The sequence below is a fragment of the Streptomyces sp. NPDC048473 genome (assembly GCF_043200155.1).
Classification (GTDB): domain Bacteria; phylum Actinomycetota; class Actinomycetes; order Streptomycetales; family Streptomycetaceae; genus Streptomyces.
Map to the genome: position 1 here is coordinate 167,637 of NZ_JBICXE010000001.1, position 230,686 is coordinate 398,322.

204 protein-coding genes, 1 tRNA gene and 1 pseudogene (2 of these 206 only partly in view) are annotated in these 230,686 nt (G+C 70.1%); 78 read left to right on the plus strand and 128 right to left on the minus strand.

The features are described from left to right. Positions 1-283: the 5' portion of a heme o synthase gene (locus ACGFU7_RS00830; protein ID WP_393690941.1), read on the minus strand. It extends 671 nt beyond the left edge of the window; the window shows 283 of its 954 coding nt (coding positions 1-283); the start codon lies at positions 281-283; its stop codon lies off the left edge, out of view. Between the two features lie 444 nt (positions 284-727). Here ACGFU7_RS00830 and tkt point away from each other — a divergent pair, with 444 nt between their 5' ends. From tkt to ACGFU7_RS00860, 6 genes are all read left to right on the plus strand, one after another. Next, a complete protein-coding gene (gene tkt / locus ACGFU7_RS00835) occupies positions 728-2,815 on the plus strand; it encodes a transketolase (RefSeq protein WP_393690943.1) in 2,088 nt (695 codons plus the stop codon). Between the two features lie 34 nt (positions 2,816-2,849). Next, a complete protein-coding gene (gene tal, locus ACGFU7_RS00840; RefSeq protein WP_393690945.1) occupies positions 2,850-3,968 on the plus strand; it encodes a transaldolase in 1,119 nt (372 codons plus the stop codon). A 5-nt stretch (positions 3,969-3,973) separates the two neighbouring features. Beyond that, positions 3,974-5,506 carry a glucose-6-phosphate dehydrogenase gene (gene zwf, locus ACGFU7_RS00845; RefSeq protein ID WP_393690947.1) on the plus strand — a complete coding sequence of 511 codons (1,533 nt, stop codon included), beginning with the start codon at positions 3,974-3,976 and terminating at the stop codon, positions 5,504-5,506. Beyond that, positions 5,503-6,510 carry a glucose-6-phosphate dehydrogenase assembly protein OpcA gene (gene opcA, locus ACGFU7_RS00850; RefSeq protein WP_393690949.1) on the plus strand — a complete coding sequence of 336 codons (1,008 nt, stop codon included), beginning with the start codon at positions 5,503-5,505 and terminating at the stop codon, positions 6,508-6,510. Before zwf ends, opcA begins: the two co-directional genes overlap by 4 nt. Then, entirely contained in the window at positions 6,507-7,289 is a 783-nt protein-coding gene (gene pgl, locus ACGFU7_RS00855) for a 6-phosphogluconolactonase (protein WP_393690951.1), read from the plus strand. The genes opcA and pgl overlap by 4 nt, the downstream gene beginning before the upstream one ends. A gap of 78 nt (positions 7,290-7,367) precedes the next feature. Then, complete coding sequence (locus ACGFU7_RS00860) at positions 7,368-7,727, plus strand: VOC family protein (RefSeq protein WP_393690953.1); 360 nt, start codon at positions 7,368-7,370, stop codon at positions 7,725-7,727. Positions 7,728-7,736: 9 nt separating this feature from the next. Here ACGFU7_RS00860 and ACGFU7_RS00865 read toward each other — a convergent pair whose 3' ends face one another. The 14 genes from ACGFU7_RS00865 to ACGFU7_RS00930 all read right to left on the minus strand — a co-directional run bounded on the left by ACGFU7_RS00865 (position 7,737) and on the right by ACGFU7_RS00930 (position 22,609). Next, positions 7,737-9,314 carry a PH domain-containing protein gene (locus ACGFU7_RS00865; protein ID WP_393690955.1) on the minus strand — a complete coding sequence of 526 codons (1,578 nt, stop codon included), beginning with the start codon at positions 9,312-9,314 and terminating at the stop codon, positions 7,737-7,739. Further along, positions 9,311-9,814 carry a PH domain-containing protein gene (locus ACGFU7_RS00870; protein ID WP_393690957.1) on the minus strand — a complete coding sequence of 168 codons (504 nt, stop codon included), beginning with the start codon at positions 9,812-9,814 and terminating at the stop codon, positions 9,311-9,313. Before ACGFU7_RS00870 ends, ACGFU7_RS00865 begins: the two co-directional genes overlap by 4 nt. Before the next feature lie 4 nt (positions 9,815-9,818). Then, on the minus strand, positions 9,819-11,471 hold the full coding sequence (gene pgi / locus ACGFU7_RS00875) for a glucose-6-phosphate isomerase (RefSeq protein ID WP_393690958.1): 1,653 nt from the start codon (positions 11,469-11,471) through the stop codon (positions 9,819-9,821). Between the two features lie 155 nt (positions 11,472-11,626). Then, the gene (locus ACGFU7_RS00880) at positions 11,627-11,962 is read right to left on the minus strand and encodes an RNA polymerase-binding protein RbpA (protein WP_072483070.1); all 336 of its coding nucleotides are present in this window, start codon (positions 11,960-11,962) and stop codon (positions 11,627-11,629) included. Positions 11,963-12,071: 109 nt separating this feature from the next. Then, positions 12,072-12,308 (minus strand): preprotein translocase subunit SecG, encoded by a 237-nt coding sequence (secG, locus tag ACGFU7_RS00885; RefSeq protein ID WP_329816899.1) that lies wholly within the window; start codon positions 12,306-12,308, stop codon positions 12,072-12,074. A 114-nt stretch (positions 12,309-12,422) separates the two neighbouring features. After that, on the minus strand, positions 12,423-13,199 hold the full coding sequence (gene tpiA, locus ACGFU7_RS00890; protein WP_393690960.1) for a triose-phosphate isomerase: 777 nt from the start codon (positions 13,197-13,199) through the stop codon (positions 12,423-12,425). A 6-nt stretch (positions 13,200-13,205) separates the two neighbouring features. Next, positions 13,206-14,417: a phosphoglycerate kinase gene (locus ACGFU7_RS00895; RefSeq protein WP_393690962.1), complete on the minus strand. Its 1,212-nt coding sequence runs from the start codon at positions 14,415-14,417 to the stop codon at positions 13,206-13,208. 108 nt (positions 14,418-14,525) lie between these two features. After that, on the minus strand, positions 14,526-15,533 hold the full coding sequence (gap, locus tag ACGFU7_RS00900) for a type I glyceraldehyde-3-phosphate dehydrogenase (RefSeq protein WP_383971911.1): 1,008 nt from the start codon (positions 15,531-15,533) through the stop codon (positions 14,526-14,528). A gap of 260 nt (positions 15,534-15,793) precedes the next feature. Then, complete coding sequence (whiA, locus tag ACGFU7_RS00905) at positions 15,794-16,783, minus strand: DNA-binding protein WhiA (RefSeq protein ID WP_030919772.1); 990 nt, start codon at positions 16,781-16,783, stop codon at positions 15,794-15,796. Then, positions 16,774-17,808, minus strand: a complete 1,035-nt coding sequence (gene yvcK / locus ACGFU7_RS00910) for a uridine diphosphate-N-acetylglucosamine-binding protein YvcK (RefSeq protein WP_393690965.1) — start codon at positions 17,806-17,808, stop codon at positions 16,774-16,776. The genes whiA and yvcK overlap by 10 nt, the downstream gene beginning before the upstream one ends. Beyond that, positions 17,805-18,773 carry an RNase adapter RapZ gene (rapZ, locus tag ACGFU7_RS00915; RefSeq protein WP_393690967.1) on the minus strand — a complete coding sequence of 323 codons (969 nt, stop codon included), beginning with the start codon at positions 18,771-18,773 and terminating at the stop codon, positions 17,805-17,807. Before rapZ ends, yvcK begins: the two co-directional genes overlap by 4 nt. After that, positions 18,770-20,971, minus strand: coding sequence for an excinuclease ABC subunit UvrC (gene uvrC, locus ACGFU7_RS00920; RefSeq protein WP_393690969.1), 2,202 nt, complete (start codon positions 20,969-20,971; stop codon positions 18,770-18,772). The genes rapZ and uvrC overlap by 4 nt, the downstream gene beginning before the upstream one ends. A 119-nt stretch (positions 20,972-21,090) precedes the next feature. Further along, the gene (locus ACGFU7_RS00925) at positions 21,091-21,966 is read right to left on the minus strand and encodes a hypothetical protein (protein WP_393690971.1); all 876 of its coding nucleotides are present in this window, start codon (positions 21,964-21,966) and stop codon (positions 21,091-21,093) included. Between the two features lie 4 nt (positions 21,967-21,970). Next, positions 21,971-22,609 (minus strand): papain-like cysteine protease family protein, encoded by a 639-nt coding sequence (locus ACGFU7_RS00930; protein WP_393690973.1) that lies wholly within the window; start codon positions 22,607-22,609, stop codon positions 21,971-21,973. Between the two features lie 231 nt (positions 22,610-22,840). On the opposite strand from ACGFU7_RS00930, the gene ACGFU7_RS00935 reads away from it, so the two are divergent. Beyond that, complete coding sequence (locus ACGFU7_RS00935) at positions 22,841-23,767, plus strand: hypothetical protein (RefSeq protein WP_393690975.1); 927 nt, start codon at positions 22,841-22,843, stop codon at positions 23,765-23,767. A gap of 18 nt (positions 23,768-23,785) precedes the next feature. On the opposite strand, the gene ACGFU7_RS00940 is transcribed toward ACGFU7_RS00935, so the two are convergent. Further along, positions 23,786-24,214: a Rieske (2Fe-2S) protein gene (locus ACGFU7_RS00940; RefSeq protein WP_393690976.1), complete on the minus strand. Its 429-nt coding sequence runs from the start codon at positions 24,212-24,214 to the stop codon at positions 23,786-23,788. A gap of 526 nt (positions 24,215-24,740) precedes the next feature. Then, entirely contained in the window at positions 24,741-27,785 is a 3,045-nt protein-coding gene (uvrA, locus tag ACGFU7_RS00945) for an excinuclease ABC subunit UvrA (RefSeq protein ID WP_393690978.1), read from the minus strand. Between the two features lie 175 nt (positions 27,786-27,960). Between uvrA and ACGFU7_RS00950 the strand changes: the two genes are divergently transcribed. Further along, entirely contained in the window at positions 27,961-28,650 is a 690-nt protein-coding gene (locus ACGFU7_RS00950) for a maleylpyruvate isomerase family mycothiol-dependent enzyme (RefSeq protein ID WP_393690980.1), read from the plus strand. A 10-nt stretch (positions 28,651-28,660) separates the two neighbouring features. Further along, complete coding sequence (locus tag ACGFU7_RS00955) at positions 28,661-29,317, plus strand: MBL fold metallo-hydrolase (protein ID WP_393690982.1); 657 nt, start codon at positions 28,661-28,663, stop codon at positions 29,315-29,317. A gap of 144 nt (positions 29,318-29,461) precedes the next feature. Here ACGFU7_RS00955 and ACGFU7_RS00960 read toward each other — a convergent pair whose 3' ends face one another. From ACGFU7_RS00960 to ACGFU7_RS00980, 5 genes are all read right to left on the minus strand, one after another. Further along, positions 29,462-30,466 carry a TerC family protein gene (locus ACGFU7_RS00960; protein ID WP_393690983.1) on the minus strand — a complete coding sequence of 335 codons (1,005 nt, stop codon included), beginning with the start codon at positions 30,464-30,466 and terminating at the stop codon, positions 29,462-29,464. Between the two features lie 256 nt (positions 30,467-30,722). Next, positions 30,723-32,666: a TerD family protein gene (locus ACGFU7_RS00965; RefSeq protein ID WP_393690985.1), complete on the minus strand. Its 1,944-nt coding sequence runs from the start codon at positions 32,664-32,666 to the stop codon at positions 30,723-30,725. A 148-nt stretch (positions 32,667-32,814) separates the two neighbouring features. Further along, positions 32,815-33,393 (minus strand): TerD family protein, encoded by a 579-nt coding sequence (locus ACGFU7_RS00970; RefSeq protein ID WP_073747806.1) that lies wholly within the window; start codon positions 33,391-33,393, stop codon positions 32,815-32,817. 131 nt (positions 33,394-33,524) lie between these two features. After that, positions 33,525-35,645: an excinuclease ABC subunit UvrB gene (gene uvrB / locus ACGFU7_RS00975; protein WP_393690987.1), complete on the minus strand. Its 2,121-nt coding sequence runs from the start codon at positions 35,643-35,645 to the stop codon at positions 33,525-33,527. A gap of 62 nt (positions 35,646-35,707) precedes the next feature. Then, positions 35,708-36,595 (minus strand): MHYT domain-containing protein, encoded by an 888-nt coding sequence (locus ACGFU7_RS00980; protein ID WP_393690989.1) that lies wholly within the window; start codon positions 36,593-36,595, stop codon positions 35,708-35,710. A gap of 215 nt (positions 36,596-36,810) precedes the next feature. Here ACGFU7_RS00980 and ACGFU7_RS00985 point away from each other — a divergent pair, with 215 nt between their 5' ends. From ACGFU7_RS00985 to ACGFU7_RS00995, 3 genes are all read left to right on the plus strand, one after another. Beyond that, positions 36,811-37,761 (plus strand): glycerophosphodiester phosphodiesterase, encoded by a 951-nt coding sequence (locus tag ACGFU7_RS00985; RefSeq protein WP_393690991.1) that lies wholly within the window; start codon positions 36,811-36,813, stop codon positions 37,759-37,761. A gap of 59 nt (positions 37,762-37,820) precedes the next feature. Further along, positions 37,821-38,363, plus strand: coding sequence for a methylated-DNA--[protein]-cysteine S-methyltransferase (locus ACGFU7_RS00990; protein ID WP_393690993.1), 543 nt, complete (start codon positions 37,821-37,823; stop codon positions 38,361-38,363). Between the two features lie 108 nt (positions 38,364-38,471). Continuing rightward, the gene (locus ACGFU7_RS00995) at positions 38,472-39,836 is read left to right on the plus strand and encodes an MFS transporter (protein WP_393690995.1); all 1,365 of its coding nucleotides are present in this window, start codon (positions 38,472-38,474) and stop codon (positions 39,834-39,836) included. A 13-nt stretch (positions 39,837-39,849) separates the two neighbouring features. On the opposite strand, the gene ACGFU7_RS01000 is transcribed toward ACGFU7_RS00995, so the two are convergent. Beyond that, positions 39,850-40,212, minus strand: coding sequence for a cupin domain-containing protein (locus tag ACGFU7_RS01000; protein ID WP_393690997.1), 363 nt, complete (start codon positions 40,210-40,212; stop codon positions 39,850-39,852). Between the two features lie 133 nt (positions 40,213-40,345). Between ACGFU7_RS01000 and ACGFU7_RS01005 the strand changes: the two genes are divergently transcribed. Beyond that, positions 40,346-41,356, plus strand: coding sequence for a pseudouridine-5'-phosphate glycosidase (locus tag ACGFU7_RS01005; RefSeq protein WP_393690999.1), 1,011 nt, complete (start codon positions 40,346-40,348; stop codon positions 41,354-41,356). Then, positions 41,353-42,249 carry a carbohydrate kinase family protein gene (locus ACGFU7_RS01010; protein ID WP_393691001.1) on the plus strand — a complete coding sequence of 299 codons (897 nt, stop codon included), beginning with the start codon at positions 41,353-41,355 and terminating at the stop codon, positions 42,247-42,249. Before ACGFU7_RS01005 ends, ACGFU7_RS01010 begins: the two co-directional genes overlap by 4 nt. A 78-nt stretch (positions 42,250-42,327) precedes the next feature. Here ACGFU7_RS01010 and ACGFU7_RS01015 read toward each other — a convergent pair whose 3' ends face one another. From ACGFU7_RS01015 to ACGFU7_RS01025, 3 genes are all read right to left on the minus strand, one after another. Then, the gene (locus tag ACGFU7_RS01015) at positions 42,328-42,975 is read right to left on the minus strand and encodes a uridine kinase (protein ID WP_393691002.1); all 648 of its coding nucleotides are present in this window, start codon (positions 42,973-42,975) and stop codon (positions 42,328-42,330) included. 28 nt (positions 42,976-43,003) lie between these two features. Further along, a complete protein-coding gene (locus tag ACGFU7_RS01020) occupies positions 43,004-43,717 on the minus strand; it encodes a nucleotidyltransferase domain-containing protein (RefSeq protein WP_393691004.1) in 714 nt (237 codons plus the stop codon). 111 nt (positions 43,718-43,828) lie between these two features. After that, on the minus strand, positions 43,829-44,497 hold the full coding sequence (locus ACGFU7_RS01025; RefSeq protein ID WP_393691005.1) for a winged helix-turn-helix transcriptional regulator: 669 nt from the start codon (positions 44,495-44,497) through the stop codon (positions 43,829-43,831). Between the two features lie 86 nt (positions 44,498-44,583). On the opposite strand from ACGFU7_RS01025, the gene ACGFU7_RS01030 reads away from it, so the two are divergent. Both ACGFU7_RS01030 and ACGFU7_RS01035 read left to right on the plus strand, forming a co-directional pair. Beyond that, positions 44,584-45,795, plus strand: coding sequence for a pyridoxal phosphate-dependent aminotransferase (locus tag ACGFU7_RS01030; RefSeq protein WP_393691007.1), 1,212 nt, complete (start codon positions 44,584-44,586; stop codon positions 45,793-45,795). A 13-nt stretch (positions 45,796-45,808) separates the two neighbouring features. Beyond that, entirely contained in the window at positions 45,809-46,426 is a 618-nt protein-coding gene (locus ACGFU7_RS01035; protein WP_393691809.1) for a peptidase, read from the plus strand. A 318-nt stretch (positions 46,427-46,744) separates the two neighbouring features. On the opposite strand, the pseudogene ACGFU7_RS01040 reads toward ACGFU7_RS01035, so the two are convergent. Further along, positions 46,745-46,830 (minus strand): annotated as a pseudogene (locus tag ACGFU7_RS01040). Between the two features lie 32 nt (positions 46,831-46,862). Beyond that, positions 46,863-47,594 carry a hypothetical protein gene (locus tag ACGFU7_RS01045; protein WP_393691009.1) on the minus strand — a complete coding sequence of 244 codons (732 nt, stop codon included), beginning with the start codon at positions 47,592-47,594 and terminating at the stop codon, positions 46,863-46,865. A gap of 237 nt (positions 47,595-47,831) precedes the next feature. Here ACGFU7_RS01045 and ACGFU7_RS01050 point away from each other — a divergent pair, with 237 nt between their 5' ends. Then, a complete protein-coding gene (locus tag ACGFU7_RS01050) occupies positions 47,832-48,347 on the plus strand; it encodes a DUF3574 domain-containing protein (RefSeq protein ID WP_393691011.1) in 516 nt (171 codons plus the stop codon). A 33-nt stretch (positions 48,348-48,380) separates the two neighbouring features. Here ACGFU7_RS01050 and ACGFU7_RS01055 read toward each other — a convergent pair whose 3' ends face one another. Then, on the minus strand, positions 48,381-48,731 hold the full coding sequence (locus ACGFU7_RS01055; protein ID WP_393691013.1) for an HXXEE domain-containing protein: 351 nt from the start codon (positions 48,729-48,731) through the stop codon (positions 48,381-48,383). Here ACGFU7_RS01055 and ACGFU7_RS01060 point away from each other — a divergent pair. Beyond that, complete coding sequence (locus tag ACGFU7_RS01060; RefSeq protein WP_393691015.1) at positions 48,616-48,981, plus strand: TetR-like C-terminal domain-containing protein; 366 nt, start codon at positions 48,616-48,618, stop codon at positions 48,979-48,981. The two genes, ACGFU7_RS01055 and ACGFU7_RS01060, sit on opposite strands and share 116 nt — an antisense overlap. A 64-nt stretch (positions 48,982-49,045) precedes the next feature. On the opposite strand, the gene ACGFU7_RS01065 is transcribed toward ACGFU7_RS01060, so the two are convergent. The 3 genes from ACGFU7_RS01065 to ACGFU7_RS01075 all read right to left on the minus strand — a co-directional run bounded on the left by ACGFU7_RS01065 (position 49,046) and on the right by ACGFU7_RS01075 (position 54,460). After that, entirely contained in the window at positions 49,046-50,362 is a 1,317-nt protein-coding gene (locus tag ACGFU7_RS01065; RefSeq protein ID WP_393691017.1) for an SWIM zinc finger family protein, read from the minus strand. Continuing rightward, complete coding sequence (locus ACGFU7_RS01070; protein WP_393691019.1) at positions 50,359-53,295, minus strand: DEAD/DEAH box helicase; 2,937 nt, start codon at positions 53,293-53,295, stop codon at positions 50,359-50,361. The genes ACGFU7_RS01065 and ACGFU7_RS01070 overlap by 4 nt, the downstream gene beginning before the upstream one ends. Positions 53,296-53,455: 160 nt before the next feature. Then, positions 53,456-54,460: a slipin family protein gene (locus tag ACGFU7_RS01075; RefSeq protein WP_393691021.1), complete on the minus strand. Its 1,005-nt coding sequence runs from the start codon at positions 54,458-54,460 to the stop codon at positions 53,456-53,458. Between the two features lie 273 nt (positions 54,461-54,733). On the opposite strand from ACGFU7_RS01075, the gene ACGFU7_RS01080 reads away from it, so the two are divergent. Then, positions 54,734-55,081, plus strand: coding sequence for a hypothetical protein (locus tag ACGFU7_RS01080; RefSeq protein ID WP_393691023.1), 348 nt, complete (start codon positions 54,734-54,736; stop codon positions 55,079-55,081). A gap of 186 nt (positions 55,082-55,267) precedes the next feature. Here the strand turns inward: ACGFU7_RS01080 and ACGFU7_RS01085 are convergent, their stop codons facing one another. The 3 genes from ACGFU7_RS01085 to ACGFU7_RS01095 all read right to left on the minus strand — a co-directional run bounded on the left by ACGFU7_RS01085 (position 55,268) and on the right by ACGFU7_RS01095 (position 57,776). Continuing rightward, a complete protein-coding gene (locus ACGFU7_RS01085; RefSeq protein WP_393691025.1) occupies positions 55,268-55,723 on the minus strand; it encodes a DoxX family protein in 456 nt (151 codons plus the stop codon). Positions 55,724-55,833: 110 nt separating this feature from the next. Further along, the gene (locus ACGFU7_RS01090; RefSeq protein WP_393691027.1) at positions 55,834-56,529 is read right to left on the minus strand and encodes a class I SAM-dependent methyltransferase; all 696 of its coding nucleotides are present in this window, start codon (positions 56,527-56,529) and stop codon (positions 55,834-55,836) included. Between the two features lie 128 nt (positions 56,530-56,657). Then, positions 56,658-57,776: an ADP-ribosylglycohydrolase family protein gene (locus tag ACGFU7_RS01095; protein ID WP_393691029.1), complete on the minus strand. Its 1,119-nt coding sequence runs from the start codon at positions 57,774-57,776 to the stop codon at positions 56,658-56,660. A gap of 77 nt (positions 57,777-57,853) precedes the next feature. Between ACGFU7_RS01095 and ACGFU7_RS01100 the strand changes: the two genes are divergently transcribed. Continuing rightward, the gene (locus tag ACGFU7_RS01100; RefSeq protein ID WP_393691031.1) at positions 57,854-58,132 is read left to right on the plus strand and encodes a DUF6343 family protein; all 279 of its coding nucleotides are present in this window, start codon (positions 57,854-57,856) and stop codon (positions 58,130-58,132) included. Between the two features lie 74 nt (positions 58,133-58,206). Here ACGFU7_RS01100 and ACGFU7_RS01105 read toward each other — a convergent pair whose 3' ends face one another. From ACGFU7_RS01105 to ACGFU7_RS01120, 4 genes are all read right to left on the minus strand, one after another. Continuing rightward, entirely contained in the window at positions 58,207-58,575 is a 369-nt protein-coding gene (locus tag ACGFU7_RS01105; protein ID WP_393691033.1) for a tetratricopeptide repeat protein, read from the minus strand. Between the two features lie 68 nt (positions 58,576-58,643). Further along, positions 58,644-59,246, minus strand: coding sequence for a dephospho-CoA kinase (gene coaE, locus ACGFU7_RS01110; RefSeq protein ID WP_393691035.1), 603 nt, complete (start codon positions 59,244-59,246; stop codon positions 58,644-58,646). Positions 59,247-59,285: 39 nt separating this feature from the next. Further along, complete coding sequence (locus ACGFU7_RS01115) at positions 59,286-60,224, minus strand: PAC2 family protein (RefSeq protein ID WP_393691037.1); 939 nt, start codon at positions 60,222-60,224, stop codon at positions 59,286-59,288. Positions 60,225-60,320: 96 nt separating this feature from the next. Further along, entirely contained in the window at positions 60,321-61,844 is a 1,524-nt protein-coding gene (locus ACGFU7_RS01120; RefSeq protein WP_393691811.1) for a flavin monoamine oxidase family protein, read from the minus strand. 338 nt (positions 61,845-62,182) lie between these two features. Between ACGFU7_RS01120 and ACGFU7_RS01125 the strand changes: the two genes are divergently transcribed. Further along, a complete protein-coding gene (locus ACGFU7_RS01125; RefSeq protein ID WP_393691039.1) occupies positions 62,183-63,145 on the plus strand; it encodes a right-handed parallel beta-helix repeat-containing protein in 963 nt (320 codons plus the stop codon). A 93-nt stretch (positions 63,146-63,238) separates the two neighbouring features. Here the strand turns inward: ACGFU7_RS01125 and rpsA are convergent, their stop codons facing one another. Further along, entirely contained in the window at positions 63,239-64,750 is a 1,512-nt protein-coding gene (gene rpsA / locus ACGFU7_RS01130) for a 30S ribosomal protein S1 (protein ID WP_393691041.1), read from the minus strand. 397 nt (positions 64,751-65,147) lie between these two features. Here rpsA and ACGFU7_RS01135 point away from each other — a divergent pair, with 397 nt between their 5' ends. Together ACGFU7_RS01135 and hrpB are read left to right on the plus strand one after the other, a co-directional pair. Next, positions 65,148-65,960 (plus strand): class I SAM-dependent methyltransferase, encoded by an 813-nt coding sequence (locus tag ACGFU7_RS01135; protein ID WP_393691043.1) that lies wholly within the window; start codon positions 65,148-65,150, stop codon positions 65,958-65,960. A 48-nt stretch (positions 65,961-66,008) separates the two neighbouring features. Beyond that, positions 66,009-68,507 (plus strand): ATP-dependent helicase HrpB, encoded by a 2,499-nt coding sequence (gene hrpB, locus ACGFU7_RS01140; protein WP_393691045.1) that lies wholly within the window; start codon positions 66,009-66,011, stop codon positions 68,505-68,507. On the opposite strand, the gene ACGFU7_RS01145 is transcribed toward hrpB, so the two are convergent. The 3 genes from ACGFU7_RS01145 to ACGFU7_RS01155 all read right to left on the minus strand — a co-directional run bounded on the left by ACGFU7_RS01145 (position 68,494) and on the right by ACGFU7_RS01155 (position 71,483). Further along, the gene (locus ACGFU7_RS01145; protein WP_393691047.1) at positions 68,494-69,504 is read right to left on the minus strand and encodes a DUF3068 domain-containing protein; all 1,011 of its coding nucleotides are present in this window, start codon (positions 69,502-69,504) and stop codon (positions 68,494-68,496) included. The two genes, hrpB and ACGFU7_RS01145, sit on opposite strands and share 14 nt — an antisense overlap. Positions 69,505-69,544: 40 nt before the next feature. Continuing rightward, the gene (locus ACGFU7_RS01150; RefSeq protein WP_107451335.1) at positions 69,545-69,682 is read right to left on the minus strand and encodes an SPW_0924 family protein; all 138 of its coding nucleotides are present in this window, start codon (positions 69,680-69,682) and stop codon (positions 69,545-69,547) included. A 142-nt stretch (positions 69,683-69,824) separates the two neighbouring features. Continuing rightward, a complete protein-coding gene (locus ACGFU7_RS01155; RefSeq protein WP_393691049.1) occupies positions 69,825-71,483 on the minus strand; it encodes a lytic transglycosylase domain-containing protein in 1,659 nt (552 codons plus the stop codon). Positions 71,484-71,669: 186 nt separating this feature from the next. Here ACGFU7_RS01155 and ACGFU7_RS01160 point away from each other — a divergent pair, with 186 nt between their 5' ends. After that, positions 71,670-72,509 carry a DUF4184 family protein gene (locus tag ACGFU7_RS01160; RefSeq protein WP_393691051.1) on the plus strand — a complete coding sequence of 280 codons (840 nt, stop codon included), beginning with the start codon at positions 71,670-71,672 and terminating at the stop codon, positions 72,507-72,509. A gap of 53 nt (positions 72,510-72,562) precedes the next feature. On the opposite strand, the gene polA is transcribed toward ACGFU7_RS01160, so the two are convergent. Continuing rightward, on the minus strand, positions 72,563-75,274 hold the full coding sequence (gene polA, locus ACGFU7_RS01165) for a DNA polymerase I (RefSeq protein WP_393691053.1): 2,712 nt from the start codon (positions 75,272-75,274) through the stop codon (positions 72,563-72,565). 156 nt (positions 75,275-75,430) lie between these two features. Between polA and ACGFU7_RS01170 the strand changes: the two genes are divergently transcribed. The 7 genes from ACGFU7_RS01170 (at position 75,431) to ACGFU7_RS01200 (ending at position 84,636) form a co-directional block, all read left to right on the plus strand. Continuing rightward, on the plus strand, positions 75,431-77,737 hold the full coding sequence (locus tag ACGFU7_RS01170; RefSeq protein ID WP_393691055.1) for an FdhF/YdeP family oxidoreductase: 2,307 nt from the start codon (positions 75,431-75,433) through the stop codon (positions 77,735-77,737). A 101-nt stretch (positions 77,738-77,838) separates the two neighbouring features. Continuing rightward, entirely contained in the window at positions 77,839-78,309 is a 471-nt protein-coding gene (locus tag ACGFU7_RS01175) for a PaaI family thioesterase (protein WP_393691057.1), read from the plus strand. Between the two features lie 670 nt (positions 78,310-78,979). Beyond that, positions 78,980-80,188: a branched-chain amino acid ABC transporter substrate-binding protein gene (locus ACGFU7_RS01180; RefSeq protein WP_393691813.1), complete on the plus strand. Its 1,209-nt coding sequence runs from the start codon at positions 78,980-78,982 to the stop codon at positions 80,186-80,188. 104 nt (positions 80,189-80,292) lie between these two features. After that, positions 80,293-81,222 carry a branched-chain amino acid ABC transporter permease gene (locus ACGFU7_RS01185; protein WP_393691059.1) on the plus strand — a complete coding sequence of 310 codons (930 nt, stop codon included), beginning with the start codon at positions 80,293-80,295 and terminating at the stop codon, positions 81,220-81,222. 5 nt (positions 81,223-81,227) lie between these two features. Next, complete coding sequence (locus ACGFU7_RS01190) at positions 81,228-83,012, plus strand: branched-chain amino acid ABC transporter permease (protein ID WP_393691061.1); 1,785 nt, start codon at positions 81,228-81,230, stop codon at positions 83,010-83,012. 5 nt (positions 83,013-83,017) lie between these two features. Next, on the plus strand, positions 83,018-83,923 hold the full coding sequence (locus ACGFU7_RS01195; RefSeq protein ID WP_393691815.1) for an ABC transporter ATP-binding protein: 906 nt from the start codon (positions 83,018-83,020) through the stop codon (positions 83,921-83,923). Then, positions 83,920-84,636, plus strand: coding sequence for an ABC transporter ATP-binding protein (locus ACGFU7_RS01200; RefSeq protein ID WP_393691063.1), 717 nt, complete (start codon positions 83,920-83,922; stop codon positions 84,634-84,636). Before ACGFU7_RS01195 ends, ACGFU7_RS01200 begins: the two co-directional genes overlap by 4 nt. Before the next feature lie 73 nt (positions 84,637-84,709). Here ACGFU7_RS01200 and ACGFU7_RS01205 read toward each other — a convergent pair whose 3' ends face one another. After that, complete coding sequence (locus ACGFU7_RS01205) at positions 84,710-85,372, minus strand: ANTAR domain-containing response regulator (RefSeq protein WP_093896073.1); 663 nt, start codon at positions 85,370-85,372, stop codon at positions 84,710-84,712. A 101-nt stretch (positions 85,373-85,473) separates the two neighbouring features. Here ACGFU7_RS01205 and ACGFU7_RS01210 point away from each other — a divergent pair. Both ACGFU7_RS01210 and ACGFU7_RS01215 read left to right on the plus strand, forming a co-directional pair. Further along, positions 85,474-85,548, plus strand: a tRNA-Leu gene (locus ACGFU7_RS01210). A gap of 109 nt (positions 85,549-85,657) precedes the next feature. After that, positions 85,658-86,434, plus strand: coding sequence for a transcriptional regulator (locus tag ACGFU7_RS01215; protein WP_393691065.1), 777 nt, complete (start codon positions 85,658-85,660; stop codon positions 86,432-86,434). Between the two features lie 8 nt (positions 86,435-86,442). Here ACGFU7_RS01215 and pyk read toward each other — a convergent pair whose 3' ends face one another. Together pyk and ACGFU7_RS01225 are read right to left on the minus strand one after the other, a co-directional pair. Next, on the minus strand, positions 86,443-87,876 hold the full coding sequence (gene pyk, locus ACGFU7_RS01220; RefSeq protein WP_393691067.1) for a pyruvate kinase: 1,434 nt from the start codon (positions 87,874-87,876) through the stop codon (positions 86,443-86,445). A 125-nt stretch (positions 87,877-88,001) separates the two neighbouring features. Continuing rightward, positions 88,002-88,706, minus strand: coding sequence for an SIMPL domain-containing protein (locus ACGFU7_RS01225; RefSeq protein WP_393691069.1), 705 nt, complete (start codon positions 88,704-88,706; stop codon positions 88,002-88,004). Between the two features lie 167 nt (positions 88,707-88,873). Here ACGFU7_RS01225 and ACGFU7_RS01230 point away from each other — a divergent pair, with 167 nt between their 5' ends. After that, positions 88,874-90,685, plus strand: coding sequence for a bifunctional metallophosphatase/5'-nucleotidase (locus tag ACGFU7_RS01230; RefSeq protein ID WP_393691070.1), 1,812 nt, complete (start codon positions 88,874-88,876; stop codon positions 90,683-90,685). A gap of 99 nt (positions 90,686-90,784) precedes the next feature. On the opposite strand, the gene ACGFU7_RS01235 is transcribed toward ACGFU7_RS01230, so the two are convergent. The 3 genes from ACGFU7_RS01235 to pepN form a co-directional block, all read right to left on the minus strand. Further along, positions 90,785-92,203 (minus strand): lysine N(6)-hydroxylase/L-ornithine N(5)-oxygenase family protein, encoded by a 1,419-nt coding sequence (locus ACGFU7_RS01235; RefSeq protein ID WP_393691072.1) that lies wholly within the window; start codon positions 92,201-92,203, stop codon positions 90,785-90,787. After that, positions 92,200-93,597, minus strand: coding sequence for a pyridoxal phosphate-dependent decarboxylase family protein (locus ACGFU7_RS01240; RefSeq protein ID WP_393691817.1), 1,398 nt, complete (start codon positions 93,595-93,597; stop codon positions 92,200-92,202). The genes ACGFU7_RS01235 and ACGFU7_RS01240 overlap by 4 nt, the downstream gene beginning before the upstream one ends. A gap of 229 nt (positions 93,598-93,826) precedes the next feature. Continuing rightward, positions 93,827-96,331 carry an aminopeptidase N gene (pepN, locus tag ACGFU7_RS01245; protein WP_393691074.1) on the minus strand — a complete coding sequence of 835 codons (2,505 nt, stop codon included), beginning with the start codon at positions 96,329-96,331 and terminating at the stop codon, positions 93,827-93,829. Between the two features lie 153 nt (positions 96,332-96,484). On the opposite strand from pepN, the gene ACGFU7_RS01250 reads away from it, so the two are divergent. After that, complete coding sequence (locus tag ACGFU7_RS01250; RefSeq protein ID WP_393691076.1) at positions 96,485-97,021, plus strand: MarR family winged helix-turn-helix transcriptional regulator; 537 nt, start codon at positions 96,485-96,487, stop codon at positions 97,019-97,021. Between the two features lie 62 nt (positions 97,022-97,083). Here the strand turns inward: ACGFU7_RS01250 and ACGFU7_RS01255 are convergent, their stop codons facing one another. The 11 genes from ACGFU7_RS01255 to ACGFU7_RS01305 all read right to left on the minus strand — a co-directional run bounded on the left by ACGFU7_RS01255 (position 97,084) and on the right by ACGFU7_RS01305 (position 107,489). Next, entirely contained in the window at positions 97,084-98,157 is a 1,074-nt protein-coding gene (locus ACGFU7_RS01255) for a Rieske 2Fe-2S domain-containing protein (protein ID WP_393691078.1), read from the minus strand. 7 nt (positions 98,158-98,164) lie between these two features. Further along, positions 98,165-98,386, minus strand: coding sequence for a recombinase-like helix-turn-helix domain-containing protein (locus ACGFU7_RS01260; protein ID WP_266362133.1), 222 nt, complete (start codon positions 98,384-98,386; stop codon positions 98,165-98,167). Between the two features lie 22 nt (positions 98,387-98,408). Next, entirely contained in the window at positions 98,409-99,371 is a 963-nt protein-coding gene (locus ACGFU7_RS01265) for a PDR/VanB family oxidoreductase (RefSeq protein WP_393691080.1), read from the minus strand. Next, positions 99,368-101,047, minus strand: a complete 1,680-nt coding sequence (locus ACGFU7_RS01270) for a thiamine pyrophosphate-binding protein (RefSeq protein WP_393691082.1) — start codon at positions 101,045-101,047, stop codon at positions 99,368-99,370. The genes ACGFU7_RS01265 and ACGFU7_RS01270 overlap by 4 nt, the downstream gene beginning before the upstream one ends. A gap of 40 nt (positions 101,048-101,087) precedes the next feature. Continuing rightward, complete coding sequence (locus ACGFU7_RS01275) at positions 101,088-101,873, minus strand: SDR family oxidoreductase (protein ID WP_393691084.1); 786 nt, start codon at positions 101,871-101,873, stop codon at positions 101,088-101,090. A 131-nt stretch (positions 101,874-102,004) separates the two neighbouring features. Beyond that, the gene (locus tag ACGFU7_RS01280) at positions 102,005-102,757 is read right to left on the minus strand and encodes an SDR family oxidoreductase (protein WP_393691819.1); all 753 of its coding nucleotides are present in this window, start codon (positions 102,755-102,757) and stop codon (positions 102,005-102,007) included. Positions 102,758-102,816: 59 nt separating this feature from the next. Further along, the gene (locus ACGFU7_RS01285) at positions 102,817-103,338 is read right to left on the minus strand and encodes a cupin domain-containing protein (protein WP_393691086.1); all 522 of its coding nucleotides are present in this window, start codon (positions 103,336-103,338) and stop codon (positions 102,817-102,819) included. A gap of 44 nt (positions 103,339-103,382) precedes the next feature. Then, positions 103,383-104,183: an alpha/beta fold hydrolase gene (locus ACGFU7_RS01290; protein WP_393691088.1), complete on the minus strand. Its 801-nt coding sequence runs from the start codon at positions 104,181-104,183 to the stop codon at positions 103,383-103,385. Further along, positions 104,180-105,001, minus strand: a complete 822-nt coding sequence (locus ACGFU7_RS01295) for an aspartate dehydrogenase domain-containing protein (protein ID WP_393691090.1) — start codon at positions 104,999-105,001, stop codon at positions 104,180-104,182. Before ACGFU7_RS01295 ends, ACGFU7_RS01290 begins: the two co-directional genes overlap by 4 nt. Next, a complete protein-coding gene (locus ACGFU7_RS01300) occupies positions 104,998-105,978 on the minus strand; it encodes a VOC family protein (RefSeq protein ID WP_393691092.1) in 981 nt (326 codons plus the stop codon). The genes ACGFU7_RS01295 and ACGFU7_RS01300 overlap by 4 nt, the downstream gene beginning before the upstream one ends. Positions 105,979-106,007: 29 nt before the next feature. After that, positions 106,008-107,489 carry an aldehyde dehydrogenase gene (locus tag ACGFU7_RS01305; RefSeq protein ID WP_393691093.1) on the minus strand — a complete coding sequence of 494 codons (1,482 nt, stop codon included), beginning with the start codon at positions 107,487-107,489 and terminating at the stop codon, positions 106,008-106,010. Between the two features lie 338 nt (positions 107,490-107,827). Between ACGFU7_RS01305 and ACGFU7_RS01310 the strand changes: the two genes are divergently transcribed. After that, the gene (locus tag ACGFU7_RS01310) at positions 107,828-109,243 is read left to right on the plus strand and encodes an MFS transporter (RefSeq protein WP_393691095.1); all 1,416 of its coding nucleotides are present in this window, start codon (positions 107,828-107,830) and stop codon (positions 109,241-109,243) included. 483 nt (positions 109,244-109,726) lie between these two features. Next, positions 109,727-110,395 (plus strand): hypothetical protein, encoded by a 669-nt coding sequence (locus tag ACGFU7_RS01315; protein ID WP_393691097.1) that lies wholly within the window; start codon positions 109,727-109,729, stop codon positions 110,393-110,395. 51 nt (positions 110,396-110,446) lie between these two features. Here ACGFU7_RS01315 and ACGFU7_RS01320 read toward each other — a convergent pair whose 3' ends face one another. Continuing rightward, entirely contained in the window at positions 110,447-110,773 is a 327-nt protein-coding gene (locus ACGFU7_RS01320; protein ID WP_393691099.1) for a chorismate mutase, read from the minus strand. A gap of 11 nt (positions 110,774-110,784) precedes the next feature. Next, positions 110,785-111,678, minus strand: coding sequence for a helix-turn-helix domain-containing protein (locus tag ACGFU7_RS01325; RefSeq protein ID WP_393691101.1), 894 nt, complete (start codon positions 111,676-111,678; stop codon positions 110,785-110,787). A 227-nt stretch (positions 111,679-111,905) separates the two neighbouring features. Between ACGFU7_RS01325 and ACGFU7_RS01330 the strand changes: the two genes are divergently transcribed. Further along, complete coding sequence (locus tag ACGFU7_RS01330; RefSeq protein WP_393691103.1) at positions 111,906-113,720, plus strand: beta-galactosidase family protein; 1,815 nt, start codon at positions 111,906-111,908, stop codon at positions 113,718-113,720. 25 nt (positions 113,721-113,745) lie between these two features. Here ACGFU7_RS01330 and ACGFU7_RS01335 read toward each other — a convergent pair whose 3' ends face one another. Beyond that, entirely contained in the window at positions 113,746-114,522 is a 777-nt protein-coding gene (locus ACGFU7_RS01335; RefSeq protein ID WP_393691105.1) for a S1 family peptidase, read from the minus strand. Positions 114,523-114,787: 265 nt separating this feature from the next. Between ACGFU7_RS01335 and ACGFU7_RS01340 the strand changes: the two genes are divergently transcribed. Beyond that, positions 114,788-115,726: a hypothetical protein gene (locus tag ACGFU7_RS01340; RefSeq protein WP_393691107.1), complete on the plus strand. Its 939-nt coding sequence runs from the start codon at positions 114,788-114,790 to the stop codon at positions 115,724-115,726. A gap of 36 nt (positions 115,727-115,762) precedes the next feature. On the opposite strand, the gene ACGFU7_RS01345 is transcribed toward ACGFU7_RS01340, so the two are convergent. Beyond that, entirely contained in the window at positions 115,763-116,719 is a 957-nt protein-coding gene (locus ACGFU7_RS01345; protein WP_393691109.1) for an SDR family oxidoreductase, read from the minus strand. A gap of 85 nt (positions 116,720-116,804) precedes the next feature. On the opposite strand from ACGFU7_RS01345, the gene ACGFU7_RS01350 reads away from it, so the two are divergent. From ACGFU7_RS01350 to ACGFU7_RS01365, 4 genes are read left to right on the plus strand one after another with little or no spacing between them, the layout of a single operon-like run. Next, positions 116,805-117,548 (plus strand): enoyl-CoA hydratase family protein, encoded by a 744-nt coding sequence (locus tag ACGFU7_RS01350; RefSeq protein WP_393691110.1) that lies wholly within the window; start codon positions 116,805-116,807, stop codon positions 117,546-117,548. After that, the gene (locus tag ACGFU7_RS01355) at positions 117,545-118,420 is read left to right on the plus strand and encodes a CoA transferase subunit A (protein WP_393691112.1); all 876 of its coding nucleotides are present in this window, start codon (positions 117,545-117,547) and stop codon (positions 118,418-118,420) included. The genes ACGFU7_RS01350 and ACGFU7_RS01355 overlap by 4 nt, the downstream gene beginning before the upstream one ends. Continuing rightward, positions 118,417-119,157, plus strand: coding sequence for a CoA-transferase subunit beta (locus ACGFU7_RS01360; RefSeq protein ID WP_393691114.1), 741 nt, complete (start codon positions 118,417-118,419; stop codon positions 119,155-119,157). Before ACGFU7_RS01355 ends, ACGFU7_RS01360 begins: the two co-directional genes overlap by 4 nt. Then, entirely contained in the window at positions 119,157-120,221 is a 1,065-nt protein-coding gene (locus ACGFU7_RS01365) for an NAD(P)H-dependent flavin oxidoreductase (protein ID WP_393691116.1), read from the plus strand. The genes ACGFU7_RS01360 and ACGFU7_RS01365 overlap by 1 nt, the downstream gene beginning before the upstream one ends. Positions 120,222-120,396: 175 nt before the next feature. Here the strand turns inward: ACGFU7_RS01365 and ACGFU7_RS01370 are convergent, their stop codons facing one another. The 5 genes from ACGFU7_RS01370 to ACGFU7_RS01390 form a co-directional block, all read right to left on the minus strand. Beyond that, complete coding sequence (locus ACGFU7_RS01370) at positions 120,397-122,076, minus strand: DEAD/DEAH box helicase (RefSeq protein ID WP_393691118.1); 1,680 nt, start codon at positions 122,074-122,076, stop codon at positions 120,397-120,399. Positions 122,077-122,254: 178 nt separating this feature from the next. After that, positions 122,255-122,458 (minus strand): cold-shock protein, encoded by a 204-nt coding sequence (locus ACGFU7_RS01375; RefSeq protein ID WP_003969786.1) that lies wholly within the window; start codon positions 122,456-122,458, stop codon positions 122,255-122,257. 360 nt (positions 122,459-122,818) lie between these two features. Continuing rightward, positions 122,819-123,976, minus strand: a complete 1,158-nt coding sequence (locus ACGFU7_RS01380; RefSeq protein WP_393691120.1) for an acetyl-CoA C-acetyltransferase — start codon at positions 123,974-123,976, stop codon at positions 122,819-122,821. Between the two features lie 21 nt (positions 123,977-123,997). Continuing rightward, positions 123,998-124,609: a TetR/AcrR family transcriptional regulator gene (locus ACGFU7_RS01385; protein ID WP_393691122.1), complete on the minus strand. Its 612-nt coding sequence runs from the start codon at positions 124,607-124,609 to the stop codon at positions 123,998-124,000. 30 nt (positions 124,610-124,639) lie between these two features. Next, positions 124,640-125,422, minus strand: a complete 783-nt coding sequence (locus ACGFU7_RS01390) for an SDR family oxidoreductase (RefSeq protein ID WP_393691123.1) — start codon at positions 125,420-125,422, stop codon at positions 124,640-124,642. Between the two features lie 93 nt (positions 125,423-125,515). On the opposite strand from ACGFU7_RS01390, the gene ACGFU7_RS01395 reads away from it, so the two are divergent. From ACGFU7_RS01395 to ACGFU7_RS01405, 3 genes are read left to right on the plus strand one after another with little or no spacing between them, the layout of a single operon-like run. Then, the gene (locus tag ACGFU7_RS01395; RefSeq protein WP_393691125.1) at positions 125,516-126,397 is read left to right on the plus strand and encodes an enoyl-CoA hydratase; all 882 of its coding nucleotides are present in this window, start codon (positions 125,516-125,518) and stop codon (positions 126,395-126,397) included. Then, entirely contained in the window at positions 126,397-127,542 is a 1,146-nt protein-coding gene (locus ACGFU7_RS01400) for an acyl-CoA dehydrogenase family protein (RefSeq protein WP_393691821.1), read from the plus strand. The genes ACGFU7_RS01395 and ACGFU7_RS01400 overlap by 1 nt, the downstream gene beginning before the upstream one ends. Further along, positions 127,542-128,579: an acyl-CoA dehydrogenase family protein gene (locus ACGFU7_RS01405; protein ID WP_393691127.1), complete on the plus strand. Its 1,038-nt coding sequence runs from the start codon at positions 127,542-127,544 to the stop codon at positions 128,577-128,579. Before ACGFU7_RS01400 ends, ACGFU7_RS01405 begins: the two co-directional genes overlap by 1 nt. Here ACGFU7_RS01405 and ACGFU7_RS01410 read toward each other — a convergent pair. Genes ACGFU7_RS01410 through ACGFU7_RS01420 form a run of 3 tightly spaced genes read right to left on the minus strand, consistent with a single transcriptional unit; the run spans position 128,559 to position 130,424 of the window. Continuing rightward, positions 128,559-129,065: a pyridoxamine 5'-phosphate oxidase family protein gene (locus tag ACGFU7_RS01410; protein WP_393691129.1), complete on the minus strand. Its 507-nt coding sequence runs from the start codon at positions 129,063-129,065 to the stop codon at positions 128,559-128,561. The genes ACGFU7_RS01405 and ACGFU7_RS01410 overlap by 21 nt on opposite strands. Before the next feature lie 49 nt (positions 129,066-129,114). Next, positions 129,115-129,684, minus strand: a complete 570-nt coding sequence (locus ACGFU7_RS01415) for a HutD family protein (RefSeq protein ID WP_393691131.1) — start codon at positions 129,682-129,684, stop codon at positions 129,115-129,117. Then, complete coding sequence (locus ACGFU7_RS01420) at positions 129,681-130,424, minus strand: vWA domain-containing protein (protein ID WP_393691132.1); 744 nt, start codon at positions 130,422-130,424, stop codon at positions 129,681-129,683. Before ACGFU7_RS01420 ends, ACGFU7_RS01415 begins: the two co-directional genes overlap by 4 nt. Positions 130,425-130,562: 138 nt before the next feature. Here ACGFU7_RS01420 and ACGFU7_RS01425 point away from each other — a divergent pair, with 138 nt between their 5' ends. Further along, positions 130,563-131,486, plus strand: a complete 924-nt coding sequence (locus tag ACGFU7_RS01425) for a rhomboid family intramembrane serine protease (protein ID WP_393691134.1) — start codon at positions 130,563-130,565, stop codon at positions 131,484-131,486. Between the two features lie 117 nt (positions 131,487-131,603). Here the strand turns inward: ACGFU7_RS01425 and ACGFU7_RS01430 are convergent, their stop codons facing one another. The 3 genes from ACGFU7_RS01430 to ACGFU7_RS01440 form a co-directional block, all read right to left on the minus strand. Beyond that, positions 131,604-133,064 (minus strand): glutamate synthase subunit beta, encoded by a 1,461-nt coding sequence (locus tag ACGFU7_RS01430; RefSeq protein WP_393691135.1) that lies wholly within the window; start codon positions 133,062-133,064, stop codon positions 131,604-131,606. After that, on the minus strand, positions 133,057-137,625 hold the full coding sequence (gene gltB / locus ACGFU7_RS01435) for a glutamate synthase large subunit (protein ID WP_393691137.1): 4,569 nt from the start codon (positions 137,623-137,625) through the stop codon (positions 133,057-133,059). Before gltB ends, ACGFU7_RS01430 begins: the two co-directional genes overlap by 8 nt. Before the next feature lie 407 nt (positions 137,626-138,032). Beyond that, entirely contained in the window at positions 138,033-138,767 is a 735-nt protein-coding gene (locus ACGFU7_RS01440; RefSeq protein WP_393691139.1) for a VIT1/CCC1 transporter family protein, read from the minus strand. 264 nt (positions 138,768-139,031) lie between these two features. Here ACGFU7_RS01440 and ACGFU7_RS01445 point away from each other — a divergent pair, with 264 nt between their 5' ends. Genes ACGFU7_RS01445 through ACGFU7_RS01475 form a run of 7 tightly spaced genes read left to right on the plus strand, consistent with a single transcriptional unit; the run spans position 139,032 to position 147,067 of the window. Then, complete coding sequence (locus ACGFU7_RS01445; RefSeq protein WP_393691141.1) at positions 139,032-140,399, plus strand: ADP-ribosylglycohydrolase family protein; 1,368 nt, start codon at positions 139,032-139,034, stop codon at positions 140,397-140,399. Continuing rightward, positions 140,396-141,682: an ADP-ribosylglycohydrolase family protein gene (locus ACGFU7_RS01450; RefSeq protein ID WP_393691143.1), complete on the plus strand. Its 1,287-nt coding sequence runs from the start codon at positions 140,396-140,398 to the stop codon at positions 141,680-141,682. Before ACGFU7_RS01445 ends, ACGFU7_RS01450 begins: the two co-directional genes overlap by 4 nt. Further along, positions 141,624-142,811, plus strand: a complete 1,188-nt coding sequence (locus tag ACGFU7_RS01455) for an ADP-ribosylglycohydrolase family protein (RefSeq protein ID WP_393691145.1) — start codon at positions 141,624-141,626, stop codon at positions 142,809-142,811. Before ACGFU7_RS01450 ends, ACGFU7_RS01455 begins: the two co-directional genes overlap by 59 nt. Beyond that, the gene (locus ACGFU7_RS01460; protein WP_393691147.1) at positions 142,808-144,181 is read left to right on the plus strand and encodes an ADP-ribosylglycohydrolase family protein; all 1,374 of its coding nucleotides are present in this window, start codon (positions 142,808-142,810) and stop codon (positions 144,179-144,181) included. Before ACGFU7_RS01455 ends, ACGFU7_RS01460 begins: the two co-directional genes overlap by 4 nt. After that, positions 144,178-145,062, plus strand: a complete 885-nt coding sequence (gene rbsK, locus ACGFU7_RS01465; protein WP_393691149.1) for a ribokinase — start codon at positions 144,178-144,180, stop codon at positions 145,060-145,062. The genes ACGFU7_RS01460 and rbsK overlap by 4 nt, the downstream gene beginning before the upstream one ends. Next, on the plus strand, positions 145,059-146,258 hold the full coding sequence (locus ACGFU7_RS01470) for a CaiB/BaiF CoA transferase family protein (protein WP_393691151.1): 1,200 nt from the start codon (positions 145,059-145,061) through the stop codon (positions 146,256-146,258). Before rbsK ends, ACGFU7_RS01470 begins: the two co-directional genes overlap by 4 nt. Further along, positions 146,255-147,067, plus strand: coding sequence for an HpcH/HpaI aldolase/citrate lyase family protein (locus ACGFU7_RS01475; protein WP_393691153.1), 813 nt, complete (start codon positions 146,255-146,257; stop codon positions 147,065-147,067). The genes ACGFU7_RS01470 and ACGFU7_RS01475 overlap by 4 nt, the downstream gene beginning before the upstream one ends. Positions 147,068-147,752: 685 nt before the next feature. On the opposite strand, the gene ACGFU7_RS01480 is transcribed toward ACGFU7_RS01475, so the two are convergent. Then, positions 147,753-148,346 carry an ALF repeat-containing protein gene (locus tag ACGFU7_RS01480; RefSeq protein ID WP_393691155.1) on the minus strand — a complete coding sequence of 198 codons (594 nt, stop codon included), beginning with the start codon at positions 148,344-148,346 and terminating at the stop codon, positions 147,753-147,755. Positions 148,347-148,627: 281 nt separating this feature from the next. Here ACGFU7_RS01480 and ACGFU7_RS01485 point away from each other — a divergent pair, with 281 nt between their 5' ends. Further along, positions 148,628-148,945: a hypothetical protein gene (locus tag ACGFU7_RS01485; protein WP_393691157.1), complete on the plus strand. Its 318-nt coding sequence runs from the start codon at positions 148,628-148,630 to the stop codon at positions 148,943-148,945. 346 nt (positions 148,946-149,291) lie between these two features. Further along, a complete protein-coding gene (locus tag ACGFU7_RS01490) occupies positions 149,292-150,005 on the plus strand; it encodes an SDR family oxidoreductase (RefSeq protein ID WP_393691159.1) in 714 nt (237 codons plus the stop codon). A 355-nt stretch (positions 150,006-150,360) separates the two neighbouring features. Here the strand turns inward: ACGFU7_RS01490 and lgt are convergent, their stop codons facing one another. From lgt to hisI, 11 genes are all read right to left on the minus strand, one after another. Next, the gene (lgt, locus tag ACGFU7_RS01495; RefSeq protein WP_393691161.1) at positions 150,361-151,341 is read right to left on the minus strand and encodes a prolipoprotein diacylglyceryl transferase; all 981 of its coding nucleotides are present in this window, start codon (positions 151,339-151,341) and stop codon (positions 150,361-150,363) included. Positions 151,342-151,440: 99 nt separating this feature from the next. Then, positions 151,441-152,268, minus strand: a complete 828-nt coding sequence (locus ACGFU7_RS01500; RefSeq protein WP_393691163.1) for a thioredoxin domain-containing protein — start codon at positions 152,266-152,268, stop codon at positions 151,441-151,443. Positions 152,269-152,343: 75 nt separating this feature from the next. Next, positions 152,344-153,156, minus strand: coding sequence for a tryptophan synthase subunit alpha (gene trpA, locus ACGFU7_RS01505; protein WP_393691165.1), 813 nt, complete (start codon positions 153,154-153,156; stop codon positions 152,344-152,346). Beyond that, the gene (gene trpB / locus ACGFU7_RS01510; RefSeq protein WP_393691167.1) at positions 153,153-154,433 is read right to left on the minus strand and encodes a tryptophan synthase subunit beta; all 1,281 of its coding nucleotides are present in this window, start codon (positions 154,431-154,433) and stop codon (positions 153,153-153,155) included. The genes trpA and trpB overlap by 4 nt, the downstream gene beginning before the upstream one ends. Before the next feature lie 136 nt (positions 154,434-154,569). Beyond that, a complete protein-coding gene (trpM, locus tag ACGFU7_RS01515) occupies positions 154,570-154,785 on the minus strand; it encodes a tryptophan biosynthesis modulator TrpM (protein WP_393691169.1) in 216 nt (71 codons plus the stop codon). An 8-nt stretch (positions 154,786-154,793) separates the two neighbouring features. Continuing rightward, positions 154,794-155,603, minus strand: coding sequence for an indole-3-glycerol phosphate synthase TrpC (gene trpC / locus ACGFU7_RS01520; RefSeq protein WP_393691171.1), 810 nt, complete (start codon positions 155,601-155,603; stop codon positions 154,794-154,796). 115 nt (positions 155,604-155,718) lie between these two features. Continuing rightward, on the minus strand, positions 155,719-156,258 hold the full coding sequence (locus ACGFU7_RS01525; RefSeq protein ID WP_393691173.1) for a DUF2752 domain-containing protein: 540 nt from the start codon (positions 156,256-156,258) through the stop codon (positions 155,719-155,721). Between the two features lie 79 nt (positions 156,259-156,337). Next, positions 156,338-156,586: an HGxxPAAW family protein gene (locus tag ACGFU7_RS01530; protein WP_393691175.1), complete on the minus strand. Its 249-nt coding sequence runs from the start codon at positions 156,584-156,586 to the stop codon at positions 156,338-156,340. A 128-nt stretch (positions 156,587-156,714) separates the two neighbouring features. Then, complete coding sequence (locus tag ACGFU7_RS01535) at positions 156,715-157,374, minus strand: TIGR02234 family membrane protein (protein ID WP_393691177.1); 660 nt, start codon at positions 157,372-157,374, stop codon at positions 156,715-156,717. Between the two features lie 14 nt (positions 157,375-157,388). After that, complete coding sequence (locus tag ACGFU7_RS01540) at positions 157,389-158,882, minus strand: anthranilate synthase component I (RefSeq protein WP_393691179.1); 1,494 nt, start codon at positions 158,880-158,882, stop codon at positions 157,389-157,391. An 11-nt stretch (positions 158,883-158,893) separates the two neighbouring features. After that, the gene (hisI, locus tag ACGFU7_RS01545; RefSeq protein ID WP_393691181.1) at positions 158,894-159,277 is read right to left on the minus strand and encodes a phosphoribosyl-AMP cyclohydrolase; all 384 of its coding nucleotides are present in this window, start codon (positions 159,275-159,277) and stop codon (positions 158,894-158,896) included. An 84-nt stretch (positions 159,278-159,361) separates the two neighbouring features. On the opposite strand from hisI, the gene ACGFU7_RS01550 reads away from it, so the two are divergent. Then, positions 159,362-159,994, plus strand: coding sequence for a TIGR03085 family metal-binding protein (locus tag ACGFU7_RS01550; protein WP_393691183.1), 633 nt, complete (start codon positions 159,362-159,364; stop codon positions 159,992-159,994). 30 nt (positions 159,995-160,024) lie between these two features. Here ACGFU7_RS01550 and ACGFU7_RS01555 read toward each other — a convergent pair whose 3' ends face one another. The 10 genes from ACGFU7_RS01555 to hisD form a co-directional block, all read right to left on the minus strand. Beyond that, positions 160,025-161,269 (minus strand): MFS transporter, encoded by a 1,245-nt coding sequence (locus tag ACGFU7_RS01555; RefSeq protein WP_393691185.1) that lies wholly within the window; start codon positions 161,267-161,269, stop codon positions 160,025-160,027. 25 nt (positions 161,270-161,294) lie between these two features. Further along, positions 161,295-161,882 carry an ArsR/SmtB family transcription factor gene (locus tag ACGFU7_RS01560; protein ID WP_393691187.1) on the minus strand — a complete coding sequence of 196 codons (588 nt, stop codon included), beginning with the start codon at positions 161,880-161,882 and terminating at the stop codon, positions 161,295-161,297. 166 nt (positions 161,883-162,048) lie between these two features. Next, a complete protein-coding gene (gene hisF, locus ACGFU7_RS01565; protein ID WP_393691189.1) occupies positions 162,049-162,804 on the minus strand; it encodes an imidazole glycerol phosphate synthase subunit HisF in 756 nt (251 codons plus the stop codon). Continuing rightward, the gene (locus ACGFU7_RS01570; RefSeq protein ID WP_393691190.1) at positions 162,801-163,199 is read right to left on the minus strand and encodes a RidA family protein; all 399 of its coding nucleotides are present in this window, start codon (positions 163,197-163,199) and stop codon (positions 162,801-162,803) included. The genes hisF and ACGFU7_RS01570 overlap by 4 nt, the downstream gene beginning before the upstream one ends. After that, on the minus strand, positions 163,196-163,921 hold the full coding sequence (gene priA / locus ACGFU7_RS01575) for a bifunctional 1-(5-phosphoribosyl)-5-((5-phosphoribosylamino)methylideneamino)imidazole-4-carboxamide isomerase/phosphoribosylanthranilate isomerase PriA (RefSeq protein WP_393691192.1): 726 nt from the start codon (positions 163,919-163,921) through the stop codon (positions 163,196-163,198). The genes ACGFU7_RS01570 and priA overlap by 4 nt, the downstream gene beginning before the upstream one ends. Then, complete coding sequence (gene hisH / locus ACGFU7_RS01580; protein ID WP_383968695.1) at positions 163,921-164,577, minus strand: imidazole glycerol phosphate synthase subunit HisH; 657 nt, start codon at positions 164,575-164,577, stop codon at positions 163,921-163,923. Before hisH ends, priA begins: the two co-directional genes overlap by 1 nt. A 31-nt stretch (positions 164,578-164,608) precedes the next feature. Then, positions 164,609-164,776 carry a hypothetical protein gene (locus tag ACGFU7_RS01585; RefSeq protein ID WP_176740053.1) on the minus strand — a complete coding sequence of 56 codons (168 nt, stop codon included), beginning with the start codon at positions 164,774-164,776 and terminating at the stop codon, positions 164,609-164,611. Beyond that, the gene (gene hisB / locus ACGFU7_RS01590) at positions 164,773-165,375 is read right to left on the minus strand and encodes an imidazoleglycerol-phosphate dehydratase HisB (RefSeq protein WP_393691194.1); all 603 of its coding nucleotides are present in this window, start codon (positions 165,373-165,375) and stop codon (positions 164,773-164,775) included. Before hisB ends, ACGFU7_RS01585 begins: the two co-directional genes overlap by 4 nt. Further along, the gene (locus ACGFU7_RS01595) at positions 165,372-166,502 is read right to left on the minus strand and encodes a histidinol-phosphate transaminase (protein ID WP_393691196.1); all 1,131 of its coding nucleotides are present in this window, start codon (positions 166,500-166,502) and stop codon (positions 165,372-165,374) included. The genes hisB and ACGFU7_RS01595 overlap by 4 nt, the downstream gene beginning before the upstream one ends. Then, a complete protein-coding gene (gene hisD / locus ACGFU7_RS01600; protein WP_393691198.1) occupies positions 166,499-167,821 on the minus strand; it encodes a histidinol dehydrogenase in 1,323 nt (440 codons plus the stop codon). Before hisD ends, ACGFU7_RS01595 begins: the two co-directional genes overlap by 4 nt. Before the next feature lie 138 nt (positions 167,822-167,959). Between hisD and ACGFU7_RS01605 the strand changes: the two genes are divergently transcribed. The 4 genes from ACGFU7_RS01605 (at position 167,960) to ybaK (ending at position 172,144) form a co-directional block, all read left to right on the plus strand. After that, complete coding sequence (locus tag ACGFU7_RS01605; RefSeq protein ID WP_393691200.1) at positions 167,960-169,561, plus strand: oxidoreductase; 1,602 nt, start codon at positions 167,960-167,962, stop codon at positions 169,559-169,561. Positions 169,562-169,825: 264 nt separating this feature from the next. After that, entirely contained in the window at positions 169,826-170,863 is a 1,038-nt protein-coding gene (locus tag ACGFU7_RS01610) for a hypothetical protein (protein WP_393691202.1), read from the plus strand. A gap of 5 nt (positions 170,864-170,868) precedes the next feature. Beyond that, the gene (locus ACGFU7_RS01615; RefSeq protein WP_393691204.1) at positions 170,869-171,612 is read left to right on the plus strand and encodes an LON peptidase substrate-binding domain-containing protein; all 744 of its coding nucleotides are present in this window, start codon (positions 170,869-170,871) and stop codon (positions 171,610-171,612) included. 28 nt (positions 171,613-171,640) lie between these two features. After that, a complete protein-coding gene (gene ybaK / locus ACGFU7_RS01620) occupies positions 171,641-172,144 on the plus strand; it encodes a Cys-tRNA(Pro) deacylase (protein ID WP_393691205.1) in 504 nt (167 codons plus the stop codon). Between the two features lie 144 nt (positions 172,145-172,288). On the opposite strand, the gene ACGFU7_RS01625 is transcribed toward ybaK, so the two are convergent. The 4 genes from ACGFU7_RS01625 to ACGFU7_RS01640 all read right to left on the minus strand — a co-directional run bounded on the left by ACGFU7_RS01625 (position 172,289) and on the right by ACGFU7_RS01640 (position 176,386). Then, on the minus strand, positions 172,289-173,029 hold the full coding sequence (locus ACGFU7_RS01625) for an ABC transporter permease (RefSeq protein WP_393691207.1): 741 nt from the start codon (positions 173,027-173,029) through the stop codon (positions 172,289-172,291). Between the two features lie 34 nt (positions 173,030-173,063). Next, positions 173,064-173,951: an ABC transporter permease gene (locus tag ACGFU7_RS01630; protein ID WP_393691208.1), complete on the minus strand. Its 888-nt coding sequence runs from the start codon at positions 173,949-173,951 to the stop codon at positions 173,064-173,066. A 28-nt stretch (positions 173,952-173,979) separates the two neighbouring features. Further along, a complete protein-coding gene (locus ACGFU7_RS01635) occupies positions 173,980-174,954 on the minus strand; it encodes an ABC transporter ATP-binding protein (RefSeq protein WP_393691823.1) in 975 nt (324 codons plus the stop codon). A gap of 154 nt (positions 174,955-175,108) precedes the next feature. Then, positions 175,109-176,386, minus strand: coding sequence for an NYN domain-containing protein (locus tag ACGFU7_RS01640; protein ID WP_393691210.1), 1,278 nt, complete (start codon positions 176,384-176,386; stop codon positions 175,109-175,111). A 224-nt stretch (positions 176,387-176,610) separates the two neighbouring features. Here ACGFU7_RS01640 and ACGFU7_RS01645 point away from each other — a divergent pair, with 224 nt between their 5' ends. Next, the gene (locus tag ACGFU7_RS01645; RefSeq protein ID WP_393691212.1) at positions 176,611-176,790 is read left to right on the plus strand and encodes a hypothetical protein; all 180 of its coding nucleotides are present in this window, start codon (positions 176,611-176,613) and stop codon (positions 176,788-176,790) included. Positions 176,791-176,886: 96 nt separating this feature from the next. Here the strand turns inward: ACGFU7_RS01645 and dnaE are convergent, their stop codons facing one another. Then, complete coding sequence (dnaE, locus tag ACGFU7_RS01650) at positions 176,887-180,423, minus strand: DNA polymerase III subunit alpha (RefSeq protein ID WP_393691214.1); 3,537 nt, start codon at positions 180,421-180,423, stop codon at positions 176,887-176,889. A 169-nt stretch (positions 180,424-180,592) separates the two neighbouring features. Between dnaE and ACGFU7_RS01655 the strand changes: the two genes are divergently transcribed. From ACGFU7_RS01655 to ACGFU7_RS01675, 5 genes are all read left to right on the plus strand, one after another. Next, positions 180,593-181,918 carry a DUF2252 domain-containing protein gene (locus tag ACGFU7_RS01655; RefSeq protein ID WP_393691216.1) on the plus strand — a complete coding sequence of 442 codons (1,326 nt, stop codon included), beginning with the start codon at positions 180,593-180,595 and terminating at the stop codon, positions 181,916-181,918. A gap of 66 nt (positions 181,919-181,984) precedes the next feature. Continuing rightward, a complete protein-coding gene (locus ACGFU7_RS01660) occupies positions 181,985-182,716 on the plus strand; it encodes a hypothetical protein (protein ID WP_393691218.1) in 732 nt (243 codons plus the stop codon). 48 nt (positions 182,717-182,764) lie between these two features. Further along, a complete protein-coding gene (locus ACGFU7_RS01665) occupies positions 182,765-183,580 on the plus strand; it encodes a DsbA family protein (RefSeq protein ID WP_393691220.1) in 816 nt (271 codons plus the stop codon). 97 nt (positions 183,581-183,677) lie between these two features. Continuing rightward, positions 183,678-185,339, plus strand: coding sequence for an alkaline phosphatase D family protein (locus ACGFU7_RS01670; protein ID WP_393691222.1), 1,662 nt, complete (start codon positions 183,678-183,680; stop codon positions 185,337-185,339). A gap of 315 nt (positions 185,340-185,654) precedes the next feature. Continuing rightward, positions 185,655-186,635, plus strand: a complete 981-nt coding sequence (locus tag ACGFU7_RS01675; protein ID WP_393691224.1) for a zinc metalloprotease — start codon at positions 185,655-185,657, stop codon at positions 186,633-186,635. A 51-nt stretch (positions 186,636-186,686) separates the two neighbouring features. Here the strand turns inward: ACGFU7_RS01675 and ACGFU7_RS01680 are convergent, their stop codons facing one another. Next, positions 186,687-187,265: a dienelactone hydrolase family protein gene (locus ACGFU7_RS01680; RefSeq protein ID WP_393691825.1), complete on the minus strand. Its 579-nt coding sequence runs from the start codon at positions 187,263-187,265 to the stop codon at positions 186,687-186,689. A gap of 37 nt (positions 187,266-187,302) precedes the next feature. On the opposite strand from ACGFU7_RS01680, the gene ACGFU7_RS01685 reads away from it, so the two are divergent. Beyond that, entirely contained in the window at positions 187,303-188,427 is a 1,125-nt protein-coding gene (locus tag ACGFU7_RS01685) for a mechanosensitive ion channel family protein (RefSeq protein ID WP_393691827.1), read from the plus strand. Between the two features lie 33 nt (positions 188,428-188,460). Here ACGFU7_RS01685 and ACGFU7_RS01690 read toward each other — a convergent pair whose 3' ends face one another. Next, positions 188,461-190,047 carry a Na+/H+ antiporter gene (locus tag ACGFU7_RS01690; RefSeq protein WP_393691226.1) on the minus strand — a complete coding sequence of 529 codons (1,587 nt, stop codon included), beginning with the start codon at positions 190,045-190,047 and terminating at the stop codon, positions 188,461-188,463. A gap of 241 nt (positions 190,048-190,288) precedes the next feature. Here ACGFU7_RS01690 and ACGFU7_RS01695 point away from each other — a divergent pair, with 241 nt between their 5' ends. Continuing rightward, a complete protein-coding gene (locus ACGFU7_RS01695) occupies positions 190,289-192,604 on the plus strand; it encodes a hypothetical protein (RefSeq protein WP_393691228.1) in 2,316 nt (771 codons plus the stop codon). Between the two features lie 62 nt (positions 192,605-192,666). On the opposite strand, the gene ACGFU7_RS01700 is transcribed toward ACGFU7_RS01695, so the two are convergent. From ACGFU7_RS01700 to ACGFU7_RS01715, 4 genes are read right to left on the minus strand one after another with little or no spacing between them, the layout of a single operon-like run. Further along, positions 192,667-193,143: a GNAT family N-acetyltransferase gene (locus ACGFU7_RS01700; protein WP_393691230.1), complete on the minus strand. Its 477-nt coding sequence runs from the start codon at positions 193,141-193,143 to the stop codon at positions 192,667-192,669. Further along, positions 193,140-194,081 (minus strand): RluA family pseudouridine synthase, encoded by a 942-nt coding sequence (locus tag ACGFU7_RS01705; protein ID WP_393691232.1) that lies wholly within the window; start codon positions 194,079-194,081, stop codon positions 193,140-193,142. Before ACGFU7_RS01705 ends, ACGFU7_RS01700 begins: the two co-directional genes overlap by 4 nt. A 23-nt stretch (positions 194,082-194,104) precedes the next feature. Then, positions 194,105-194,695, minus strand: a complete 591-nt coding sequence (gene lspA / locus ACGFU7_RS01710) for a signal peptidase II (protein WP_393691234.1) — start codon at positions 194,693-194,695, stop codon at positions 194,105-194,107. A gap of 58 nt (positions 194,696-194,753) precedes the next feature. Then, positions 194,754-195,542, minus strand: a complete 789-nt coding sequence (locus tag ACGFU7_RS01715) for a TraR/DksA family transcriptional regulator (RefSeq protein ID WP_393691235.1) — start codon at positions 195,540-195,542, stop codon at positions 194,754-194,756. A gap of 541 nt (positions 195,543-196,083) precedes the next feature. Between ACGFU7_RS01715 and ileS the strand changes: the two genes are divergently transcribed. Further along, on the plus strand, positions 196,084-199,251 hold the full coding sequence (ileS, locus tag ACGFU7_RS01720; RefSeq protein WP_393691237.1) for an isoleucine--tRNA ligase: 3,168 nt from the start codon (positions 196,084-196,086) through the stop codon (positions 199,249-199,251). 277 nt (positions 199,252-199,528) lie between these two features. Here ileS and ACGFU7_RS01725 read toward each other — a convergent pair whose 3' ends face one another. From ACGFU7_RS01725 to rsmH, 16 genes are all read right to left on the minus strand, one after another. Beyond that, positions 199,529-200,671 (minus strand): DivIVA domain-containing protein, encoded by a 1,143-nt coding sequence (locus ACGFU7_RS01725; RefSeq protein WP_393691239.1) that lies wholly within the window; start codon positions 200,669-200,671, stop codon positions 199,529-199,531. 49 nt (positions 200,672-200,720) lie between these two features. Next, positions 200,721-201,005: a YggT family protein gene (locus tag ACGFU7_RS01730; RefSeq protein WP_072483208.1), complete on the minus strand. Its 285-nt coding sequence runs from the start codon at positions 201,003-201,005 to the stop codon at positions 200,721-200,723. 70 nt (positions 201,006-201,075) lie between these two features. Next, complete coding sequence (locus ACGFU7_RS01735) at positions 201,076-201,693, minus strand: cell division protein SepF (protein WP_393691829.1); 618 nt, start codon at positions 201,691-201,693, stop codon at positions 201,076-201,078. A 126-nt stretch (positions 201,694-201,819) separates the two neighbouring features. Continuing rightward, positions 201,820-202,539 (minus strand): YggS family pyridoxal phosphate-dependent enzyme, encoded by a 720-nt coding sequence (locus ACGFU7_RS01740; protein WP_393691241.1) that lies wholly within the window; start codon positions 202,537-202,539, stop codon positions 201,820-201,822. 6 nt (positions 202,540-202,545) lie between these two features. Continuing rightward, positions 202,546-203,295 carry a peptidoglycan editing factor PgeF gene (gene pgeF, locus ACGFU7_RS01745; protein ID WP_393691243.1) on the minus strand — a complete coding sequence of 250 codons (750 nt, stop codon included), beginning with the start codon at positions 203,293-203,295 and terminating at the stop codon, positions 202,546-202,548. Continuing rightward, a complete protein-coding gene (ftsZ, locus tag ACGFU7_RS01750) occupies positions 203,292-204,506 on the minus strand; it encodes a cell division protein FtsZ (RefSeq protein WP_393691244.1) in 1,215 nt (404 codons plus the stop codon). Before ftsZ ends, pgeF begins: the two co-directional genes overlap by 4 nt. Positions 204,507-204,783: 277 nt before the next feature. Continuing rightward, positions 204,784-205,578 carry a cell division protein FtsQ/DivIB gene (locus ACGFU7_RS01755; protein WP_393691245.1) on the minus strand — a complete coding sequence of 265 codons (795 nt, stop codon included), beginning with the start codon at positions 205,576-205,578 and terminating at the stop codon, positions 204,784-204,786. Positions 205,579-205,628: 50 nt separating this feature from the next. Then, on the minus strand, positions 205,629-206,723 hold the full coding sequence (gene murG / locus ACGFU7_RS01760) for an undecaprenyldiphospho-muramoylpentapeptide beta-N-acetylglucosaminyltransferase (RefSeq protein ID WP_393691246.1): 1,095 nt from the start codon (positions 206,721-206,723) through the stop codon (positions 205,629-205,631). 6 nt (positions 206,724-206,729) lie between these two features. Further along, positions 206,730-208,178 (minus strand): putative lipid II flippase FtsW, encoded by a 1,449-nt coding sequence (ftsW, locus tag ACGFU7_RS01765; RefSeq protein WP_393691247.1) that lies wholly within the window; start codon positions 208,176-208,178, stop codon positions 206,730-206,732. A gap of 113 nt (positions 208,179-208,291) precedes the next feature. After that, positions 208,292-209,725, minus strand: coding sequence for a UDP-N-acetylmuramoyl-L-alanine--D-glutamate ligase (gene murD / locus ACGFU7_RS01770; protein WP_393691248.1), 1,434 nt, complete (start codon positions 209,723-209,725; stop codon positions 208,292-208,294). Then, positions 209,707-210,777 (minus strand): phospho-N-acetylmuramoyl-pentapeptide-transferase, encoded by a 1,071-nt coding sequence (mraY, locus tag ACGFU7_RS01775; protein WP_266361972.1) that lies wholly within the window; start codon positions 210,775-210,777, stop codon positions 209,707-209,709. The genes murD and mraY overlap by 19 nt, the downstream gene beginning before the upstream one ends. Beyond that, positions 210,774-212,180, minus strand: a complete 1,407-nt coding sequence (gene murF / locus ACGFU7_RS01780; RefSeq protein ID WP_393691249.1) for a UDP-N-acetylmuramoyl-tripeptide--D-alanyl-D-alanine ligase — start codon at positions 212,178-212,180, stop codon at positions 210,774-210,776. Before murF ends, mraY begins: the two co-directional genes overlap by 4 nt. A gap of 4 nt (positions 212,181-212,184) precedes the next feature. Continuing rightward, positions 212,185-213,912 carry a UDP-N-acetylmuramoyl-L-alanyl-D-glutamate--2,6-diaminopimelate ligase gene (locus ACGFU7_RS01785; protein WP_393691251.1) on the minus strand — a complete coding sequence of 576 codons (1,728 nt, stop codon included), beginning with the start codon at positions 213,910-213,912 and terminating at the stop codon, positions 212,185-212,187. Between the two features lie 18 nt (positions 213,913-213,930). Beyond that, complete coding sequence (locus ACGFU7_RS01790) at positions 213,931-215,913, minus strand: penicillin-binding transpeptidase domain-containing protein (protein WP_393691253.1); 1,983 nt, start codon at positions 215,911-215,913, stop codon at positions 213,931-213,933. 4 nt (positions 215,914-215,917) lie between these two features. Further along, positions 215,918-216,493, minus strand: a complete 576-nt coding sequence (locus ACGFU7_RS01795) for a septum formation initiator family protein (protein ID WP_393691255.1) — start codon at positions 216,491-216,493, stop codon at positions 215,918-215,920. Between the two features lie 49 nt (positions 216,494-216,542). Continuing rightward, positions 216,543-217,508, minus strand: a complete 966-nt coding sequence (gene rsmH, locus ACGFU7_RS01800) for a 16S rRNA (cytosine(1402)-N(4))-methyltransferase RsmH (protein WP_393691257.1) — start codon at positions 217,506-217,508, stop codon at positions 216,543-216,545. 380 nt (positions 217,509-217,888) lie between these two features. On the opposite strand from rsmH, the gene ACGFU7_RS01805 reads away from it, so the two are divergent. From ACGFU7_RS01805 to ACGFU7_RS01820, 4 genes are all read left to right on the plus strand, one after another. Beyond that, the gene (locus ACGFU7_RS01805; protein ID WP_393691259.1) at positions 217,889-218,452 is read left to right on the plus strand and encodes a beta-class carbonic anhydrase; all 564 of its coding nucleotides are present in this window, start codon (positions 217,889-217,891) and stop codon (positions 218,450-218,452) included. A 243-nt stretch (positions 218,453-218,695) separates the two neighbouring features. Continuing rightward, positions 218,696-219,751, plus strand: coding sequence for an AAA family ATPase (locus tag ACGFU7_RS01810; protein ID WP_393691260.1), 1,056 nt, complete (start codon positions 218,696-218,698; stop codon positions 219,749-219,751). After that, entirely contained in the window at positions 219,751-221,142 is a 1,392-nt protein-coding gene (locus ACGFU7_RS01815; RefSeq protein WP_393691262.1) for a DUF58 domain-containing protein, read from the plus strand. The genes ACGFU7_RS01810 and ACGFU7_RS01815 overlap by 1 nt, the downstream gene beginning before the upstream one ends. Continuing rightward, positions 221,139-223,556: a DUF3488 and DUF4129 domain-containing transglutaminase family protein gene (locus ACGFU7_RS01820; protein ID WP_393691264.1), complete on the plus strand. Its 2,418-nt coding sequence runs from the start codon at positions 221,139-221,141 to the stop codon at positions 223,554-223,556. The genes ACGFU7_RS01815 and ACGFU7_RS01820 overlap by 4 nt, the downstream gene beginning before the upstream one ends. A gap of 437 nt (positions 223,557-223,993) precedes the next feature. Here the strand turns inward: ACGFU7_RS01820 and ACGFU7_RS01825 are convergent, their stop codons facing one another. The 3 genes from ACGFU7_RS01825 to ACGFU7_RS01835 form a co-directional block, all read right to left on the minus strand. Further along, positions 223,994-224,386, minus strand: coding sequence for a DUF3040 domain-containing protein (locus ACGFU7_RS01825; protein ID WP_393691266.1), 393 nt, complete (start codon positions 224,384-224,386; stop codon positions 223,994-223,996). Between the two features lie 293 nt (positions 224,387-224,679). After that, positions 224,680-225,438, minus strand: coding sequence for a class I SAM-dependent methyltransferase (locus tag ACGFU7_RS01830; protein WP_393691268.1), 759 nt, complete (start codon positions 225,436-225,438; stop codon positions 224,680-224,682). A gap of 102 nt (positions 225,439-225,540) precedes the next feature. Beyond that, positions 225,541-226,068: an SAV_6107 family HEPN domain-containing protein gene (locus tag ACGFU7_RS01835; protein WP_393691270.1), complete on the minus strand. Its 528-nt coding sequence runs from the start codon at positions 226,066-226,068 to the stop codon at positions 225,541-225,543. A gap of 164 nt (positions 226,069-226,232) precedes the next feature. Between ACGFU7_RS01835 and ACGFU7_RS01840 the strand changes: the two genes are divergently transcribed. The 4 genes from ACGFU7_RS01840 to ACGFU7_RS01855 all read left to right on the plus strand — a co-directional run. Next, on the plus strand, positions 226,233-227,021 hold the full coding sequence (locus tag ACGFU7_RS01840; protein WP_393691272.1) for an ATP-binding cassette domain-containing protein: 789 nt from the start codon (positions 226,233-226,235) through the stop codon (positions 227,019-227,021). Then, positions 226,993-229,080 carry a YhgE/Pip family protein gene (locus tag ACGFU7_RS01845; protein WP_393691274.1) on the plus strand — a complete coding sequence of 696 codons (2,088 nt, stop codon included), beginning with the start codon at positions 226,993-226,995 and terminating at the stop codon, positions 229,078-229,080. The genes ACGFU7_RS01840 and ACGFU7_RS01845 overlap by 29 nt, the downstream gene beginning before the upstream one ends. A gap of 29 nt (positions 229,081-229,109) precedes the next feature. Continuing rightward, entirely contained in the window at positions 229,110-229,721 is a 612-nt protein-coding gene (locus ACGFU7_RS01850; RefSeq protein WP_393691276.1) for a TetR/AcrR family transcriptional regulator, read from the plus strand. A 384-nt stretch (positions 229,722-230,105) separates the two neighbouring features. Beyond that, positions 230,106-230,686, plus strand: the 5' portion of a protein-coding gene (locus tag ACGFU7_RS01855; RefSeq protein ID WP_393691278.1) for a DUF4126 domain-containing protein. It continues 37 nt past the right edge of the window; 581 of the gene's 618 nt are visible here — the first part of the coding sequence; its start codon is at positions 230,106-230,108; its stop codon lies beyond the right edge, outside the window.

Sequence of the window (230,686 nt, forward strand, 5' to 3'; positions counted from 1 at the left end):
CCATCAACGCGTCGATGTCGCGGTCGATGTACATGTTCAGTGCATTGGCACCGCCTGCGGAGAGATATCCGCCGATGGTGGTAGTGAGTACGAGCCACAGGTCGGGCACACCCTGAGCAGCGAGGAACATCACCGGAACAGTGGTGATCAGCAACAGCTCGATGATCCGAGGCTTGGTCAGTGCCACGAATGCCTTGACACGGACCCCGAACGGGCGATGGCCCCCTGGGCTGGGAGTCAAGGCGACCCCTGCGGGTCGGGACTCGACGGCCGTCACGCACACCCCTGACAGAGAAATCCAGCAAGCTCCGGGCGTGAAGGCCCAGTAAAGACTTGCGCGAACCAGACCACTGTAGACGTTGGGGACAGGCCGCCCTTCGCGGGGGTGCGGTCGTGTTGAAGTGGCGCAGAAGGCTGGAGGGCGCGCTCATCGGAGTACTGCATGAGTAAGGGGTCCCGGTCATCGCAGTGGCGCAGATGTCAGAGCTCATCGCAGAGGCGCATAAGTAAGAGGACGTGCTCATCGGAGGGCCCAGAAGTAAGGGGACGCGCTCATCGGAGTAGCGCATAAGTGAGCCGTTGCGCTCATACGGGAGGCGAACTCCGCGGGCCGCCTGCACCCTGGAAAGCAGCCGGAAAATGCTTGTTCCGACGGGGGTAGGCTCGACAACGCCCGGTGCGGTCACAGTCACCGGTTTTCAACAGTGGAGAGGAGCCCTGACTCAGGGTGAGCACCAAGCCGACCACCACAGATCTCCAGTGGACCGAATTGGACCAGCGGGCCGTGGACACTGTCCGCGTCCTTGCCGCCGACGCCGTACAGAAGGTCGGAAACGGCCACCCGGGCACGGCGATGAGCCTGGCTCCCGCCGCGTACACCCTCTTCCAGAAGGTGATGCGGCACGACCCCGCCGACGCGGAGTGGACCGGTCGCGACCGGTTCGTGCTCTCTGCGGGTCACAGCAGCCTGACCCTCTACATCCAGCTCTACCTGGCCGGGTACGGCCTGGAGCTCGATGACCTCAAGGCTTTCCGTACCTGGGGCTCGAAGACCCCCGGTCACCCGGAGTACGGCCACACCACCGGCGTCGAGACGACCACGGGCCCGCTGGGCCAGGGTGTCGCCAACGCGGTGGGCATGGCGATGGCCGCCCGCTACGAGCGCGGCCTGTTCGACCCGGAGGCGGCCCCCGGCACCTCCCCGTTCGACCACATGGTCTGGGTCATCGCCGGCGACGGCTGCCTCCAGGAGGGCATCTCCGCGGAGGCGTCCTCACTGGCCGGGCACCAGAAGCTCGGCAACCTGGTCCTGCTGTGGGACGACAACCACATCTCCATCGAGGGCGACACGGAGACCGCGGTCTCCGAGGACACCCTGAAGCGGTACGAGGCGTACGGCTGGCACGTCCAGCGCGTCGACCAGCTGCCCAGCGGCGACCTGGACCCGGCGGGTCTGTACAACGCGCTGCAGGCCGCCAAGGCCGAGACCGAGCGCCCGTCGTTCATCGCGGCCCGCTCGATCATCGCCTGGCCCGCCCCGCACGCCCAGAACACCGAGGCGTCGCACGGCTCGGCGCTCGGTGACGAAGAGGTCGCCGCGACGAAGAAGCTCCTCGGCTTCGACCCGGAGAAGTCCTTCGAGGTCTCCGACGAGGTCATCTCCCACACCCGTGAGGCGCTGGACCGCGGCCGCGAGGCCAAGGGCGAGTGGGAGAAGGCGTTCGCCGCCTGGCGCACCGCCAACCCGGAGCGCGCCGCCGAGTTCGACCGGATCTCCGCGGGCGAACTGCCCACGGGCTGGGAGGACAAGCTTCCGGTCTTCGAGCCGGGCAAGAGCGTCGCCACCCGCGCCGCCTCCGGCAAGGTGCTCCAGCAGCTCGGCGCGATCATCCCCGAGCTGTGGGGCGGCTCCGCCGACCTCGCGGGCTCGAACAACACCACGATCGACAAGACGTCGTCGTTCCTCCCGACGGGCAACCCGCTGCCCGGCGCGGACCCGTACGGCCGCACGATCCACTTCGGTATCCGCGAGCACGCCATGGCCGCGGCCATGAACGGCATCGCGCTGCACGGCCACACCCGCATCTACGGCGGCACCTTCCTGGTGTTCTCCGACTACATGCGCAACGCCGTGCGCCTGTCCGCGCTGATGCACCTGCCGGTGACGTACGTGTGGACGCACGACTCGATCGGTCTCGGCGAGGACGGCCCGACCCACCAGCCGGTGGAGCACCTGGCCTCGCTGCGCGCCATCCCGGGCCTGAACATCGTCCGCCCGGCCGACGCCAACGAGACCTCCATCGCCTGGCGCGAGATCCTGCGCCGCTACACCAAGGTGTTCGGCAAGGGAGCCCCGCACGGTCTGGCGCTGACCCGCCAGGGCGTGCCGACCTACGAGGCGAACGAGGACGCGGCCAAGGGCGGCTACGTGCTCTTCGAGGCCGAAGGTGGCGACGCCCAGGTCCTCCTGATCGGTACGGGCTCCGAGGTGCACCTCGCCGTCGAGGCGCGCGAGGAACTGCAGGCGGCCGGCATCCCGACCCGCGTGGTCTCGATGCCGTCGGTCGAGTGGTTCGAGGAGCAGGACCAGGCTTACAAGGACAGTGTTCTGCCGCCGTCCGTGAAGGCCCGGGTCGCGGTCGAGGCCGGTATCGGTCTGACCTGGCACCGGTACGTCGGAGATGCCGGCCGGATCGTCTCGCTGGAGCACTTCGGTGCCTCGGCCGACGCCAAGGTCCTCTTCCGCGAGTTCGGCTTCACGGGCGAGCACGTCGCCGCCGCCGCGCGGGAATCTCTCGCCGCCGCCGCACGCTGACGCCGTTATACGACTAGTAGGAGATGCAATTCTCATGACAGACGCACTCAAGCGCCTCTCCGACGAGGGCGTGGCGATCTGGCTCGATGACCTGTCGCGCAAGCGGATCACCTCGGGCAACCTTGCCGAGCTGATCGACCAGCAGCACATCGTGGGCGTCACCACCAACCCGTCGATCTTCCAGAAGGCGATTTCGCACGGCGACGGTTACGAGCAGCAGCTCACCGACCTCGCCACCCGCAAGGTCACCGTCGACGAAGCCATCCGCATGATCACGACGGCCGATGTACGGGACGCTGCGGACATCCTGCGTCCTGTCTTCGACGCCACGGACGGCCAGGACGGCCGGGTCTCCATCGAGGTCGACCCGCGCCTGGCCCACCACACCGATGCCACCGTCGCCGAGGCCAAGCAGCTGGCCTGGCTGGTGGACCGGCCCAACACGCTCATCAAGATCCCGGCGACGAAGGCCGGTCTCCCGGCGATCACCGAGGTCATCGGCAAGGGCATCAGCGTCAACGTCACGCTGATCTTCTCGCTGGAGCGCTACCGCGAGGTCATGGACGCCTACCTGGCGGGCCTGGAGAAGGCGAAGGCCGCGGGCCTGGACCTCTCCAAGATCTACTCGGTGGCTTCGTTCTTCGTGTCCCGCGTGGACTCCGAGATCGACAAGCGGCTCGACGCGATCGGCACCCCCGACGCCAAGGCGCTCAAGGGCAAGGCGGCTCTCGCCAACGCCCGGCTCGCCTACCAGGCGTACGAGGAGGTCTTCTCGTCCGACCGCTGGACGGCCCTCGACAAGGCGCAGGCCAACAAGCAGCGTCCGCTGTGGGCCTCGACCGGTGTCAAGGACCCCGCGTACAAGGACACCCTGTACGTCGACGACCTGGTCGCCCCCGGCACGGTGAACACCATGCCCGAGGCCACCCTCGACGCCACGGCGGACCACGGGCAGATCACGGGCAACACCATCGCCGGCACCTACGAGCAGGCCCGTGCCGAGCTCGACGCCATCGCGAAGCTCGGGATCTCCTACGACGACGTCGTCCAGCTCCTTGAGGACGAGGGCGTCGAGAAGTTCGAGGCGTCCTGGATCGACCTGCTCAACTCGACCGAGGCGGAGCTCAAGCGCCTCGCCCCTTCGGAGGGCTGACCACCTTGTCTGGTGTTCCCGGAGCCAACCCGCTTCGTGACGCCCAGGATCGACGGCTCCCGCGTATCGCGGGGCCGTCGGGCCTGGTCATCTTTGGCGTCACGGGCGATTTGTCCCGTAAAAAGCTGATGCCCGCCATCTACGACCTGGCCAATCGCGGCCTGTTGCCGCCGGGCTTCTCCCTCATCGGTTTCGCGCGCCGCGAGTGGCACGACGAGGACTTCGCACAGGAGGTCCACGACGCCGTCAAGCAGCACGCCCGTACGCCGTTCCGTGAAGAGGTCTGGCAGCAGCTCATCCAGGGGATGCGCTTCGTCCAGGGCAACTTCGACGACGATGACGCCTTCGAGACGCTGAAGGCCACGATCCAGGAACTCGACAAGGAACAGGGCACGGGCGGCAACTTCGCCTTCTACCTGTCCGTACCGCCGAAGTTCTTCCCCAAGGTCGTCCAGCAGCTCAAGAAGCACGGTCTCGCCGACCAGAAGGAGGGCTCCTGGCGGCGTGCCGTCATCGAGAAGCCCTTCGGCCACGACCTCACCAGCGCGCAGGAGCTCAACCAGCTCGTGCACGATGTGTTCCCGCCCAACGAGGTCTTCCGGATCGACCACTACCTGGGCAAGGAGACGGTCCAGAACATCCTGGCGCTGCGGTTCGCCAACACGATGTTCGAGCCGATCTGGAACAGGTCGTACGTCGACCACGTCCAGATCACGATGGCCGAGGACATCGGCATCGGCGGCCGGGCCGGCTACTACGACGGCATCGGCGCCGCCCGTGACGTCATCCAGAACCACCTGCTCCAGCTGCTGGCGCTGACCGCGATGGAGGAGCCCGGCTCCTTCCACCCGAAGGCCCTGGTCGCCGAGAAGCTCAAGGTGCTCACGGCGGTGGAGCTGCCGGAGGACCTGGGCAAGCACACGGTACGAGCCCAGTACGCGCACGCGTGGCAGGGTGGCGAGGAGGTCCCCGGCTACCTCGAAGAGGACGGCATCGACCCCAAGTCGAAGACCGACACCTACGCCGCGATCAAGCTGACGATCAACAACCGCCGCTGGGCGGGCGTGCCGTTCTATCTCCGTACCGGAAAGCGGCTCGGCCGCCGGGTCACGGAGATCGCGGTCGTCTTCAAGCGCGCTCCGTATCTGCCCTTCGAGTCCGGCGCGACGGAGGAACTGGGCGGCAACGCGCTGGTCATCCGGGTCCAGCCGGACGAGGGCGTGACCGTGCGGTTCGGCTCCAAGGTGCCCGGCACCTCGATGGAGGTCCGGGACGTCACGATGGACTTCGCGTACGGCGAGTCCTTCACGGAGTCGAGCCCGGAGGCGTACGAGCGGCTCATCCTCGATGTGCTGCTCGGCGACGCCAACCTCTTCCCGCGGCACCAGGAGGTCGAACTCTCCTGGAACATCCTCGACCCGATCGAGGAGTACTGGGACAAGCACGGCAAGCCCGCGCAGTACCCGGCGGGCACCTGGGGCCCGGCCGAGGCGGACGAGATGCTTGCACGAGACGGACGGAGCTGGCGCCGGCCATGAAGATCGATCTCACGGAAACCACGTCCAGCAAGATCAACCAGGCGCTGGTGTCGGCCCGGCGTGCCGCCGGCTCCCCGGCCGTCGGCATGGTGCTGACCCTGGTGGTCGTCACCGACGAGGAGAACGCGTACGACGCTCTGAAGGCGGCCGGCGACTCCTCGCGGGAGCACCCCTCGCGCATCATTGCGGTGATCAAGCGGGTCAGCCGCTCGCCGCGCAGCCGCCGCGACGCACGGCTCGACGCCGAGGTGCGGGTCGGTTCCGACTCGGGCTCCGGCGAGACCATCGTGCTGCGACTGCACGGTGAACTCGCCAACCACGCCCAGTCGGTGGTCCTGCCACTGCTGCTGCCGGACGCCCCGGTCGTGGTGTGGTGGCCCGAGAACGCGCCCGAGGACCCGGCCAAGGATCCGCTGGGCGCACTCGCCCAGCGCCGGATCACGGACGCGTATTCGGCGGAGCACCCGAGCGCCGAACTCGCGGTGCGCGCCCGGTCGTACACGCCGGGCGACACCGATCTGTCCTGGACCCGCATCACGCCGTGGCGCTCGATGCTCGCGGCCGCACTCGACCAGAAGCCTGTCGAGGTCGTCTCGGCGACGGTCGAGGGCGAGTCCGAGAACCCGAGCTGTGAGCTGCTCGCCATGTGGCTCGCGGACCGGCTCGGTGTGCCGGTGCAGCGCACCCTGTCCGGCGGTCCCGGCCTGACGGCCGTACGGATGGAGACCAGGAACGGCGTCATCGTCCTGGACCGGGCGGACGGTTCGCTGGCCACGCTCTCCATGGAGGCGCAGCCGGACCGTGCGGTGGCGCTCAAGCGACGGGAGACCTCCGAACTGCTCGCCGAGGAACTGCGGCGTCTCGACCCTGACAACATCTACGCGTCCGCGGTGAAGTTCGGCGTGGAGAACCTGGGCGGCCCGGCCGAGCCGAAGCCCGCCGAGCCGGCCGCCGCCCCGCCCGCCGCAAAGAAGACCGCGGCCAAGAAGGCGGCGGCGAAGTGAGTGCCCCTCAACTTGTCGTGCACCGCGACAAGGACCTGATGGCGCAGGCCGCCGCGGCCCGGCTGATCACGAGGATCGTGGACGCCCAGGCCGCGCGCGGCTACGCCTCGGTGGTACTCACCGGCGGGCGCAACGGCAACGGCCTGCTGGCCGCACTCGCCGAAGCGCCCGCCAGGGACGCGATCGACTGGTCGCGGCTCGACCTGTGGTGGGGCGACGAGCGGTTCCTGCCGGAGGGCGATCCGGAGCGCAATGTCACGCAGGCCCGCGAGGCCCTGCTGGACTCGGTGCCGCTGACCCCGTCCCGGGTGCACGCGATGCCCGCTTCGGACGGCCCCTGCGGCAACGACGCCGACGCGGCAGCGGCCGCGTACGCCGGTGAACTGGCCGCGGCGGCCGGTCCGGAGGACCACGGTCCGGTGCCGACGTTCGATGTGCTGATGCTGGGCGTCGGACCGGACACGCATGTCGCGTCGCTCTTCCCGGAGCTGCCCGCGGTACGGGAGACCGAGCGCACCGTCGTCGGTGTGCACGGCGCCCCCAAGCCGCCGCCCACCCGCGTCTCGCTCACGCTGCCCGCTATCCGGGCGGCGCGCGAGGTGTGGCTGCTCGCCGCGGGCGAGGACAAGGCGGAGGCCGCGGAGATCGCGCTCTCGGGCGCCGGGGAGATCCAGGCCCCGGCGGCCGGTGCGTACGGACGCAGCCGCACCCTGTGGCTGCTGGACGCGGCGGCGGCCTCGCGGCTGCCTCGCGCGCTGTATCCGCCGGCCTCTCCCTGAGTGGTCGTCAGTACCGTTGTACGCAGGCCCGGTTCGCTCTTCGCAGCGGCCGGGCCTGCGGCGTGAAAGGCTCGGCCCATGGTGCGTATCGGAACTGTGGTGATGGGTGCGTCGGACGTACGGCGCGCGGCGGCCTTCTGGACGGCGGCGCTCGGATATGTGGAGCGCGAGCCCTTGAAGGACGACTGGGTGGTGCTGGTCCCGGCCGATGGGCGCGGCGTCGGGCTGTCCCTGGGGCACAGCGGCACGCCGGTGCAGGAGGTCCCCCGGGTCCATCTCGACCTGTACACCGAGGAGCAGGACGCCGAGGTGGACCGGCTGGTCGCACTCGGCGCTGCGCGGGTCGACTGGGATCTGTACCCGGACGACCCGGATTTCGTGGTGCTCGCGGACACCGAGGGCAACAGGTTCTGCGTCATCGACACGAGGCACGGCTGACCGCTGCGGTCACCCGGCCCGTGGGCTGCGCTCCAGGAAGGGCTCCAGCAGGCCGGGGACGGCCTCGGATGCGAAGTCGAGGCCCTCGCTCGCATCCGCGTCGTACGCCGTGTACGCGCCCGCTCCGGCGGCCGTCGTCGCGGTGAGGCTCAGCACCCCGGCCCGCCGCTGGAAGTACGTCTGCTCGACCGTCCAGCCGATGACACCCGCCCGCTCCAGCGCGGCGGTCGAGCGCCGGACCGTGCCCGACCGGACCACCAGATAGTCGCCGCTGATGGCGTGTCCCAGGCCGCGGTACGCGTCCCGGGCGAGGAACGCCGCGACGGGCACCCCCACGACGGCGCAGGCGAGCGCGATCCAGAGCAGGACGGGTGTCAGCAGCACGCCCAGGAGGGCCAGGACGAATACGGGGGCGGCGGTGGCCCAGAACGCCCGGCGCAGCCGGCGGCCGCGGGCCGCGAGGGGGTGCCCCGTCAGCGGGGCGCCGGTCGGGGACGTGGTCTCGCGCAGGACGTCGGCGGCCACCGTGTCGGCGACGGACCGGGGCGCAGCGGGCAGCAGGGTGTTGTGGTCGCCGTGCTGCTCCTCGTCGTCCTTGGCCAGTCCGGTGGTGATCGCGTCGACCCGGGCGGCGCCGAACAGCCGGATGCCGAGCGGTTCGACGAGGTCGACGCCGCGCAGCCGCCGCTCCTCGATGGAGACGGACCGTGAGGTCAGCAGGCCGCGCCGGATGCGCAGGGTGCCGCCGGGTTCGCGCTCCAGCCGGTAGCTCCACCACATCTCGACCCACAGGCCGAGCGCGCCGACGACACCGGCGGCCGTCGCGGCGACGGCGAGGATCACGATCATGGCGAGCAGTGAGGTGTCCCGGAACCGGTCGCCGATCCAGTCGATCACCTGTCCCTGCGCCCCGAACCAGTCGCTGACCTGCATCACCGCGCCGACCGCCGCACCGCCGAGCGCGGGGGCGACGAATGAGACCGGTGCGTAGCGTATCCAGCGCGGGTCGAGGGCGATGAGCTCGCCCTCGCGATGGGTGCCCGGCGTGCCGGTGGCCGTACGTTCCAGCAGTTCGCGGCGGAGCCGTTCGCCCTCGGCCCTGGGGACCGGGTCGAGTTCCAGGGTGGATTCGTTGCCGGAGTGCTCGCCGGTGCCGATGCGGACGGTGACCAGGCCGAGGACCCGTTGCAGCAGATGGGCGGTGAGGTCGACGCTGCGGATGCGTGTCCGGGCCAGTGAGCGCTTCTTGACCAGGAGCAGCCCGGTGTGGAGCTCGACCCGTTCGGCGCCGATGCGGTAGCAGGTGCGGCGCCACCGTACGTAGTCGCCGGCCGCGGCGCAGCCGATCAGCACGACCGAGCCGGCCAGCACCCAGGCGACCGCATGCCCGAACCCGAACCGCCCGGCGAGGCCGAGGGTGGTGGGCACGGCCGCGCCGGCCGCCACCCCGGCCGTGACGAGTGCGCTGACGAGGACCGTACGCCGGTCCAGCCGCCGCCAGTCGGCAGCGGTGGCCGCCTCGGGGCCGGTGACGCCGCGGTGGCCCTCTGCGTCCGGGGAAGGGGAAACGGCCGCCTCGGAGCTCATGTGGCGTCCCCGGGGGTGTCCTGGGTGATCCGGGTCAGCCGCTCGGCCAGCTCGGCCGCCAGTTCGTGGCCCAGTCCCTCGATCCGCACCGCGCCCTTGGACGATGCGGTGGTCACGGTGACCGTGGCAAGCCGGTAAAACTGTTCGAGCGGGCCGCGCACGGTGTCCACGGTCTGGATCCGGGACATCGGGGCGATCCGCCACTCCTGCCGGAAGACGCCGGTTCTGACGTACACCGCTTCGTCGGTGACCTCCCAGCGATGGGTGCGGAACCACCAGAGGGGGAAGAGGACGGCGCAGCCGACGCCCAGGACCGCGAGGATCGCGGCGGGCAGCAGCAGCCAGAACCGGGCGGGTCCGATGAGCACGCCCAGCACTACCAGCACGGCCACCGGCACCGCGGTCAGCAGCAGCCACTGGGCTCGCCACCAGCCGACGGCCCTCGGGTCCAGTGTGTTGTTCGGCGGCCTGAGCCGCACCGTCCGCTCCCCCGTGGTCATCGGCTCAGCGCCCCCTGCGGGCGCGGTACGCCTGGACGAGCGCGGCGGTCGAGCTGTCCAGCTGCTCGCCCCCCTTGCCTTCCGTCAGCACCGGCTCGATCTTCTTGGCGAGGACCTTGCCGAGTTCGACGCCCCACTGGTCGAAGGAGTCGATGTTCCAGATGGCGCCCTGGACGAAGACCTTGTGCTCGTACAGCGCGATCAGCTGGCCGAGGACGGACGGGGTCAGCCTGTCGGCCAGGATCGTCGTCGTCGGGTGGTTGCCCTGGAAGGTCTTGTGCGGCACCAGCTCCTCGGCGACGCCCTCGGCGCGGACCTCGTCCGGCGTCTTGCCGAAGGCCAGCGCCTGGGTCTGGGCGAAGAAGTTGGCCATCAGCAGATCGTGCTGGGCGACCAGACCGGGCAGCAGGTCGGCAACCGGCTCGGCGAAGCCGATGAAGTCAGCCGGGATGACCTTGGTGCCCTGGTGGATCAGCTGGTAATAGGCATGCTGCCCATTGGTGCCGGGGGTGCCCCAGACGACCGGCCCGGTCTGCCAGTCGACCGGATTGCCGTCCCGGTCCACGGACTTGCCGTTGGACTCCATGTCCAGCTGCTGCAAGTACGCGGTGAACTTGGACAGATAGTGGCTGTAGGGCAGCACGGCATGCGACTGCGCGTCGAAGAACGCGCCGTACCAGACGCCCAACAGGCCCAGCAGCAGCGGAACGTTCTCCTCGGCGGGGGCGGTGCGGAAGTGTTCGTCGACGAGGTGGAAGCCGTCGAGCATCTCGCGGAACCGGTCCGGGCCGATGGCGATCATCAGCGAGAGGCCGATGGCGGAGTCGAACGAGTAGCGGCCGCCGACCCAGTCCCAGAACTCGAACATGTTGGCGGTGTCGATGCCGAAGTCCGCGACCTTCTCGGCGTTCGTGGACAGGGCCACGAAGTGCTTGGCGACCGCGTCCTGACCGGCCCTCAGACCGGTCAGCAGCCAGTCGCGGGCGGAGGTGGCGTTGGTGATGGTCTCGATCGTGGTGAAGGTCTTCGACGCGATGATGAAGAGCGTCTCGGCCGGGTCGAGATCGCGCACGGCCTCGTGAAGGTCGGCGCCGTCGACGTTCGACACGAAGCGGACGGTGAGCGAGCGGTCCGTGAAGGAGCGCAGCACCTCGTACGCCATGGCGGGGCCGAGGTCGGAGCCGCCGATGCCGATGTTGACGATGTTCTTGATGCGCTTGCCGGTGTGGCCGGTCCACTCTCCCGACCTGATGCGGTCGGAGAAGGCCGCCATCTTGTCGAGTACGGCGTGCACGGCGGGCACCACGTTCTCGCCGTCGACCTCGATCACCGCATCGCGCGGGGCACGCAGCGCGGTGTGCAGGACGGCGCGGTCCTCGGTGGTGTTGATCTTCTCGCCGCGGAACATCGCGTCCCGCAGCTCAGCCACGCCGGTGGCCCCGGCGAGCTCGCGCAGCAGCCGGAGCGTCTCGTCGGTGACCAGGTGCTTGGAGTAGTCGACATACAGATCGCCGACCCGGAGGGTGTATCCGGTGCCGCGCTCCGGGTCGTCCGCGAAGAGCTGCCGCAGATGCGTCGTCCCGAGCTGCTCGCGGTGCTTGCCCAGAGCGGTCCACTCGGGCGTCTGGTTGAGCCTGGTTCGGCTTGGTGTATTCATCCCGGATATCAGCCCACTTCTTCTCGTGCCTGCAGATGCCCCGCTGCCCTTCCAACTTAATTGATCAGAGGGGTTGACGAGGCAATGGCGAGCTGCGGCACGGCAAAAGCAGTCCGGCCGGACACCCCGTGGGGTGTCCGGCCGGTGAACAACAACTAGATCTCGCCCCGGAGTTTCGCCAGGGCCTCGGCGAGGATGGCCTCGCCGTCCGCATCGCTGCGCCGCTCACGTACGTACGCGAGGTGTGTCTTGTACGGTTCGGTGCGCGGCGGGTCCGGCGGGCTGTCCCGGTCCTGGCCGGCCGGGAAACCACAGCGCGGGCAGTCCCAAGTCTCCGGTACCTGCGCGTCACTGGCGAAGCTCGGCTGCGTCTCGTGCCCGTTCGAGCACCAGAAGGAGATGCGGAGGCGCGGCGCGGACTCGCCCCGCTCGGCCTCCCCCATCGGCCCCGCTCCGACCCGGCTTCCCCGGATCGCGTTGCCACTTGCCACGGTCGTAACTCCCTGCGTGATGGTGCTCGAAGATGCCCCAGTCTACGTAAGGCCCAACGCGCGTCCAGTGAAAGGAGTTACACCCTCACCGGGAATCGCGTACGACGGGTCAACTGTCCAGCTTGATCAGCAGACCAAGCACAACAATGCACGCGAACCAGGCCAGACCGACGAAGACCGTGATCCGGTCGAGGTTCCGCTCGGCGACCGAGGAGCCGCCCACGGACGACTGCATGCCGCCACCGAACATGTCGGAGAGGCCGCCGCCCTTTCCCTTGTGCATCAGCACCAGCAGCATCAGCAGCAGGCTGAAGACGATCAGGGCGATCTCGAACGCCAAAATCACGGCTGGTCCCTACTTTCCGGAATTCTCTGGACTGCATGTGCGAACAGCGGAGGCCGGGAGGCTACACCCTCCTCGGCCCCCGCAAGGGTACGACGGATCCGCGCTACCGCATACTCACTGGTCGCGGAAGCGGACGATCTTGACGAACTCGTCGGCGTCCAGTGCGGCGCCGCCGATCAGTGCGCCGTCCACATCGGGCTTCGACATGATCTCGGCGACATTCCCGGACTTCACCGAGCCGCCGTACTGGATACGGACCGTGTCGGCCAGGTCCTGCGAGTACAGCTCGGCGAGGCGGCTGCGGATCGCCCCGCAGACCTCCTGTGCCTCGTCGGAGCCGCAGACCTTGCCGGTCCCGATCGCCCAGACCGGCTCGTACGCGATCACGATCGACTCGGCCAGCTCGGCGGGGAGGTCCTTGAGACCGCCGTCGACCTGCGCGAGCGTGTGCGCGACGTGGTTGCCCGCCTCACGGACGTCCAGCTCCTCGCCGACGCAGAGGATCGGGGTCAGGCCGTGCTTGAAGGCGGCCTTCACCTTGGCGTTGCAGATCTCGTCGGTCTCACCGTGGTACTGGCGGCGCTCGCTGTGGCCGACGGTGACATAGGTGCACTTCAGCTTGGCGAGCATCGGACCGGAGATCTCACCGGTGTACGCGCCGGAGTCGTGCGCCGAGATGTCCTGGGCGCCGTACTTGATCTTCAGCTTGTCGCCGTCCACCAGGGTCTGCACGGAGCGCAGGTCGGTGAAGGGCGGCAGGACGGCGACCTCGACGGCGTCGTAGTCCTTGTCGGCCAGGGCGAAGGCGAGCTTCTGGACGTGTGCGATGGCCTCGAGGTGGTTGAGGTTCATCTTCCAGTTGCCCGCCATCAGCGGGGTGCGAGTGGTCATGAAAGGTCAGTCCTCCAGTGCGGCGAGGCCGGGAAGCGTCTTGCCCTCGAGGTATTCGAGGCTGGCGCCGCCACCGGTCGAGATGTGTCCGAATGCGTTCTCGTCGAAGCCCAGGATGCGGACGGCCGCGGCGGAGTCGCCACCGCCGACGACACTGAAGCCCGAGGAGTCGACGAGGGCCTGGGCGACGGCCCGGGTGCCCTCGGCGTAGTCGGGGTGCTCGAAGACGCCCATCGGACCGTTCCAGAAGACGGTGACGGCGTCGGCGAGCTTCGAGGCGTACAGCTTGTTGGTCTCGGGGCCGTTGTCCAGGCCCATGAAACCGGCCGGGATGGCGTCCGCGGGCACGGTGCGGTGCTCGGTCGGAGCCTTGGTCCTGAGGTCCGGGAACTGCTCGGAGACCACGACGTCGACGGGGAGCACGAACTCCACGCCCTTCTCCTCGGCGCGCTTGAGGTACTCCAGCACCACCGGGATCTGGTCCTCCTGGAGGAGGGAGCTGCCGACCTCGTGGCCCTGGGCCTTGAGGAAGGTGTACGCCATGCCGCCGCCGATGAGGATGCGGTCGGCGCGCTCCAGCAGGTGATCGATGACGCCGAGCTTGTCGGAGACCTTGGAGCCGCCGAGCACGACGGCGTACGGGCGCTCGACGTTCTCGGTGAGCTTCTTCAGGACGCCGACCTCGGTGGCGATCAGGTCGCCGGCGGCGTGCGGCAGCCGGGCCGGGAGGTCGAAGACCGAGGCGTGCTTGCGGTGTACGGCTCCGAAGCCGTCGCCCACGTACACATCCGCGAGCTCGGCGAGCTGATCGGCGAACGCGCCGCGCTCGGCGTCGTCCTTCGACGTCTCACCGGGGTTGAAGCGGAGGTTCTCGATGACGGCGACCTTGCCGTCGGTGAGCGCGGCGACCGTGGCGCGGGCGGACTCGCCGACCGTGTCGGTCGCGAAGGCCACGTCGGCGCCGATGAGCTCACCGAGACGGGCCGCGGCGGGCGCCAGGGAGAAGGCGGGGTCCGGGGCGCCCTTGGGGCGGCCCAGGTGCGAGGCGACGATGACCCGCGCCCCGGCCGCGGCGAGCTTCTCCACGGTCGGCTGGACGGCGCGGATACGGCCGTCGTCGGTGATGGTGGTGCCGCTCAGCGGCACGTTGAGGTCGGCGCGGACGAATACGCGCTTGCCGGTGACCCCTTCGGCGAGAAGTTCGTCGATCGTCTTCATCTTGCTGGACTCCTTGGGAGACGAGAGAGCATGCAACGGGGCTCGAACAACGCTGCGTTGCGCTGTCCGAGCCCCGTGCTCACATCGAGGTGCCTGCCGACTCGACGGTCAGAGCTGGCTGCCGACGAAGACGGTCAGGTCGACGAGGCGGTTGGAGTAGCCCCACTCGTTGTCGTACCAGCCGATGACCTTGACCTGCGTGCCCTCTGCCATGGTCAGCAGGGAGTCGAAGGTGCAGGAGGCCGGGTCCGAGACGATGTCCGAGGACACGATCGGGTCCTCGGTGTAGAACAGCTTGCCCTTGAGCGGGCCTTCCTCGGCGGCCTTCTGGAAGGCGGCGTTGACCTCGTCGCGGGTGACCTCGCGCTCCAGCGTGATGACCAGGTCGGTGACCGAACCGGTCGGGACCGGGACGCGCATCGCGATGCCGTCGAGCTTGCCCTTGAGCTGCGGGAGCACCAGAGCGGTGGCCTTGGCGGCACCGGTCGTGGTCGGGATGATGTTCTCCGCAGCGGCGCGGGCGCGACGCAGGTCGGAGTGCGGGAAGTCCAGGATGCGCTGGTCGTTCGTGTACGCGTGGACCGTCGTCATGAGGCCCTTGACGATGCCGAAGTTCTCGTCCAGAACCTTGGCCATCGGGGCGACACAGTTGGTGGTGCAGGAGGCGTTGGAGATGACGTGGTGGTTGGCCGCGTCGTACTTCTCCTCGTTGACGCCCATCACGATGGTGATGTCCTCGTTCTTGGCCGGAGCCGAGATGAGGACCTTCTTGGCGCCACCAGCGATGTGCTTCTCGGCGTCGGCCTTCTTGGTGAAGATGCCGGTCGACTCGATGACGATGTCGACGCCCAGCTCACCCCAGGGGATGTCGGCCGGGTTGCGCTCGGAGAGCACCTTGATGGTGTGGCCGTCGACAGTGATGCTGTCGGCGGTGTGGCTGACCTCGGCCTTCAGACGACCCAGAATGGTGTCGTACTTCAGAAGGTGGGCCGTGGTCGCAGTGTCACCCAGGTCGTTGACAGCCACGATCTCGATGTCCGCACCCTGCTCCAGCAGCGCGCGGAAGTAGTTACGACCGATGCGGCCAAAGCCGTTGATGCCTACGCGGATCGTCACGAACCGATCTCCTCGTTAGGTACGCCGGTTTTCGACGCCGGCGAGTTGTATGGGATGTCCCCGACCGCCTCCGACCCTACCTCTCCGATGGCTCCGGAGTGACATCGAGCGGGGCCGGAAGAGCCGCGGAGGCCCGTACTCCTCGGTAGGAGTACGGGCCTCCGGATACTCGGCCGTACATGCAGCGACGATTACGGAGCGTCAACAACCGTGGGAATGCCGCGCGTTCTGGATTTGGCCGACTTCATGGCCGTCGCGGGTCAGCCCACCAAGCCGTCGGCGAGCTCCTCGCTGAGGGTGGATTCCGTGCCCGGGATCCCCAGGTCCTGGGCCCGCTTGTCGGCCATCGCCAGCAGTCGGCGGATCCGGCCGGCGACCGCGTCCTTGGTCAGCGGCGGGTCGGCGAGCGCACCCAGCTCCTCCAGGGAGGCCTGCTTGTGTTCCATGCGCAGCCGTCCGGCCGCCGCGAGGTGCTCGGGCACCTCCTCGCCCAGGATCTCCAGCGCGCGCCCCACCCGGGCGCCCGCGGCGACCGCGGCCCGCGCGGAGCGGCGCAGGTTGGCGTCGTCGAAGTTGGCGAGCCGGTTGGCGGTGGCGCGGACCTCGCGGCGCATCCGCCGCTCCTCCCAGGCCAGCACCGACTCATGGGCGCCGAGCCGGGTGAGCAGGGCGCCGATCGCGTCGCCGTCGCGGACGACGACCCGGTCCACGCCGCGCACCTCGCGGGCCTTCGCCGCGATGGAGAGCCTGCGGGCCGCACCGACCAGCGCGAGCGCCGCCTCCGGGCCCGGGCAGGTCACCTCCAGCGAGGAGGAGCGGCCCGGCTCGGTGAGCGAGCCATGGGCCAGGAAGGCCCCGCGCCAGGCGGCCTCTGCATCGCAGGTGGCCCCCGAGACCACCTGCGGGGGCAGGCCGCGGATGGGACGGCCGCGGCCGTCCACCAGGCCGGTCTGGCGGGCCAGCTGATCGCCGCCCGCCACCACCCGCACGACATAGCGGGAGCCGCGCCGCAGCCCGCCGGGAGCCATCACGATCAGCTCCGAGCTGTGCCCGAAAATCTCGAGAATGTCCCGCTTCAGCCGGCGCGCCGCCATTGCGGTGTCCAGCTCCGCCTCGATCACAATCCGGCCGCTCACCAGGTGCAGCCCACCCGCGAACCGAAGAATCGCCGAAACTTCTGCCTTCCTGCAGCAGGTCCGGGTCACGGGAAGCCGAGAGATTTCGTCCTTCACCGCCGGCGTCATCGCCATGGGCCGATCCTTCCATGCATCCGAAAAATACGGTCGTACGCGGCGGCCAACAGCTCCGGATCATGAATCGGAACACCGTCGGGTGAGGCCACCGGCGCCAGCTCGACCGCGGCGCCGAGCCGCTTGGCGGCGTCGGCGAGGGACTCACGATCGGGCACGGCGGCTTCGTCGGCCAGCACCACGTCCATGGCGAGTTTAGGGGCGTGTCGTCCCAAAACCTCCAAATGACGCTGCGGAGAGAAGCCATCAGTTTCACCGGGTTGCGGTGCGAGGTTGAGCGAGAGGACCTTGCGGGCCTTGGTCTCGATGAGCGCGTCGAGCAGTTCCGGCACGAGCAGATGCGGGATCACGGAGGAGAACCAGGACCCCGGGCCGAGCACCACCCAGTCGGCGTCCAGGACGGCGGCGACCGCCTCGGGAACGGCCGGCGGGTCGTGCGGGACGACGTGGACGGACTGCACCTCGCCCGGCGTGAGCGCCACGGTGGCCTGGCCTCGCACCGTGTCCACGTCGTCCGGGCGGTCCGGGTCGTGTCCCCGTACGAGCGCCTGGAGCTCCAGCGGCACGGCGGACATGGGCAGCACCCGGCCGTGCGCCCCGAGGAGCTTGCCGACCAGGTCCAGGGCCTGGACATGGTCGCCGAGCTGCTCCCACAGGGCGACGATCAGCAGATTGCCGACCGCGTGCTCGTGCAGATCGCCCTTGGACTGGAAGCGGTGCTGGATGACCTGGGCCCAGGTCTGGCCCCAGTCGTCGTCACCGCACAGGGCGGCGAGCGCCTTGCGCAGGTCGCCGGGCGGCAGGACGCCGAGCTCCTCGCGGAGCCGGCCGCTGGAGCCGCCGTCGTCGGCGACGGTGACCACGGCCGTGAGATCGCCGGTGATCCGGCGGAGCGCCGCGAGCGACGCGGACAGGCCCATGCCGCCGCCGAGGGCGACGACCTTGGGCTGCGCGCCGCGCTTGCGGGCGGAGAGCGCGGAGGTGGCTCTGCGCAGCCGCCGCAGGCGCAGATTACGACTGGTCACTCGCGCCCCATGTCCCGGTGGACGAGAACGGTCTCGATGCCTTCGGTCGCGAGCCTGGCCGCGAGCTTCTCGGACATGGCGACCGAGCGGTGCTTGCCGCCCGTGCAGCCGACGGCGATCGTCACATAGCGCTTGCCCTCGCGGCGGTACCCGGCGGCGATGAGCTGGAGCAGCTCCGTGTACTGGTTGAGGAATTCCTTGGCGCCGGGCTGGTCGAAGACGTAGGCGGAGACCTCTTCGTTGAGCCCGGTGAACGGGCGCAGCTCGGGGACCCAGTGCGGGTTGGGCAGGAAGCGGCAGTCGACCACCAGGTCGGCGTCGACCGGCAGGCCGTACTTGAAACCGAACGACATCACCGTGGCGCGCAGCTCCGGCTCCTCGTCGCCGGCGAACTGGGCGTCCATCTTGGCGCGCAGTTCGTGCACATTGAGGCTGGAGGTGTCGATCACCAGGTCGGCGTCGCCGCGCAGCTCGCGCAGCAGGTCACGCTCGGCGGCGATGCCGTCGACGATCCGGCCGTCGCCCTGGAGAGGGTGCGGGCGGCGGACCGACTCGAAGCGGCGGACCAGGGCGTCGTCGGAGGACTCCAGGAAGACGATGCGCCGGGTGACGTGCTTTGCCTCCAGATCGGCGAGGGACTCGCGGAGGTTGTCGAAGAAGCGGCGGCCCCGCACGTCGACGACGACGGCGATCCGGGCCACGTTGCCCTGCGAGCGGGCGCCGAGCTCGACCATGGTGGGGATCAGGGCGGGCGGCAGGTTGTCGACGACGAACCAGCCGAGGTCCTCCAGACACTTGGCCGCGGTGCTGCGCCCGGCGCCCGACATCCCCGAGATGATCACCAGCTCGGGGATGGCCGACCCGTCGCCCGTCTCGATCGTGGTGCCCGTACTCACGTGTCCTGCTCCGTCTGCTCGGTCGGTGCTGTCGTGCTCGACTTCGTGTTCGTGTTCGTGCTCAGTCATGTCGTGCTGCCCCCGTCGTCATCTTCAATGATCTCTCCTGTCGCCGTGTTCACGGCGGGCGTGGCCGGGGCGGCCGAGGCCAGGGCGACGGCCACTGATTCCGCCGTTCTGCGGCCTATCCCCGGAACCTCGCAGATCTCGTCGATTGTCGCCTGCTTCAGCTTCTTCACGGAGCCGAAATGCTTGATCAGCGCCTGCTTCCGGGTCTCGCCGAGGCCGGCGACGGCATCCAGGGGGCTGGAACGGATGCGCTTGGCCCGCTTGGCGCGCTGATACGTGATCGCGAAGCGGTGGGCCTCGTCACGGACGCGCTGGAGGAGGTACAGGCCCTCGCTGGAGCGGGGCAGGACGACGGGGTCGTCGTCATCGGGCAGCCAGACCTCTTCGAGGCGCTTGGCGAGGCCGCAGACGGCGATGTCGTCGATCCCGAGCTCGTCGAGGGCGCGCTTGGCGGCGGCGACCTGCGGCTGGCCGCCGTCGACCACGACGAGCTGCGGCGGATAGGCGAACCGTTTGGGACGGCCGTCGTCCTCACGGGGCTCGATGTCCGGATCGGGGATGGTGTCCAGGGCGGGGATGGTCTCCGGGACGAGGGTGGTGCCTGCGCCGGGGGTGGCATCCGGGACCTGGGTGGTGCCTACGCCGGGGGTGACATCCGGGACGAGGGTGGTGCCTGCGCCCGGGGTGACATCCATGCCGGGGGCCGGGGCAGCCGGGACGGTCAGGGCTGCCGGGGCGGTCTGCGGTGCCGGGACGGGGCCGGTCGGCGCGGGCGTCTCCTCCCACTCCCCCGTCCGCTCCTTCTCCTGGAGATACCGCTTGAAGCGGCGGCCGATCACCTCGTGCATCGACCGGACGTCGTCCTGGCCCTCGAAGCCCTTGATCTGGAAGCGGCGGTACTCGCTCTTGCGGGCCAGCCCGTCCTCGAAGACGACCATGGAGGCGACCACGTCGTCGCCCTGGAGATGCGAGATGTCGAAGCACTCGATGCGCAGCGGAGCCGTGTCGAGGCCGAGCGCCTCGGCGATCTCCTCCAGGGCGCGGGAGCGGGTCGTCAGATCGGAGGCGCGCTTGGTCTTGTGCAGCCCCAAGGCCTGCTGGGCGTTGCGCTGGACCGTCGCCATCAGGTCCTTCTTGTCGCCGCGCTGCGGAATGCGCAGGCTGACGTGGGAGCCCCGGCGGCCGGCGAGCCACTGGGAGACCGCGTCGGGGTCCTCGGGGAGGGCCGGGACGAGGACCTCCTTGGGGACGGAGTCGCCCGTCTCCTCGCCGTACAGCTGCTGCAGGGCGTGCTCGACCAGGCCCGAGGTGTCGACGTTCTCGACCTTGTCGGTGACCCAGCCGCGCTGGCCGCGCACCCGGCCGCCGCGCACATGGAAGATCTGGACGGCGGCTTCGAGCTCGTCCTCGGCGACCGCGATCAGGTCGGCGTCGGTCGCGTCGGCGAGGACGACGGCGCTCTTCTCCATGGCCCGCTTGAGGGCCTCCACATCGTCACGGAGCCGGGCCGCCCGCTCGTACTCCATCTCTTCGGCCGCCGCCATCATGTCCTTCTCCAGGCGGCGGATGTACGTGCCGGTGCGGCCGGCCATGAAGTCGCAGAAATCCCCCGCCAGTTCGCGGTGCTCCTCGGGAGTGACCCGGCCGACGCAGGGGGCCGAGCACTTGCCGATGTAGCCGAGGAGGCACGGGCGGCCGGTCCTGGCGGCGTTCTTGAAGACTCCGGCGGAGCACGTACGCACCGGAAAGACCCGGAGCATCAGGTCGACCGTCTCGCGGATCGCCCAGGCGTGCCCGTACGGACCGAAGTAGCGCACGCCCTTCTTCTTGGCTCCGCGCATCACCTGGACGCGCGGGAATTCCTCGTTGAGCGTGACCGCGAGATACGGATAGCTCTTGTCGTCGCGGTACTTGACGTTGAACCGGGGGTCGAACTCCTTGATCCAGGAGTACTCCAGCTGGAGCGCCTCGACCTCCGTGGAGACGACGGTCCACTCCACCGAGGCGGCCGTGGTGACCATCGTGCGCGTACGCGGGTGGAGCGTGGCCAGGTCCTGGAAGTAATTGGCCAGGCGCTGGCGCAGGTTCTTGGCCTTTCCGACGTAGATCACCCGGCGGTGTTCGTCGCGGAATTTGTAGACCCCCGGGGAGTCGGGGATCTGTCCCGGCTTGGGGCGGTAGCTGGAGGGGTCTGCCATGTGTCCCACCCTACTTGCGGGCAGTGACAGTGCGGCCTGCTCGGCAGTGGTGCCGTGCTCCGGGGCGCGGGTAGAGGGAGCGCGCCCCGGAACACGGGGTCAGCGGGTGCCGTTGCCGGTCACGGGGTTTCCCGGTGGCGGCGGTTGCGCAGTGCCGTGACGCCGCCGAGGGCGAGCACGGCGAGGGCGCCCGCTCCGGCGGCGGCCGACGTGGCGGTCAGGGCGGTGCCGGAAGCCGTGCTCGCGACAGCCACCCAGTGGGTTGTGCCGGCGCCTTCCCGGGGGCCGGAAGCGGTGGCGGACGGTGTGTAGCCGCCCGCCTTGCCTGAGCGGGCGTAACCGGAGCCGGGGAGCTTGTCGCCGTATGCCTCCCGTACCCGGGCGCGGTAGGCGGCGAGTGTGGTGCCGCGGGCGCCGACCGCGCGGACGGCGTCCTGGTCCAGCGGGAGCACCTCGGCTCCCTTCTGGACGTACCAGGCGTCTGTCTGCGGCTCGCGGAAGACCGTCCCGCCGGGGAGCTTGTGGGCACCCGCGGCGGCGTACCGCGTCTCGTCGTCACCGGTGGCGATGTTCACCACCTGCCAGCCGCCGTCCTTCCCTTCCTTCGGAAGGGTCCACAGGGATGCCTTCTGACCGTCCGCGGAGACGGCCGTGGTGGCGAGGTAGTCCAGCCTGGCGACGGGCGCTCCCGGTTTCCCGGCGACGAAGTCCGGATCGAGGGTGCGTACGGGGACGGCGGCGCCTTCGATACGGGGCGCGGCCGCCGACCTGGTGATCCTGCCTTCGCGGGCGAAGAACCGGGACAGGGTGTCCAGGGTCGCGGGGGCGGTGGCCGCTCGACGGGCGGCGGTCAGGGCGGCCGGATCGGCTGCGGGGCCGGTGGCGGCGGTCGCCCGCGGGGCCGTGACGGTGAGCAGGGCGGCACCGGCCAGAACGCCCGTGGCGGCCAGGGCGGCAGCTGCGGACCGCGCGGCGCGTGCGGTCTTGGAGATCATTCCGTCACGCTCCGATCCGGTAGAGCGAGTGGGTCCAGGAGAACTCGTCGTTGCTCACGTACCAGGCGTGCGAGGCCCAGTTGTAACGGTTGCTGGAGGGCCATGGATCGCCCCAGTAGACCCAGCTGTTCGCGTCGTCGTACCCGTACAGGACATGCATGTGGCCACCGCCCGCCGACCACTGGATGCGGGTCTCGACGGGGCGTCCTGCGGCGATCTCGGCCTGGACGGTGGGGAAGCGCAGCCAGCCGGTGACGTACGAACCGGGGTTGATGCCGGCCCAGTACAGACCGTCCTGGACATTGCCGAGCGAGGCCTGCGAGTTGGGGCACTCGTAGCCCTGGGAGCGGCCGAAGGCGGCGTTGCAGAACTGGTTCTGCGAGTAGGTGCGGCCGAACCAGGTGGCGATGGTGTTGCCGGCTGCCGCCCAGCACCAATTGGTCTTCTGCTGGGCCTGCATGGTGATGTTCAGGCGCTGGGTGGCGGCGATGCCTCTGTCTGCGGCGGTGGTGCCTTGTGCTGCCGGGGCGGTCGTGGTGGGGGTCTGCACTGCTGAGGCGGTCGCCGTCGGTACGGCGAGCAGTACGGCGGCGAGGACGGCCGTGATCGGGAGTCGTCCCGGCCGGATTCTTCGGTTGCGCATTGCGTTCCTCCCAATACAGGGGGGTGTGTGATCGGAGGAGCGCGTCCGGACGCTGTCCGAGGAGCATCAACCGTTGTCGGGGACGGGTCAACACGCTTCAATGCGGGGGAACACCGCGGTGTGAACGGCGTGACGGATACGTGAACGGATCTCCCCCGGCCACCTGCGGCACCGCCCCCCACCGATGCGGCCTCCCCACCCCGCGTCGTGAACGTTCACCTGGAGGTCCTCATGCAGCACACCGAGGCCGAGCTGGCGCAGGTGCTGCACACCGGCCCGTTCCATCTGGCGCTGCGCACCGCACTCTCGCTGCGCGGGCTGCCGCTCCAGCGGGTGCAGCACCATCTCGCACACCGCGGGGTCAAGGTCGGGGTGACCAGCCTGAGTTACTGGCAGCAGGGGGCCAGGCGCCCGCAGCGCGCCGAGTCCCTGCGGGCCGTGAAGGCTCTGGAGGAGGTGCTGGAACTGCCTGGGAACTCGCTGCTCCGGCTGCTGGAGACCGGGAGCGGCCGCGTGGACGCCGACCGTCCGGCCGCGCGTTCGTACCGTTCCCTGATGGAGGCGTCCGGTGCGGTGGAGCGGTTGCTCGCCACGATGGGGTCACCGATGGACGGCGGGCTGCACACGGTGGGCCATCACGAGCGGATACGGATCGGGCCCGGCCGGGAGCTGCGGCGACGGAAGTCGCAGCATGTGGTGCGTGCGCACCGGGACGACATCGACCGCTACCTCGCCGTCTACCGGGGCGATCCCGGCTGCGATCCGGCGCGGGTGGAGGTGGCGGCCCGGGAGAACTGCCGGACGGGGCGGGTCCGCTGGGACCGGGAGACGGGGGTGCTCGTCGCGGAGCTGCTCTTCGACACCCGGCTGAGGGCGGGTGACACGTACCTCTTCGGTTACGGCTTCGACGACGCCACGGGAGGGCCGTGCGGCGAGTACGTACGCGGCTTCAGCTTCGGCGGCGGACAGTACGTGCTGCAGGTGGGCTTCGACGAGGCCGCGCTGCCGGTACGGTGCCGGAGCTTCGCCCAGGTCTCGGCGGGTGCGCCGCGCGGCGCCCGTACGGATCTCACGCTCACCGGCCGGCACCGGACCGTTCACCTGGTGGAGCAGGGGGTTCGGCCCGGCCTGGTCGGCATCGACTGGGACTGGGAGTGAATCCGTCCCCGCGGGGCGTCAGGCGTCGGGGCCCGCGACGAGCCTTCCGCCCTCGACCTTGACCGGGACCGCGGGCAGCGGCGCGGTCGCCGGGCCGTGCATCGCCTTGCCGGTCGTCGTATCGAAGTGGCTGCCGTGGCAGGGGCACTTCCCCACGTTGTCCTCGACCTTGTCCAGCAGGCAGCCCGCGTGGGTGCACTGGGCGCTGAACGCCTTGTACTGACCCTTGGCCGGGCACGTGACGATGACCCGCTGGTCGCGGTAGAGCTTGGATCCGCCGACCGGAACCTCTTCCGGCGCGCCGAGCTCGACGGGGGCGGTCGGCGTCGGAGTCTCGGCGTGGCCGAGCTTCGATTCGGTCGAGCAGGCGGCCACTCCCAGCCCTGCGGCGCCGGCGAGAACGGCACCCTTCAGCACGGTACGGCGGGCGGCGGGCTGGCCGGGCATGCGGTCTCCACTGGTCAGAGGGGGGGCAGGGTGCAGAGGGTTACCAGAGGCAACTGAGGCACCGGGAGTACCAGGGGTACCGCGGGTATCAGAGCCATCGGTGACAGAACCGACGATACCGGCGGAGATCGGAGGGTCGATGGCCGGGCCACCCAAGTCCGATCGTCCCTGGTCAGGGGGACAGGGACGGTTGGGCAGGGGTCACCGGGGCACGCGGAGGCGTACGGGCACACAGGGATGTCCGGGCGCGCCGGGGCACCCTGGGACGTTCGTGCGTGGGGCGCAGCCGGGGCACCCTGAGACGTTCGTGCGTGGGGCGCAAGGGTGGGAACACACACACCTCACTGAGCTCCGGTGGGGGCGCGCAGCCGTACCGGGAGCTTCGGCGAGGGCCACCCTGGGACGTGCAGGCGTGGGGCAGAGAGCGGGTGGCGCGCAGCCGCAGCGAGGCCTGTAGCGAGGGCTCCCCGTACCGGCAGAAGCGGCGGCCCCCGGAGTCCGGGGGCCGCCGCCGGGCGCGGGGCCGTCAGGCCTTGCGCGCGCGGGTTGCCTTCTTCGCCGCAGCCGTCTTAGCGGGGTTGGCCGTGGCGGACTTGGCGGCCTGGCCCGCACTCGTCCTGGCCGTGGCCGTCTTCCTGACCGGGGCCGACTTCGCGGCGACCGCCTTCTTCGCGGCCACCTTCCGCATGGGCTTGCGCGCCGCGGGCACCGAGGCTTCGCTCACCCGGTCCGGGTCCAGGATGCCCTGGAGGAACTTGCCGGTGTGGCTGGCCGGAACCCCGGCGACCTGCTCCGGGGTTCCCTCGGCGATGACCAGACCGCCGCCGTTGCCCCCCTCGGGGCCCATGTCGATGACCCAGTCCGCGGTCTTGACCACATCGAGGTTGTGCTCGATGACGATCACCGAGTTCCCCTTGTCGACCAGCCCGGACAGGACCTTGATGAGCTTGCTGATGTCCTCGAAGTGCAGACCCGTCGTCGGCTCGTCCAGGACGTAGACCGTGCGGCCGGTGGAGCGCTTCTGCAGCTCGCTTGCGAGCTTCACACGCTGTGCCTCACCGCCGGAGAGCGTCGGCGCGGACTGGCCGAGCCTGACGTATCCGAGGCCGACCTCATGGAGCGTACGGAGGTGACGGGCGATCGTCGGGACGGCCTCGAAGAACTCCAGGCCCTCCTCGATCGGCATGTCCAGCACCTCGGCGATGGACTTGCCCTTGTAGTGGACCTCCAGGGTCTCCCGGTTGTAGCGCGCTCCGTGGCAGACCTCGCACGGGACGTACACATCCGGCAGGAAGTTCATCTCGATCTTGATGGTGCCGTCGCCGGAGCAGTTCTCACAGCGGCCACCCTTGACGTTGAAGGAGAAGCGGCCCGGCAGATAGCCGCGCACCTTCGCCTCCATCGTCTCCGCGAACAGCTTGCGGACATGGTCGAAGACGCCGGTGTACGTGGCCGGGTTGGACCGGGGCGTACGGCCGATGGGCGACTGGTCGACGTGCACCACCTTGTCGACCTGGTCATCCCCGTCGACCCGGGTGTGGCGGCCGGGGACCGACTTGGCGCCGTTCAGCTCGCGTGCCAGGTGGGTGTAGAGGATGTCGTTGACCAGCGTCGACTTTCCGGAGCCCGAGACACCCGTGACGGCCGTGAGCACGCCGAGCGGGAAGGAGACGTCGATGTCCTGGAGGTTGTTCTCCCGGGCGCCGTGCACCGTGAGCCTGCGCGACGGGTCGACGGGGCGCCGGATGTCGGGCATCGCGATCGACTTCTTGCCGGTCAGATACTGGCCGGTGATCGACTCGCTATTGCCCAGCAGCTCCTTGAGCGATCCGGAGTGGACCACCTTGCCGCCGTGCTCACCGGCGCCGGGGCCGATGTCGACGACCCAGTCGGCGACCTTGATGGTGTCCTCGTCGTGCTCGACGACGATGAGCGTGTTGCCCATGTCGCGGAGCCGGACCAGGGTCTCGATCAGCCGGTGGTTGTCCCGCTGGTGCAGACCGATGGACGGCTCGTCCAGCACGTACAGCACGCCGACCAGGCCGGAGCCGATCTGGGTGGCCAGCCGGATGCGCTGGGCCTCGCCGCCGGACAGGGTGCCTGCCGCGCGGTTCAGCGACAGGTAGTCGAGGCCGACGTCGACCAGGAACCTCAGCCGCTCGTTGACCTCCTTCAGCACCCGTTCGGCGATCTTCTTGTCGCGGGCGTTCAGCTTCATCCGGCCGAGGAATTCGGCGCACTCGCTGATCGACATCGCGGAGACCTCGGCGATGGACTTCTCCATCACCGTGACCGCGAGGACGATCGGCTTGAGCCTGGTGCCCTCACAGGTCGGGCAGGGCACCTCACGCATATAGCCCTCGAAGCGCTCCCGGCTGGAGTCGCTCTCGGCCTCGGAGTGCCGCCGCTTGACGAACTGCACCGCTCCCTCGAAGGCGGGGGTGGTGTAGGCGCGCTCGCGCCCGTAGCGGTTGCGGTAGCGGACCTCGGTCTGGATCTTGTGGCCGTGGAGCAGGGCCTTCTTGGCGCGCTGCGGCAGTCCGGCCCACGGGATGTCCGTACGGAATCCGAGGGCTTCGGCGAGCGCGCCGATCAGCCGGCCGAAGTACTCCTTGGTGTGGCCGTGCGACCAGGGGTGGATCGCGCCCTCGTCGAGCGACTTCTCCTCATCGGGGACGATCAGCTCCGGGTCGACCTCCATCCGCGTACCGATACCCGTGCAGTCGGGGCAGGCACCGAAGGGCGAGTTGAAGGAGAAGGAGCGAGGCTCCAGCTCCTCGAAGGAGAGGTCGTCGTACGGGCAGTAGAGGTGCTCGGAGTACATCCGCTCACGCTCGGGGTCGTCCTCGGGGAGGTCGACGAAGTCGAGCACGACCATGCCGCCGGAGAGCCCGAGCGCGGTCTCGACCGAGTCGGTCAGCCGGCGCTTGGCGCTGTCCTTCACCGTGAGACGGTCGATGACCACCTCGATGGTGTGCTTCTCCTGCTTCTTCAGCTTGGGCGGCTCGGAGAGCTGGATGGTCTCGCCGTCGACCCGGGCCCTGCTGTAGCCCTTGGTCTGCAGATCGGCGAAGAGGTCGACGAATTCGCCCTTGCGCTCGCGCACCAGCGGCGAGAGCACCTGGAAGCGGCTGCCCTCGGGAAGGCCGAGCACCTTGTCGACGATGGCCTGCGGCGACTGGCGCGAGATGGGCCGGCCGCACTCGGGGCAGTGCGGCTTGCCGATCCGGGCGAAGAGCAGCCGGAGGTAGTCGTAGACCTCGGTGATGGTGCCGACCGTCGAGCGCGGGTTGCGCGAGGTCGACTTCTGGTCGATGGAGACAGCGGGCGAGAGGCCCTCGATGAAGTCGACGTCCGGCTTGTCCATCTGGCCGAGGAACTGGCGGGCGTACGAGGAGAGGGACTCCACGTAGCGTCGCTGGCCCTCGGCGAAAATCGTGTCGAACGCGAGCGACGACTTGCCCGACCCGGAAAGCCCGGTGAAGACGATGAGGGAGTCGCGGGGGAGGTCGAGCGAGACGTTCTTGAGGTTGTGCTCGCGAGCGCCACGGACGATGAGACGGTCGGCCACGCCGGTCCGCACCTTTCTTGAGAGAAGTGGGGGAACTGAGCCCCTGTCCCAGGGTATGGGGGGCGCCACAGCGATGTACGAAGCTTTCGACTCCGAGCGTATAGCACGCGCATTCGATTTACGGACGGTCGCAGACTCCTTCACCCGAATGAGTGGCGAGGCTAGGCTCAGCCTCATGATTGATCATGCGCACGACCTGGGCGCCGTACGTGAAGCGACCGATCGACTGCTCAGCGCCACCGGGAAACTGGACGACGCCGCACTCGCCGAGCCGTCGCGATTGCCGGGCTGGAGCCGCGGTCATGTCGTTGCGCACCTCTCTCGTAACGCCGACGCCCTCGTAAATGTTCTCCGGGGCCGGCCGATGTACGCAGACAGCGAAACCCGCGACCGCGACATCGAGCGCGACGCACCCCGGCCGAAGGGCGAACAGCTGGCCGACCTGGCCGAGAGCGCGGCCCGCTTCGTGGACGCCGCCTCGGCCCCGGCCGACTGGTCCCGCACGGTCACGATGCGCAACGGCGTGACCGACTCGGCCTCCCGGATCCCCTTCCGCCGCCGCATCGAGGTCGAGCTGCACCATGTCGACCTCGGGATCGGCTACGAGCTGGAGGATCTCCCGGACGAGTTCGTCAGCCGGGAGATCGACTTCCTCGCCGAGCGGTTCGGCGGACACCCCGATGCCGTGTCCACGGGTGTGGCCGCCGACGACGGCCGGCTCTGGACCACGGGCGGCGGCGCGGAAGGCGGTCCTGTCGTGGTCCGTGGCACGGCGCCGGAGCTGCTGGGCTGGCTTTCCGGGCGCCGCGACGGGTCGGCACTGACCGTCGACGGCGGCCCCCTTCCCGTACTGCCCCCGCTATAGGCTGAGACGTATGACGTACAGCGGAGCGGTCAAGGTCGGCGGACGTGCGGATGTACACGAGTTGACGGATCTGATGATCTCCAAGGTCGCCGTCGGCCCGATGAACAACAACGCCTATCTGCTGCGCTGCCGGGCCACCGGCGAGCAGCTCCTGATCGACGCGGCCAACGAGGCCGGGACCCTGCTGCAGCTGATCGGGGACGACGGCATTACGTCCGTCGTCACCACCCATCAGCACGGCGACCACTGGCAGGCGCTGGGCGAGGTGGTGGCGGCCACCGGCGCGCGGACGTACGCGGGGCGGTACGACGCCGAGGGCATCCCGGTCCCGACCGATGTCCTGGTCGACGACAACGGCACGATCCAGGTGGGCCGGGTCGCCCTGACCGCCCGTCACCTCGTCGGTCACACCCCGGGCTCCATCGCGCTGATCTACGACGACCCGCACGGCGCCCCGCATCTGTTCACCGGGGACTGCCTCTTCCCGGGCGGGGTCGGCAATACGCACAAGGATCCCGAGGCCTTCGCGAGCCTGCTCCACGATGTGGAGACCAAGCTCTTCGACCAGCTGCCCGACGAGACCTGGGTCTATCCGGGCCACGGTCACGACACCACACTCGGCGACGAGCGTCCGCAGCTGCCGCAGTGGCGCGCCCGCGGCTGGTGACGGCAGTCGCAGGGGCGTTCTCCACTCGCGCAAGCACCGGCTCCACCCATGCAAGCACCGGCCGAGGCGGGCAACGGACAGTTGCGCGCCCCGGCCGGTGCCGGTTTCTGCCGGGCCGGACGGCCACCGGGCCGTCCGCCGCGGTCAGGCGTCGATGCTGGAACCCTCGTCCGTGAACTTGTCCGCCTCCGCGGCCGCCTCGGCCTGCGCCTGCTTCTTGTTGGCGATGAGGCTGGTGATCGTGGTGATCACCAGCACGCCGCAGATGACGCCGAGCGAGACCGGGATGGAGATCTCGGGGACGTGCACTCCGGACTCGTGCAGTGCGTGCAGCACCAGCTTCACGCCGATGAAGCCGAGGATGACCGAGAGACCGTAGCTGAGGTGGACCAGCTTCTTCAGCAGACCGCCGATCAGGAAGTACAGCTGCCGCAGCCCCATCAGAGCGAAGGCGTTGGCGGTGAAGACGATGTACGGGTCCTGGGTCAGGCCGAAGATCGCGGGGATGGAGTCCAGGGCGAACAGCACATCGGTGGTGCCGATGGCGAGCATGACGACCATCAGCGGCGTCAGGACGCGCTTGCCGTTGTTACGGATGAAGAGCTTGGTGCCGTGGTACCGGTCGGCGACCCCGAAGCGGCGCTCGATGGTCTTGAGGAGTCGGTTCTCCTCGAACTCCTCCTCTTCCTCGTCGCCCCGCGCCTCCTGGATGAGCTTCCAGGCGGTGTAGATCAGGAACGCGCCGAAGATGTAGAAGACCCACGAGAAGTTGGCGATGACGGCGGCACCGGCGGCGATGAAGATCGCTCGCAGCACCAGCGCGATCAGCACACCGACGAGCAGCACCCGTTGCTGGAGGTGGGAGGGGACCGAGAACTTCGCCATGATCAGGACGAAGACGAAGAGGTTGTCGACGCTGAGCGACTTCTCGGTGATGAAGCCGGCGAAGAACTCGCCCGAGGCCTGGCTCTCGCCGAAGACCAGCAGGCCGAGTCCGAAGAGCGCGGCCAGTGCGATCCAGACGATCGTCCAGATTCCGGCTTCCTTGGTCGTCACGTCATGGGGCTTGCGCCCGATGAAGAAGTCGACGGCAATAAGGGCTGACAGACCAAGAATGGTCAGCACCCAGAGGGTCCATGAAACGTCCACTGCGCCTCCGGCAGTTCGCTACGGCTACTGATCAGCGTCGTCGCTGCCGGAGGTCTCTTCCACCCGGGTGCACGGGCTGCGCACCACGGGCCGGCGCCCCGGGACCGGTCACAGTCCGTACTGACGGGCACGCCGCGTATGGGAATACTCCCCTCCGTCCAAAGAACAGTACAGGGAACACCAAGGAAAGGTAAAGGTGAGGGTAAAGATCTTTCAAAAGAGCAGGTCAGGGGCGGTAAGACATAGTTGCTGCCGCTCAGGGGCGACGGGGGTGACGGGCCGCGGCCACCCTGGCGAGCACCTGCTCAACCACCCGACTGCCGGGTGGCATCCTCAGCGGCTCGTACGTCCAGGCGTGGCCCACCCAGGGATCGGCCAGGTGGTCGTCGGCGACCGGGGTGATCCGGAGCAGCGAGCGCCACAGCGGGTCGAGCACCGGCCCGTACGCACTGGCGTCCTCGCGGTCCGCGACCATCAGCAGATGGACGCCGACCGAGGGCCCCTCGTCGGCGAGGTAGCGCAGTTGGGTGACGGCCCGGTCGTCGAAGCCGTGCGGGAAGTCATTGACGATCAGCAGCTGCTCGCCCGTGTCCAGGTCCGGCGGAAGCGAATCGGCGGCGCCGGCCCGGATCGCCATCTGCACCAGGTCGACGCGCCGGGTGAGCTGTGCGAGGACCGAGGCCACTCCCGCGGCTCCGGCGGCGGGCGGCCCGGCGAGGGCCCCGGATCCGACCAGGGGGGCGAGCGCTCCGGCCGCCGACCCCGCGGGATCGATGACATGGACGGAGAACTCGTCGGCCGGGTAGACGGCCAGCAGCCGGGCCGCGTGCGCGACCGCGTTCTCCATGGCCAGGCGGCGCAGTTGGGCGGTGTCCATCAGGGCCGCGGCGTCGGAGGCCGTACGGCCGCTGTCGACCCAGATCCCGCGCTCCAGAGGGAGCCGGACCAGCAGCGGGATGCGCAGGTCGGGGCTCTCGGGCAGATGGAGGTCGCCGATGCGCAACGCCATGGGGATCTCCATCGGGACGCGGTAGGCGTGCCAGACGGGGTTGTCCCATCCCGCGTACGCGGCGGGGAGTGCGGGTTCCACCACGGCAGACTCGGCGGCGAGCTGGGCGAGGTCGCGATCGAGGACCTCGCGGGCCCGGGCGGTCAGCTCGTCGCGCTTGGCACGGGCCTGTTCGCGGGCCCGGTCGCCCGCGCCGCCGATCCGGTTGCGCGGGTCGGACAGGGTCCGGTCGAGCTCCTGGTCCATGCGGGACTCGGCGAAGTCGACAGCGCTGCGGTACGCGGCGGTGGTGCGGGCCAGGTCCTCGAACATGCCCCAGATCTGGTTGTAGAGGCGCTCCTCCATGGACCAGCCGGTCGCGTCCCCGGCAACGGGCTCGGCGGGGCGGCCAGGCTCGGCGGGCGGCGCGGTGGGAGGGGGCGGCGGGGGTGCGGATGACTGGCGGCGCGGGTGCGCGTAGTTGATGGGGCCGCCCGTCGTGGCCGCGGACGCCGGGGTGGTGGGCTCGGCGAGCGGCTCGGCGGCCGTCGGCGGTGCGACGGGAGGCCGGCGGCCGTCCGAGGGCGGTATGGGGCCCGTGCCGTGACCGACCCGGTCGGCGTCCGGGGTGCGCGGCGGGGGCGGTGCGACCGAGCGGGCCATCGCCCGGGCGACGGCGTCCTGGATCGAGTGGGCCAGCTCGGCCGCCTGCGTCAGGCCCTGGTCGGCGAGCATGGCGGCGAGGCCGCCCGCGTAGCCCTGACCGACGGCGCGGACCTTCCAGACGTCCTGGCGGCGGTAGAGCTCCAGGGCGGTGACCGCGGACTCGGTGTCCAGTCCGGTGAGGGTGAACGTGGCGATCTCCGTACCTTCGAGCCCGGTGACGGCGACGAACGGTGAGGCGACCGCGCCGAACCGGACCGGGCCGCCGACGCCCGTGGGCAGGGCCAGCAGCACGGTGACCCGGTGCACCGAAGCGGGCAGGGCACCGAGGTCCACGGCGAGCCGGTGGTCGGCGGCGGCCTGTCCGGACACTTCGAGCCCGGGCAGCTGGGGCGATCCCGGGTGGGCGATCCACTCGGTGCCGTGCACGGTGCCGTTCTCGTCGCCGAGCGTGGCACCGGCCACGACGGGCGTGCCGGCCGATACGCGGATCTCCAGACGGGTCTGGGGCAAGGTGTGGTTCTGCCCCCGGACCAGTTCGGCCGTCATTGCCCTGTCCCCTCGATGAGTTGCTGCTGCGCGGTGCGGTGTCGTGCGGTGCAGTGTTGAGCGGTGCGGCGCGATGTGGTGCAGCTCCCGGCGGCCGATGCCTCCGGGAGCTGCGCGTACCGATATCGACCAGCTGGTCCGGCCGTGCCTACAGGTGCGGCAGGATCGCCGGCATCAGGTCCTGGAAGGTGCGGCCGTTGGCCGGGTTGCCGAGGGCGGTCATCTGCCACCCGTTCCCCGAACGGTGCACCTTCGCCATGATCTGGGCGGTGTACTGCCCGCCGCCGTCCAGCGTGTAGCGGGCGAGCTCCTGGCCGTTGGTCTCGTCGACGATGCGGCAGAAGGCGTTCTGCACCTCCTGGAACGTCTGGCCGGTGAAGGAGTTCACCGTAAAGACGATCTGGTCGATGTGGACCGGCACCCGCTGCAGATCGACGAGGATCGCCTCGTCGTCGCCGCCCGAACCGGCGCCGCCGACCAGGTTGTCCCCGGTGTGCTTGACCGAGCCGTCGTCACTGACGAGGTGGCGGAAGAAGACCACGTCGACCGGCTGCTTGTCGGCGAACAGCACCGCCGAAGCGTCGAGGTCGATCTCCCTCGTACGTGAACCGAACAGACCGCGGCGCGGCGCCGCCTGCCAGCCGAGCCCCATCCGCACCGCGGTCAGGGTCCCCCCGTCGCTCTTCTGCAGGCTGATGGCCTGACCCTTGGTCATATTGACCGTCACGCGCTGTCCCCTCTCCGCTTGCCCCGCAACCGTCCGTGCGCGGTTTTCCAGCACCCTACGCAGTCGCGCCGAGGACGCGGCCGCTTGGGGTGTTTTTGTGTCGGTCCTGCAACACATCAGGTGCGACGCGGTCAGGCGAGACCCGCCTCCCGCATCTGGCGCAACTCCTTCTTCAACTCACCGACTTCGTCGCGCAGTCGGGCCGCCACCTCGAACTGCAGGTCAGCGGCGGCTGCCCGCATCCGGTCGGTCATCTCCTCGATGATTCCGGCGAGTTCGGTAGCGGGCCGGTCGGTGACCACCGCGCCGCTGCCCCCGGCCTTCTTGGAGCCGGCCGACTTGACGCCCAGCGTGGGAACGGGAGCCTTGGCCCCCTTCCCCTGACGGTAGCCGGTGCCGAGCAGTTGCTCGGTGTCGACCTCCTCGCGGGCGATCGTCGCGACGATGTCGTTGATCTTCTTGCGCAACGGCTGCGGGTCGAGGCCGCGCTCGGTGTTGTAGGCGATCTGCTTCTCGCGGCGGCGATTGGTCTCGTCGATGGCCTGCGCCATCGCCGGGGTGATCTTGTCCGCGTACATATGGACCTGCCCCGACACGTTACGGGCGGCGCGCCCGATGGTCTGGATCAGGGACGTCCCCGAGCGCAGGAAGCCCTGCTTGTCCGCGTCGAGGATGGCGACGAGCGACACCTCGGGCAGGTCGAGGCCCTCGCGCAGGAGGTTGATGCCGACCAGTACGTCGTACTCACCGGAGCGCAGCTCGCGCAGCAGCTCGATGCGGCGCAGGGTGTCGACGTCGCTGTGCAGATAGCGGACCTGGATGCCGAGTTCCAGGAAGTAGTCGGTGAGGTCCTCGGCCATCTTCTTGGTGAGGGTGGTGACCAGGACCCGCTCGTCCTTCTCGGCACGCGTACGGATCTCGTGCACCAGGTCGTCGATCTGGCCCTCGGTGGGCTTGACGACGACCTCCGGGTCGACGAGGCCGGTGGGGCGGATGATCTGCTCCACGAAGCCGTCGCCCCTGGAGAGCTCGTACTTTCCGGGTGTGGCGGAGAGATAGACGGTCTGGTTGATCCGGCCCAGGAACTCCTCCCACTTCAGCGGGCGGTTGTCGAGCGCGGAGGGGAGCCGGAAGCCGTGGTCGACGAGGGTCCGCTTGCGGGAGGCGTCGCCCTCGTACATGGCGCCGATCTGCGGCACGGTGACATGCGACTCGTCGAGGACGAGGAGAAAGTCCTCGGGGAAGTAGTCGAGGAGGGTGTTGGGCGCGGTGCCCGGCGAGCGGCCGTCGAAGTGCATCGAGTAGTTCTCGACGCCGGAGCAGGTGCCGATCTGCCGGAGCATCTCGATGTCGTACGTGGTGCGCATCCGCAGCCGCTGGGCCTCCAGCAGCTTGCCCTGCTTCTCCAGCTCGGCGAGGCGCTGTTCCAGCTCCTGCTCGATGCCGTTGACCGCCTTCTCCATGCGCTCGGGGCCTGCGACGTAGTGGCTGGCGGGGAAGACGTGGAGGGACTGGTCCTCGCTGATGACCTCGCCGGTGAGCGGATGGAGGGTGGAGAGCGCCTCGATCTCGTCGCCGAACATCTCGATGCGGACGGCGAGCTCCTCGTAGACCGGGAAGATCTCGATGGTGTCGCCGCGGACCCGGAAGGTGCCGCGGGCGAACGCGAGGTCGTTGCGGCTGTACTGGATCTCGACGAAGCGGCGCAGCAGCTGGTCGCGGTCGATCTCGTCGCCGACCTTGAGCTGGACCATCCGGTCCACATACTCCTGGGGCGTACCGAGGCCGTAGATGCAGGAGACGGAGGCGACCACGATGACATCGCGCCGGGTGAGCAGCGAATTCGTCGCGGAGTGGCGCAGCCGTTCGACCTCCTCATTGATCGAGGAGTCCTTCTCGATGTAGGTGTCCGACTGCGGGACGTACGCCTCGGGCTGGTAGTAGTCGTAGTACGAGACGAAGTACTCGACGGCGTTGTTGGGCAGCAGCTCGCGGAACTCGTTCGCCAGCTGGGCCGCGAGCGTTTTGTTCGGCGCCATCACGAGGGTGGGGCGCTGCAGCTTCTCGATCATCCAGGCGGTGGTCGCCGACTTGCCGGTGCCGGTCGCGCCGAGCAGGACGACATCCTTCTCATCCGCACGGATGCGCCGCTCCAGCTCGGCGATGGCCGCGGGCTGGTCGCCGCTGGGCTGGTAGGGACTGACGACCTCGAAAGGCGCCACCGAACGTTCGATCTTCGAAACGGGCCGCATGCAACCACCGTACGGCCCACCACTGACAACCGGGCCGGGTCAGCCGTTGTGCCGGGCCGGGGTCACCATTCTCCCGGCGGCGCGGGATCGCGCGGCCGGGAGTGGAACGACGCCGGGTCGGCATGTGTTCCGAACCGCGGGACCTGCCGCTGGGCCGGGATTCCGGGGGGCCGTCCGGCTCCGTCCATTGACCTGGGGTCGTCCCAGTCCGGGGTGCCCATCACCATCAGGGGGTCGAACATCACGACCACCGCGGCAAGGAGCAGGAAGCAGCCGGGGCCGATGAGCAGCGGTACGAGGGGGGCGGTCGTCCCGTCGGCCGAAGCGGTGTCGGCGAGGGCGCCGGGGTGCAGATGGACTCTGAGCGCGGCCATGCCCGTGTAGTGCATGCCGCTTACCGCGACACCCATCACGACGCTGGCGCCGAGACTGGGCAGGAAGCCATGGATGGAGACGGCCGCCCAGAGTGCGGTCGTGGCGGCCACCACGGCTATGACGACGGAGAGGGCCACGGTGATCGTGTCGTACTCGAACTGTCCCTCAAGACGCATTCCGGCCATGCCCAGGTAGTGCATGGTGGCCACGCCGAGCCCGGTGATGGTGCCGCCCGTCACCATTGCCATACGGGTGGCGCCCCGGTATCCGACGATGAAGATGCCGATGGCGACCATGCCGATCGCGACGGCGAGGCTGGCGAAGGTGATCGGTTTGTCGTAGCTGATGGTCACCCCTTCGACGGAGAAGCCGATCATCGCGATGAAGTGCATCGTCCAGATGCCGGAGCCTATGGAGGTCGCGCCGAGGGCCAGCCAGCCGGCCTTGAAGGAACGCTCGGTGCGCAGCGAACGGGTCGTACAGCGCAGCCCGAGGGCCGCACCGAGGCAGGCCATGAGAAAGGCCACGACGGGCGTCACCGCTCCGTAGCTGAAACCGTCGATCGTGCCCTGCATGCTCGTACGCCCTTCGCGGAAGCCCGGGTTCGGGGGTGACCCTAAGGCGCGAGGCCCGGCAGACAAACAGAAGAGCTGCATTTTATCGACATGGAAATCGGCCCGTGCCCCGGTCTCAACAGCGGCGTTCACGATGTGGCCATCCTTGGCCTGTCCCTCGTTGGGGGGCGGCTGCCACTCTCGGCCCGTCCGTAACTCTGACGCAAGGAGTACACGTGTACGCACGCACCGCAACCGCCGCCGTCGCTGCCGCCGCCCTCATGGGTGCCGGCGCATTGCTGATGTCGACCGCCGATACGCAGACCACGGGCGGGGGCACGGCCACGGCCGGGCACACGAGCACGGGCGCGGGCATCCGGACCGTGAGCACCCGGACCGCGGACGCGAAGCCGGGCGCCCCGGCCGTCTTCGCCCACCGGGGCGCTTGCGCCTATGCGCCGGAGAACACTCTGGCCGCCGTCGACAAGGCCGACGCCCTCGGCTTCGACTGGGTGGAGAACGACGTCCAGTTCACCAAGGACGGTGTGCTGGTGGTCGTGCACGACACCGATCTGAAGCGGACCACCGACGTCGAGGAGGTCTTCCCGGACCGTGCGCCGTGGGCGGTCAAGGACTTCACGGCCGCCGAGATCGCCCGGCTGGACGCGGGCAGCTGGTTCGGTCCGCAGTTCGCCGGAACCCGGGTGCCCACCCTCAAGCAGTATCTGGACCGGATCGAGCGCAACCACCAGAAGCTGCTGCTGGAGATCAAGAGCCCGGAGATCTACCCGGGCATCGAGAAGGAGACTCTGCGGGTGCTGAGCCAGAAGGGATGGCTCGACCGCAATCACGTAAAGAACAGGCTCGTCATCCAGAGCTTCGGCGCGGACAGCGTGAAGAAGGTGCACCAGCAGCGTCCGGACATCACGACCGGCTTCCTCGGCACCCCCGCGGTGGCCGACCTGCCCTCGTACGCGGCGTTCACCGACCAGATCAACCCCTCGTACACGTCGATCTCCGCCGGCTATGTGAAGGCGGTGCATGCGCTGAAGGGCGCCCACGGCAAGAAGCTCCGGGTCAACACCTGGACGGTCAACGACGCGGGGAATGCGGCGAAGGTGGCGGGCTTCGGCGTCGACGGAATCATCACCAACACACCCGATGTGGTGCGCGAGGCCACGGGCTGACAACTCGGCCGACCCGTTTCCGCGGCCCGATGTCAGCGGCCGGTCGTACGGTGGTTCCCATGAACAGCAACGGGGTTGTCGAGTGGGCCGTCGTCGAGAGCGGCATCGGCCCGCTGCTGCTTGCCGCGACCGACGCGGGACTGGTGAGCGTGGCCTTCCACGCCCGTCCCGAGGTGCGGGAGAAGGCGGTCGAGCAGTTGCGGACGCGACTCGGTGCGGAGCCGGTGGAAAGTCCCGGCTCCGCACGGCTCGCCGAGCCGATACGCCAGCTCGCGGCGTATTTCGCGGGCTCGTTGCGGGAGTTCTCGCTCGACCTGGACTGGTCGCTGACCTCCGGCTTCAACCGCCAGGTGCTCCGCGAGCTGGCGGCCGGTGTGCCGTACGGGGCGGTCGTCGGATACGGGGACCTCGCCGGGCGCGTGGGGCAGCCGGGGGCGGCGCAGGCGGTCGGGGCGGCCATGGGGTCCAATCCGCTGCCGGTGGTGGTGCCGTGCCATCGGGTGGTGGAGAGCGACGGCGGACTCGGCGGGTTCGGCGGAGGTCTCGAAACCAAGCGGAAGCTGCTGGCTCTGGAGGGCGTACTGCCCCAGCCGCTGTTCTGAGTCGGGTCGCCAAGGCCTGGTTCTGCGCACCGGGTCACCCTGCTCGGCGCCTGTCCGTACGGCCCGGACCCGGTTTCGCACCTGTGCACGGGCTGGCACACTGCGTCAGTGACCAACACCCTCGATGCACCTGACACCCCCACCGGGCCCGGCCACCCCGTCGGCCGGGTCACGGCGGCCGAGCTGCCGGGACTGCGGCGCAGAACATCCGCGGTGCTCATAGCCAGCCAGATACTCGGCGGCCTCGGCGTGCCCATCGGTATCGCCCTGGCCCCCGTCCTGGCCACGGAGGTGAGCGGCTCCGAGGCGCTGTCCGGTCTGGCCCCGACCGCGTCGGTGACGGGTACCGCGCTGCTCTCGCTGCCGCTGGCCGCGCTGATGACCTCGCGCGGCCGGCGCCCCGGTCTCGTACTGGCGTATCTGATCGGTGCGCTCGGCGCGGGGCTCGTGGTGCTGGCCACCGTCGTGGAGAGCTTCCCGCTACTGCTGCTCGGCATGGCCGGGTTCGGTGCCGGTTCCTCGGCCAATCTGCAGGCCCGGTTCGCCGCCGCGGATCTGGTCGAGCCCGACCGGCGCGGCCGCGCGATCTCCACCGTCATCTGGGCGACGACGATCGGTTCGGTTCTGGGGCCGAACATCGCGGCCCCGGTGGGGCATGTCTTCCGCGGCACCGCGATATCCGAGAAGGCGGGCCCGTTCCTCTTCGCAGCCGGGATCTTCCTGCTGGCGGCCGTGATGGTCGGAGTGCTGCTGCGGCCGGACCCGCTGCTCACCGCGCGGGCGCTGGCGCCGCAGGACAACGAGTCCCCCGCAGGCCGTTCACTGCGTGCCGGTGTCGCAGCGGTCCGGGCGTCGCCGATGGCGCGGCTGGCGCTGGTGACGGTGGCCGTCTCGCACACCGCGATGGTCTCGATCATGGTGATGACCCCGGTCGATCTGGGCCATCACGGCGCCGGGCTCCAGCTGATCGGCCTGGTCATCAGCGGCCACATCGCGGGTATGTACGCGTTCTCCCCGGTGATGGGCTGGCTGTCGGACCGGTTCGGCCGGCTGGCCGTGATCGGTCTGGCGGTCGGGCTGCTCTCCTGCGCCGCACTACTGGCCGGCACCGCGGGCCCCAGCCACGGTCAGACGGCGGCAGGCCTGTTCATGCTCGGGCTCGGCTGGTCGGCCGGGCTGGTCGCCGGTTCGGCGCTGCTCACCGACTCCGTACCGCAGCCCGCCCGCGCCGCCGTGCAGGGTCTGTCGGACCTGACCATGAACACGGCGGCGGGCATCGGCGGTGCGATCGCCGGAGTGATCGTCGCCCGGGCGAGCTACGGCTGGCTGAACGTGGTCGGAGCATGTCTGCTGCTGCCGATGGCGGCGCTGGCGCTGCGCCGGGCGCTCGCCCGGCCGGCCGCACCTGCCGCGTCCGCCTCACCTGACGCAGCCACCGCACCAGCACCCACTGCACCCGCCACCGACCTCTGAGGTTTCAGAGGCTTCAGAGGCTGATGTGGTACGCCTTGCGCAGCGTCTCGTGCACGGTCCACGTCGTACGGTCGCCCTCGCGCAGCACGCAGGCGTCACCCGGCCCGATCTCCAGCGTCGTGCCGCCCTCGACCACCACGGTCGCGCGCCCGCTGACGACCACGAACAGCTCGTTGGCCTCTGTGTCGGTGACCACGCCCGGCGTGATCTGCCAGATCCCGCGCACCTGCTTGCCGTCGGGCGACTCCCAGAGCACCTTTCCGGTCACCACGGGCTCGCCCGAGACGATCTGTGCGGGGTCGAGCGGTTCCGGTTCGAGTTCGGCGTCCGGAATGTGCACGGCGAACGAGGCGGGAGCTTGATCAAGTGTGGTCATGGCCGGTCACCCTAGCGACCGCTTCGGGGCGACTTGCCACCAGGACCGGGAGAACATGCGGAGGGGGCGGGTGATCCGGCCGGTGTCCCGGCCGGACGTTTGAGGTCGATGCGCCCGCGACAGGGATGTGGACATGTCACTGAATGCGTCGCACAGCGCACACGCCTACACTCCCGCCCTCTCCACCGAGGTACAGGCGGCCCTCGCCACGCACCACCCCGTCGTGGCTCTGGAGTCGACGATCATCGCCCACGGTCTGCCGCGCCCCCGCAATCTGCAGGTCGCCGAGGAACTCGAAGGGCTCGTACGGTCCGCGGGCGCGGTGCCCGCCACCATCGCGGTACTCGACGGACAGGCCCACATCGGCCTGGACAAGGCCCAGTTGGAGCGGGTCGCCGCGGACCCGGCGATGCGGAAGCTGGGACACCGGGACCTCGCACCGGCCCTGGCGGCGGGCACGAGCGGGGCGACGACCGTGTCCGCGACGGCGTTCCTGGCCGCACACGCGGGCCTGCGCGTCTTCGCGACCGGCGGCCTCGGCGGCGTACACCGGGAATGGACGCAGACCCAGGACGAGTCCGCGGACCTCCGGCTCCTCGCACAGACCGGCATCACTGTGGTGTGCGCGGGGGTGAAGTCGATCCTGGACGTCCCCGCCACGCTGCAGCGCCTGGAAACGCTCGGTGTCGGAGTGCTCGGTTACGGCACCGACCGCTTCCCCGGCTTCTATCTGAACAGCTCGGGCGAGCCGGTCGACTGGACGGTGCGGACGCCCGAGGAGGTCGCGGAGGTGATGCGGGCCCAGGACGCGCTCGGCGGTCCCGGTTCCGCGCTGATCGTCGCCAACCCCGTATCCGTGGAGGACCAGTTGGATCCCGCACTCCACGACCGCGTTCTGACCGAGGCCCTTGCCGAATGCCGCGAGCGCGGCATCGTGGGCCAGGCCGTCACACCGTTCCTGCTGGACCAGTTGATGCGGAAAACCGGGGGCGCCTCGCTGGAGGCCAATCTGGCGGCCGTACGCGGAAACGTATCGCTTGCCGCGCGGATCTCCGGCGCATGGGCCGCCGCCGCACAGGACCCGGCAGTGCACGGGGACGCACAGGACACGGCATCACACCGGGACCCGGCGGCCGGCCGATGACCGACGGCGGCCTTCTCGTCGTCGGCGACGTGGTCACGGATGTTGTGGCCCGGCACGGAACGGCGCTGATCCACGGTACGGACACCTCGGCCCGGATCCGCACCCTCCCCGGCGGCGCGGGCGCCAACGTCGCCTGCTGGGCGGCGCGTTCGGGCTGTCCCGACGTACGGCTGCTGGCCCGGGTCGGCGCCGACAGTGCGGCCTGGCACCGGGACGCGCTACAGCGGGCGGGGGTGCGTTGCCTGCTGGCCGTGGACGACGACGTACCGACCGCCACCGTCGTCGCCCTCGTCGATTCCGCCGCCGAGCGCACCTTCCTCACCGACAGCGGCGCCGTGCTCCGCCTCTCCCCCGACGACTGGTCGCCGTCGATGCTCGACGGCATCGCTCATCTCCATCTCTCCGGGTACCTCCTCTTCGCCACGACAAGCCGGGCAACAGCCCTGCTCGCTCTGCGGGAGGCCCGTCGGCGGCAGATCACGGTGAGCGTCGACCCGGCTTCGGCCGGTTTTCTCGCCGAGCTGGGCGTCGACCGGTTCCTGACAGCCGTGGAGGGCGCGGATCTGCTGCTGCCCAATGCGGACGAGGCCCGGCTGCTCACCGGACTGCCCGAACCGGCGGACGCCGCAGCCAAGTTGAGCCTTCAGGTGCCCCGGGTGGTCGTCACACTCGGCGAGGGCGGAGCCCTGCTGGCCGCCGCGGGCGCGGTGACCCGGCACATCCCGGCTGTTCAGGTGCGGGGCGCCGTGGACTCGACGGGCGCGGGCGATGCGTTCACCGGCGGCTTTCTCGCGGCGCACCTGTCGGGGGCGGACGACGCCTCGGCCGTCGAGGCAGGCTGCCGGTCGGGGGCGGAGGCGGTCACCACCGTGGGGGGCCGCCCCGGCCCCTGACGCACCCGGCTTCCCGGTCCGCGACGCGCCCGGCTCCCCGGCCCATGACGCACCGGCTCCCCGGATCAGCCCGGACCGCTACCCGCCCCGACCCCACCCGGTCCAGGCGGGGTGCAGCGGATCGTCGGCCCGTACGACCGCATCCGCGTGGCCGCCGGGCGCCACCTCGTCCTCGTACCGCGCAAAAGCGGGCAGGGTCCAACGCTCGCCCTCCTCGGTACGCCGCCGCAGTGCGCCCGGCGACAACCGCAGATGAACACTCAGGTCGAACGGGAACCAGTGCCCCAGCAACAACGGGCCGTGCACCACCAACACGCCACCCTCAGGCAGGAGTTGATACGGCGTACGCGTGGCCCGGTCCGTCACCGGATCCCAGAGATCGGACAGCACCCGCCCGCTCCCGCCCGCCTCCAGCGGCCCGAACACCTCGCGCCACAACGCGCCCGTGTCGAACCAGCTGTCGTAGTACGAGTCGGGGTCCTCCTTGCCGTACTCGTACCGAAGACTCGCCGGCCGCAGGAACCCCTCGGTGGACACGGCAAGCACCGCCCGCCCCCGGACCCGCAGCGCCTGTGCGACTCGCCCGGCCAACTCCCCGGTACGGGCTGCCGGAGCACCGTCGACGGCAACCTTCAGCCAGGGGCCGGCGTCGGCCGGCTTCAGACCGTCGGCGTGCGCGGCAAAGGCTTCGGCCAGCCGCTCCCAGGTGATCGCTTCACATCGCACGCACCCATCATCACCCCGGCCTCGCGCGTCAGCGCCGGCCGTCCTGACGGCGGGGTGCTTCCTCGTCCATCCCCGCCAGGTGGTTCTCGGCAAGGCGCACCACGTGGCCGGCAAGCGAGCGCAGGCCCGGTTCCCGGTCTGCGGCCGTGTCGGCGAGGCGGCCGATATCGGCGAACCACTGCCCGGTGACGCGGTGCGGCGCGTCGATGCGCCGGAAGCCGCGCTCCAGCAGCCCCTGGGCGGTCTGTGGCTGCCCGCGCAGTACGGCCTTTGTCGCGGCGACCGCATTGGCCAGCGCGCTTGCGGGCCGCGACCAGTCGTCACCGCGCGCCGCAGGGTTGTCCTGGTCGTAGTCGGCCTGGTGGGCGACCGATGACGCCCCGATCTCCAGGTCCACGCGCCAGAAGAGCGGAAGCCCGCGGAAAGCGGCGAAGAGCAGCCGCCGCTTGCGGGAGTTCTGCAGCTCGGGGTCTGTACGCAGGAAGTCGAGGGGCCGAACCGCTTCGAGTATGTCCCGGGCGGCGGTGGCACACGCGTCGAAGCGGTCGTCGGGCACCGTCCAGGCAATGTCGATGTCGCTGTACGCATCCGCTGTTCCGCGGGCGAGCGAGCCCTTCAGCTCGGCGCGCGAGCCGGGGCAGTGGGCGGCGAGTGCGCGCAGCAGGTCCTGTGCGAATGCGGCGCGCCGCGCCGGGTCGAGATCATCCGCGCCCTTCTCGCTCTTCGGGCTGTCCACATTCACGACCGCTCGCCCTTGTCGTTCACAACGCTCCGTCCCCTGCGAGTCCGGGATCCGGTCCTCATTCTGACGCACCATCACGGAGACGTGACGTTTGGTTCACTCATCCGGCGGTCACTCGCCGCGGAGTTCAGCGGCAAGCGGCCCGCCGCCCGACACCTCGATGCGCCCGTCCTTGACGGCCTCGGCGAGCGTCAACTCACCCTGCCCGAGCGCCAGACAGACCTCGGCGTCGAGTGCGATGCGGGCATCGGCATGGGCGGCGGGACCATCCCCGTACATAGCCGCACCGGCCATCGCGCCACCGGCGCGCACATGGAACTCTCCCTCGTCCAGAAGGACTTCGACGACTCCCGCATGGGTCAGCCCGTCCAGCGCGCGCAGCAGCGGGAGCGCGAACCAGTGCGCCCGTACCGCATCGGTGGGCCGCCGCTCGGTGAGCGCGGGCGCACCCCATTCGGCGAGCGCGGCAAGTACGGGCAGCAGCCCGTGGCCGCGCTCCGTCAGTTCGTACACCGAGGCCGCGGCGGGCGGCGGAAGCCGGCGTCGGGTGGCCAGGCCGCTCTGCTCCATGTCCTTGAGCCGGGAGGCGAGGACGTCCGTACTGACGCCCGGCAGGTCGGCGTGGAGGTCGGTGTAACGGCGGGGGCCCGCCAGCAGTTCACGGACGATCAGCAGGGTCCACCGGTCGCCCACGGAATCGAGGGAGCGTGCGGTGGCGCAGAACTGGTCGTAACTCCGGCGGCGGGCCGAGCGTGTTGCGGACTGTTGCTGACGTGGCATGCGACGCAGTCTAGACATGTTGTTGGACTTTCCAAGCCCGAGCTTGGTAAAACCAAGTATCGCAATCAGATCGGGGAGGCCACCGCATGGAATTCCGGCAGTCCAGCAAGCTCGACGAGGTCTGTTACGAGATCCGGGGCCCGGTCATCGAGCACGCCAACGCCCTGGAGGAGGCGGGGCACAGCGTGCTCCGCCTCAACACGGGCAACCCCGCGCTCTTCGGCTTCGAGGCACCGGAGGAGATCGTCCAGGACATGATCCGGATGCTTCCGCAGGCCCACGGCTACACCGATTCGCGCGGCATCCTGTCCGCCCGCCGGGCGGTGGCGCAGCGCTACCAGGCCATGGGGCTGACGGACGTCGGGGTCGACGACATCTTCCTCGGCAACGGCGTCTCCGAGCTGATCTCCATGGCCGTCCAGGCGCTGCTGGAGGACGGTGACGAGGTGCTCATCCCGTCCCCCGACTATCCGCTGTGGACCGCGGTGGTGACCCTCGCAGGCGGCAAGGCCGTGCACTACACCTGCGACGAGGCCTCGGACTGGAACCCGGACCTCGCGGACATGGCGTCGAAGATCACCGACCGCACCAAGGCAGTCGTGATCATCAACCCGAACAACCCGACCGGCGCCGTCTATCCGCGCGAGGTCCTCGAAGGCATCCTCGATCTGGCGCGCAGGCACGGCCTGATGGTGTTCGCCGACGAGATCTACGACCAGATCCTCTACGACGACGCCGAGCACCACAACGTGGCGTCCCTCGCCCCCGACCTGATCTGCCTCACCTTCAGCGGTCTGTCCAAGACGTACCGCGTGGCGGGCTTCCGCTCCGGCTGGATGGTGGTCTCCGGCCCGCAGCAGCACGCCCGTAACTATCTGGAGGGGCTGACCACTCTAGCCTCCATGCGCCTGTGCCCCAACGCGCCCGCGCAGTACGCCATCCAGGCGGCGCTCGGCGGCCGGCAGTCCATCCGGGAACTGGTCGTGCCCGGCGGCAGGCTGTACGAGCAGCGCAACCGGGCCTGGGAGAAGCTGAACGAGATTCCCGGTGTGTCGTGCGTGAAGCCGAAGGGCGCGCTGTACGCATTCCCGCGCATCGACCCGAAGGTGCATCCGATCGTCGACGACGAGAAGTTCGTCCTGGATCTGCTGTTGCGGGAGAAGATCCAGGTCGTGCAGGGCACCGGCTTCAACTGGCCGCGGCCCGACCACTTCCGGATCCTGACACTCCCGTACGCTGACGATCTCGACGCGGCGATCAGCCGCATCGGCCGCTTCCTGACCGGATACCGCCAGTGATCGGATGCCCCTGGTGACCTGCCCCGCCTGCCGTGTTCCCGTCCTCACCCAGTTCGCCTCGTTCGAACTCGTCGGCCCGATCGTGGAGGGCGGACTCGATCCGGCCACCGACCCGGCCTGGGCGGAGTCGGGCGCGGCGTCACCGGCCGAGTATGCGCGCTGGTCAGGTCATCTGTGCGGTATGACCTGCCTGCGCATGGCGCTCGGCGCCGGGGCCCCGTCCCTGTTCGCGCTGCGCGACGGGGCGCTCAAGTACGGCGCGTACACGGAGGATGCGCAGGGGGTGATCCGGGGCCTGATCTACGCCCCCTTCGCGGAGTACGTACAGGAGGCGCACGGCCTCGACGCCACGGTCCACCGCCATCTCTCGTCGCAGGAGATCCTCGGTCTGCTCGACGCCGGCCGGAGGGTCATGGCCTCGGTGCACTACGGCATCCGCCATCCGCAGCGGCCCGCTCCGGGGCGGGGCGGGCACCTGGTGCTGCTGACGTCCCGCACGGCCGACGGCACCGGCGTCCACTTCCACAACCCGTCCGGCACGACGGCCACAACGCGTGCCGCGGAGCTTGCGCTGCCCGACTTCGAGCGCTTCTTCGCGGGGCGCGGGGTGTCACTGCCCGCGGGCGTGTGACCGGACGCGCCGGGAAACGGGAGCGGGCCCGGGGGCGTAGCCGGCCCCCGAGCCCTGAAGATGCCACCCATGCGGCACGCCGACACTTTTAAGGACCCGTGTCAGGTTTATGTCGTCGCGTCCTGCCTTTAGACGACCGCAGATCGAAGCTCTGCGGGCCGGAGTCGAACCGGCATCTCGACGCCCATGGGCACGGGCCCGATTGATTCGGCGATCGGTGGCGAATGCTGAGTCTGGAGCAAGAGTCTGAGATTGATCGCGGTCTGCCTCTGCCAGTTGGGCCACCCCGGCCCGTTCATGTGCGGAGAACGCACAGAATGCCGGGAGGAGGACTCGAACCTCCACTGGAACCACGTCGTCACGACAAGCTTCAGTTTCAGCTTGCGCTCCTCGCGCACCCCGGCCGAAGTGCTTCGGCCGGGGAATCCATGGTCGGTTACCCGAAGAGGTAACCGAATACCGCATCACCCACCCGCTGGTCGGTGACGTCCACGCCGTTGGCTTCCTCGCGGGCGAACTTCACGGCCTGCTGAAGCTTCTCGACCCGGTCCAGCAGTTCGTTGACCCGCCGTGCGGGGAGGGCTCCGGAGAACTTCACAGTCGTCCAGTACCCGATCGGAATGTCCTCGTAGTACACCTCGACCTGCGCCGGGTGCTTCTCGGTGGCCTCCGCCTTCACATGGTTGCGGGGCACCTTCTTCGTACGAAGAGTCCTCACCGGCTCGGTCTTCCAGGAGTCCGTCGACGGGTCCTGGGTCCAGGCCTCGGAGGCATCGAGCACCGGAAGCTTGCGAACAAAGGTATTGATGTCCGTCAGCTGCTTCTCCAGGAAGAGCAGATACGACACCGGCACATCGCTCACGAGCACGCGTCCGTCGACCTTCACATCCGCGCGTGCCGAACAGTTCGCCCAGTCCTTCGTGGCGGTCACATCGAAGAGCCGGGTCAGGGTCGTCGCGGTCTCCCCCAGCACGTCCTCGGCCTTGATCTGCACCAGGGTCGACTCGGGCGGCAACTGCTCGCCCTCTTCGTCCTTGGGCTGATACGTCCGGGAGATCCCGGCGAGCAGACCGGTCTTCTGAAGGCCGTGATGCGCCGCCGTCAGGTCCTGGTGAGCCTTGGACTTGACGCCCTTCTCCACTGCGATGATCTGATTGAGTTTCGCCACGTCGAGGAAACTAACAGCGCCGAGCCGCCTGGGGCCAAGGGTTTTCGCGGCGACTGCTCCACGGGGCGCAGCGGGGTTTCGGCGGGCCCGCGGGCCGACCCGTACGGGTGGTTTCCGGCGGATGCTCATGTCCTGCCGCCGTCCGGCGGGGGCCGCTTGTCACAGTGAGCCGCGCACATCCGCGCCGCAGGCCCGCGCAGACTCCGCCCTCACGGGCCCCGAAGGAAGGTTCCCGCCGTGCCTCGCTTCCCTCACTTCACCAGCCCGAAGGGGCTCAACGGCCCGAAGCAGCGCACCGCGCTCTCCGCGGCCGCCACCGCCCTGGCTGTACTGGCCGTGGGCACGCCCGTCGCGTACGCCACACTCGGCAACGATGCCTCCTCCGCCTCGCAGTCGGCGGCGTCGGCCGGTGCCGCGCGCGGGAAGGCCTACATCGAGACCCGGCTGTTCTTCGGCACCGAACGTCCTGACGGCGGACCGGACGTGACCGATCGTCAATTCCTCGCGTTCATCGACGAGGAGGTCACGCCGCGCTTCCCGAACGGGCTGACCATCCAGGACGGCCGGGGGCAGTGGCGGGATTCCCACGGGGTGATCGAACGGGAGCGCAGTTACGAACTGACCCTGCTCTACCCGGCGTCCGAGGCACGCCTGCGCGACGTCCAGATCGAGCGGATCCGGAACGCCTACGAGAAGGCGTACGCCCAGGACTCGGTGGCCCGGATCGAGGAGCGCACGACCGCCGACTTCTGACACCACCCGTCGCCCTGCCGCACCGCTCCCCGGTCATGCTGCCGTACGGGCCCCGCGCCCGTACGGCCGATTGAGCCGGCGCGCCAGCCCATGCGCTCCCGCGACGGCGACCGGGAGGAGCGCCGGCGTCGCTGCCGCCGCGCCGACGCCGCCGCTCTCGATACCGGCCGCCTTCAGCCGCCGCGCGGCCCAGAGCGAGTACGGGACAACAACGGTCGGCGCCGTCGCGACCCCCGGTGTGTAGCCGCGGTACGCCAGCGACTGCGCCATGTGGACGACGCCGTGCAGCCCGAATCCGACCAGTACGGTCCGTCTGATCGCCCTCACCGGACAGATCATCGGCCTGCTCACCGACGGGCGTACGGAACCGGTCGCCCGCGCCATGACCTCGGGCACCGGCCTGCCGGACGACGAACTCGCCGCCCTCACCCGCGACTTCTTCGCCGATCGGTTCACCCGCGAGCAGCCGGTCTTCGCCCGCGCCGACGCCCGTGGTGAACTCCCCGAGGACGCCGACCCGATGCTGCTGCTGGACCTGATCGCGGGGGCGGTCTGGATGCGGGTGATGCTCCGCCGCGAACCGGTACCGCCGCACTTCGCCCGCGATGTCGTCGATGCCGTGCTGCCGCGCTGAGGGTGGCCCCGGGGCGGTCGGGTACTGTGCCGCGGCCGGGTACCGGGACCAATCACATGCGGGGTCAGCCTCCGCTGAGCTCCATGAGCGCGCCCACCGGGTCGGAGTCCGGGGTGGCGCGGGGCCACCAGTCGTCCTCGCCCGGCTCGGATTCGTAGCCGTACCAACGGCCGTCGTGGCCGAAGCGGAGCTGGAGCGTGCCGCTGGGGTGCGTGAGGTGGTTGCGCCAGGGGTGGAAGCGGGGGAAGTCGGCGGCTGCGAGCGCGGGGCGGGCCCGGTCGAAGGGGCCGGCCGGAGGATCCCAGGGTGTTTCGAGAACGTCGAGCCCTTCGGCTCCGCCCTGGCGCCAGGCCGCGACGGCTCGGGCCAGGTCGGTGGTGGTGCGGCCGGTGGCGTACGCCAGGTCGCGGTAGAGGGCGCGGGTGGTTGCGGTGAGTCCGGCGGTGGGCCGGGATGCGGCCAGCCGTACCGCGTCCTGCCAGGGGGTGAGGCCGGCGAGCGGGTCGAGGCCGGTGGTGAGGAGCGTGTGCGCACGGGCCGCCGCATCCGTGGCGAGGTGGTCGAGGGCGAGCGGGTCACGGGCGCCGGGCAGGCTCGGGTACGAGGGTGGCTGCCCGGGATGCGGCAGGACCGGGAGCGGGGCGGGGAGCGGCGGGAGGTAGCGGTCGGCGAGGGCCTCGCGGGCCGGCACGGAGGGGGTGGCCGGGGTCGTGGGGCGTTCCCGGGCGGAGTGTGCGGCGTTGCGGCGGCCCAGCTCTTCGAGGATTTCGCGCTCGCCCCGGCCGCGCAGCAGCAGCAGGACGAACGGGTCGGCGTCCAGCAGCCGGGCCATCTGGTAGCAGAGGGCAGCCACATGCTTGCAGGGCCAGCCGTGGTCGGGGCAGGAGCAGCCGGGGTCGAGGTCGCCCGCGGCGGGCAGCAGTCCGATACCGGCCTCGGCCCCCGTGTCGACCAGCGAGTGCGGCATCTCCTTGGTGAGCAGCGCGGCGAGGTGACCGGGGCGGGCGGCGACCGCGTCCAGGAACGTGTCCCAGTCGGCGTCGGTGAGCGACCGCAGACGCAGTTCGGCGCGGTAGGGGCGGGGGCGGCTGCCGTGGACGTAGGCGACGACCCGTCCGGGGGTGACGGTGATCGCGGCGACCTTGCCGCTGTCCGCGTACGTCCGGCCGCGGGAGAGCCGTCCCTCGTCCATCGACAGGGACTCCAGGGCGTCCACCCAGGCGCGGCCCCACCAGCTGTCCGCGAAGGGTTCGTCGCCGTCGGAGGTGCGGGGCGGCACGGCCTCGAAGGTGCGCCGCAGATCATCCGGGCCGGGGCGTGAGCGTGCGACGGGACGGGGCTCGGGACGGGCGTACGAATGGGGCTGGGGGCGGGGGCTCATGACGGCCTCCGGAGCGAGACGAGATCGGCCAGGTCACGGTCGCTGAGCTCGGTCAGCGCGGTCTCGCCGGCGCCGAGGACCGTGTCGGCCAGGACCCGCTTGGCCCGCAGCAGCTCGGCGATCCGGTCCTCGACCGTGCCTTCCGCGATCAGCCGGTGGACCTGCACGGGTTGCGTCTGACCGATGCGGTACGCCCGGTCCGTGGCCTGTTCCTCGACGGCCGGGTTCCACCAGCGGTCGTAGTGGATGACGTGGGCGGCCCTGGTGAGGTTCAGTCCGGTGCCCGCAGCCTTGAGGGAGAGCAGGAAGACCGGGACCTCGCCGGACTGGAAGCGGTCCACCATCCGTTCCCGCTCGGCCACCGGCGTACCGCCGTGCAGGAGTTGAGAGGGGATGGCGCGCGAGGCGAGGTGGGCGGAGAGGAGCCTGGCCATCGTCACGTACTGGGTGAAGATGAGGACGGAGCCGTCCTCGGCGAGGATCGTGTCGAGCAGCTCGTCGAGCAGGGCGAGCTTTCCCGAACGGCCGACGAGGCGGGTCGGCTCCTCCTTCAGATACTGCGCGGGGTGGTTGCAGATCTGCTTGAGCGAGGCCAGCAGCTTCATGATCAGACCGCGGCGGGCGATGCCTTCCGAGGCTTCGATGAACGCCATCGTCTCGCGGACCGCCGCCTCGTAGAGCGTGGCCTGCTCGCGGGTGAGGAAGACGGGGTGGTCGGTCTCCGTCTTGGGCGGCAGCTCGGGGGCGATGCCCGGGTCGGACTTCTTCCGGCGCAGGAGAAAGGGCCGGACCAGCCGGGAAAGCCGTTCGACCGCTTCGTCGTTGGCGAGCCCGGCAGCCGTCCCGGTGTTCTCGACGATACGGGCGTGCCGGGCCCGGAACGCCTTGAGGGGGCCGAGCAGTCCGGGTGTGGTCCAGTCGAGCAGGGCCCACAGCTCGGAGAGGTTGTTCTCCACGGGGGTGCCGGTGAGGGCGACTCTGGCCGGGGCCGGGATGGTGCGCAGCGCCTTCGCCGTGGAGGAGTGCGGGTTCTTCACGTGCTGGGCCTCGTCGGCGACGATCAGTCCCCAGCTGTGGCCGGCGAGTTGCGCCGCGTTCGAACGCATCGTGCCGTACGTGGTGAGGACGAAGCCGCCGTCGGGTTCGGCGAGTGTGCGGTCTGTGCCGTGGAAGCGGCGCACGGGGACACCGGGAGCGAAGCGGTTGATCTCCCGGTGCCAGTTGCCCAGAAGGGAGGCGGGGCAGATCACCAGGGTGGGCGCTGGGTGGGCGCGGTGCAGATGGAGAGCGATGAGGGTGATCGTCTTGCCCAGGCCCATGTCGTCGGCGAGGCAGCCGCCGAGGCCGAGTGAGGTCATCCGGTCCAGCCAGGCCAGGCCGCGCAGTTGGTAGTCGCGGAGCGTGGCGTCCAGCCCGGGCGGCGGGGCGATGGTGGTGTCGTCGGCGGTGATGCGGGTACGGAGTGCGGCCAGCGCTCCGACGGGCACCGCTTCGACCTGTTCGCCGTCGACCTCGGCGCTGCCGGTCAGGGCGACGGCGAGGGCGTCGACCGGATCGAGCAGGCCGAGCTCCCGCTTGCGCGCCTTGCGTACCAGCGCGGGGTCGACGACGACCCACTGGTCCCGCAGGCGCACCACCGGCCGGTGGGCCTCCGCAAGAACGTCCATCTCCGCCTCGGTGAGCTGCTCGTCGCCCAGCGACAACTGCCAGTTGAAGGAGAAGAGCTGCTCGGCGTCGAAGAACGAGGTGCCGTCGGTGGCCGAGCCGGGGGCGGGCCGTACGACGGCGGCGGCGGTGAGGGAACGGGCGAGCTCCCTGGGCCAGTGGACGCTCACCCCGGCTGCCGCGAGCCGGGCTCCGGCGTCGCTCAGCAGCTCGTACAGCTCGTCCTCTTCGAGTGCGAGCACATCGGGCACCGGCTGGTCCAGCAACCGCTCCAGCGGTGCCCAGAGGCGGGCGGCGCGGCGCAGTGCGAGCACGGCGTCGATCCTGGCCCGCGGGCCGAACGGCTCCCCCACCCCGCCGTGCCACAGTGCGGCGGCGTCGACGACATAGGTGGGGTCGGCAAGGCTGTGCACCTGGGTGATGGCCGCGGCGGCGTGCCGCGCGGCACCGGAACGGGCATCCGCGGCCGTACCGGAAGCGCCGTCGGCGTCGTCGGCGGGGCTGTCGTACGTATCGGCCGTGTCGAAGAGTTCGTACGCCGACAGGTCGAGGCGCAGCGACACCCGTACGCCCGCATCGAGACCGGCCGCGGCCTCGACGGCCCAGTCGCGGGCTCCTGGCAGATGCTGGGCCTCACGGGCCGCGAAGGGCGCACCCATCGCGTACGCCGCGGCGGGTGTACGGGGCAGGGCGTCGGCCACCGCGTCGAGGAACGCCCCGAGCAGCCACTCCGGGTCGGGGACCTGGAGCGGTGTGCGGTCGGGGAGCGGGACCGCGTACCCCTCCACGGGCATGGCGGCGGCGATCGCCCGGAGGTGGGCGATGGCCTCGGCGTCGCGCGGTCCGGCCCGCCAGGCGTCGTGGTCGTCGCCTGTCAGGCCGGGGAGCAGCCTGCCGCGCGCCACCAGGTTGAGCGCCTGGAGTGCGGCGGCGCCCCAGCAGCGGGTGGCGGGGTGGGCGGACTGCTGGTGCCGGGCGCGGGCCAGCAGCGGCAGGGCATCGGTCACGGGCAACAGGACGGCGGGCACCGTACGCCGACGGACGCCGTCCTGCTGCCCGTGTCGGCGGACCACGGTGATCTCTGCGGCGGTCGCACCGGGCGCCCAATTTTCGGGGTCTGCGGAGTCACCCGGCTCCGGGAGAGAGCCGCCATCGGGGTCCCAGAAGGCGACGCGCCCGTCCCTCGGCAGCGATGCGGGCAGGAAGACAGCGGCACAGGTCAGAAGGCGGGCGGCGGACGCGTCCAGCCGGTGTTGTGCCGTGGTCATCGGTCCCCTCCCATCCCGCCCTGATCCTCTTGATCGTCTTGATCCTTATGACTCCTGCGAGTCTAGGCGGGGGGTCTGACAACCGGTCGCGCACCTGCATTCCAGCAGGTCAGATGCGATACAGGTCTTGATACGGGCCTTGAAAACGGGGCGGTTCGGCTCAGTGCCTGGCGAGCGGCTTCGGACGAGGGGACCTAGCAGGCGCGGTGGCCGCAGGAACGGCGGGCGCGGGGGCGGGAGCGGGAGAGGGCGCGGGCTGCTGCGGCCGCGGCTGTGCCTGCGCAGGGCGATGCAACTGTGCGGGGCGCTGTGCCTGCGCGGGACGCTGCGGCTGCGCCTGCGCCTGCGCGGGTTGCTGCGGCGGCTGCACGGCCTGCTGCGGCTGCATCATCTGTTGCTGCACGGGCTGTTGCGCCCGCTCCAGGAAGCGGAGCAGCTCCACCGGGAACGGGAGCACCAGCGTGGAGTTCTTCTCGGCTGCCACCGCAACCACCGTCTGCAGCAGGCGCAGCTGGAGCGCGGCCGGCTGGGTGGACATTTCCTTCGCCGCCTCGGCGAGTTTCTTCGATGCCTGAAGCTCGGCGTCCGCGTTGATGACGCGGGCTCGCCGCTCACGGTCGGCCTCGGCCTGACGGGCCATGGAGCGTTTCATCGTCTCCGGCAGCGAAACGTCCTTGATCTCCACCCGGTCGATCTGCACACCCCACCCGACCGCTGGGCTGTCGATCATCAGTTCAAGGCCCTGATTCAGCTTCTCGCGGTTGGACAGCAGATCATCCAGATCGCTCTTGCCGATGATCGACCGCAGTGAGGTCTGTGCCATCTGCGACACCGCGAACCGGTAGTCCTCCACCTGGATCACGGCACTCGCCGCATCGACCACCTTGAAGTAGATGACCGCGTCCACCCGCACCGTCACGTTGTCCCGGGTGATTCCGTCCTGCGCGGGCACCGGCATCGTCACGATCTGCATATTGACCTTGCGCAGCCGCTCGATGCCGGGGAGCACCATGGTGAATCCGGGCCCTCGCACGTCGTCACGGAGCCTGCCGAGCCTCAGTACGACGCCCCGCTCGTACTGCTTGACGACCTTGGCCGCCGCCGCCATGTACAGCGCACCCGCCGAGGCCGCCCCCACTATCGCGATTACGAGCTCCTGGACCATGACAGCCCCCTGAACGCCGGAAACATCTGAGACACAGAAATCAGCGACACAGAAATCAGTCGCTATTACCACGGTATGCCCAATATCAACCGATATGAACATCGATCGGAGTCAACCCGGCACGACTGTCGCCCGGCCGGCCGCGCACCGGATGCCGAGCCGCCGGGGAGCAGGCAGGGTGACCAGCGTCAGCACGTTCTCCGTGGCGCATGCGGTGCTGTGGCGTACGCCGTGCTGACGGATGAGCCGGACGAGACAGACGAGGACCCGCCCATGCCCGTGATCGATCACCGGCGCCGCCGTCTCGGCATCGCAGCCGGGACCGCGCTCCTGACCCTCACCGTCGCAGGCTGTTCCGGCCTCGGCCGGTCCGCGGTCGGGCCGATCACCTACACGACCGAGCGGGACGCCGTGATCATGGTGAACAGCCCTTCGGTGAGGGGCTGCCACCGGCTCGCTCCCGCGGGTGCCAAGGAAGTGAGAAATGGCACCCTGATCGACATCATCCTGTACCGCACGCCCAACTGCACCGGTCCGGGTACGACGTACCTCGCGACCACGTTCAGCGACGTCAACGGGGCCAGCGCCCTCCCGTGGCGCAGCTTCAGCACGGTCCACTGACCCGTCGCACGCAGCGCAGGGAGCCGCTGGCGCCCGGTGCCGAAGTTGATGGAGCCGATCTCGGCGGCCTGGATCACCGGGCCGCCGATGCCGGGCGTCCCGCTGATCGTGTTGTGCACGTCGCCCGCGCGCCTGCCGTCACCCGCCGGCGCCGGCTCGGCGAGGACGAGAACCGCTCCACGGCCGCTATGCACGCCTGCGGACGAGCGCGACCAGATCCGCCGTACGGCCCCGACGCTCCCGGGCGATCAGGACGAGCAGCACGATGAGCAGCGCCGGCATGATCGCGTTCACCCGGTCGAGCAGCGTCAGTTGGACGATGGAGGCGCCGGCCATCAGTCCGCAGAAGGCCATGGCCGCCACTCCTGCCAGGAACGGGATCAGCAGGGCAATCGCCCCCGCCATCTCCAGCCCTCCGATGGTGTACATCGCGGCCTCGTTCCAGCCCATCCGGTCGAAGGACTCGATCGCCGTCTCATGGGCGATCAGCTTGGCGAACGCGCTGAACCCGAAGAACAGGGCAAGAACGACCCGTGCGGCGGTCAGTGCAACGGCCCCGCGGCTACGACCGCCGGCTCGGGTGCCAGAAGAGGTGGCAAGGGCGGCAGCGGGGGCGCTCCGGACCGGTGTGGACTCGGACATCTGGGTCTCCTCGGGAAAGCCTCGCACGGTGTTGCCTACGAAGAGGTAGACCCGTCCGCGGTCCGGAACTCATCGCTTCCCGGACCGCGGATCCGCTGCGCCCCGAGGAGCTACTTCGGCAGGGCCCGCACCCAGATCCCGTCATCCGTGAGATACCGGTCGACGGTCAGCCCCGCCGCCTCCAGGTACCCCTCGAACTGCTCCTTCGACAGCTCCCGCGACAGGAATGTCTGGGTCCATCGCGCATCGTCGAAGAGGTACTCGGCATGCACCGAGTCCACCCCGTCCCCCACGGGCTCGGCCGAGACGATCCGTACGGTGTAGCCGCCCGGATCGACCCGTTCCCGCGGCAGGTTGGTGTGGTAGTCGGGGCCCTCGCGCTGGATGAGTACGACCCCGCCGTCCTTGACGTGGCTCCGGCAGACCCGCAGCATCCCGTCACGCACCCGGTGCTCGCTCGTGTGCACCAGGAACGACGCCAGCATCACCACGTCGAACGTCTCGTCACCGAGGTCCAGCGACTCGATGGGGCTCTGTACGGTGCGGGCGTCGCGGATGTGCTCCAGCATCTGTGCCGACTCGTCCACGGCGGTGACGTCGAAGCCTCGCTCGATCAGCGGACGGGTCACCCGGCCCGCCCCGCAGCCCAGTTCCAGAATGCTTGCCCCGGCGGGTACGGCCGCCGCGATCACCTCCGGTTCATCGCCGACGGACAGCCGTCTGTACAGCTCGACCGCACAGCCGTCCGGCGTGATCGCGCCGGGGCCCGTCCCTGAATATCCCTCACGCACCAGTTGTCCGCTCATGTACAGCCGAACGAACGGTCGTTGACGGTCGTTCCTGCCACGCAGTCTTCCCGTCGCACCGAGCAACGGGCGACCAGGGCGGCGGTGACACTGACAGGTCGTCGGCGCGCAACGTACGGGCCGACCCGTCAGTGCACCGGGTAGCGGTCGGCCGGCCACACGACCGCGTGCTCGAACTCGACACACAGATCGTCGGCCACCTCGGTGATCACCGCTCGTCCTTCGGTTGCCACCAGCCAGGACGGCGGAAGGTGTACGTCCCCGTGGCGCGCGCCGAGCAGATTGCCGCAGACCGCACCGGTGGAGTCGCTGTCGCCCGAGTGGTTGACCGAGAGCAGCAGCGACTGGGCCACCTGATCGGCGCCCGGCAGCACCAGGGCGCAGTACACGGCGATGGCGAGGGCCTCCTCGGCGACCCAGCCCGCGCCCAGCGTCTCCACCTTCTCGGCGGTCGGTTCGCCCTCGGCGGCCAGGTCGACGGCCGCGCGCAGCGCCGCCGTCGTCTCCTCGTGCCCCGGGTGGCGGCCCAGCAGCTCCATGGCCCGCAGCACCGCGCCCGCCATCGAGTCGCCCTCCAGGAGATGGGCGATGATCGCGGCAAACGCCCCGGCCGCGTACGCACCGGTCGGGTGGCCGTGGGTGATCTGCGCGCACCAGTAGGCGAGCTGGAAGCCCACCTGGGCGTCCTCCCCCGCCAGTCCGAAGGGGGCGGACCGCATCACCGTGCCGCACCCCTTGGACCCGGTGTTGACGGGCCCTGGCTCACCGAGCCGCCCCGTCGGTTCGGGAACATGGCCGGTCGCGAGCCCCGACAGACAGGCATTGCCGGGGGCCCGGCGCGCGTACAGCCAGAGTTGCTGCCTGAGCCAGCCGGTCCGTACCGGGTTCTCGGCTCCGCCGGCCGGCGCAGCAGGGTGGTTCTGGGTGTCCAGCCAGCGCAGATAGGCGTTCCGCACGATCCCGATCTCGGCGCCGCCGATACCCTTCGACATCGCCCGGGAATGGGCCCTGATCAGCCCTTCGGCCGTGAACAGGGTCATCTGCGTATCGTCCGTGACACGCCCGACGACCCCCTCCTCGTCCGCGAGAAGTCCCTGCACACCGTGTTCACCGTGCGCGCGGCGGATACCGGCGAGCGAAAGGAACTCCACCGGGTTCCCCAGGGCGTCCCCGATCGCCCCGCCCAGCAGACAGCCCCGGGCCCTCGCCCTGCGGCCGATACGGTCCCCCCACGATGTGCCGTTCACGCACGATCCCCTCAATCCGACGTCGACATGTCCCAAATCGCCGTCGCGGGTCCATCCTGGTAGGAGAGGCGATCGCCATGCGTACCGGTAACGAACCGACGACAGCCCGCAGTCCTCTCCGACTGCGGCTCTGCCTGAGTCTATGGGGGCTGGCCTGGGCCGTCTTCGGCCTGACGGCCTTCACTCTGACCGACCGCCCGGGCTGGGCGGCGGCCTGCGGCCTGCTGCTCCTGCTGGTTCTCGTGGACATCGCGGTGATCGTGCACCACATCCACCAGGGCCCGCACTACCAGCCGGGCCGCAATATCCCGCCGTACGAACCCGACCATGGCGGACGCCGCAGGTACGGGCACTGAGTCCGTACGGAGTGGCCAGTCTTCCGTAGCGGTCAGTCCTCTGTAGGTAGCGGTCAGTCCTCCGTACGGAGCGGTCAGTCCTCCACGCGGAAGCGGGCCGCCTTCAGATACTCCGGGTTCGGATCCAGTGCGGCGGCCAGCCGGAAGTGGCGGGCGGCCCGGTCGGAGCGGCCGGAGCGCTCGAAGGTGCGGGCGAGCGCGAAGTGCGCGAAGGCGTTGTCCGGTTCGCGCTCCAGGACGAGTTCGAATTCGAGCTCGGCAGGGCGCAGTTGGGCGGCGGCGAAGAAGGCACGGGCCCGCAGCAGCCGGGCGGCCGTGTTCTCCGGATGGGACGCGATCACCGAGTCCAGGAGCTTGACCGCGCCCCGGGGGTCGCGCGCCGCCAGCAGGTGTTCGGCCGCGCGGAAGTCGATGACGTCGGTTTCCGGGGTCCTCTCGGGCACGATCGCATCCTTCCCTTCGCTACCGGGTTCTCAACATCCGGCCGGTGTCCGGTATTCCGATCCGGAAATCAGCCGGCCGCGGCCCGCTGGGTCAGCTCCGACCAGACCTTGCGGACCTGTGGCTCCAACTCCTCCAGCGGCCCGTCGTTGTCGACGATCAGATCGGCCACGGCACGCCGCTGCTCCCGGGTGGCCTGCGCGGCCATCCGGGCGCGGGCCTCGGACTCGGTCATGCCGCGCAGCCGTACGAGCCGGTCGATCTGGGTCTCGGGACTGGCGTCCACGACGACGACCAGGTCGTAGAGCGGGGCGAGGCCGTTCTCGGTGAGGAGGGGGACGTCGTGGACGACGACCGGGTCGGGGCCCGCGGCCCGCTCCAGCTCGGCGGAGCGGGCGCCGACCAGCGGGTGAACGATCGCGTTGAGGGTGGCGAGCCGGTCGGCGTCGGAGAAGACGATCGAGCCGAGCTTCGGCCGGTCCAGGGTGCCGTCGGCGGTGAGGATGCCGGCACCGAACGCGTCGACGACGGCCGCGAGCCCGGGGGTCCCCGGCTCGACGACCTCCCGGGCGATCCGGTCCGCGTCGATCAGCACGGCTCCGTATCCGACGAGGAGCCGTGACACTTCACTCTTGCCGGCGCCGATCCCACCGGTCAGGCCCACTTTCAGCATGCCGGGCAGCCTAGTACGAGGGGTGACCGGGGCGGCCGGTCAGGCGTCCCCCTCGCGCTCCGCGAGGAACCGCTCGAATTCGAGGCCGATCTCATCGGCGGACGGCAGGTCGACCGGCTCGGCCACCAGATTGCCCCGGGTCTCGGAGCCCGCGACCGCGTCGTACTGGTGCTCAAGGCCTTCCACGAGCGAGACGAGCTCCTCGTCGCCCTGGTCGATCTGCCGGTCGATCTCCGTCTGGGTGCGGTGGGCCTCGGTACGCAGCGTATGGGCGACGGTCGGCAGGACCAGACCGGTCGCGGCCGTGATCGACTCCAGGGCGGTGAGCGCCGCGTCCGGGTAGGCGGAGCGGGCGACGTAGTGCGGCACATGGGCGGCGACGCCGAGGACGTCGTGCCCGGCCTCCATCAGCCGGTACTCCACCAGGGCCTCGGCCGAGCCGGGTACCTGCGCCTCGTCGAACGGGCTGCGGTGGCCGGGCATGAGGTCCGTGCGGTTGCCGTGCGGGGTGATGCCGACGGGGCGGGTGTGCGGGACGCCCATCGGGATGCCGTGGAAATTCACCGCGAGGCGGACGCCCAGGCGCTCGACGATCTGCTCGACGGCGGCGGCGAAGCGCTCCCACTCCACATCCGGCTCGGGCCCGGACAGCAGCAGGAAGGGTGCTCCGGTGGCGTCCTGGACCACCCGTACGTCAATCGTCGGGGTCTCGTAGGACGCCCAGCGGTCGCGCCGGAAGGTCAGCAGCGGGCGCCGTGCGCGGTAGTCGACGAGCCGGTCGTGGTCGAAGCTGGCGACGACCTGGTGCGGCAGCGTTTCGAGCAGGCCGTCGACGATCTGCTCACCGGTCTCACCCGCGTCGATGTATCCGTCGAAGTGGTAGAGCATGACCAGGCCGGCCGACTCCTGGGCGAGCGCCATGTCGACGACGGCCAGTCCCTTCGGCTCCCATTCGTACAAACTCTGCGGTTCAGGCACGGTTACCGCTCCTCCTCGTGTTCTTGGAGAAGAACGCCCGGCGGGGCACGGGCATTCCCGGACCGTGCCCCTTCACTCGGCGGTTCATGCCAGAACCTATGCGAGAACGCGGGTGTGCAGCGCCGTCACCGCCTTCCGTGCGGAAGTGAACGCGCCGTGCTGCCAGGCGTCCGCGTAGCTCAGGTAGTCACCGGCGAAGTAGACGCGTCCGGCGGCCTGGTTGAGCGGTGCGAAGGCCGGCGCGTCGGGGCCTCCCGACAGGGAGTGCCAGGAGGCCTCCAGGTACGGGGTCTGCCGCCAGTGGTGGGAGAACGACGTGGCGAGTTCCGTACGGTACTTGTCACCGTGGATCTTCACGCCCTGGGCGATGGCCCTCGCCTCCCTCTCGCGCGGGGCGAGAGCGGCGTACGCGTCGGCGTTGGAGCCGGTGTTGTAGTACCCGATGATGGTGCCGCGCTCGCCCTGGTGTCCGTAGGACGGGTACCAGATGTGCGACAGGTCCATGTCCGTCTCCGTGATGCCGCCGTAGATCCGGTGGTCGCTCTCCCACCAGCGGCTCTTGTACTCCAGCCCGATCTTGCCGGCCGAGGACGGCTTGCAGGCCTCCAGGGCGCTCTGGACGGCCGGGCCGAGGTTGTGGGAGGTCTTGGCCAGAATATTGGGCGGCAGTGCGGCGATGCAGTAGTCCGCTTCGATGCTGCGGGTACGGCCCGACTGGGTGTAGGTGACGGTGACGCCGTGGGCCGTGTCGGAGATCTCGGTGACGGCTGCGCCGGTGCGGATCCTGTGCTCGCCTATCGCCCGGGTGAGCGCGGCGGGTATCCGGTCCATGCCGCCGACCGGCTGGAACATCAACATCGCCTGGTCGTACTCGAACTCGAAGGAGAAGTAACGTCCGACGCCACTGGCGAAGACCTCGGAAGCGGAGGGTACGGAGCCGAGCTCCTCACCGGGGGTGCCGGCGGCCGCGGGGTCGATGCGGTAGCCGCGCCGGGGACTGCCGGTGTAGGCGAGGGAGTCACCGATGTCACCGAAGTCCTTGAGGAACTCCAGGAGTCGCTCCTGGTCCTCCGCGGTGATCTGCCGGTCGAGTGCCCCCATGTCGTTGGCCTTGGAGAGGAGTTCGGCGACATAGCCGTACACGTCGGCCTTGGCGGTGCGGTAGCGCACCGGGGCCTTCATACCGGCCTTCTCGTTGAAGATATAGGCGTTGGCGTTCACGTTGGTGAACACCTCGATAGGGACGCCGAGTTCGCGGCAGTAGTCGAGGGTGACCATCCACTGCGGAATCCGGCCAGGTCCGGCGTTCATGTACTGACCGTCGCTGAACCGGGCGGTCTGGCGGTTGCCGTAGATGTCGGTGGTGGAGTCCCCGCCGCGTACGGTGAAGTTGCGGCCGCCGGTGCGGCTCCGCGCCTCCAGGACCGTACAGTCGTACCCCGCCTTGCCCAGTTCGTACGCGGCGGCGAGTCCGGCGATTCCGCCGCCGACGATCACGACCTTCGCCGCGGCCTTCCCCTTCAGCGTGAAGTCGCCCTCACTGGGCGCGTGAAAGGCGGGTTCGCGGCTTGCTGCCTGGGCTGTGGGGGCGAAGCCGAGAGCCCCCATGGTCGCGAACATCGCGCCCGCGCCACCCGTGATCCCTACGTTGCGCAGAAACGTGCGACGGCTCGCGCCCGGCACCACGGGCGAGTTGTGCGAAGTGTGTGTCATGTCCCGGCTCCCCTTCGAATCTTGAGCTTGCCGGGATCCTGGCAAGGTCGTGTTACGGGCCGTCAGTGACTCGTGTATCCCACAGGTTTCTCTCTGTTCACCCCGTCAACCGCCGCTACGATCAATGGTCCAGACCTTGACATGGCCACACCTCATCCCTACCGTCACTGGGCAGTAAGTTCAGAGACTCGCCCCATGTTCATGTATGAGAACCTCTCCAACTCCTTCGACGGGAAGGCACCCCCATGCGCACCCGCACGCTGCTCCCCGCCCTGCTGGCCACCGCGCTCGCCACCGGCGGCTTCGCCATCGCCTCCGCCACCGGCGCGGACGCGGCGACGGTCATCGACGTGAGCACCGCCGCCCAGCTCAAGGCCGCCCTCACCGCCGCGGCCCCCGGCGACACGATCCACCTCGCCGACGGCACGTACACCGGAAACTTCAAGGCGACCGTCCCCGGCACCGCCTCCGCCCGGATCACCCTCACCGGCTCCGCCGAGGCGGTCCTCACGGCCGACGGCGGCTACGGGCTGTACCTCAACGGCGCCTCCTACTGGACCGTCCAGGGCATCACCGTCACCGGCGGCCAGAAGGGCATCATGGCCGACACCGCCACCGGGGTCGTGATCGATTCGGTGACCGTGCACGATCTGGACATGGAGGGCGTCCACTTCCGCAAGTCCAGCAAGAACGGCGTCATCAAGAACTCACGGATCTACGACACCGGGCACGACGGCCGCGGCATGGGCGAGGGCGTCTACGTCGGCACGGCGGGCGATCTCTCCGACCGGAGTGATCAGGTCCAGATCCTGAACAACACGATCGGACCGGGGGTCGGCGGCGAGAACGTCGACATCAAGGAAGGCACGACCGGGGCGCAGATCATCGGCAACACCTTCGACGGCAGCGGGCTGACCGGCGCCAACTACGACGACTCCTGGGTCGACGTGAAGGGCAACGACGTCCTGGTCGAGGACAACAGGGGCTCCCGTACGACCAACAACGGCTATGAGACCCACACCCAGCAGAGCGGCTGGGGCTGCGGCACCGTCTTCCGCAACAACACCTCGGACCTGACCGGCTCCACCGGCGACAAACAGATCGCGTTCAACGTGACCAACTACAGCGCGAGCTGTCCGGCCACCGTCTACAGCAGCAACACGGTGACCGGCGGCAAGGGTCTGACCAACATCACCGTCACGCCGTAACCGCGCCGCAGATACGAGTGAGGCCCGCTCCCCGAAGGGAGCGGGCCTCACTTTCAGCTACTGCAGCCGATCACCGGCCGGAGGGGCAGAGCGTCAGCTCTGGCCGCCCGCCAGCTTCTCGCGCAGGGCAGCCAGGGCCTCGTCCGACGCCAGGGCGCCGGAGTTGTCCGCGGACTCCGAGGAGTACGAGCCGCCACCGCTGCCACCGGAGGCAGCCGGGGCGCCACCGGCCGGGGCGGCAGCGCCCTCGGCAGCAGCGGCCTCGTCGGCCTCGCGGGACTTGATGACCTGGGCCTGGTGCTGCTCGAAGCGCTGCTGCGCCTCGGCGTACTGCGTCTCCCACACCTCGCGCTGGCTCTCGTAGCCCTCGAGCCAGTCGTTGGTCTCGGGGTCGAAGCCCTCGGGGTAGATGTAGTTGCCCTGGTCGTCGTAGGACGCGGCCATGCCGTACAGGGTCGGGTCGAACTCGACCGAGGCCGGGTCGGCACCGAAGGACTCGTTGGCCTGCTTCAGCGAGAGGCTGATGCGGCGGCGCTCGAGGTCGATGTCGATGACCTTGACGAAGATCTCGTCGTTGACCTGGACGACCTGCTCCGGGATCTCCACGTGGCGCTCGGCCAGCTCGGAGATGTGGACCAGACCCTCGATGCCCTCGTCGACGCGCACGAACGCACCGAACGGAACGAGCTTGGTGACCTTACCGGGAACAACCTGCCCGATCTGGTGCGTACGGGCGAACTGCTGCCACGGGTCTTCCTGCGTCGCCTTGAGCGACAGCGAGACGCGCTCGCGGTCCATGTCGACGTCGAGGACCTCGACGGTGACTTCCTGACCGACCTCGACAACCTCGGAGGGGTGGTCGATGTGCTTCCAGGAGAGCTCGGAGACGTGCACGAGACCGTCGACGCCACCGAGGTCCACGAACGCACCGAAGTTGACGATCGAGGAGACGACGCCGGAGCGGACCTGGCCCTTCTGCAGGGTCGTGAGGAAGGTCTGACGGACCTCGCTCTGGGTCTGCTCGAGCCAGGCACGGCGGGACAGGACCACGTTGTTGCGGTTCTTGTCCAGCTCGATGATCTTCGCCTCGAGCTCCTTGCCCACGTAGGGCTGAAGGTCGCGGACACGACGCATCTCGACGAGCGACGCCGGCAGGAAGCCGCGGAGGCCGATGTCGAGGATGAGACCACCCTTGACGACCTCGATGACGGTACCGGTGACGATGCCGTCTTCTTCCTTGATCTTCTCGATGGTGCCCCAGGCACGCTCGTACTGAGCGCGCTTCTTCGAGAGGATCAGGCGGCCTTCCTTGTCCTCCTTCTGGAGGACCAGGGCCTCGATCTCGTCACCGACCTTGACGACCTCGTTCGGGTCGACGTCGTGCTTGATCGAGAGCTCGCGGCTCGGGATGACACCTTCGGTCTTGTAACCGATGTCGAGGAGAACCTCGTCCCGGTCAACCTTGACGATGACACCGTCAACGATGTCGCCGTCGTTGAAGTACTTGATCGTCTCGTCGATCGCCGCGAGGAACGCGTCCGCGTCGCCGATGTCGTTGACCGCAACCTGCGGAGTGGTGGCGGTGGTCTCGGTGCTGCTCGTCATGTGGGAAAGGGCTCCGGTACGGACAGAGAGTCGTAGGTACTGCTACGCCGTGAGCCCCTATCGCCTCTGCAGAAGCCGGACAGCCTGGGAAGCGCCCAACCCGCCGAGCGGGGAAGCGCCTCGTGAACCGAGGGGACATGCAACAGATGCAAGCGCGGCCTGCTACGTCTGAGGCGCGCAGGCTCGCAGCGCAACTTGTAGCATACGGGGGCAGCCGGGCATGGTCAATGCGCGAAGGCGCACACCCGAGGCACAAGGGCCCAAACCCGGCACAATTCATGTTCTCCGAGGCCACATCGTCCTCGGCCGTGTCGCGTGAGTACGGTTCCGTACTCACAGGTCCCCCAGGTCCGTACCGCGTGCGGTGGGGTGAAGGCAAACTACAACGACGGACACGATGAGCCAAGAGATCTACACCGCCGAACCGGAAGCGACCCGCCGCATCGCCGGGGAAGCGGAGAGCAGCCGGGCCAGTCGCGGCTGGTGGGACCGGAACGCCGACGAGTACCAGAGCGACCACGGCGCCTTCCTCGGCGACGACCGTTTCATCTGGGGTCCGGAGGGGCTCGACGAGGCCGAAGCCGGTCTGCTCGGCCCCGCCGAGTCGCTGAAGGGCCTGGCCATCCTGGAGATCGGTGCGGGCGCGGCACAGTGCTCGCGCTGGCTGGCCGCCAAGGGCGCCCGTCCGGTGGCCCTGGACCTCTCGCACCGGCAGCTGCAGCACGCGCTGCGGATCGGCGACGAGGTCCCCCTGGTGGAGGCGGACGCCGGAGTGCTGCCGTTCCGGGACGGCTCCTTCGACCTGGCGTGCTCCGCCTATGGCGCGGTGCCGTTCGTCGCCGATCCCGTGCAGGTGTTCCGCGAGGTGCACCGGGTACTGCGCCCCGGGGGCCGCTGGGTCTTCTCGGTGACGCATCCGGTCCGCTGGGCGTTCCCGGACGAGCCGGGGCCCGAGGGCCTTACGGTCGCGGCCTCGTACTTCGACCGCACCCCCTATGTCGAGCAGGACGAGCAGGGAAACGCCGTGTACGTCGAGCACCACCGGACGCTGGGCGACCGGGTGCGGGACGTGGTGGCCGGCGGATTCCGGCTGGTCGATCTCGTCGAACCGGAGTGGCCCGCCTGGAACAACCAGGAGTGGGGCGGCTGGTCCCCACTGCGCGGGAACCTGATCCCGGGCACGGCGATCTTCGTCTGCGTACGGGACTGAGCGCTCTCGCCGTACGGGACCGGGCGCCGGTCGTACGAGACTGGGGGCGTGATCCGTACCGACGCCCTGGACCAATTGCCCGTACGCACCGCTGTGCCCGCCCTGGAGCGGGCGCTCGACGACCGCGGTGTCGCGGTGCTGTGCGCGCCGCCCGGGACCGGCAAGACGACCCTCGTACCGCTGGTCCTGGCCGGTCTGGTCGGGGGCGGCCCGGCGCGCCGCGTGGTGGTGGCCGAGCCTCGCCGGATCGCGGCGCGGGCGGCGGCGCGGCGGATGGCCTGGCTCCTCGGGGAGCAGACCGGGGGGCGCGTCGGGTTCACCGCCCGCGGCGAGCGGGTGGTGGGGCGCGACACCGTGGTGGAGGTGGTGACCACCGGGGTGCTGCTCCAGCGGCTGCAGCGCGACCAGGAGCTGGCCGGGGTCGATGCGGTGATCATCGACGAGTGCCATGAGCGGCACCTGGACGCGGACACGGTCGCCGCGTTCCTTCTTGATGTGCGGGAGGCGATCCGGCCCGATCTGCGGCTGGTCGCCGCGTCCGCGACGACGGACGCGGAGGGCTGGGCACAGCTGCTGGGCGACGCCCCGGTGGTGGAGGCGCACGGAGTGTCACACCCGGTGGAGGTGGTGTGGGCCCCGCCCGCCCGGCCGGTGAAGCCGCCGCACGGGATGCGGGTCGATCCGGCGCTGCTGACGCATGTCGCATCGACGGTGCGCCGCGCGCTCGCCGAACGGGAGGGCGATGTGCTGTGTTTCCTGCCCGGTGTCGGCGAGATCGGGCGGGTTGCCGGGCAGCTGGCGGGGGTGGCCGCCGAGGTGCTCCAGGTGCACGGGCGGGCTCCGGCGGCGGTGCAGGACGCGGTGCTGGCCGGGTCGTCCGAGGGGCGCCGGGTGGTGCTGGCGACCTCGGTGGCGGAATCCTCGCTGACCGTGCCGGGGGTGCGGATCGTCGTCGACTCGGGCCTGGCCAGGGAACCACGTACGGATCACGCACGCGGGCTGAGCGCGCTGACGACGGTACGGGCGTCGCAGGCGGCGGGGAGGCAGCGGGCGGGCCGGGCCGGGCGTGAGGCGCCGGGGGCGGTGTACCGGTGCTGGGAGCAGGCGGAGGACGGGCGGCTGGCGCGGTTCCCGTCCCCGGAGATCAAGGTCGCGGATCTGGCCGCGTTCGCGTTGCAGGCGGCGTGCTGGGGCGATCCGGACGCGTCGGGGCTGGCGCTGCTCGATCCGCCGCCCGCGGGTGCGATGGGCGCGGCGCGCGAGGTGCTCAGGGCGGTCGGCGCGGTGGATACGGAGGGGCGGGTGACCGACCGGGGCGTACGGATGTCCCGGCTGGGCCTGCATCCGCGGCTGGCACGGGCCCTGCTGGACGGCGCTGCCGAGGTGGGCGGGCGGCGGGCGGCCGAGGTGGTGGCGCTGCTGAGCGAGGAGCCGCCGCGGGAGTACGGGGATGATCTGGCGGCCGCGCTGCGTACCGCCCGGCGGGGCGGCGACGGCTATGCGGCGCGTTGGCGGCAGGAGGTCCGGCGGCTGTCCTCGTCGGTCAAGGATGTGAGTGGGGGTTCCGGTCCGGACGATGCAGCCGTCGGTCTGGTGGCCGCGCTGGCGTTCCCGGAGCGGGTGGCGCGGGCCCGGGGCGAGGGGGTGTTCCTGATGGTGTCCGGTACGGGCGCCGAGCTGCGGGACGGTTCGGGGCTGCGCAGTGCGCCGTGGCTGGCGGTCGCGGTCGCCGACCGGCCCGCGCACGCGGCGTCCGCGCGGGTGCGGCTCGCCGCCGTCATCGACGAGGACACGGCGCGGACGGCCGCCGGACATCTGCGGTTCGCGGGCGAAGAGGTCCGCTGGGCCGGCGGCGATGTGGTGGCCCGCCGGGTGGAGCGGCTGGGTGCGGTCGAGCTGTCGGTGCGCCCGTTGAAGCAGCCGGTGCCCGCCCTGGTGCGCGAGGCGCTGATCGAGGGGCTGCGGCGGGAAGGGCTCGGGCTGCTTCGCTGGACGCGTGAGACCGGGCAGCTGCGGGAGCGGCTCGCCTTTGTGCACCGGACGTTGGGCGCGCCCTGGCCGGATGTGTCGGACGGTGCGCTGCTGGACCGTACCGAAGAGTGGCTGGAGCCCGAGCTGTCACGGGCCCGGCGGCGCTCCGATCTGGCGCGGATCGACGCGGGGCAGGCGTTGCGGCGGCTGCTGCCGTGGGCGACCGGTGAGGCGGCCCGGCTGGACGAGCTGGCGCCGGAGCGGATCGAGGTGCCGAGCGGCTCCCGTATCAGGGTGGAGTACGGCGGGGCGCAGCCCGTACTCGCGGTGAAGCTCCAGGAGCTGTTCGGCCTGCAGGAGACCCCGAGGGTGGCCGGGGTGCCGGTCCTGGTCCATCTCCTCTCCCCCGCCGGCCGTCCCGCGGCGGTCACCGCGGATCTGGCGTCGTTCTGGCGGGACGGCTACCGGGCCGTGCGGGCGGAGCTGCGCGGCCGCTATCCGAAGCATCCGTGGCCACAGGACCCCACGACGGTGGAGGCGACCCGGTTCACGAAGGCGCGGCTCAGGCGGGAGTAGGTTCCGGGTCCGGGGCGGGTGCCGGTGCCCCGTCGGGCAGCTCGCCGTCCGGCCGCCGGGAGCGCGCCTCCAGCCACAGGGCCAGCGCGAGCAGTCCGGCGCCGAGGACGAGGAAGCCCCAGGGCAGGTACGAGGTGAGCAGCAGGACCAGTACGCGCTGGGACTTGACCAGGGCGACGATCGAATCGACGTAGTCCTCACGCATCTTCACATGCCCGGCGAACGCGGTGACGGTGTCCTGGGACATGCCCATCGCCTTGGCGTTGCGCAGCTCCTCCTTGTGGATCTCCTCGCCGTTGACGGGCGCTCCGGTGACCGGGTCGACCCAGAACATGCGCTTGGTGGTGTACCAGCGGGTCATGCCGGTCTTGGCGACCTGCTCCGCGGTGACGCCCTTGATGGGCATCTTCTTCGGCATCGGAACCTTGGTCCAGGGGATGGTCTGCTCGAAGTAGTAGACGTCCATGCCGTGGAAGGTGCGGGTGCCCTTGTAGTGGATGGGCGAGCTCGTACGGGTCTGGGCATCGAAGTACTCGTAGTCGCGCTTCTGGGTGAGGAAGGGCCACTTGAACTCGATGCCCTCGCGCCTGACCGGGTCGCCGTCGACCATTTCGCCGGTGGCGTGGACGGGGGCCTGGCTGTGGGCGTCGAAGATGTAGCGCTCGGGGATCTCGGAGACCATCTTGCCGTTCGGGTCGACGACGTAGCTGAGGCCGTCCCAGACGACGACGTCGCGGCCGGCGCTGCGCTCGATCTTCTCGGACTCCTCCACATTGCCCTTGAGGGTCTGCACGATGGTGACCTTGGGGACCTGCTTCACCTTCATGTTGTCGTTGTAGTCGAGGAGGGTGGCGGGCTTCGCCTCCAGCACCGTCTCCTGGTACTGGCTGGGCGGGATCTTCGCCAGCCTCGGGAAGGCGTACCAGCGCAGCAGTGGCGACATGGCGGCGAAGAAGACGGCGAAGGCCAGGAGTACGAGGCTGGCTCGGCGGCGCATGATGGTGCCCTCCCTCAGCTTCTGTTGCTTCTTCCGGTGGCTAGTTCTTGGGGCCCGGGACGGTGGTCAGCAGGGGCTTGGGCGAGGTCTCTCCGGGCGGGGCGCCGATCGTGGTGATGGTGAAGACGAGCGCGAGGGCTGCGGCCAGCCCGATGGCGGCGGCGACGAGGGCACGCATGCCGGTCCTCCCGGAGAGCACGGATCTGATGGGTCGTCAGGGTTGGGGCACCGTAGCAATGCGGGCGCGAGATGAGAACACGTAGAACAGCCCCTCTGCCGGGTGGTGGCACAGGGGCTGTCGTGACGTGCGGCCGAGCGGGTCAGACGGCGGGGGCCTCCGGGGCCTCGACCGTGAGCTCGATGACGACCGTGGCGCCGCCCTCGGTGGTGAGGCGCAGCTTGTACGTGCCGGCGGCGTCGTCGGCGTAGATCTTCGGGAGCTTCAGGATGCCGTCGGCGTCTGTCTTGAGGTCCGTGAGGGTACGGACCGTCTTGCCGTCCGCGTCCTTGAAGTACGGGCCCTTGTCGTTCTCGGCCGGCTCCGCGGCGTCGGTGATCATGGTTGCGGTGACGGCGACACCGGCGGCGACCGCGTCCTTGTAGGTGGCCTTGACCTCGACGGTGTCGGCGAACTCGGCGCCGGGCGGGGCGGTCAGTGCTGTGTCGCCGGTCCTGGCGATCGCGTCGGCCTGTCGGGCGGTGACGGTCGCGGTGTAGGTGACAGCGGGCAGCGAGCGGCCGGTGGCGATGGCCCGCACCGTGAACTCCCCCGTCGTCTCGCCCGCCTGCAGAACCGGGGCGGTGACCGTGCCGTCGGCTCCGGTGAGGAGAGTGACCGCGTTCTTCCCGCCGTCGAAGGTGGCGTCCGTGTCACCGGCGATGGTGAAGGTCACGGACACCCTGGCGAGCGGGCCGCCGAGCTTGTTCTTGGCCCGCACCTTGACCTGTTCGGCGAACGCGTCGCCCGCGGTGGCGGCGAGCGTGCCGGTGCCGGCGTTCTCCACACCCGAGAGGGTCTGGGACGGCGTGGGCTTGGGGGTGGTGGGCTTCGGACTGGTCGGAGTGCCGCCGCCCGGCTTCGGCGGCTTCGGGCTCGGATGCGGGGTCGGGGACGGCGAGGCGCCGGGAGTGCCGGGGTTCGGGCTCGGGTCCGTACCGCCACCGAGGGCGGGCGGGACCACGCCGGTGCCGTCGGGGATCTCGTGGGTGCCGCGCTTGTAGTAGTCGAACCAGGAGCGGACCGTACGGAGGTAGGCGTCCGAGTGGTTGTAGCTCAGGACCGCCCGGTCGAGATCCGTGGCGGTGGACAGATCGCGGGAGCCGGCGCAGAGATAGTGTCCGGCGGCGAGCGCCGCGTCGTAGATGTTGTTGGGATCCTTGCGGCTGTCTCCGTTGCCGTCCTGGCCCCAAGTCGCCCAGGTGGACGGGATGAACTGCATCGGGCCGACGGCACGGTCGTGCGTCGAATCCCCGTCGTACGCCCCGTTGTCGGTGTCCTTGATCATGGCGAAGCCCCGGCCGTCGAGGACGGGGCCGAGGATCGGGGAGAACGTGGTGCCGTTCGCGTCGACCCTGCCACCGCGGGCCTGGCCGGACTCGACCTTGCCGATCGCGGCGAGCAGCTGCCACGGCAGCCGGCAGGCGGCGTCGCTGCCGGCGAGGGTCTGCTCGGCCTTCTTGTACGCGGCCAGGATCGAAGCCGGTATGCCGGATTCCGCGCTGCCGGTGACGGGCAGATCGGTAGCGGTTCCCGGCTTGTTGGGCGTGTTCAGCGGGGGCAGGTCCGTGTAGTACGGCGAGTTGCCGGTGGCCGCGCTGTCGTCGGGCGAAGGTGTCGCTCCGGCGGACGGCTGATCGCCGCTCTCCGTGACCAGCGTTGCGCCGGGGGCCCCTGAGGCGGAGAGCGCCGCCACGGCGACGGCAGCCACAGCGGTAGTGGTCGCCCCCTTGCGAAGTCGGCGACCGAATTGCGCTGCCATACCTCTGGCCCCTCCCCATCGACGGCTGTCCGCGCTCCCCAGCGCCTGGACTCAGGCGACCCTACGGCAACTTGTGCCGCCGGAACACCGTGCCCTGACTGGTTCTTACCTGTTTTTCACGTTCCGGACAGCAAGTTGTACGGCGGCCGTCGGGCGGGCGACGGCGGCTCGCGCATACTTGCCGCCATGCCGTTCACACTCAGTCATGCCGCGGCCGTGCTGCCGGGGATGCGGCGGGACGGAACGGCGCGCGGGCCGCTCCTCGCCTCGGCCCTCGTCGCGGGTTCGTTCGCCCCCGACATGACGTACTACGCCGACACCGCGATCCCGGGTGCCATGGAGTTCGGGCAGGTCACCCACTCGGTGTGGGGCGTGTTCACGGTCGATGTGCTCATCACCGCGGCTGTGGTGGCGCTGTGGCTGCTGCTGCGCGAACCGTTGGTGGCGCTGTTGCCGAGGGCCTGGCAGGGACGGGTGCATGCGTTCGTGCGAGGGCAGCGGCACGGATCCGACCGGGGGGCGTGGGGTGTCCGGGACGGTGGGTGGTTCGTGCTGTCGGCGGTCATCGGGTCGGCCACTCATGTCGTCTGGGACGCCTTCACCCATCACGACCGGTGGGGTGTGCGGTTGGTTCCCGTGCTCGACGGGAGCGCCGGCGGGTTTCCCGTGTTCCAGTGGGTGCAGTACGGCAGTTCGGCGGCAGCACTGGCCGCGCTCGCCTGGTTCACGGCTTCGGGGCTGCGGCGGACCGGGATGCGGCCGGTCCCACCGTCCGTGCCGGTGCTGGGCCGTCGGGGGCGGTGGTCGGCGGGGGCACTGCTGAGCGTCTGTGTAGTGCTCGGCGTCGTACACCGGTGCGCACGCTGGTATGCGTACTTCGGGCACATCGACACCCCGCTGGACATCATCCCGACCGCCTGCTTCGGCGCCGGGGCGGGACTGGCGGTGGGCCTGGTGCTGTACGGGGCGTGGATGCGGCTGCGGCGGTCGCGCGCTTCCGTGCCCTCGGTCGCCGGACGGGCCTGATTCCTCTGGGGGTGCCTGAACACCCCCCCCCGGGCCCGTCCGGCGCCGCCTCGTCAGTGCGCTGCGGACTCCCAGTCCGTACCGACACCCACCGAGACATCCAGCGGGGCGCGCAACTGCACGGCCGTGGACATCTCGTGGCGGAGGATCTCCTCCACCTGCGCCCGCTCGCCCTCGGCGATCTCCAGGACGATTTCGTCATGGACCTGGAGCAGCATCCGGGACTTCAGCTTCGCCTCGGTCAGCGCCCGGTCGACCTGGAGCATGGCGACCTTGACGATGTCCGCAGCCGTGCCCTGGATCGGGGCGTTGAGCGCCATCCGCTCGGCCATCTCGCGCCGCTGGCGGTTGTCGCTGTTGAGGTCGGGGAGGTAGCGGCGGCGGCCGAAGACCGTCTCGGTGTAGCCGGTGGCCCTGGCCTCCTCCACCACGCGGTGCAGATAGTCACGCACTCCGCCGAACCGCTCGAAGTAGGTGTCCATCAGGCCGCGCGCCTCGCCCGCCTCGATGTTCAGCTGCTGGGAGAGGCCGAACGCGGAGAGCCCGTACGCGAGTCCGTAACTCATGGCCTTGATCTTGCGGCGCATCTCCGGGTCGACGGCCGACTTGCCGACGCCGAAGACCTGCGAGGCGACTGTCGTGTGCAGGTCCTCGCCGGAGGTGAACGCCTCGATCAGGCCCGCGTCCTCGGAGAGGTGGGCCATCACCCGCAGTTCGATCTGGCTGTAGTCGGCCGTCATCAGCGTTTCGAAGCCCTCGCCGACGACGAAGCCCCGGCGGATGGCCCGGCCCTCGTCCGTACGGACCGGGATGTTCTGCAGGTTGGGGTCGGTGGAGGAGAGCCGGCCGGTCGCCGCCACCGTCTGGTTGAACGTGGTGTGGATACGGCCGTCCGCCGCGATCGTCTTGATCAGGCCCTCGACGGTGACCCGCAGCTTCGCCTGCTCGCGGTGGCGCAGCATGATGACCGGCAGCTCGTGCTCGGTCTGTGCGGCGAGCCAGGCCAGGGCGTCGGCGTCCGTCGTGTACCCGGTCTTCGTCTTCTTCGTCTTGGGCAGGCCCAGCTCGCCGAAGAGGACTTCCTGGAGCTGCTTGGGCGAACCGAGGTTGAACTCGCGGCCGACCGCGGCATGCGCCTCCTTCACCGCCTGCTGCACCGCACCGGCGAACTGCTGCTCCATGCCTTCCAGATGGGCCCGGTCGGCGGCGATGCCGTGCCGCTCCAGACGGGCCAGCAGAGCGGACGTCGGCAGCTCCATGCCGTGCAGCAGCTCGGCCGCGCCGACCTCTGCCAGCCGGGTGGTGAACGCATCGCCCAGATCCAGGACCGCGCGGGCCTGCGTCATCAGGGCGTCGGCCTCGGCCTGGTCGTCCGCGCCGAAGGCCAGCTGCCCGTCGGACGCCGCCGCGGGGGCCAGCTCCCGGCCCAGATACTCCACCGCCAGCGCGTCCAGCGCGAAGGAGCGGCGGCCGGGCTTGACCAGATAGGCGGCCAGCGCGGTGTCCATCGTGACGCCGTCGACCTGCCAGCCGTGCTCGGGGAAGACCCGCATGGCGCTCTTCGCGTTGTGCATGACCTTGGGCCGACGCGCGTCGGCGATCCAGGCGGCGAACGCCTGCTCGTCGCCCTCGTCGAGCTGCGCGGGGTCGAACCAGGCCGCCGCCCCGCCGGCCGCGGCGAGCGCGATCTCGGTGACCGTGCCGCTGCCCACCGCCCAGGTGTCGACGGTGGCGACGCCGAGCGGCTGCCCGCCGTGCTCCGCGAGCCAGGGCGCCAGCTCGCCCGCGCCCAGCACCGCGCCGTCCAGCTCGATGCCCGCGGCGGGCGCCGGGGCCTCGTCCTCGGCCGCGCCCGGGTCGACGGCCAGCAGCCGCTCGCGCAGGCTCGGGTTACGGATCTCCAGGACGTCCAGCACGCCCGTCACCGCGGTGCGGTCGTACGGTGCGCGCTCCAGGTCCTGTGGGGTCTTCGGCAGCTCCACATCGCGGACCATCTCGGTCAGCCTGCGATTGAGCCGCACCGCGTCCAGGTGGTCCCGGAAATTCTGCCCGGCCTTGCCCTTGACCTCCTCGGCGCGCTCCACCAGCTCGTCGAACGAACCGAACTGGTTGATCCACTTCGCGGCGGTCTTCTCACCCACGCCGGGGATGCCCGGAAGGTTGTCCGACGGGTCACCGCGCAGCGCCGCGAAGTCCGGGTACTGCTGCGGCGTGAGCCCGTACTTCTCCTCGACCTTGGCCGGAGTGAAGCGCGTCAGCTCCGAGACGCCCTTCGTCGGGTACAGCACGGTGACGTTGTCCGTGATCAGCTGGAACGAATCCCGGTCACCGGTGACGATCAGCACTTCGAAACCGGCGGCCTCGGCCTGCGTGGCCAGCGTGGCGATGACATCGTCCGCCTCGAAGCCGTCGACCGCGAAACGGTCGGCGTGCATCGCGTCGAGCAGCTCGCCGATCAGCTCGACCTGGCCCCTGAACTCGTCCGGGGTCTTCGAGCGGTTCGCCTTGTACTCGGGGAACTCCTCCGAGCGCCAGGTCTTGCGGGAGACGTCGAACGCCACCGCGAAATGCGTCGGCGCCTCGTCACGCAGCGTGTTCGCCAGCATCGACGCGAAGCCGTACACCGCGTTCGTCGGCTGCCCCGACCCTGTCGTGAAATTCTCCGCAGGCAGCGCAAAGAACGCCCGGTACGCCAGGGAGTGCCCGTCCATCAGGAGCAGGCGCGGTCGGTTGTCTGCCGTCTTCTTCGATGCCGTCTCAGCCACGCCCCCGATCCTGCCACGGACCACTGACAATCCCGACCGAACATCTCGCCGGACTCTCTGTCGGTGCCTCGTGGCAGGATCGGGGGAGGAACACGTACCGCATCACTGCGTACAGCGCACTGCGCAGGTCCGCAGTTGCTCAAAGGGGAGCACGACATGGCCACGAAGCCGCCCACAGGTGACCCGGTCCAGGATGCGCCGCGGGTCGAGCCGGCGCAGCACGCCGCCGCCGGACTGCCGGCCGTCGCGCACAGCCTGCTCATCGCCCAGCAGCAGATGGGCGTGCGGCGCACCGCGCAGACCCTCCTCAAGGTCAACCAGAAGAACGGCTTCGACTGCCCCGGCTGTGCCTGGCCCGAGGGCGACAAGCGGCACACGGCGGAATTCTGCGAGAACGGCGCCAAGGCCGTCGCCGAGGAGGCGACGCTGCGCCGTGTCACCCCGGATTTCTTCGCCGCGCACCCGGTCGCCGATCTCGCCTCGCGCAGCGGGTACTGGCTGGGCCAGCAGGGTCGGATCACCCAGCCGATGTACCTCCCCGAGGGCGCCGAGCGGTACGAGGCGGTGACCTGGGAGAGGGCCTTCGGCATCATCGCCGAGGAACTGGGTGCGCTCGCCTCCCCCGACGAGGCCCTCTTCTACACCTCGGGGCGCACCAGCAACGAGGCTGCGTTCCTGCTCCAGCTGTTCGCCCGCGAGTTCGGCACGAACAACCTCCCCGACTGCTCCAACATGTGCCACGAGTCCTCCGGCTCGGCGCTGACGGAGACCATCGGCATCGGCAAGGGCAGCGTCTCGCTGGAGGACCTCCACCAGGCGGACCTGATCATCGTCGCCGGGCAGAATCCCGGCACGAACCATCCCCGGATGCTCTCCGCCCTGGAGAAGGCCAAGTCCGCGGGTGCGAAGATCATTTCGGTGAATCCGCTGCCCGAGGCCGGCCTGGAGCGGTTCAAGAACCCGCAGACCCCGCTCGGCATGATCAAGGGCGCCGCGCTCAACGATCTCTTCCTGCAGATCCGTATCGGCGGCGACCAGGCCCTCTTCCGGCTCCTCAACAAGATGATCCTGGAGACCGAGGGCGCCGTCGACGAAGCCTTCGTACGGGAGCACACCCATGGTTACGAGGAGTTCGTGGCCGCGGCCCGCGAAGCCGACTGGGACCAGACCCTCGCCGCCACCGGCCTCGACCGCGGCGTCATCGAAGAGGCCCTCGCGATGGTCCTCGCCTCGAAGCGCACCATCGTGTGCTGGGCGATGGGCCTCACCCAGCACAAACACTCCGTGCCGACCATCCGCGAAGTCGTCAACTTCCTTCTGCTGCGCGGCAATATCGGCCGCCCCGGCGCCGGAGTCTGTCCCGTCCGCGGCCACTCCAACGTCCAGGGCGACCGCACCATGGGCATCTTCGAACGGCCCGCACCCGAATTCCTCGACGCGCTCGACAAGGAATTCTCGATCACCTCACCGCGCCACCACGGCTACGACGTCGTCCGCTCCATCCAGGCCCTGCGCGACGGCGACGCCAAGGTCTTCTTCGCCATGGGCGGCAACTTCGTCGCGGCCACTCCCGACACGGAGGTCACCGAGGCCGCGATGCGCCGCGCCCGCCTCACCGTCCATGTCTCCACCAAGCTCAACCGCTCGCACGCCGTGACCGGCACCCGCGCGCTGATCCTGCCGACGCTGGGCCGTACCGACAAGGACGTCCAGGCGAGCGGCAAGCAGTTCGTCACGGTCGAGGACTCCATGAGCATGGTCCACGCCTCGCGCGGCAACCTCACTCCGGCGAGCCCCCACCTGCTCTCCGAGCCGGCCATCGTCGCCCGCCTCGCCCGCGCCGTCCTCGGCCCCGGATCGGCCACCCCCTGGGAGGAGTTCGAGAAGGACTACGCGACGATCCGCGACCGCATCTCCCGCGTCGTCCCCGGCTTCGAGGACTTCAACGCCCGCGTCGCACACCCCGGCGGTTTCACCCTCCCGCACGCCCCGCGTGACGAGCGCCGCTTCCCCACCGCGACCGGCAGGGCCAACTTCACCGCCGCACCCGTCGAGTACCCCGAGCTGCCCGAAGGCAGGCTGCTGCTGCAGACCCTGCGCTCGCACGACCAGTACAACACCACGATCTACGGCCTCGACGACCGCTACCGTGGCATCAAGGGCGGCCGCCGTGTCGTCCTGGTCAACCCCGACGACGCCCGCGCCCTCGGCCTGGCCGACGGTGCGTACACCGACCTCGTCAGCGAATGGAAGGACGGGGTGGAGCGCCGCGCCCCCGGCTTCCGCATCGTCCACTACCCGACCGCCCGGGGCTGCGCCGCCGCCTACTACCCGGAGACCAATGTGCTGGTCCCCCTCGGCTCCACCGCCGACACCAGCAACACCCCCGCCAGCAAGTCCGTCGTCGTGCGCTTCGAGAACATCCAGGGGCAGAACGTCCAGGGGCAGACCACCCAGAGGTAATCCGTACCCACAACCCACTAAGCGTTCGCTCAGTCGTCTGATAAGAACGATGCACACAGCAATAAAGCTATGAACCACGCAGACGATCGGAGCCGGACCCCATGGGCGAGCACACCGCACCCAAGTTCCCCCAGGAGATCATCGACGAGTACGCCGCACTCGGCGTCGATCTGCCCGCACTCTTCTCCGCCGGCCACCTCGGCGAGCGCATGGGCGTCACGATCGTCGAAGCCTCCGCGGACCGCGTCGTCGGCACCATGCCCGTCGAGGGCAACACCCAGCCGTACGGACTGCTCCACGGCGGCGCCTCCGCCGTCCTGGCCGAGACCCTCGGCTCGATCGGCTCCATGCTCCACGGCGGCGCCACCAAGCTCGCTGTCGGCGTCGACCTGAACTGCACCCATCACCGAGGGGTACGAAGCGGACTCGTCACGGGCGTCGCCACCCCCGTACACCGCGGCCGTTCCACCGCCACGTACGAGATCGTCATCACCGACGAGCGCGACAAGCGGGTCTGCACCGCCCGCCTCACCTGCATGCTCCGCGACGTCCCACAGCCCAGCGCCGCCTGACTGACCGAAACACACCGCACGACACCCTCGACACCCCTGCCCGGCCGGACCGCATTCCGGCCGGGCAGTGTCATTCCCACCCACAACCACCCACGCACAAGGCATTGTTGAGCAACTCGACCGCCCAACGCCCTTGACCGTACGCCCTGTTCTGTGGCCCACTCAGCACCCCGGCCACACCCGGCACGCACCCCGCGCACACAACACCGCGTCGACCACATCGACCCAGATGTAACACTGCGTAACAAGCGTGTAATGTGCATACGTCCTCGCGCGGCACTCCGAGCCCGGTCCCGCAGGCGCCGGGCGGCTCGTCGCGCCCTCGCGACGCCCTCCTCACCCCTCACCGTGCGACAGCAGCAAGATCGGCTCAAGCCCCTTAGCAGAGCTGCGCGTTCTCACCATGCGGTCACTTCGCCGACCGGTAGAAAGCCGTACATGTCCGCACAGCCACCTCAAGCCTTGCTCAAGGGCATAACAAGAGAGTCACATCCTGCGGCGGACCTATCCCGGACCCCCACACCTGCGCCTAGAGTCACCGCCAGTCACCGCGCCGCCGGGCGCGTCTGCAGCACGGCCCTGTACCAACCAGTACGGCCCGGCGAACGACACGGCACCTCAAGCAGAGGAGGCCGCGCCAGGGAAAGGACCTTTCGTGCGACACCGTTCTTTGCTCATACTCACCACAGTGCTCACCACAGGAGCACTGACACTCACCGCCTGCGGGTCGCGCGACGACAGCAAGAAGAGCAGCAGCGGCGACACCCAGACCGTCGTCATCGGCCTCGACGCCCCCCTGACGGGCGACCTCTCCGCCCTCGGTCTCGGTATCAAGAACTCCGCCGACCTCGCCGTCAAGACGGCGAACAAGGACAAGACCGTCCCCGGCATCACGTTCGAGCTCCAGCCTCTCGACGACCAGGCCCAGCCCTCCGTCGGCCAGCAGAACGCCACCAAGTTCATCGACAACAAGGGCGTCCTCGGCGTTGTCGGCCCCCTGAACTCCGGCGTCTCCCAGTCGATGCAGAAGCCGCTCAACGACGCCAGCCTCACCCAGGTCTCCCCCGCCAACACCGGCACCGAGCTGACCCAGGGCAACAACTGGAAGACCGGCGACAAGCAGCGCCCGTTCAAGACCTACTTCCGCACCGCCACCACGGACCAGATCCAGGGTGCCTTCGCGGCGAAGTACCTCTTCAACGACGCCAAGGTCAAGAACGTCTACCTGATCGACGACCAGAAGCCCTACGGAGCCGGCCTCGCCGCCTCCTTCAAGACGACGTTCACCAAGCTCGGCGGCAAGATCGTCGGCTCCGACCACGTCAACCCCGACGACCGCGACTTCAACGCCGTCGTCACCAAGGTCAAGAAGTCCGGCGCCAAGGCCGTCTACTACGGCGGTGAGTACCCCGCCGGCGCACCCCTGAGCCAGCAGCTCAAGGACAGCGTCCAGATCCCCCTCATGGGCGGCGACGGCATGTACAGTGCCGACTTCATCAAGCTCAACAAGAAGGCCCAGGGCGACATCGCCACCTCCGTCGGCAAGCCCGTCGAAGAGCTGGACTCCGCCAAGAAGTTCATCGCGGACTACAAGACGGCCGGATACAAGGACGCCTACGAGGCCTACGGCGGCAGCACCTACGACGCCACCTGGTCCATCATCGAAGCCGTCAAGGCCGTCGCCGCCGCCAACGACGGCAAGCTCCCCGACGACGCCCGCGCCAAGGTCCTCGAGGCCATGAGCAAGGTCAAGTTCGACGGCGTCACCGGCCCCGTCTCCTTCGACGAGTACGGCGACACCACCAACACCATGATGACCGCCTACCAGGTCGACGGTGGCAAGTGGACGTCCAAGCTCAGCGAGGCCTACAAGCCCTGACCCGTGCCCTCCCGGACACGAACTGACTGACACCAGGCCGCGCGGGAGCGCTACCAGCGCTCCCGCGCGGTGCCATATCCGAACCACTCCACGGAGGCCCTGCGGTGAACGAACTGCCGCAACAGCTGGCCAATGGACTCATCCTCGGCGCGATGTACGGTCTCATCGCGATCGGTTACACGATGGTCTACGGAATCATCCAGCTCATCAACTTCGCCCACGGCGAGATCTTCATGATCGGAGGCTTCGGAGCTCTCACCGTGTACCTCTGGATGCCGGCCGGCTCCAACCTCCTCGCAATCATCCCCCTCATGATCATCGGCGGCGTCATATGCTCCGTCGCCGTCAGCGTCGCAGCCGAACGCTTCGCCTACCGGCCCCTGCGCACCGCCCCCAGGCTCGCCCCGCTGATCACCGCGATCGGACTCTCCCTCGCACTCCAGCAGGCCATCTGGAAGTGGTACCCCAACGCCACGAAGGACCGCCCCTTCCCCCAGTTCAAGGGCGACGCCTTCGACATCTTCGGCGCCAACATCCAACGCGGTGACCTCTTCGTCCTCATCGCCGCACCCGTCTGCATGTTCGCCCTCGGCCTCTTCGTCTCCAAGACCCGATCCGGCCGCGGCATGCAGGCGACCTCGCAGGACCCCGACACCGCCAAGCTCATGGGCATCAACACCGACCGCATCATCGTCATGGCCTTCGCCATCGGTGCCGCGTTCGCAGCCGTCGCCGCCGTCGCCTACGGGCTCAAGAACGGCCAGATCGGCTTCAAAATGGGCTTCCTCATGGGCCTCAAGGCCTTCACCGCAGCCGTACTCGGCGGCATCGGCAACATCTACGGCGCCATGCTCGGCGGAGTCGTACTCGGCGTCGCCGAATCCCTCGCCACCGGCTACATGAGCGACGTCCCCGGCATGGACCTCTTCGGCGGCGGTGCCTGGAAGGACGTATGGGCCTTCGTCCTCCTCATCGTCGTCCTGCTGCTGCGGCCCCAGGGCCTGCTCGGCGAACGCGTCGCGGATCGGGCGTGATACGGATGACCACCCAGAACACACTCATCCCACTGCCCGCACCGGTCGCCCGCCTCGCCACCACCGCAGGCGCCGCCATCGCCCTCGCCGGCACCTTCCTCCCCTGGACCTGGACCACCGACTTCCCCGGCGACCTCACCGTCACCGGCTACCCCGGCGGCCTCCAGATCCTCACCCTCACCGGCGCTGCCCTCACCCTCCTCTTCGCGCTCTGCGGATACGGCATCCGAGGACTGCGCTGGCTCACCCCCGGCGGCACCAACAGCCCCGTCCGGCTCCTCGCCCTCGGCACCCTCGGCACCACGGGCTACGCCATGGGCGCCATCTCCTACGAGCTCGGCGGCGCGGTCAACCTCGAACCCGGAGCCTGGGTCAGCGGCATCGGCGCTCTCGTCGCCACCATCGCCGCACTCGGACTCCCCAGCGACGAACCGCTCCCCCACAACGAGCCCCGGCCCGGCGCCTGGCAGCGCTTCCGCGGCAGCCTCACCGCACCCGCGGCCGCCCGCGCCAAGACGCTCCCCGCGTGGAGCGAAATCCTCATCATCGCCGCCTCCTTCGGCGCCGCGCTGTACGTCTTCACCTACGGGATCGACATCCCCTCCGAAGAATCCGAACAGTTCATCGGCTTCCTCATCACCGCAGGCTTCGCCTTCACCGCGCTCACCCGTGCGGGACTCATCTCCCGCATCACCGCGCTGACCACGAAGCACCGCAACGTCACCCTCACCGCAGCCCTGGTCGCAGCCTTCTGCTTCCCCTTCACCCAGGACACCGCGGAATACGCCCTCATCGGCGCCAACATCCTCATCTTCGCCACCGTGGCACTCGGCCTCAACGTCGTCGTCGGCCTCGCCGGCCTCCTCGACCTCGGCTACGTCGCCTTCCTCGGCGTGGGCGCCTACACCGCGGCCCTCGTCTCCGGCGCACCGCTCTCCGCCATCGGCGTCCACTTCCCCTTCTGGGCCGCCGTCCTCACCGGAGCCGCAGTCTCACTGATCTTCGGCGTCCTCATCGGCGCCCCGACCCTGCGACTGCGCGGCGACTACCTCGCCATCGTCACCCTCGGCTTCGGTGAAATCTTCCGCGTCACCGTCAACAACCTCAACGGCAACAGCGGACCCGACCTCACCAACGGCTCCCAGGGCATCCCCAGCATCCCCGACCTCAACCTCTTCGGGATCGACTTCGGACTCAGCCACGACATCGGCCCCTTCACCCTCAGCAGGCCCGCCAACTACTACCTGCTGATGCTCGTCGTCACCGCCGTCGTCGTCCTCGTCTTCCGCCGCTCCGGAGACTCCCGCATCGGCCGCGCCTGGGTCGCCATCCGCGAGGACGAAACCGCCGCCACCGCCATGGGCATCAACGCCTTCCGGCTCAAGCTCCTGGCCTTCGCCCTCGGCGCCACCCTGGCCGGCCTCGCCGGAACCGTTCAGGCGCACGTCAACTACACCGTGACGCCCGAGCAGTACCAGTTCGCCGGCTCCGTGCCCCCGAACTCCGCGTTCCTCCTCGCCGCCGTCATCCTCGGCGGCATGGGAACCCTCAGCGGACCCTTCGTCGGCGCCGCACTGCTCTACCTCATCCCGGCCAAACTGCAGTTCATGCAGGACTACCAGCTCTTCCTCTTCGGTATCGCGCTCATCCTCCTGATGCGCTTCCGCCCCGAGGGCCTGGTCGCCGACCGCAGGAAGCAGCTCGAATTCCACGAGAACGACCCCATCGACGTACCGGAACCACGGCAGTCCGAAGAAACCGGCGCCGGCATCGCCAAGGCGGGGGCGTGACCACCATGACCACCACCACGAAGACCGCCACCACCGTCCTCGATGCGAACGGCGTCACCATGCGCTTCGGCGGCCTCACCGCCGTACGCAACGTCGATCTCACCGTCAACGCAGGCGAAATCGTCGGCCTCATCGGCCCCAACGGTGCCGGCAAGACCACCTTCTTCAACTGCCTCACCGGCCTGTACGTCCCCACCGAGGGCACGGTCAGCTACAAGGGCACCGTCCTGCCGCCCAAGCCCCACCTCGTCACCCAGGCAGGCATCGCCCGCACCTTCCAGAACATCCGGCTCTTCGCCAACATGTCCGTCCTGGAGAACGTCCTCGTCGGACGCCACACCAGGACCAAGGAAGGCCTCTGGTCCGCCCTCCTGCGCCTCCCCGGCTACACCAAAGCCGAGAACGCCAGCCGCGAACGAGCCATGGAACTCCTGGAGTTCATCGGCCTCCAGGACAAGGCCGACCACCTCGCGCGCAACCTCCCCTACGGAGACCAGCGCAAGCTGGAAATCGCCCGCGCCCTCGCCAGCGACCCCGGACTCCTGCTCCTCGACGAGCCCACCGCCGGCATGAACCCGCAGGAAACCCGCGTCACCGAAGAACTCATATTCGCCATCCGGGACCAGGGCATCGCTGTCCTCGTCATCGAGCACGACATGCGGTTCATCTTCAATCTCTGCGACCGGGTCGCCGTCCTCGTCCAGGGCGAGAAGCTCGTCGAAGGCACCTCCGACGTCGTCCAGAGCGACGAACGCGTCGTCGCCGCCTATCTCGGCACCCCCTTCGAAGGCGCCCCCGGCGCCGAAGAAATCGCCGAGGTCGAAGCAGCAGAAGCCGAAGCACACGCAGAAGCCGAAGCCACCACCGACGACACCAGCACCACCCGCACCGAAGAGGAGGACACCCGATGACCGCACTGCTCCAGGTCGAAGACCTCCGCGTCGCCTACGGCAAGATCGAAGCCGTCAAGGGCATCTCCTTCACCGTCGAAGCCGGTCAGGTCGTCACCCTCATCGGCACCAACGGTGCGGGCAAGACCACCACCCTGCGCACCCTCTCCGGCCTCCTCAAGCCCATCGGCGGCCAGATCCTCTTCGAGGGCAGACCACTCACCAACATCCCCGCCCACAAGATCGTCTCCCTGGGCCTCGCCCACTCCCCCGAGGGACGCCACATCTTCCCCCGGCTGACGATCACCGAGAATCTCCTCCTCGGCGCCTACCTCCGCAACGACAAGGCAGGCATCGAGAAGGACATCCAGCGCGCCTACGACCTCTTCCCCATCCTCGGGGAACGCCGGAAGCAGGCCGCAGGGACCCTCTCGGGCGGCGAACAGCAGATGCTCGCCATGGGCCGGGCTCTCATGTCCCAGCCCAAGCTCCTGATGCTCGACGAACCCTCCATGGGCCTCTCCCCGATCATGATGCAGAAGATCATGGAGACCATCGTCGAACTCAAGGCCCAGGGCACCACCATCCTGCTCGTCGAGCAGAACGCCCAGGCCGCGCTCTCCCTCGCGGACCACGGCCACGTCATGGAGGTCGGCAAGATCGTCCTCTCCGGCACCGGCGCGGACCTCCTCCACGACGAGTCCGTCCGCAAGGCCTATCTCGGCGAGGACTGAACCCTCCCGTTCGTACGCGAGAGGCCCGCACCCCGATCGATCCGGGGTGCGGGCCTCTCTCGGATACGCGCGCCTACTGGTCGCCGTCCTTCGCCGCCCGCTTCTTCTCCTCGGCGTCCTCGATCAACGCCTCGGCCAGCTGCTGCATCGACAGCCGACGGTCCATCGACGTCTTCTGGATCCAGCGGAACGCGGCCGGCTCCGACAGGCCGTAGTCCGTCTGCAGAATGCTCTTCGCGCGGTCCACCAGCTTCCGCGTCTCCAACCGCTGCGCGAGGTCGGCGACCTCACCCTCCAGCGCCTTCAGCTCCGCGAACCGCGACACCGCCATCTCGATGGCCGGCACCACGTCGCTCTTGCTGAACGGCTTCACGAGATACGCCATCGCTCCGGCGTCCCGCGCCCGCTCGACGAGATCGCGCTGCGAGAACGCCGTAAGCATCAGGACCGGCGCGATGGACTCCTCGGCGATCTTCTCCGCGGCGGAGATCCCATCCAGGATCGGCATCTTCACATCGAGGATGACCAGGTCCGGCCGGTGCTCCCGGGCGAGCTCGACGGCCTTCTGACCATCCCCGGCCTCACCGACGACCGCGTAGCCCTCTTCCTCCAGCATCTCTTTGAGGTCGAGACGAATGAGCGCCTCGTCCTCGGCGATGACGACGCGGGTCGTCAGCGGCGGAACGTGCGACTTGTCGTCGTCGGCAACGGGCTGGGGCGACTCGGGGGCGGTCACTGGGGGCTCCTTGTTCAAGACAGGGGTACTGCTGCCAAGAGCCTACCTAGCTGCGGTAAGGTAGACGCTCAGCGGGTCGAGGGAAACCTTGGATTCAGCGAGCCCCGGTAGTCCAATTGGTTAGAGACAATGGATTCAAAACCCATCCAGTGTCGGTTCGAGTCCGACTCGGGGCACTTTTCCTTCGATTCCAAGGCCGCCGAGGAATTGTAGAACTTCACATGAACGTGTGAATGCCGGCCTATTCCACCTGTGGGTCATCAAGACCAGGACAGGCTCAGCCGTGTGTACGACCTTGATACGCGGAAGCGCGCTCTGGCACTCATCGCCCAAGGCTTCAGCCAGAACTCCGTAAGCAAGCAGACTGGCATTTCACGCGCCGCCATCCGCACGTGGCAGACACGAATAGAACCCCTCGGCTGGAACGGTGCTGCGGACTGCCCGAGGTGCGGCGACATATCGAACGATCCTGAAGACCCCGCCGCTTACGCCTACTTGCTGGGCCTCTATCTCGGCGACGGCTGCATCAGCTCCGGCAGAAGGGGCGTGTACTTCCTCCGTATCGCCTGCGCCGATGCCTGGCCCGGCCTCATCGACGCCTGCGCCGAAGCCATGCAGATCATGCGTCCCGGAAACAAGGTGTCGCGGGTTCAGCGTCAGGGCTGCCAGAACGTGACGTGCCACAGCAAACACTGGCCCTGCCTCTTCCCCCAGCACGGTCCCGGAAAGAAACACGACCGCCAGATCGCTCTCGAACCCTGGCAGCAGAGGATCGTGGATGCCCACCCATGGGAGTTCATCCGCGGCCTCATCCACTCTGACGGGTGCCGCATCGTCAACTGGACCACGAAGCTCATCAGTGGCGAACGGAAGCGCTACGAGTATCCCCGGTACTTCTTCACCAACAAGTCGGACGACATCCGCAAGCTGTTCAGCGACACGCTCACCGCTGTCGGAGTCGAGTGGACCCACTGCACCCGTGCAGGCAAGGGGTACAACATCTCCGTCGCCCGACGGGCGTCCGTCGCTCTCATGGACGCCCACGTCGGGCCGAAGTCCTGACAACCGATCTACTTCGGGCTGTCGTCCTCACCGATGTGGTGCACCCGGACCAGGTTCGTCGAGCCTGCGACTCCCGGCGGGGAGCCGGCCGTGATGACCACGACGTCACCCTTCTCGCAGCGGCCGATCTTCAGCAGTTCCTCGTCGACCTGGGCCACCATCGCGTCCGTCGATTCCACGTGCGGGCCGAGGAAGGTCTCGACGCCCCAGGTGAGGTTCAGCTGGGAGCGGGTGGCCGGGTCCGGGGTGAAGGCCAGGAGCGGGATGGGTGAGCGGTAGCGGGAGAGGCGCCTGACCGTGTCGCCGCTCTGGGTGAAGGCGACCAGGAACTTGGCGCCCAGGAAGTCGCCCATCTCGGCCGCCGCGCGGGCCACCGCGCCGCCCTGGGTGCGGGGCTTGTTGCGGTCGTTCAGGGGCGCGAGGCCCTTGGCGAGGATGTCCTCCTCGGCGGCTTCGACGATGCGGGACATCGTGCGGACCGTCTCGATGGGGTACTTGCCCACGCTGGTCTCGCCGGAGAGCATCACCGCGTCCGTACCGTCGATGACCGCGTTGGCCACGTCGGAGGCTTCGGCGCGGGTGGGGCGGGAGTTGTCGATCATCGAGTCGAGCATCTGGGTGGCGACGATGACCGGCTTGGCGTTGCGCTTGGCGAGTTTGATCGCGCGCTTCTGGACGATCGGCACCTGCTCCAGGGGCATTTCGACGCCGAGGTCTCCGCGGGCGACCATGATGCCGTCGAAGGCGGCGACGATGCCGTCGATGTTCTCGACGGCCTGGGGCTTCTCCACCTTGGCGATGACGGGGAGACGGCGGCCCTCCTCGTCCATGATGCGGTGGACGTCCTCGATGTCGCGGCCGCTGCGTACGAAGGAGAGGGCGATGATGTCGGCGCCGGTGCGCAGGGCCCAGCGGAGGTCTTCGATGTCCTTCTCGGAGAGTGCGGGGACGGAGACGGCGACACCGGGGAGGTTGAGGCCCTTGTGGTCGGAGACCATGCCGCCCTCGATGACGGTGGTGTGGACGCGGGGGCCGTCCACCTCGGTGACTTCGAGGGTGACGCGGCCGTCGTCGACGAGGATGCGTTCGCCCACGGTGACGTCGGCGGCGAGGCCGTCGTACGTGGTGCCGCAGGTGTGGCGGTCGCCTTCCATGGGTTCGACGGTGATGGTGAAGCTGTCGCCGCGTTCAAGGAGTACGGGACCCTCGCGGAAGCGTCCGAGGCGGATCTTCGGGCCTTGAAGGTCGGCGAGGATGCCGACGCTGCGTCCGCTCTCGTCGGAGGCCTTGCGTACACGGTGGTATCGCTCTTCGTGTTCGGCGTAGGTGCCGTGGCTGAGGTTGAGGCGGGCGATGTCCATTCCCACTTCGACCAATGCCTTGATCTGGTCATATGTGTCGGTGGCGGGGCCCAGGGTACAAACGATTTTTGCTCGGCGCATGGTTTGAGCCTAGACCTTACCTACGGGTAGTTATTTGGCCCCGCATGACTACCCAACAACCTTTGAGTGAAGGGTTATTGACAAGTGTTGAATTGTGCGCCGGGGTGCTCGAATGAGCATTCTCTTTATAGTTTTGGCGGTGACATGGTGAAGCGGGCGTTCACCTGGGCGTAGACCGTCTGGCGTTGTGGTTCGAGGTCGAGGGCCGGGGCGGGCTCGGCCGCCGCTCCGCCGTACGCCGCGCGGCTCCGGACGCCACCGGGTGCGGCGGGCATGGCTATGGCCGGGGCGGCGTTCTCCGCGCCGAGGTCGGCGAGTTCGACCAGGGCGGTGAGGTGGGCGCCGAGGGCGTCGGCGTATTCGCGGGCGCGTTGGACGGCTTCGCGTACGGCCTGGCGGCGGGCGTTCGCGTGGGCGGGCGAGTCGGGGCGCAGGGCCCACCAGGGGCCGTTGACGCGTGTCATGTCGAGGTCGGCGACGCGGGTGGTGAATTCGCCCAGTGCGGTGAAGTCGTTGAGGACGGCGGTGACATGGACGCGGCCGTGGTAGGCGCGGATTTTTTCGTCGCGGCCGCGTTGGGTGAGTTCGGGGGTGATGGAGAACGCGCCGGTTTCGAGCTTTTCGACCGCTTGTCCGTAGGACCGTGCGAGTTCGAGAACGTAGTTGTTGCGCCGGGTGAGGTCTTCGAGGGCGGCGCGGCGGTCCCTTCCGCGGGCGCTGACGGTGATGCCGATGTGGGCGGTCTCGGGGTCGACTTCGAGGCGGGCTTCGCCCCGGACGGCGACGCGGGGATGGTCGGGGGTGCCGTAGGGCGGCGGGACGTCGGTCATGGATCCACTCTCGCATCCGGGTACGACAACGGGCGGTCATCAGATCGAAACCCGCAAGGGGTGTTGCCGGGTGTGGCTCCTGGGTCATTATCTACGCGCGTTGTGTACCGCGAGAACTGAGCTGTACGAGAACCGAGACGTACGAGAACTGAGATGTGGGAGACGAAATGCCGCTGAACCGTAGGACGTTCCTGGGCACATCGGCGGCCGCCGGTGCCGGTGTGGCGATCGCGGGTGGCTCCGCCGTTCCTGCCGCCGCCCACGGTCATGGCCATGGGCACGGCCACGGGCGTCCGCCGAAGCGGTACTCGTTCACCGTGATGGGCACCACCGATCTGCACGGGAACGTCTTCAACTGGGACTACTTCACCGACAAGGAGTTCGACGACAAGGCCCACAATGACGTCGGTCTGGCGAAGATCTCCACCCTGGTGGACCAGGTGCGCCGGGAGAAGGGCCGCCACAACACCCTGATGATCGATGCGGGTGACACGATCCAGGGCACCCAGTTGTCGTACTACTACGCCAAGATCGATCCGATCACGGCGAAGCGCGGCCCGGTGCACCCGATGGCGCAGGCGATGAACGCGATCGGCTACGACGCCGCGGCGCTCGGCAACCACGAGTTCAACTACGGCATCCCGGTGCTGCGGAAGTTCGAGGAGCAGTGCGACTTCCCGCTGCTGGGCGCGAACGCGCTGGACGCGAAGACGTTGCGGCCGGCGTTCGCCCCGTACGTCATCAAGAAGATGCGTACCCCGCACGGTCCGGATGTGAAGGTCGCGATTCTGGGTCTGACCAACCCGGGCATCGCCATCTGGGACAAGGCGAACGTCAGCGGGAAGATGGTGTTCCCCGGTCTGGAGGAGCAGGCGGCGAAGTTCGTGCCGCGGCTGCGTTCCATGGGCGCGGATGTCGTGATCGTCTCGGCGCACTCGGGCAACAGCGGTACGTCGTCGTACGGTGATCAGATCCCGTATGTCGAGAACGCGGCCGGTCTGGTGGCCGAGCAGGTTCCGGGTATTGACGCGATCCTGGTCGGGCACGCGCATCTGGAGATCCCCGAGTACTTCGTGGAGAACAAGCAGACCGGCAAGAAGGTGGTGCTCTCCGAGCCGTTGAAGTGGGGCCAGCGGCTGACGCTGTTCGACTTCGATCTGGTGTGGGAGAAGGGCCGCTGGGTGGTGGAGAAGGCGGGTTCGCAGGTGCTGAACTCCAACACCGTGGCCGAGGACCCGGAGATCACGAAGCTGCTCATGGACGAGCACAAGAAGGTCGTGGCGTACGTCAACCAGGTCATCGGCACGTCGACGGCGGCGATGACGACGGCGGAGGCGGCCTGGAAGGACGAGCCGATCATCGATCTGATCAATGTCGTCCAGGCGGAGACGGTGAAGGCGGCGCTGGCGGGTGGTGAGTACGCGGCGCTTCCCGTTCTCTCGCAGGCGTCCTGTTTCTCGCGTACGGCGCAGATCCCGGCCGGGAATGTGACGATCAAGGACGCGGCGGGCCTGTACCCGTTCGAGAACACCCTTGAGGCGCGGCTGCTGACCGGTGCGCAGATCAAGGATTATCTGGAGTTCTCGGCCCGGTACTACGTGCAGACGGCGGCCGGCGCTCCGGTGGACACGGCGAAGCTGACGAACGCGGACAACACTCCGGACTACAACTACGACGCGGTGTCGGGTCTGACGTACGACATCGACATTGCGAAGCCGAATGGTTCGCGGATCGTGAATCTGTCGTTCGAGGGCAAGCCGGTCGATCCGGCGGCGCAGTTCGTGCTGGCGGTGAACAACTACCGGGCGAGCGGCGGTGGCAACTTCCCGCATGTGCCGGGTGCCAAGCAGCTGTGGGCGAACTCGGAGGAGATCCGTAACACGATCATCGCCTGGGTGCAGGCGAAGGGTTCGGTGGACGGTGCGCAGTTCGCTTCGGTGGACTGGCGTCTGACGCGGGACGGTACGCCGGTGTTCTAGGCGGTCGCCCCCGGCGGTGTAGTGGTGTGGGTCGGCGGCCGTCTTCTCCTTCCGGAGGGGGCGGCCGCCTTCTGTCTGTGTGTGTGGGGGGGGCGGGTGTCAGTTGCCCTGGACGAGAGGGATGAGGCCGGGGTTCTGGGCGGGGATGGGCGATGTCCGGGGGGTGAGACCGAAGGTGGTGAAGGCGGTGCGTTGCGGGAGGGGGTAGGCGTTGGTGCCGGTGAGGTTGTTGAGGATGGTGGCGCTGCGCCAGGCGGCGAGTCCGAGGTCGGGGGCGCCGACACCGTGGGTGTGGCGTTCGGCGTTCTGTACGTAGACGTTGCCGGTGACGGTGGGGTCGAGGACGAGGCGGAACCGGTCGTCGATGCGGGGGCGTGCGGAGGCGTCGCGGCGCATGTAGGGGTCGAGGCCGGTGAGGATGCGGTCGAGGGAGCGTTCGCGGTAGCCGGTGGCGAGGACGACGGCGTCGGTGGTGAGGCGGGAGCGGGTTTTCTGCTGGGTGTGTTCGAGGTGGAGTTCGACGCGGGTACTGGCGACGCGTCCTGCGGTGCGTACAAAGACGCCGGGGGTGAGGGTGGCGTCGGGCCAGCCGCCGTGGAGGGTGCGGCGGTAGAGCTCGTCGTGGATGGCGGCGATGGTGTCGGCGTCGATGCCCTTGTGGAGCTGCCATTGGTGGGGGACGAGTTCGTCGCGTACGGATTCGGGCAGGGCGTGGAAGTAGCGGCTGTAGTCGGGGGTGAAGTGTTCCAGGCCGAGTTTGGAGTACTCCATGGGGGCGAAGGCCTGGGTGCGGGCGAGCCAGTGGAGTTTTTCGCGGCCTGCGGGGCGGGCGCGCAGGAGGTCGAGGAAGATTTCGGCGCCGGACTGTCCGGATCCGATGACGGTGATGTGTTCGGCGTCGAGGAGTTTTTCCCGGTGGTCGAGGTAGTCGGCGGAGTGGATGACGGGGACGGATCCGGCTTCGGCGAGGGGTTTGAGGGGGTCGGGGATGTAGGGCTCGGTGCCGATTCCGAGGGCGATGTGGCGGGTGTATGCGCGGCCGAGTGCTTCGGCTTCGCCGTCGGTGTCGAGTTGGGTGAAGTCGACTTCGAAGAGGCCGCGTTCGCTGTTCCAGCGGACGGCGTCGACCTGGTGGCCGAAGTGGAGGCCGGGGAGCCGGTCGCTGACCCAGCGGCAGTAGGCGTCGTATTCGGCGCGCTGGATGTGGAAGCGCTCGGCGAAGTAGAAGGGGAAGAGCCGGTCGCGGCTGCGCAGGTAGTTGAGGAAGGTCCAGGGGCTTGCGGGGTCGGCGAGGGTGACGAGGTCGGCGAGGAAGGGGACTTGGAGGCTGGCTCCGTCGATGAGGAGGCCGGGGTGCCAGTGGAAGGCGGGGCGCTGTTCGTAGAAGGTGGTGGCGAGTGGGTGGGGGTTGCCCGGGATGCCGTGGGCGAGGGCGGCGAGGGAGAGGTTGAAGGGGCCGATACCGATGCCGACGAGGTCGTGTGGCTGGTCGTTTTCGGGGGTGGGCAGGTCGGTCATCGGGGGGTGCCGCCTTCCGCGAGGTCGTTGGCGAGGTGGTTGACGAGGTCGAGGAGTGTGCGGAGGTCGTCGGGGGTGGTGTGGGGGTTGAGGAGGGTGGCCTTGAGCCAGAGGCGGCCGTCGGTGTGGGCGCGGCCGAGTACGGCGTGGCCCCGGGTGAGGAGGGCACGGCGGATGGTGGCGACGGTGTTGTCGTCGGCGTCGGTGGGGCGGAAGAGGACGGTGCTGATGGTGGGGCGGTCGTAGAGGTCGAGGGTGGGGGTTTTGGCGATGAGGTCGGCGAGGTGGTGGGCGGCGGCGACGGTGCGGTCGATGAGGTCGGCGAGTCCGGTGCGGCCGAGGGCCTTGAGGGTGACGGCGATCTTGAGGGCGTCGGGGCGGCGGGTGGTGCGCAGGGAGCGGCCGAGGAGGTCGGGGAGGCCGGCTTCGGTGTCGTCGTCGGCGTTGAGGTAGGAGGCGCGGTGGTGGAGTACGTCGAGGTGGGTGCGGTCGGGGACGGCGAGGATGCCTGCGGATGCGGGTTGCCAGCCGAGTTTGTGGAGGTCGAGGGTGACGCTGTGGGCGCGGTCGAGGCCGTGGACCTTGCCTCGGTGGGTGGGGCTGAAGAGGAGGGGTCCGCCGTAGGCGGCGTCGATGTGGAGTTCGGCGCCGTGGGTGGTGCAGAGGTCGGCGATGTCGGCGAGCGGGTCGATCCGGCCGGTGTCGGTGGTGCCCGCGGTGGCGGTGACGAGCAGGGGGCGGTGGAGTTCGGTGAGGGCTTCGTCGAGTGCGGCGAGGTCCATGACGCCTGCGGGGGCGGGGATGACGACGGGTTCGGGGAGCCCGAGGAGCCAGGCGGCGCGGGTGATGCTGTGGTGGGCGTTGGCGGCGCAGATGGTCTGTACGGGGCCGTTGCGTTCGCGGGCGAGGAGCAGGGCGAGTTGGTTGGCTTCGGTGCCGCCGGTGGTGACGAGTGCGTCGGGTGAGGGCTGGTGGGGGTAGACCTCGGCGGCGAGTGCCGCGGTGATGTCGGCTTCGAGGGCGGAGGCTGCGGGGGCCTGGTCCCAGGAGTCCATGGAGGGGTTGAGGGCGGAGGCGGCGAGGTCCGCGGCGGCGGCGAGGGCGAGGGGCGGGGTGTGGAGGTGGGCCGCGCAGAGCGGGTGTGCGGGGTCTGCGGCGCCTTCCGCGAGGGCGCTGACGAGGGTGCGCAGGGCGTCGTGGGGGCCGGTGCCGTGGTCGGGGATGACGGGGTGGGTGGCGGTGCGCATCCGGGGGGTGATGGCGTCGGGTCCGCCTGCGGGGAGGGGGCCGTCGCGTCGGTGGGCGCCGTCGTGGAGTGCGGTGAGGACGGTGTCGATGAGGGGGCGCAGGGCGGCGGGGCCGGTGGTCGATCCGGCGAGGGGCGGGGTGGGCATGGTGGTGGGGCCCTTCGGGTGCGCATGGGTGGACATGCCAGCTTGTCCGGATTTCCGGGGGCGCGGCCGCAGAGCTCGGTGATCTGAACTCGAAAGGGGGATGCGGGAAGGGCGCGGGGTCGTATTCGGGGGTTCCGGTGGTATGGGTGTGGCGCCGGATATGGGTGTGCCCGGCGCGTCCCCGTGTGGTGGGGGTGGCGCCGGGCACGGGTGGTGCCGACCCAGTGGGTCAGTGGGCGTCGCGTACGGCGAGGGCGCGGCGCAGGTCGTCGATCTGGTCGATGAGCTTGCGGCGCAGGGCCGGGATGAGGGCCTTGTCGTTCAGGGCCTGTTCGCCGAGGTGGAGGCTGTCGGCGTCGACGGCGTACGCGGGGAAGGCGTGGCGGCCGGCGGCTTCGGCGATGGCGGGGCCGCGGCGGGCGGCGAGCCGGGTCGCCTCGGGGTAGTAGCGGGGCACGTAGTCCCGTACGAGGTCGGCCTGTTCGGGCTGCCAGAAGCCCTGGGCGGTGGCGGTGAAGAGGTAGTTGGAGAGGCTGTCGTCGTTGAACAGGGCGTGCCAGGCGGCGGCCTTGGCCTCGGGGGTGGGGAGGGCGGCCCGGCAGCGGGCGGCGCCTTCCTGTCCGGTGGCGCTGGGGTCCTGTTCGAGTTCGGCGGCGATGGCGGTTTCGTCGGTGGCGCCGAGGACGGCGAGGCGGGTGAGGATGCGCCAGCGCAGTTCGGGGTCGAGTTCGGGTCCGCCGGGGACGGTGCCGTTGGTGAGCCAGTCCTGGATGGTGTCGGGCTGGGTGGCGGCGTCGATGAGGTGGCGTACGGCGACGAGGCGCAGGCCGGGGTTGTGGCCGTCCTCGGTGCGGCGGATGAGGTCGCGGCACAGTGCGGTGAGGGTGGCGAGGGCGGCGGGGCGGTCCTCGGGGGCGAGGTAGCGGCCGGCGATCTGGGCGTCGGCGAAGGCGAGTACGCCCTGGGCGAGGGCGAGGTCGGTCTCGTGCGGGAGGTGTGCGCGGGCCGCTTCGAGGTAGGTGGTGGGGGCGAGTTCGCCGTCGCGGACCATGTCGCGGGCGGTGTTCCAGACGACGGCGCGGGTCAGCGCGTCGGGGATGCCGGACAGGTCGCGTACGACGGTGTCCCAGGACTTGGCGTCGAGGCGGACCTTGGCGTAGCTGAGGTCGCCGTCGTTGAGGACGACGAGGGAGGGGCGCCGGCCGGGCAGTTCCTTGACCGTGTCGTTCTGGGGGACGTCGATCTCGAACCGGTCGCGCAGGACGAGGCGGTCGGGGCCGGGGTGTGCGTCCGGGGCGTGGTCGTACGCGCCGACGGCGATGCGGTGGGGGCGGCTGCCGTCGTGGTCGACGGTGAGTGACCACATGCCGTCGGACTCCTCGACCCGGGGGGTGAGGGTGTCGACTCCGGTGGTGCGCAGCCAGGCGTCGGCCCAGGCGTGGACGTCCCGGTCGGTGGCGGATGCGAGGTTGTCGATGAAGTCGGCGAGGGTGGCGTTGGCGAACTTGTGGCGGGCGAAGTGGGTGTTGATGCCGGCCAGGAAGTCCTTTTCGCCGAGCCAGGCCACGAGTTGGCGCAGGGCGGATGCGCCCTTGGCGTAGGAGATGCCGTCGAAGTTGAGCATCGCGGACGCGGTGTCGGGGACGGCTGCCGGGTCGGGGGCGACGGGGTGGGTGGAGGGGCGCTGGTCGGCGTCGTATCCCCAGCCCTTGCGGGCGACGCCGAAATCGACCCAGGTGTCCGTGAAGCGGGTGGCTTCGGCGAGGGTCTGGTAGCCCATGTACTCGGCGAAGGACTCGTTGAGCCAGATGTCGTCCCACCAGGCCAGGGTGACGAGGTCGCCGAACCACATGTGGGCCATCTCGTGGGCGATGACCATGCCGCGGGTCTGGCGCTCGGTGTCGGTGACGGCGGAGCGGTAGACGAACTCGTCGCGGATGGTGACGAGTCCGGGGTTCTCCATGGCGCCCGCGTTGAACTCGGGTACGAAGGCCTGGTCGTAGGAGTCGAAGGGGTAGGGCTCGTCGAACTTCTCGTGGAAGCGGTCGAAGCAGGCGCGGGTGATGTCGAGGATCTCGTCGGCGTCCGCGTCGAGGTACGGGGCCAGGGAGCGGCGGCAGTGGATGCCGAAGGGCAGTCCGGCGTGTTCGGTGGTCACGGAGTGCCAGGGGCCTGCGGCGACGGCGACGAGGTAGGTGGAGATGAGCGGGGTGGCTGCCAGGGTCCACCGGCCGTCGCCCCGGTGCTCGGCGACGCCGTTGCCGAGGACGGTCCAGCCTTCGGGGGCGGTGACGGTGAGCTCGAAGACGGACTTGAGGTCGGGCTGGTCGAACGCGGCGAAGACGCGCTGGACGTCCTCCATGAACAGCTGGGTGTAGAGGTACGTTTCGCCGTCGGTCGGGTCGGTGAAGCGGTGCATGCCTTCGCCGGTGCGGGAGTAGCGCATGGCGGCGTCGATGCGGATCTCATGTGCGCCGGCGGTGAGTGCGGTGAGCGGGAAGCGGTTCTCGGTGAGGTCGGCGGGGTCGAGGGGCTGTCCGTCGAGGCTGATCGAGCGCAGGGTGGCCGGCTTGAGCTCGACGAACGTGTCTCCGGCCGCGGCTGCGGTGAACTGGATGACGGTGCGGGAGTCGAAGGTCTCCTCCCCTCCGGTCAGATCGAGGTCGATCGTGTACCGGTGTACGTCGAGGAACTGGGCTCGGGTCTGCGCTTCGTCGCGCGTCAGTACGGACATGCACCCATGCTGCCGTACGGAGTGGAACGGGCGCAGGCGGGTTCTCCCAGGGCTGATCGAAGGCCTGGCGGCAAGGATCGGCGGGAAGAATCAGCGGGCCTTTCAGGGCTAAGATTCCTACCCATTGTGTTCCTGCACGGAGGAGTGCCCGGAATGACGAAGAACGCGGCTTCCGCTTCCGCGACGCGACGGGACGCGGTGGCGGCGATCGTCGAGGACTGGCGGCGGGAGCGGCCGGATCTGGATACGGCTCCGCTGGAGGTGTTCGGCCGGCTGCACCGGGCGTTCCTGCGGTACAGCGCGGCGATCTCCCGGCCGGTGGAGCGCAAGGGCCTGTCGATGGCCGGGTTCGATGTGCTGACGGCGCTGCGCCGGGCGGGGGCGCCGTTCCGTCGTACGGCGGGTGAGCTGGCCGATTCCGGTTTGATCAGTTCGGCGGGGGTCACGCTGCGGATCGACCGGCTGGAGAAGGACGGTCTGATCCTGCGGGAGCGTGATCCTCAGGACCGTCGGGTGGTGCATTCGCGGCTCACGGACGAGGGTCTGTCGACGATCGACGAGCTGTTCGCCGAGCACCTGGACAACGAGCGGCGGATGCTGGCAGGGCTGACTCCCGCGGAGTGCCGGCAGCTGGCCCGGTTGCTGGAGAAGCTGGAGCGGTCGGTGCTGGCGGCGGAGGAGGACGCGTAGTTCGTCGCCGGTCGCCGGACGGGCGGGAAAGCCGAGCCCGTCCGGCGATTGAGGGCATCGGTTCAGCCGGTCGCCTCGGCCTGCGCTTCCGCCTCCGTGCGGTACATGCGGCGTACGCGGACCACACCCAGGTCGTGCTGGTACAGATTCTCCGCCTGGTCGGCGTCGGTGCGGAGCTCCTCCAGCATGACGCGGTCCTGTTCGAGAACCTCCCAGTGCCGGTCCTCCAGCACGGTCTTGTACAGGAAGCGCCAGGTGTCGCGCTGCCAGTCCGTCACGCGCCGGTAGCGCCAGAAGAAGACGGCGCAGCGCTCCTCGTCGATGGGGGTGGCCATGCCCACGATGCCGAACGGGCCGCCGGGGCCCGCGGTGGGCGGGTACGGGATGGTGAGGTCGACCCAGTCGACGCCGGTGCGGCAGAGCTCGACCCAGTCGAAGTTGACGCCGCTCTGGTCGGTCTTCTCGAAGAAGAAGCCGCGCTCGGTCTCCCGGATGCGGAAGCGGGCGGTGGTCTGCCCCTCGGACATGCTGTGCGAGTCGCGGTGCAGGAACGACCCGTGCATCGGGTCGAGCAGATTCTCCACGGCGTAGCGCCAGTTGACGTTCCACTCGGCGTAGCAGAGGAACGCCGTGGTGCCGGGGTCGGTGAGCTGCTCGGGCAGTACGAGCGGTGCCGGTTCGGGGTGCCGGCCGTCGCCGAAGTAGGCGAGGATCGCGCCGCCGGTCTCGATGACGTGGGGTGCGGCGACGAGCTGTTTGCCTTCGAGGTTGCAGCCGGGCAGCCCGGGGACGGCGGCGACGGTGCCGGTGCCGTCGACCTGGACGCCGTGGTACCAGCAGGCGATGCGGTCACCGAGGTGCTTGCCCAGGGAAAGACGGGCACCGCGGTGGGGGCAGCGGTCCTCCAGCATGTGCAGGGTGCCGTCGGCGCGGCGGAAGAGCAGCCATTGTTCGCCGAGGAGGGTGAGCCGCTTCATGCCGCCGGCGGGGACGAAGTCGGAGGGGCAGACGGCGTACCACTGGTTGCGGATGCCGGTGGCGAAGAGCCGGTCGGCGGTGCGGTTGCCGGGGAGGGCGACTTCGGAGGGCCGGGTGGCCTCGTCGGTGAGCGTCACGGTGGTGGTGTCGGTGGTCATGGTTGTCTCACGCTCCCAGTCGTCGCATCTCGCTGCGGAAGGTGTCCTCGGTCCACGGGCTGCCGTCGGGGGCGGGCAGGTCGCGGGCGTTGAGTCCGGCGACGAGGCCGGGCAGGTCGTGGGTGCCGGTGCCGAAGACCTCCTCGATCACTGCGGCGAGCTTCTTCTCGTACGGGGTCGGCTCGGCGCTGCGTGCCTGGTGGGGGTTGAGGTACTGCGGGGTTGTCATGTCGGCTCCCTTCGGGGGTGGTTCACAGATCGAGGACGAGGCGCGGGGTGCGGGAGCGGGAGACGCAGAGCATCATCGAGGCGCCCGCCGCCTTCTCGCCCTCGGAGAGCAGGAAGTCCCGGTGGTCGGGGGTGCCTTCGAGGACCTTGGTCTCGCAGGTGCCGCAGATCCCGTCGCGGCAGGAGGACGGCACGGTGATACCCGCACCTTCCAGTGCGTCGAGTACGGAGCTGCCGGGGCCGACCTCGACCGTGCGCCCGGTGCGGGAGCAGATGACGTCGAAGCCGGTGTCCTCGCCGTCGCGCGGCGGTGCCACGGGGGCGGCGAAGCGTTCCGTACGGGCGGCCGGGCAGCGTTCCTCGACGGCGGCGAGCAGGGGTTCGGGGCCGCAGCAGTACACCTGGGTACCTTCGGGAACGTTCCCGAGGAGGGTGTCGAGATCGATGTGCCCGCGCTCGTCCTGGGGTACGAAATCGACTGACCCGTCCGGGAGTTCGGCCAGTGCGGCGAGTTCCGCGCCGAAGGCCATCGAGGTGCGGCTGCGGCCTCCGTGGACGAGCCGCCAGGGGGTCCGTGTGCGGGCCGCCTCGCGGGCCATGGCGAGGATCGGGGTGATGCCGATGCCACCGGCGATGAAGAGGTATGCCTCGGCGTCGTGGCCGGCGTCCAGCTCGAAGTGGTTGCGGGGGCCCTGGACCTGGAGGATCTGGCCGGGCCGCAGCTGGGTGTGGATATGGGCGGAGCCGCCGCGGGATGCGGGTTCCCTGAGGATGCCGATGCGCCAGTGGGTGGTGTCGGCCGGGTCGGAGCACAGGGAGTACTGCCGGATGTGCCCGCCGATGTGTACGTCGATGTGGGCGCCGGGCTGCCAGGCGGGCAGCGGGCTGCCGTCCGGGTGGGTGAGTTCGACGCCGAGTACGCCGTCGGCCTCCCATGTCATCCGGTGGACGAGCAGGTCGAGCCGGGTTTCCTGGGTGCTGGTCATTGCGGGGTGCCTCCCAGCCCGGTGGCGGTCGGGGTCGCGGTGGCGGTCGCGGGGAGCTTGACGGGCGGGGTGAACGGGGTGTTCATCGGGCCGAGTGCGGCGAGGTCGATCTCGACGAGGACCGGCCCCTCGGCGGCGGTGGCCTCCTTGATGACGGGGCCCGCGTCGGCTTCGGAGGCGATCCGGGCGTACGGGAGGCCGACGGCGGCGGCGAGCCGCTCGAAGTCGGGGGTGGTGAGGTCGACGCCGGAGCGGCGCGGGAAGTGGTTGTCCTGCATGTTGCGCAGGACGCCGTAGCCGCCGTCGTTGAAGACGAGGAGGGTGAGGTGGGGCTTCTCCTGGGCGAGGGTGAGGAGTTCGCCGAGGTGGACGGCGAGGCCGCCGTCGCCCGCGATGACGACGGTGGGGACGTCCGGGCGGCCGAGGGCGGCGCCGATGCCCATGGCGAGGCCCTGTCCGATGCCGCCGCCGCGTGGGAAGACGTTGGTGGCCGGGTCGGTGATCTCCAGGAGCCGGTTGCCCCAGGTGGAGGAGGGGATGGTGACGTCGCGGGCGATCACGGACCCGGGCGGGCAGGCGTCGCGGATGGCGTCGTTGATGGCGGCCTGCGGTCCGATGGCGTGGCGCTGTGCGTTGCGGGCGTCGGTGCGGGCCTTGCGTACGCGGGCCGGCCAGCTCGTCTCCGTACCGCCGCTCGTCACGCGTCCCAGGAGTGCGGCGAGGACGGTCGTCGCGTCGCCGTGCAGGGCGCAGGTGGCCGGGTAGACGCGGCCCGGTGCGGCCGGGTCCAGGTCCAACTGGATGTGGACCCGGGGAAGTTCGAGGGTGTAGTCGGCGGTTTCGTTGGAGCGGAAGTGGGTGCCGATGGAGAGCAGTACGTCGGCTTCGGCGAGCAGTGCGCGGCCCGCGGGGGCGGTGGCGTAGTTGCCGAGGACCCGCTCGTCGGACTCGGGGACCGAGCCGCGTCCGGAGTTGGAGGTGACGAGTCCGGCGTTCAACGCGTCGAGCAGCGCGGCGAGTTCGGGGCGTGCGCTGTTGGCTCCGCCGCCCGCCCAGACGAGGGGGCGGCGCGCGGCGGACAGCAGCGCGGCGGCCTCGTCGAGGAGTGCCGGGTCGGGCAGCGCGGGCGCGGGTGCGGTCCGCACGGGTGTGCCGGTGAGCTGCTGGGGGGCGAACTGCAGGTCGATGGGCCATTCGACGCTGACCGGGCCGTGCGGGGCGGTCAGCGCGCGGGCGGCGGCGTCGCGCAGGATGTCGCCCGCGCTCGCGGCGTCGGTGACGGTGACCGCATGGGTGGAGACCGCGCGGAGCATACCGAGCTGATCCTTGGTCTCGTGGATGAAGCCGCGTCCGGAGCCGAGGTACTCGCTGTCGATCTGGCCGGTGATGTGGAGGACGGGGGTGCCGGAGCTGAGGGACTCGATGAGGGAGCCTGCCGCGTTGCCCGCTCCCGTGCCGGTGCTGGTCAGGGCGCAGCCGAGGCCGCCGGTGGCACGGGCGTAGCCGTCGGCCGCGTTGACGGCGGCGGCCTCGTGGCGGACGGGTACGAAGCGCAGATCGCGGTCGACGGCTTCGACGAGCGGCAGGTTGTGCACGCTGACGATGCCGAACACCGTGTCGACGCCGAGTCCGCGCAGCGTCTCGACGAGCAGGTCGCCGCCGTTGGGTTGGGTCATGTCGTTGCGCTCCTGAGGTACGTGAACGGGGGTGGGGGGGTTATGCGATGGATCGGTTGACGCCGCCGCAGACGTCGACGGTGGTGCCGGTGATGTACGAGGCCCTGGGCGAGAGCAACGCCGTTACGGCGTAGGCGACTTCGTCGGCGTTGCCGAGGCGGCCCAGTGCGATGCCGCGGTCGTCGGCGAGTTCGGCCTGCCAGGCGGCGTAGTCGAGGGGGCTGCCGGAGGCCGCGTACCGGCGTTCCCACTGCCCGGTGTCGACGAGGCCGAGGCAGACGGAGTTGACGCGGATGCCGTCGGGGGCGAGTTCCTTGGACAGGGAGGTAGAAAGGTTGAGGATGCCGGCGCGGGCCGCGCTGGTCGTCATCAGCCGGGTCTCGGGCTGCTTGGCGAGGACCGCGTTGATGTTGACGACGGAGGCGTTGCCGGATTTCCGCAGGTGGGGCAGGGCGGCGTGGAGGGGGTTGAGGACGCCGAAGAACTTGAGTTCCAGTTCGTCGCGCCAGTCGTCGGCGGTGGTCTCGGCGAAGGGTTTCATCCGGGAGGCACCGGCGTTGTTGACGAGTCCGTCGAGGCCGCCGAGGCGTTCGGCCGCGGCTTCGGTGAACGCCCTTACGGCGGCTTCGTCGCGTACGTCGCAAGGCGCGTGGTACAGCCTGTCCGGTCCCGCGAGACCGTCGAGGGCCGCGGTGAGGGCGTCGGCGCGGCGGCCGCAGGTGGCGACGCGGGCGCCTTCGGCGAGCAGCATGCGGACCGTGGCGAGGCCGACGCCGGAGCTGCCACCGGTGACGAGGATGCTGCGGCCAAAGAGGCGTAGGTCCATGTGGTGCTCCTTGCGTTCTGGGTGCGTCGGCTCGTCCGGCTGCCGTTTTGTCCTCAATCGCCGGACGGGCTTGATTTCAAACCCGTCCGGCGATTGAGGACGAGCTCTGCCGAAGGGCGGGTTTGATCTGCTCAGTGCATCGTGAAGCCGCCGTTGACGGCGAAGGTCTGGCCGGTGATGTAGCCGGACTCGTCGCCGACGAGGAAGGCGATCAGGCCGACCAGGTCCGCCGGTTGCTGCGGCCTGGAGATCGCCCTGCCCAGCCGGTACAGCTCGTGCCGTTCGGCGGGGATGTCCACGGAGGACTCCCCCTCCGTCAGCCCGGGGGCGACCGCGTTGACGGTGATGCCGAGGTCGCCGGTCTCGCGTGCCATGGCTCGGGTCAGGGAGATCACGGCGCCCTTGGAGGCGATGTAGTGGGCGAGTCGGGGTGATCCGTACAGGGCCGCGTCCGAGGCGAGGTTGACGATCCGGCCGCCTCCGCCTGCCACCATGAGCGGCAGGAGGGCTCGGGCGACCAGCCACGGGCCGCGGGCATTGACCGTCATGATGCGGTCCCATGCCTCGATGTCGATCTCGTGGAACGGCTTGCCGCCGACCGCGTTGGCCAGACCGGCGTTGTTGACCAGTCCGTACAGCCGGGTGGAGTCGCCCGCGAGGGTCGTGGCGAGGGCGTCGACGGAGTCCGGGTCGGCGACATCGAGCGGGTGGAAGTCCGCGGTGATGCCGTCGGCGCGGAGCTCGTCGGCGGCCTGCTTGCCGGTGGCTTCGTCGAGTTCGGCGATGACGACGCGGTGGCCGTCGCGGCCGATCCGGCGGGCCGCGGCCAGTCCCAGGCCGCGGCCGGCGCCGGTGACGACGACCGTACGAGAGGTGTCCGGCACACGGGAGGTGTCCGGCGTACGGGAGGTGTCCGGCGTACGGGAGGTGTCGTCGGTGGCCATCAGTCGCGGGTGATGCCGTGCATCGGGGAGTGCTCGGGGTAGGTCGGGACCTGCGGCTTCTGCGTACCGATGATCACGCAGAACAGGGCGTCGGTGTCGCCCTCGTTCTTCAGCGAGCGGGCCACTCCGGCGGGCACGACGATCATGTCGCGGTAGCCGAGGGTGCGGTACTCGACCTCGTCCGCGCCGCGGTGGATACCGACCCTGACCCGGCCCTCCAGGACGAAGAAGGCCTCCTCCACGTCGTGGTGGGTGTGCTCCGGGCCCTCGGCGCCCGGCGGGAGCAGCATGTTGGAGAACGTGAAGCCGCCGGACGGGATGATCCGGTTGTCGCTCTCGTGGTTGCCGGTGGCGCCGGAGCCGACGTAGCGGATCTGTGCGCGCTTGTACTGGTCGCCCGCCTTCGCCTGGAAGGAGAGGGTGTTCCAGTCGGGCTCGCGGGAGTCCTTGGTGGCGATCAGCGAGTCGGTGTACTTCGCGAGGTCGCCGTCGGTCTCGTAGGGGGTGTTGTCGATGGGCACGGGATGCTCCTCGGATCGTTGGTGCGGGTGGGGGCGGGCCGTCGTCAGGCGGGGATGCGGGCGACGACGTGGAGGTGGGCGCGGACCCAGGCGTTGAACGCCTCGGGCCGTTCCTGGTTGGAGAGGTGACCGGCGCCGGAGAGGGTCACGTACACGGACTTGGTGAGGGCGCCGGCGATGGCCTGCGACTCCTCGGTTCCGGTGACGTTGTCCTCCTCGCCGCACAGGACGAGGACCGGTGCGGTGATCGTCGGCAGGTCGTCGGTGAGGTCGGCCTCGGCCATCGCCTCGGCCGCGTACCCGTATCCGGGCGTACGGACGGAGGCGGCCATGGTCGCCACGACCCGTTCGACGAGTGCGGCGGGCGCGTCGCCGGAGACGAGGCGCGGGCCGCGGGCGGCGGCGAAGGCGTCCGGCCCCTCGGCGGCGAGCCGGGCCGAACGGCCGCGCATGGCCTCGGCCTTGTCCGGGTGGATGCCCGAGCCGCGGCTGGAGTCGGCGACGACCAGCGAGTCGACGAGGTGGGGGTGGCGGGCGGCGAGGCGGAGTGCGATGACGCCGCCCCAGGAGACGCCGAGGACATGGGCGCGGCCGCCGCGTTCGCGGATGAGTGCGGCGGCGGTGTCGGCATAGCCGTCGAGGCCGGGGGCGCGGTCCGGGTCGGCGGAGGCCGCGTAGCCGGGGGCGTCCCAGGCCACGACCCGTACCCGGTCGGAGAGTCCGGCGAGCTGCGGGGCGAAGGCGGCGGACGAGGAGCCGATGCCGTGCAGGCACAGGAGCAGCGGCGCGTCCGGGTCTCCGGCCTCCACGGTGTGCACGGTCCCGTTGGTCCGGGTGGCGGTCACAGGATCTGTCCCGCCCGTCCGACGACGGCGCCGAGGCTGCGGAGCACGGCGTGCGGCACGACCTGGCTGGTGGCGGGGTTGGCCGCGTCGGGCCGGTGGGCGACCTCGAAGCGGTACGTGCCGTGCGGCCCTTCGGCCTCGATGACATGCCGGGTGAGGGTGGCGGCGGGGTCGGCGACGACGACGACCTGGACGAGATCCGGGTCGCCGGTGGCGAGGGCGACGGATGCGGCCACATTGGTCGACTTGGGGAACTTCACCGGGACGTCGCGGGCGGTGCCGCGCATCACCTCGACCGGCTCGGTGGTGGTCCGCAGCCGCTCGGTCAACTCGGCGTCCATCCACGGCTGGTGGAGGGTGGCGGGCAGCTTGGTGGTGGTCAGGGTGACGGAGGTGAGGGCGCCCAGTCCCCGTACGGCCTGGAGGAGGTCGAGTCCGCCGACGGCGCCACCGGTGAAGTAGACCCGGCCGGGTCCGGCGGCCCGCAGCCGGTCGACGAGTTCGGCGTCGACGAGTGCGCCGGTGGAGGCGATCAGCAGGTCGGCGCCGCTGTCGAGGACCCGCTCGGCCCACTCCCGTACCACTGCCTGCCCTGCGGCTTCGACGATCAGGTCACAGACGGCGAGGGCGTCCTCGAACGACAGCTGGGGTGCGGGGGCGTCGACCAGGGGCCGGTTGTCGACGATGCAGGCCAACTCCGCACCGGGGACGCGCCCTTCGGCGAGCGCGGTGCCGACGACCCGGCCGATGGCTCCCCAGCCGACGAGGCCGATGCGGCGCACGGGACGGGTCGAGAGGGTGGAAACGGCGGTGCTCATGAGGTCACCTGTTCGGGGGTGTCGGTGCGGGGCAGCGGCCGGGGATCGGGTTCGCCGGCCATGTGGCAGCGGATCTGTGACGACGGCGGTCCCGCGGTCCCCCACAGGTCGGAGAGCTCGGGGACCCGCCGCCAGACCTTGGCGATCCAGGCGTCCTCGACGATCTGGGCGACCTCGGAGGTGTATTCGCAGACGAGTCCGGCGGGGTCGGTGAAGTACGAGAAGGTGTTGTTGCCGGGACCGTGCCGGCCGGGCCCCCACTGGGGGTTGATGCCGTGGTGCCGGAGCCGTCCCAGACCGCGCATGAAGTGGTCGACGGACGTCATCTCGTACGCGACATGGTTGAGGGAGGCCCACTCGGCCTGGTTGAACGCGATGCAGTGGTGGTCGGCGTTGCAGCGCAGGAAGGCCATCTGGTGTTCGGACCAGTCGGAGACCCGCAGCCCGAGGACCGAGGTGTAGAAGGCGACGGCGGCGTCGATGTCGGTGGTGTTGAGGACGGTGTGGGTGACGCCGACGGGTACGGCGCTGTCGCGGCCGCGCGGGGCGACGGCGTGGGTCTGGGCGCTGAGCTCGATCAGCCGGCCCTCGGGGTCGGTGAAGCGGAGCCCGTAGCCGCCGCCGACCTGGTCGAGGGGGCCGGGTCCGGCGACGGGAACGATGCCGCGGGCGAGGAGGCGGCGGGCGGCCTCGTCGATCTCGGCGGGGGTGGCGACGGCGAAGGTGATGCGGCCGAGGCCGTTGCGCTCGCCGCGGGTGAGGGCGAGGACGTGGTGCTCCTCGCCGGTACCGCGCAGCCAGGTGGCGTCGGCTTCCCGTTCGACGGGTTCCAGTCCCCAGACCTCGCTGTAGAAGTCGGCGGACTCGGTGAGGGCCGGAGTGTGCAGCTCGACGGAGCGCAGGGCGCGCAGCCGGGCGATCGGTTCACGCGGCTCGGGCTTCCCGGTGGGGCGGGCGTGGAGGTTCTCGTAAGCCATGATGTTCTCCAACTCCTCTCTCTGCAACATCAGTTGGCGGCCCAGGGCAGCGGTGCGGTGCCGGTGCCCCAGTAGAGGGACTTCTGCCGCTGGTAGCCGCGGATCAGATCGCGGCCCTTCTCGGTGCCGATGCCGCTGTCCTTCAGCCCGCCGAACGGGGTGGAGATGCTGAACTGCTTGTACGTGTTGATCCAGACGGTTCCCGCGTCGATCCGGCGGGCCAGCCGCCAGGCCCTTGCGTGGTCCCGGGTCCAGATGCCGCAGGCCAGGCCGTACACGCTGTCGTTGGCCTGGGTGACGAGGTCGTCCTCGTCATCGAAGGGCAGGGCGACGACGACCGGGCCGAAGATCTCCTCCTGGCAGACACGGGCGGTGTTGGGCAGGCCGTCCAGGACGGTGGGAAGGTAGTAGGCACCGTCGCGGTAGAGGTCGCCTTCGGGCGCCGCTCCCCCGCATCGCACGGTGCCGCCCTCCTCGCGAGCCAGGTCCACGTACGCGGCGACGCTGTCGCGGTGCCTGTGGTGGACGAGCGGGGCGACCTGGGTGTCCGGGTCGGTGCCGGGTCCGATGCGCAACTTCTCGGTACGGGAGACGAGTTCGCCGACGAACTCCTCGTACCGCGCACGGGCGACGAAGAGCCGTGAACCGGCGATGCAGCTCTGTCCGCTGGACGAGAAGACGCCGTACATGACACCCGCCAGGGCCTGCTCCAGGTCGGCGTCCTCCAGGACGATCGTCGGGGACTTTCCGCCGAGCTCCAGCGATACGGGGATCAGCTTGTCGGCGGCGACGTGCGCGAGGGTGCGCCCGGTGTTCGTACCCCCGGTGAAGGTGATCTTCCCGACGGCCGGGTGGCGGACGATCGCGTCACCGATGACGCTGCCGCGGCCCGGCAGCACGGAGAGCAACGCGGCCGGCAGACCGGCTTCGGTCAGCGCCCGGTGGACGAGGCGCCCCAGCGCGAGGGCGACGAGCGGAGTCCATTCGGCGGGCTTGAGAAGCACGGCGTTACCCGCCGCGAGTGCGGGGGCGAGCTTCTGGGCATCGCTGGCGATGGGCGAGTTCCAGGGGGTGATCGCGCCGACGACGCCGATCGGCTCATGGACGCTCATCGTGATGTACGGGCCGCGGGACGGGGTGATCGCGTCCTCGGCGGTCTCCAGCGCGGCGGCGGTGTAGCGGAAGGTGCCGGCCGCGCTGAGCACGAGGGCGCGGGTCTCGGTGCGGCATTTGCCGGTGTCGGCGGTCTGGAGTGCGGAGAGCCGGTCGGCATCCTGCTCGACGAGGTCGGCGATGCGGTGGAGCAGCCGGGCCCGCAGATGGGCGGGCAGCTCGCGCCAGGCGGGGTCCTGGGCGGCGTGGGCGGCGGCGATGGCGGCCTCCTCGACGTCGGCGAGGGATGCGGCGTGCACGGTGGCGATGACCTGGCCGGTGGCCGGGTCGACCGTCTCGATGAGGGCACCGCGGCCCTGTCGCCACTGCCCCGCGACCAACACCTCGTCGGCAAGCATCAGTTGGCCTCCTGCTTTCGGTTCGGTTACCTCAGAGCTAAAAATCTAAGCGCTTAAGTAATTGACCGCAAGACCCCCAGGCAAAATCTCCCTTTGCCCTGGAGGTCTTGACGGCAACCACCGCCGAGCCGGTAAAACTTAAGCACTAAGAAGCTAGGCGCTTACAGAGAACAGTGACAAAGAGCGGCAGGCGAGAACAGTGGGCGAGTTCACAAGCTCACGAGCCCCGCACGGCCACCCCACACCCGTACGCTCGCCTCACCCCCGTACCCCTCTGAACTCTTCTGCACCTGGCTCCCCAACGGCTCCGCCCCCACACGGAGCAGGAGGAACCCCGGATGAGCCCCGATATCTCGCAGGACGCCTCACCCGACGCCGCACCGGCCCGGGCCACCCGCGCGTCCATCGCCGCCCGCTTCGAACGGCTGCCGCTCTCTCGCTGGCATGTCACCGTCCGGCTCATCGTCGGCGTGGTCACCTTCTTCGAGGCCTTCGACCAGCTGCTGATCGCGTACGCCCTGCCGGAGCTCCGCCGGGAGTGGCACCTGACCACCGGCGACGCGACGGCGGTGCTCACGGTCGGCTCGGTCGGCATGCTCATCGGCGCGCTGCTGTCGGGCCGCCTGGCCGACCGGTTCGGCCGGGTCAGGGTGATCGCGTACTGCGTGGCCGCCTCGGGCGCGGTCAGCCTGGCCCTCACGGCCTGCACCTCGCTCAGCCCGTTCCTGGCACTGCGCTTCGTGCAGGGCCTGGCGATCGGCGGTGAGGTGCCGGTGGCGGCGGCGTTCATCAGCGAGATCACCCGAAGCTTCAAACGAGGCCGCTTCGTACTCCTCTACGAACTGGTCTTCCCGGCCGGCCTGACGATCGGCGCCCTGGCCGCGGCCTGGGTGGTCCCGGCAGCCGGCTGGCGCGTGATGTTCGCGATCGCCGCCGTGCCCGGGCTGCTCGCCTTCCTCGTCCAGCGCAAGGTCCCCGAGTCACCGCGCTGGCTGGCGGACCGGGGCCGGCTGGCGGAGGCCGAGACGGTGATGGCCGGGATCGAGGCGAAGGTGTCGGCGGCGACGGGCGAACCACTGCCGCCCCTGGGCGCCCCTGCAACCCCCGCTCCTCCCTCCTCGGCGGACCCCGCCCCCTCCGGCATGCGCGGCCTGTTCACCGGCCGCTACCGCCGCCGCACGGTCGTCGTCGGCGCGATCTGGTTCACCGGTTACTTCGTGAACTACGGCATCACGTCGTGGCTGCCCAGCATCTACAAGGACGAGTACGGCCTCACCCTCTCCGACGCCCTGCTGTACTCCACCGTCACCTCGCTCGCGGGCCTGCTCGGCTGCCTCCTGGTCGCCTTGACGGTGGACGTCCTGGGCCGCCGCAAGATCTTCGCGATCTTTTTGGGCGGCGCGGCGGCACTCCTGCTCACCCTCGCCGCGCTGGGCGCCCACACGCCCGCCCAGGTCCTGATCTGGACCTCCCTGTCGGCGGTCGGCTTCTTCGGCGCCAACATCTGCCTGTACCTGTACACCCCCGAGCTCTACCCGACGCGCATGCGCGCCCTGGGCTGCAGCGTCGGCGGCGCGGTCAACCGCCTGGGCGTGATCCTGGGCCCGATCCTGGTCGGCATGGTCTACGCGGCCGGGGACGGCGTCACGCCGGTGTTCGTGATGCTGGGGGCGGTGGCACTGGCGGGCGCGGTGGTGGCGGGCGCCTTCGCGGAGGAGACGGCGAACCGCCCGCTGGAGGAGATCTCGCCGTGAGGGGCGCTCCCCCTGTCACTCCCGGCCGCCGCGGGACATCCGGTACCCGTCGTTCATGAGATCCCGGAAGGACCGGTACAGTCCGTCGCCGGATCGCCTCGTCGTCCGACTATGACCTTCTGGAGGACGCGCGGTTGCTGGTCGGGTACGCCCTGGACGCAGGCGGGCGCGACAACATCACCGCGCTGCTCATCCCCGTCACAGCGGGCTGCCCCATGCGACCGCGATCAGCCACTGGCCGGACCCCTGCAACCGTACGGACGACTGCCGCGTCCCGCGTTGCGACAGGCGCTGCAGGCTGGTGCCGGGCGGGAGTATCGGGGCAGATGGGAACCGACAGTGTCCGAAGCGGTGAAGGGGGATACCGACCCGGGCGTCGGGCGCTCGCGCGGTGAACGGTGGCGGGTCGTGGGAGTCGTGCCATGGGGAGTGGCCGCGGGCGCGGTCGCCTGGTGTCTCGCGGGAAGTTGGCGCGCTGCGCACATGGAGAACTATCCCTGGAACGTATGGACTCCGATCGGCTATGGGGCGGTCAAGGGCGTGTTCCTGGGGCTGCTGGCCGGCTGGTGTGCCGTGTTCAGCCTTCGGGTCGCCCGGGCGGTCTGCCGGAAGGAGGTCGGCGGGGCGGGGCGTTTCGCGTGCCTGGTCTTCGTCGGCGGGCTGCTGGGCGGACTGGTGCCCGGGTCGGTCCGGGACTTCATGGGTGCGCCGCAGCCGCGGACCCTGTACTACTTCGACGGGCCGAGGCCCGAATCGCAGTGGTACTGGCGTCCGTTGCTGTCCGAGTGGCTGACCTGCACGGTGCTGCCGGCACTGGGCTGCGCGGTGCTTCTGATGGTGGGTGCTCTGGTGTCCGCCCGGTCCTCGCGCCGCGAAAGCGTCGGCTGGGCAGTGCCGGGCCTGGTGGGAGCGGGACTACTGGTCCTCCCGCACTACGCGGCCGCCGGGCTGCCCGCTCCGGAGGGCAACGGCGACCACGTCAACGAGTCGGCCTCGGCCGGGCTCCTCGTCCTGGCCACGGGGCTCGGTCTGCTGGTGAGCGCCTGGGTGGCATGGTCGAGGCGCAGACGGCCGGCCGGGCAGTCCGGCCCGCGCATGCGGCGGGCCGACGAACGTCCCTCGGCCCGAGACGAACGTCCCTCGGCCCGATGAGACGAGGAGAGCAGTTCCCGCGTCAGTCAGAGGCCGGTCGGCCCGCAGCGCTCATGCCTCCCTGTTCGTCACCGATTCCTCCGCGATCCGCTCGTGGTGGCGGATGACCTCCGCCACGATGAAGTTCAGCAGCTTCTCCGCGAAGGCCGGATCCAGGTGCGCGCTCTCCGCCAGCTGCCTCAGGCGGGCGATCTGACGGCTCTCGCGGGTCGGGTCGGCCGGGGGGAGGTGGTGGGCGGCCTTGAGGTGGCCGACCTGCTGGGTGCACTTGAAGCGCTCGGCGAGCATATGGACAACAGCGGCGTCAATGTTGTCGATGCTCGCGCGCAGCCGGTTCAGTTCCGCGCTCACGGACTCGTCGATGTCCCTCGTGGTCATGGTCAACGAGCTTAGACGGCCGGACCCAGGGGGGTGATCGTCGGTGGGTGTTCCGGGTCCGGAACCTGGTCGCTCCAGCCACCCGGGACGCTGCGGCCCTGCTGTTCGCGGAACCGGACCGGGGCGGCGCCGACCCGGCGGGCGAAGAGGCGGGAGAAGTACGCCGGGTCGTCGTAGCCCACGCGTCGGGCGACCGCGGCGACCGGCAGGTCGGTGGCGGCGAGGAGCTCCTTGGCGCGGCCGAGCCGGATGCCGAGGAGGTAGTCCTTCGGGCTGCAGCCCGCGCCCCGCCGTACCGCCGTGCGCAGTTCGGCGGGTGTCATTCCGTGCCGGGCCGCGTGCTCGGCCACGGAGAGCGGCTGGAAGGCGTCGCGGGCAAGGGCCTGCAGGACCGGGTCGCCGTCGGGGCTGACATCGGCGCGGGCCCGGCGCAGGGCGACGAGGAGTTCATGGACGGCGGCGCCGGTCTCGACCTCCAGCAGCGGGTTGCCGCGCCGTGCCGCCCGCACCATCCGCCCCACCGCTGCGCGCGGGCCCGCCGTGTCGGCGAGCGGGACGAGCGGGCGGTCGGGCTCGATGTAGCCGAGCTCGGTGTACGTGGTGGTGGCGGGGCCGGTGAAGTCGACGAAGCTCTCGTCCCAGCCGGTGCCCGGATCGGCGCCGTAGTGGTGCGGGGTGCCGGGGGTCAGCCAGATCAGGCTGGGTGCGACGACGGGCACCCGGCGGCCGTCGGAGCCGCTGAACCAGCCGCTGCCGGAGTTGATGACGACGGCCACGTGGTGGTCCAGGGTGCGCGGGCCGACCGTCGGCAGGGCGCCGTGCTGCAGCCCCACGCCCAGGCAGACGAGGCCCAGCCGGTGGTGGAGCGGGCTGGGAGTGAAGAAGCGCATCCAGGTGTGGTACATCGGCCTTCCTTCCTCCCCTTTTTCTTCTGCGTCGGTCCGAACGATTCGCGTCCGAACAATTGTGTCCAAACAGCAGTGATCTTTGTCCATGGACCGGCCGCACGCCAGGGGGCGAGGGTTGGCTGCAACATTCCTCCCGGGTTCGCCCGCTCCGTGGTGCGTGCCGTCGTGCGACCCCTGGGCGGCGCGGCCCCGGGGGACCGCACGCACAGGAGAGTACGAACACGATGGCTGACTTCACCGTGGGGGACGACCACTTCCGGCTCGACGGGAAGCCCGTACGGCTGCTGTCGGGGGCCCTGCACTATTTCCGGGTCCACGAGGTGCAGTGGGACCACCGGCTGTCGATGCTGCGCGCCATGGGTCTCAACTGTGTCGAGACATATGTGCCGTGGAATCTCCATGAGCCGCAGCCCGGCCGCTTCCGGGACGTGGCGGCGCTGGGCCGGTTTCTGGACGCGGCGCAGCGGGCCGGGCTGTGGGCGATCGTCCGTCCGGGACCGTACATCTGTGCCGAGTGGGAGAACGGCGGTCTGCCTGCCTGGGTGACGGGGCGGTTCGGGCGACGGGTGCGGACCCGTGACGAGGGGTATCTGAGTGCCGTGGAGCGGTGGTTCACGGCACTGCTGCCGCAGGTGGTGCAGCGGCAGATCGGGCGCGGCGGCCCGGTGATCATGGTCCAGGCGGAGAACGAGTACGGGAGCTACGGCACCGATCGGGTCTATCTGCAGCGGGTGGCCGGAATACTGCGGGAGCGCGGGGTGACCGTGCCGCTGTTCACCTCCGACGGGCCGGAGGACCACATGTTCACCGGCGGCTCCGTGCCGGGGCTGCTCGCCACGGCGAACTTCGGGTCGGGTGCGCGGGAGGCGTTCGAGGTGCTGCGCCGCCATCAGCCGAAGGGGCCGCTGATGTGCATGGAGTTCTGGTGCGGGTGGTTCGATCACTGGGGTGCCGAGCCGGTGGTACGGGATCCGGCGGAGGCTGCGGAGGCCCTGCGGGAGATTCTGGAGTGCGGGGCGTCGGTGAATATCTACATGGCGCACGGGGGGACCAATTTTGCGGGCTGGGCGGGGGCGAACCGCTCGGGTCCGGTGCAGGACCAGGATCTTCAGCCGACGGTGACGTCGTACGACTACGATGCGCCGATCGACGAGTACGGGCGGCCGACGGAGAAGTTCTGGCTGTTCCGGAAGGTCCTTGCGGAGTTTGCGGACGGTCCGCTTCCGGAGCTGCCGCCGGAGCCGGTCGGGCCCCCGGCGCCGGTGCGGGCGGAGCTGACCGAGTGGGCGCCCCTGTCGGTGGCCCTGGAGGTGCTGGGCGACCCGGAATGGGCGGAATCCGGTGTTCCGCCGACGTTCGAGGAGCTGGGCGTGGACCGGGGCCTGGTGCGGTACGAGGTCACCGTTCCGGGCTTGCGGCGCCCGTATGCGCTGGGTGTGTCCGGGCTCCGGGACCGTGCGGTGGTGTATGTGAACGGCGTCCGGCAAGGTGTGCTGAGCGGCGAGAGCCCCACCCTCGACGAGCCGGTGGCCGGGCCCGCGGAGGTCGAACTGTGGGTGGAGTCGCTGGGCCGGGTCAATTACGGGCCGCGGCTGGGTGAGCCGAAGGGCATCACGGGCGGCATCCTGCACGAGCGGCAGTATCTGCACGGGGTACGGGCGCGGGGGCTGCGGCTGGCCGCTTTCGAGGAGCCGGGTGCGGTGGACGCGGTGCCTTTCGGGGGGGTCGCCGAGAGGGGCCGTGCCGGGCTGTACCGGGGTTCGTTCGAGTCGGCGGAGTCGGGACTCCCGGGTCTTTTGGATCACGCGGGGCTCGAACTGCCGGGCTGGACACGTGGGTTCGTCTGGGTGAACGGTTTCTGTCTGGGCCGGTACTGGTCAGCGGGTCCACAGCGGACGCTGTATGTGCCGGGTCCGGTGCTGCGGGAGGGCGTCAACGAAGTATGGGTGCTGGAGGTGGAGGGCGCCGGGGATCCGTGGGTGGAGCTGGGCCCGGGTGTGCCCGTCCGGACGGGCACACCCGGGGGTGCTCAGAGCTGATCGGCGGGGCCGGTCGGGGCCTGGGTCAGAGCGTGGCCGCCGCGGAGGCGATGTCGGCGGCGAACGTCGAGACCTCGCTGTACACACCGGGGTAGCCGGGCTCGGCGCAGCCCTGGCCCCAGCTGACGATGCCCACCTGGATCCAGGCTCCGGCGTTGTCCTTGCGGAACATGGGGCCGCCGGAGTCACCCTGGCAGGTGTCCACGCCGCCCGTGTCGATCAGCCCGGCGCAGATCTCGTCACCGGGGACGAGGTCGCTGCCGTACGCGCCCTGGCAGTCGGCGTCGGAGACGAACGGCACGGTGGCCTTCAGCAGATACCGCTGCTGGCCGCCGCCCTCGGTGGCGGCTCCCCAGCCGGCGATGGTGAAGGTGCCGTTGTTGTAGGCGGTGTCGGTGGCGATCTTCAGGGTCGGCAGGTCGATGGGCTTGGCGAGCTTGATCAGCGCCCAGTCCTTGCCCTTGCCCGTGTAGCCGGGGGCCTGGAGGACCTTGGTGGACTTGACCTTGATCGCGCTGGACGACTGGAGGTCGACGACGCCCGCGGTGGCGGTGATGGAGGTGTTGTTGCCCGAACCGTCCACACAGTGCGCGGCGGTGAGGACGATGTCCTTGGCGTAGAGAGCGCCGCCACAGCCCATCGACAGCCGGACCATGAACGGGAATTCACCCTGGGCGGCGCGGGTTCCGCCGACGACCGGGGTGGGGGCCGCGGACGCTCCGGCGGGCTGGAGGCTGACGGCCGCGAGGACCACGGCGGCTATGACGGAGCATCTCTTCACGGCACGCAGAAGCTGCTTCAACGGACTGCCTTCTTTCGTGGGGGGTTCTTGTGGGGGGTTCTGTGGGGGTTGTACGTGGGGGTTGTACGTGGGGTACGTGCCCTCGCCCGGGTCCTGGCCACGGGCACTGAAGCCCCGATGGTCATGCCCCCGACAAAGACATGATTCGGATTATCGGGAAATGATCACGGCCCCCACAAGGTTCACTTTTCGGCCAAGATCACTTACGTCGTTGCGGCTACAGTGGAGGCCGGTCGAGCGTCGCGCACGGAGCGGGGGCGGGGACGTGACGGACAGCAGCCGGAACAACAACCAGGACCACGGCCGGGGCGGCGGAAGTCCGGTCGTCCACGGCTTCCCTCATCTCGACACCGTCCGGTCCGCGATCACGGCGCTGTACCGGAGGCTGTCGTACGACGGTGTCCGCGGTTACGCCATGAGCCTCGCCCCCGCCGACGCCGCCTTCTCCGACCAGGACGATCTGTACCTCGGCGCCCAGCGGGTGGCGCGGGCCATGGTCCAGCATCTGCATCTGCCGGACGCCCGCATGATCGTCGGCTTCCGGGCCATGGAACACGCCGCCGCTGTCGAACTCGCCGCGGGGCCCGAGTACTTCATCGAACTCAACGACCGCTTCCGCACCCATCGCAGGGACATCGGCGCCGCGCTCTCGCACGAGGTCATGCATGTGCTGCTGCACCGCCTCGGCCTGGAGTTCCCCGGTACGCGCGACAACGAGATCCTCACCGACACCGCGACGACGTATCTGGGCGCGGGCTGGCTGCTGCTGGACGCCTTCCGTGAGGACGCCGTCTCCAGCCAGAAGCTCGGCTATCTCACCCCGGAGGAATTCGGATACGTCCTCGCCAAGCGGGCGTTGGCCTTCGACGAGGATCCCTCCCCGTGGTTCACGAGTCCGCAGGCGTACACGGCGTACACGAAGGGGCGCGCACAGGCCCTCCACGACACCCGGCAGCCGCCCCTCGCGGCCGCCGGCTGGGCGGGCCGTCACCGCTACGCCAAGGACCGGCGGTACGCCCAGGACCATCCGGGTGCGGGGGCGGCCCCGGGCCCCGATGCCCCGTACGCCTTCGAGAACGGCCCGCAAGGACTCCGGGTCTCCTTCGCCTGCCCCACCTGCCACCAGCGCATCCGCGTTCCGGTACGCGGCCGGGTGCGGGCCCGGTGCGGGTTGTGCCGGACAGTCCTGGACTGCAGTACCTGAAGCAACCGGGGGCTCCGCCCCCCGGACCCCCGCTCCTCAACCGCCGGAAGGGCTGGATTTCACCCCGTATACCGGCTGTGCCGACTCCGCCTGCGACAGCAGCTTCCGCGCCGCCTCCCCCGCGTCCGCCGGCACCCACCGCGCGCCCCGGTCCGCGGTGGGACCGGGGCGCCAGCCCTCCATGACCGTGATCCGGCCGGCCTCCGCCTCGAAGACCCGCCCGGTCACCCCGTCGCTCGCGGCCGAGCCGAGCCACACCAGCAGCGGGGACACATTCTCCGGGGCCATCGCGTCGAACTCCCCCTCCCCCGGCGCCGCCATCGTCTCCGCGAACGTCTGCTCGGTCATCCGGGTCCGGGCCGCCGGGGCGATCGCGTTGACCTGGACCCCGTACCGCCCCATCTCCGCGGCCGCGACAAGCGTCAGGCCCACGATGCCCGCCTTCGCGGCGGCGTAGTTGCCCTGTCCGACGCTCCCGAGCAGCCCAGCGCCGGAGCTGGTGTTGACCACCCGGGCGACGGGGGTGCGGCCCGCCCTGGTCTCGGCCCGCCAGTGCGCCGCCGCGTGTTTCAGCGTCAGGAAGTGGCCCTTGAGGTGGACGCGCATCACTGCGTCCCAGTCGTCCTCGTCCAGGTTGACGAGCATCCGGTCGCGCAGGAAGCCCGCGTTGTTGACCAGCGTGTCCAGTCGCCCGTAGGTGTCCAGCGCGGCCCCGATCAGCGAGGCCGCGCCCACCCCGGTCGCGATGTCACCGCCGTGGGCCACCGCCTCCCCGCCCGCCGCCACGATCTCGTCGACCACCTGCCGGGCCGGCCCGGGGGACGCCCCGCCGGCCCCGTCGAGTCCGACGCCCAGGTCGTTGACGACGACCTTCGCCCCCTCGGCGGCGAACGCGAGCGCATGGGCCCGGCCCAGCCCCCGCCCGGCCCCCGTCACGATCACCACACGGCCCGCACAGAGCCCCGCGCCGTGTCCGTCACTGCTTGCGGTCATCACACACTCCTTGTTGGCGATGCAGGGGCAGGCTGCTACCTTCCACACCTAACAAATGTTTGGTGGAAAGGTAGCTGATTCGCCCATGGGTGTCTCCACCGCAAGTCCCGGCAAGGGCATCTCCCTCGTCACGGTCGACTACCCGCCCGTCAACGCGCTCCCCGTACAGGGCTGGTACGACCTCGCCGACGCCCTCCGTGCCGCGGGCCGTGATCCCGAGGTCCGCTGTGTCGTGCTGGCCGCCGCCGGACGTGGGTTCAACGCCGGCGTCGACATCAAGGAGATGCAGCGCGACAGCGGGCACGCCGCCCTGATCGGCGCCAACCGCGGCTGCTACGAAGCGTTTTCGGCCGTGTACGAGTGCGAGGTCCCGGTCGTCGCCGCGGTGAACGGCTTCTGCCTCGGCGGCGGCATCGGCCTCGTCGGCAACGCGGACGCGATCGTGGCGAGCGACGACGCGACATTCGGCCTGCCCGAGCTGGACCGGGGCGCGCTCGGCGCCGCGACCCATCTCGCCCGGCTCGTGCCGCAGCACCTGATGCGCGCGCTGTACTACACCTCGCGCACCGCCACCGCCGCCGAACTGCACGCCCACGGCTCGGTCTGGAAGGTCGTACCGCGCGATGAACTCCATGACACCGCACTGGAGTTGGCGGGCGAGATCGCCCGCAAGGACGGGTATCTGATCCGGCTGGCGAAGGCCGCCATCAACGGCATCGACCCGGTGGACGTACGCCGCAGCTACCGCTTCGAGCAGGGCTTCACCTTCGAGGCCAACCTCAGCGGTGTCGCCGACCGCGTCCGCGACACCTTCGGCAAGGAGGCATGACAGTGACCGACAAGACCATGACGGCCGACGAGGTCGTCTCCCGGCTCAGCAGCGGGATGACGATCGGCATCGGCGGCTGGGGCTCGCGCCGCAAGCCGATGGCGCTGGTGCGGGCGCTGCTCCGTTCCGGGATCACCGATCTCACCGTGGTCTCGTACGGCGGCCCCGACGTCGGCCTGCTCGCCGCCGCCGGCAAGATCCGCAAACTGGTCGCGGCCTTCGCCACACTCGACTCGATCCCGCTCGAACCCCACTTCAGGGCGGCCCGCCAGCGCGGCGCGTTCGAGCTGATGGAAGTCGACGAGGCCATGTTCATGTGGGGGCTGCACGCCGCCGCGAACCGGCTGCCGTTCCTCCCCGTCCGCGCCGGTATCGGTTCGGACGTGATGCGGGTCAACCCGGGCCTGCGTACGGTCACTTCGCCGTACGCGGACGGCGAGGAGTTCGTCGCGATGCCGGCCCTGCGGATGGACGCGGCGCTGGTCCACATGAACCGCGCCGACCGGTTCGGCAACGGCCAGTACCTCGGCCCCGACCCGTACTTCGACGACCTGTTCTGCGAGGCCGCCGACACTGCGTACGTCTCCTGCGAACGCCTCGTGGAGACCGCCGAGTTGACCGAGAAGGCCGCCCCACAGACCCTTCTCGTCAAACGGCACTCCGTCACCGGTGTCGTCGAGACCCCGAACGGCGCGCACTTCACCTCCTGCGTCCCCGACCACCCGCGCGACGAGGCGTTCCAGAAGGCGTACGCGACCGCGGCCGCCGACCCCGACGCCTGGGCGGCCTTCAGCGACCGCTTCCTGCCCGCGGACGGCAACGAGAAGAGCTACCGGTCGGCCGTCCAGACCTGGCACGAGGAGCAGAAGTGAGCAACCGGATCGTGACCCGGGCCGAGTACTGCGTGATCGCCTGCGCCGATGCCTGGCGCGACAACGGGGAGGTGCTCGCCAGCCCGATGGGAATCGTCCCGTCCGTCGGCGCCCGGCTCGCCAGGCGCACCTTCTCGCCCGATCTGCTGCTCACCGACGGCGAGGCGCTGATCGTCGGCCCGGACGGCACGACGGAGGGCTGGCTGCCGTACCGCCAGCACCTCACCATGGTCACGGGCGGCAGGCGCCACGTGATGATGGGGGCGAGCCAGATCGACCGGTACGGCAACCAGAACATCTCCTGTATCGGCGACTGGGAACAGCCCGCCCGTCAGCTCCTCGGCGTACGCGGCGCCCCGGTCAACACCCTGAACAACCCGGTCAGTTACTGGGTTCCCAAGCACTCCACCCGGGTGTTCGTCGAGCGCGTCGACATGATCAGCGGGGTGGGTTACGACAGTGCCGCGGCGGCCGGTCCGTCGGCGACCCGTTACCACCGCATCCCGCGCGTCGTCACCGATCTCGGCGTCCTCGACTTCGCGACCCCGGACCGCTCGATGCGCCTCGCCTCGCTGCACCCCGGCGTCACCGTCGACGAGGTCCGCGAGGCCACCGGCTTCGCGCTCACGATCGCGGACGACGTCCCGTACACCCGGGAGCCGACCGCCGAGGAGCTGGGGCTGATCCGCGAGGTCATCGACCCGAAGGGCACCCGGAACCGCGAGGTCAGGGTCTGATGCGGACCGCTCTCACGGACCTCGTCGGCGTCCGCCACCCCATCGTCCAGACCGGCATGGGCTGGGTCGCGGGCCCCCGGCTGGTCTCCGCCACGGCCCGGGCCGGTGCGCTCGGCATCCTGGCCTCCGCGACGATGACCGTGGAGCAGCTGCGGGCAGCGGTACGGGAGGTCAAGTCCCGTACGGACGAGCCGTTCGGCGTCAATCTGCGCGCCGACGCCGGTGATGCGCGCGAGCGGGTACGGATCATCGTCGACGAGGGCGTGAAGGTGGCGTCCTTCGCGCTGGCCCCCTCGAAGGAACTCATCGCCGAGCTGAAGGACGCGGGCGTGGTCGTGATCCCGTCGATCGGTGCCCGGCGCCATGCCGAGAAGGTCGCGGCGTGGGGCGCGGACGCGGTGATCGTGCAGGGCGGCGAGGGCGGCGGGCACACCGGTGATGTGGCAACCACCGTGCTGCTGCCCCAGGTTGTCGACGCGGTGGACATCCCGGTGATCGCGGCGGGCGGCTTCCACGACGGCCGGGGCCTGGTCGCCGCACTGGCGTACGGGGCGGCGGGCATCGCGATGGGTACGCGGTTCCTGCTGACGTCGGACTCGACCGTGCCGGACGCGGTGAAGGCCCGCTATCTGGCGGCGGGCGTCAAGGACGTCACGGTCACCACGGCGGTGGACGGGCTCCCGCACCGGATGCTGCGTACGGAGATGGTCGCCGCGCTGGAGAACGCGGGCCGGGCCCGGGCGCTGGGCCAGGCGGTGCGCCGGGCGGCGGGCTTCAAGCGGATCTCCGGGATCGGCTGGTCCCGGATGGTGCGCGACGGTCTCGCGATGAAACACGGCAAGGACCTGTCCTGGAGCCAGGTCCTGCTGGCCGCCAACACCCCGATGCTCCTGAAGGCGTCCATGGTCGACGGCCGCACGGATCTGGGCGTGATGGCATCGGGCCAGGTGGCGGGCCTGATCGAGGACCTGCCCAGTTGCGCGGAGCTGGTGGAACGGGTGATGGCGGAGGCCTGTGCGGCGCTGGGTGCGGTGACGGGCACCTTGAGCCCGTCCCGCGATTGAGAACCGGGGTGCGGGGGCAATTCAAGCCCAGGTCCGCCCGGTTGCCGTCTTGTTTTCCATCTCCCCCATAGCCTGAAGGGCATGGGAGGGACCCCCTCGACGGGCTTGAAATGGCCGGCGTTCGAGGACGGAGCGGTGACCAGACGAATCCGGTCACCGCACGTCATCCGTACCGCTACGCGGCCCTGCGGCCACGCCCCGCCGCCGCGCCACCGCGTCCGGCCCCGGAACGCCCGGCACCGGCACCGCGTGCCTCACCGTTGCCACGGCCGCCACCGGCACTGGAACCGGCGCCGGCGCCACGAGCCGAGCCGGGCGCACCCGTGCCACGGGAAGAGCTGCCCGTCCCACGGGCCTCGCCGCCGCCCTGCCCGGCGCCACCGCGCCGGCCCCGGCCGCGGCTGCCCGAGCGGAAGCCCGCGCCGCCACCCGCTGCAGCCCCGCCCGACCGCGTGCGCGGCTTCGGCGGGGTCGGCTGCGGGACCTCGATGACGATCGCGACACCGGACGGCTCACGGGCCCCGGTGATCCGGGTGAGCTCCTCGTCGCTGGACTTGATCCGGGTGGTCCGCGGAGCAATGCCCGCATCGGCCATCAGCCGGGTCATCTCCCGCTTCTCCTCGGGCAGCACCAGGGTGACGACGCTGCCGGACTCCCCGGCACGCGCCGTGCGCCCGCCGCGGTGGAGGTAGTCCTTGTGGTCGGTCGGCGGGTCCACGTTCACCACCAGGTCGAGGTCGTCGACATGGATGCCGCGCGCCGCCACATTCGTCGCGACGAGCGCGGTGACCTGGCCGTTCTTGAACTGGTCCAGCGTCCGGTTGCGCTGCGGCTGCGAGCGCCCGCCGTGCAGGGCGGCAGCCCTCACACCGCTGGCGAGCAGCCGCTTGGCGAAGCGGTCGGCGGCACGCTTGGTGTCCACGAACATGATCACCCGGCCGTCGCGGGCGGCGATCCTGGTGGCGACGGCCTTCTTGTCGGTCTCGTCGGCCACGTGCAGCACATGGTGCTCCATGGTGGTGACCGCGCCCGCGGACGGGTCGACGGAGTGCACGACGGGGTCGGTCAGGAACATCTTGACCAGCCGGTCGATGTTCTTGTCGAGCGTCGCGGAGAAGAGCATCCGCTGACCGTCCGGCTCGACCTGCTTGAGCAGGGCGACGACCTGCGGCATGAAGCCCATGTCGGCCATCTGGTCGGCCTCGTCGAGGACGGTGATGGCGACCTGGTCGAGGCGGCAGTCGCCGCGCTCGATGAGGTCCTTCAGCCGTCCGGGCGTGGCGACGAGCACCTCGGCGCCGCGGCGCAGCGTGCCGGACTGCTTGCTGATCGACATGCCGCCGACGACGGTGGCCAGGCGCAGGTTCACGGACGTCGCGTACGGCGTCAGCGCGTCGGTGACCTGCTGGGCGAGCTCACGGGTCGGGACGAGGACCAGCGCGAGCGGGGCGCGCGGCTCGGCGCGCCGTCCGCCGGTGCGGGCCAGCAGCGCGAGGCCGAAGGCGAGGGTCTTGCCGGAGCCGGTGCGGCCGCGGCCGAGGATGTCCCGGCCGGCGAGCGAGTTCGGCAGGGTGGCGCCCTGGATCGGGAACGGATCGGTGACGCCCTGCGCGGCAAGGGTCTTCAGCAGGGCTGCGGGCATGTCCAGCTCGGCGAACGCCTCGACGGCGGGCAGTGCGGGGGTCATGGTTTCGGGCAGGGCGAATTCGCCCTGCGGCGGCGTGGCCCTGCGACGGGGCGACGCCTTGCCGGATCCCTTGCCGGAACCCTTAGCGGTTGCCTGTGCCGGGGCCGTGCCGCGCCCCCTCGACGGGCGGTTGCGGGCGGGTCGGTCCTGGCGTTCGGAGCGGGTCATACGGAATTGCCCTCCTGGGGGATTCCTGAGGATTCCTAGGGGATTCCTGGGAACTGCGCGGAACTTGCTGGGAAGCGCTGCGGGACGGCGCACTTCTTCGCCATGTCCCGGGGACAGCACAAGCCGGGACCCGCACCTTCACGGTGCGGGCCCCGGCTGCGAGGTACGCGTCCGGCAATTAGGCCGGGACGATGTTCTCCGCCTGCGGGCCCTTCTGGCCCTGCGTGACGTCGAAGGAGACCTTCTGGCCCTCCTGGAGCTCACGGAAGCCCGAGGTGGCGATGTTGGAGTAGTGGGCGAAGACGTCGGCACCGCCGCCGTCCTGCTCGATGAAGCCGAAGCCCTTTTCCGAGTTGAACCACTTCACGGTTCCAGTAGCCATGTCATTCTCCTAAAAGAGGTGCAGTGCCGGAAATCCGCACTTTACGAATTCCAAGTCGCCGCATTGAGCCCCATCCGGAGAAAGCCGGAAAACAATAATGCGCCTGAGGAAGCATTCCCGTCAGGCGCACATAAAGTTCATGGGTACCAAAACTGCAACTCGGCAACCGTAGCACGTTCTGCCGACCGGCGGTGGGACACGCCGCGCCGCCGGCCGGCGAATTTTTTGCCCGAGCCCTTGGGATCACTGGCCCGTCCCCGGCCCGGAGCGATCTGAGAACGTCGCGAAAATCGTTCCCGGGGCCTGTGCCGGAGCTGCGCGGCAGCCGGGTCGAGGGCCTGGCCGGGGGCGTGTCGGGGGTCAGAGCCGTTCGATGATCGTCACATTCGCCTGACCGCCGCCCTCGCACATGGTCTGCAGCCCGTAGCGGCCGCCGGTGCGCTCCAGCTCGTGCAGCAGTGTCGTCATCAATTTTGTACCGGTTGCGCCGAGCGGGTGGCCCAGGGCGATCGCGCCGCCGTTGACGTTGACCTTGTCCGGGTCGGCTCCGGTCTCCTTCAGCCAGGCAAGTACGACCGGGGCGAATGCCTCGTTGATCTCGACCAGGTCGATGTCGTCGATGGTCATTCCGGCTTTTTTGAGCGCGTATGCCGTGGCCGGGATCGGCGCCGACAGCATGCGGATCGGGTCCTCGCCGCGCACCGAGAGGTGGTGGATGCGGGCGCGCGGGGTGAGGCCGTGCTCGGCCACGGCGCGCTCGGAGGCGATGAGCATGGCGGCGGCTCCGTCGGAGACCTGCGAGGAGCAGGCGGCGGTGATCGTGCCGCCGTCCAGGACCGGCTTGAGGCCCGCCATCTTCTCCAGGGTGGTGTCGCGGCGTGGCCCCTCGTCGGTGGTGACGTCACCGTAGGCGACGGTCTCACGCGCGAAGCGGCCCTCGTCGATGGCGCGGATCGCGCGCCGGTGGGAACGGAGAGCGAACTCCTCCATGTCCAGGCGGCTGATGCCCCACTTCTCGGCGATCAGCTGGGCGCCGTGGAACTGGTTGACCGGTGCGTCGCCGTACCGGGCGCGCCAGCCCTCGCTGCCGGCGTACGGGCCGTCCGTCAGGCCCAGGGGCTCGGCGGCCTGACGGGAGGCGAAGGCGATCGGGATCTGCGTCATGTTCTGGGTGCCGCCCGCGACGACGAGGTCCTGGGTGCCGGACAGGACGCCCTGGGCGGCGAAGTGCACGGCCTGCTGGGAGGAGCCGCACTGGCGGTCGACGGTGACGCCGGGGACCTCCTCGGGCAGTCCGGCCGCCAGCCAGCAGGTGCGGGCGATGTCACCGGCCTGCGGTCCGACGGTGTCGAGGCAGCCGAAGACCACGTCCTCGACGGCCGCCGGGTCGATTCCGGTCCGCTCGACGAGGGCCTTGATGACATGGGCGCCGAGGTCGGCGGGGTGGACCGGGCCGAGTCCTCCCTTGCGCCGGCCGACCGGAGTGCGTACCGCTTCGACTATGTATGCCTCGGCCATGACTGCCGCTCCTTGGGTGGGTTAGGTGTCGAGGGCGATGCCGTCCAGGACCATCGAGAGGTACTGGCGGGCGATCTCCTCGGGGCTGTGCTGTCCGCCGGGCCGGTACCAGGACGCCGCGACCCAGACGGTGTCGCGGACGAAGCGGTAGGTGAGGCGGATGTCGAGGTCGGCGCGGAAGGTCTTGTCGGCGACGCCGCGTTCCAGCGTGCCGAGCCAGGCCTTCTCGAACTTCTGCTGGGAGTCGACGAGGTACTGGAAGCGCGGCTGGGTGGCCAGGTGCTTGGACTCCTTCTGGTAGATGGCGACGGCGGCGCGGTGCCGGTCGATCTCCCGGAAGGACTCGGTGACGAGGGCCTCGATGGTCTCCCGGGGCCCGAGTCCGGCGGCGAGCACCGCGTCGTACCCCTCCCAGAGTTCGGTGAGGAAGGTCGAGAGGATTTCGTCGATCATCGATTCCTTGGAATCGAAGTGGTAGTAGAGGCTGCCCGCGAGCATCCCGGCCGCGTCCGCGATCTTGCGGACGGTGGTGGCGTTGTATCCCTGCGCGGCGAACACCTCGGCGGCGGTGGCGAGCAGTTCGCGGCGACGCTCGGGTGAGGGGGTCACCTGGGGGTTCTTCTTGGTAGGCACCCGCCCATTCTCCGCCCGGCCGTCCTCCCGTCAGGCATGCCGGTTGCTGACGGAGACGACCTCACCCGTCATGTACGAGGAGTAGCCGCTGGCGAGGAAGACGATGACGTTGGCGATCTCCCACGGCTCGGCGTAGCGGCCGAAGGCCTCCTTCTCGGTCAGTTCGTCGAGGAGTTCGGCGGAGGTGACCTTCACCAGGTGCGGGTGCATGGCGAGGCTGGGGGCGACGGCGTTGACACGTACGCCGTACTCGGCGGCCTCGATCGCGGCGCACCGGGTGAGGGCCATGACGCCCGCCTTGGCGGCGGCGTAGTGGGCCTGGCCGCTCTGGGCACGCCAGCCGACGACGGAGGCGTTGTTGACGACGACGCCGCCGCGGCCCGCCGCCTTGAGTGAGCGCAGGGCGGCCCGGGTGCAGCGGAAGGTGCCGTTCAGGGTGACGTCGAGGACCCTGGTCCACTGTTCGTCGGTCATCTCGGTGAGTTCGGCGGTACCGCCGAGGCCGGCGTTGTTGACGACGATGTCGAGGCCGCCGTGGGCCTGTTCGGCGAGCGCGAAGAGCGCCTGGACCTGGGTCTCGTCGGTGACGTCGCAGGGCAGTGACGCGACGCGGTCCACGCCGAACTCCTCGGCGAACGCCTGCTCGGTCTCCTTCAGCCGGCGGGCGTGTGCGTCGCCGATGACGATGCGGGCGCCCTCCTCAAGGAATTTGCGGGCCGTGGCGCCGCCGATTCCGGCGCCCGCGGCTGCGGTGACGACGGCGTTGCGGCCGGCCAGCAGGCCGTGTCCGGGTACGTACTGCGGTGCGCTCACGCCCGCGCCTCCTCGGTCTCGGCCCGCGGATCCTCGACGGTGCTCATGCTCGTACGTTAACCTACCAAACACTTGTTAGGGAAGGATGAGCCGATGCCCGCCACCCACGACACATCTGCCGGTGACGCCGGTGACCTCCGGTCCGATCCTGTGCTGTACGAGCACCGGGGCCCGGTCGCGTACGTGACGCTGAACCGCCCGCGCTACCGCAACGCCCAGAACTCGGCGATGACCTACGCCCTGGACGCCGCGTTCTACCGGGCCGCCGAGGACTCCGAGGTCAAGGTGGTCGTGCTGGCGGGCGCCGGGGAGCACTTCTCGGCGGGCCATGACATCGGCACACCCGGGCGTGATGCGCATCTGCCCTTCGCGCGCAGGGCCGGTCTGTGGTGGGACCACTGCGACAAGGCCGGCGCGGAGAGCCGCTTCGCCCGTGAGTCGGAGGTCTATCTCGGCATGTGCAGGCGCTGGCGCGAGCTGCCGAAGCCGGTCGTCGCCTCCGTCCAGGGGGCGTGTGTGGCCGGCGGGCTGATGCTCGCCTGGATCTGCGATCTGATCGTGGCGAGCGAGGACGCCTTCTTCGCCGATCCGGTGGTGCGGATGGGCATCCCCGGCGTCGAGTACTTCGCGCACCCCTGGGTGATGCCGCCCCGGATCGCGAAGGAGTTCCTGTTCACCGGTGACCGGATGAGCGCCCGCCGGGCGTACGAGGTCGGCATGGTGAACAAAGTGGTGGCGCGCGGCGAACTCGCCGGACGCACCCATGAATTGGCCTTGCGGATCGCAAAGATGCCACGGCTGGGGCTGGCCCTGACCAAGCGTGCCGTCAATCAGGCCGAAGACCTTCAGGGGCTGCACGCCGGCATGGACTCGGTCTTCGGTCTGCACCACCTCGCCCATGCACACAACGCGGAGACGGCGGCGGACCCGCTCGGTGGCATGGACATCGCCTCGATGAAGAAGGCGGGTGCGTGATGGATCTGTCGTACATGGCCGAGGAGGAGGCGTTCCGGGCCCAGGCGCGGCAGTGGCTGCGGGCCAACGTCCCCTCCGGGCCGCTGCCGTCCCTGGAGACCGCCGAGGGCTTCGCCGCGCACCGGGAGTGGGAGGCGCGGCTGTACGCGGACCGCTGGTCGGTCGTCTCCTGGCCTGCCGAGTACGGCGGCCGGGGCGCCGATATCTTCCGGTGGCTGCTGTTCGAGGAGGAGTACCACGCGGCGGGCGGCCCCGGCCGGGTCTCGCAGAACGGCATCAGCCTCCTCGCCCCGACGCTCTTCGACCACGCCACGGACGAGCAGCGGGCCCGGGTCCTGCCGTCGATGGCGAGCGGTGAGGTGATCTGGGCGCAGGCCTGGTCCGAGCCCGAGTCGGGCTCCGACCTGGCGTCACTGCGTTCGCGGGCGGTGCGTACGGACGGTGGCTGGCTGCTCTCCGGGCAGAAGACCTGGTCCTCGCGGGCCGCGTTCGCGGACCGGGCGTTCGGCATCTTCCGTACGGATCCCGAGGCCGCGAAGCCGCACCACGGGCTGACGTATCTGATGTTCGACCTGTCGGCGCCGGGGGTGTCCATGCGGCCGATCGGCCGGCTCGACGGCAAGCCCGCCTTCGCCGAGCTGTTCCTGGACGAGGTGTTCGTACCGGACGCGGACATCATCGGGGAGCCCGGACAGGGCTGGCGTATCGCCATGTCGACAACGGGCAACGAGCGCGGACTGACGCTCCGCTCCCCCGGCCGCTTCCTGGCCGCCGCGGACCGGCTGGCCGCGCTGTGGCGTAACCATGGCGACCCGTCCGACACGGCGCTGCGGGACCGGGTGGCGGACGCGGTGATCGGGGCGCGCGCGTATCAGCTCTTCACCTGCGCCAACGCCTCACGTTTCGCGGCGGGGACGGCCATCGGCGCGGAGTCCAGCCTGAACAAGGTGTTCTGGTCCGAGTACGACATCGCGCTGCACGAGACGGCGCTCGATCTGCTGGGCCCGGACGCGGAGCTGTCCGAGTCCGAATGGGCCGAGGGGTACGTCTTCTCCCTCGCGGGCCCCATCTACGCCGGTACGAACGAGATCCAGCGCGACATCATCGCCGAGCGGCTGCTCGGCCTGCCGAAGGGACGGCGCTGATGCGTTTCCTCCTCGATGACGAGCAGCGGGAGTTCGCCCGCTCGCTGGACGCGATGCTGACGGCCTCGGACACCCCTGCGGTGGTACGCGGCTGGGCCGCCGGGAACCACGGACCGGGCAGGGTGCTGTGGGCGCGGCTGGCACAGGCGGGGGTGTTCGCCCTGGCGATACCGGAGGACTACCAGGGCGTCGGACCGCTGCCGGTCGAACTCGCGGTCGCCTTCACCGAGTTGGGCCGGCATGCGATGCCGGGACCGGTCGTGGAGACGGTCGCGGCCGGGGTCCTGCTGGGGGATGTGGGCGGCGCGGCGGCCAAGGAGTGGCTGCCGCGGCTGGCGTCCGGGGCGGCGTCGGCGACGCTCCGGATGGACGGGTGCGGGCCGTATGCGCTGGACGCGGATGCCGTGGACGCCGTGTTCGCGGTGACCGGCGACGAGCTGCGGCTCGCACCCGGGCCCGGAGCGCTCAGCGTGTCGTCCGACCCGGCCCGGCGGCTGTGGCGTCCCGAGCCGGGCGGGGAGCTGCTCGCATCCGGGCCCCGGGTGGCGCGGGCCGCGGCGCGGGCCGCTCGATGGGCGGCGTTCGCCACGGCCGCGCAGGCGCTCGGCACGGGCGAGGCGCTGCTGCGGGCCACGGTCGCGTATGTGAAGCAGCGCACCCAGTTCGGTACGGCCATCGGCTCCTTCCAGGCGGTCAAGCACCGGCTCGCGGACACGCTGATCGGGCTGGAGTTCGCCCGTCCGCTGCTGTACGGGGCGGCACTCGCGCTCGCCGGGGAGGCGCCGGACGCCGGTGCGGAGGTGGCGGCGGCCAAGGTGACGGCGGGCGAGGCGGCGTACGCGGCGGCGCGGACCGCGCTGCAGCTGCACGGGGCGGTGGGTTACACGCAGGAGCTGGATCTGTCGCTGTGGCTGCGCAAGGCACGCCCCCTGCGCGATGCGTGGGGGGCGCCGAGGGCGTGCCGGGCGCGGGTGCTCGCCGACGGGCCAGCCGCGTCTGCCGCCCGGCCCTCTGTGTCAGGAGGTTTCGCTCAGTGAGCCGTCGTCGTTGCCCCTCTGGAAGGTGCGCAGCGGGTGACCGGGGCGCCATACCTGGATGACCAGGGTGTCGCCGCCTTCGAGACCGGTGCGTACCACCTCGCTCACCTCTACCCGGAAGAGGTGGAAGGGTTCCGGCGGCTTCACCTCTTCGATGAAGCGGGCCAGCACGGCGGGGTCGGTCACCTCCACCGCGCGGCCGGAGACCCGGACGTCGCCGTCGGCCATCTCGGCGTCCGGCCCCGGATTGGCCTGCACCGCGAACCGTGGATCGCGCAGCAGGTCCAGCGCCTTGCGCGAGTTCGGCATCATGCCGAGCCACAGCTCACCGAAACGGAAATCCACTTCCAGGCCGGTCACACGCGGTGATCCGTCCTTGCGGAGGGTCGCCAGGACATGGTGCTTGTACTGCGCAAAACGGGCCTGAACGGTGTCGGCGAAGGCCGGCTGTGCCGACTGGAACTCTTCCCAGGAACTCGATGTCATGAGGCCATGAAATCGGGGAATCCCGACATCTTCTGTCCGGATTTCCGGCTCAATCACTCGGGCTCGACAGGGTGACCACCAGCGCCCACCCCTGCGTCCGGAGCACCCCCGGTGATTCCCCCTGTGCCAGCAACGCGTCGTAGCAGTCGAGTTCGACGTCCTGGCCGTCGACCACCGCACCGTCCTCCAGCGCGATGGCCAGCACCGCCCCGCCTTGAGGCACCGACAGCCGGACGGTGCCGCGGACCACCGCGACCTCCGCGCTCGTATGCTCCCTGCGGTACATCACATTGAGGTTCACGACCGGGCCGCCGAGCAGCCGGCCCTCCGTCTCCAGGTCACCGGGGAAGTCGTGGGGCCAGTACGGCTCGTCGACGATATGGTGCTCGCCGCCCACCATGAGGTCCATCCCTGCGCCCTCGACCACGGTCAGCGTGCGGTCGACCCCGGGGAACGCGGAGAACGGGCCGTCCCGGGACACATCGGCAAGGCTGACCCGCCAGTCGAAGGCGTCCAGCGGCGCTCCCTCGGGAAACGCCGCGATCTCCCGGGTGACTCCCCCGCCGTTCTTCCAGGGCGTGGCCGCACGGCCGGCCGCCCGCAGCACCCGGGCCGTCACTTGACGATCCCCTGTGCCCGGGCCGCGGCCAGCCACTGCGGGAATTCGGCGACCAGCCGGTCGTACAGCTCGGTGTCCGGGACCTTGCGCGGGTCGGGTCCGGCGTGGAAGAAGCCGGCGTTGTCGACGGCGCGCTTGGCGGGTACGCCCAGTTCGTCGAGCTTGTGCAGGAAGTCGAACTGCGTACTGCGCTTGTTGCCGAAGCCGATGAACTGCCAGAACAGCGGAAGTTTCGCCGCCTTGCACAGATGGCGTTCCGCCGCGTGCTTGCTGATCGGGCCGCCGTCCGTCTGGAAGACGACGAGCGCGGGGGCGGTCGAGCCACTGTCGATGTAGTGGTCGATGACCGCGTCCATGGCCAGGTGGTAGCTGGTCTTCCCCATGTGCCCCAGGCCCGCCACGATCGCGTCGACCCGGCCGCGGTGGTTGTCCAGGGCTATGTCGGTGACGGCGTCGATGTCCGTGGAGAAGAAGACGACCGGTACGCGGCCGTCGTCGTCCAGATGTGCCGAAAGACCCAGCACCCTGTCCGCCAGGGCCTGGACGCTGCCGTCCTTGTAGTACTCCTTCATGGAGCCGGAGTAGTCGAGCACCAGATAGACCGCTGCGCGCTCCCCGCCCATGCCGTGCTTCGTCAGCGAGACCGAGGCGCTCTTGTAGAGGCTGACCAGCGCGGGTGCGGTCTCCTCGATCTTGCGGAGGCTGATGGCCGGACCTTTCGCTGCGGACGAGCCGGCCATGCGGATTCTCCGATCCTCGACGTGTCAGACCCCTGAGCGTAAGCCACCCAGGTATACCTCCGGCGGCGGCGTTCGCTATCTTGATCGCCGCCGCCCCCACCGGCCGCTCGTGTCCGCCCACCCGTGAAGGAGCCTGCCGTGGAGGCCGCGGTCACCACCTGTTATCGCCATCCGTCGTACGAGACGTATGTGAGCTGCACCCGCTGTGAACGGTTCATCTGCCCCGACTGCATGCGTGAGGCCGCTGTCGGTCACCACTGCGTGGAGTGCGTGAAGGAGGGACAGCGCTCGGTCCGGCAGGCGCGCACGGTGTTCGGCGGTGCGGTGCCGAGGACCGCGGTGCCGCTCGTCACGTATGCACTGATGGGCCTCAACATCCTGGCGTATCTGGGCGAGCTGGTCCGTCCGGGGATCGTCGACCGGTTCGCGATGCTCGGCGCGGGGCTGAACGGCCCGGACGGAGCCCAGTACGTCTACGAGGGCGGGAGCTTCCCCGGCTTCGATGTGATCGGTGTGGTGGACGGCGAGTGGTACCGGCTGCTGACCGGAGCCTTCCTGCATCTCCCGCCGGGCGAGTCGTCCTTCGGCTCGCTGCCGTTCGGGGTGCTGCACATCCTCTTCAACATGTACGCGCTGTGGAATCTGGGCCGGGTCGTCGAGGAGCAGCTGGGCCGGGCCCGTTACCTCGCGCTGTATCTGCTGTCCGCGCTGGGCGGTTCGGTCCTGGTGTATCTGATCGCGCCGTTCGACAGCACGGTGGGTGCCTCGGGTGCGATCTTCGGTCTCGGTGCGGCGTTCTACGTCATCAACCGGCGCCTGGGACGCGATATGCAGGCGGTGAACCGGTTCATGGCCGGGTTCCTGATCTGGATGCTGATCTCGGCCGGATTCACCTCGTGGCAGGGCCACTTGGGCGGTCTGCTGACGGGCGGCATCGTCACGGTCGCGTACGCGTACGCCCCGGCTAAGCGGCGTACGACGATCCAGGCCGCCGCGGGTGTGGTACTGCTCGCCGTACTGGTGCTGCTGGTGGTGCTCAAGACGTCCGCGCTGTCGGGCTGAGCCTGCGTCCATCCCCGGAACGCGCCACGGCGCCTGCCGAGATCGTCCGGTCGGGGACGGGCAGGCGCCGCGTTCAGTTCCGTACGCCGTTGTACGGGACGTCTTTGTGTGCCGTGATCAGACCGTCAGGGAACGGTCCGTCGGACGGATCGGAGCCGGCAGGGCGCTGGCTCCGGTCAGGAAGCGGTCCACACCGCGCGCCGCGGAGCGGCCCTCGGCGATGGCCCACACGATGAGGGACTGGCCGCGGCCCGCGTCACCGGCGACGAAGACTCCGTCGACGTTGGTGGCGTAGTCCGCGTCGCGCGCGACATTGCCGCGCTCGTCGAGCGCCAGGCCGAACTGCTGGACCAGGCCGTTGGACTGGTCGGTGCCGGTGAAGCCCATCGCGAGGGTGACCAGCTGAGCGGGGATCGTCCGCTCGGTGCCGGGCTTCTGCTCCAGCTTGCCGTCCTTGAACTCCACCTCGGCCAGGTGCAGGGCCTGGACGTTGCCGTCCTCATCGCCCTCGAAGTGGGTGGTGGAGACGGAGTAGACCCGCTCGCCGCCCTCCTCGTGCGCGGAGGTGACCTTGTAGAGCATCGGGAACGTCGGCCAGGGCTGGTTGGCGTTACGGTCCTCGCCCGGCCGGGGCATGATCTCCAGCTGGGTGACGGAGAGCGCGCCCTGACGGTGGGCGGTGCCGACGCAGTCGGCGCCGGTGTCGCCGCCGCCGATGACGACGACGTGCTTGCCCTCGGCGGTGATCGGGGAGACCGTCAGGTCGCCCTCCTGCACCTTGTTGGCGAGCGGCAGGTACTCCATGGCGAAGTGCACGCCGTTCAGCTCACGGCCCGGGACGGGCAGGTCGCGGGAGACGGTGGCACCGGCGGCGATGACGACCGCGTCGTAGCGGCGGCGGAGCTTGGCGGCGTCGATATCCTTGCCGATCTCCACCTCCGTACGGAACTTGGTGCCTTCCGCACGCATCTGCTCGATGCGGCGGTTGATGTGCGACTTCTCCATCTTGAACTCGGGGATGCCGTACCGGAGAAGACCTCCGATGCGGTCCGCGCGCTCGAAGACGGCGACCGTGTGGCCGGCCCGGGTCAGCTGCTGGGCCGCGGCGAGACCCGCCGGGCCCGAGCCGATCACGGCGACGGTCTTGCCGGAGAGCCGCTCGGGCGGCTGCGGGGTGACGTCGCCGCTGTCCCACGCCTTGTCGATGATGGAGACTTCGACGTTCTTGATGGTGACGGCCGGCTGGTTGATGCCGAGCACACACGCCGACTCGCACGGAGCGGGGCACAGGCGGCCCGTGAACTCCGGGAAGTTGTTCGTGGCGTGCAAGCGCTCGGACGCCGCCGTCCAGTCCTCGCGGTAGGCGTAGTCGTTCCACTCGGGGATGAGGTTTCCGAGCGGACAGCCGTTGTGGCAGAACGGGATGCCGCAGTCCATGCAGCGGCCGGCCTGCTTGCTGATGATCGGGAGCAGCGAGCCCGGAACGTAGACCTCGTTCCAGTCCTTGACGCGCTCGCCCACGGGGCGGGTCTCGGCGACCTCGCGCCCGGTGGTCAGGAAGCCCTTGGGGTCAGCCATTGGTCGCCGCCTCCATCATCTTCTCGGTGGTCTCCTGTTCGGAGAGACCGGCGAGCTCAGCGGCGTCCTTGGCGGCGAGCACTGCCTTGTAGGTGGACGGGATGATCTTGCTGAAGCGGGAGACACCACCGTCGGCGCTGTCCCACTCGGCAAGCAGCTTCTCGGCGACCGTGGAACCGGTCTCCTCCTGGTGGCGGCGCACCACATCGTGCAGCCACTGCTTGTCGGTGTCGGAGAGGACCTCGATCGCGCCGAGGTTTCCGATGTTGACGTTGTCGCGGTCCAGGTCGATGACGTACGCGACACCGCCGGACATACCTGCGGCGAAGTTGCGTCCGGTCTCGCCGAGTACGACGGCGTGGCCGCCGGTCATGTACTCGCAGCCGTGGTCGCCCACACCTTCCGAGACGACCGTCGCGCCGGAGTTGCGGACGCAGAACCGCTCACCGGTGCGGCCGCGCAGGAACAGCTCGCCGCCGGTGGCGCCGTAGGCGATGGTGTTGCCCGCGATGGTGGAGTACTCGGCGAGGTGGTCGGCGCCGCGGTCCGGGCGGACGATGACACGGCCGCCGGAGAGGCCCTTGCCGACGTAGTCGTTGGCGTCGCCCTCCAGGCGCAGCGTCACACCGCTCGGCAGGAACGCGCCGAAGGACTGGCCGGCGGAGCCGGTGAACGTGATGTCGATGGTGTCCTGCGGCAGACCGGCACCGCCGAACTTCTTCGTCACCTCGTGGCCGAGCATGGTGCCGACGGTCCGGTTGATGTTCCGGATCGCGATCTGGGCCCGGACCGGCTGGGCGTCCTCGGCGCTCTCCGCGTTCAGGGCGTCGGCGGCGAGCTTGATCAGCTCGTTGTCGAGGGCCTTGGCGAGACCGTGGTCCTGCTCGACCAGCTGGTGCCGGACGGCGCCGTCGGCCAGCTCGGGGACGTAGAACAGCGGCTTCAGGTCGAGGCCCTGCGCCTTCCAGTGCGTGATCGCACGGTCGGTGTCGAGCAGCTCGGCGTGGCCGACGGCCTCTTCGATCGTACGGAAGCCCAGCTCGGCGAGGAGCTCACGGACTTCCATGGCGATGAACTCGAAGAAGTTGACGACGTACTCGGCCTTGCCGGAGAAGCGGTCGCGCAGGACCGGGTTCTGGGTGGCGATGCCGACCGGGCAGGTGTCCAGGTGACAGACGCGCATCATGACGCAGCCGGAGACGACGAGCGGCGCGGTCGCGAAACCGAACTCCTCGGCGCCCAGCAGCGCGGCGATGACGACGTCGCGGCCGGTCTTCAGCTGGCCGTCGGTCTGCACGACGATACGGTCGCGCAGGCCGTTGAGCAGCAGGGTCTGCTGGGTCTCGGCGAGGCCGAGCTCCCAGGGGCCGCCCGCGTGCTTCAGCGAGGTGAGCGGGGAGGCACCCGTTCCGCCGTCGTGGCCGGAGATCAGGACGACGTCCGCATGCGCCTTGGAGACTCCCGCGGCGACCGTGCCGACACCGACCTCGGAGACCAGCTTCACGTGGATGCGGGCCGCCGGGTTGGCGTTCTTGAGGTCGTGGATCAGCTGAGCCAGGTCCTCGATGGAGTAGATGTCGTGGTGCGGCGGCGGCGAGATCAGACCGACACCCGGGGTGGAGTGCCGGGTCTTGGCGACCCACGGGTAGACCTTGTGGCCGGGCAGCTGGCCGCCCTCGCCGGGCTTGGCACCCTGCGCCATCTTGATCTGGATGTCGTCCGCGTTGACCAGGTACTCGCTGGTCACACCGAAGCGGCCGGAGGCGACCTGCTTGATGGACGAGCGGCGCGCCGGGTCGTAGAGCCGGTCCGCGTCCTCGCCGCCCTCACCGGTGTTGGACTTGCCGCCCAGCTGGTTCATGGCGATGGCGAGGGTCTCGTGTGCCTCGCGGGAGATCGAGCCGTACGACATGGCGCCGGTGGAGAAGCGCTTGACGATGTCGGGGACGGACTCGACCTCGTCGATCGAGATCGCCTCGCGGTCCGACTTGAAGCCGAACAGACCACGGAGCGTCATCAGGCGCTCGGACTGCTCGTTCACCCGGTCCGTGTACTTCTTGAAGATGTCGTACCGCTTGTTGCGCGTGGCGTGCTGGAGGCGGAAGACCGTCTCCGGGTCGAACAGGTGCGGCTCGCCCTCGCGGCGCCACTGGTACTCGCCGCCGATCTCCAGCGCGCGGTGCGAGGCGGAGATCCCGGAGGCCGGGTACCCCTTGGCGTGGCGGGCGGCGACTTCCTGGGCGACGACGTCGAGGCCCGCGCCGCCGATCTTGGTGGCGGTGCCGTTGAAGTACTTCGTGACGAAGTCCTCGTCCAGGCCGACGGCCTCGAAGACCTGGGCGCCGCGGTAGGAGGCGACCGTCGAGATGCCCATCTTGGACATGACCTTCAGGACGCCCTTGCCGAGCGCGTAGATCAGGTTCCGGATGGCCTGCTCGGGCTCGATGCCCTCGATGAACGTACCGGCGCGGACCAGGTCCTCGACGGACTCCATCGCCAGGTACGGGTTGACCGCGGCGGCGCCGTAACCGATCAGCAGCGCGACGTGGTGGACCTCGCGGACGTCTCCGGCCTCGACCAGCAGACCCACCTGGGTGCGCTGCTTGGTGCGGATGAGGTGGTGGTGGACGGCCGAGGTGAGCAGCAGCGACGGGATCGGCGCGTGCTCGGCGTCGGAGTGCCGGTCGGACAGGACGACCAGACGGGCGCCGTCCTCTATGGCGGCGTCGACCTCGGTGCAGATCTGCTCGATCCGCGCCGCGAGGGCATCGCCGCCGCCGCCGACCCGGTAGAGACCGGAGAGCGTGGCGGCCTTCATGCCCGGCATGTCGCCGTCGGCGTTGATGTGTATCAGCTTGGCCAGCTCGTCGTTGTCGATCACCGGGAACGGCAGCGTGACGCTGCGGCACGACGCGGCGATCGGCTCCAGCAGGTTGCCCTGCGGGCCGAGCGTGGAGCGCAGCGAGGTGACGAGCTCCTCGCGGATGGCGTCCAGCGGCGGGTTGGTGACCTGCGCGAACAGCTGGGTGAAGTAGTCGAAGAGCAGCCGGGGGCGCTCGGACAGAGCGGCGATCGGCGAGTCCGTGCCCATGGAGCCGAGCGGCTCGCCGGCGGTGCGGGCCATCGGCGCGAGGATGACGCGGAGCTCTTCCTCGGTGTAGCCGAAGGTCTGCTGGCGGCGGGTAACGGAAGCGTGCGTGTGCACGATGTGCTCCCGCTCGGGGAGGTCCTCCAGCTCGATCTCGCCGGTCTCCAGCCACTCCTGGTACGGCTGCTCGGCGGCGAGGCCGGCCTTGATCTCGTCGTCCTCGATGATGCGGCCCTCGGCCGTGTCGACGAGGAACATCCTGCCGGGCTGGAGGCGGCCCTTGCGGACAACCTTCGCGGGATCGATGTCCAGGACACCGACCTCGGAGGAGAGCACGACGAGGCCGTCGTCGGTGACCCAGTAACGGCCGGGGCGCAGACCGTTGCGGTCCAGGACCGCGCCGACCTGGGTGCCGTCGGTGAAGGTGACGCAGGCCGGGCCGTCCCAGGGCTCCATCATCGTGGAGTGGTACTGGTAGAAGGCGCGGCGGGCCGGGTCCATCGAGTCGTGGTTCTCCCACGCCTCGGGGACCATCATCAGCACCGAGTGGGGCAGCGAACGGCCGCCGAGGTGGAGCAGCTCCAGGACCTCGTCGAAGGAGGCGGAGTCGGAGGCGTCCGGGGTGCAGACGGGGAAGATCCGGTCGAGCTGCGCAGCTCCGAAGAGGCTGGAGGCGAGCTGGGACTCGCGAGCCTTCATCCAGTTGCGGTTGCCCTTGACCGTGTTGATCTCGCCGTTGTGCGCGACGAAGCGGTACGGGTGGGCGAGCGGCCAGCTCGGGAAGGTGTTCGTGGAGAAGCGCGAGTGGACCAGTGCGACGGTGGTGGCGAAGCGGCGGTCGGAGAGGTCCGGGAAGAACGGCTCCAGCTGGCCCGTGGTGAGCATGCCCTTGTAGACGATCGTGCGGGCGGACAGCGAGGGGAAGTACACCCCGGCCTCCCGCTCGGCGCGCTTGCGCAGTACGAAGGCCTTGCGGTCGAGCGCGATGCCGGCGCTCTCGCCGTCCGCGACGAAGAGCTGGCGGAACTCGGGCATGGTGGCGCGGGCGCCGTTGCCGAGGATGTCCGGGGTGACCGGGACCTGGCGCCAGCCGAGGACCTTGAGGCCCTCCTCGGCGGAGATCTTCTCCAGCTTCCGGACGGCCTCGGTGGAGTCGTCCGCGGGCAGGAAGGCGATTCCGACGGCGTAGGCACCGGCCTCGGGGAGGTCGAAGGCGACCTCGTCGCGGAGGAAGGCGTCCGGGACCTGGAGGAGGATTCCGGCGCCGTCACCGGAGTCGGGTTCGGATCCGGTGGCACCGCGGTGTTCGAGGTTGCGCAGTACGGTCAGCGCCTGCTCGACCAGCTCATGGCTGGCCACACCGGTCAGAGTGGCCACGAACCCGACGCCACAGGCGTCGTGCTCGTTACGGGGGTCGTACATCCCCTGCTGGGCGGGGCGACCGTCCATGGGCGACCAGGCGTCGGTACGCATCGGCTCTCCCGTCGTCGTCGTGGCATATGCAGTGCCGAGGGACGACGTTGGCCCTCTGCGAAATTTCGTGCAGGTTACATGATGGGGCGCTTCTCAAGAAGCGGATAGTCCGTTCCAACATGCGGACACCGCGTGAGGCGGTGGGGGTGGGTCGCAGTCGGAGGATCGGCGCCCGGGGGACCGCAGAGAGCAGGCGTCGTTGCCTGCGGTGTCTACGGCTCATGCCCGGCGGCAAAGGAAACGAAACCGCCGGGTAACGGCTACTTATGCGTGGCCTTGTATAGAGACTCATTTTACGCCGGGTGGATCCGTTCCGCCCAGAGGCGGACGCCAAGACGTACGTCACACGGATGGCGGACACGTTACGGGCAGGCACAAGGCCTGCCCGCTCCCCGGTCGCCGATACGTCAGCCCCCGACGGCCACGCCGATCAGCGTGCCCAGACCGTAGGTGATCGCCGCCGCGGCCCCGCCCAGCACCAGCTGACGCAGCCCGCTGTACAGCCAGCTGCGCGCCGTCACCCTGGCGACCACCGCACCGCAGGCGAACAGCCCGACCAGTGCGAGCAGCACGGCCGGCCACATCGCACTCGCGCCGAGCAGATACGGCAGTACGGGCAGCAGGGCCCCCAGCGCGAACGCGCCGAACGACGACACGGCGGCGACGAGCGGCGAGGGCAGATCGCCCGGGTCGATGCCGAGCTCCTCGCGGGCGTGGATCTCCAGGGCCTGCTCCGGGTCGCGCGACAGCTGCCGCGCGACCTCACGGGCGAGCCCGGGCTCGACGCCACGGGACACATAGAGCTCGGCGAGCTCCCGCTCCTCGTCCTTGGGGTGCTTGCGCAACTCGCGCCGTTCGACGTCGAGTTCCGCCTCGACGAGCTCGCGCTGCGAGGCGACGGAGGTGTATTCGCCGGCCGCCATGGAGAACGCACCGGCGGCGAGGCCCGCCAGCCCGGTGATCACAATCGTCTGCTGGGAGACGGCACCGCCCGCTACGCCGGTCATCAGCGCGAGGTTGGAGACCAGCCCGTCCATGGCACCGAACACCGCCGGGCGCAGCCAGCCGCCGTTCACATCGCGGTGGGTGTGGTTGTCGCGATGCGCCTCGTGCAGTACGGCGTCGGTCTCGATGATGGACACAACTCTCCCCTTCTCCGGCAGCGGGTTTCACGCGCTCCGCCCCCGCTCAACACCATCGAAAGTACGCACGAAAAAGGTCCCCCGCCAGCAAGGCAGGCCGTACTTACCTGCCCCTGCGACCAGGTAAGTACGGCCTGGCTCACTGCCTCTGAGCCGTCATCCGACTGGCCCTTTTGTTGCGATTATCGGCCTCTGTCGGGGCTCTGCGTGGCACAGATCGAGCAGGCACGAGAACTGGCTCGGTGTGAGCGAAGGGTCGACGCGATGGAGTTGATTGCAGGAAATCCGGCAGAGCCTCGGACGGGCGGTACGGAAACAGCGGTACGACACGGCGCACAGGCGACGGTACGGGGCGGCACGGGCCGGGGCGGGGTGTCGCGCGGAGACCTGGGCGACCGGGCCCGGGGCTCCCTGCTCGGTCTCGCGGTCGGTGACGCGCTGGGCGCACCGGCGGAGAATCTGCGGCCGTCCGAGATCCGTCGTCGCTGGGGCCGGATCGAGGGCTTCGTGAGCGACGACCCCGCGGGTACGGACGACACGGAGTACGCGATCTTCTCCGGGCTGCTGCTCGCCCGGCACGGTTCGGCGCTGACCGTCACCCACGTGGAGCGGGCCTGGCATCTGTGGATCGCCGACCTGGACGAGGGGCCGTTCCGCGGCGCCGGGTTCAGTGAACGGGGCACGCTGGAGAATCTGCGCCGGGGCCTCGCCGCCCCGATCTCCGCCCAGCACCGGCACGCCTGGAGCGACGGCCTGGCGATGCGGGCGGCGCCGTTCGGCGTCTTCGCGGCGGGCCGGCCGGACGAGGCGGCGCGACTGGTCGCGGTGGACGGGCGGGTCAGCCATGACGGGGAGGGCATCTACGGCGGCCAGGCGGTGGCGGCCGGGGTGGCCGCGGCGATGGTGGGCGGCGGGGTCGCGTCGGTGATCGCCGCCGCGCTGTCCGTCGTTCCCATGGATTCCTGGACGGCGCGCTCGCTGCGGCGCGCGGTGGCGGCCGCGCAGCGCACGCACCCCGACCGCCTCACGATGGAACGCGCGGTGCGCTCCGCAGTGGTGATCGGCGGCTACCCGTGGACGGACCTGGCCCCGGAGGCGGTCGGCCTGGCCTTCGGCGCGTTCGCGGCGGCGCGCGGCGACTTCCGTACGGCGGTGCTGACCGCGGTCAACATGGGCCGCGACGCGGACACGACGGCCGCGGTGGCGGGGGCTCTGGCCGGCGCCCTGCACGGGGCGTCCGCGATTCCCCGGCACTGGGGGGAGGCGATCGGCCCGGTCCGGGGCAGCTGCCTGCCGTCGATGCGGGGCTACCACGTCCTGGACATCGCGGAGCTGCTCACCCCGGAGGACGCGGACGAGGCGTACGAGGGCGCGCGGGGCGACGCCGGTACGCCGGAGGGCGACCCGGTGCGGGACACCGGCACCGAGTACGCGCCGCCCGGCGCCCCGTCCGACGCCGACGACGAGGGCCCGGCCCCGGACTGCCTGCGTACGAACACGGGCGCAGCCCCGGACCACCCCCCTCGTACGCCCACAGGAAAACCGGCGCGCGGCACCGGCGCCGAACCCGCCCCTCCCGCCGCCTCCGCCGCCGCCTCCCCCGCCGCAGGCAGAACGGTGGTGGAGCGATGACCACCGCGCGCGGCACTCAGCGCGACCCGCACGACGCCCCCCGCACCCCCGCCTCCCCGACCGCCCGTCTCCGCACCCGTCCCGGCCCCGGGCATCGGGCCCGGATCGAGGGGCTGCTGCTCGGGCTCGCCTCCGGGGACGCCGCCGGGTGGCCCGCCGCGCGGCACCGGGCCGCCCGGATGCCCGAGTGGACCCGGCGCCTCACCCGGGAGCTCGACACCTTCGCCGAGCAGAACGCCACGACCACGCTGCCCGTCCCCATCGCGCTCAACCAGCCGCCCGAACCCCTGCGGCTCGGGCCCTCCGACGACGCCGAATGGGCGGCGTTCGCCGCCGGGACCGTGCTCACCTCGGCGGCCGGTCCGCTGCACGGGCTGTCCCCCGAACGCCGGATGCGGGCCGCCATCGACGTCGCCTGGAACGCGCTGGCGGCCGAGGTCGCCGCGGCTGCCGCCCGTGCCCCCGAGGTCGAGTCCGCGGTGCTCCCCCTGCGCGCCCGGATCTCGGTGCGGGCCGGGCTCGGCAATCTCGCCGCCGGGTTGCGCCCGCCCGCCACCGGCCACGACAACCCGCACTACTTCGACGACGCGGCCTGCGTACGGGCCGCCGTGCTCGCCGTCGTCCACCCCGGGGATCCCGCCGCAGCCGCCGACCTCGCCGAGTTCGACGCCCGCTACACCCAGGACGGCGACGGTGTGCACGGTGCCCGCGCGATGGCGGCCGCGATCGCCGAGGCGCTGGGCGGTGCGGACGTGGACACCGCGGTGAACGCTGCGCTCGCCCAGCTCCCCGACGGCACGGAGATCGCCCGCAACGCCGCCCATGCCGTCCGGATCGCCCGCGACTTCGTCGGCGAGGCGGCGGGCGCGTTCGCCCTCGTACCGGTGCTGGAGCATCAGATCGTCGACCATGTCTACAGCTACGGGATCGCCGCCGCCGAGACCGTCCCGGTCGCTCTCGCCCTGGCCACCGCGGCCCGCGGCCAGATCGCCCAGGCCATTCCCGCGGCGGCGTGCCTGTCGCGGGTGGCCGACTCGGCGCCCGCCCTGGCCGGTGCGCTGACCGGTGCGCTCGGCGGCATCGGCGCCGTCCCGGACGGCTGGCGCGAAGCCTGTCGCACCCTGGCGGGGTGTGCGCTGCCCCGTCTCGCGGGGACCGATCTCATCGAACTCGCCGGGCTGCTGGCAGACACGGAACCGAAGCCCGCGGGTGGACAATTCGGACATGACATCCACGACGCCCATGCGGTCCGAGGCGAGGACCACGGCACTCACACTCGATGAACGGATCACGGGAGCGCTCGTCGGCGCCGCGGTCGGCGATGCGCTCGGCGGTCCGGTCGAGGGCAGGCCCCCCGAGCAGATCGTGGCACGCCACGGCGGGCGGATCAGCGGCATCGTCGGCCCGTGGGACGGCGACGACTGGCGTACGGCCCGCCCCATCGCCCCCTACCACAAGGGCGACGGGCACGTCACCGACGACACCTTGATGACCCATGCTCTGGTACGGGTGTACGGCGCCGTGCGCGACCATCTCGACGCGTACGCGGTCGCCGGCCATCTCGTGCCGGAGCTGATCTCCACCCCCCGCTGGATCCCGGAGCTGGAGGCCGACGCGCTGCCGCTCCAGCGGATCTTCCTCGCCGAGAAGTGGATCGTCGCGCGACTGCACTACGGCCATGTCGATCCGCGCGAGGCGGGCTCCGGAAACATCGTCAACTGCGGTGCGGCGATGTACATGGCACCGGTCGGTCTGGTCAACGCCGCCCACCCGCAGGCCGCGTACGCCGAGGCGCTGGATGTCGCCGGTGCCCATCAGTCCTCGTACGGCAGGGAGGCGGCCGGGGTCTTCGCGGCGGCCGTCGCCGCCGCCTGCGCCCCGGACGCGACGCCCGCCGGCGTCGTCGACACCTGCCTGTCACTCGCCAAGGACGGCACCCGGTCCGCCATCGAGGCGGTCTGCGAAGTGGCCGCCCGGTACGGCGACTTCGAGTCGGCGCTGGCCCCGCTGCGTACCGCCGTCGCCCCCTTCGACACCGTCGGCCCCGACTACCGCGCCCCCTCCCTCGGCGCCCGCCGGCCGTCCCGGCTGCACTCCATCGAGGAACTCCCGATCGCGCTCGGCATGCTGCTCGTCGCGGACGGCGACTACCGGCACGCGGTCCTCGGCTCGGTCAACTACGGCCGGGACTGCGACTCGATCGCCACGATGAGCGGCGCCATCGCGGGCGCGCTCCACGGTGAGCAGGCGATCCCCGCCACCTGGGTGAAAACGGTCGCCGAGGCCAGCCGGCTCGATCTGCACGCCCCCGCGCGGGCCCTGACGGACGTCGCCCGCGAGGTGTTCGTACGGGACACGGCCCGGCGCCGCGCGCACGAGTCGGCCTTCGCCGCGCTGGTGGGTACGCCATGAACGTACGGGTGACGTGGGTACAGCCCGAGGACCTGGTCGGGCACGAGCTGCGCCAGGCGGCCGAGGACGGGCGGGACGCACGGGCCATCGCGCGCCGGTGGTACGAGGCGGGCGGCGCGCCCGCCCCGGAGCGCGCGGGCGCATCGGCACCTGCGGCACCCGAGTTGCGCGTGCTCGCCGAGCGGCTGCTCGACGAACTCGCCCTGCTGGAATCCCCGTTGGAGGCGGACGAGCCGACGGAGCTGACCGCGATCCGGGCCGCCTGCCCCAACTGGCCGGTCCCCCGCACGGACCCGCCGCCGGTGGGTCAGGACCGGCTGCACGCCGCGTGGCTGGGCCGGGCCGCCGGCTGCCTGCTCGGCAAACCTGTCGAGAAACTGCCGCTCGCCGGCATCCGCGCGCTGGCCCGCGCCACCGGCAACTGGCCGCTGGCCACCTGGTTCACCGCCAAGGGTCTGCCCGCCGAACTGGCCGCCACCTACCCCTGGAACCGTCGCTCCGCACCCACCTCCCTGGCCGAGAACATCGACGGCATGCCGGAGGACGACGACCTCAACCACCCCCTCCTCACCGTGCTGTTGCTCCAGCGGTACGGCCCGTCCTTCACCACCTGCGATCTCGCCCGGCTCTGGCTCGACGAACTCCCGGCCGGCCGGACGTTCACCGCCGAGCGGGTCGCGTACCGCAATCTGCTCGACGGGATCGAGCCCCCGCACACCGCCAGGTACCGCAACCCGTTCCGGGAGTGGATCGGCGCGCAGATCCGGGCCGATGTGCACGGCTGGACGCATCCGGGTGATCCGTCGGCCGCGGCGGAGCAGGCGCATCGGGACGCTGTCCTCACCCACACCGCCAACGGGGTGTACGGGGCGATGTTCACCGCCGCGGCGCTCGCCGAGGCGGCCGGGGGCGAGAGTGATGTGCACGGGTGTCTGGCCACCGGGCTGCGTGTCGTCCCGCCGCGTTCACGGTTCGCGCACGCGGTGCGTTTCGGTGTCGGGGCGGCCCGCGGCGAGAGTTGCTTCGACGCGGTGGCCGACCGGCTGCACGCCGAGTACGGCAGCTACCACTGGGTCCATGTGCTGCCCAATGCCGCACTGCTCGCCGCTGCCCTCACGCACGCCGACGGCGAGTTCTCCGACTCCATCTGCCGTGCGGTGTCCGGCGGTTGGGACACCGACTCGAACGGCGCGACTGCCGGCTCGCTCGCCGGTCTGCTGGCCGGTGCCCCGGAGCGGCTGCCCGACCGCTGGACCACCCCGCTGAAGAACCGCCTCGCCACGTCCGTCCCCGGTTTCGACTCCATCGGCTTCGACGCACTCGCCGAACAGACCCACCGGCTCACCCACAAGGAGGCACTCCGCCCATGACCGGCATCGCGGTGCTCGGCAGCACCAATATGGACCTTGTCGCATACGTCGCACGGGCTCCGGAGCGCGGAGAGACCGTCACCGGAAGGGAGTTGCGCACCATCCCCGGCGGCAAGGGCGCCAACCAGGCCGTCGCCGCCGCCCGTGCGGGCGGCAAGGTGACGATGATCGGCGCCGTCGGCGACGACGAGTACGGCACCCTGCTGCGGTCCAACCTGGAACACGCGGGCGTCGTCACGGATCTGCTGCACACCGCGGAAGGCCCCAGCGGCACCGCGCACATCGTCGTCGACGACATGGGCTCCAACTCCATCGTGGTGATCCCCGGCGCCAACGCCACCATCACCGCTCTCGGCCCCGGCGAAATGGCCGCCGTCGCCGGAGCCGATCTGCTGCTCCTCCAGCTGGAACTGCCGCTGTCCGCCGTACTGGAGGGCGCGCGGGTGGCCCACGCCCAGGGCGTACGGACCATCCTCACCCCGTCCCCCGTACAGCCCCTGCCTTCCGAACTCCTCGACTGCGTCGATCTGCTGATCCCCAACGAGCACGAGGCGGCCGAGCTCACGGGCTCCGCGGACCCCCGTGCGGCAGCGCAGATCCTGCTCAGCCAGGTCCCGGCGGTCGTCATCACACTCGGCTCGAAGGGCTGCCTGTACGCGGCCCGGGGCAGCGAACCCGTCCTCTTCCCCGCCCCCGAGGTCACCGCCGTCGACACCACCGGGGCCGGGGACACCTTCGTCGGCACGCTCGCCGTGGCCCTCGGCGAGCGACGGCCCGTACCGGAGTCACTGGCCTGGGCGTCGTCAGCCGCCGCGCTCTGTGTACAGAGGCCCGGCGCCTCGACCTCCATGCCGTACCGCAGCGAGATCGACGCCGCATGAACGCGACCGCGCAGGCACCCCTGACCGGGCTGCGGGTCGTCGACCTCGCCACGCTCTTCGCGGGCCCCCTCTCCGCCACCATGCTCGGCGACTTCGGCGCCGAGGTGGTCAAGGTCGAGCATCCGCGCAAGCCCGATCCGTCGCGCGGGCACGGCCCCACGAAGGACGGCGTCGGCCTGTGGTGGAAGCTGCTCGGCCGCAACAAGCGCAATATGACCCTCGATCTGTCCAGCCCCGGCGGGCGCGACATCCTGCTCCGGCTGGCCGCCGAGACCGATGTGATCATCGAGAACTTCCGGCCCGGGACGCTGGAGCGCTGGGGCCTCGGCTGGGCGGAGCTGCACGCCGTCAACCCGCGGCTGGTGCTGGCCAGGGTCACCGGCTTCGGCCAGTTCGGTCCGTACGCGCACCGCCCCGGCTTCGGCACCCTGGCCGAGGCGATGAGCGGATTCGCCGCGATCACCGGGGAGCCGGACGGGCCGCCCACGCTCCCGCCGTTCGGGCTCGCCGACTCGATCGCCGCGCTGGCCACCGCGTACGCCGTGATGGCCGCACTCGCCGGACGCGACAGGACCGGGGAGGGGCAGATCGTCGACATGGCGATCATCGAGCCGATCCTGACCGTGCTCGGCCCACAGCCGCTCTGGTACGACCAGCTCGGCTACGTACAGCCACGCACCGGCAACCGCTCCCGGAACAACGCCCCGCGCAACACGTACCGTACTTCGGACGGGTCCTGGGTGGCCGTCTCCACCTCCGCGCAGTCGATCGCCGAGCGGGTCATGCGTCTGGTCGGCCGGGCCGAGCTGATCGACGAACCCTGGTTCGGCTCCGGCACCACCCGTGCCGAGCACTCCGACGAGCTCGACGAGGCGGTCGGCAACTGGATCGCCCGGCACACCCGTGAGGAGGCGGTCTCCGCGTTCGAGAAGGCGGAGGCGGCGATCGCGCCCATCCACGACATCCGGGACGTGATGGAGGACCCGCAGTACCGGGCCCTGGACTCCATCACCGAGGTCGACGACCCGGAGCTGGGACCGCTGCGGATGCAGAACGTCCTGTTCCGTCTCTCCGGTACACCGGGCGCGATCCGCTGGGCGGGCCGGCCGCACGGTGCGGACACCGACGAGATCCTCACCGGGCTGGGCCTGTCGGGCCCGGAGATCGCCGCGCTGCGGGCGGAGAGCGTCCTGTGACGGCGCCGGTCCCGCTCACCTTGCTGTACGTCCCCGGAGACCGGCCCAAGGTGGTGCGCAAGGCGCGCGACTCGGGAGCGGATGTGGTGATCGTCGATCTGGAGGACGCGGTCGCACCGGACCGCAAGGAGTACGCGCGGTCCGCCACCGCCGAGCTTCTGTCCGAAGCGGTCCCGGACACGGCTGTGCCGATCCATGTCCGGGTCCACACCGAGGCGGACATCCTCGCCCTGGCCGGGCTGCCGGGTCTCGCCGAACTCCGGCTGCCCAAGATCACGCATGCGGCGTCCGTCCACCACATCGCGGCTGTGGCACCAGGGGTCGCACTCTGTCCGCTGCTGGAATCGGCGCTCGGCATCGAGCACGCGTACACGGTCGCCGCCTCCCATCCCCAGGTGCGCTCCATCGCCCTGGGCGAGGCGGACCTCCGGGCCGATCTGGGGGTACGGGACGACGCCGGGCTCGACTGGTCGCGCAGCCGGGTCGTGGTCGCCGCCCGCGCGGCCGGGCTCGCGCCGCCCACCCAGTCGGTGTTCCCCGACGTACGGGACCTGGACGGTCTGTGGGCGTCCTGCGCGCATGGCCGGACGCTGGGTTTCCTGGGCCGGGCGGCGATCCATCCCCGCCAGCTCCCGGTCATCGAGCGGGCGTTCCGCCCGACGGCACAAGAGATCGAGGCGGCGGAGGAAATCGTGGCGGCGGCCGTGACGGACGAGGGCGCACTGGCCCTCCCCGACGGCCGATTCGTCGACGCGGCGGTAGTGGCATCGGCCCGCCGCACGCTGACGCTGGCACGGAAGGTGGGGTGACGGGGGGGGTGAGGCCGGGGTTACGGCGCGGGCCCACCCGCCCTGACCGTTTCGCCCTCAATCGCCGGACAGGCTTGATTTTGCCCGCCCCGCGTTCGAGGACACGCGCGGGCTTGATTCATCCGCCGACGCCGCGAACAACAAAACGCCGCCGTCACTCTTCCGACGGCACGGGGCCAAAATCAAGCCCGCCCGGCGTTGGAGGACATTCTGGGCCGCAGGCCGGGCGCAAAGCGAGGGGCCCCGAACCAGACGGGATGCTGTTGGCGAATTCGGGGCCCGGTGTCGGCGAAAAAGGGGTTCTGGCACACATTCCGTGAAAGATCTTGCTGGTTCTCGCCAGCAGAAGCCGCGCGTGTCGTGTGAGCTGCGCGGACCACGCGTCACCGGGGTCCGGTGAGGCCGGACTCAAGATCGCTCACGGAATGTGTGCCAGAACCGAAAAAGGACAGCGTTCATCCACCAGTTCGGGAAGCAGTCGGCGCCCGCGGACGTGTCGAAATGTTCAGGGGTTTGGACAGCGCTGGTGCTGAGCGGGCTGCGATTGACGGTGCTTCCTGCTCATCCCCGCCCTCGGCTCAGGAGTGCGGCCGCAGCTGCTCCATCTGTTCCCCACCCGACGGAGCGCCGACCCATTGGAGCCGGCGCGGGGATGGCCTTTCCGGCACAATCCTCGGCTGCGGATCTAGCCGTCCACCTCGTACTGCCCGACCTCCAGGAAGTACCGCAGCTCCTCCGGCGTACCGTCGATGGCATTCTCGGCAGCCGTGCGGAGGGCGTCGCTGATAGTCGGGTCGGCCAGGATGCGGAAGATCTCGACGCGGTCGTCCTCGGCCTGGGCGAGGCGGTAGCCGGTCTCCAGGAAAGCGCGCAGAGCCTCCGGGGTGTCGGTCTCAAGAGCCTTGGTGGCCTCCCGGACGACCGCCTTACCGGAATCCTCGGCCCCCAGGATGCGGAAGATCTCGACGCGGTCGTCCTCGGCCTGGGCAAGGCGGTAGCCGGTCTCCAGGAAAGCGCGCATGTCCTCCACGGTGCCGTCGAGGGCCCTGTTGGCCTCTCGGACGACCGCCTTGCCGGAGTCCTCGTCCGCCAGGATGCGGGCGATGGCGACGCGGAGGTCGTCCTCCGACATCTCGTCCACCGGCGTCTCGGACGTGGCCGTCACGGTCGTGGCCGTGGCCGTGGCCGTCGAGCCGGTGGCGAACGCCGGGGTGGTGAAGAGGAGGGCAGGCGTCAGGGCGGTGGCCGCGACGAGCAGAGCAGCGCGGGTCGGTCTCATGGGTGTGTGCCTCCGTGGTCGAGCTGTCGGTGAGAAAATCCTCGCCGCTGTGTGCCACAGAATGAATTCCGGGAGTCGGCAGTCTTCATCGACTGGTCGTTGCCGTCTGCGTACCTGGTCAGTCGCGGGCCGGGCCAGGCCGGCTACCAGTGCGCCCTTCGCCTGCGGGCTGGTCGGAGCGGGTTCACAGCTCCTATCTGCGGTTTCCCGCTGACATGCCCAGTGCGGGGAGGCGGGTTCGGCTGTGCCTGCGGGTCCGCCGGTTCATACGCGGGAACGCGTTGTGCGAACGGTGGACGTTCGTCGAGCAGGTCGCCGGGCTGACCCGACGGTACGGCCGGTGGACAGAGCGGCTGCGGTCGACACTGGCCGCGGTCGGCCTCGCGCTCGCCGCCCGGCCCGGCGCCCGCATGGCCGGTGTCTTCGGTGTGGCCGTCAGCCGCAGCACTGCGCTCCGGCTGGTCGAGGCCCTGCCCGATCCCGAACCACCACTTCTCGTCCAGTTGGACGCCCGAGCCCTGGCCGACGGCGACGACCTCGGCCATCAGATCGCGCCAGCAGGGCACGGGAGCGCGGATGGGCGCGGACGGCGCCGATGAGCTGCCGGATGGCCGTCGTGGTGACCGAGAAAACGACCAGGAAGACGAACTTCTCCCGGATGAGTCTCCCGATGTCGCTGCTGATCTCAGCCTCGATCCCTGCGGCGCGGCATGGGGCGTCGCATGCGGCGTCGCATGCGGCGAAAAACGCCCGTGCAAGCGGAGTCTGCTCCTGCCGGTAGTCGCCGAACACCACGGGAGGGCCGCCCGACCATGTCAGACAGGCCTGCCCGTTGACGGCCAATCGCACATTGATGTTTGAGCCTTCAGGGCTTCCATGTCCCAAATTTCCATATATGACCTATGAGGGCTCTAGTGTCGTGCGGAGCAATCGAAGGAGCACATAGTGGCAGGTTCTTTGCAAGGTGAGACGGTCCTCGTTGTCGGGCGTGGAAGCGGCATCGCACGGGCGATTGCCGACGCGGCTATGGCCGAAGGGGCACATGTGGTCGCCGCGGGTCGTAACCGGGAGGCGCTCGAGGCCGCCTACAAGAACACAACCGTCTCCGTGAAGAGTGTCGACGTCACGGACGAAACCTCGATCGCGGCTCTGGCCGACCAGGTGAGCAGCGTCGATCACGTGGTGTCCACCGTATCGGCCAGGGCCCGCGGCGCTGTCGGGGAGCTGAGCCCGGAGGCGATCCTGTTGTCCTTCCACACAAAGGTCGTGGGCCCGATCATGCTGGCCAAGCACTTCGCACCGAAGATGCCGAGGACGGGGTCGTTCGTGCTGTTTTCCGGGGTGGCGGCTCTTGAGCCGGATCCCGGGTTTCTCGCGGTGGCGGCGACCAACGGCTCGGTGAACGTGGTGACCCGTTCGCTGGCCGTGGAGCTCGCCCCGCTGCGGGTGAATGCCATCTCACCAGGAACCATCGACACCGGGGCGTGGGACGGGCTTGGCGAGAAGAAGGATGCGTTCCTCGAGAAGAAGTCCGCCACCAACCCCGTGCGACGTATCGGTACAGCTGAGGACATCGCCCAGGCGGTGGTCTTCGCCATGACCAACACCTTCATGACAGGCGTCAGCCTGGCGGTCGACGGGGGGCAGCCGCTCGTGTAGACAGACCGGTCTTGTCACGCTGCGAGCTCCGGGCTCTCACCCGAGCCCCGGGCCCCGCAGGTCGTGTCGGTGTACGGGGCCCGGGAAGGACCACGCACACCGGGGCTGCAGCGGCATCGCTGCAGCAGGGAAGCCGGGCATCGACGCCCACGCCGGTTCAGGGGCGCCTCCGCGGGGGGCGTGGCCGTGGGGCGCAGCGAAGTACACATCACATGCCCAGGGCCCACACCCGGGCCTCCCACCTGGCAGTGCTTCGTCCCGCCGGATGAACTCCGACGGGACGAAGTGATCAAGGCCCCGAATTCGCCAACAGCATCCCAGACGGTTCGGGGCCCCACGTACAAGCGCACACGGCTCAGCCGTTCTTCGCCGCCTCCGCGGTGCCGTTCTTCTCCGGCACCTCCACGGCACTGTCCTCCGCACGCCCGGCGTCACCGTCCGCGTCCGCATCAGGCGCAACGGCACCGTCCGCGTCACCCGCGACGTCATCGCCCTCCGCGGCCTCGACGCCTTCGGCGTCCACCGCGCCCGGTTCCACGATCTCCTCGCGGCCCGGCCGTACCTTCGCCGAGATCACGATGTACGCCACCGCCAGCACGAACACGATCAGCGCGGTCCATACGTTCAGGCGCAGGCCCAGGATGTGGTGGGCCTCGTCGACCCGCATGTACTCGATCCACGCCCGCCCCGTGCAGTACGCGGCGACGTACAGCGCGAACGCCCGGCCATGTCCGAGCCTGAAGCGGCGGTCCGCCCAGATCACCAGCAGGGCGACGCCGATGCACCACAGCGACTCGTACAGGAACGTCGGGTGGTACGTACCGGCGACCCGATTGGGGCCCTCGCTGATCTTCAGCGCCCACGGCACATCGGTCGACTTGCCGTAGAGCTCCTGGTTGAACCAGTTGCCCCAGCGGCCGATCGCCTGGGCGAAGGCGATACCGGGGGCGAGCGCGTCGGCCCAGGCCGGCAGCGGGATCCCGCGGCGGCGGCAGCCGATCCAGGCACCGACGGCGCCGAGCGCGATCGCACCCCAGATGCCGAGGCCGCCCTGCCAGATCTTGAAGGCGTCGACCCAGTCCTCACCGTCGCTGAAGTACAGCTGGTAGTCGGTGATGACGTGGTAGAGCCGGCCGCCGACAAGGCCGAAGGGCACGGCCCAGACGGCGATGTCGGCAACGGTGCCGGCTCTGCCGCCCCGGGCGATCCAGCGCTTGTTGCCGAACCAGACGGCGACGAAGACACCGATGATGATGCAGAACGCGTAGCCGCGGAGCGGGATCGGGCCGAGATCGATCACGCCGGTCGACGGACTGGGAATGTAGGCAAGGTCCATGGCAGGGTCGACGCTACCCTGCCGGGTGGGGCGTACGGCAACCCACCCGGCAACGTCTGGGTAACGGGCAGGTCATCTGTTCCCCCTGCCGGACACCGCTCAGGAGCCCGACGGCGCCGGGGTGACCGTGCCCGGCTTCTTGCCCTTGTTGGCCTCGGCGACCCACTTCTTCAGGTTCGCCGCGGTGATCTGTTCGTTCCCCTTCTTCGGGAAGATCGGCTCACCGTTGAGCAGTGCGGTCGGCGTGCCCTGGAATCCGCCCTTCAGGAACGCCGTGTTGGACTTCTGGACCCAGGTGTCGTGCTTGCCGTCGTCCACACAGCTGCGGAAGGCGGGGGTGTCGAGTCCCGGGACCTTCCCGGAGAGCTCGATCAGCTTGGCGTTGTTGCCGAAGGCGTCGTCGGACTCCTGCGGCTGGTTGCGGTAGAGGACGTCGTGGTACGCGGAGAACTTGCCGACGCCCTGTGCGCAGGCCGCGGCGTTGGCCGCCCGCAGCGAGCCGCTGCCACCGAGATTGCCGTCGATGATCGTGGCGAGGTGGTACTCGACCTTGATCTGCCCGGAGCTCTCCAGCTGGTGGATGGTGTCCCGGAACGCGTTCTCGAACTGGGCGCAGACCGGGCAGCGGAAGTCCTCCCAGATGGTGAGCGTGGACGGGGCGCTGGCCGCGCCGACCGGGATGGCCAGGCTGTCCTTGCCGGTCGCACCGGACGGCGCGACGGCCGGGCCCGCCGTCTTGCTCTTGTCGCCCTTGTCGCCCGTATTCGCGGCGATCACGCCGACGACGGCGGCCAGCGCCAGCACACCCACGAGGCCACCGCCGACGATCAGCGTGCGCCTGCGGCGCTCGTGCGCCTTCTGGCGCTCGCGCTGCTGGACGAGCCGGTCTCGCGCGGCCCTTTTTCCCTGTTCGCTCTTCTCGCTCACACCCGCAGCAACGACCCGGGGAGGCACGTGCGTGCCTCCCCGGGTCCAGGTCCACCCGTTTGGATTACACCCGATTCAGCGCTTTCGAACGCCTTCGGCGAGTTCGCCCGCCAGGGAGCGGACCGCGGCCAGGCCCGCCTCCTCGTCGGGGGCGTCGAGCATGCCCTTGACGAAGGCGGAGCCGACGATCACCCCGTCGGCGAAGCCCGCGACCTCCGCGGCCTGCCGGGCGTTGGAGACACCGAGGCCGACGCAGACCGGGAGGGACGTCGTGGCGCGGGTGCGCGCGACCAGGTCCTGGGCCTGCTCGCCGACGGACTCGCGGGTGCCGGTGACACCCATCAGCGAGGCCGCGTACACGAATCCCGAGCCGGCCGCTGTGATGGTGGCGAGGCGCTCGTCCTTGCTGCTCGGCGCGACGACGAAGACGGTCGCGAGACCGTGCTTGTCGGCGTGCTCGCGCCACAGTTCGGACTCCTGGACCGGCAGGTCGGGCAGGATGCACCCGGCGCCGCCCGCCTCGGCGAGCTCGGCCGTGAAGCGCTCGACGCCGTACCGGTCGATCGGGTTCCAGTACGTCATGACGAGGATCGGGACACCGGTCGCCTCGTACGCCTCGCGGACCGTACGCATCACGTCGGCGATCTTCACACCGCCGCGCAGGGCGATGTCGTCGGCGGTCTGGATGACCGGGCCGTCGAGCACCGGGTCGCTGTGCGGCAGTCCCACCTCGACGATGTCCGCGCCGCCCGCCACGACCGCCTTCACAGCGGCGATCGCGCCGTCGACGGTCGGGAAGCCGGCCGGGAGGTACGCGATGAGCGCGGCCCTGTTCTCCGCCTTCGCCTGGGTGAGGGAGGAACTCAACAACTCCACATTGCCGCTCACTTGGTGACCTCCTCTTCCCCGTCGGCCACGTCGGCCTCGACGACCCCGTCGGTCCCGTCGTACAGCCCGAAGTAGCGGGCTGCCGTGTCCATGTCCTTGTCGCCGCGGCCGGACAGATTGACCACGAGCAGTCCGTCCTTGCCGAGCTCCTTCCCGACCTCCAGGGCTCCGGCCAGCGCGTGGGCGCTCTCGATGGCCGGAATGATCCCTTCGGTACGGGAGAGGAGGAGCAGCGACTGCATGGCGGCGTCGTCGGTGACCGCGCGGTACTCGCCGCGGCCGATGTCCTTGAGGTACGCGTGCTCCGGGCCGATGCCCGGGTAGTCGAGACCGGCCGAGATGGAGTACGGCTCGGTGATCTGGCCCTCGTCGTCCTGGAGGACGTAGCTGCGCGAGCCGTGCAGGATGCCGGGCTCGCCCGCGGTCAGGGTCGCCGCGTGCTCTCCGGTCTCCACACCGTGTCCGGCGGGCTCGCAGCCGATCAGCCGGACGTGGGCGTCCGGGATGAAGGCGTGGAAGAGCCCGATGGCGTTGGAGCCGCCGCCGACACAGGCGATGGCGGCGTCCGGCAGCCGGCCGGTCCGCTCCAGGATCTGGCGGCGGGCCTCGACGCCGATGACGCGATGGAAGTCGCGGACCATGGCGGGGAAGGGGTGCGGTCCCGCGACGGTGCCGAAGAGGTAGTGCGTGCGGTCCACATTGGCGACCCAGTCGCGGAACGCCTCGTTGATGGCGTCCTTCAGGGTCCTGGAGCCGGACTTCACGGCGATGACCTCGGCGCCGAGCATCCGCATCCGCGCCACGTTCAGCGCCTGCCGCTCGGTGTCGATCTCACCCATGTAGATGGTGCATTCGAGGCCGAAGAGCGCGCAGGCGGTCGCGGTGGCGACACCGTGCTGGCCGGCGCCGGTCTCGGCGATGACCCGGGTCTTGCCCATGCGCTTGGTGAGCAGCGCCTGGCCCAGCACGTTGTTGATCTTGTGCGAGCCGGTGTGGTTCAGGTCCTCGCGCTTGAGGAAGATCCGGGCGCCGCCCGCGTGCTCGGCGAAGCGCGGAACCTCGGTCAGCGCGCTGGGGCGGCCGGTGTAGTTGACCATGAGCTCGTTGAGCTCGGCGGCGAAGGCCGGGTCGGCCTTGGCCTTTTCGTACTCGACAGCGACCTCGTCCACGGCGGCGACGAGCGCCTCCGGGATGAATTTGCCGCCGAACGCACCGAAGTACCCCTCGGCGCTGGGGATCAGACCCTCCGGGTCCGGGATGAAGAAGTCAGATGACATCCGACGTGCTCCTCGACATTGCAATGGGTGGGTTCACCGTATGCGCCGTGAGCGGAGCGCCGCCGCGACCGGGGACGGTCGGGCGGTGCGGTCGTACGTACGACGTGCGTGGTGCGGGTACGTCGGCCGGGGCTCGCTACAGCGCGGACCCCGTGCGCCATCGCATGCCGTTGACCTGGCCGGGCTCGTCGCCGAGCACGTACCGCACGCGCCGGCCGTGCACGCGCCGGGCCGGGGCGCGGCAGCCGCGGGGGCGGCAGCCGCGCGCCAGCGGCGCGTGCGGGTCCCGGGCCGTCGTTGCGGCGGGGCGCAGGCCCGGCCGGATGCGGGACCCGGGGCGGTCGGCGGACACGGTTGCGGTCAGCTCCGTCCGTGCCGGAGCGCCGGATGGGCGCCGGCGGCGACCAGGTCGGCGACGGCGGCCCGCGGGTCGCGGCCGGTGACCAGGGATTCGCCCACGAGCACCGCGTCGGCGCCCGCGTTGGCGTATGCGATCAGGTCGTGCGGGCCGCGGACGCCGGACTCGGCGACCTTGACGATGTGGTTCGGGATCTCGGGGGCGACGCGCTCGAAGGTGGAGCGGTCGACCTTGAGGTCCTTCAGATTGCGCGCGTTGACACCGATGATCTTCGCCCCGGCGTCCACGGCGCGTTCCGCCTCCTCCTCGTCGTGCGCCTCGACCAGCGGCGTCAGGCCGATGGACTCGGCACGCTCGATCAGGGAGACCAGGGCCTCCTGGTCGAGGGCGGCGACGATCAGCAGGGCGAGGTCGGCGCCGTAGGCGCGGGCCTCCCAGAGCTGGTACGAGGTGACGATGAAGTCCTTGCGCAGGACCGGGATGTCGACCTTGGCGCGGACGGCCTCCAGGTCGGCGAGGGAACCGCCGAAGCGGCGCTCCTCGGTGAGGACCGAGATGACGGACGCGCCGCCGGCCTCGTAGTCCGCGGCGAGCGCGGCCGGGTCGGCGATCGCGGCAAGTGCCCCCTTGGAGGGGCTTGAGCGCTTGACCTCGCAGATGACGGTCACGCCCTCGCCGCGCAGGGCGGCGACTCCGTCCTTGGCCGCAGGAGCGCGCGCCGCGCGTTCCTTCAGCTCGTCGAGGCTGACACGCGCCTGCCGCTCTGCGAGGTCGGCGCGTACGCCATCGATGATCTCGTCGAGCACACTCACGCGAGCGGCCCCCTTCCGGGACGGTGATGAGGGAACAGGATCAGCCATGTCAATGCTATCCGCAGGAGGCCGAAGGGCCCGAATCCGGTCGACGAATGTCCCACTACCTGGGCATTCAAGGCGCCAGCGCCGATCCGAACGGCAGATTCCGGACGACCGAGAAGATCAGCAGCACGGCCCCGATCCCCCACCAGACGACGGGCTTCGCGGCGATGCTCATGGGCCTTCCCCGGGAGGCGCGGGCCATCCAGACCACCCAGAGGACGGCGAAGATCCCGTAGCCGACGACGGCGAGCGCGTTGGAGCCGAGGGCGGCGGCGATGTCGCCGTGCGCGACGGCGTGGGCACTGCGCAGCCCGCCGCAGCCCGGGCAGTACAGGCCGGTGAACCGGAGCAGTGGGCAGACCGGGTAGTGGCCCGGCTGATTGGGGTCGACGGCACCGACGTAGCCGAACGCCCCGATGACGGCGGCCATGACCCCCACCGGGGTGGCGAGCCGCCGGATGCGCGAGGCGGGGACGGGGGCCGGAGGGAAGACCGGCGGGGACGGCTGCCGGCCGGACGTCAGCGGATATCCGGACATCGGCCGGTGGCCGGGGGCGGGCCGGGGGCCCTGCGCCGACGGTGCGGCGGCTGGAGTAGGCGATGCGTCCACTCGGTGATTGTCCCCGCTGATGCGGAAAGGCGCAGCCCGGGCCGGGCTGCGCCTCGCATTCGTACGGGTGGTGCGTGCGTCAGGAGATCTGGGCCTGCGCGGCACGGGCCCTGGCCTGGGCCATCTCCTCCGACTCCTTCGGCATGCCGAGGCCCGCGGCCTTCATCGCGAGGCCGACGATCCCGCCGAGGAGGATGACGGCGATACCGGCCCAGAAGCCGATCGGGCTGGCCGCCACCATGAAGACGCCTGCGATGCAGAAGCCGATGAAGGAGATGATGACACCGGTCCAGGCGGCCGGGGTGTGTCCGTGGCTGCTGCCCGCCATGAGTTGCTCCTTGTTGGTGATGCGCTGTTGGTATCGCTGTACGCAAAGCTGGTGCCGCTGTTGGTGCCGCTGTGCAGAAAGCTCAGCCTCATTGTCCCGTACGCGCGGGTAGGACGTGAGCCTGGGGGTCATGCCTCGCGCGTCGGGTCCTCGCCGCGGTCCAGGGCCTTCCACAGGTCCTCGGGCCGGTCCGGGTCCGGGGCGGTGCGGGCGGCCTTGCGGGGGCGGGGGGTGCCGTCCCGTTCGTACCGTCCCGACATGGTGGGCCAGAGCTTCCCGTACCGCAGGGCGAGCAGCCCGGCGAGAAGGATCAGCAGGCCGCCGGCTGCGGTGACGTAGGGCCACGCGGTGTGGCTGAGGGCTTCGATGGTCGCCGAGGCGTCGCCGGTGGTCTGCGCGGCCTTCTCGTCGAGCGCCGAGCTGTCGGAGGCGCCGAGGTAGGCGCTCAGTCCGGCACCGAGGCCGCTGAGGGCGAGGAGCCCGGCGACGATCAGCCGGCCGCTGCTGCGGACGGCGAAGACGGCGACGAGGGCGGCCAGGCCGACTATGGCCAGGGCCGCCGGGAGACCGGTGACGTCCTGGCCGTCGGCGGTCAGCGGCAGGGATCCGCCACCGACGGCCGCCCGGCCCTCGGCCCAGGTCTGGCCGGAGGCGAGCAGGACGACGGTGGCGCCGGCCGCCCCGAGAAGCAGGCCGGCGGCCAGGCTGCGGCGGCTTCCCGCGGCGTCGGACGCGGTGCCGGCTCGGGCACGGGGCTGGGGTACGGGGACAGCACTCACGTACTCCACTATCCCTTACCGCCTCATGCTCCGCGGAGCCGGTTGGCCGTATGCACCGCGCGGAGCACCGCGGCGGCCTTGTTGCGGCACTCGGTGTCCTCGGCGACCGGGTCGGAGTCGGCGACGACACCCGCTCCGGCCTGGACATACGCCGTGCCGTCGCGGAGCAGGGCGGTACGGATCGCGATGGCGGTGTCGGAGTCCCCGGCGAAGTCGAGGTAGCCGACGCAGCCTCCGTACAGTCCGCGGCGGGCCGGTTCGAGCTCCTCGATGATCTGCATCGCACGGGGCTTGGGAGCACCGGAGAGGGTGCCCGCGGGGAAGCACGCGGTGAGGACGTCGAAGGCGGTGCGGCCCTCGGCGACGCGGCCGGTGACGGTGGAGACGATGTGCATCACGTGCGAGTACCGCTCGATCGACATGAAGTCGACGACCTCGACGCTGCCGGGTTCGCAGACCCGCCCCAGGTCGTTGCGGCCGAGGTCGACGAGCATCAGGTGCTCGGCACGTTCCTTCGGGTCGGCGAGGAGTTCGTCGGCGAGCGCCTGGTCCTCCTGCGGGGTGGCGCCGCGGTGCCTGGTCCCGGCGATCGGGTGGACCATGGCGTGTCCGTCCTCGACCTTGACGAGGGCTTCCGGGCTGGAGCCCGCGACGTCGAAGCCGTCGAAGCGGAAGAGGTACATGTACGGCGACGGGTTGGTGGCGCGCAGCACCCGGTAGACGTCCAACGCGCTTGCGGTGCACGGGGTTTCGAAGCGCTGGGAGGGGACGACCTGGAAGGCCTCACCGGCCCTGATGCGTTCCTTCACGTCCTCGACGGCGTCCTGGTACGCCTTGCCGCCCCACAGCGCGGTGTACGGGGGGAGCTCGGACGGCGGGAGGGAAGCGGGGGCGTTCTCGACGGGGCGCGAGAGGTCCTGCTCCATGACGTCGAGACGGGCGACGGCGTCCGCGTACGCCTCGTCGACGCCGGTCGCGAGGTCGTTGTGGTTGATCGCGTTGGCGATCAGCAGGACGCTGCCGTCCCAGTGGTCGAGTACAGCCAGGTCCAAGGTGAGCAGCATCGTCAGCTCGGGGACATGGAGGTCGTCCTCGACGCTGTCGCCGATCTTCTCCAGGCGGCGGACGATGTCGTAACCCAGGTAGCCGACCATGCCGCCGGTGAACGGGGGCAGCCCGTCGTCGACGACCAGGTCGTGGGGGGTGTGCAGGGTCTCTACGGTGGCGCGCAGGGCCTGCAGCGGGTCGCCGTCGACGGGGACGCCGACGGGCGGGGTGCCCAGCCAGTGGGCCTGTCCGTCGCGTGCGGTGAGGGTGGCGGCGCTGCGTACCCCGATGAAGGAGTAACGCGACCAGGTGCGGCCGTTCTCCGCGGATTCGAGGAGGAAGGTGCCGGTGCGCTCGCCCGCGAGTTTGCGGTAGAGCCCGACCGGGGTGTCGCCGTCCGCGAGGAGCCGGCGGCTGACGGGGATGACGCGCCGGTCGACGGCCAGCTTGCGGAAGGTATCCAGATCCATGGCAGCTGATCCTACTGAGCGAGCGGGAGGACGTCGGCGTCGAAGCAGGTGCGGTCGCCGGTGTGGCAGGCGGCACCCGTCTGGTCGACCTTGACGAGGAGGGTGTCGGCGTCGCAGTCGAGGGCGACGGACTTGACCTGCTGGATGTGGCCCGAGGTGTCGCCCTTGACCCAGTACTCCTGACGGCTGCGGGACCAGTAGGTGCAGCGGCCGGTGGTGAGGGTGCGGTGCAGGGCCTCGTCGTCCATCCAGCCGAGCATCAGCACCTCGCCGGTGTCGTACTGCTGGGCGATGGCCGGGACGAGTCCGTCGGCGCCGCGCTTGAGGCGGGCGGCGATGGCCGGGTCGAGGTTGCCGGACGGCGGCGGAGTGCTGGGCGTGGGCGCGCTGGTCATGCACCCATTGTGCCGTGGCCGCGGGAGCGGTTCTGTGCGACGTCCACTGGGCGGACGGCGTACGGCGGTCGTACGCTGGCGAGCATGTCGACCCATGCGAAGCGTGAACGACTTCTGCTCGCCGACCTGTTGGAGGCGGCGGGACCGGAAGCCCCGACCCTGTGCCACGGCTGGACGACCCGGGACCTGGCCGCCCATGTGGTGGTCCGCGAGCGCCGGCCGGACGCGGCGGGAGGGGTGGTGCTGGGCGTTCTGAAGAACCGCCTTGAACGGGTGCAGGCGGAATACGCGGCGAAGCCGTACGAGGAGCTGATCCAGCTGATCCGTACCGGACCGCCGAGGATGTCCCCGTTCGGTCTGAAGCAGATCGACGAGGCCGCCAACACGGTCGAGTTCTACGTCCATGCCGAGGATGTGCGCCGGGCTCAGCCGGACTGGTCGCGGCGGGAGCTGGACCCGGTCTTCGCCGATGTGCTGTGGTCGCGCGCCGAGAAGACGGCCCGGCTGCTGGGCCGCAAATCCCCGGTGGGGCTGGTGCTGCGCCGCCCGGACGGCCAGACGGCGGTGGCGCACAAGGGCACCCCGGTGGTGACGGTCACCGGCGAGCCGGGCGATCTGCTGCTCTTCGTGTTCGGGCGGCAGGACGCGGCGACGGTGGGTCTTGAGGGCGACAAGGAGGCGGTGGCCCGGCTGCACACGGCGGAGCTGGGGATGTAGGACCGACCGGCAAGGGCGTACGGGTCCGGGTCAGCGCGGGAGTTCCGCGCGGCGCAGCCGGGTGAAGGCCAGACCGGCCGTCGCCCCCGCCGCGCACACCGCGGCGCTGGTGACGAAGACCGGGCCCGTCCCCCAGGCGGCGACGGCGGCTCCCGTGACCGGGTAGCTGAGCGGGGCGATCGCATGGGTGAAGAGCGTCGAGACGGAGGTGACCCGGCCCAGATGGGCGGGGTCGGTGACGGTCTGGGTCAGGGCGCCGCACAGGGCCCCGCCGAGGCCGGCGAAGAGCCCGATGCAGACGGCGACGGTGGCGGCGAGGCCCACCGAGGGAACGTAGGCCAGGGCAGCGATGGCGACCGAGCCGATCAGCACCGTCAGGCACATCACGAGCCCGGCCCGTGGCACCCTGCCGCGCACGGCGAGCAGCAGGGCCGACCCACCGGCGCCGATGCCGAACGCGGCGACGATCCAGCCCATGCCGGACGCCCCCCAGCCGCGCTGCCCGGCGAGCAGGATCAGTCCGAGGTTGAGCGGCCCGGTGAAGCCCAGCTCGCTGATGGCGATGACGAGCATCAGCGGTCCGAGCAGCGGGTGGCGACGGATGTGGCGCAGCCCGTCCGCCAGTTCGTGCCAGGCGGTACCGGACGGTTCGGCGCTCTCCTGGGCGGGCAGCGGGCTGATCCGCAGGGACAGGAGTAACGGCAGCGATACGGCGAAGAGCACCCCGGCCGCGGCGAACGCGAGCGTCGGACCGCCGAGAGCCACCGCGGCGCCACCGAGCGGGGCTCCGACGACATTGGCGGTACGGGAGGCGAGTCCGCGCAGTCCCTGGACCCGGGCCAGCTGTCCAGCGGCGGTGATCCGGGGCGGCAGGGCGCCGACGGCGGGCAGGAAGAGGGCGTCGACCACGCCGAAGACGAGCGCGACGGCGATCAGCATCCACAGGGCGGGCGAGGTGAGCAGCAGTGCGCCGGCCAGGCCCAGGACGACCAGGCAGCGGGCGGCGTCGCTGCCGATGACGACGCGGCGCGGTCCGATCCGGTCGGCGAGCACTCCCCCGCCGAGCATCAGCAGGGCCCGGGGTATGGAGCCGACGGCGAGGACGAGCCCGGTCTGGGAGGCACTGCCGGTGCGGGCGGCGGCCCAGGCGAGCGCCATGTAGTAGACGCTGTCGCCGATCATCGATGCGGCGTAGGCACCGAGCCAGCGCAGGACGTTGGCGTCGCGGTGGGCGGGGCGTTCGGGAGCTTTCGTGGCCGTGACGGTGACGGTCATGAGGTCGTCCTCTCGGGGCGCCGGCTCAGATGCGGAACGGGAATGTGTACAGGTGCACCGCGACGTTCTCGCGCCCTTCCGTGTCCCCGGCCTCGTCGCGGGCGCGGCCGAGCTCCTCGTACCGGTCGATCAGCTCGTGCACCTCGCGGCCGAGCGCGGCGAGCTCGTCCGCGGTGAGCCGGGCCAGGTACTCGGAAGCGCCGGAGGCGCTGCGCCACTCCGGGGACCAGCTCTGGGCCGAGTCGAGGTAGCGGCGGTACAGCTCGTTGTGCTGGTCGAAGGAGAGCCGGCCGACAGCGGCATGCGTGGCGACCTTCTCGGGCGCGTCGCTGAAGTCCTCGTCGTGGAAGTTCAGCCCCTTCGAGGCGGGCTGCCACCAGCGCTCCCGCCCGTCCTTGCCCTGCGTCTCGGCCTCCTCGATCAGACCGTGGTCGGCAAGCTTGCGCAGGTGGTAGCTGACCAGCGAGACCGCCTCGTCGACCTGCTCGGCGAGCTGGGAGGCGGTGGCCTTACGGGAGATGTAGAGCGCCCGGTACAGCTTCATCCGCAGGGGGTGCCCGAACGCCTTCAGGGTCTCCAGATCCGAGACACGGCGCGATTCATTGCTTGCCATGCCCTCCACCGTAGATAGGAAAGAAAACTTGCGCAATCTTTATTGCGCAATAAAAGTTGCGGGATTCGGTGCCGATGTTGCCGCGATCGGAGAAGAAACGGCCCTCAGAACGCCGATCGCCGGACGAGCCAAAAACGGCTCGTCCGGCGATCGATGAGTGCTGCGGTCAGCGGACCGGGTGTCCGGCCTCCCTGAGAGCGCCCTTGACCTCGGAGATCCGCAGATCGCCGAAGTGGAAGACGGACGCGGCGAGCACCGCGTCGGCGCCCGCCGCGATGGCCGGCGCGAAGTCCGCGAGCCGGCCCGCGCCGCCGGAGGCGATGACGGGGACGGTCACATGCTCCCGTACCGCCGCGATCATCTCGGTGTCGTAGCCGTCCTTGGTGCCGTCGGCGTCCATCGAGTTGAGCAGGATCTCGCCCGCGCCCAGCTCGGCGGCCCGGTGCGCCCATTCGACGGCGTCGATGCCGGTGCCCTTGCGGCCGCCGTGCGTGGTGACCTCGAAGGTGCCCGCGGGCGTGCGCCGGGCGTCCACGGAGAGCACCAGGACCTGGCGGCCGAAGCGCTCGGCGATCTCCCGGATGAGGTCCGGGCGGGCGATGGCCGCGGTGTTGACGCCGACCTTGTCCGCACCCGCCCGCAGCAGCCTGTCGACGTCGTCGGCGGTACGGACGCCGCCGCCGACCGTGAGCGGGATGAAGACCTGCTCGGCGGTGCGGCGCACCACGTCGTAGGTGGTCTCCCGGTCGCCGCTGGACGCGGTGATGTCCAGGAAGGTCAGCTCGTCGGCGCCCTCGGCGTCGTACAGCTTCGCCATCTCGACGGGGTCGCCCGCATCGCGCAGGTTCTGGAAATTGACACCCTTGACGACCCGGCCGTTGTCGACGTCCAGGCACGGAATGACACGTACCGCGAGAGTCACCGCGCACCTGCCCGGTATGCCTCGACCTCGACCTCGACGACCAGGCTCGGGTCCACGAAACCGGACACGATGATCATCGACGCGGCGGGGCGGACGTCGTCGAAGAGCTCCTTGTGGGCGCGGCCGACCTCGTCCACGTCCCGGGCGTGCGTGATGTACATCCGGGTGCGGACGACGTCCTCGCGGCCCAGACCGACCTGCTTCAGCGCGTCGAAGGCGACTTTGAAGGAGGTGACGGCCTGCTCGTACGGGCCGCCCGCGGCGATCTGTCCGTTGACCACCGACGTGCAACCGGCGACCAGGACAAGGCCGTTGGACAGCTCGACCGCGCGGGAGTAGCCAAACTTGTCCTCCCAGGGGGCGCCGGAGGAGATGCGGTTGACGGAGTCGGTCATCCGGAGACCACCTGCAGCGCCTCTTCGAGGGTGAACGCCTTCGCGTACAGCGCCTTGCCGACGATCGCGCCCTCGACACCGTCCGGGACGAGCGAGGAGATGGCCCGCAGGTCGTCCAGCGAGGAGACACCGCCGGAGGCGACGACGGGCTTGTCGGTGGCGGCGCAGACGTTCTTCAGGAGCTCCAGGTTGGGGCCCTGGAGCGTGCCGTCCTTGGCGATGTCGGTGACGACGTAACGGGCGCAGCCCTCGGAGTCGAGGCGGGCGAGCGTCTCGTAGAGGTCGCCACCGTCGCGGGTCCAGCCGCGGCCGCGCAGTGTCGTGCCGCGGACGTCCAGGCCGACGGCGATCTTGTCGCCGTGCTCGGTGATGACCTTGGCGACCCACTCGGGGGTCTCCAGTGCGGCGGTGCCGAGGTTGACCCGGGTGCAGCCGGTGGCGAGGGCCGCGGCGAGCGAGGCGTCGTCGCGGATGCCGCCGGAGAGCTCGACCTTGATGTCCATGGAGCGGGCGACCTCGGCGATCTGCGCCCGGTTGTCACCGGTGCCGAACGCGGCGTCCAGGTCGACGAGATGCAGCCATTCGGCGCCCGCCCGCTGCCAGGCGAGGGCGGCCTGCAGGGGGTCACCGTAGGAGGTCTCGGAGCCGGACTCGCCGTGGACGAGGCGGACGGCCTGGCCGTCGCGGACGTCGACGGCGGGGAGGAGTTCAAGCTTCGGCATTACAGCGTCTCAATCCAGTTGGTCAGCAGCTGGGCGCCGGCATCGCCGGACTTCTCGGGGTGGAACTGGGTGGCCCACAGGGCACCGTTCTCCACGGCCGCGACGAACGGCTCGCCGTGGGTGGCCCAGGTGACCCGGGGCGCGCGGATCTTGGCGTTGGTGACCTCCAGGCTCCAGTCGTGCACGGCGTAGGAGTGCACGAAGTAGAACCGGGCCTCGGGGTCGAGACCTGCGAAGAGCTGGGAGTCCTCGGGGGACCGCACGGTGTTCCAGCCCATGTGCGGGACGATCGGGGCCTTCAGCGGGGCGACGGTGCCGGGCCATTCGTCCAGCCCCTCCGTCTCCACGCCGTGCTCGATGCCGCGCTCGAAGAGGATCTGCATACCGACGCAGATGCCCATGACGGGGCGGCCGCCGGAGAGCCTGCGGCCGATGATCCATTCACCGCGGGCCTTCTTCAGCCCCTCCATGCAGGCGGAGAACGCACCGACGCCGGGCACCAGCAGCCCGTCGGCGTTCATCGCCTTCTCGTAGTCGCGGGTGATCTCGACATCCGCGCCGACGTGGGCGAGGGCCCGCTCGGCGGACCGGACATTGCCGAAGCCGTAGTCGAAGACGACGACCTTCTTCTTGCCGCTCTTCTGCTTGTCGCTCACAAGCTTCTTCTCGTCGCTCACAAGTCGTACCTCAGTCCCAGAGTCCCTGGATCCGCATGACACCTGCGACCAGGCACATCACGGACGCGAGCCCGAGCAGGACGATGACGCCCTTGGGCATCTTCTGCTTCGAGAAGGAGTAGACCCCGCCGGCCAGGAACAGGCCGACCAGGATCAGGATGGTGTTGAGGCCGGTCACAGCGCGCCCTTCGTGGAGGGAAGAATTCCGGCAGCGCGCGGGTCGTGCTCGCCGGCGTAGCGCAGGGCGCGGGCGAGCGCCTTGAACTGGCACTCCACGATGTGGTGGGCGTTGCGCCCGTACGGCACGTGAACGTGCAGGGCGATCTGCGCCTGGGCGACGAAGGACTCCAGGATGTGCCGGGTCATCGTCGTGTCGTACTCGCCGATCATCGGCGCCATGTTCTCGGGCTCGGTGTGCACCAGGTAGGGGCGACCGGAGAGGTCGACGGTGACCTGGGCGAGCGACTCGTCCAGCGGGACGGTGCAGTTGCCGAAGCGGTAGATGCCGACCTTGTCGCCGAGAGCCTGCTTGAAGGCGGCGCCGAGGGCGAGGGCGGTGTCCTCGATGGTGTGGTGAGAGTCGATGTGCAGGTCGCCGTCGGTCTTGACCGTGAGGTCGAAGAGCCCGTGCCGGCCGAGCTGGTCGAGCATGTGGTCGTAGAAGCCGACCCCGGTCGACACATCGACCTTGCCGGTGCCGTCGAGGTTGATCTCGACGAGTACCGAGGTTTCCTTGGTGGTGCGTTCGACTCTTCCTACGCGGGCCGCGCGAGTCATGCGTCGTGCTCCTTCTTGAGTTCGCGTACCGCATCGAGGAACGCGTCGTTCTCTGCCGGGGTGCCCGCGGAGACCCGCAGCCATCCCGGTACGCCGTTGTCCCGGACCAGGACGCCCCGGTCGAGGATCCGCTGCCAGGCGGTGTGGCTGTCGGCGAAGCGGCCGAACTGGACGAAGTTGGCGTCCGAGTCGGTGACGTCGTAGCCGAGAGCGCGCAGCCGGGTGACGATCCGGTCGCGCTCGCTCTTGAGCTGCGCGACGTATCCCAGCAGCGTATCCGTGTGCTCCAGGGCGGCGAGCGCGGTGGCCTGGGTGATGGAGGACAGGTGGTACGGCAGCCGCACCAGCTGGACGGCGTCGACGACGGCCGGGTCGGCGGCGAGGTAGCCGAGGCGCAGTCCGGCGGCGCCGAACGCCTTCGACATGGTGCGTGAGAGCACCATGTTCGGCCGGCCCTCGATCAGCGGGAGCAGCGAGGCGTGGTGGCTGAACTCGCCGTACGCCTCGTCGACGACGACCATCGACGGCTTGGCCGCCTGGGCCGCCTCGTACAGCGCGAGAACGGTGTCGGCGTCGACGGCGGTGCCGGTGGGGTTGTTGGGCGACGTGATGAAGACGACGTCGGGCCGGTGCTCGGCGATGGTCTTGCGCGCACCGTCGACATCGATGGTGAAGTCCTCGTTGCGCGGTCCGGAGATCCAGCCGGTGCCGGTGCCGCGGGCGATGAGGGCGTGCATGGAGTACGAGGGCTCGAAGCCGATCGCGGTACGCCCCGGGCCGCCGAAGGTCTGCAGCAGCTGCTGGAGCACCTCGTTGGAGCCGTTGGCCGCCCAGACGTTGGCGAGGGCGACCTCGTGCCCGGCGGTGCGGCTGAGGTAGCGGGCCAGCTCCGTACGGAGCTCGACGGCATCCCGGTCGGGGTAGCGGTTGAGGTCGCGGGCGGCCTCGCGGACACGCTCGGCGATCCGGTCGACGAGCGCATCGGGCAGCGGGTACGGGTTCTCGTTGGTGTTCAGCCGCACGGGAACGTCGAGCTGTGGCGCCCCGTACGGGGACTTGCCGCGCAGTTCGTCGCGGATCGGGAGATCGTCGATGCGTGTCGTCGGCGTGGTGTTGCTGTGCGTCACTGCTGCGGAACCTTCCAGCCGAACCTGGCCTTGAGCGCGGCGCCGTGGGCGGGAAGGTCCTCCGCCTCGGCGAGGGTCACGACGTGGTGGGTGACCTCGGCGAGCGCGTCTCGCGTGTAGTCGACGATGTGGATGCCGCGCAGGAAGGACTGCACCGACAGGCCCGAGGAGTGGCAGGCGCAGCCGCCGGTGGGCAGGACGTGGTTGGAGCCGGCGCAGTAGTCGCCGAGCGAGACCGGGGCCCACGGGCCGACGAAGACCGCCCCGGCGTTGCGGACCCGGTCGGCGAGCGCGGCGGCGTCGGCGGTCTGGATCTCCAGGTGCTCGGCGGCGTACGCGTCGACGACCCTGAGGCCGTCCTCCAGGTCGTTGACCAGAACGATCGCGGACTGCCGGCCGGCCAGTGCGGGCTCGATCCGGTCGGTGACGTGCTTCGTCGCGGCGACCTGAGGCTTCAGCTCGGCCTCGGTGGCGGCGGCCAGTTCCTCGGAGTCGGTGACGAGGACGGCGGCGGCCATCGGGTCGTGCTCGGCCTGGCTGATCAGGTCCGCGGCGACGTGCACCGGGTCGGCGGTGGAGTCGGCGAGGATCGCGATCTCGGTGGGGCCCGCCTCGGCGTCGATGCCGATCCGGCCCTTGAGGAGGCGCTTGGCGGCGGCGACATAGATGTTGCCGGGGCCGGTGACGAGATTCACCGGAGGGCATTCGGCCGTTCCGTACGCGAACATCGCGACGGCCTGGGCGCCGCCGGCCGCGTACACCTCGTCGACGCCGAGCAGGGCGCAGGCCGCGAGGACGGTCGGGTGCGGCAGACCGTCGAAGTCCTTCTGCGGCGGGGACGCGACGGCGATGCCCTCGACGCCCGCCTCCTGGGCCGGTACGACGTTCATGACGACGGACGACGGGTAGACGGAGCGCCCGCCCGGTACGTACAGCCCGACGCGCTCGACCGGCACCCACTTCTCGGTGACGGTGCCGCCGGGGACGACCTGGGTGGTGTGCGTGGTGCGGCGCTGCTCGCGGTGGACGAGGCGGGCGCGGCGGATCGACTCTTCGAGGGCGGCCCGTACGGCGGGGTCGAGCCGCTCCAGCGCCTCGGCGATCGCCGCGGCCGGAACGCGGATCGAGTCGATCCGTACGCCGTCGAATTTCTCCCCCCACTCGATCACTGCCGCGGAGCCACGATGGCGTACGTCCTCGCAGATGGGCCGCACCGTCTCCAGGGCGGCTTCCACGTCGAACTCGGCACGGGGCAGCAGGTCGCGCAGGGCTCCACCCTCGGGGAGGGCGTTGCCGCGCAGATCGATTCGAGAGATCACACCGCAATTCTCGCAGACCGCCTCCGGCGTCCGGTCGCCCGTATCACTGGCTGATACATGTCCCGGCTGTCACTGCTGACCAATAGCTTTCACTTCGTCACTCAGAGGGAAGAACAGCTCCGAGCGGAAGGGGCACCCGTGACCGAACCGCACGACGGCGATTTTCCGGACGGTCTCAGCGCAGCCGAGCTGGGCATGTGGCAGGCATTCCGGAACGGCAGCACCTACGATCTGCGCGCCCGCGACCCGGCGCGGGACGATCCGTTCGCGCCGCGCGTCTGGGGACCGGAGCGCAGCGTGGACGGGCGCGTCGTCGCCCGGCTGCTGCTGTCCGGACCGCCGCCTCGGCCCGGCCGGGTCGCGGCGCTGAAGCTCCGGGGTGTACGGATCACCGGGACACTGGATCTCGCGGGCGGGCGCGTCGCGCCGTACGTCGAGCTGACCGGCTGCCGCTTCGAGAGCGAGGTGGTGCTGCCCGAATGCCATTTCACGACGTTGCGGATGGTCGGCTGCGCGATGCCGCGGCTGGAGGCGGCCCGGCTGCGCACGGAAGGCGATCTGCATCTGCCGCGCTGCCGCATCAAGCACGGGATCCGGCTCACCGACGCACAGATCGGCACCGATCTGCTGATCAACCAGATCGAGATCGGTCCCGACCGGAGTGGGCGGGCCCTGGCCGGTGACGGGCTGGCGGTCGCCCAGGATCTGCAGGCGGAGATGGTCGAGGCACGCGGCGAGCTGAGCCTGCGCGGGGCGAAGGTCGGCGGTTCGCTGAGTCTGCGCGGCAGCCGGCTGCGGGGCAGGGAGGGGCGACGCGCGCTGAACGCCCCTCAGCTGACCGTGGAGCGGACGCTGTACATGAGCGAGGCGTGGGTGAGCATCGACACCGGGAACCAGGGCACCACTCCCCCGTACGGCATCGTCATGGCCCCGACCCCGGCGCGCGGTACGCGTTCGCAGAACTTCGAGTGCCGCGGCGGGGTACGCCTGGACGACGGGCGGTTCGGCGACGCGGTCGATCTGCACAAGGCACGGTTCGTGCTGGCCAGGCACGAGGAGCTGTCGCTGCGCCGGATCGTCACCCCGGAGCTGCGGTTCAACGCGGAGCGGCCGGAGGAGGGCCGGGTCGTGCTGAACGGTGCGAAGGTCGTCACGCTGATCGATGTGTCGACCAGCTGGCCGGGGCCCGGCGGTCTGGCGATGGGCGGTTTCGTGTACGAGAACCTCGTTCCGTACGGGCACTTCCCGCTCTCCCGGCGCCTGGAGTGGGTGGCGGCGGCGACCCCGGAGTACGTACCGGAGCCGTACGAACGCCTCGCCACGGTGCTGCGCAACTGCGGGGAGGACGCGGACGCCCGCGAGGTGCTGCTGGCCAAGCAGCGGCGGCGCCGCGAGACGCTGCCGCCCGCCGCGAAGCTCTGGGGCTTCCTCCAGGACTGGACGGTGGCGTACGGCTACCGGCCGGGGCGGGCCGCGGTGTGGATGGCGGTGCTGTGGGCGGCGGGTGCGCTGGCCTTCTCCCAGCACGTCCCGGCGGCGATCAAACAGGATGAGCATCCGCAGTGGAACCCGGCGCTGTACGCACTCGATCTGCTGGTGCCGGTGATCAACCTCGGCCAGGACGGTTACTGGCGGATGGAGGGCGGCTGGCAGTGGGCGTCGGCCGTGCTCGTCCTGCTGGGTTGGATACTGGCCACGACGGTCGCGGCGGGCGCCTCACGGCTGCTGCGCCGGGGCTGACCGGATCCGGCTTCGCCCGGTCGGACGGCCGGCCGTCCGACCGGGCGAAGCCCTTCTGCGGAGCGGTCGCGGTGGCCGTAGGCCGTGATCGAACGACCTGCCGAGCCACGGCCGAACTGCCGGAAGCCGATGGCCAAAGGAGTGGGAACAAGCCAGATTCCCCGCTTTCCTTTACCTTTTATTGACCCAGCTCGATACAACCCATTCACTCGGCACCAAAGCTTCACAGCGCCCCCCTGGCGCCGTCCCGACCAGCGCTTTTCAATGGTCTGCACCATGCCATTCCTTCGCGCTCTGCTCCGTACCGCGCGCATGATCCGGCGCTCCCCCCAGGGATCCGCCGGACTGCCCGCGGACGACGCGGTGCTGCTCGACGCCCCCGACGAGCGGCTCTCTCCGGCGCTCGTCGCCGCCGCCCTCGGGGAGTACGAACCGGCCGCGAAACTCCTCGCCACCACCCGGGACGGCGCCGAGTGGGAGAACCGGGACCGCTACCTCAGCCGGCTCGTCACGTTCGCCCGCAACCGCGACGGCTGGCTGACCGACTGGCTCGCCGCCGCGCCGCACGACCCGGACGCGCTGCTCGTCAAGGCCCAGCTGGCGGTCCGCCGGGCCTGGGAGTCGCCCGTCCGGGCCGAGCAGCTGCGCGAGGTGGGACCGCTGATCACCGCGGCGGCCGAGAGCGATCCCCGCGACCCGGTGCCGTGGCGGCTCGCGCTCGACCACGCGCGCGGCACTCACGCCACGCACACCATGTTCGAGGCGCTGTGGAAGCAGGCCATCCAGCGCTCCTCGCACCACTACGGCTGCCATGTCGCGGCGCTGCGGTACCTCTCCGCCGCCTGGTACGGCTCGCACCGCGAGTGCTTCGACTTCGCCGAGCGGGCCGCCGAGGACTCGCTGCCCAGCTCGCTGGTGCAGGCGCTGCCGCTGCGGGCCGCCCTCGCCCTGCTGAACGAGGGCCCGGACGTACGGACCACCTCGGTGCAGGAGGAGCGGATCGACACGGCGGCGGATCTGGCGATCACGCTGTCCGCCTCGTTCGCGCCCGGCGATCCCTGGCCCGCCGAGGTCCGCAACCTGCTGGCGTTCGTGCTGGTCGCCCGGGGCCGATGGGACGAGGCGCTGGAACAGTTCCGGCAGATCGGACCCCATGCCACGTCGTTCCCGTGGTCCTCGGTCTCCGACGATCCGCTCGGCCGGTTCCTCGACGCGAGGGACGAGGCGCGGCTCCGGGTGGCCTGTGTGGCGCCCTTGCCGGGCCGGGCCGACCGGGGCCGGCCCCGCGGCCATTACGCTTGACCGTTGTGACCACCGCTCGCCTGCCTCTGTTCCCGCTGAACGCGGTGCTGTTCCCCGGCCTCGTGCTGCCGCTGAACGTCTTCGAAGAGCGTTATCGCGCCATGATGCGCGAGCTGCTGAAGACCGACGACGACGAACCCCGCCGCTTTGCCGTGGTTGCGATCCGCGACGGCCGCGAGATCGCCCCGACGGCCGCCGGAATGCCGGAGGCGGTGAGCACCCCCGTCGAGCGCGGCCCCGCGGACGGCTTCGGCCCCGATCCGATCCAGACCTTCCACCGGGTCGGCTGTATCGCCGACGCGGCGAAGATCCGGGAACGGCCGGACGGCAGCTTCGAGGTCCTCGCGACCGGCACCACCCGGGTCAAGCTGCTCTCCGTCGAGGCGAGCGGCCCCTATCTGACGGCCGAACTCGAAGAGCTGGACGAGGAACCCGGCGAGGAGGCCGGCGCGCTCGCCGAGGGCGTCCTGCGGGCCTTCCGCAGCTACCAGAAGCGGCTGGCCGGGGCGAACGAACGCTCCCTGACGACGGGCGCGGAGCTGCCCGACGACCCCTCCGTCGTCTCCTACCTGGTCGCGGCGGCGGCCGTACTCGACATCCCGTGCAAGCAGCGGCTGCTCCAGGCACCCGACACCGCGACCCGGCTGCGCGAGGAACTGACGCTGCTGCGCTCCGAGACCGCCGTCATCCGGCATCTGCCGTCCCTGCCCGCGGTGGACCTGACGCGTGCCCCGACCCACCCCAACTGACTGACGACCGACCCGAGGAACCTTCCCCGTGGCGAAGAAGCCGAAGAAGCAGCAACAGTCCGGCGGCACCCCGGCAACGGTCGCGCTGACCGCGGCCGGCACGGCGTTCACCGTCCACTCCTACGATCACGACCCGGCGTCGGCCTCCTACGGCGAGGAGGCGGCCGAGGCTCTGGGCGTCTCCCCCGACCGGGTCTTCAAGACCCTGGTCGCGGATGTCGACGGCGCCCTCACCGTGGCGGTCGTCCCGGTGGCCGGCTCCCTGGATCTCAAGGCCCTGGCCTCCGCTGTGGGCGGCAAACGAGCCGCGATGGCCGACCCGGCAGCCGCAGAACGCACCACCGGCTACGTACGGGGCGGCATCTCCCCTCTGGGCCAGCGGAAGCAGCTGCGTACGGTGCTGGACACGTCGGCACAGTCCCACGAAACAATCTGCGTCTCGGCGGGCCGCCGCGGCCTGGAGGTCGAACTGTCCCCCACGGACCTGGCGTCCCTGACGGGGGCGGTGTTCGCGGAGATCGGCCGGGGGTAGGCAAAATCAAGCCCGCCCGGCGTTTGAGGGCACATTCCAGCCCCTCCGGCGTTTGAGGAGCGGGGTCCCGGGGCGGAGCCCCGGTTCGGGAAGGGGCGGGCAGGGGACAAGCCCCGCGCAGCGGCCCACGCGCCCGCACCCCGCCTAAGACTCAGCCGGAGGCACGGGCGGCACACCCCCACCCGCGGGCGACGCCCCCGCCCCCGGCACAGGCCCACCCGCGGCCCACCCCGGAAACACCCCCCACTCCGGCTCCGGATCCCGCGGCCCGAACAGCGCCGTCAACCCGAGATGAACCGCCATCGCCCCGAGCGGCCACGCCAGCAACGCGGCCCCCTTCGCCCGCAGCCGAAGCGGCGCGTCGAAGACCACACCCTTGCCGACCGCCCGCGCGTGCGCGACCACATCCTGGTCCGGCCCGAGCCACACCCCCAGCCGCCAGGCCAGCAGCGAACCGAGCAGCCCGCCCAGCGCGAGCCCCACCACCAGGGCGATTCCGCCACGCCGCTGGAACAAGAAGACCAGCGCCGCGGAGAGAGCACCGAATGCCAGTGCCAGCAGCACGAACGTACCGTCGGCGCCGATCGCCTCCTCGCCCTCGCTGTCGCTGAGGAAGACGGCCGTACTGTCGGAGATCAGCGGAACCCGCGGCGCCAGCCACAGCCAGAGGAATCCGAGCCCGATGCCGGCGACGGTCACGAGAAGGGCGACGGCAGCGGCCCGCAGCAGATCCGACCGGAGATCCCGCTCCTCCTGCGACTCCAGCAGGTTGCCGGAGTGGGAGGCACCCGGGCCGCCGGGACCACCCGGGCCACCCCATTTCGGCGGGGTCTGCCAGGGGTCGTTGGACGAGGGCTGGTGAGGCGGCGTCAGAGGTGCGGTCACCGTGCCATCGTGCCAGGCGTCCCTGTGCCGCGCCTCACCGGACCGCTGCCCTGCGGTACGCCCAGGTGGCCGCGGCCAGCGAGAGGACGCCGACGACGGCGCAGACCGTGAGATCCAGTGCAACGACCGCCCAGTCGGGGTGGGCGTCGAAGGACCGGGAGAGCGCCTCGACACCGTACGTCGACGGCAGCAGATCGCGGGCCCAGCCGATCGGCCCGGGCAGCCGGTCGGCCGGCAGGACGCCGAGCAGCAGCGCCGCCGACATGCCCAGCTGCCCGAGCAGCGTGGCCAGCTCCTGCCGGGGCGCGAGCAGCCCCATCGCGGCACCGAGCCCGGAGAGCGCCGCCCCGGAGAGGGGGATGACGGCGACGAGCACCCACAGATGCGTCAGCGGCAGCCCGAACAGCACGCTCCCCGCCACGGCCGTGACGATCGTGCCCGGCACGGTGAAGGAGGCGTACGCCCCGGCCGCGCCGAGCACCACAGCGGCGGGCGGCACCGGCAGGGTGGCGTAGTGGTCCAGTCCGCCACCCGCCCGCAGCTGCCCGAAGTACTGGGCGAGCAGGTTGAGCGCGACGAAGGCCACCACGAGGACGCTGGATCCGGCGACGACGGCCCGCGCCTCGGAGCCGCCGTCGACGACCCCGCGCATCAGCACCATGATCCCGACGGACTGGAAGGTCGCGACGAAGAGCAGCGGGATACGGGCGACCCTGGCCCGGGACAGCTGGGCACGGTAGACGGCCGCGAGCGAGGGGAACAGCCGGGCCCGCGGCGCGAGCGGCGCGGGAGCCGTCCCCTCGTGGACGTCGCGGCCGGCACGGCCGTCATCGGCGGTCCGGACGGGTCCGGTCACCGCCTGCGCGGGAACGATGCTCGTCACCTGGCGCTGCTCCTGTTCGCTCCCTGCCCGGCCACGCATGTGCACCCGCTCGCCCCGCCCGCCCCGGTCATGACTTCACCAGCCCCTTGGTCGCGTCCCCGCCGAGCGCGAGATAGACGTCCTCCAGGCTGGGCGTCGCCAGCGTGAAGTCGTCGAGTGCGGCAAAGGCCGCACCGCCGGTCACCGCGGCGACCGCCGCCCGTGCCTCGTCGGGACCGAGCCGCAGCACCCAGCGCCGCCCGGACTCCTGGGCCGAGCCGTGCAGCGCGGCCACTTCGGGCACGTCCAGGGGTGCCCGTTCGCGCCACACCAGCTCGACCCGGACCTCGCCCGCGACACGTTCCTTGAGCCCGGTCGGCGTGTCACAGGCGATGACCTTGCCGCGTTCGATCACAGCGACCCGGTCGAGGACCGTCTCGGCCTCGATGACGTTGTGGGTGACGAGCAGCACCGTCGTGCCGCGTTCGGCCCGGCGCCGGTCGACGGCGGCCCAGACGGCGCGCCGCGCGACGGGATCCATCCCGGTCGTCGGCTCGTCCAGCACCAGCACCGGCCGCTCGCCGACCAGCGCGGTCGCGAAGCAGGCGAGCCGCCGCTGTCCGCCGGAGAGCTTCTTCAGGGGGCGTCCCGCGATCTCGGTGAGGCCGAGTTCGTCGAGTACAGCGTCGCGCTCGGCGCGGGCGTCCCGTACCGCGAGGCCGCGCAGCCGTCCGGTGGTCTCGGCGGCGAGCGAGACGGTCAGGTCGTCGAGGGCGGTGGACTCCTGCCCGAGGTACCCGATCAGCCGGGAGGCCCGCTCGGGATGGCGTACGAGATCGTGGCCCAGCACGGTGACGCTGCCGGAGTCGGGCCGCATCAGCCCGGTGAGCTGCCGTACCAGGGTGGACTTTCCGGCGCCGTTGGGGCCGAGGAGCCCGAAGATCTCGCCGCGCCGCACGTCCAGGCTGATCCCGTCGGTGGCGCGCACCTCGGGTGTGGCGGGTGTACCGCGGCGGCCGCGGGCGGCGGGATAGGTCTTGACCAGATCACGCACCGCGCACACGGTCCCGGTCGCCGTCTGCGCCTGTGCTGTGCCCGTACTCACGAGGTACGAGAGTACGGGGTCGGATGCCCCGTATTGCGCCCGGGGCCTTGCCGGTCGGGCGTCGACGCCGCAATCGCAGGCCGGGTTGCCCGCCCGCGGGACCGTTGTGCCGTCAGTCGCCGGAGGGGCCCGTCCGCTCCACCGCCGGGGCGTGCTCCGCCGCGGCCCGTACATCGATCTCCCGCCAGAATCCGGCCCGGATCGCGTAGCGGTCGTGTTCGTCGATCTGGTCGTCTTTGTGGGCGAGCAGGCCGAACCGTGCCGCGTACCGCAGCAGTTCGCCGTCGATGCGGTGCGGGATGCGGGGATACATGGTCGACAGCTTCTGCAGATGGGCGGTCTCCGGCAGCCGCTCCATCCAGCGCCGGGCGAAGACCTGGCCCACCTCGAATGGGTCGCCGCCGACGGTGGTGATGTCCTCCTCGCGGTCCGCCCAGCGCTGTTCGGCGCTGGTGAGCTGGGCCAGCGTCGGGAGGGAGGCGGTTTCGGCGGGCTCGCCCAGCGGTCCGCCGCGCTCCATCCAGCCCTTGTCGGAGGACCAGCGCAGGGTGGCGTTGGCGGGCGAGGGCCGGTCGGGCTGTGCGCCGGGGCCGGGGCCGCGCAGGGTGCCCGCCAGATCTTTGGGGGTGGGGACGCCCTTTCCGCCGTGGCCCGGCCGGTCGGTTGCGGGGCTCTCGTCGGGCGGCGGGGCCGTGCCGTTGCGGGCGGCCGCGGCCTGGGCCTCCAATGCCCGCTCGGCGGAGGCGGCGAGGGCCGCCTCGGGCAGGGGCGCGGAGAGGATGGCGGCGATCTCCGGCCGGGGCGCGGGCGGCGGGGCGCAGACGCCGCCGGTCTCTTTGGCCCGTACGGCCTGGGTGATCCAGGCCCGGTCGAGCACCCTTCGTTCGTCGGCCTCGGCGACCAGGTCCTCGGACTGGTTGTAGTCGCCGTCGGCGGCCTGGACGGCCCACAGATGGACGGCGACGCCGTGTTCCTTGGCGGACATCAGGCCGGGCAGCAGATCGCCGTCACCGGTCACCAGCACCACGTCGGAACAGGCCCGGTTCCTGGCCAGTTCGGTGAGCTCGGCATGCATCGCGGCGTCGACGCCCTTCTGCGCCCAGCGCCCGTCGCTGCGGGTGAGAGCGCCGAGCCTGACGGTCACCCGGGGCATCACACGAAGTCTGCGGTGCTCGGGCTGCGGTACGCGGTCGGGGGCGCCGTCGAACCAGTAGATCCGCAGCAGCGACTGCCGCGTATCGGCCTCCGCAAGCTCGCGCAGGCCCCGGATGAGGGCCGTGTGGTCGACGGTGATGCGGGAACGCGCGGGCTCCCCGGCCAGAAGACTCGCGGCTGCGCCCAGCAAGTAGCCGGCGTCCACCAGGACGACGCAACGGTCCACGCGTTCCACCCTCTTCCAGAAGTTCGGGTGTGGTCTTTGCCAAGGGTTTCCTTCGAGTCTGCCCGACCGCGCAGGGGTTGACGGCCGGAACTCGATCATCGGCGTGGCGGATCCGGAAAACGGCGCATGATACCCCCTCACTACGCACGGTAATGATCCAACATGCATGCTTTATCCCATTATGTGAATCTGAACGCGGTCCTGGCCCCGAGAGTCCCCGTAGGAGGAACACCATGGCCAAGAACAAGAACCGCAAGCAGAGCAGCCAGCAGAACCGCGCGTCGGGTCCGGAGCGCGGTGCGGAAGAGCCCAAGTCGAACGCGTACGAGTCGCAGATACAGCCTCAGACGCAAGCCCAGGGCAGCCCTGCTGATGTTGCCCGTAAGCACCAGCGGCGCTTCGGCCACAACTGACCGGTCAGATCTCCGGTCCGGCCGCAGGCCGGTTGGCCGAGAGGGGCGCTCCCGCTTTCGCGGGGCGCCCCTCTCGTACGTCGGCCGTGAACCGGCTCAGCCGGCCAGGCAGGACGGGCCGAGCAGCACCTTCAGGTCACCGAAGAGCGCCGGGTCGGGCTTCACCCGGTGCCGGTCGAGCCGGAGCACCGTGGTCTTGCGGGGGCCCTGGAGTTTGATCCGTACCTCGGTGTCGCCCCGGTGGCTGCTGAGGACCTCGCCGAGGCGGCTGACCATCGGCGGGGTGATCTTGACCGTGGGGATGGTCAGGACCACAGGAGCGTTGGTGCCGGCCGACGAGATGTCGGGGACCTGCATCTCCATGGCGACGAGCCGGGGCACGTCCTCCCGCTTGTCGAGGCGTCCCTTGACGAAGACGACGGTGTCCTCGACGAGCTGGGTGGAGACCAGCTGGTAGGTGGCGGGGAAGAACATGCACTCGATGGAACCGGCCAGGTCCTCGACGGTGGCGATGGCCCAGGCGTTGCCCTGCTTGGTCATCTTGCGCTGGAGGCCGGAGATGATGCCGCCGACGGTGACGATGGCACCGTCGGAGTGCTCCCCGCCGGTCAGCTGGGAGATCGAGGCGTCGGCCTTGTCGGACAGCACGTGTTCCAGACCGAAGAGCGGGTGGTCGGAGACGTACAGGCCGAGCATCTCGCGCTCCTGGGCCAGCAGGTAGGACTTCTCCCACTCGATGTCGGAGAACTCGACGTCGAGCCCGAAGCCCGGCTCGTCGCTGTCCTCCTCGCCGCCGCCGAAGAGGTCGAACTGTCCCTCGGCCTCCTTGCGCTTGACCTGCACCACGTTGTCGATCATCGGCTCGTGGTGGGCGACCAGGCCCTTGCGGGTGTGGCCCATCTCGTCGAAGGCGCCGGCCTTGATCAGCGATTCGACGGTCCGCTTGTTGCAGACGACCGCTTCGACCTTGTCGAGGAAGTCGGGGAAGGTGCTGTACTTCCCCTTCGCCTTGCGGGACCGGATGATCGAGTCGACGACGTTCTGACCCACGTTCCGGACGGCGGTGAGGCCGAAGAGGATCACATCGTCGCCCTGCGCGGCGAAGTTCGACAGAGACTCGTTCACATTGGGCGGCAGCACCTTGATGCCCATGCGACGGCACTCATTGAGATAGACCGCGGACTTGTCCTTGTCGTCCTTGACCGAGGTCAGCAGCGCCGCCATGTACTCAGCGGGGTAGTTCGCCTTGAGGTACGCGGTCCAGTAGGTGACCAGGCCGTACGCGGAGGAGTGCGCCTTGTTGAACGCGTATCCGGCGAACGGGACCAGAACATCCCACAGCGCCTTGATCGCCGCGTCGGAGAAGCCCTTCTTCTTGGCGCCGGCCTCGAAGAGAACGAAGTTCTTCTCCAGCTCGTCGGCCTTCTTCTTGCCCATGACGCGGCGCAGGATGTCGGCCTCGCCGAGCGAGTATCCGGCGACGATCTGGGCGGCCTTCTGCACCTGCTCCTGGTACACGATCAGGCCGTAGGTCAGGCCGAGGACCTCCTTGAGCGGCTCCTCCAGCTCCGGGTGGATCGGGGTGATCTCCTGGCGGCCGTTCTTGCGCTCCGCATAGTTCGTATGCGAGTTCATGCCCATCGGGCCCGGCCGGTACAGGGCCGAGACGGCGGAAATGTCCTCGAAGTTGTCGGGCTGCATCTGGCGCAGCAGGGAGCGCATCGGGCCGCCGTCGAACTGGAACACACCGAGCGTGTCACCGCGGCAGAGCATTTCGTACGTCTTCGGGTCGTCCAGCGGGAGACCGAGCAGGTCCAGCTTGACGCCCTTGTTGGTCTCCACCATCTTGACGGCGTCGTCCATGATGGTCAGGTTCCTGAGGCCCAGGAAGTCCATCTTCAGCAGGCCGAGCGACTCGCACTGCGGGTAGTCCCACTGCGTGATGGTGACGCCGTCGGTGTGCCGCACCCAGATCGGGGCGTGGTCGACGATGGGCTCGCTGGACATGATGACGCCTGCGGCGTGCACGCCCATCTGCCGGACCAGGCCCTCGACGCCCTTGGCGGTGTCGATGACCTTCTTCACGTCCGGCTCGTTCTCGTACATCCCCCGGATCTCGCCCGCCTCGCTGTAGCGCGGGTGCTTGGGGTCGGTGATGCCGTTGAGGTCGATGCCCTTGCCGAGGACGTCGGCGGGCATGGCCTTGGTGAGCCGGTCGCCCATCGCGTACGGGTAGCCGAGGACGCGGGCGGAGTCCTTGATGGCGTTCTTCGCCTTGATCTTGCCGTACGTGCCGATCATGGCGACCTTGTCGGCGCCGTACTTCTCCGTCACGTACCTGATCACTTCGACGCGCCGACGCTCGTCGAAGTCGATGTCGACATCGGGCATGGAGACACGCTCGGGGTTGAGGAACCGCTCGAAGATCAGTCCGTGCTCGATCGGGTCGAGGTCGGTGATGCCCATCGCGTACGCCACGATCGAGCCGGCCGCGGAACCACGGCCGGGGCCGACCGCGATGCCGTTGTTCTTCGCCCACATGATGAAGTCGGCGACGACCAGGAAGTACCCCGGGAACCCCATCTGGATGATGATGTCCATCTCGTACTCGGCCTGCTTCTGCCGGTCGTCGGGGACACCGCCCGGGTAGCGGCGGTTCATGCCGACCCGGACCTCTTCCTGGAACCAGGTGATCTCGGTGTAGCCGTCCGGGATGTCGAACTTCGGCATCAGGTCGCGCTTCTCGAACATGCCGGCGGTGTCGATCTGCTGCGCGACCAGCAGGGTGTTGGCGCAGCCCTCCTGCCAGGCGTCGGAGGAGTCGACGGCGTACATCTCTTCGGTGGTCTTGAGGTAGTAGCCGGTGCCGTCGAAGCGGAAGCGGTCCGGGTCGGAGAGATTCTTGCCGGTCTGGATGCAGAGCAGCGCGTCGTGCGCGGTGGCCTCGTGCGCGTAGGTGTAGTGCGAGTCGTTGGTCACCAGCGGCGGGATGTCCAGCTTCTTGCCGATTTCGAGGAGCCCGTCACGGACCCGGCGCTCGATCTCGATGCCGTGGTCCATCAGCTCCAGGAAGTACTTGCCCTCGCCGAAGATGTCCTTGTAGTCGGAGGCCGCCTGGACCGCCTCGTCGAACTGTCCGAGCCGCAGTCGCGTCTGCACCTCGCCCGAGGGGCAGCCGGTGGAGGCGATCAGGCCCTCGGACCACTGGGCGATGGTCTCCTTGTCCATACGCGGCCACTTCTGCAGCCAGCCCTCGGCGTACGCGTCCGAGGAGAGCCGGAAGAGGTTGTGCAGCCCCGTCGCGTTCGACGCCCAGATCGTCTTGTGGGTGTAACCACCCGAACCCGAGACGTCGTCGCGCTTCTGGTGCGGCTGGCCCCACTGGATCTTCCGCTTGTGCTTGCGCGACTCCGGAGCGACGTACGCCTCGATCCCGATGATCGGCGTCACGCCCGCCTTCTGCGCCGAGTGGAAGAAGTCGTAGGCACCGTGCAGGTTGCCGTGGTCCGTCATCGCAATGTGCGACATGCCCATTTCATTGCAGGCAGCGAACATGTCCTTGAGCCGCGCGGCACCGTCCAGCAGCGAGTACTGGGTGTGGACGTGAAGGTGCGTAAAGGGCGGCTTGGTCACGGCGTCGGGCCTCCGGGAAAACTGGCGATGACGGACTGGGGGGACAGCGTGGAAGTCTACGTCTCCGAGGTGACAACCGAGGGGCACTCCCAGGTACGGTCGCGCGTTGAAGGGGCTGAGAAGCCCGTCCCATTTGTCATGCACGTCAGGTACCAGGAGGCACCCAGAGATGTCGGAAGCGCAGACCGGCGCAGCGCAGCGCGGGGAGCAGATTCTTGAGGTCTTCGACACCGCGTTCGGGGAGCTACTGGCCGCCGATCCGGCTGCCTTCCGGGTCAAATTCCGCAAGATGGCGGGCTCGGCGTTCGCCTTCTACCGGGGCACGGCGTGCCTGTTCTACAACGACCTGGAGCGGGAGCGGCACGGCGGGCCGTACCTGGACGAGCGGACCGGCCGGGTGTGGATCCACGGCGATCTGCACGCGGAGAATTTCGGCACGTACATGGATGCCAACGGCCGGCTGATCTTCAATGTGAACGACTTCGACGAGGCGTACGTCGGCCCGTTCACCTGGGACCTCAAGCGGTTCGCCGCCTCCGTCGCGCTGATCGGGTACGCGAAGGCGCTGGGTGACGACCAGATCACCGAGCTGGTCCGGGTCTACGCGGCGGCCTACCGTGAGCGGATCCACGCACTGGCGACGGGTGTGAAGAATGACGAGGTGCCGCCCTTCACGCTGGACACGGCTGAGGGACCGCTGCTGGACGCGCTGCGCGACGCCCGGTCGCTGACCCGGTTCGCGCTGCTGGACTCGATGACGGAGATCCGGGACTTCGAGCGCCGGTTCGCAGCGGGCGGCGGCTCGATCGATCTGGACGCGGCGACGCGCTACAAGGTGCTGGCCGCCTTCGACGGCTATCTGGAGACGCTGCCGGAGTCGAGCCTGACCCGCCCCGACTCCTACCGGGTGAAGGATGTCGTCGGCCGTCGCGGCATCGGTATCGGTTCGGCCGGGCTGCCCTCGTACAACATCCTTCTGGAGGGCAACAGCGACGCCCTGGAGAACGATGTGGTGATCTATCTCAAGCAGGCGCAGACCCCCGCGGTCTCCCGGCACATCACCGACGCAGCCGTGCGCGAGTACTTCCAGCACGAGGGCCACCGCACGGTCATCTCGCAGCGCGCCCTGCAGGCGCACGCCGACCCGTGGCTCGGCTGGACCGAGCTGGACGGGGCCGGACAGCTGGTCGCCGAGGTGTCTCCGTACGCGGTCGATCTGGACTGGTCCGACATCGACGAGCCGGAGGAGATCGCGGCGGTCGTCGCCGACCTCGGCCGGGCGACGGCGACGATGCACTCCGCGGCGGACGACGAGAGCGGCCACTCGCTGGTGCCGTTCTCCACCGAGCGGGCGATCGACGCGGCGATCGCGGCGGACGAGGAGGGCTTCGCCGACCTGCTGGTGGACTTCGCCCACAGCTACGGCGCCCGGGCCCGCGCCGACCACCAGATCTTTGTGGATCTTTTCCGCAACGGCCGCATCCCGGGGCTGTAGGGCTCCGCACGCGGCCGGACCCCCTTCAGGGGGTGCCTACAGGTTCGCATGCGACACTCCTCGACGATGGACATATCCGGGACGCAGCTCAGAGTCGTTCGCGCGGCGCTTTTCACGGCGCTCGTCGTGACGCTCTCCGCTGCGTCCCATGTGCTGCTCTCCCGGGTCGCGCTGCCGCTGACCGTCGTCGCCCTGCTGGCCGGCACGGTCTTCGCCGTGGCGTACGCGCTGGCCGGCCGGGAGCGCGGCTTCGGGGCGATCGCCGGACTGCTGGTCCCGCTGGAGCTGGCCGCCGACACCGTCTTCACCACCGGCCAGCACCTCTGTTACGGCGCGGCAGGCGGCCCGATCGCGGGGCCGCTGCGCTCGGTCGGCGTCGATGTGCTGTGCGGCGGCGGTGACATCGGTGCCGGTGCGACGCAGCTCGGCGGCGTCGGTGACGTCGGCACCCCGCTCGCCTCGGTGACCGTCGGCGGACACACGGCGGCCGCGCTGCTGGCCTCCCCGGGCCCGGCGGTGCCCTGGCTGCTGCTCGCCGCCCATGTGACGGTCGGTCTGCTCGCGGCAGCCTGGCTGCGGCGCGGCGAGTCCGCGCTCGCCGGCCTGCTGGGCGCGGTCGCCGTCCTGGCGTTCCGGCCGCTGCTGATCGCGGTCGCCGTGGTGGGTACGGCCCGCCGCTCCGTACGCCGCAGGGTGCGCCCCGCCGGACGCGGCCCGCACCTGCCCGTACACGCCCGTCTGCTCGTGCACTCCGTGGGGCGGAGGGGACCGCCGCGCTCGGCCTGCGCCATCGCCTGAGCACGCCCATCCCTGACGACGTACCACCCACACCATGGAGAGACGAACATGAGCAAGCGCAACAGCCAGGCCAACAAGTCGGCGGCCCGCGAGCGTCTGCGCGCCGAGCGCGAGCGCCAGGCCAAGAAGGACAAGGCCCGCAGGCAGATCGTCGTCGGCGTCTCGATCGTCGCCGTGCTGGCGGTCGTGGGCGTCGCCACCTGGGGTGTCATGCAGCTGAACAAGCCGTCCCACTGGAACGCGGCCAAGGACGCGAAGAACGTGACCGCGCCCAAGAACACCTCGGGCGACAACGGCACGACCGTCGTCATCGGGAAGTCGACCGCCAAGAAGACCCTGGAGCTGTACGAGGACTCGCGCTGCCCGATCTGCGCCACGTTCGAGCAGACGGTCGGCGAGACGGTGCACAAGGACGTCGACGCCGGGAAGTACAAGATCAAGTACGTCGGTGCCACGTTCATCGACAACGCCGGCAACGGCGAGGGCTCGAAGAACGCGCTGAGCGCGCTCGGTGCCGCGCTCAATGTCAGCCCGGAGGCGTTCCTCGACTACAAGTTCGCGCTCTACTCCGCGAAGTACCACCCGGAGGAGACCGACGACAAGTTCAAGGACGATGCGTACCTGATCAAGGTTGCCGACACCGTCGACGCCCTGAAGGGCAACAAGGCGTTCCAGAAGGACGTCAAGGACGGTACGTACGACAACTGGGCGATGAAGATGTCCGCGGCGTTCGACAAGAGCGGTGTGCAGGGCACTCCGACGCTGAAGATGGACGGCAAGGCGCTCACCGGCGCGGACGGCAAGAACGCGCCGATGTCGGTGGCCGACTTCAACACCGCGATCACCGGCGCACTGAAGGGCTAGCCGGACGGCAAACTCCCGGCAGCGGCTCTCCGACGGGCAGGCGAACTCCCTTCGTTCGCCTGCCCGTTCGCTTTACCGGTCAGTAGGGTTCTCCTCCGTGACCAGTCGACACCTTTCTTCGCCGATATCCGCCCCCAGCCGCCGCACGGTCGTCAAGGCCGCGGCCGCCACCGCCGTCGCCGTCCCCGTGCTGGGCGCCGCCACCACCGCGCGTGCCGCGGACGGGCCCGCCTTCCTGCACGGCGTCGCCTCCGGCGACCCCCTCCCCGACGGCATACTCCTGTGGACCCGCGTCACCCCGGCCCCCGACGCCGTGCCCGGCTCAGGCCGTGGCGCCGATACGCCGGTGCGCTGGGAGGTCGCCGAGGACAAGGAGTTCGCCCGGGTCGTCGCCCGGGGCACCACCGTCGCGAGGGCCGCTTCCGACCACACCGTCAAGGCCGATGTGCGGGGGCTGGGCCCGGCCACCGCCTACTGGTTCCGCTTCTCGGCGGGCGACGGCAGGGGGACCTTCTCGCCGACGGGCCGCACCCGTACCGCGCCCGCGGCCGGCGCTGCCACACCCGGTGTGCGCTTCGGGGTGGTGTCGTGCGCCAACTGGGAGTCCGGGTTCTTCTCCCCGTACCGGCATCTCGCCGCCCGCGCCGACCTCGACGCGGTACTGCATCTCGGCGACTACATCTACGAGTACGCGTCGGGCAGTTACCCGGACGCGAAGTACGTCGTACGGCCGCACGAGCCGAAGCACGAGATCCTCACCCTCGCCGACTACCGCACCCGGCACGGCAACTACAAGACGGACACCGACCTCCAGACCCTGCACGCCACCCACCCGGTGATCGCGATCTGGGACGACCACGAGTTCGCCAACGACGCCTGGTCGGGCGGGGCCGAGAACCACACGCCGGGCACGGAGGGCTCCTGGACCGACCGGGCCGCGGGCGCCAAGCAGGCGTACTTCGAGTGGATGCCGGTCCGCGCCTCCACCGAGGGCACCGTCTACCGGCGGCTGCGCTTCGGCAGCCTGGCCGATCTCCACCTCCTCGATCTGCGCACCTTCCGCTCCCAGCAGTCGACGATCGGCAACGGCTCGGTCGACGACCCGGACCGCACGATCACCGGCCGGGCGCAGCTGGACTGGCTGAAGTCGGGCCTGGCCGGCTCGGACGCCACCTGGAAGCTGGTCGGTACGTCGGTGATGATCTCGCCGGTCGCGTTCGGTTCCGTACCCGCGCATCTGCTGGAGCCGCTGGCCGGGTTGCTGGGGCTGCCCACGGAGGGCCTTGCCGTCAATGTCGACCAGTGGGACGGGTACACGGACGACCGCAAGGAGCTGATCACGCATCTGCGGGACCGGTCGATCACCAACACGGTCTTCCTGACCGGCGACATCCACATGGCGTGGGCCAATGACGTGCCGGTGAAGGCGGCGACGTATCCGCTCTCGGCGTCGGCCGCCACCGAGTTCGTGGTGACGTCGGTGACCTCGGACAATCTCGACGACATCCTGCATGTCGCGCCGCAGACCGTGTCGGTGGTCGCCGCCGCGGCGGTCAAGGCCGCCAACCGCCATGTGAAGTGGGTGGACATGGACTCGCACGGCTACGGCGTCCTCGATGTGACCGCCGAGCGCTCGCAGATGGACTACTACGTGGTCTCCGACAAGACGAAGCGGGACGCGACCTCCGCCTGGACGCGTTCGTACCGGACGCTCAGCGGGACGCAGAAGGTCGAGCGGGCGGACCGCCCGGTGCGCTGAGGGTCTGTTTTCAGCCACTCCGGTTCATGTTGACGGCGCATTACATCGCTACGGCGGGTGGTGTATCCCCCGGCTCCAATGGGGACACACCACCCGCCGGGGTAACGCGGGACATTACGTCCGCGTCTCAAACTCTGGAACACACAGAATTACTTCTTCCCGTTTCCCCGGTTTGCCCCACGATTGATTGGGCCTGATCGATCCTCCTCAAGATCTGACATGCGCACGTAATCTCCCGGCGGCGGGTGAGGAAATCCCTCCCCCACACATCCGCGAGGAGTCCCTGTGCGCACTCTTGCCCTTATATCGCCGCGTATGCGTAACCGTGCGATCGGCACAGCCGTACTGGCCGGAACCCTGGCCCTGGCACCGCTCTCCGCTTCCACCGGCTCCGCCGCCGCAAAGGCGTCCACCTCCGCCGCGTCCGCCGCGTCCGCCGCGTCCGCCGAGAAGTGCGCGAGCGAGGCGAGCACCAGCGCCACCGCGCGCGAGGCCCGCCCCTCGGGCACCAAGCACGCCGCGGACCCCAATGAACTCACCACGTCCCAGGCCAAGGCCATGGACACGCAGCTCAAGGAGAGACTCGCGGACCGCCGGGTCAGCGGCTCCACGCTCGCTGCCGGAGCAACCATCCCGGTCTACTTCCACGTCATCCACTCCGGTACCACCGGCAAGCTCACCGCTGGCGACATCAGCAGCCAGATGAATGTGCTGAACGCCGCCTACAGCGGCCAGGGCACCGGCAACACCGACTCCGGATTCCAGTTCTCGCTGGCCGGCACCGACTACACGGACAATGCCTCCTGGTACAACCTCGCGTCGGGCTCCGCCGCCGAGAAGTCGATGAAGTCGACGCTGCGCAAGGGCGGCAAGAACGCGCTCAACATCTACACCGCCAACCTCGGCGGCGGCCTGCTCGGCTGGGCCACCTTCCCCAGCTCGTACGCCTCCAGCCCGAGCATGGACGGCGTCGTCATCCTCGACGCCTCGCTGCCCGGCGGCTCCGCCACCAACTACGACGAGGGCGACACCGCCACCCACGAGGTCGGCCACTGGATGGGGCTCTACCACACCTTCCAGGGCGGCTGTAACGGCAACGGCGACTACGTCTCCGACACTCCCGCCGAGAAGAGCGCCGCGTTCGAGTGCCCGACCGGTCGCGACACCTGCACCAACAAGACAGGGGTCGACCCGATCCACAACTTCATGGATTACACGTATGACTCCTGCATGTACCAGTTCACCCCGGGCCAGGTGCAGCGGATGAGCGACAGCTGGATCGCCTACCGGGGCTGATCCACCCCGTCCGTCCGAAGGGCCTCGCGCTGTGCGGGGCCCTTCGCGCGGTCACAGCGTGGCAAGGAAGCCGAGCGCGACCTTCCAGGCCAGCTCGGCCGAGGCCGCGTCGTGGTCCGGCAGTTCGGGGTCCGTGAAGAGATGGCCCGCGCCCGGGTAGCGGTAGACCTCGACATCGGCACCGGTCCGCTGCATCTGCAGATACCAGGAGTTCAGCCAGTCGTGCGTCTCGAACGGGTCCGGGTCCGCGACATGCAGCTGTACGGGCAGCTCGTCCACCGAGGCGTTCTCGGCGATGTCCGAGGTGCCGTGGAACAGCAGCAGACCGCGTGCCTTCGCGTCACCGAGCGCCAGGGTCTGCGCGGTGGACGCCCCGAAGGAGAAACCCGCGTACACCAGGCCCCGTTCGGAGTAGGGCGCGGCGGCCAGCACGGCCCGCCTGAGCAGCTCGTCCTTGCCCACCTCTTCCTTGAAGGCCATGCCTTCCCCGACGGTTTCGAAGGTGTGCCCCTCGAAGAGATCGGGCACCTGCACCTCGTGCCCGGCGGCGCGCAGCCGGTCGGCGGCCGCGTGCACCGCGGGGCGCAGACCGTACGTCGAGTGGAAAAGCATGATGTTCATGAGGCCAATGGTGCCAGCTACGTTCGGGAACATGGAGAACGACGGGATGGAGAACGTACTGCGTCCGCTGATCGTCGTCGGCGGCTCGGTCGTGATCACGCTGCTGGTCGGCTGGCTGGTCGATCTGCTGCTCAGACGGGCCGACCGCCGGCACCACGAGACCCCGCTGTGGGGCCTGCTGCGGCGCTGCCGGATCCCGCTCCAGCTGACCCTGTGCACGGCGCTGCTGCGGGGCACGTACACCCACACCCGGCTCGAACTCGTCAAGGACCACCGGACGGGGATCGGCCAGATGCTGACGCTGGTGCTGATCGGGACATCGGCCTGGCTGGTGGTGCGGATCGCGACGGCCGTCGTGGATTCCCTCTACGCCCGGTACGCCGCGAGCACCCGCGATCCGGCACGGGTGCGGCGGGTCCGTACGCAGGTGACGCTGATCCAGCGGGTGGTCACCGCGGTTGTGGCGACCGTCGCCGTCGGCGCGATGCTGCTGACCTTCCCGGCGATGCGGACGTTCGGCACCTCGATGCTGGCCTCGGCCGGTGTGCTGGGCATCGTCGCGGGCATCGCGGCCCAGTCGACGCTCGGCAATCTCTTCGCGGGGCTGCAGATCGCGTTCGGCGACATGGTGCGGATCGGCGACACGGTGGTGGTGGACGGCGAGTGGGGCACGATCGAGGAGATCACGCTGACGTTCCTCGCGGTGCGGACCTGGGACGAGCGGAGGATCACGATGCCGGTCTCGTACTTCACCAGCAAACCGTTCGAGAACTGGTCGCGCGGCGGCGCCCAGATGACCGGCTCGGTCTTCTTCCACCTCGACCACTCGGCCCCGGTCGCCGCGATGCGTGAGCAGCTGCGGGACATCCTGGGCGAGTGCGCCGCCTGGGACGGGCGCAACTGGTCCCTCGCGGTCACGGACAGCACACCGTCGACGATCCAGGTCCGCGCGGTGGTCACGGCGAAGGACGCGGACGACATCTGGACCGTGCGCTGTGCCGTACGGGAACAGCTCATCGGCTGGCTGCGCGACCACCATCCGTACGCGCTGCCGAGGATCGCGACGGCGCCCGCGGCGCTTCCGCCGGGCGCGGAGTGGCCGGACCCGCCCCGCCCCACGGACGAGAAGCCGACGGGCTGGGACAGGTCCCCCCGCACGGGACGCGGCTGACCGGGCGCGGGCGCCGCCCGGCACGGACCCGCCTCACCGCAGGCTGCGTACGTCCAGGTGTCGCAGCACCCGGTCGACGACCTCCGGGTCCGTGCCCGCCTCGCTGCGGGCCGCGAGCACCGCGTGGCGGGCGGCCGACATCATTTCGCGCTGCACTCGGTTGACTGCCTTGAAGCGTTCGGCTCGCTTCGCGTACGCCTCGCGGCGCTCGTCGTCGACCATGTCGGGGCTGATCCGCGCCCCCATGTCGTACGCCAGCCGCTGCAGCCGCTCCGCGACCTCGTCCGGGAACTCCTCGACCTCCCGGATCTCCTTGAGCCGCTGCTTCGCGGCCTTCGCGGCGCGGATCGCGAGGTCCTTCTCCAGCGCCTCCTCGGCGTCCGTGTCCGCCTGGACACGGAGCTTGCGGACCAGCCACGGCAGGGTGAGTCCCTGGACGACGAGCGTGGCCATGATCACGGCGAAGGCGATGAAGACGATCTCGTCACGGCCCGGGAACGGCTTCCCGTCGTCCGTCTTCAGCGGAATCGCGAGCGCCAGCGCGACCGAGGCCACTCCGCGCATCCCGGACCACCACATGACGACGGTCTCCCGCCAGCTGGTGGGGATCTCCTCGCTGACGTCGCGCCGGGTGTGCAGCCGCTTGGCGAGCCAGGTCGCGGGCAGCAGATACAGCAGCCGTACGCCGACGACGACGGCGACGACGGCCAGGCTCCAGCCGAGCATCCGGAACTCGCGCCCGTCGGCCGTCCCGAAGACGTTGTGCAGTTCGAGGCCGATCAGCCCGAAGGCGACCCCGGTGACGAGGGTGTCGACGATCTCCCAGAAGGTACGGCCGGTGAGCCGCCCAAGGACGTCGTCGGCGTCGGCGGTGTGCTCGGCGAGGAAGAGCGCGGTGGTGAGGACGGCGAGGACACCCGACCCCATCAGCTCCTCCGCGAGCACATAACTCACGAACGGCACCAGCAGGGTGAGGCCGACCTGGAGCGTGGCATCGCCGAGCAGGCCCATGAGTTTGATGGTGATCCAGCCGAGCGCGAGACCCACCACCACGGCGACGACCGCGGAGAGGAACAGCAGCCCGAACGCCTCCGGCAGCGAGAACGTACCGCTCACCGCGGCGGCGATCGCCACGTGGTACAGCACGATCGCGGTCACATCGTTGAACAGCCCCTCGCCCTCCAGGATGGAGACAAGCCTGCGCGGCAGTCCGACCGAGCCCGCGACGGCCGTCGCCGCGACCGGGTCGGGCGGGGCGACGAGCGCGCCGAGCGCCACGGCGGCGGCGATGGGCAGCCCGGGGACGATCGCGTTGGCGACCGCGGCGACGGCGGCCGTCGTGATGAAGACCAGCGCCACGGCCAGCAGAAAGATCGGTCGTTTATTGGCGGCGAACTGCCGCCAGGAGGTGCGCTGCACCGAGGCGTAGAGCAGCGGCGGCAGCAGCGCGGGAAGAATGATCTCGGGCGGGATGTCCACATTCGGTACGAAGCTGAGGAACGCCATACCTACTCCGGCGAGCGTCATCAGCACCGGCGCGGGCAGTCCGAGACGCTCCCCCAGTGGCACCGTGACCACAGCTCCGAGCAACAGCAGGAGGAGCAGTGCCATTTGGTCCACGAGGTGCCTTCCGGAACGCGGCGAGCCGGTCTCTGTGATCGGCGGATCTGGACTTCAAGCCTGCCACGCAAGGCCCGCAATCCAGACAACACCCCCTCTATAGCGCCTCCCTGACCGACCATTCCTCCGATGTCTATGCGGTCAGCCCTCTTCCGCTGCCCCCTCCGGGCGGGCAGTATGCAGCGTGCGTCATTCAGGGACAAGAACCCTCACCACATACATGACTGGCAGGAGAAACCACGTGACTGCGTTCTCCCGAAGGCATTTCGTCGGCGCCGCCGCTGCCGGAACATCCGCGCTCTGGCTCGCCGGCTCCCGTACCGCATGGGCCGCAGCAACCCCCGCACCGACGGGCCACCCGGGCGCCGGCATCTACGAGAAGACCGTCCGCGACGCCGCCATGACCTGGCGCACGCTCCCCACCGGCTGGCAGCAGGCCCCCTTCCTCGCCAACGGCTGCCTCGGCGCCCAGCTGTACGCGGGAAAGACCGCCAACACCCTGAAGCTGATGCTCAGTCACAGCCAGGTGCAGGACCAGCGCGGCCAGTGGCGCGGCGGCATCGGCTTCTCCCGCCTCCCCATCGGGTACTTCACCCTGACCCTCGCCGGGGAGATCACCGCCGTCGACTGGACCCTGGATCTGTACGACGCCGAGCTGCGCGGCACCGTCACCACCACCCGCGGCTCCCTGGCCTTCTCCGCCCTCGTCCAGAACGACACCAGTGCCCTGCTGATCTCCACCCGGCCCACCCCCGGCGAGGAGTCCGCCGCCTGGTCCTTCCAGTGGCTGCCCGCTGCCACCACCCGCAGCAGCGGCAAGCCCGAGGACTACACGGCCAACCCGGACCCGCGCGTCGGCGACGGCTTCGTCGAGCAGCCGCTGCTCGCCGGCGGCGGCTGGACCACCGCCTGGCGCGAGCAGCGCGAGGGCACCGGCCGGCTGCTCGCCGCACACCTCGTCTACCGCTTCCCCGGCCAGGTGTCACAGGCGACGATGGAAGCGCTGAGCGCCGTGGACCGCACCCTCGCCGCCGATCCCGACCGGCTGGTGGACCGTCACCGCACCTGGTGGCACGCGTACTACCGGCGCAGCTTCCTCTCCGTGCCGGACAAGCGGCTGCAGAGCTTCTACCTCATCCAGCTCTACAAGCTCGCCGCCTCGACCAGGGCCGAGGGTCCGACGATCTCCGAATGGGGCCCGTGGTTCCCCGAGGTCGGCAACAACTGGACCGCGGTCTGGTGGAACCTCAACGTCCAGATCGGCATGGCACCCATTCACGGCTCCAACCACCCCGAACTCGACTCCGTGACGGGCGCCTTCCGCCGCTTCGAACACAACCTGCCGACCTCCGTCCCTGCCGACTACCGCGACGGCGAGAGCTACGCGCTCGGCCACCCCTCCGACTGGCAGCTGCGCGCAGGCGATACGTACGACGTCGGCGCCCCGGGCTCGGACCACGTCTCCGACAACTTCGGCAATCTCACCTGGGCCCTGCACAACGTCTGGCAGTCCTACCGGCACTCGATGGACCTGTCCGTCCTGCGCGACGTGGTGTATCCGATCCTCGCGAAGGCCATCAACTTCTACGCGCACTTCCTGCACGAGGGCCCGGACGGCAGGCTGCATCTGCTGGAGACCCGCTCCCCCGAGTACGCCAACGCCGCGGACTGCACCTACGACCTCTCGCTCGTCCGCTGGGGTGTGCGCACCCTGATCGCGTCGGCGAAGCTGCTGCGGAACAACGATCCGCGGCTGGAGCGCTGGCAGGACATCGACCTCAGGCTCACCCCGTACGCCGAGGACCCGGCGGCCGGCGTCATGATCGGCAAGGATGTCCCGCTCGCCGACTCGCACCGCCACCACTCGCATCTGCTCTGGCTCTACCCGCTGCGCGAACGGAACTGGGACCGGGCCGGGGACCGCGATGTGATGCAACGCTCCATGGACCACTGGGTCTCCATGCAGCAGCTGTGGCACGGCTACAGCTACGCCACCGCCTCGTCCATGTACTCGGTGATGGACGAGCCGGAGAAGGCCCTCGACTTCCTGACCTTCTTCACCGATCTGAAGGTGGTCGCGGACTGTCAGATGACGGTCAACACGATGTACCGGGAAGGCAAGAACCTCGCCCTGGAGAGCCCGCTGTCCGCCGCCCAGTCGATGCTCGACATGGTGGTGCAGGGCCACGAGGGGGTGGTGAAGGTCTTCCCGTCCGTCTCGGACCGCTGGGCGGACGCGTCGATCGCGTCACTGCGCACCCAGGGCGCCTTCCTCGTGGACGCGGACCGCTCCGGCGGTGCCACGCGCTGGGTACGGGTGCACAGCGAGGCGGGCGCACCGCTGACCCTGGACCACTCCATCGCGGGCCGGATCGATGTACGGGACACGTACGGGCGCCCGCTGCACTGGCGGGAGACCGGACCGGGCCGGATCACGGTCGCTCTGCCGCGCGGTGGCACGGCGGTGGTCACTCCGCACGGCGCGCACCGCCCCGGGACGGGCCCACGCGATGTGCCGTCGAACGGGACGTGGACGCGCTGGGGCCTGCCGGACTGACCCGGGCGTATGCAGGGGGTGCCGCTCGCTCCGTACGGTCGGGGCGGCACCCGCCACTCGTACTACAGGGCGCGGCGCATCGCTCGGTGGGCGATCCCGGCGTCCGGGAATTCGGGACCGTACGCCACATACCCGAGCCGCTCGTAGAAGCCGAGTGCATGGGTCTGGGCGTGCAGATCGACGGCGGCCAGACCGAGCCCACGGGCCGCGTCCTCGATGGCCCGGACCAGCGCCACGCCGACGCCGAGACCGCGCGCCGTCCTGGTCACCGCCAGCCGGCCGAGCGAGCCGACCGTGAGGTCGCCGCCGGTCTTGGTGACGGCGGCCGGGCCGTGCAGCAGCCGCCCGGTGCCGAGCGCGGAGCCGTCCGCCGAGACGGCGATCACATGCACCGCGTCAGCGTCGTAGGCGTCGTACTCGATCTCCTCGGGCACGTTCTGCTCGCCGACGAAGACGTCCTTGCGGACCTGGAAACAGGCGGCGCGGTCCTGCTCGCCGACGACGGTACGGGTGGTGTACGGGGCAGGCATGCCGGTCATTCGCTCTCCGCCGCGATCCTGTCCAGGGCCTGCTGGAGGTCGTCCGGGTAGTTGCTGGAGAACTCCACCCAGCTGCCGTCGGACGGGTGCTCGAAGCCGAGCCGGACGGCGTGCAGCCACTGCCTCGTCAGGCCGAGGCGCTTGGCCATCGTCGGGTCTGCGCCGTAGGTGAGGTCACCGACGCAGGGGTGGCGGTGGGCCGACATGTGCACCCGGATCTGGTGCGTACGGCCCGTCTCCAGCTTGATGTCCAGGAGGCTGGCGGAGCGGTAGGCCTCGATGAGGTCGTAGTGCGTCACGGAAGGCTTGCCCTCGGCCGTGACGGCCCACTTGTAGTCGTGGTTGGGGTGGCGGCCGATGGGAGCGTCGATGGTGCCGCTCATCGGGTCCGGGTGGCCCTGCACCAGCGCGTGGTACTTCTTCTCGACGACCCGGTCGCGGAACTGCGCCTTCAGCAGGGTGTAGGCCCGCTCGGACTTGGCGACGACCATCAGGCCGGAGGTGCCGACGTCGAGACGGTGGACGATGCCCTGGCGCTCGGCGGCACCGGACGTCGAGATCCGGTACCCGGCCGCGGCGAGACCGCCGATGACGGTCGTGCCGGTCCAGCCGGGGCTCGGGTGGGCGGCGACCCCGACCGGCTTCACGATCACGACGATGTCGTCGTCGTCGTGCACGATCTCCATGCCCTCGACGGGCTCGGCGACGATCTGCACCGGAGCGGGTGCCTGCGGCATCTCCACTTCCAGCCAGGCGCCGCCCCGTACCCGCTCGGACTTCCCGACCACCGCGCCGTCCACCTGCACCTTCCCGGCAGCGGCCAGCTCGGCGGCCTTGGTGCGGGAGAAACCGAACATCCGGGAAATGGCGGCGTCGACACGCTCGCCTTCCAGACCGTCGGGTACGGGCAGGGTGCGGACCTCGGGATACGTACTCACCTGTCGAGTATGCCTTGCCCCTGCTAGTCCTTGTGCACGGTGCCGTCGGGGTCCAGGCCCTTGAAGGAAAGGATCACGATCAGGATGCCGCCGCAGACGATCGCGGAGTCGGCGAGGTTGAAGACGGCGAAGTGTGCGGGGGCGATGAAGTCCACCACCGCGCCCTGGAAGGTGCCGGGAGCGCGGAAGATGCGGTCGGTGAGGTTGCCGAGCGCACCGCCGAGCAGCAGGCCGAGCGCGATGGCCCACGGCAGGCTGTAGAGCTTGCGGGCAAGGCGGGCGATCACGACGATGACGGTCGCCGCGATGAAGGTGAAGATGATCGTGAAGGCCTCGCCGAAGCCGAACGCGGCGCCCGCGTTGCGGATCGCGTCGAGCTTCAGCCAGTCGCCGAAGATCTCGACCGGCGGGTGATGCTCCAGCTTCTCGACCACGATCATCTTGCTGATCAGATCGAGCAGATAGGCGAAGACGGCCACGGCGAAGAGCACCATGATCTTCCGCTTGCCCCTGCTCGGGGCCGTCTCCTCGACCCGGCTCTCGGCCTCGTCCCCTTCGGTCCCCTCAGCATCGGGGATGTCCGGCGTACCGATGATGCGCTCCGCCTCTGCCACGTGAGTCCCTCAACCTAGGTTCCTGACTGAGGACGAGGGTACGACACACGGCCACGGATCAACCGCGGCGCTCCTGCTTCTGTTTGTCCTCGACGCAGAGCGTGGCGCGGGGGAACGCCTGCATCCGCGCCTTGCCGATCGGATTGCCGCAGATTTCACACAGCCCGTACGTCCCGGCGTCGAGCCGGGCCAGGGCCCGCTCGGTCTGCTCCAGCATCTCCTGGGCGTTGGCGGCGAGCGACATCTCGTGCTCGCGAGTGATGTTCTTGGTGCCGGTGTCCGCCTCGTCGTCACCCGCCCCGTCACCGGAGTCACGCATCAGCCCGGCGAGTGCGGCACCCGCGGCCTCCAGCTCGCTGCGCAGCCGCAGGATCTCGCTGCTCAGCACGGCCCGTGCCTCTTCGACCTCTTCCGGCGTCCAGGGGTCCTCACCCGGCCGGACCGCCAGCTCGCCAGGGGCTGTCGTGACGACTCCACCGGCCGGGGGCACGGGCGCCGCACCCTTGCCGGCCATGCGGGTCCGGGCCGCGCTCTTCTTGGCTACCACCGTGTGGGCTCCCGTCTGCTCGGCGGCCTCGGCCGCCACCGTGGCCGCTGCGGCGGCCTTCTTCGAAGCCTTCTTGGCCGCGCTCTTCTTCGCAGGTGCCTTCTTGGCCGGCGCCGCGTGCTCGGCGGGCGCCGCCCGCTTCCGGGCCGCGGTTTTCTTCGCCGCGGCCTTCTTCGCAGCCGCCGTCGGGCCGGCCTCGGGGATGGGCTCCCTACCCGCCTCTCCGCTCGCCTTCCCGGCCGCCGCGCCCGTGGATCTCGCTGACGCCGACTTCTTTGCGGCGGTCTTCTTCGCCACCATGGCCGCGGCCCCTTCACATATTGTGATCTTGCACGCGAATCGTGCTGGGACGATAAATCGACCCCAGCCCCGCGGCAACGGGGCACGCCGCCGAATCGCCCCTCCCCGTGTCCGGATACCGACGCGCCTGAATCCGTTGTGCCCAGCTCCCCGCCGGGTAATCCGCCTCCCGGCCCCCCGACCGGACTCCGTACGTCCGCGTCTGCCCATTCGGGTCACGCCCCGCCTCACGGGTTAAACCGGTCGGCCGTCGCCCGTACGGGCCCGTACACTGGCCTCAGCGAGAGGCGTGGATGGGACGAGTAGCGTCGTACGCAGCCAGGAGCGACCCGGGGACGGTGGGAGCCCGGGGGCGAGCGCGTCGTGAAGATCACCCGGAGCCGTCGGAAGAAAGCCGCAAGGCGAGTAGAGCCGGCATCGCGACCCCAATGAGGGGGTCACGGGTACACACCCGGGGCCAAGGAGGGTGGTACCGCGGGAGTCGATGAGGCTCTCGTCCCTCCGACGGAAGTGGAAAACGTCCGCCGGAGGAAGTCCGCCCATGACATCGCCGCAGTACCGCCAGGTACCCGCCCAGGTCGACCTGCCCGCGCTGGAGCACGCCGTGCTCGATTTCTGGCGCGAGAGCAAGGTCTTCGCCAAGAGCCTCGAACAGTCCGAGGGCCGCCCCGAGTGGGTCTTCTACGAGGGCCCGCCCACCGCCAACGGCATGCCCGGCGCCCACCACATCGAGGCCCGCGTCTTCAAGGACGTCTTCCCCCGCTTCCGCACCATGCAGGGCTATCACGTCGGCCGCAAGGCCGGCTGGGACTGCCACGGACTGCCGGTCGAGCTCGCGGTCGAGAAGGAGCTGGGCTTCAACGGCAAGAAGGACATCGAGGCGTACGGCATCGCCGAGTTCAACGCCAAGTGCCGCGAGTCCGTGACCCGCCACACCGACGCGTTCACCGAGCTCACGACCCGGATGGGTTACTGGGTCGACCTCGACGACGCGTACCGCACGATGGACCCCGAGTACGTCGAGTCGGTGTGGTGGTCGCTGAAGGAGATCTTCAACAAGGGCCTGTTGGTCCAGGACCACCGTGTCGCCCCCTGGTGCCCCCGCTGCGGTACCGGCCTCTCGGACCACGAGCTGGCACAGGGTTACGAGACGGTGGTCGACCCGTCGGTCTTCGTACGCTTCCCCCTCACCTCCGGCCCGCTGGCCGGCGATGCCTCGCTCCTCGTCTGGACGACCACCCCCTGGACCCTGGTCTCCAACACCGCCGTCGCCGCGCACCCCGACGTCACCTACGTCGTCGCGACCAACGGCGAGGAGAAGCTCGTCGTTGCGCAGCCCCTCGTCGAGAAGGCGCTGGGCGAGGGCTGGGAGACCACCGGCCAGACCTTCACCGGCCGCGAGATGGAGCGCTGGACGTACGAGCGCCCGTTCACCCTGGTCGACTTCCCGGCGGAAGCCCATTACGTGGTCAACGCCGAGTACGTGACGACCGAGGACGGTACGGGTCTGGTCCACCAGTCCCCCGCCTTCGGCGCCGACGACCTCGTCGTCTGCCGCGCCTACGACCTCCCGGTCGTGAACCCGGTCCGCCCCGACGGCACCTTCGAGGAGAACCTGCCGCTGGTCGGCGGCGTCTTCTTCAAGAAGGCCGACGAGGCGCTCACCGAGGACCTGGCCGCCCGCGGCAAGCTCTTCCGGCACGTCCCGTACGAGCACAGCTACCCGCACTGCTGGCGCTGCCACACCGCGCTGCTCTACTACGCGCAGCCGTCCTGGTACATCCGTACGACCGCCATCAAGGACCGGCTGCTCGAAGAGAACGAGAACACCAACTGGTTCCCCGACTCGGTCAAGAACGGCCGCTTCGGTGACTGGCTGAACAACAACGTCGACTGGGCACTGTCCCGTAACCGCTACTGGGGCACCCCGCTGCCCATCTGGCGCTGCGAGGACAGCCACCTCACCTGCGTCGGCTCGCGCGCCGAGCTCAGCGAACTCACCGGCACCGACCTCACCGGGCTGGACCCGCACCGTCCGTTCATCGACGAGATCACGTTCACCTGCTCGCACGAGAACTGCCAGCTGGAGGCGTACCGCGTCCCGGAGGTCATCGACGCCTGGTACGACTCGGGCTCGATGCCGTTCGCGCAGTGGGGCTACCCGTACAAGAACAAGGAGCTCTTCGAGAGCCGCTACCCGGCGCAGTTCATCTCGGAGGCCATCGACCAGACCCGCGGCTGGTTCTACACGCTGATGGCGGTCGGCACGCTGGTCTTCGACAAGTCGTCCTACGAGAACGTGGTCTGCCTGGGCCACATCCTCGCCGAGGACGGCCGCAAGATGTCCAAGCACCTCGGGAACATCCTTCAGCCGATCCCCCTCATGGACCAGCACGGCGCGGACGCGGTGCGCTGGTTCATGGCGGCGGGCGGCTCCCCGTGGGCGGCGCGCCGCGTCGGCCACAACACGATCCAGGAAGTCGTCCGCAAGACCCTCCTGACGTACTGGAACACGGTCGCCTTCCAGGCCCTGTACGCCCGTACGTCCGGCTGGGCGCCGTCCGCGGCCGACCCGGCCCCGGCGGACCGCACGGTCCTGGACCGCTGGCTGCTGAGCGAGCTGAACGCACTGGTGGACCAGGTCACGCAGGCTCTGGAGGGTTACGACACCCAGCGCGCCGGCAAGCTTCTGTCCGCGTTCGTCGACGATCTGTCCAACTGGTACGTACGCCGCTCGCGCCGCCGCTTCTGGCAGGGCGACAAGGCGGCGCTGCGCACCCTGCACGAGGTCATCGAGACGGTGACCCGGCTGATGGCGCCGCTCACCCCGTTCATCACCGAGCGGGTCTGGCAGGACCTGGTGGCTCCGGTCGCCCCGGACGCCCCCGAGTCGGTCCACCTGTCCGCCTGGCCGAAGGCGGACCTCGCGGTCATCGACCCGACGCTCTCCACCCAGATGGCGCTGGTGCGCCGCCTGGTCGAGCTGGGCCGGGCCACGCGCGCGGAGTCGGGCGTCAAGACCCGTCAGCCGCTGTCCCGGGCCCTGGTGGCGGCGGCGGGCTTCGAGTCCCTCTCCCCCGAGCTGCACGCCCAGATCACGGAGGAGCTGAACGTCTCCTCGCTGGCCTCCCTCACTGATTCCTCCGCCGGCCCAGCGGGCGGCGGCTCGCTGGTCGACACGACGGCGAAGGCGAACTTCCGGGCGCTGGGCAAGCGGTTCGGCAAGGGCGTCCAGGCGGTCGCGAAGGCCGTCGCGAGCGCCGACGCGGCGGCCCTCTCGCTGGCCCTGCGCGAGGGCACGGCGTCGGTCGAGGTGGACGGCGAGACGGTCGCCCTCTCCCCCGACGAGGTGATCATCACCGAGACACCGCGCGAGGGCTGGTCGGTGGCGTCCGACTCGGGCGCGACGGTCGCCCTGGACCTGGAGATCACCCCGGAACTGCGGCGCGCGGGCCTCGCCCGTGACGCGATCCGGCTCATCCAGGAGGCCCGCAAGAACAGCGGCCTGGACGTCGCGGACCGCATCGCCGTCCGCTGGACGTCTGTCTCCCCCGCCACGGTGGAGGCCCTGACCGAGCACGCGGCCCTGATCGCGGACGAGGTCCTGGCGCTGGACTACGCACAGGGCGAGGCGGACGCGGCATACGGCACCCCGTTCGAGGACGAGGGCCTGTCCCTGACGTTCCGCCTCCGCAAGACGGAGCAGTAACGCCCACCCCGCCCATCGGAGGCCCGCCCGGAACAAGTGCTCCGGGCGGGCCTCCGGCACAACCAAGCCCCTCCGGCGGCTGAGGAGCAGGGGTCTGGGGGGGGCAGAGCCCCCGGTTCGGGAAGGGGCGGGCAGGGGTGCGCCCGCCGCAGGCGCACCCACCCACCCCCATCGCCCCACGCCCACCGCCCACGACAAAAGGGCCGGGCCCCGGGGAAAACCCCGGGGCCCGGCCCTCAGCCTGCCGACGGCTACGCGCTCATCGCGCGCACCCGGCTCAGTTGTCGTCCTCGTCGATCAGGAACCCACGCATCGGCGAAGGAGCCTGCTGCATCGGCTGCGGCGCCTGCGGCCGCACCGGCGCCATCGGCTGGGTCATCGCCGGCGACATCTGCTGCTGGCCACCGTACGACGGCCCACCGCTCATGGACGGGTTGCCGCCCATCTGCTGGTTGCCGTGACCGCCGTGGTTGCCGCCCATGGTGTGACCCATGGCACCCGCACCGGCCGGAGCCAGCGAGGGCGACGGCGGCAGCGAAGCGGTCGCCGGGGTGCGCGGCGGGGCCAGCGAGTCGTCGGCCTGGGTCTCCAGCTGACGCAGCTGGCTCTCCAGGTAGGACTTCAGCCGGGTCCGGTACTCGCGCTCGAAGCCACGCAGGTCCTCGACCTTGCGCTCAAGCGTCGCGCGGGCCGACTCCAGCGAGCCCATCGCCACGCGGTGCTTCTCCTGCGCGTCCCGCTCCAGCGCGTCCGCCTTGGCACGCGCATCCCGCTCCAGGCCCTCGGCACGGCTGCGCGCCTCGCCGACGATCTTGTTGGCCTCGGAACGGGCCTCCGCGATCGCCTGGTCGGCGGTCTGCTGTGCGAGCGAGAGGACACGGGCGGCGCTGTCGCCACCGGGGCCCTGACCGGGCTGCTGCATCTGCGGCGGCTGCTGCATCTGCTGCATCTGCTGCTGCGGGGCGTGACCCATGGGGCCACCCATCGGGCCACCCATGGGACCGCCCTGCATCGGACCGGGGCCGTGCGGGCCCTGCGGGCCGGGGCCGTGCGGGCCCTGGGGACCAGGACCGTGACCGCTGGGACCGGCGGGCAGCTGCGGAGCACCACCGGGCAGCTGGGGCGGACCCATCTGCGGGGGCTGCTGCTGGACCGGCGGACCCGATATGGCGGCGGGCACAGGTGCCCCGGGCCGGTCCTGCGGCTCCGGCTTGCGCATCCCCTGCTGCTGCTGGTTCTGCGCGGCGGCACGCGTGGCGGCGGCCAGCTTGGCGCGCAGGTCCTCGTTCTCACGGAGCAGGCGGGTCAGCTCGGACTCGACCTCGTCGAGGAAGGCATCGACCTCGTCCTCGTCATAGCCTTCTCGGAGGCGGACCGTCGTGAACTGCTTGTTCCGCACGTCCTCGGGGGTCAGCGGCATCTCTTCTTCACCTCTACGTAGTCGTCGGCAGTCGGCAAGACCGTATCGCTCACAACCTGATCACGATGCTGATCAGGATGTAGACGATGATCATCAGAACGAAGAAGGACAGGTCGAGTGCCACGCCCCCGAGACGCAGCGGCGGGATGAACCGCCGCAGAAGCTTGAGCGGTGGATCCGTGACAGTGTAGGTGGCCTCAAGTATGACCACCATCGGCTTGCCGGGCTGCCATGAACGTGCGAACTGGAAGACGTAGTCCATGACCAGCCGGAAGATCAGCACGATGAGGAAACACATCAGCGCGATATAGACAACCTGCAATGCGACGCCCATTTCGCGCTTCCCTCTCCCCTGGCTCTTGTAGCTCCGGCCCTACGGCCGGGTTGTTCCCGGTGTCGTGTTCTCAGCTCTGGTTGAAGAATCCGCCCTCAGCAATGCGGGCCTTGTCCTCCGCCGTGACATCGACGTTAGCAGGCGACAACAGGAACACCTTCTGCGTCACACGCTCAATGCTGCCATGGAGACCGAAGACGAGTCCTGCGGCAAAGTCGACAAGTCGCTTTGCGTCCGTATCGTCCATCTCCGTGAGATTCATGATCACCGGAGTGCCCTCACGGAAGTGTTCCCCGATGGTACGGGCCTCGTTGTAGGTCCTGGGGTGCAGCGTGGTGATGCGGTAGGGCTCCCGCTCGGACACAACCTTGGGCATGATCACCGGTGCGTTCTTCTCCATGTTCGGGCGTTCAGGTGTGATGGATGCCACGGGGGCGATTCGGGCGGGTCGTTCCCTTTCCACCGGGATCTGAACCGGCTCCCGCTGCGCGGGAGGCTGTACCACTCGTACCGGTTCGTCCCGTTCCCGGTCCCGCTCCACCTGATGCGCGGGCTGGTGCCGCCGCCGGTCCCGCTCAGGCTCCGGCTCGGGTTCGAATTCGTCGTCGGGGTCGAACCCCGGACCGTCGTACCCATCGTCCTCCACGAGGCCGAGGTAGACCGCCATCTTGCGCATCGCGCCGGCCATGCTCTGAGTCCTCCGCTCTGTGGTGGATCGGCATCTGTCACCAAGTGCCCCGCGATCCACTGAGGCCTGCCCGCCAAAGGCGGGAATGACCATATTTTCTGCTGTGGTCCGACCTGCTTGGCGACGTTACCCGAGCCTCGGTCGGACTCCGAGTACCGCCGTACCGACGCGCACATGTGTCGCTCCGGCCGCAACCGCATCCTCGAGGTCCGCGCTCATCCCTGCAGAGACCATGTTCGCAGCCGGATGGTTCCCGCGCAGGCGGGATGAGATTTCCATCAGCCGGTCGAAGGCGGCGCGTTGCCGTCCCGCGTACGGTCCGGCGAGCGGTGCGACGGTCATCAGACCGCCGAGCCGCAGCCCGGGCTCGGATTCGACCGCGGCGGCCAACTCCTCGATCCCGTCCGGCGCGACGCCGCCCCGATCGCCCCGCTCGCCACTCTCCGCATCGAGTGCGACCTGGATGAGACAGCCGAGTTCGCGCCCCTCACGCACGGCGGCCGCCGAGAGGGCCGTGACCAATTTGGTCCGATCCACCGACTGCACAACATCGGCATAACTCGCCACAGAACGAGCCTTGTTCGTCTGCAATTGACCGACAAAGTGCCACGTGAGCGACAAATCCGCACATTCGGCTGCCTTGGGTGCCGCGTCCTGGTCACGATTCTCTGCGACATGACGCACACCGAGTTCATGCAGAATCCGCACATCGCTCGCGGGGTAGGTCTTGGTGACCACGATGAGGGTCACTTCTTCCCGTTTGCGACCGGCGGCGATACAGGCGGAAGCAATGCGTTCCTCCACCCGTGCCAGATTTTCGGCGAGTTGAGTCTTACGGTCCGTCATGCCCTATCAGTCCAACCAGACATATCCGGCGAGCCGCCCGGTGGTGCGGTCGCGGCGGTACGAGAAGTGGTCGCCCGATTCGAGGGTGCAGACCGGCGATGCGTGCCGGTCTTGGACCCCGAGGGCTTCGAGCTGGGCGTGGACCCCGGCGGTGACATCCACGGCCGGGGTGCCCCAGCTGGTCTCGGACCATGAGGCCGGGACGCTCTCGGCGACTTCGGCGCGCATCCGGGACGGGACTTCGTAGCACCGTCCGCAGACCGCCGGTCCGGTGCGGGCGGTGATCCGGGAGGGCTCGGCGCCGAGCCCGGTCATCGCCTCGACCACGGCGGGAACGACTCCGGCGACCAGCCCGGGACGGCCCGCGTGCGCTGCCGCCGCGATCCCGGCGACCGGGTCGGCGAGCAGTACGGGGGTGCAGTCGGCGGTGAGCACGGCGAGCGGGAGTCCGCGCCGTGCGGTCACCACCGCGTCCACCGCGGGGATTTCCGAAGCGTCTCCCCACGGGCCGTCGACGACCGCGACATCCCGCCCGTGCACCTGGTTCATCCAGACGACCTGCGCCGGGTCCAGACCGAGGGCCCGTGCGGCGCGCTCCCGATTGGCCAGAACGGCGGCGGGGTCGTCTCCGACCGCGCCGCCGAGGTTGAGCTCCTCGTACGGAGGGGCGCTCACCCCGCCCCACCTGTCGGTGAAGGCGAAGTGCGCGCACCCCCCTGAGGACACTGCGGGCACTGCGTGATGCGGACCTATCACTTCAAGAAGTCCGGAACATCCAGCTCTTCGGCCTGGGAGTCCTGGTAGGGACGGGCCGGCGGGATGTGCGGCGGAGCGACCGGCGGCAGGTGGCTCTCGTTGGCCGCCTGTACGGGCTCGGCCTGGACCGGGGGCTCCTCGCGCGACGGTACGGAGCCCAGTCCGCCGGTCTGGCGCACGGGCTCGGCGGTCCGGACCGACGGGGCCGGCTCCTCGCGCTTGGTGGCGTTCGCGCCCAGGACGTTCTCGCGACGGGCCGGCGGCTGTCCGCCGTCGAAGCCCGCTGCGATCACGGTGACGCGTACCTCGTCGCCCAGTGCGTCGTCGATGACCGCACCGAAGATGATGTTCGCCTCGGGGTGAGCCGCCTCGCTCACCAGCTGGGCAGCCTCGTTGATCTCGAAGAGACCGAGGTCGCTGCCGCCGGAGATGGAGAGCAGGACACCGCGCGCGCCGTCGATGGACGCCTCCAGGAGCGGCGAGGAGATCGCCATCTCCGCGGCCGCCACCGCGCGGTCGTCGCCGCGGGCGGAACCGATGCCCATGAGCGCCGATCCGGCCTCGGACATGACCGACTTGACGTCGGCGAAGTCGAGGTTGATCAGACCCGGGGTCGTGATGAGGTCGGTGATGCCCTGGACACCCGAGAGCAGCACCTGGTCGGCCGACTTGAACGCGTCGAGCACGCTGACCTGGCGGTCCGAGATGGACAGCAGTCGGTCGTTGGGAATGACGATGAGGGTGTCGACCTCTTCGCGGAGCTCGGCGATGCCGTCCTCCGCCTGGTTTGCGCGTCGCCGGCCCTCGAAGGTGAACGGGCGGGTGACCACGCCGATCGTCAGGGCGCCGAGCGAGCGCGCGATGTTGGCGACGACGGGTGCGCCGCCGGTGCCGGTGCCGCCGCCTTCTCCGGCGGTGACGAAGACCATGTCGGCCCCCTTGAGGACCTCCTCGATCTCCTCACGGTGGTCCTCTGCCGCCTTGCGACCGACGGCCGGGTTGGCCCCGGCGCCGAGGCCACGGGTGAGTTCGCGGCCGACGTCGAGCTTGACGTCGGCGTCGCTCATCAACAGGGCTTGCGCATCAGTGTTGATCGCGATGAACTCGACGCCCTTGAGACCGACCTCGATCATTCGGTTGATGGCATTGACACCACCGCCGCCGACACCGATGACCTTGATGACTGCGAGGTAGTTCTGCGGTGCTGCCACGTCGAAGGCCTCTCGCCTCGAGTTACGTGTCGTCGCTTTGCGGTAGTACCGCCGCGACGACTGATGCCGATTGGGACGGTCCGAAACGCCGACCCAAACCCTAACGTTGAAGTTTAGGGTTACCAGTGTGTCTGCTTCATGGACTCTTCCGAACAGGACACTAAGTCGACAAGTGGCGCACGTTCAACGAACACGCCGAACCTCCCGTTTTTCTTTTCACCCTATGTGATCACCCGTAGCGCTGACCAACCAGGGTGCTGGCCAGGCCAAATGCCCGTCAACTGCCCGACACGGCAGGGGCGGTGGGTGCACTCACGTCGAAGTGTCCCGCTTTGGGAGCGGCTTTCATGAGAGCGGTGAGGACTCTTGCCTTCACCGGACCTTCTTCACCGCTGCCCCAGACCACCGTGCGGCCCCGGGTGAGTTCCAGGGAGATCGAGTCGTACGAGGTGACCCGTACGGCCTTGGTGTCCTTGGCGACGCCGCCCGGAAGTTCGCCCGCGACCCGGACCGCTTCCCGCACCAGCCGGGCGCTGCCGAAGCGGCGCAGACTCGCGGACTGATCAGGTGTCAATTCCAACAGAGGTACACGCCCGGGCGATTTGTCCACCGTTGCGAAGCGCACGCCTTTCGCGTCCACTTCAATGAATTTTGCTCCCTTTTTCACCAACAGGACCGGCTGTCGTTCGGTCACCCTAAGTCCGATTCCGTGCGGCCATGACCGTACGACATCCACCGAGTCGATACGAGGCAGCTTCTGGCGCAACCGGTCGGCGATGGCGTCGGTGTCCACGGAGACCAGCGGCGCCCCGATCGGTACCGCTGCGGCGGCCTCGACCTCGGCCTGTGTCAGTACGTCGACACCGGTGGTCCTGATCTGTTCGGTCCGGAGCCAGGAGGAGCCGTAGAGCGCCCAGACGGCGCCGGAGCCGAGCAGCAGCACCAGCACGCCGATCACGATCAGCTGTCTGCGGCTGGGCCTTCTGCGCCCTGCGGGGCGTGGGCGCGGCGGGCGGGCCGGGGAGTCCTGCTGCTGTGCTGCACCGCGCTGGGCGGTCGTCGGTCCGGCCACGCTCGCTCCTTATGCCGGGTCCGGGGGCACCGCCCCCGGACCCGTCCGCCTCACGCGTTGCGGCGTGCGGCAATCGCCTCGTACACCATGCCGACGAGCAGGTCATCGGCGTCCCGGCGGCCGAACTCGGCGGCGGCGCGGGACATCTCGTACAGCCGGTGCGGATCCGCGAGCACCGGCAGGACGTTGCCCTGCACCCACTCGGGGGTGAGCGCCGCGTCGTCCACCAGCAGACCGCCGCCGGCGTTGACCACCGGCTGGGCGTTGAGCCGCTGTTCGCCGTTGCCGATGGGCAGCGGTACGTAGGCGGCGGGGAGCCCGACGGCGGAGAGTTCGGCGACGGTCATCGCGCCCGCGCGGCAGAGCATCATGTCGGCCGCCGCGTACGCGAGATCCATCCGGTCCACGTACGGTACCGGGATGTAGGGCGGCATCCCGGGCATGTTGTCGACGCGCGGCAATTCGTTCTTCGGGCCGACCACGTGCAGGATCTGGATCCCGGAGCGCTGCAGCAGCGGGGCGACCCGCTGGACCACCTCGTTGAGGTGGCGTGCGCCCTGCGAGCCGCCGGAGACCAGCAGCGTCGGCAGGTTGGGGTCGAGACCGAAGGCGGCACGCGCCTCGGGGCGGACCCGGGCCCGGTCCAGGGTGGCGATGGTCCGGCGCAGCGGGATGCCGATGTAGCGGGCACCGCGCAGCTTGCTGTCGGGGGTGGAGACGGCGACCCCGTGGGCGTACCGCGAGCCGATCTTGTTGGCCAGGCCCGGCCGGGCGTTGGCCTCATGGACGACGATCGGCACACCGGCCCGCTTGGCGGCGAGGTAGCCGGGCAGGGCGACATAACCGCCGAAGCCGACCACGCAGTCCGCCTTGGTGCGCTCCAGGATCTGCTCGGCGGCCTTGATGGTGCCGCGCAGCCGTCCCGGGACGGTGATCAGTTCCGGGGTGGGCTTGCGCGGCAGCGGCACGGCCGGGATCAGGGCGAGTTCGTACCCCCGCTCGGGTACGAGCCTGGTCTCGAGTCCGCGCTCCGTGCCCAGGGCAGTGATTCCCACGCTCGGGTCCTGCCTGCGCAGGGCGTCCGCGAGGGCAAGCGCGGGCTCGATGTGGCCGGCGGTCCCCCCACCGGCGAGTACGACATGCACCGAAATTCACCGCTCTCCGGACGGACGCTTCTTGACGCGCCGTCTCATCGTCTTCCATCTCACCCCGGGCCTCCGCATGGCCAGGGCCGCCTTCGCGGCGGGATCCTCTCGCGCGAACGCGATCAGCAGCCCGACAGCGAACATGGTCGGCAGCAGGGCCGATCCTCCGTAGGAGAACAGCGGGAGCGGGACACCGGCGATCGGCAGCAGGCCGAGCACCGCACCAATGTTGATCACGGCCTGCACCGTGATCCAGGTGGTCACACCTCCCGCGGCGTACCTCACGAAGGGATCCTCCGTGCGTCCGGCCACGCGGATACCCGCATAGCCTAGAGCCGCGAAGAGGGCGAGTACCGACAGCGTCCCCGCCAACCCCAGTTCCTCCCCGGTGATGGCGAAGATGAAGTCGGTGTGCGGTTCAGGTAGTTGACCCCATTTTTCCACACTTGCACCGAGCCCGGAACCGAACCATCCGCCGGACGCCAGAGCATAGATGCCGTGCACGGCCTGCCAGCAGGAGTCCCCGGGACCGGGTTCGCTGGCGCCGATGCAGGCGAGCCTGGACATCCGGTTCGGGCTGGTCTTGATCAGCACGAAGGCGATCACTCCGGCGAAGGCGAGCACCCCGGCGAAGAGCCGGGTGGGTGCCCCGGCCAGCCAGAGCAGTCCGAACAGGATCGCCGTGAGAATGATCGCAGTGCCCATGTCACCGCCGAGCATGATCAGCCCGAGGAGCATGAAAGCGACCGGGACGAGCGGCACGAGCATGTGCTTCCACTGCGTGAGCAGCCGTTTGTCCTGTTTACGGGCGAGCAGGTCCGCGCCCCACAGGACCAGGGCGAGCTTCCCGAATTCGCTGGGCTGGAGCTGGAAGGGGCCGCCCAGATAGAGCCAGTTCTGGTTGCCGTTGACCGACATCCCTATCCCTGGTACCTGGACCAGCACCATCAGGAAGACGGTTCCCATGAGCAGCGGATAGGCGAACGCCCGGTGCAGTTTGGCGGGCATCCGGGCAGCGAGCGCCATCAGTCCGGCGCCGATGACAGCGGCGAGGAACTGTTTCCGGAAGAAGTAGGTGCCGGGTTTGTCCAGCTCCAGGGCCTTGATCATCGAGGCGGAATAGACCATCACCAGGCCGAGCGCGGTGATCAGCAGGCCGGCGCCCAGGATCAGGTAGTACGCGGTCAGAGGGCGGTCCCAGGCCCTGCGTGCCTGCTCGTACATCCGCTGCACACCGCCGCCGCGGGGGGAGCGCGGGCCGCCGGTGGAGCGCCCCTTCGAGCGTGGCGCCGAGGGGCGCCGGGAGCCGGAGGCCGAACGGACCCGCAGGGCGGGGCCGAGGGGCGCCAGGGAGCCCGCACCCGCGAGCAGGGGCGGGGTGAGCGCCCGGCTGATCGCCGCGGTGGCCCGTGAGCGGTTCCCACGGGGCGCGGCGGAGCTCTCTTCGGCCGGCATTGTCGCTGTCCCCTCCACTGCTCGTGCCCGGGGCCGCTGCCGAGGGCCGGGGCCCGTGGCGCGGTCGCCCGCACCCGGTCTTCCGGGACAGTACGGCGCGGGGGCCGGGCCCGTCAGGCGCTCTCGGCGGCGAGTGCGCGCACCGCGTCCGCGAACGCCTCGCCCCGCTTGTTGTAATTGACGAACATGTCCATCGAGGCGCAGGCCGGGGCCATCAGTACAGTGTCTCCCGGCCGGGCGAGCCGTGCCGCCTCGCGGACCGCCTCGGACATCGCCCCAGTGTCGGTCCGGTCGAGGTCGACCACCGGGACCTCGGGGGCGTGTCGCGCGAGGGCTTCGCGGATCAGGGCCCGGTCGCGGCCGATCAGTACGACGCCCCGCAGCCGCCCGGCTGCCCCCGTCACCAGCTCGTCGAAGGTGGCGCCCTTGGCGAGGCCGCCGGCGATCCAGACGATCGGGTCGTAGGCCGCGAGGGAGGCCTCGGCGGCATGGGTGTTGGTGGCCTTGGAGTCGTCGATGTACGCGACCTGGGCGACGTCCGCGACATGCTCGATGCGGTGCGGGTCGGGGCAGAAGGCCCGCAGTCCGTCCCGTACGGCCGCGGGCTCGACACCGAAGGCGCGGGCCAGGGCCGCGGCCGCCAGGGCGTTGGCGATGTTATGCGGGGCCGGCGGGTTCACGTCGGTGACCTCGGCGAGTTCCTGGGCCTGCTTCTGCCGGTTCGTCACGAAGGCGCGGTCGACGAGGATGCCATCGACGACGCCCAGTTGGGACGGGCCGGGTGTGGCCAGCGTGAAGCCGATGGCGCGGCAGCCCTCTTCGACGTCGGCCTCGCGGACCAGGTCCTCGGTCGCCTTCTCGGCCGCGTTGTAGACGCAGGCGATGCGGTTGCCCTCGTAGATCCGGCCCTTGTCCGCGACGTACGCCTCCATGGAGCCGTGCCAGTCGAGGTGGTCGGGGGCCAGGTTGAGGACGGCCGCGGAGTGGGCGCGCAGCGAGGGCGCCCAGTGCAGCTGGTAGCTGGACAGTTCGACGGCGAGTACGTCGTACTTCTCGTCGCCGAGGACGGCGTCGAGGAGGGAGACACCGATGTTTCCGACGGCGGCGGTGCGCAGCCCGGCCGCCTCCAGGATCGAGGCGAGCATCCGTACGGTCGTGGTCTTGCCGTTGGTGCCGGTGACCGCGAGCCAGGGTGCCGCATCGGAACCTCGCAGCCGCCAGGCGAGTTCGACGTCGCCCCAGACCGGGACGCCCGCCTCGGCGGCTGCGATGAAGAGCGGTTTGCCGGGCTTCCAGCCGGGGGTGGTGACGATGAGCTCGGTGGACTCGGGCAGGGTCGCCCCGTCGCCGAGGCGCACGGTGATGCCCTGCGCCTCCAGCTCCGCGGCCTGCGCACGGGAACGCTCGTCGTCCCCGTCGTTGACCACCGTGACGACGGCCCCGAGGCCGTGCAGCACCTTGGCCGCCGGGATCCCGGAGACTCCGAGTCCCGCAACGGTGACGCGCTTGCCCTGCCAGTCCTGGTTGCTCACTTCTCGGCTGCCCATCCTGCGTAGAAGAGACCGAGTCCGACGATCACGCACATGCCCTGGATGATCCAGAAGCGGACCACGACAAGGACTTCGGACCACCCCTTGAGTTCGAAGTGGTGCTGGAGCGGTGCCATCCGGAAGACCCGCTTACCGGTCATCTTGAAGGAGCCGACCTGGATGACCACGGACATGGTGATCATCACGAAGAGGCCGCCGAGGATGGCCATCAGGAACTCTGTGCGGGAGCAGATCGCCAGACCGGCGAGCGCGCCGCCGAGGGCGAGCGAGCCGGTGTCACCCATGAAGATCTTGGCGGGCGAGGTGTTCCACCACAGGAAGCCGAAGCAGGCGCCCATCAGGGCGGAGGCGACCACGGCCAGGTCCAGCGGATCTCGCACCTGGAAGCAGGCGTTGGGGTTGGTCAGAGTGTCCGCGTTGACGCAGGACTCCTGGAACTGCCACAGCCCGATGAAGGTGTACGCGCCGAAGACCATCACCGAGGCACCGGTGGCCAGGCCGTCCAGACCGTCCGTCAGGTTCACGCCGTTGGACATGGCGAGGATCATGAACAGCGCCCAGACGACGAACAGCACCGGGCCGATCGACCAGCCGAAGTCCGCGACGAACGACAGCCGGTCGGAGGCCGGGGTGTTGCCCTGCTTGTCCGCGAACTGGAGCGAGAGGACGGCGAAGGCGATGCCGACGATCAGCTGGCCCGCCATCTTCGCCTTGGCCCGCAGACCCAGCGAACGCTGCTTGACGATCTTGATGTAGTCGTCGAGGAAGCCGACGAGACCCATGCCGGTCATCAGGAAGAGCACCAGCACGCCGGAGAAGCGCATCTCCTCGCCGGTGATCAGCTTCGCCGCGACGTACGCGATGATCGTGGCCAGGATGAAGGCAATACCGCCCATGGTGGGCGTGCCCTTCTTGGACCCGTGGGTGCGCGGGCCGTCGTCCCGGATGAACTGCCCGTATCCCTTGCGGGCCAGCAGCTTGATCAGCAGCGGAGTTCCGACCAGGGTCAGGAAGAGCCCGATGGCCCCCGCGAAGAGGATCTGCCTCATCGGCCGGCGACCTCGCCCTCGGACGCGTTCTCCAGCAGTGCCATGGCGACCTGCTCCAGGCCGACCGACCGGGACGCCTTCACCAGCACGACGTCTCCCGGGCGCAGTTCACTGCGCAACAGGTCGACGGCAGCCTGTGCGTCGGACACGTGCACCGACTCCTCACCCCACGAACCCTCGTTGTATGCGCCCAGTTGCAGCCAGGAGGCTTCTCTGCCCCCGACCGCGACGAGCTTGCTGACGTTGAGCCGGACGGCGAGCCGCCCGACCGCGTCGTGCTCGGCGAGCGAGGCGTCGCCGAGCTCGGCCATGGGGCCGAGCACAGCCCACGTACGCCGGCCCTTCCCCATGGCGGCCAGCGCGCGCAGCGCTGCTTTCATGGATTCGGGGTTCGCGTTGTAGGCGTCATTGACGAACGTCACGCCGTCCGGACGCTCGGTGACCTCCATGCGCCAGCGGGAGAGGGTGCCCGCCTCGGAGAGCCCTTCGGCGATCTCGTCTGCGGACAGGCCCAACTCATGGGCGACGGCGGCCGCGGCGAGCGCGTTCGACACGTGGTGCTCACCGTACAGGCGCATGGTCACGTCGCTGCACCCGGTGGGTGTGTGGAGCTTGAAAGTGGGGCGCCCGTCGTCGGTGAGACGGACATTCTCTCCCCGTACGTCCGCATCCGCGGCTTCACCGAAGAGCAGCACCCGGGCTTTCGTACGGGAGGACATGGCGCGCACGAGCGGGTCGTCGGCGTTGAGTACGGCGAGGCCGTCCTCGGGCAGGGCCTCGACCATCTCGCCCTTCGCCTTGGCGATCTGCTCGCGGCCGCCGAACTCGCCGATGTGGGCGGTGCCGACGTTGAGGACGAGGCCGATCCGGGGCGGGACGAGGCCGGTGAGGTAACAGATGTCTCCGATGTAGCGTGCACCCATCTCCAGGACGAGGTGCTGGGTGTCCTCGGTGGCACGCAGTGCGGTGAGCGGCAGGCCGATCTCGTTGTTGAGGTTGCCCGCCGGGTAGACGGTGGGCCCCTTGCGTTCGAGGAGCTGGGCGATGAGGTCCTTGGTGGAGGTCTTGCCCGCGGAGCCGGTGAGGGCGACGACGGTGGTACCGAGGCGGCCGACGACGGCGCGGGCGAGCGCACCGAGCGCGGCCACGACGTCGTCGACGACGATCGCCGGAACACCGACGGGGCGGGCGGCCAGCACGGCTGCCGCGCCCGCCTCGACGGCGCGCTGCGCATAGTCGTGTCCGTCGACCCGCTCGCCGGCGAAAGCGACGAACAGGCTGCCTTGCTTCACCTCTCGGGAGTCGATGACGACGGGCCCGCTGACGGTTGCTGCCGGATCGGGTATGTCGTACGACTGCCCGCCGACGATTTCGGCGATCTCGGCGAGGGAAAGGGCGATCACTTGGTCATCCCTGACTGTTGTTCTCGTGGGTGTGGGCGCGGTGGGCGGCGCTCTCGGTGCCGCTGTGCCCCAGGGACCGCTCGATGGCCGCGCGCAGGACCACGCGGTCGTCGAAGGGGCGTACCACGCCATGGATGTCCTGGCCCTGCTCATGGCCCTTGCCGGCGATCAGCACCGTGTCACCGGGCTCGGCGCGGGCGACCACGGCGGCGATGGCGGCGGCCCGGTCGGCGTCGACCAGGACGTCACCCCGCTCGTGGACGGGCACCTCGGCGGCGCCCGCGAGCATTGCGGCGAGGATTCCGAGGGGGTCCTCGGAACGGGGGTTGTCGGAGGTCAGTACGGCGGTGTCGGCGAGCCGGGCCGCGGCGGCGCCCATCGGTCCGCGTTTGGTCGTGTCGCGGTCGCCGCCGCAGCCGAGGACGATGTGCAGCCTGCCCTCGGTGACCTTCCGCAGGGAGCGCAGCACGGATTCGACGGCGTCGGTCTTGTGCGCGTAGTCGACGACCGCGAGGTACGGCTGTCCCGCGTCGACGCGTTCCAGCCGGCCGGGGACGCCCGGAACGGCGGCGACACCGTCGGCCGCGGTCTGCGGGTCGAGGCCCGCGACGGCGAGGGTGACGATCGCGGCGAGGGTGTTTGCGACGTTGAACGGGCCGGGCAGCGGGGCCCTGGCGGCGATCCGCTCGTCCTTGGGGCCGACGACGGTGAAGGTGGAGCCCAGCGGCCCGACTTCGACGTCCTCGGCGCGCCAGTCGGCGTCCGGGTGGCCCTCGGCGGAGAAGGTGACGACCGGGACGGACGCCTCGGTGACCAGCCTGCGGCCGTACTCGTCATCGAAGTTGACGACGCCCTGTCGACTGCGCCGGGGGGTGAAGAGCTGCGCCTTGGCCTGGAAGTAGTCCTCCATTCCGGAATGGAACTCCATGTGCTCCGGGCTGAGGTTGTTGAAGACCGCGACGTCGAAGACGCAGCCGTCGACCCGGCCGAGCACCAGGGCGTGGCTGGAAACCTCCATGGTCACCGAGTCGACGCCGCGTTCGCGCATGACGGCGAACAGGGCCTGCAGGTCGGTGGCTTCGGGGGTGGTGCGCTCGGACTTGATGCGCTCGTCACCGATCCGCGTCTCCACCGTGCCGATCAGCCCGGTGGCGCGCCCGGCGCCCCGGAAGCCGCCCTCGATGAGATACGCGGTGGTGGTCTTGCCGGAGGTTCCGGTGATGCCGATCTGGAGGAGACCGGCGCCGGGCCGTCCGTAGATCTCGGAGGCGAGTCCGCCCATCCGGCCGCGCGGGTCCTCGGTGACCAGCACCGGAAGTCCGGTGGCGGCGGCGCGCTCGGCGCCGGCCGGGTCGGTGAGGATCGCCGCCGCGCCGAGGCCGGCCGCCTGGGCGGCGAAGTCGGCGCCGTGGAAACGGGCACCCGGCAGGGCCGCGTACACGTCCCCGGGGCGGACCGCCCGCGAGTCGTGGGTGATGCCGGTGACCTCGCCGGTTCCCGGCGGTTCGACTCCCAGCCGGGCTGCCAGCTCGCCGAGGGGCGTCGGCCTGAGCCGATCCGGGCGGGGCGCTCCCGGGTAGTTCACAGGGGCGTCCTTCGGGGTGGTTTGGAACTGATCAGCGTGGGGCACGGCGGTGAGCGTACCGGGCCCACCCGGCCTCTCGCGAAGTGAGGGGGCGGGGCTCTGGTGGTTCCCGTTCCGGTTCCCGGGATCGGGGGTGATGGTTGTCACTGGCTGGTTTCCCCGTGTTCACTCGCCGGGCTTGAAGGACACCGGCAGCCGGGCTGACTCGCTGCCGGACGGTGGGGTCTGGAGGGTCTTGAGTGCGAACTCCATGACCTTCTTGTAGATCGGTCCGCAGATCTGGCCGCCGAAGTAGCTGCCCTTGGTGGGGTTCTGAATCGCGCAGTAGACGGTGATCTGCGGGTTGTCGGCGGGTGCGAAGCCCGCGAAGGACGCGGTGTAGCCGTGGTAGCCGCCGCGTACCGGATCGACTCGGTTGGCCGTACCGGTCTTGCCTGCCACCCGGTAGCCGGGGATCTTGGCCTTCGTTCCGGTGCCCTCCTCGTCACCGACCACCGACTCCAGCATGGCGGCGAGCGACTTGGCGGTCTTCTCGCTGACCACCCGGGTCTGTCCGGGAGTGGCGGCGGCCTTGAAGTGGCCGTCGGGGCCCTTGGTGCCGCGTACCAGCGTGGGCGCGACGCGGACCCCGCCATTGGCGATCGTCGAGTAGATGGAGGCGGCCTGCATGGCGTTGAGCGAGAGGCCCTGGCCGAACGGGATCGTGTACTGCTGCGAGGTCGACCAGTCCTCGGGCTTGGCGAGGATGCCGGGGGTCTCGCCCGGGTAGTCGAGACCGGTCGGCGAGCCGATCCCGAATTTGCGCAGGTAGGAGTAGAGGACCTTGTTGGCCGCGGCCTGGGTCTTGCCGAGCTCTCCGGCGGCCAGGATCGTGCCGATGTTGCTCGACTTGGCGAGTACGCCGTTGAGCGTCAGGGACCAGGTGGGGTGGTCGATGTCGTCCTTGAAGAGCCGGTCGCCGCGGTGCAGCCGGTTGGGGACGGTGACATGGGTGCCGGGGGTGGCGACCCCCTCCTCCAACACGGCGGCCATGGACATGACCTTGCTGGTGGAGCCGGGCTCGTACACGTCCTGGACCGCCGCGTTGCCCAGCGACGCCGCGTCGGCCCGCGAGAGGTCGTTGGGGTCGAAGCCGGGAGCGTTGGCCATGGCGAGGACCTCGCCGGTCCTGGTGTTCTGCACGACCACATAGCCGCGGTCCGCCTTGGACTTCTTCACCTGGTCGGTGATGGCCTGCTGGGCGGCCCACTGGATGTCGCGGTCGATGGTCAGCTCGATGTCGGAACCGGCGACGGCCGGGACCTCCTTGGTGCCCGCGGTGGGCACCCGGCGGCCGCCGGACTGGGCGTACTTGATCTTGCCGTCCTCGCCGGCGAGCTCATTGTCCAGCTGCGATTCGAGGCCGCCCGCGCCCTTGCCTTCGGTGTTGACATAGCCGAGTATCCCGGCGGCGAGCCCTCCGTTGGGGTAGACCCGCTTGGTCGTCGACTCCTGGAAGACCCCGGCCAGCACATTGGCTCCGGCGCCGCCGGCCGCCTTGTCCTTCGCGGCCTTCTCGGCGAAGACGGACTTGAGGTCCTTGATCTGATTCCAGACCTGCGGGGTCTGGCGGCGGGCCAGGACGGTGTAGCGGCTCTTCTTGGACAGCTTCTCGGTCAGCTCGGCAGCGTCGGCGCCGAGGATCGGGGCGAGGAGCGCCGCCGCCTGCCGGGGCGCGTCGGGGGCCTTGCTGATTTCCGGCGTGAACATCGACGGGTCGGCGGTGATGTCGTACGCGTCGACGCTGGTGGCCAGTGCGATACCGCTGCGGTCGGTGATCTCACCGCGCTCGGCGGAGATCGTGTAGCTGAGGTAGCGGTTCTCCTTGGCCTTGGCCGCGTACGCGTTGGCGTCGACGGCCTGGACCTGGAGGAGCCGGACGACGAACGTCAGCATGACGAGCGTCAGGGCGAGGCTGACCAGGCGGAGCCGGGGGCGCGGGCTGCCGAGACGCAGGGGGCGCGCGGGCCGGTTGCGGGGCGCGCGGGCGCGCGGTGCCGGGGACGACGGGCGGCGGGCGGCGGGCCGGGGGCGCCCCTGGCCGCCTGCGGCGCTGCGGGGGCGCGCGGGGCCGGGGACCCGGCGGCGCGGTGGTTCCTTGGGAGGCACTGCGTCACCTGCCGGGGCTCGTCGAGGGCTGGTCTGCCGGGGTACGCGGCCCGGCGGGCGGGGCCGCGGAGGTGCTGGACTTCACTGCGGCGCCCGAAGGGGTGGCCGATGCCGGGCGAGAGGGCGAGCCGGCGGCCGGGGCGGACGGTGCGGTCGCGGGGGGCGCCTCGGGGGTGCTGGGCTTCTGCGGCGGCGCTGCGGGGGTCGGCTCGGCGCTGGTCTCGGCGGGTACGCCGCGGACCTTGCCGTCCGGGTCGAGGAAGGCGGGGCTGCCGCCGGGCACCATGCCCAGCTCGCGGGCGCGGCGCTCCAGGGCGTCCGGCTCGGAGTAGCTGTCGACGTCGCGCTGGAGGGCCTGTTGCTCGTCCGTGAGCTCGGTGGTCCGCTTCTTCAGCTCGCTCAGCCTGAACGATCCTTCGTTGAGGGCCGAGTTGAGCACCAGGAGCGTGATGAGACCGCCACCGAGGAGGAGCACGACCAGCAGGACGAAGGGGGTACGGGCCGCATTGCTGGGCCCGGACGGCATCAGCCGGGCGAGCCGCGCTGCCCGCCCTTTCAACTGCCCGGCCGCTTTGCTCACCGCGCCGCCCCGGGCGTCGCCGGTGTCCGGGTTCCCGGACGCCGGACGCTCATCGCTCCTCCTCGCGGATCCGCTGGGCGCCGCGCAGCCGGGCGGGGGCGGCGCGCCGGTTCTCGGCGACCTCCTCCTCCGTGGGCAGCTCCGCGCCGCGGGTCAGCAGCTTCAGCCGGGGCTGATAGCGCTCGGGCACGACCGGCAGTCCGGGCGGCGCCGTGGTGGCGGCGCCCGCCGCGAAGACCTGCTTGACCAGCCGGTCCTCCAGCGAGTGGTACGAGAGGACGGCGATGCGGCCGCCGACCGCGAGGCTCTGCACGGCGGCCGGAATGGCCCGCTCCAGGACGGTGAGCTCGCCGTTGACCTCGATGCGCAGCGCCTGGAAGGTGCGCTTGGCAGGGTTGCCGCCGGTGCGCTTGGCGGCCTGCGGCAGCGAGTCACGGATCAGCTCGACGAGCCGGGCGCTGTTGCTGAACGGCTCCTTCTCGCGCTCGCGCACGATCGCGGAGACGATCCGCTTGGCCTGCTTCTCCTCGCCGTACGCCCGCAGGATCCGTACCAGTTCGCCCGGCGGATACGTGTTGAGCACCTCGGCGGCGCCGATGCCGGTCGTCTGGTCCATGCGCATGTCCAGCGGGGCATCCTGGGCGTACGCGAATCCACGCTCGGCCTCGTCCAGCTGCATGGAGGAGACTCCGAGGTCGAACAGGACGCCTTGGACCTTGGGGATGCCGAGCCTGGCGAGCACCTCGGGCAGTTCGTCGTAGACCGCGTGCACCAGCGTGGCCCGGTCCCCGTACGGGGCGAGCCGCTCGCCGGAGAGCCGCAGCGCCTCCTTGTCCCGGTCCAGCGCGATCAGCCGCGCGGAGGGGAAGGCGGAGAGCAGCGCCTCGCTGTGTCCGCCGAGGCCGAGGGTGCAGTCGACGACCACGGGCTGCGGCGGGCCGGGCGCCTCCAGAGCCGGGGCCAACAGGTCCAGGCACCGCTGGAGCATCACCGGGACGTGTCGGGTCTGGCTCATGTGCCCTCTCAGGCTCAGGTCCCGTGCGGCTGCACGTACGGCCTGGTCCCCGCCCGCTCAGAAGGGGAGGTCGGCCGGCGCCGGGGAAGGGGCGTCGGTCGACCGGCGAGCGGGAGAGGGCCGGACCGTACGTACGCCGCGCACACGGGGGAAATCTACGGAATGTGCAGGGTGTCGGTAACTTCCCGTCACTTTAGTCCACCCTGCCATTCGATCGATTCCCGATCAATCAACCGGGCAGCGCGTCGCCCTGCCCGCTGTTCACCCGGTCGAATGAACGGCTGTGAGGCTTGTGGGTTACCTCACAACAAGCCTCGTTGACGTTCTTTGTCCCTTCTCACAGCACGACGGGACCAGGGGTGAGAGCTAACGTCATATCCATGTCGACTTCCGCGCACTCCCCCCTTGAGCCTTCCGCGCCCGCCGCCGACCAGGCCCGCACCGGGGGCACGGTCACCGACCGTCTTGTCGAGGCGAACATCCGGTATGCCGCCGAATTCGACGACCCGGGCATGGACGCCAAGCCGGTGCTGCGCGTCGCCGTGGTCGCCTGCATGGACGCCCGGCTCGACCTGCACGACGCACTCGGTCTGGCGCTCGGCGACTGCCACACCATCCGCAACGCGGGCGGCGTGGTCACCGATGACGTGATCCGTTCGCTGACCATCAGCCAGCGGGCTCTCGGCACCCGCAGCGTCATACTCATTCATCACACGAATTGCGGCCTGGAATCGATCACCGAGGAATTCCGCCAAGAGCTGGAGGTGGAGGTCGGCCAGCGTCCGGTCTGGGCCGTCGAGGCGTACAAGGACGCCGACCAGGACGTACGGCAGTCGATGCAGCGTGTGCGCACCTCGCCGTTCCTGCTGCACACCGACGACGTCCGTGGCTTCGTCTTCGATGTGACCAGCGGCTTGCTGCGCGAGATCCTTCCCGTCTCCTGACCGCCCGCATGCTGTTCGTCGGGAACCGATAACCCCACCGACCCCGACATATCGCCCCCACTTATCCACAGGCGAGTGACACGAAGCGGTAACGGCAACAAGAATGCGCATGTGGCATCTCGCCGGACGTTTCCGGAGGGGTGTCCGTGTTTCGGGGTGGGCCGGGCCGCTGCATGCGCGCCGGCCCGTGAATGGGGTATCCCCTGCTCCTGGTGAGCGTGGGGCAGGGCCGAGGAGGGCCGGGTGACGACCTATGACGATCGAGCGAGCCTCACAGATCTGACCACGACTGCGGAGCGGGTGCGCAGGTCGGTGGAGAGCGTGATCGAGGGCAAGCCTGAGGTCGTACGGCTTTCGCTGACCGTGCTGCTGGCCGAGGGGCATCTCCTCATCGAGGATGTCCCCGGGGTCGGCAAGACGATGCTGGCCAAGGCGCTGGCGCGGTCCATCGACTGCTCGGTGCGACGCATTCAGTTCACACCGGACCTGCTGCCTTCGGACATCACCGGTGTGTCCATCTTCGACCAGCAGCGGCGCGACTTCGAATTCAAACCGGGCGCGATCTTCGCCCAGATCGTGATCGGCGACGAGATCAACCGGGCCTCGCCGAAGACCCAGTCGGCGCTGCTGGAGTCGATGGAGGAGCGCCAGGTCACCATCGACGGGCACACATACGAGCTGCCCGACCCGTTCATGGTGGTGGCCACCCAGAACCCGGTGGAGATGGAGGGCACCTATCCGCTGCCCGAAGCCCAGCGCGACCGGTTCATGGCCCGGGTGTCGATCGGCTATCCGAGTGCGGACGCCGAACTGCAGATGCTCGATGTGCACGGCGGGACCTCCCCGCTCGACGATCTGCAGCCGGTGGCGCACGCGCACGACATAGTGAAGCTGATCGACGCGGTACGGACGGTCCATGTGGCCGACGCCGTGCGGCGGTACGCGGTGGAGCTCGTCGGGGCCACCCGCAGCCATCCCGATCTCCGGCTCGGCGCCTCGCCGCGAGCCACCCTGCATCTGCTGCGCGCCGCGAAGGCCTCCGCGGCGCTGAGCGGCCGGGACTACTGCCTGCCGGACGATGTGCAGGCGCTGGCGGTCGCGGTGCTCGCGCACCGGCTGCTGCCGACGGCGCAGGCCCAGCTGAACCGTCGTACCGCCGAGCAGGTCGTGCTGGAGATCCTCCAGCAGACACCGGTACCCACCGCCGGCGGCGGCACCGCCGCCGCCCAGGTGCAGCCCCAGCACCAGCCGGGCCGTCCGGCGTACGGCCGGCAGCAGCCCGGCGTACGGCGGGTGTGATGACCGCCGGGGGGCCGGCCGCGATGGACGACGGCGACGACAAGGGCGGTCTGCGGGCCGCTCTGAGCGGGCTGACCACGCGTGGGCGGTCCTTCCTCGCGGCCGGTATCGCCGCGGCGATCTGCGCGTATGTGCTGGGGCAGGCGGATCTGCTGCGGGTCGGGCTGCTGCTCGCCGCGCTGCCGCTGGTCTGTGTGGTGGTGCTCGTCCGCACCCGTTACCGGGTCACGGGCACCCGGCGGCTCTCGCCGTCCCGGGTTCCCGCGGGCACGGAGGCGCGGGTCCATCTGCGGATGGAGAACGTCTCGCGGCTGCCGACCGGGCTGCTGATGCTGCAGGACCGGGTGCCCTATGTGCTCGGGCCGCGGCCCCGGTTCGTGCTGGACCGGGTGGAGGCGGGCGGCCGTCGCGAGGTCTCCTACCGGGTGCGGTCGGATCTGCGCGGGCGCTATCCCCTGGGGCCGCTGCAGCTGCGGCTGAGCGATCCGTTCGGGATGTGCGAGCTGACCCGTTCATTCAGCGCGTACGACACCCTCGTCGTCATTCCGCGGACCGAGCGGCTTCCACCGGTACGGCTGGCGGGCGAGGCCTCGGGGTACGGCGAGGGACGGCAGCGTTCGCTGGCGCTGGCCGGTGACGACGACGTCATTCCGCGCGGCTACCGGCACGGCGACGATCTGCGCCGGGTCCACTGGCGCTCCACCGCCCGCTACGGCGAGCTGATGGTGCGCCGCGAGGAGCAGCCGCAGCGGGCCAGGTGCACGGTGCTGCTGGACACCCGGCGGACCGCCTATCAGGGGACGGGGCCCGACTCCGCCTTCGAGTGGGCGGTGTCCGGGGCGGCATCCACGCTGGTGCACATGCTGGAGCGCGGCTTCGCGGTCCGGCTGCTGACCGACGACGGGAACGCGGTTCCGGGCGAGGGCGAGGGCGGCTTCGCCGGATCGACGCAGGAGTCCGCCGACTCCGCGGGTCTGATGATGGACACCCTGGCAGTGGTCGACCACTCCGACGGAGGCGGTCTGTCGCGCGCGTACGACGTGCTGCGCGGCGGCAACGAAGGGCTGCTGATCGCGTTCTTCGGTGATCTGGACGAGGAACAGGCGGCGGTGGCGGCCCGGATGCGGCAGCGCAGTGGCGGCGCCGTCGCGTTCGTACTGGACAGCACAGCCTGGGTGCAGGGCGCCGCCCCGCCCGCGGGGGCGGACACCGCGTTCGAGCGGCGGCTGCGGCTGCTGCGCGAATCGGGCTGGACGGCGGTGGCGGTGGCGCCGGGGACCGGTCTCGCCCGGTACTGGCAGCAGGCGGGGCACCAGGGCATGGCGACGCAGTCTGCTGCCGTCGGCGGCACCACAGGTGGCACGACAGGTTTCTCCGGGGGATGGTCATGAGCGGTCGTGGTCGGCTGACGCTGTGCGCCTTTGCGGCGACGCTGATGGCGGCGGGCTCGATGCTGCCGCTGGTCGAACCGGCCGGATGGATCCTGCAGGCCGCGTTTTTGCTGGCGGTCCAGAGCGGGATGGGCGCGCTCGCCCGCCGGGTGCCCATGCCCCGGATGCTGATCGTCGCGGCGCAGACGCTGGTCACGCTGGTTCTGCTGACGGTGGTGTTCGCCAGGGCTCAGGCGCTGGCCGGTGTCCTGCCGGGTCCGGAGGCCGTCCAGCGGCTCGCGGATCTGCTGACGTCGGGCGCCGAGGATGTCGGGAGGTACGCCACTCCGGCGCCCGTGACGGACGGCATCCGGCTGATGCTGATCGGCGGTGTGCTGCTGGTCGGCCTGGTCGTGGACGCCCTCGCTGTGACGTTCCGCAGCGCGGCCCCGGCCGGCCTGCCTCTCCTCGCGCTGTACTCGGTCGCCGCGGGCCTTTCCGAGGGCGGAGCGGACTGGCTCTGGTTCCTGCTCGCGGCCGGTGGCTATCTGCTGCTTCTGCTGGCCGAGGGCCGGGACCGGCTCTCCCAGTGGGGGCGGGTCTTCAGCGGCGCGGCCGGATCCCCGGGCGGTCCGGCGATCTCCGACGGCCGCCCGACGGCACCGGTCCGCACCGGACGCCGCATCGGTGCGCTGGCACTGGGGATCTCACTGGTCGTACCGGCGGCGCTGCCCGCGCTCGACAGCGGTCTGCTGGCCGGTACGGGCGGCACCAACGGCAAGGGGAACGGCGGCGGCACCATCTCCGCGGTCAACCCCCTGGTCTCGCTGCAGAACAATCTGAACCAGCCGGAAAACCGGGAGGTGATGTCCTACCGCACCAATACCGGTGACCCACAGGGCTTCTATCTGCGGATCCTGGCCCTGGACCAGTTCAACGGGAACGAGTGGCGGCCCTCCACGCGCCGTCTGAAGGATGTACCGAAGCGGCTCCCGGCCCCGGAGGGTCTCGGCCCGGACGTCATGGTCACGGAGATCAGTACGAACATCTCCGCATCCCGCTCCTACCAGCAGACCTATCTGCCGCTCCCCTACCCCGCGACCGAGGTCAGGATCGACGGACGCTGGCGCTACGAGCCGATGGGGCGGACGCTCGTCGGTGACCGCGGGGAGACGACCCGCGGTGCGCAGTACCAGGTCTCCAGTCTGATGGTCCAGCCGACCGCCGATCAGCTCGCCGCGGCAGGCGCCCCGCCGTCCGCTCTGCAGCGCGAGTACACCCGTGTTCCCGGTTCCCTGCCGAAGGTGGTCAGGCAGACCGCGGACAAGGTGACGAAGGGCGCCGCCAACAACTACGAGCGGGCGGTGAAGCTGCAGAACTTCTTCGCCTCGGACGGCGGCTTCACCTACGACACCTCGGTGAACTCGGGCACCGGGAGCGCGGCGATCGGCCGGTTCCTTAAGGACAAGCGGGGCTTTTGCGTCCACTTCTCCTTCACCATGGCCGCAATGGCGCGGACGCTGGGCATTCCGGCCCGGGTCGCGGTGGGCTTCACTCCCGGTACCGCGCAGTCGAACGGTTCGGTGTCGGTGGGGCTGCGTGATGCGCATGCCTGGCCCGAGCTGTATTTCGAGGGCATCGGGTGGACCCGGTTCGAGCCGACCCCGACGCGGGGCACCGCCCCGTCCTACACCCAGCCGGACGCCCCGGCCGGCGGCACGTCCGACCCGGCCCAGCCGGAGAAGGGCGCTTCGGCCGCTCCGACAGTCGCGCCGTCCGTCTCGGACGGCTGCCCGGCCCAGATGCGCAAGCAGGGCGAGTGCGGCAGCTCGGTGGCCCCGGGGGTGGTGGCTCCGACGGATTCCGGAACGCCTGCAGGCACCGTTCTCGGTCTGGTCCTGGGCGCCGTGGTCATCCTGTTGCTGCCGTTGCTGCCACTGCTCTGGCGGCTTCGGGCGCGCAAGCGCAGGCTGAGTTTCTCCGCCGGGCGTACGCCGGCGGATGCGACAGCCAGAACGTTGGCGGCCTGGCGGGAGATCATCGACACGGCGTGGGACCACGGCATCGAGCCGGACGACTCCCGGACTCCGCGCAAGACGGCGGCCCGGGTGGTGCGGCTGGGGCAGCTCGACCCTGATGAGGCCGCCGCGATGCACCGGGTGGCGGGAGCGGTGGAGCAGGTGCTCTACGCCCCGGAGCCCCGGTCGGTTACCGGGCTCGCCGAGGACGTGGAGGCGGTACGGGCCGGGCTGCGGGCGTCGGCCGGCCGGTTCGCCCGCATCCGCGCAGTCGCGGCCCCACGCTCGGCCGTTCGGGTGATCTGGGCGGCCTCGGATCGCTGGGCGGCGTTCACCGGCGGGTGGGCGGCGCGGTGGGACCGGAGCCGGGTCCGGTGGACGGGTTGGCTGCGGCGGCCGTCCCGCCAGCAGGGGTGACGAGGGGGGCCTGCGGCCCGCCTCCGCCGCGCCAGCAGGGGTGGCGGGCCGCAGGCCCCCCTCGGGGCGGCCCGGCCTGCGGCCGCCTCCGCCGCGCCAGCAGGGGTGACAGGGGGCCTGGCCTGCGGCCGGCCCGCCTCTGGCCTCGATTGCCGGACGGGCTGGTAGGCGCCCCCGGCCGGCCCGGCAGCCTTTGGCAGCGGACGGGCTTGAAGCTTCCTGGGGCCCGCCCGGCAGTCCCTTGCCCTGAATAGCCGGACAGTTTTGGACCCTCCTCGGGCCTGCCCCGGATGAAGGTGCCCCCTCAATCGCCGGGCAGGCTCGAAAATCGAGCCTGCCCGGCGATTGAGGGCAGCGACCCGGTGGCCGGCCCCGGGCACACGTGAGGGGCGGCCGCATTTCTGCGGCCGCCCCTCACCCAAGATTTGTCCGAGACCCTATTGGCCCTGCTCGTCACGGCGGCGCTGCCACCGCTGCTCGATCCGATTCATCACGGTCCGGCGTTGCCTGGGCTGGCGGCGCTCGCCGCCCTCTCCGGCTGCCTGTCGCTCGCCCGGCTTGGGCGCTTTGCGCCAACCAGTGACCGCAAGGACCGCACAGCCGAGCATGACGAGGAATCCCACCACGCTGATCCAGATCTGCTGGGCGACCATTCCGGCCATGAGGAGCGCGATACCCACCAGGAAGCCTGCGACCGCCTGGTAGACCCGTCGCCGGGTGTACGTACGCAGCCCGCTTCCCTCGAGCGCTGTCGCGAACTTGGGATCTTCGGCGTACAGCGCTCGCTCCATTTGCTCGAGCATTCGCTGCTCGTGCTCCGAGAGCGGCACGGAGTCCTCCTCGTCGTCGGCCGCGGGGGGCGGCCGGTATGCGGCCCTTCCAGGATAGGCAGGGAATCGCCCCCGTGAAACCCGCCCTCTTTGCCAATCAGCCAGTCCGGGCCGCCACGACGGCTCAGCTGCTGAGGCGTTGATTCCCCAACCTCCGATCCGTCATGCCGGATGGTGTCCCCCGATCATACGGGGCGAAGCCCCCGATCGGGGGTCCTGGGGCGTACTCCATCTGCGGCTGCGTCCCTGATCAGCCGCGCTACAGCTCAGCTACCACCGGTCCGCGGCCGCGCTCAGGCGCGCTTCGTGCCCAGAACGTGCAGCTGCGTCGCGACCGAGTGGAAGGCGGGCAGTTCGGCCGCGGCCGCCTCCAGCTTGAGCAGGGCCTCCATGGCACCGGGTTCGGTGTCCACCAGGACGCCCGGTACGAGGTCGGCGAAAACCCGTACGCCGTGGACCGCGCCGACCTCGACGTCCGCCGCGGAGACCAGCTCGGTGAGCTGCTCCGCGGTGTAGCGCCGGGGCACCGGGTCCCCGTCGCCCCAGCGGCCCGCCGGGTCGCTGAGCGCCTGCCGGGCCTCGGTGAAGTGACCGGCGAGCGCCCGGGCCAGGACCGCGCCGCCGAGCCCGGCGGCGAGCAGGCTGAGCGCACCGGACGGACGGAGCGCCTCGACCGCGTTGCGCACACCCTCGGCGGGGTCGTCCACGTACTCCAGGACTCCGTGGCACAGCACCGCGTCGTAACCACCGCGCTCGACCACCTCGAACAGGCCGTGAATGTCGCCCTGGACCCCGCGGACGCGGTCGACGACCCCGGCCTCGGCGGCTCGGCGCTCCAGGGCGAAGAGCGCGTTGGGGCTGGGGTCGACGACGGTGACCCGGTGGCCGAGACGGGCGACCGGCACCGCGAAGTTGCCGGTGCCGCCACCGGTGTCCAGGACATCCAGGGCGTCCCTGCCGGTCGCCTTGACCTGGCGGTCGAGGGCGTCCTTCAGGACCTCCCAGACCACGGCGGTACGGAGGGAGGCGCGGGGGCGCAGCTGGTCCGACACGGCAGATGACTCCTCGGCACGGTGCCGCCACTGACGGCGGAGCGTGAACAGTGCAGGTGGTACAGGTGCTGTCCACCCTATTGCCTCGCGCCCCCGTCACCGTCATCCCGCCTCGGGCCGCTCCTTCCGGGCCTGCGGGAGCACCGGCTGAAGCACCAGCAGCCGCTCGACCAGGCGCAGGAACATCGCCGCGTCGCGCAGCAGATCGTCGGCGTCACGCCGGCTGGCCGCGCCCGGTATACCGGCTTCCGCGCGGGCCCTGCGACGGGCGCCGGAGGCGAACAGCGCGCTCCATTCGGTCAGCTCGGGGGCTATTTCCGGGAGGACCTCCCAGGCGCTGCGGATCCGCTCCCGGCGCCGCCTGGAGGTCTCGGGGCGGCCCCGCACGGCGAGCACGGCGGCAGCGGTGCGCAGCGCGGCGAGGTGGGCGGTGGCATACCGCTCGTTCGGCACATCGAGAACGGCGGCCTCGTCGAGGCCGGTGCGGGCCTGGGCGAGCAGATCGAGGGCGGCGGGCGGCGCCGTGGTGCGGCGCAGAACGGGATGGACATCGTTTGCCGGACCGGTCAGTGAGGGGGCAGGGCCGTCTGCGCGGCGCCGGGGTGCGGCTGCTGCGGACGAGTTGGCCATGACGAAACCTCCTGTCTCGTGTAACGGCTCCGTGGCCGTATGTATCCATCGTGAGGGGCACCACTGACAATCGACCCCGCCCACCCCCTGACCTGCCCTTTTGCTTCGATCGCAAGTTCGGGCTATTTTTAGACTGACCAGTCAGTTCAAAAAGGGGAGGGTCTGTGGACAGCCCGCACGGGGCAGCTGTCACCGCCGAGGATTTCGGGCTCAAGGGACCACGCGGCTGGGCCTTCCGGGGCGTGGGCATCAAGGCCGGGCCCGGCTCACTTGTGGCGATCGAGGGCCCGTCCGGTTCCGGCCGCACCTGCCTGCTGCTCGCCCTCACCGGCCGGATGCGCCCCACCGAGGGCCAGGCGGAGATCGGCGGACTGCGCGTGCCGCGCAAGATGGCCCCCGTACGCCGCATCAGCGCACTGGGCCCGGTGCCCGGGGTCAGCGAACTCGACCCGGCCTTCACCGTCGCCGAGCACCTGCGCGAGCGGGCTCTGCTCCAGCGCCGCTTCGACGGTTCGCTGCGCGGTCTGCTGCGTCCGCGCGCCGAGCGCATCGCCGCCGCGCAGGGACGGATCGACGCGGCGCTCGACGCCGCCGGACTCGACCCCGCCGCCCTGCCCAAGGCCGAGCGGACCTCCGTACGGGATCTGGAACGCCTGGAGGCGCTGCGGTTGTCCATCGCTCTCGCGCTGATCGGCCGGCCCCGGCTGCTCGCGGTGGACGACACCGATCTCAAGCTCTCCGACGCCGAACGGGCCGAGGCCTGGGAGCTGCTGCGGTCCATCGCCGACAGCGGGACGACCGTGCTCGCCGTGTGCAGCCAGGCACCCGAGGGCGCCATCACCGTACGTACCGACACCACGGCCGCACCGGCCGACGCTCAGGACACCGCAGCTGAGGACACCACGACCGAGGAGGGACCGGCCGATGCGTTCGCCGAGACTGGCCGCGCTTGAGCTGAAGCGTTTCGGCAGGGGAAAGCTGCCGGTTGCCGCACTGATCGCGCTCCTGCTGCTGCCGCTGCTCTACGGCGCCCTGTACCTGTGCTCCTTCTGGGACCCGTACAGCCGCCTCGACAAGATCCCGGTCGCGCTGGTCAACGACGACAAGGGCGCCACCGCCGCCGGAAAGCACATCGCGGTCGGCGACGAGATCACCGGCAAGCTCCTCGACTCCAAGACCTTCGAGTGGCACGAGGTGAGTTCCACCGAGGCGCACCAGGGCGTCGAGGACGGTACGTACTACCTCTCGCTCACCATGCCGTCGGACTTCAGCAAGCGGATCGCGTCGAGTTCGGGTGACTCCCCCGAGACCGGCGCGCTCCAGGTGCGGACCAACGACGCCAACAACTACATCGTCGGGCAGATCTCCCGGACGGTGTTCTCCGAGGTGCGCACCGCCGCGTCGACCAATGCCTCGCGCGGCTTCCTCGACCGGATCTTCATCAACTTCTCCGACCTCCACGACGCGACGGCGAAGGCCGCCAAGGGTGCCGACGACCTCAAGGGCGGCATCGGCAAGGCGAAGAAGGGATCGCAGGATCTCGCGGACGGGCTGAAGGACGCCAAGGCCGGCAGCAGCAGTCTGGCCGGTGGGATCGTCAAGCTGAACAAGGGCGCGGGCGACCTCGAAACCGGCTCCCGGCAGGTCGCCGACGGCACCCAGCTGCTCGCCGACAAGGTCAACGGGGTGGCGGCCGACGTCCGCCCGTTCCTGAAGGACAACGGCAAGTCGATCGGCGACACCGCCCGGCTGGTCGCCGATTCCTCGCAGACCGTACGGGACAACCTCGACCTGCTGGTGAAGGCGGCACCCACCGCGGCCACCGCCGCCCACACGGCCTCCGACGACCTGGCCGAGGTCTACCGCACCCGTTGCACGGAGCAGCTGCTCGCCGACCCCACCGTCTGCCCGCCGCTGAAGCGCGCGAAAACCGCAGCGGCCGATGTAGCGAAGGTCGCCGACGACGTGAATGTTCTGGTCACGAACCAGAACAGCGATCTGAAGAAGCTGCACGCCCAGCTGACCACGCTGCAGCAGCAGGCCAATGACCTGGCCGAGAACGCGCCGCACCTGGACGAGGACCTGAAGTCCGCAGTGAAGAAGGTCAACGCGCTCAACACCGGCGCCCACAAGGTCGCCAAGGGAGCGGACGAACTGCACACCGGCCTGGCCACGGCCAAGACCGGCTCCGCCGACCTGGACACCGGGGTGAGCGATCTCAAGAAGGGCGCGAGGGACCTGGACGGCGGGCTGATCCGGCTCGGCGACGGTTCGGCCACCCTCGCCCAGGGACTCAACGACGGCGTCGGCAAGATCCCCGACTACGACAAGAAGGACCGCGACGCGCGTACGGAAGTCATGGCCGACCCGGTGCAGCTGGCCTCCAAGTCGCTGCACGCGGCCCCCAACTACGGCACCGGCTTCGCCCCTTACTTCATCCCGCTCTCCCTCTGGGTCGGCGCGATGGTGGCGTACATGCTGATCCAGCCGCTCAACCGGCGCGCACTCGCCGCCGGGGCCTCCGCCTGGCGGATCGCCTTCGCGGGCTGGCTGCCGGTGGCCGCGATCGGTCTGCTTCAGGTGGCCGCCCTGATGTCCGTACTGCACTGGGGGCTCGGTCTGCAGATGACCCGTGCCGCCGGGACGATCGGCTTTCTGGCGCTGGTGACCTGCTGCTTCGCAGCGATCATCCAGTGGCTCAACGCCCGGTTCGGGGCTGCGGGACGGATTCTCGTACTGGCGGTGCTGATGCTCCAGCTGACCTCGGCCGGGGGTACGTATCCCGTTCAGACCAGCCCCGGATTCTTCAACGCGATCCACCCCTACCTGCCGATGAGCTACATCGTCGATGGACTGCGCCGGTTGATCACGGGCGGCGAGCTCGGTCCCGTCTGGCAGGGCTGCGTGGTGCTGCTGGCCTTCACGGCGGGGGCGCTCGCCCTGACCGCGGTCTCCGCACGCCGCAAGCAGGTGTGGACCCTGGACCGGCTCCACCCGGAGCTGAGCCTGTGAGCGCGCCCGGACCTGTGAGAATCAGGGGCATGGAAAGCAGTAGCACCACGCGCCGCCAGGCCACCCGGCAGAAGCTCTACGAGGCGGCCGTGACTCTCATCGCCGAGAAGGGCTTCTCGGCGACCACGGTGGACGAGATCGCCGAGCGTGCCGGGGTCGCCAAGGGCACGGTCTACTACAACTTCAAGAGCAAGACCGAGCTCTTCGAGGAGCTGCTGCGCCACGGCGTCGGGCTGCTCACGGCATCGCTGCGCTCGGCGGCCGAGGAGACCGAGGGGCGCGGCGGCACCCGGGTCGAGGCCCTGGACGCGATGATCAGGGCCGGTCTGGTCTTCATCGACCGCTATCCGGCGTTCACCCAGCTGTACGTCGCGGAGCTGTGGCGCACCAACCGGGCCTGGCAGGCGACCCTCCTGGTGGTGCGTCAGGAGGCTGTCGCCGTGGTCGAGGGGGTGCTGCGCGAGGCCGTGAAGAACGGTGAGCTCAGCGAGGAGATCGACATCCCGCTGACGGCTGCCGCCCTGGTCGGCATGGTGCTGGTGGCGGCCCTGGACTGGCAGGCGTTCCAGCCGGAGCGGTCGATCGACGATGTGCACTCGGCACTGTCGCTGCTGCTGCACGGGCGGGTCAGCGGACGCTGACCCGCGCGGCGGGACTGACCCGCCGCGACCGGTTGCACGGACGCACAAAGACGCCGGTCCGGCGCAGGCTCGATCCCCCCGAGCCTGCGCCGGACCGGCGTCTGCTGTGCTGCCGGAGAACCTTCCCCCGTGACCCCCGTTTTCCCCCCGTGGTCCCCGGGCTCTCCGTCGTGCTCCCCCGTTCCGGAAGGAGTGCCGCACCCGTTCCGCCGCCCCGTGTCGGCGGTGCCGGTGCCGTGCCCCTCTCCGTGGGCTCCACTCTCCCGTCCGGGCAGGTGGGAGCCCATCCGCGCACCTACTCATCTCGTTGCCTAGGTACGGATACTCAGGGCTGCGCACCGAACCCCACTCCGGGCCTTTCGCCGTCTGGTTACGATCGCGTCCGTGTCCGTACTCCCTCTGGTGTTCACAAGCGGCTGGGCGAGCGGGATCAACGCCTATGCGGTGGTCCTGCTGCTCGGTGTTTTCGGCGCGACCGGGATCACCGACGAGGTGCCCGCATCGCTGCAGCGCACCGATGTCCTCGTCGTGGCCGGTGTGCTCTTCCTGTGCGAGGTGGTGGCGGACAAGATCCCGTACATGGACTCGGTCTGGGACTCGGTGCACACCGTCATCAGGCCGGTCGCCGGTGCCGTCGTGGCGGCGCTGCTGGCCGGCGAGAGCGGTTCGCTGCCGGACCTCGCGGCCGGAGCCGTCGGCGGTTCCACCGCGCTGATGAGCCATCTGGTGAAGGCCGGCACCAGGATGGCGGTCAACACCTCCCCCGAGCCGTTCAGCAATATCGCGGTGAGCACGGCCGAGGACCTGGGCGTCGCGGGAATCGTCACATTCGCGATATTCCATCCGCTGGCTGCTGCGATCATCGCCGCGGCACTGCTGCTGCTCGGCATGGTGATACTGATCTTCCTGGCCTCCCGGATCCGCCGGTACCTGCGCCGCAGGGCCCAGCGCCGCGAGGAGAAACA

Bases quoted from the DNA above. Each gene is read 5' to 3' on its own strand.
- tal (WP_393690945.1), top strand. From the start codon at position 2,850: ATGACAGACGCACTCAAGCGCCTCTCCGACGAGGGCGTGGCGATCTGG.
- opcA (WP_393690949.1), top strand. From the start codon at position 5,503: ATGAAGATCGATCTCACGGAAACCACGTCCAGCAAGATCAACCAGGCG.
- ACGFU7_RS00860 (WP_393690953.1), top strand. From the start codon at position 7,368: ATGGTGCGTATCGGAACTGTGGTGATGGGTGCGTCGGACGTACGGCGC.
- ACGFU7_RS00865 (WP_393690955.1), bottom strand. From the start codon at position 9,314: ATGAGCTCCGAGGCGGCCGTTTCCCCTTCCCCGGACGCAGAGGGCCAC.
- ACGFU7_RS00870 (WP_393690957.1), bottom strand. From the start codon at position 9,814: ATGACCACGGGGGAGCGGACGGTGCGGCTCAGGCCGCCGAACAACACA.
- pgi (WP_393690958.1), bottom strand. From the start codon at position 11,471: ATGAATACACCAAGCCGAACCAGGCTCAACCAGACGCCCGAGTGGACC.
- tpiA (WP_393690960.1), bottom strand. From the start codon at position 13,199: ATGACCACTCGCACCCCGCTGATGGCGGGCAACTGGAAGATGAACCTC.
- ACGFU7_RS00895 (WP_393690962.1), bottom strand. From the start codon at position 14,417: ATGAAGACGATCGACGAACTTCTCGCCGAAGGGGTCACCGGCAAGCGC.
- whiA (WP_030919772.1), bottom strand. From the start codon at position 16,783: ATGGCGATGACGCCGGCGGTGAAGGACGAAATCTCTCGGCTTCCCGTG.
- rapZ (WP_393690967.1), bottom strand. From the start codon at position 18,773: ATGACTGAGCACGAACACGAACACGAAGTCGAGCACGACAGCACCGAC.
- uvrC (WP_393690969.1), bottom strand. From the start codon at position 20,971: ATGGCAGACCCCTCCAGCTACCGCCCCAAGCCGGGACAGATCCCCGAC.
- ACGFU7_RS00925 (WP_393690971.1), bottom strand. From the start codon at position 21,966: ATGATCTCCAAGACCGCACGCGCCGCGCGGTCCGCAGCTGCCGCCCTG.
- ACGFU7_RS00930 (WP_393690973.1), bottom strand. From the start codon at position 22,609: ATGCGCAACCGAAGAATCCGGCCGGGACGACTCCCGATCACGGCCGTC.
- ACGFU7_RS00935 (WP_393690975.1), top strand. From the start codon at position 22,841: ATGCAGCACACCGAGGCCGAGCTGGCGCAGGTGCTGCACACCGGCCCG.
- ACGFU7_RS00940 (WP_393690976.1), bottom strand. From the start codon at position 24,214: ATGCCCGGCCAGCCCGCCGCCCGCCGTACCGTGCTGAAGGGTGCCGTT.
- ACGFU7_RS00950 (WP_393690980.1), top strand. From the start codon at position 27,961: ATGATTGATCATGCGCACGACCTGGGCGCCGTACGTGAAGCGACCGAT.
- ACGFU7_RS00955 (WP_393690982.1), top strand. From the start codon at position 28,661: ATGACGTACAGCGGAGCGGTCAAGGTCGGCGGACGTGCGGATGTACAC.
- ACGFU7_RS00965 (WP_393690985.1), bottom strand. From the start codon at position 32,666: ATGACGGCCGAACTGGTCCGGGGGCAGAACCACACCTTGCCCCAGACC.
- uvrB (WP_393690987.1), bottom strand. From the start codon at position 35,645: ATGCGGCCCGTTTCGAAGATCGAACGTTCGGTGGCGCCTTTCGAGGTC.
- ACGFU7_RS00980 (WP_393690989.1), bottom strand. From the start codon at position 36,595: ATGCAGGGCACGATCGACGGTTTCAGCTACGGAGCGGTGACGCCCGTC.
- ACGFU7_RS00990 (WP_393690993.1), top strand. From the start codon at position 37,821: ATGAACAGCAACGGGGTTGTCGAGTGGGCCGTCGTCGAGAGCGGCATC.
- ACGFU7_RS01000 (WP_393690997.1), bottom strand. From the start codon at position 40,212: ATGACCACACTTGATCAAGCTCCCGCCTCGTTCGCCGTGCACATTCCG.
- ACGFU7_RS01005 (WP_393690999.1), top strand. From the start codon at position 40,346: ATGTCACTGAATGCGTCGCACAGCGCACACGCCTACACTCCCGCCCTC.
- ACGFU7_RS01010 (WP_393691001.1), top strand. From the start codon at position 41,353: ATGACCGACGGCGGCCTTCTCGTCGTCGGCGACGTGGTCACGGATGTT.
- ACGFU7_RS01025 (WP_393691005.1), bottom strand. From the start codon at position 44,497: ATGCCACGTCAGCAACAGTCCGCAACACGCTCGGCCCGCCGCCGGAGT.
- ACGFU7_RS01030 (WP_393691007.1), top strand. From the start codon at position 44,584: ATGGAATTCCGGCAGTCCAGCAAGCTCGACGAGGTCTGTTACGAGATC.
- ACGFU7_RS01060 (WP_393691015.1), top strand. From the start codon at position 48,616: ATGTGGACGACGCCGTGCAGCCCGAATCCGACCAGTACGGTCCGTCTG.
- ACGFU7_RS01055 (WP_393691013.1), bottom strand. From the start codon at position 48,731: ATGGCGCGGGCGACCGGTTCCGTACGCCCGTCGGTGAGCAGGCCGATG.
- ACGFU7_RS01065 (WP_393691017.1), bottom strand. From the start codon at position 50,362: ATGAGCCCCCGCCCCCAGCCCCATTCGTACGCCCGTCCCGAGCCCCGT.
- ACGFU7_RS01070 (WP_393691019.1), bottom strand. From the start codon at position 53,295: ATGACCACGGCACAACACCGGCTGGACGCGTCCGCCGCCCGCCTTCTG.
- ACGFU7_RS01075 (WP_393691021.1), bottom strand. From the start codon at position 54,460: ATGGTCCAGGAGCTCGTAATCGCGATAGTGGGGGCGGCCTCGGCGGGT.
- ACGFU7_RS01080 (WP_393691023.1), top strand. From the start codon at position 54,734: ATGCCCGTGATCGATCACCGGCGCCGCCGTCTCGGCATCGCAGCCGGG.
- ACGFU7_RS01085 (WP_393691025.1), bottom strand. From the start codon at position 55,723: ATGTCCGAGTCCACACCGGTCCGGAGCGCCCCCGCTGCCGCCCTTGCC.
- ACGFU7_RS01090 (WP_393691027.1), bottom strand. From the start codon at position 56,529: ATGAGCGGACAACTGGTGCGTGAGGGATATTCAGGGACGGGCCCCGGC.
- ACGFU7_RS01100 (WP_393691031.1), top strand. From the start codon at position 57,854: ATGCGTACCGGTAACGAACCGACGACAGCCCGCAGTCCTCTCCGACTG.
- coaE (WP_393691035.1), bottom strand. From the start codon at position 59,246: ATGCTGAAAGTGGGCCTGACCGGTGGGATCGGCGCCGGCAAGAGTGAA.
- ACGFU7_RS01120 (WP_393691811.1), bottom strand. From the start codon at position 61,844: ATGTTCGCGACCATGGGGGCTCTCGGCTTCGCCCCCACAGCCCAGGCA.
- ACGFU7_RS01125 (WP_393691039.1), top strand. From the start codon at position 62,183: ATGCGCACCCGCACGCTGCTCCCCGCCCTGCTGGCCACCGCGCTCGCC.
- rpsA (WP_393691041.1), bottom strand. From the start codon at position 64,750: ATGACGAGCAGCACCGAGACCACCGCCACCACTCCGCAGGTTGCGGTC.
- ACGFU7_RS01135 (WP_393691043.1), top strand. From the start codon at position 65,148: ATGAGCCAAGAGATCTACACCGCCGAACCGGAAGCGACCCGCCGCATC.
- ACGFU7_RS01145 (WP_393691047.1), bottom strand. From the start codon at position 69,504: ATGCGCCGCCGAGCCAGCCTCGTACTCCTGGCCTTCGCCGTCTTCTTC.
- ACGFU7_RS01150 (WP_107451335.1), bottom strand. From the start codon at position 69,682: ATGCGTGCCCTCGTCGCCGCCGCCATCGGGCTGGCCGCAGCCCTCGCG.
- ACGFU7_RS01155 (WP_393691049.1), bottom strand. From the start codon at position 71,483: ATGGCAGCGCAATTCGGTCGCCGACTTCGCAAGGGGGCGACCACTACC.
- ACGFU7_RS01160 (WP_393691051.1), top strand. From the start codon at position 71,670: ATGCCGTTCACACTCAGTCATGCCGCGGCCGTGCTGCCGGGGATGCGG.
- ACGFU7_RS01170 (WP_393691055.1), top strand. From the start codon at position 75,431: ATGGCCACGAAGCCGCCCACAGGTGACCCGGTCCAGGATGCGCCGCGG.
- ACGFU7_RS01175 (WP_393691057.1), top strand. From the start codon at position 77,839: ATGGGCGAGCACACCGCACCCAAGTTCCCCCAGGAGATCATCGACGAG.
- ACGFU7_RS01190 (WP_393691061.1), top strand. From the start codon at position 81,228: ATGACCACCCAGAACACACTCATCCCACTGCCCGCACCGGTCGCCCGC.
- ACGFU7_RS01195 (WP_393691815.1), top strand. From the start codon at position 83,018: ATGACCACCACCACGAAGACCGCCACCACCGTCCTCGATGCGAACGGC.
- ACGFU7_RS01200 (WP_393691063.1), top strand. From the start codon at position 83,920: ATGACCGCACTGCTCCAGGTCGAAGACCTCCGCGTCGCCTACGGCAAG.
- pyk (WP_393691067.1), bottom strand. From the start codon at position 87,876: ATGCGCCGAGCAAAAATCGTTTGTACCCTGGGCCCCGCCACCGACACA.
- ACGFU7_RS01225 (WP_393691069.1), bottom strand. From the start codon at position 88,706: ATGACCGACGTCCCGCCGCCCTACGGCACCCCCGACCATCCCCGCGTC.
- ACGFU7_RS01230 (WP_393691070.1), top strand. From the start codon at position 88,874: ATGCCGCTGAACCGTAGGACGTTCCTGGGCACATCGGCGGCCGCCGGT.
- ACGFU7_RS01235 (WP_393691072.1), bottom strand. From the start codon at position 92,203: ATGACCGACCTGCCCACCCCCGAAAACGACCAGCCACACGACCTCGTC.
- ACGFU7_RS01240 (WP_393691817.1), bottom strand. From the start codon at position 93,597: ATGCCCACCCCGCCCCTCGCCGGATCGACCACCGGCCCCGCCGCCCTG.
- pepN (WP_393691074.1), bottom strand. From the start codon at position 96,331: ATGTCCGTACTGACGCGCGACGAAGCGCAGACCCGAGCCCAGTTCCTC.
- ACGFU7_RS01250 (WP_393691076.1), top strand. From the start codon at position 96,485: ATGACGAAGAACGCGGCTTCCGCTTCCGCGACGCGACGGGACGCGGTG.
- ACGFU7_RS01255 (WP_393691078.1), bottom strand. From the start codon at position 98,157: ATGACCACCGACACCACCACCGTGACGCTCACCGACGAGGCCACCCGG.
- ACGFU7_RS01260 (WP_266362133.1), bottom strand. From the start codon at position 98,386: ATGACAACCCCGCAGTACCTCAACCCCCACCAGGCACGCAGCGCCGAG.
- ACGFU7_RS01265 (WP_393691080.1), bottom strand. From the start codon at position 99,371: ATGACCAGCACCCAGGAAACCCGGCTCGACCTGCTCGTCCACCGGATG.
- ACGFU7_RS01270 (WP_393691082.1), bottom strand. From the start codon at position 101,047: ATGACCCAACCCAACGGCGGCGACCTGCTCGTCGAGACGCTGCGCGGA.
- ACGFU7_RS01275 (WP_393691084.1), bottom strand. From the start codon at position 101,873: ATGGACCTACGCCTCTTTGGCCGCAGCATCCTCGTCACCGGTGGCAGC.
- ACGFU7_RS01295 (WP_393691090.1), bottom strand. From the start codon at position 105,001: ATGAGCACCGCCGTTTCCACCCTCTCGACCCGTCCCGTGCGCCGCATC.
- ACGFU7_RS01300 (WP_393691092.1), bottom strand. From the start codon at position 105,978: ATGGCTTACGAGAACCTCCACGCCCGCCCCACCGGGAAGCCCGAGCCG.
- ACGFU7_RS01305 (WP_393691093.1), bottom strand. From the start codon at position 107,489: ATGCTTGCCGACGAGGTGTTGGTCGCGGGGCAGTGGCGACAGGGCCGC.
- ACGFU7_RS01310 (WP_393691095.1), top strand. From the start codon at position 107,828: ATGAGCCCCGATATCTCGCAGGACGCCTCACCCGACGCCGCACCGGCC.
- ACGFU7_RS01315 (WP_393691097.1), top strand. From the start codon at position 109,727: ATGGAGAACTATCCCTGGAACGTATGGACTCCGATCGGCTATGGGGCG.
- ACGFU7_RS01320 (WP_393691099.1), bottom strand. From the start codon at position 110,773: ATGACCACGAGGGACATCGACGAGTCCGTGAGCGCGGAACTGAACCGG.
- ACGFU7_RS01325 (WP_393691101.1), bottom strand. From the start codon at position 111,678: ATGTACCACACCTGGATGCGCTTCTTCACTCCCAGCCCGCTCCACCAC.
- ACGFU7_RS01330 (WP_393691103.1), top strand. From the start codon at position 111,906: ATGGCTGACTTCACCGTGGGGGACGACCACTTCCGGCTCGACGGGAAG.
- ACGFU7_RS01345 (WP_393691109.1), bottom strand. From the start codon at position 116,719: ATGACCGCAAGCAGTGACGGACACGGCGCGGGGCTCTGTGCGGGCCGT.
- ACGFU7_RS01350 (WP_393691110.1), top strand. From the start codon at position 116,805: ATGGGTGTCTCCACCGCAAGTCCCGGCAAGGGCATCTCCCTCGTCACG.
- ACGFU7_RS01355 (WP_393691112.1), top strand. From the start codon at position 117,545: ATGACAGTGACCGACAAGACCATGACGGCCGACGAGGTCGTCTCCCGG.
- ACGFU7_RS01365 (WP_393691116.1), top strand. From the start codon at position 119,157: ATGCGGACCGCTCTCACGGACCTCGTCGGCGTCCGCCACCCCATCGTC.
- ACGFU7_RS01370 (WP_393691118.1), bottom strand. From the start codon at position 122,076: ATGACCCGCTCCGAACGCCAGGACCGACCCGCCCGCAACCGCCCGTCG.
- ACGFU7_RS01375 (WP_003969786.1), bottom strand. From the start codon at position 122,458: ATGGCTACTGGAACCGTGAAGTGGTTCAACTCGGAAAAGGGCTTCGGC.
- ACGFU7_RS01380 (WP_393691120.1), bottom strand. From the start codon at position 123,976: ATGGCCGAGGCATACATAGTCGAAGCGGTACGCACTCCGGTCGGCCGG.
- ACGFU7_RS01395 (WP_393691125.1), top strand. From the start codon at position 125,516: ATGCCCGCCACCCACGACACATCTGCCGGTGACGCCGGTGACCTCCGG.
- ACGFU7_RS01400 (WP_393691821.1), top strand. From the start codon at position 126,397: ATGGATCTGTCGTACATGGCCGAGGAGGAGGCGTTCCGGGCCCAGGCG.
- ACGFU7_RS01405 (WP_393691127.1), top strand. From the start codon at position 127,542: ATGCGTTTCCTCCTCGATGACGAGCAGCGGGAGTTCGCCCGCTCGCTG.
- ACGFU7_RS01410 (WP_393691129.1), bottom strand. From the start codon at position 129,065: ATGACATCGAGTTCCTGGGAAGAGTTCCAGTCGGCACAGCCGGCCTTC.
- ACGFU7_RS01420 (WP_393691132.1), bottom strand. From the start codon at position 130,424: ATGGCCGGCTCGTCCGCAGCGAAAGGTCCGGCCATCAGCCTCCGCAAG.
- ACGFU7_RS01430 (WP_393691135.1), bottom strand. From the start codon at position 133,064: ATGGCTGACCCCAAGGGCTTCCTGACCACCGGGCGCGAGGTCGCCGAG.
- gltB (WP_393691137.1), bottom strand. From the start codon at position 137,625: ATGCGTACCGACGCCTGGTCGCCCATGGACGGTCGCCCCGCCCAGCAG.
- ACGFU7_RS01445 (WP_393691141.1), top strand. From the start codon at position 139,032: ATGGAGTTGATTGCAGGAAATCCGGCAGAGCCTCGGACGGGCGGTACG.
- ACGFU7_RS01450 (WP_393691143.1), top strand. From the start codon at position 140,396: ATGACCACCGCGCGCGGCACTCAGCGCGACCCGCACGACGCCCCCCGC.
- ACGFU7_RS01455 (WP_393691145.1), top strand. From the start codon at position 141,624: ATGACATCCACGACGCCCATGCGGTCCGAGGCGAGGACCACGGCACTC.
- ACGFU7_RS01460 (WP_393691147.1), top strand. From the start codon at position 142,808: ATGAACGTACGGGTGACGTGGGTACAGCCCGAGGACCTGGTCGGGCAC.
- rbsK (WP_393691149.1), top strand. From the start codon at position 144,178: ATGACCGGCATCGCGGTGCTCGGCAGCACCAATATGGACCTTGTCGCA.
- ACGFU7_RS01470 (WP_393691151.1), top strand. From the start codon at position 145,059: ATGAACGCGACCGCGCAGGCACCCCTGACCGGGCTGCGGGTCGTCGAC.
- ACGFU7_RS01480 (WP_393691155.1), bottom strand. From the start codon at position 148,346: ATGAGACCGACCCGCGCTGCTCTGCTCGTCGCGGCCACCGCCCTGACG.
- lgt (WP_393691161.1), bottom strand. From the start codon at position 151,341: ATGGACCTTGCCTACATTCCCAGTCCGTCGACCGGCGTGATCGATCTC.
- trpB (WP_393691167.1), bottom strand. From the start codon at position 154,433: ATGTCATCTGACTTCTTCATCCCGGACCCGGAGGGTCTGATCCCCAGC.
- ACGFU7_RS01530 (WP_393691175.1), bottom strand. From the start codon at position 156,586: ATGGCGGGCAGCAGCCACGGACACACCCCGGCCGCCTGGACCGGTGTC.
- ACGFU7_RS01540 (WP_393691179.1), bottom strand. From the start codon at position 158,882: ATGGATCTGGATACCTTCCGCAAGCTGGCCGTCGACCGGCGCGTCATC.
- hisI (WP_393691181.1), bottom strand. From the start codon at position 159,277: ATGACCAGCGCGCCCACGCCCAGCACTCCGCCGCCGTCCGGCAACCTC.
- ACGFU7_RS01550 (WP_393691183.1), top strand. From the start codon at position 159,362: ATGTCGACCCATGCGAAGCGTGAACGACTTCTGCTCGCCGACCTGTTG.
- ACGFU7_RS01555 (WP_393691185.1), bottom strand. From the start codon at position 161,269: ATGACCGTCACCGTCACGGCCACGAAAGCTCCCGAACGCCCCGCCCAC.
- ACGFU7_RS01560 (WP_393691187.1), bottom strand. From the start codon at position 161,882: ATGGCAAGCAATGAATCGCGCCGTGTCTCGGATCTGGAGACCCTGAAG.
- ACGFU7_RS01570 (WP_393691190.1), bottom strand. From the start codon at position 163,199: ATGACCGACTCCGTCAACCGCATCTCCTCCGGCGCCCCCTGGGAGGAC.
- priA (WP_393691192.1), bottom strand. From the start codon at position 163,921: ATGCCGAAGCTTGAACTCCTCCCCGCCGTCGACGTCCGCGACGGCCAG.
- hisB (WP_393691194.1), bottom strand. From the start codon at position 165,375: ATGACTCGCGCGGCCCGCGTAGGAAGAGTCGAACGCACCACCAAGGAA.
- ACGFU7_RS01610 (WP_393691202.1), top strand. From the start codon at position 169,826: ATGGTCTGCACCATGCCATTCCTTCGCGCTCTGCTCCGTACCGCGCGC.
- ACGFU7_RS01630 (WP_393691208.1), bottom strand. From the start codon at position 173,951: ATGCGTGGCCGGGCAGGGAGCGAACAGGAGCAGCGCCAGGTGACGAGC.
- ACGFU7_RS01645 (WP_393691212.1), top strand. From the start codon at position 176,611: ATGGCCAAGAACAAGAACCGCAAGCAGAGCAGCCAGCAGAACCGCGCG.
- ACGFU7_RS01655 (WP_393691216.1), top strand. From the start codon at position 180,593: ATGTCGGAAGCGCAGACCGGCGCAGCGCAGCGCGGGGAGCAGATTCTT.
- ACGFU7_RS01660 (WP_393691218.1), top strand. From the start codon at position 181,985: ATGGACATATCCGGGACGCAGCTCAGAGTCGTTCGCGCGGCGCTTTTC.
- ACGFU7_RS01665 (WP_393691220.1), top strand. From the start codon at position 182,765: ATGAGCAAGCGCAACAGCCAGGCCAACAAGTCGGCGGCCCGCGAGCGT.
- ACGFU7_RS01675 (WP_393691224.1), top strand. From the start codon at position 185,655: ATGCGTAACCGTGCGATCGGCACAGCCGTACTGGCCGGAACCCTGGCC.
- ACGFU7_RS01685 (WP_393691827.1), top strand. From the start codon at position 187,303: ATGGAGAACGTACTGCGTCCGCTGATCGTCGTCGGCGGCTCGGTCGTG.
- ACGFU7_RS01700 (WP_393691230.1), bottom strand. From the start codon at position 193,143: ATGACCGGCATGCCTGCCCCGTACACCACCCGTACCGTCGTCGGCGAG.
- ACGFU7_RS01715 (WP_393691235.1), bottom strand. From the start codon at position 195,542: ATGGTGGCGAAGAAGACCGCCGCAAAGAAGTCGGCGTCAGCGAGATCC.
- ileS (WP_393691237.1), top strand. From the start codon at position 196,084: ATGACATCGCCGCAGTACCGCCAGGTACCCGCCCAGGTCGACCTGCCC.
- ACGFU7_RS01725 (WP_393691239.1), bottom strand. From the start codon at position 200,671: ATGCCGCTGACCCCCGAGGACGTGCGGAACAAGCAGTTCACGACGGTC.
- ACGFU7_RS01730 (WP_072483208.1), bottom strand. From the start codon at position 201,005: ATGGGCGTCGCATTGCAGGTTGTCTATATCGCGCTGATGTGTTTCCTC.
- ACGFU7_RS01735 (WP_393691829.1), bottom strand. From the start codon at position 201,693: ATGGCCGGCGCGATGCGCAAGATGGCGGTCTACCTCGGCCTCGTGGAG.
- ACGFU7_RS01740 (WP_393691241.1), bottom strand. From the start codon at position 202,539: ATGACGGACCGTAAGACTCAACTCGCCGAAAATCTGGCACGGGTGGAG.
- ftsW (WP_393691247.1), bottom strand. From the start codon at position 208,178: ATGCCGGCCGAAGAGAGCTCCGCCGCGCCCCGTGGGAACCGCTCACGG.
- murD (WP_393691248.1), bottom strand. From the start codon at position 209,725: ATGGGCAGCCGAGAAGTGAGCAACCAGGACTGGCAGGGCAAGCGCGTC.
- mraY (WP_266361972.1), bottom strand. From the start codon at position 210,777: ATGAGGCAGATCCTCTTCGCGGGGGCCATCGGGCTCTTCCTGACCCTG.
- rsmH (WP_393691257.1), bottom strand. From the start codon at position 217,508: ATGAGCCAGACCCGACACGTCCCGGTGATGCTCCAGCGGTGCCTGGAC.
- ACGFU7_RS01805 (WP_393691259.1), top strand. From the start codon at position 217,889: ATGTCGACTTCCGCGCACTCCCCCCTTGAGCCTTCCGCGCCCGCCGCC.
- ACGFU7_RS01815 (WP_393691262.1), top strand. From the start codon at position 219,751: ATGACCGCCGGGGGGCCGGCCGCGATGGACGACGGCGACGACAAGGGC.
- ACGFU7_RS01820 (WP_393691264.1), top strand. From the start codon at position 221,139: ATGAGCGGTCGTGGTCGGCTGACGCTGTGCGCCTTTGCGGCGACGCTG.
- ACGFU7_RS01835 (WP_393691270.1), bottom strand. From the start codon at position 226,068: ATGGCCAACTCGTCCGCAGCAGCCGCACCCCGGCGCCGCGCAGACGGC.
- ACGFU7_RS01845 (WP_393691274.1), top strand. From the start codon at position 226,993: ATGCGTTCGCCGAGACTGGCCGCGCTTGAGCTGAAGCGTTTCGGCAGG.
- ACGFU7_RS01850 (WP_393691276.1), top strand. From the start codon at position 229,110: ATGGAAAGCAGTAGCACCACGCGCCGCCAGGCCACCCGGCAGAAGCTC.